Source organism: Robiginitalea sp. SC105, assembly GCF_014243345.1.
GTDB lineage: Bacteria > Bacteroidota > Bacteroidia > Flavobacteriales > Flavobacteriaceae > Robiginitalea.
This window is the reverse complement of sequence record NZ_JACLZF010000002.1, coordinates 1,029,417-1,260,102: the sequence shown is the minus strand read 5'-3', so window position 1 is coordinate 1,260,102 and position 230,686 is coordinate 1,029,417. Positions and strand designations below refer to the sequence as shown.

Below are 230,686 nucleotides of genomic sequence, written 5' to 3'. Positions count from 1 at the left end.
TACAGTGCGCCCCCGATACGAAGCGACTTTGCGATCCGGTATTCGTACCGCACATACCCGCCGGTGGCCAGGGCGTTAAAATCCTTCAGGCTCCCTTTGTTGACGGTCGCCATGTAATAGGTCCTCCATTGTCCGGACAGCAGGCTTTTTGGGTACTGCATGTTGCTGTCCTGGCCGGCGACAGGCAGGACAAAGAGGCAGAGGAAAGCTATCAGGGTCATCCGTGCCACTTACTTGTTCTTTATCAGGTTATAGGTTTCTTTATAATAGGCAATAATCGGGGGAAACGGGCCGTATTTGTGCTGCAAGGCCGGAAATGGGTCCGCCCAGGGGCCATAAGGTGTGGATACAGGTTTCAGGGTTTTGTCGGGGTAATCCGCTTCCAATCCGATTTTATGGGGCCTTTCAAAGCTATTGATGTAACCGGCCACATCATATGCCTCCGCATCCGAGAGTTTCGGTTGTCCCGGAGTTGCGAGGCCAAATGGCATGTTGCCTTTGATAAAGGCCGCAGCGGTAAGGACCCGGTGCATTCCGGCCCCGTCATTATAGCTGTCGGGTCCCCAAAGCGGGGGATAGATATAGCCGACACCTTCCTGTCCATGCCTTTTTATTCCCTGGCCTTCAACACCGTGGCATACGGCACACTCTCTTTTGAACAGGGATTCGCCTGCATGCAGGTCAACCGGACGGTCCGGGACAAGCAGGGGCGGGAAGCCTTTAAACTCCGGTTCCCTTTCATCCGGCAGGCCTTCCCCAAGCCATTCCATATAGGCGACCATCGCCTGCATTTCAGTGGCATTCACGGGAATCTCCTTCCCGTTCATACTCCGCTGCATACAGCCATTGATTCGGTCTTCGAGGGTTCCCGTGCTGCCCGCACGTCCCCCGAATTGCGGAAACCGCCCGGAGACCCCGACCCAGGAGGCCGCCCCGGCCCGGGTGCCCGCAAGCATGTGGCAATTTGAACAGGAGAGTTTATTTCCCGAAAAGCGATGAGCCGGATCCGAATTGCCGGGGCCCATGAGCTCCGCACTCCGGGTGACCAGCAGGTATCCTTCCCGGACCAGGGATGGGGCGGAGGCAACCTCCGCTTCAAAATCCCGGGGATGCCAGACTGGCAATTGTTGGGTGGCCACAGGTACGGCAGCAGGCGGCGCCTGGGTTTTATAGCCCAGCATACCGATAAAAGCGATGGCCAACAGGGCGAAACTAACTGAAAAGATCAGGAAAAGCCTTCGGGCCAATAGTTCGATGCGTTCCAAGTAATGGTTCTGGGTTAAACAAATACATTAAAAGGGAAACGTGCCAAATGTAGGGAATGAATAAGGCCGCGGTCAGTAACCTTGGTAACATAGGCCCCGGGGTTCAGGCGCGGCTTCGAACTACCATCTCTCACCGTCCACAAATGCCTCCCGGAAACCCGGTCGGCATGCTCCAAAGAAAACGTTAAAGGTTCGGGCCTGGGGATTATTTTTGGTAATTTTAAGCTGTTTATGCCCAAATCCGAACAAATGACTATTCTCCTTTTTGGCGTCACCCGCGATATCGTCGGAAACGGCTCCCTGTCGATTCCCCTGAACCAGGCCGGCAGTTTAAAGACGGTGGCCGACCTTAAATCCTACCTGCAGAAGATGTACCCCGACCTGGGGGGGCTCAGTTCCCTCGCGGTGGCTGTAAATAAATCCTATGCCCGGGATGGGGACAAAATCAGCAATTTTGACGAAATTGCATTAATACCTCCCGTAAGCGGGGGTTAAAACGTATCCATGCTGATCGACAATCACAACAGAGTAATCAATTACGTGCGGCTCGCGGTTACTGACCGGTGCAACCTCCGTTGCAATTACTGCATGCCAGAATCAGGCATTGCGTTTGCGCGGCGCTCTGATCTGTTGAGCATCCCTGAAATGCAGCGGCTTTGCACGGTGCTTGCAGAACTCGGCGTGGATAAAATACGGATTACCGGGGGAGAACCCTTTGTCCGTAAAGGAGTTATGAAACTTTTCGGCCACTTGTCCGAGCTCGACTCCCTCAGGGAGATCTCGGTGACCTCCAATGCCACACTGATCGGCCCGCATATCGGGGAGATGCAGCGGATGGGTATAAAGTGCGTGAACATCAGCCTGGACGCCATCCAGCCCGAGACCTTTGCTAAAATAACCCGCAGGGACGAATTCGATAAGGTCTACGGCAACCTGATGAAGCTGATAGCATCTGGGATTGAGGTCCGGATCAATTGCGTGGTCCTCGGCGAACAGAACATATCGGAAATCTACCCGATGATGGAGTTTCAGGAAAAATATCCGGTTCGCGTCCGGTTTCTCGAGGAAATGCCCTTCAATGGGGGCAGCCGGGATTTCAAGGGACTGGAATGGAACCATAAAAAAATACTCGGACATATCCGGGAGCGCTACCCGGATTTCGAAAAGGTACCTGCACCGATGACCGCGACTTCGGTAAACTATCGGATTCCCGGGCATGCCGGGTCCTTTGGCATTATCCCCGCATTCAGCCGCACGTTTTGCGGAAGCTGCAACAGGTTGCGGATCACCGCCACCGGGGACCTGATCACCTGCCTGTACGGGAAACCAGTGGCCAATATCCGCGAACCCCTGAGGCAGGGCGCCTCCACCCTTGAAATGCGCGGGATCCTCGAGGAGATCCTCGGGCAGCGCTCAAAAGATGGCTTTGAAGCGCAGGAACGCTTTGGGCCGGTAACTGGGAGTTCAATGACCTCCATCGGCGGTTAAAGGGAAAAACACGTACTATCATGGCAATTGGAAAAGCGATTCCACCGATTTACGGCCTGGTCCTGGCAGGGGGCAAAAGCAACCGGATGGGACAGGACAAAGGTGAAATCGAATACCACGGGAAACCCCAGCGGGAGTTTGCCTACGCCTTGCTTGAAACCCTTTGCGAAAGGACGTTCCTAAGCCTCCGCTCAGACCAGGAGGCGGATATCCCGGAAGCTTTCCAAACCGTGACCGACCAGGACCGATTCCGGGGCCCCCTCAACGGTATCCTGTCTGCCCACGCGCTGTACCCGGAGGCTGCATGGCTGGTGCTGGCCTGTGACCTGCCGCTCATGGATCGCGACTCGCTGAGGCTCCTGATTGATGAGCGGGATCCTTCCCGTATGGCAACGGCTTTTGCAACAGGGAAATCCGGACTTCCGGAACCCCTGGCCGCGATTTGGGAGCCCAGGGGCCTACGTCACGCAATTTCCTATATGGAAAACGCCGAATCCAGCTGTCCACGAAAATTCCTGATCCGGTCTGATACCCGACTGGTAACGGCAACCGATGATACGGTGCTTGCCAATGCAAATGACCCTCAGGAACGGGAAGCCATTCTGGAAAAACTAAATCAATTATGACAGCGGGTCGCTACGACAGACAAATCCGGCTGGAAGGATTCGGCCCCGGGGGGCAGGAAGCGCTGTACGGAAGCGCTGTGCTGATCGTCGGTGCCGGCGGCCTGGGTGTGCCCGCAGCCCAGTACCTCAATGCCATGGGGGTTGGCAGGCTCGGACTGGTAGACGGGGACATCGTGGAGACCAGCAACCTGCACAGGCAGCCCGCCTATGGCCCGTCACAGGTAGGTAAAAGCAAGGTGCTCCAATTAGCCGCCTGGTTGCAAAAGGCGAACCCTGAAACCCGGCTGGAAACCCATGACACCTACCTCAATACGCACAATGCCCTGGAACTTATTAAGCAGTACGATCTGGTGGTGGATGCCACGGATAACCTGCCGACCCGTTACCTGATAGACGATGCATGCCTGATGCTGGATAAACCATGGGTCTACGGTGCGCTCCATGGGTATGAAGGGCAGGTGAGCGTTTTTAATTACAAAGGCGGACCCACCTACCGCTGCCTGTTCCCGGAACCCCCGCCTTCGGGCGAAATCCCGGATTGTGACACCCTGGGGACCCTGGGGGTGCTTCCAGGGCTTATCGGGAACATGCAGGCATTGGAAGCCACCAAGGTGCTCAGCGGCACGGAGGGAGTCTGTTCGGGCAGGCTGATCATGTACGATGCCCGCCAACAGCTCATACACCAAATGGCCTTCAAACGGGACCCGGAGCGACAGGTTCCCGATCAACTGGCCCCAACATACCAGCTGTCCTGCAGGGACGAGGCGGATGCCCTGAACGCAAACGATTACAACCGGCTCCGCAGGGAACAAGTGCCGCATGAACTTATCGACGTCCGGGAACCTGACGAATTCGGGGGAGGCCATTTACCGGGTGCCCGCAACATCCCCCTGGGGCAACTGGGATCGGCATCTTTGGAATCAGAAGACAACCTGCCAGTTTACCTGATATGCGAGACCGGCCCAAGGAGCAGGAAAGCCTGCGTCCAGCTCCAAAGCCGTTTCCCCGGCAGGGCCTTTTTCTGGGTATCGGGCGGGATGCGACAGTTTAAAGTCGAAATCCTGTGACAAATCCCGAGCTGATCTGGCTGGCACTCGCCTTTTTTGTGATCGCCCTGCTTTACGCCTCGGCCGGTTTCGGCGGCGGGTCCTCCTACCTGGCCATCCTCAGCCTGAGCTTTACCGAATTCTATGAAATCCGGACCCTGGCGCTCCTGTGCAACCTGGTGGTGGTTTCCGGAAGCGTCTGGCTCTTTTACCGCAAGGGCTATTTGGACTGGAAGCTCTGCATCCCCTTTACCCTGGCAAGCATCCCCATGGCCTATATTGGTGCCAGTTTCCGCCTGGAAGAAAGCCTGTTCTTCGGGATCCTGGGAAGCGCGTTGATCGTATCCTCCCTGGCCCTGGGCTATCAATCCCTGCGGCAGCAATTCAGCGAACCCCGGAAACACCGGTACGCCCGGATATTGACCTATGTGCTGGGAGGGGCAATCGGCATGCTCTCCGGGCTGGTAGGGATCGGCGGGGGTATTTTCCTGGCGCCAGTCCTGAACCACCTCCGGTGGGACCTGCCTATTAAGATTGCCGCCCTGGCAAGCTTTTTCATCCTGGTCAATTCCATTTCGGGTATTGCCGGCCTGCTCACAGCGGGCACCTTCAGTTTAACCTGGCTTCCTGCCCTGGCCTTGATACTGGCCGTCCTTGCAGGCGGGCAGATCGGGATCCGGCTCACCCTGAACCGCCTGACGGCCCAGGGAATCCGACTTGTCACCGCAGTCCTCGTATTAGTAGTGGGCGTCCGCGTCCTGTTTATCAATGGACTTGGCCTAAACTTCTAACCATGATTTCGTCTAAGGAAGCCCTACAGATTGTCACCGGCCGGAAAACCAATCCAGGGAAAGAATCCATCGACCTGGCCGACGCCTGTGGCCGGTATCTGGCGCAACCCGTCTACGCAGACCGCCCGCTGCCGCCCTACGACAGGGCTACCATGGATGGCATTGCCATCCGTCATGGAGACTTCCGGGATGGGATCAGGGAATTCTCGGTTTTGGGAATGGCCAGGGCAGGGGAGTCCGGGCAGCGCCTTGAGGGCCGCAATGGTTGTATCGAGATCGCCACAGGGGCCGTCGTACCCGAAGGGGCCGATACGGTTATACGCTACGAGGATTTGGAAAAATCCGAAAAGGGCTTTCGGATCCTGTCCGAACCCAAACCCGGTCAGAGCATCCACCCTGCCGGCAGCGATGCACCTGAAGGGGAATTGCTGCTCCGGGAAGGCTGCCGCATTGGCCCTGCAGAAATTGCGGTACTCGCCTCAGTGGGCATACATCGCCCACAGGTATTCCGCCTCCCGGTTATCATATTGGTCTCAACGGGGGACGAGTTGGTGGAGGTGGACCAGCGGCCGGAACCCCACCAGATCCGAAAATCTAATACCTGGTCCCTCCGGGCAGCCCTGGAGGAATTTAAAATCCAACCGCGGCTGCTCCACCTGGCAGACAATGCCGATTCGATACGCAATAGCCTTGAGAAAGCGCTGTCGGAAGCAGATGTGCTGATGCTCAGCGGAGGGGTCTCAAAAGGCAAATTCGACCTCATACCCGAGGCCCTGGAACAACTTGGCGTCCGGAAACTATTTCACCGGGTTGCCCAGCGGCCCGGGAAACCCTTTTGGTTTGGAGCCAGTGAGAAAAAGGATTGTGTGGTGTTTTCATTTCCGGGTAACCCGGTTTCGACTTTTTTAAACTATCATTTGTATTTTAGGGACTGGCTGTTATCCGGAATGGGGGTTGTCCCGGGGTCGCATCAGGCGCGGTTGGCTGCTGCCACTGTCAATACCTCGGAACTGACCCAGTTCAGGCTGGTTAAATTGAAAACAGAGGCAGGCACCCTGTGGGCAGAGGAAATCCCCATGAACAGTTCGGGGGATTTCCTGAGCCTTGCCCGGGCAGAAGGGTTTATCCGGCTGGAACCCGCCGCTGAGCCCTACGAAGAGGGAACCCTTGTCCCGCTCCTGCCCTTTAAAACTGAGTTGACGTGACGCATGAAGTGATACATATCGTAGAGGCCTATCGGAAAGCCCGGGAAATCGGGCAACAGAGCGTTCTGGCGACCGTTGTGGACCTCGATGGCTCCTCCTACCGCAGGCCGGGGGTCCGGATGCTGCTGCTGGAAAACGGGGCCGCCTTCGGGGCGGTAAGCGGGGGATGCGTGGAAAAAGAAGTTCACCGACAGGCCCGGGAAGTTTTTGAAACCGGTATCCCGCGGATGATGACCTACGACGGCAGGTTCCGCCTGGGGTGCGAAGGCACCCTGTATATCCTGCTGGAGCCTTTTGAGCCGGGAGACTCTTTCCTGGATGCCTTCCAGGAGCGTATCGCCAACAGGCTACCCCTGGAATTGACCACCACCTACCGGAGGGAGGACGGTGCCCGGGAGGGCCTGATGACCCAACTAATCACCCCGGGCGGCAACCATCCGGCCGGAAAAGGCAAAAAGGCTCACGGAAACCTTGAATTCAGACAGGTGCTTCCCCCGAGGCTCCGCCTGGAATTGTTTGGGGGGGAGCATGACACCGTGCAGCTTTCAGGCCTTGCAGCCCAGGCGGGATGGGAGGTCTGTGTAACTGTTGCAGCGGACGAATCCAAAAACAGGGACTATTTTCCGGGGGCTTCCGATTTTCGCTCGGTAATCCCCGAACAGTGGGAAGCTCCTGAAATGGACCGGCAAACGGCAGTGGTCCTGATGACCCACAGCTATACCAAGGATTTGAAATACTTACTCCGCTTGTCGGGCGCGCGTCCTGGGTACCTCGGGATACTCGGGCCCGCTTCCCGGAGAGAGCGCCTGCTCAGCGACCTCCTCGATCGGATGCCCGAGCCGGACGACGAGTTTTTCGGACAGATCCATGGCCCTGCGGGGATCGATATCGGGGCCGAAACACCCCAGGAAATCGCCCTGTCCATCCTGGCCGAAATCCTGGCGGTTGCCAGGCAGAAGGACGCTATCCCCCTGCGGGATAAGGAAGGAAGGATCCACAGCTGATGGGACAGGCTGTAAGCGCCATCATACTGGCCGCAGGGGAATCCAGCCGAATGGGGCAGCCCAAATCCCTCCTGCCCTGGGCAGGAGGCAATGTGCTTCAATCTGTACTGGGGGCGGTACGGGCAGCGGGCCTGGTTTCCTCTGTGGTGGTTACCGGCGCTCACCACCGGGAAATCACCGGGGAAACGGACCTGGGAGACGCACAGATATGCCATAATCCGGACTGGGAACAGGGGATGGGGTCCAGTATCCGCCGGGGAGTTGACTTTGCGTTAGGGATTTCACAGGTCAGGCCATCGGGCCTGCTGGTCCTGTTGGCAGACCAACCGATGATTGGTAGCGATTACCTGACCCGGATGCTCAGGGAATTTTCCGGGGCAGCAGGTGGCCTGGTGGCATCTGCCTATCCACAGGGTCCCGGCGTCCCCGCCCTGTTCGGGCAGCAGTTTTTTGATTCTCTGCAGGCACTGCCCTTCAAGAGTGGCGCAAAAAATCTGATCAGGCAGCAGGCTGGCACGGCTATACTGCTAGATCCCGGCCCGGCGGGGCAGGATATGGACACGCCAGAGGCCTACCAGGCTCTCAGGAAAAGGGCCGGCCTCGATAAGTAGTATGAACAACAAGTAAAAACCGTACAATGACCAGAAAAGTACTTTTAACCCTCAGCGCAGCCCTGTTCAGTAGCTTTTTGGCTTCCCAGGAAATGGGCTTCGAGGAGTACAACCCGGAATCCACCCTGGTGGTGCCGGGAAATCCCGTGACCAGGGCCAAATTTCCCTTTATCGATGTGCACAGCCACCATTTCCGGATGCCCACCCAGGACCTGTCGGAGTTGGTAGCGGCCATGGATACGCTGAACATGGCCGTTATGGTTAATCTCAGCGGGGGTTCGGGGGATCACCTGAAAGGGGCTATGGAAAATGTGAAAAAGCATTACCCGAACCGGTTTGTGGTTTTTGCCAATGTAGATTTTGACAGCGTGGGCACACCGGGATGGGGGGAAAGGGCAGCAGCCCAGCTGGAGGCCGATGTAGCCAACGGGGCTTCAGGCCTGAAGATCTACAAGAGCCTGGGCCTGAGGAATAACGATATCAATGGCAATCGGATCGCTGTCGATGATCCCCGCCTGGATCCCATCTGGGAAAAATGTGGCGAACTGGGGATTCCCGTACTCATCCATTCCGCCGACCCCCGTTCATTCTGGGATCCAATGGATTCCCTGAACGAGCGCTGGCTGGAGCTTAAATTAAGGCCGCGTCGCAAACGGAGCGATACGGACCCCGCACCCTGGCAGCAAATCATTGACGAGCAGCACCGCATGTTCAAAAAACACCCGGAAACCCGGTTTATCAATGCACATATGGGATGGTATGCCAACGACCTGGGGACGCTTTCCACCCTGCTGGATGAAATACCGAACATGTATGTGGGTATTGGGGCAGTGATTGCCGAACTGGGCCGGCAGCCCCGGCGCGCCAGGGAGTTTTTTATCGCCTACCAGGACCGGGTGGTATTTGGAAAGGATGCCTGGCAACCTGGCGAATACCCTACCTATTTCAGGGTTCTGGAAACTGCCGATGAGTATTTCCCTTATTACAAAAAGTACCACGCATTCTGGGCCATGTACGGGTTGGACCTGCCGGATCCGGTACTGCGCAAACTGTATTACGAAAATGCCCTGAAACTGCTACCTGGTGTGGACCGTTCGCTCTTCCCCAACCCCTGAATATCAGGCAGCTGCCCCTGATGAAGGAGACGGCAATACCTACACAGTTAACGTAACCAGCCCGCTCACGGGCAATTTTGAGTGCACCTACCTGGTAAGCGGGGTAATGATCGTTGGGAAAAACGGCCTTTCCATGACCGTTGATTTCGGGGATGGCAGTTGTGACAACGAGGCAATCCTGACCTATCCGAACGGGATGATGGAAACCTATGAACTTTAAGAGAATAACTTGTTAATCATAAAAAAGGCCCGTTGATTACGGGCCTTTTTATTTGTATCCGGGGTAGGGCGGGAACTGCATTAGTACGTATAATTGCGTTGTCCTTCCCACCTTACGCGTTTGCTGTCCCTGAAGTTGGAGAAGATGGCAAACCTCCTGGATTCGGATGGGGATGGATTGATAACTAGTTTCATAACCGTTCGATTTGATGATTGTTGATTGACTCGTTCTTTGATGATTGATGCTCGTTCCTTGATGACTGATGCCTGGCTGTGATTCCGGCCTTTAATAGGCGCTCTTACGGAATTCGGACCAACGCACCCGGTGGCTCAATTTAGAATTCGAGAGGTTTCTGAAACTCCTCGATTCAGTTGGCGTTGTGGTATTCATAACCCTACTTTTTTGTGGTTCCTTTGATTTGAAGAGGCATTTGTCGCGGGTTCCTGATGATGATTCCAGCCGAAACCCATGACCAGCAGTTCGTAAATAAATTCGATTCGTTTAACCCTGGCTGTCATGATCTTTGTTTTTAATTGATGTTGTTTACCTATAAGACGACAGAGAAAAAGGATTGTTACAGTACTATGCTATAAAAGGTACTGTTTTAAACAATTTTTAACATATCCTGTTATTTGTTATCGTATCAAGTCGTTGTCCTACAGTATTTTAAAAGAATGATGGCCTGTCAAAAAAATAATTCAGCCTCCGGGCTAGTTGACAGGAGTGCACATTCCTTTCCCAAAAAACGGATAAAGGGCGCTTTTCCGTTACCATGGCGCATGGTACACTCAGGACTGTTGTAATTTTGGGAGGATGCCACTTCTTGGATCCATAATCAAAAAAGCCATCGAGGCAGGGGCGATCCTGAACCGCGAACAGGACCATTTGGCCCAGCAGGAGGACCAGTTGCGATACCTGCTGGAAACAGCCCGTGAAAGTGCATTCGGAAAACATTACGGATTCGCGGAAATCCTGCGAAGTTCAAATATCCAGAAGGCTTTCGCCGTGAAAGTTCCGTTCCATGACTACAAGCGGATGCACGAAAGCTGGTGGCAGCGACAACTGGAAGGGGAGTCCGGGGTTAGCTGGCCCGGGAACCCTGATTATTACGCCCTTTCGTCCGGCACCACCGGCAGCAGCAAGCGGATCCCCGTAACCGAAGAAATGATCCGCAGCATCCGGCGGGCCGGGGTCCGGCAAGTGCTTTCGCTCAAGAATTTTGACCTTCCCCCTTCGTTTTTTGAAACGGAAATCCTGATGCTCGGAAGTTCAACTGATCTGGAGGAAAAAGATGGCTTCCGGGAAGGGGAGATCTCGGGTATCAGTGCGGGCAACATTCCCTTCTGGTTCAGGAGCTATTACAAACCGGGGGAGGAAATTGCGCAAATTGATGACTGGGACGACCGGGTGGCACGAATTGCGGAGAAAGCCGCAGACTGGGATATTGGCGCCCTGAGCGGCATCCCGTCCTGGATTGAGTTGATGCTCAGGGAGGTGATTAATCACCACGGCCTGAAGCACATCCATGAAATCTGGCCCAACCTGCAGGTATATACCTCGGGGGGCGTTGCGTTCGGACCTTATGAGAAAAGCTTCCGGTCCCTGCTCGGAAAGGATATTGCGGTAATCGACACCTACCTGGCCTCGGAAGGCTTCCTTGCCCTGCAGACCAGGCCTGAAACCGATGCCATGCAATTGCTGACCGATAATGGCATCTATTTTGAATTCGTACCCTTTAAGCCGGAGAACCTGGAAGAGGACGGCAGTATCCGCCAGGATGCACCAGCCCTGGGGCTTGAGGAGGTAGAAGCCGGTACCGATTATGCACTGATCATCAGTACCGTTGCCGGCGCCTGGAGGTACCTGATCGGGGACACGATTGCCTTTACGGACACCGGCAGGGCGGAAATTGAGATAACCGGCAGGACCAAATTTTTTCTCAATACGGTGGGATCCCAACTATCCGTACAAAAGCTGGACCGGGCCGTACAGCATGTTGAAGAAACATTTGGCATGGCCATCCCCGAATACACCCTGGCCGCTGTGCGCCGCGAAAACGGTTTCCACCATTGCTGGTACCTGGGGAGCCGCGATGGCCAGGATACCGGTAAATTGGCAAACGCCCTCGACCAGCACCTAAAGGAAGCCAATAAGAATTACCGGGTTGCACGGTCCAAGGCGTTAAAAGGGGTTCGGGTCAGGGTAGTGGCCCCGGAGGTTTTCTATGCATGGAGCGAGGCAAATAAGAAAAAGGGGGGGCAGGTGAAGGTGGAGCGCGTCATGAATCCCGAAAAGTTTGCCGAGTGGGAAGATTTTGCGAACCGACTCGGGGAAAATCAGGCCTCCCCGGCCAATTCCTGAACCAGGGCCTCGATCTCCTCGGGGGAGCAGTAGTACTTTCGGATGCGCGCTTTGTAGGCGGGGGGAATATCGGCCTCATGCAAGATATAGTGCTTGGTTCTGAGTATATATTCCTGCAGCCCGTTCTCCACCGCAAAATAGTCGGCGCGGAATTCTGCAGCCCGCCGGAAAGAGGGCGAAAGTAAATACTTCAGGCCAAAGCCCGCCATATCTATCCCGCTGCAATGGGTATAGTCCTTTATATGCCCGAGCTCATGCCCGAACCAGCCGATAAGAACATCTTCCGGCAGGGCAGGCAGTTCTTCCAGCTTATTGCCAAGCCGTACGGCCGGGCTCACCCGTATCAGATAGGTACGGGACTGCGGCCCAAGCAGTAAGGTTGCGAGGGTAGGCCTTGCCGACATGGTGGAGGTACCCGGGCGATGCATTATTTTCAGGCGGATTTCGAGTTGATGCAGCTCCGGGTAGTGGGACAGTGCTTTTTGGAAAGGCACCACCAGGAAATCGGGTATCAGGTGATCCATAGTTAATTTGCAGGCTTTTCGGATTTTGAAGGATACGAATTCCCCGATTAATAAATCCCGGGCTACCGGGTTTCAGGCTGATAAAGCACGCCTTCCTGCGGATTGCGGCCCCCGGGGGTGCAGTTCATCGAAAAAGTCGGTTAGGGGGTAGGGTATTTGTCTTCTTTGTTGTTTAATTGCATGAACCCTAAAATCTTTTAATACATGAAACGTAAGTTAAATGGATTCCTGGCTTTTGCTGCTGCTTTATTGCTGCTGGCTACCGGGTGTTCTGATGAAAATGACCGGATGGCCGGGGAAGGCCACCTCAATGTGTACCTCACTGATGCCCCATTCCCCTATGATTTGGTATCGGAGGTTAATGTCACCATCACCAAAATAGATGCCCGGCTGGCCGATGAGGGAGACGGGATGGACGAAATGGAGGATTCCATGGAGGGAACCGAAGAAAGCGACCCTGAATCGGATACCCCGGAAAACCAGGGTGGTTTTATTACGCTGATGGAAACGGAAACGGACCTGAACCTCCTGACGCTAACCAACGGCAACCTGGAACTCCTGGCCGATATAGATATACCGGCGGGTGCCTACGACCTGGTAAGGGTCCATGTCCAAGGTATCAGCGTGGTGCTGAAGGACGATGGGGGCACCTTTGACCTGAAAGTCCCCAGCGGGAGCCAGACGGGCATCAAGGTGTTCATTGAGCCCTCACTGGTGGTTGCGGGTGGCCTGAGTACCGATTTACTGCTCGATTTTGACGTGAGCCGTTCCTTTGTCGCCAAGGGAGGGAATACGCTTGAAAGTATCACAGGATTTAATTTCAAGCCCGTGATCAAGGCCTCCAATATGTCCGTTGCCGGAACCATTTCCGGATTTGTGACAGAACTGTCCGATGCGGAGGAGGCCCCCGTGCTGGAAGATGTGCAAATTTCGATCATTGCCCCAGACGGTACAGTGGTTACTACAACGGCTACGAACCCCGAAGGAGCCTATGCAGTCATGGGCCTGGATGCGGGTACCTATACCGTTTTGGCCGAGCTGGATGGATATGAGGCCGCGGAAGCGTCCGAAGTAACCGTCGTGGCCGGCAACCGGACCAGCGTTAATTTTGAGCTGGTTGCCATCCCTGCCGAAAATTAAGTTTTCAGTTCCTTTTTTTGATGTCCTTGAGGGAGCCGCTGAAGCAGCGGCTCCTTCTTTTTTTTATACTCCTGGGACAGTTCCAGGATTGCGCATTGGATAACAGGAGATCACATTGGATAATTGGCGGTTTCTGCATACATTCCGGTTAAAGAGCAACATGGATCTCAACGGACAACATATTTTGGTAACCGGGGCATCCCGGGGCATCGGGGCGGCCATCGCCAGGCATTTGATGGCCAGCGGGGCCCGGCTGGTGGTACATTACAACCGCAACCGGGCCGGTGCCGAAGCACTCCTGGAGGAATTTCCGGGATCGGCCTCCGTCGCACTGGGTGCCAACCTGGAACTACCCAGGGAGGTAAGCGAGCTGTTCAACAGGAGCCTGCAGGAACTGGGGCACCTGGATTCTGTGGTGTTGAATGCCGGGGTATTCCTGCCGCATCCGCCCGGATCCGATCTGGCGGAATGGTGGAAAATCTGGCGTACCACCCTGGCGGTCAACCTGGATGCAGCCGGAATCCTCACCAAGCTGGCGCTGGATCACTTCATGGAGCGCTCTGGCGGACGCCTGCTCTATATCGGCAGCCGGGCAGCCTTCCGGGGCGAAACGGACGCCTTTCTGGCCTACGCAGCTTCCAAGGGCGGCCTCACTTCCCTGTCCCGGTCCGTGGCCCGCTCCTATGGCAGATACAATATCAAGGCATTTACCATCGCGCCCGGTTTTACCCGGACCGAAATGGCTGAAACTTTTATCCGGGAGAAAGGGGAAAAACCCCTCCTGGAAGAAATAGCGCTTCCGGCTTTGACCATACCGGAGGATATAGCGCCCCTGGCAACCTTTATCTGCTCCGGTCAGATGGACCATGCAACAGGGACCACCATCGATATGAATGCCGGCAGTTATATGCACTGATCGCAAAACGGGCCGGCTGTAATGCCCGGTTTCCTTCTTCGACTAATCCTGTAAAGGGTCCCCTTTTACAATCCTCAGGGCGAATACATTAAACTTTTGTTAATGTGTTTAGCTGTCTTGGGAGAATAATTAAATTCGAGGAACTGTATGAGGAATCACTGCAGAAATCAGCGGGTTCCCGAACCATAAAAATTGCAATTGAATCATGACTACCGAATTACTCCAAAAAGCCTCTGAATTCGAGAATCGCAAATGGTCGCGTATTACGACCAGCGATCGGGTGCAGGCTTCCCGGGATCTTAAAAAACTCATTCTCGATATCAATGAAGTTTATAAGAAAACGCGAGATCAACACTTGATGGAAGTAATGAAAAGCCTTACCGCCATCAAGCGAAAGGTGGAGAAACGCCTGCAGGGGCGCATCGAAGTCTGATCCCTGAGAAGTCTGATCCCTGAGAAGTCCGATCCCTGACATAAACCCAAAAAAAAACCGCCCGATTTCGGGCGGTTTTTCTTTTAAGCGATGAAACTTATTCTGGCATTACCACGGAATCAATTACGTGGATTACCCCGTTGGAGGCGTCCACATCGGGCTGGATTACCGTGCTCATGTTGCCGGCTGCATCCGTCAGCATCACATTGCCATCTTTCAGGCTCAGTGTCAGGACAGTCCCTTCTACGGTCTTAACGGGGAAGGCATTGTTGTTGTCGTTGATGGCCTTGATCACGGCTTCCGCTTTGTATTCACCGGCTACCACGTGATAGGTTAGTACCTTGGTCAGCTTTGCGGCGTTTTCCTTTTTCAGCAATGCTTCAACAGTTCCGGCTGGCAACTTTTCAAATGCGGCATTTGTGGGAGCAAATACGGTGAAAGGTCCTTCACTGCTCAGTGTTCCCACCAATTCAGCCGCTCCGAGTGCAGTTACCAGGGTCGAAAATTGCTCATTGCCGGTGGCAATTTCCACGATAGTCGGATCTGCCTCTGTTTTGGAAGCTTCCGAATCCCAGGAGCTTTTTTCGGCAGACTCAGCGGCGGCCGACATTTCTGTGTTAGCTGCCATATCCGTGGCTACATCGGTGTCATTCTTTTTTTCCTGTCCGCAGGAAAACATCAGGATTCCGGCGGTCAAAAGGGTAAAGGTGGTTTTCATAGTGTTCATTTACAATTTCTTTTTTGATTTATAATAATGATTAAAGATACCTATACGATACCCACCAGTATCATAAGAAATGTTTAAACTTTGCATATATTTGTTAAACATATAAGAAAAACTCACAAAGAGTCACAAAAGGTTTGCACAACTGGGGTATTAGGAGGGCATCCTTCCGGATTCGGATTCCCCTATATTGTGCCTTATCCACCCTGAGGAGATACCAAACAGTGTACAGGGTTCTTTTCCGGAGGTTGTTTTTATATCTTGGTGGATCTTCCTATTTTAAAGTAACCGATGTTTAAAAGATAAAAAGAAGCTATTATGAAATTTACAAGAAAAGCAAGTGCCCTCTGGAAGGGTAGCGGCAAAGAAGGCAGCGGCACCCTTAGCAGTGCCAGCGGGGTACTTGACAGCACCCCGTATTCATTCAATACCCGGTTTACAGATGCCAAGGGGACCAACCCGGAGGAACTGGTTGGAGCAGCCCTTGCTGGGTGTTTTGCCATGCAGCTCAGTTTCCTGATCGGGGAAGAAGGCCACACCCCGGATAGCCTGGATGTTTCGGCAGAGGTAAAATTCGAGGACGGGGCAATTACCCATATCCAACTTAACCTGAAAGGGAAAGTGCCTGGAATGGATCCGGCAGACTTCAAAAAAACAGCCCAAAAAGCCAAGGAAGTCTGTCCTATTTCCAAGCTCCTCGACACGGAAATCACCCTGGACGCGCAGCTCATCCAATAAAACCCATTTTATGCAAACCAAACAGGCCAAAGCCTACGGGGCCCAAGCCGCAGATGCGGACCTTGAACCCATGACCATTGAACGCCGGAATCCGGGACCCCGGGACGTTCTTATCGAGATCACTTATTGCGGGGTCTGCCACAGCGATATCCACACTGTGCGAAACGATTGGAAAAATTCGGTGTATCCGGTTATACCCGGCCATGAGATCATCGGCAGGGTGCTGGAAACCGGTTCGGAGGTTACGCGTTTTTCAAAAGGTGACCGCGTTGGGGTGGGATGCATGGTGGATTCCTGCCAGGAATGCGATTCCTGCAACAAGGACCTGGAGCAATTCTGCCAGAAGGGGGCAACCTTTACCTATAACAGCCCGGACCCCCATCTTGGAGGGCGAACGTATGGGGGCTATACCACCCTGATAACGGTGCAGCAGGACTTTGTGCTTCGCATCCCGGAAAACCTCGACGAAAAAGCGACTGCTCCGCTGTTATGTGCCGGGATCACCACCTGGTCGCCCCTGAGCCACTGGAAGGTGGGAAAAGGGGACAAGGTAGGGGTCGTGGGCCTTGGCGGGCTGGGGCATATGGGAATCAAGTTTGCCAACGCCCTCGGGGCACATGTGGTAATGATTACCCGTTCTCCCGATAAGGCGGGAGACGGTAAATCCCTGGGCGCCCATGAGGTCTTGTTGTCAACCGACCAGGAAGCCATGGAAGCACAGGTCGGTTCCTTCGATTTCATCCTGAATACCATCCCGGTAGGCCACGAAATGGATCCGTACATACAACTGTTGAAAATTGACGGCACCATGGTATTGGTAGGAGCGGTCGAGCCCTTGAAGCCCTTTCACGGGGGCGGCCTCATCATGGGACGCAAACGGGTTGCGGGATCCCTGATCGGAGGCATTGCGGAAACACAGGAAATGCTGGATTTCTGCGGAGAACACAATATCACCTCCGATATCGAACTCATCGATATGCAGGAAATCAACACGGCCTACGAGCGGGTCGTCGATTCGGACGTTAAGTACCGCTTTGTGATTGACATGAAGTCCCTGAAGGAATAAAGCATTCATTTCTTCTGCTGGCCTGGATCCGCGTAAGCCCGGAAGGGCCAGCTTCCCTTATTTGATAAAGCCGGATTCCTCGAGGATTTCCCGAATTCCCCTCAGTGGGATCAGCACCCATTCCGGCCGGTGTTCCAGCTCATATCCCAGTTCGTATACCGCCTTTTCCAGGAGGAAAGTTTCCAACAGGATCCTGTAGTCCTTTTTATCCCGGGGGATAAAACCGGGGCCATCCAGGGCCTGCAGGTACCCGCTGAGGTAAAGGCGTGTACTGGCCTGGTTCCAGGTCCTTGCCCAGAACTCCTGGGATTCGTTCCGCTCCCCGCCCAACAGGTCGCTTTCCAGCAGCGCTCCGTATACGGCGTAGTGCAGGGAACGTATCATTGCTGCCACATCCCGTAGGGGGGAACGCTTGAGCCGCCTTTCGCTGAAAGGACGCATGGGCTCCCCCTCAAAATTCCGAATCAGGAAGTCCCGCCCCGTCCACACTACCTGGTCCAGGTGGAAATCCCCATGCGTACGGATCTTCAGGGCCTCCATCTTGTGTGCAAAAATCCGTTTGAAACACTGGAGCACCTCGTTTTTTAATCCGAGGATCTCCCGGGCCTCGTCCTGTATGGGTTCGGGGAGGGTCCGCAGGGATTTGCGAAGGCGGTCAAAGGAGTTCCGGGTAAGCCCCTGCAGGGAGGAGTACACGGATCGCTGGTAGTGGAGGGAAAAGTCTTCGTGCTCAAAACCGGCCTGTCCCGGACGGGACGCCAGCGCGCGGTGGAGGCCTGCAGTACGTTCCCCCAGTTGGACTATCCGCTCGGGAAGCGCACTTCCCATCAGGTCTTTCAGCAATTCGGGAAGGTCTTCATACCCCAGGGGGTCCGTCAGGGAGCCTTTCGGGGCCTTCAAACGGGTTTCTTCGCTTACCGCAAGGGCGCGTTCAAAAAACATTTGAAAGGCATCCCGCGTGTACTCCCATGCCGTACCCTGTCCCGGTTCCAGTTGCTGGGCGAGTCCGAGGGCGAGCGTCCTGCGGCCTTCTGCGGAAAAGGTGACGGCCCCCAGGTAATCCGGCACATTTTCATAATCCGTTTCTTCAGAGAGAAAACGGGCGAGCTCCAGGTCCGGGTTGAGGGTATCGTCCAGGCGCCTGTAGAGTTTCAGGTGGAAACGGTCCTCATATTCGAGGGAGCTGAATGTCTGGCCCGAAGGCAGAATGCGCGATTTGAGCACTTTGTCCAGGGACGGAAATGCCCGCTTGCCCCTGCTGAACTGCAGCTCACCACCGGAGGTTTCAAATCGTTTCCCCTGACGGACCCAATGCAGCAGGGCCGTACGGAAACGCTCTTCATAGATCGCGTCAAACAGGATACCGGGTTCGGAACCCAGGTCCATCTCCGCCAGGATAGCGGATTCCGGAAGGTCCCGGATAGCTTCTGCCCGGGCTTCTGGTATCCAGGCCACAAGCAATTGGTAGTGTTCCGGCAAGCCATCATTGTACCCCGTCTCCACCACCAACCAGCGGCTGGGCAGGTCGCTTAAGGGAAGCGGCGCCGTATAGCGAATTTCCAGGCTTTGACGGATTCGGTTCCGGCCCGCATACCATTCGACCCGGTCCAGGTAGCGGGGAAGCACCTGGTCCTCGAGTTTCTTCTTATTGGGCTTGGACAGGAGACTTTGCCAGTTGGTCGCCTTCAATACGGGCAACGGGCCGGTTTCTGCCGGGCGCTCGTCTTTCTCCAGGGACAACCAGTAATACCCATAAGGCGCCATGGTAAAGAGGTAGGGGTCTTTCCCGATGCGTGGAAACCGGTTCCGGCTGAAAACCTCCACAGGCGTATACCCCTCCAGTTCATCCAGTTCGAGGTCTGCTGCCTGGGCAAAGCGGGAAAGGTTGCAAAGCACCAGGATCCGTTCGTCTTCATACGTCCTGGTGAAGGCGATGATCTTGGCATTGGCCGGAGCCAGGAACTGGATGTTTCCCCGGCCAAAAGCCTTGAACCGCTTCCGCATCCCGATGATGCGCTTCATCCACCAAAGGAGGGAGGAACTGTTGATCTGCTGGGACTCTACATTGACAGCTTCGTATTTGTATTCAGGGTCTATGATGGTAGGGAGGTAGAGTTTGTGCGGGTTGGCCGTGGAAAAGCCTGCGTTGCGGTCACCGGTCCACTGCATGGGGGTGCGGACCCCGTCCCGGTCTCCAAGGTAAAAATTATCCCCCATCCCGATTTCATCCCCGTAATAGATCACCGGCGTACCGGGCAGGGAGAATAGCAGGACATTCATCAACTCGATCTTGTTGCGGTTGTTTTCCAGCAAGGGGGCCAGGCGGTGGCGGATCCCGACATTGATTTTGGCCTGGGGGTCTTTGGTATATACCTTATACATATAGTCGCGTTCCTCATCGGTCACCATTTCGAGGGTCAGTTCGTCATGGTTGCGAAGGAAGATGGCCCATTGGCAGGTAGGGGGGATGTCCGGGGTCTGGTCGATGATGTCGATGATGGGGTAGCGGTCCTCCATTTTCAACGCCATGAACATGCGGGGCATGATAGGAAAATGGTAGTTCATGTGGCATTCGTCGGCATCGCCAAAATAAGCCGCACTGTCTTCCGGCCACATATTGGCTTCGGCCAGGAAGAGCTTGTTGTCGTACTTGCTGTCGATGTGGGCGCGAAGTTTTTTAAGGAAGGCATGGGTCTCCGGCAGGTTTTCGCAATTGGTGCCTTCCCGCTCGAAGAGGTAGGGTACGGCATCCAGCCGGAAACCATCCACGCCGAGTTCACACCAGAAATCCATGACATCGATTACTTCCTGCTGCACGTCGGGGCTGTCGAAATTCAGGTCGGGTTGGTGGGAAAAGAACCGGTGCCAGAAATACGATTTTGCCACCGGGTCCCAGGTCCAGTTGGAGGGCTCGGTGTCGGTAAAAATGATACGGACATCCTTGTATTTCCCCGGGTCGTCACTCCATACATAATAATCCCGGTGGCGGGAGCCGGGGGGCGCTTTGCGCGCCCGCTGGAACCAGGGGTGCTGGTCGGAGGTGTGGTTGATCACCAGCTCGGTGATGACCTTTAGCCCCCGGTTGTGCGCCTCTTTGATGAACCGCTTGAAATCCCGCAGTTTGCCATAGGAGGGGTTGATGTTGTAATAATCCGCAATGTCGTACCCGTCATCGCGCAGGGGGGAAGGGTAGAAGGGGAGTACCCAGATGGCCGTCACCCCCAGGTCCTCCAGGTAGTCCAGTTTCTGCATCAGTCCCTGGAAATCGCCGATCCCATCCCCATTGCTGTCAAAGAATGCCTTGATATGCAATTCGTAAATAATGGCATCCTTATACCAATGTTTCTGATCGTCCAAGGCTGGTGTCTTACCCAAAATATGATGGTTTCTGCAAATGTGCTGTTAAACTCCGATTAAATGGCCATTCCCGGCCGATGCCGGAAAATTTACGAATTCCGCCCGGGAACCGGAAACCCGTGAAGGATTAAGTTGGTCGCAATGCGAATCCGTTGCCGGGCATTTCCATGGGAATGCTATCTTACGGTCTTAAATCCGGTTTCATGATTGTTATGGAGCACCCAGCCTACCTGATTGCCCTGCTATCCCTATTGCTACTGGCCTCAAACTGGCTTTCCAAAAAACCTGTTTTACGATCCTTTGGTATTGCCCTGCTTGTGATCATTGCCGGGGCCGTCGCCTCGAATACCGGACTGATCCCAACCGGGGCAAACCCTACCTACGATACCATATTCAATTATATCGCGCCGGCCTCCCTGTTCCTGCTCCTACTGGATGTGAACCTGGCCCAGTTGCGGCAAACCGGACTTCCCATACTGATCGTGTTCCTCGTCGGGAGCCTGGGCACGGTAACTGGCGTTATCGCCGGTATGTTTGTTCTGGGGGACTCTGACCTGTTCCAGGGGCTCTATGCCCCGCTGGCAGGCATGTTTGCCGGGACCTACACGGGAGGAAGCATCAATTTCAACGCGGTGGCCCTGGAATATAACGTCATGGAAAACGGCCTGGTTTATGGCAGTGCCGTCGCAGTGGATAACGTACTGACTACCCTTTGGTTTTTTGTGACCATCGCTTTTCCGGTTGTTTTGCAGCGATGGCTGCCCCGCAAGCAGGGAGAGCGGGTTTCCGAACCGGCTGAAAACAAATTGGCTCCCCTGCCCGCGGCAGACGAGTCGGCCCGGCTTGACCTGGGGAGTCTTTCATTTTGGCTGGCCCTGTCGGGTGCAGCCCTGGTCGTTTCGGATGGCCTGACATCCGCCCTGTCGGGGCTTGGAGTTACCATCCCATCGATCATCATCCTGACGACACTTGCGCTGGTGCTCGCCCAAATTCCCTTTATCCACAAGCGAAAAGGGAATATGTTCCTGGGCAGCTGGGGAATCTATCTGTTCCTGACCGTCGTAGGGGCCTTCTGCGACCTGGCTGCCATAAGCAGTGCCGGCCCCCTCGCCCTAATGTTGCTCATCCTGGTGTTGATAACCGTGGCCTTGCACGGCCTCTTCACCTTTGGAACGGCCTATTTGCTGGGATACGACTGGCAACTGGCAGCCATTGCCTCCCAGGCCAATGTGGGCGGAGGCACCACCGCCATGGCGCTGGCAAAGAACTTCGGCCGCAATGAACTCATCCTTCCTGCCATCATCATCGGGTCTTTGGGAAACGCCCTGGGGACTTACCTGGGATTCCTGGTGGCCGGGTTCCTGTGAAGGCCTTCTGCCCACCCGACCTTTTTCCGCCAGTCAAAGGAATTGAAAACCGGGTTCATTTTTCTTGCGTTCCGGTCGGAAGACCGCGGGCTATGTCGTATTTTAGGACAAAATTTTCGAGATGCACCTGAAAAACGTTTCCTCCTTTGTCCTGTTTACGCTGCTCGCCACCCTGTTGTTCTCGGGTTGCGGCGAGAATGAAAAAACGCCCTCCGGCAACGACCTGCCGGCTCGGCCAGATTTTACCTCCAGCCTGCCGCTGGACAGCCTGAACCTCCCGCCAGGATTCTACGCCCATACCTTTGCCGAAGGCGTGGAAGGGGCCCGTTCCATGGCGATGGGGGACAAGGGAACCCTGTTTGTGGGTACCCGGAATGCCAACAAGGTCTATGCTCTGGTTGACGAAGACGGCGATTTCCGGGCAGACCGCACCATTGTCCTGGACACCACCCTGGAAGTCCCCAACGGGGTGGCTTTCCGGAATGGTTCCCTGTATGTCGCAGAGGTAGACCGGTTGCTGCGATATGACAACATTGAAGAAAACCTGGACAACCCGCCGGACCCGGTGGTCGTATACGACGATTACCCGGATAAATTCCACCATGGCTGGAAATACATTGCCTTCGGGCCGGACGACAAACTCTATGTCCCGGTTGGTGCGCCCTGTAATATTTGCGACAGCACCTCCGTGGATGAACGGTTTGCGACCATCACGCGAATGGACCCGGATGGCAGCAACCGCGAGATCGTGGCGCAAGGCGTCCGCAACACCGTGGGCTTTACCTGGCATCCGGAAACAGGGAATTTATGGTTTACGGACAACGGCCGCGACATGATGGGGGATGACATCCCCCCCTGCGAACTCAACCGCGTTACGGAAACAGGCCAGCATTTTGGCTATCCCTTCTGCCACGGGGGGACTATCCCGGACCCTGAATATGGGGACCAGCGACCCTGCGAGGACTTTGTCCCGCCCGTTCAGAACCTCGGGGCCCACGTAGCCCCCCTCGGTGTTAAATTCATATCGGGGCCGATGTTCCCGGAAAAATACAGGGGCAACCTGCTGATCGCGGAACACGGTTCCTGGAACCGGAGCGAAAAATCCGGATACCGGATTACCCTTGTGAAGCTGGAGGACGGACAATCCGTGAGCTATGAGCCCTTTATCGACGGCTGGCTCAATTCCGAAAACCAGACCCGTTGGGGCCGCCCGGTGGACATGATGTTCCTGCAGGACGGTTCCCTGCTGATCTCGGACGATTTCGGGAATGCCATATACCGCATAGGTTATGACGGGCAGGAGGTAGCCGCTGCCCACTGAAATAATCCCGATTTGCCGACGCCATAACCGGGGGATGTACTAATATTGCGCCATGGAAACGCGCTCCCAGACCCCGCTTATCATTGCCGCCTTCTTTGCGATCTATGTGATATGGGGGTCAACCTATCTGCTCAACAAGATAGCGGTAGACGAATTACCGCCCTTTTTGCTGGCGGGGATACGGTTTGTGATTGCCGGGCTGATCATATTTGGGATAGCAGCCATCATGCGGAAAAGCCTGCGGATCACCCGGCGCCAGTTGCTCAATACGGTTATTGGGGGGTTCCTCTTCCTTAGTTTTGGCAATGGCATTGTTGTATGGGCGCTGAAATTCGTGGACACCAACTTTGCCGCCCTGATCATCTCCGCACAACCCCTGCTGATCATGTTGCTGATGTGGCTGCTCCGGGGGCAACGGCTACGCCCGATGTCACTGGTCGGGGTTGCCCTAGGGGTTGCCGGTATCTACCTGCTGGTCAGCCAGGACGCCACCATGCGGCATGAGAACGCCTGGATTGGCATCGCCATGATATTTGCTGCAATGGTGGCCTGGGCCTATGGCAGCCTGTTTGTGGGCACCGCGGACCTTCCCGCCAATTATTTCGTGAATACGGGTTACCAGATGCTGACCGGCGGGGTGCTGTTGCTCCTGATGAGCCTCGTCTTCAGGGAACCCTGGGATAACCCGCTGGCCTGGGAAGCAGATACCTATTGGGCGATGTTGCTTCTGATCTTCTTTGGCAGTATCGTGGCGTTCACTTCCTTCAATTTCCTGCTTCGGGTGGTTTCCCCGGAAAAAGTCTCCACCAACACCTATGTAAACCCCATTGTGGCCATGCTCCTCGGATGGTATTTTCTCGATGAACCGATCACCCTGCAATCGGTCATTGCCGCTCTCATCCTCTTAACGGGCGTCTATTTTATCAGTACCCGCCATAAAACGATTGGGCTCCGGCGTTTCCGGAGGGTCCAGCCCGTTTCCGAGGACCCTGAAAAAGATTGAATCAAAATTTCAGGTAGTCCTTGTAATATGCTTAAATACAAGATTCTTTATTCGAAAGACTCCTAATTCAGGATGTCGAATTGATGGGTGTATTTAATGGTTACCACCTGGTTGTCCAGCGCATCGATCAGGTCGTCGTCCCGGACCACGTTGAATACCACAAACAAGCCCGTATTGGCACTTTGCAGCCATCCCAGGCGCGCATTGACGGAGGTGATGTTGGACACGTTGTTCCGCTGGATCAGGCTCTGTATGAACAGGCGGGGGGTAAAGGAATAGGCCAGACGCAACCCGCCCACTACAGCGGTCACATCCCCGCTACCCAGGCTGATGTCGTTGTGGCTGAAGGTGAGGGAGGATACGAATTTGTCCCCCACGCGGTAGTTTGCCGTGCCGCTGTTGCTGACGCGCTTCCCGTCAAAATACCCCCCGATAAAGGTGCGCGTACTAAGGGAGAACGCATTGTTGGGGTTTGTAATAACCACCAGCTGCAGTTCCTCGTTCGGATATTCGCCCACCGGAACGTTCACCCCCGCAATTTCAAATGGCTGAAAAACCTGCTCATAGGTCAGGTTGATTCCCGTATGTACCTCGAAGCCGCTCCGGAAAACCCAGTGGTTGTCGATATGCCAGAAACCGGTTTGCTGGTTGCCGTCAAATCCCCAGTACCCCCTGTAGGAGGTGTGCGGGCGTATTTCCAGCAACTGCCCGGCGTCCTTGAACCGATGTGCCTTGAATATGAGCAATTCGGGTTTGCGGAATGCGGTGCGCTGCAGGAAGCCGACTTCCGGGTTAAAGCCTTCCCCTACTTCGGTGTATCCTGCACTGAGATTCCAGCCGCCCCATTCATAATTGGCAAGCAGCTTAAAGGCGTGGTCGTTGGATTCGACACCCGGGGTGGTGCTTTTGGCCACATAGCCGTTTACTTCTGCCTTGTTGCCGATGCCCCATTTCCCGTCAATCGCATAAACCCGGTTGTAGTCGTCTTCGGTGGCCCCCAACCCGGACCGGCTCACAAAGATCCCCCCGAGGGAAGACCGGGTCCCCGGAAAGTTGTGGTTTACGCGGGCCACGGAAAAATTGTTCTCTTCGATACCGGCTTCGTCCACCGACTCGGTGAACATGCTGAGCAGGCCGACATTGGTACTCCCGACCTTGCCCGAAAGCCTTGCACCCCCGATAATCGGGACCACGCTGCCATCATCTGCCAGGCCGATGCGCCGGCTGAAAAACAAGTCCACCTCCCCTGGGCTCCCCACGGTGAATTGTCCGGCGTTCTCCAGGAAAAAAGCGCGCTTTTCGGGAAAGAACAGGTTAAAGCGGTCCAGGTTTACCTGCTGGTCGTCCACCTCCACCTGGGCAAAGTCGGTATTATAGGTCAGGTCCAGGGTCAGCCCGGGGGTAATGCTGTATTTGATGTCGGCCCCGGCTTCAAAATCCGTGTTGGTTTCGGTGGGGTCCGTGCTGCGGTCGCGGCTCAATTGCCCAAGTACGTATGGGATGAGCTTCAGGTTGCCCGGGCTTACCAGGTCCAGCCCGGTAAGCTGCCCGGCCAGGGAGAGCCGCTTGAGGTCAAAGCCCAGGGGGAGTGTGGTCCAATAAGCCGTTTCGGTGCGTTTGGCAATGTTCCGCTGAAAATTCAGCCCCCAGCTCTTTGCTGACCCGCTGGCAAAACGCAGGGAGCGGAAGGGAATTGCAAATTCCGCGCTCCAGCCGAAGTCACCCACCCGGGTGCGAACCGTCCATGCTGCATCCCAATTGAGGTTTGTCCCGCCGATTACACCGCCCTGTTGCCGGTTGGCATTGAAATTCCCCTTGCCCTCATTGTTTATCTGGGCGTCGTATTCCATTCCCTGGGGGTTCGTCCCGAAAAGGAAGCCGTTCTGCCGGTCGTTGTACGTATCGATGATAAAAAGGAAGCTGTCCTCGTCATTCAGGTCGGCATCCCTTCTCGAATCCGAAACCACGATGCGGTCCGGTTCCGTATCATAACAAACAACGGCCACGTAAAACGTGGATTGGGAGAAGGCCACCCGCACGGCCGTACGTTCCGATACGGGTTGCCCGTAGTTGGGCCGGATTTGCCGGAGGTCCTCAATGGCGGGTACGGCCTGCCAGACCGGGTCGTCGAGTACGTCCCCGTCCAGGGCGGGCTCCTGGTCCAGGGAAACGGCCTGGTAGGAGGGGGCCTGATTGGAGGTCGTGTCGGATTGGGTGCCTTGCTGGGCAACCATGGGATATTGCGCCCACAGGCCTGAAATCGCCAGGCAGATAAGCCGGAAAATCTTCATTTTTGATCAGTTCGTTAGTCGGGTAAATATAAAATTTAATCCCTAACGGGTTTCCATTTTTTGCCCCCTGTAAGCGATGCGCCGATTGAAACCCCGGGGATTGGCGCTTCCCTTGAAAGGACTGTATCGGGAGCGGATATTTCGCTACTTTTGGGTTGCAAAACAAATCCGATGAAGAATTACAGAATTTCCGTAGTACAATTAAACCTCAATGATACCCCGGAAGCCAACCTCGAAAAATGCCTGCATTGGGTAAGAAAGGCAGCTAAGGAAGGGGCAGAGGTGGTCTGCCTCCCGGAGTTGTACTCGAGCCATTATTTCTGCCAAAGCGAGGATACCGGGAACTTTGCCCTGGCCGAACCCCAGGACGGCCCGTCATACCAGAGTTTCAGCAGGCTGGCCGGTGAGCTGGGGGTTGTGGTGATCGTACCGTTTTTCGAAAAACGGATGTCGGGAATCTATCACAACAGCGCCCTGATCATTGATTCGGACGGCAAGAAGGCCGGGCTCTACCGCAAAATGCACATCCCGGACGACCCGCATTATTACGAAAAGTTCTATTTCACCCCAGGAGACCTCGGTTTTATGAATACCCCGACCCGGAAAGGGAATATCGGCACCCTTATCTGCTGGGACCAGTGGTACCCGGAAGCAGCGCGGCTTACGGCCCTCAAGGGGGCCGATGTCCTGTTCTATCCCACCGCCATCGGCTGGCACCCCCACGAAAAGGAGGCTTTTGGCGAACGGCAGTACGGGGCCTGGATGAACGTCATGAAAGGACATGCCGTGGCCAATGGGATCTATGTGGCAGCGGCAAACCGGATTGGCCTTGAAAAATACCTGCCGGGAACGGCGGGGATCGAATTCTGGGGAGCCTCCTTTATCGCCGGGCCCCAGGGCGAAATACTGGCCCAGGCCTCCCATGACAGGGAGGAGCTGCTGCTCGCCGAAGTCGACCTCAGCCTCCAGGAGGATGTCCGGCAGAACTGGCCCTTTTTCCGCGACAGGCGCATCGATGCCTATGGGGACCTTACCCAACGTTCCCTCCGGCCATGAGGCGGATGCCGGCGGAATGGGAGCCGCAGGAGGGTATTTTGTTGTGCTTTCCGCATAATGGCCGGGACTGGCCGGGCAAGTACGGCGCCATCCAATGGGCGTTTGTGGAATTCATTTTGAAAATAACCCGTTGGGAAACCGTCTTCCTGATTGTCAGGGACCCTACCCAGGAGGAACGGGTTACCCGGATGCTCGAAAAGGCGCATGTTCCCATGCGACGCGTGTCCTTCATCACCAGGCGAACCGACCGGAGCTGGATGCGGGATTCCGGGCCGATTATCGTGGAGCACGCGGGCAGGAGGGAGGCACTGGCCTTCCATTTCAACGCCTGGGCCAAATACCGGAATTTTAAATACGACAGGGGGGTGCCGGCGGCCGTTGCCGGACACCTCGGGCTGGGCCTGTCACAGGTTACCCACAAGGGCAAACCCGTGGTGCTTGAGGGCGGAGCCATCGATGTCAACGGCCAGGGCAGCTTGCTGACGACGGAGGAATGCCTGCTCCACCCCGAGATACAGGTGCGGAACCCAGGGTTTGGCAAATCGGATTACGAAGCCGTTTTCCGGGAGTACCTGGGGGTGACCAACACCATCTGGCTGGGAAACGGGGTTGCCGGGGACGACACCCACGGCCATATCGATGACCTCGCCCGTTTTGTCTCTGCCGATACCATTGTCGCCATCCGGGACCAGGATCCGGAAAGCCCCAACTACCATGCACTGGAAGACAACTGGGCAAGGCTGGAAAATGCAAGATTGGAAACCGGAAGGAAGCCAAACCTCGTGGCCCTGCCGGTACCCCGTGAAATCCTTTTTGATGAAGTTTCACTTCCATCAAGCTATGCCAACTTTTTGATATTAAATAAATTAGTTCTTGTTCCAACCTTCAATGATCCCATGGATCGCATCGCTCTGAATACACTGGCCGGATGCTTTCCGGGGCGGGAGGTAATTGGCATGGGGTGTACTGACCTTATCTGGGGTTTTGGCACCCTCCATTGCCTGAGCCAGCAGATTCCGGCGGCCCGGGATGGATCCGTGCCGGTTTGATACCTGCTATCAAGCCCTCTGGATTCAGAAATTTCCGTGAGTTTTCGTAACTTATTGGTATACGAATCCCATGAAATACTACGTCCTGGTGCTACTCTGTTTGGGTTTTCTTAATTCGGCCCGTGGCCAGCCCGACTACGCAGAACTTCGGGAGCGCATGGTGCGGGAACAGCTGGCAGGGCGGGATATCGGGAGCGCTGCCGTGCTACGGGCCATGCGCCGGGTACCCCGACACCTTTTTGTGCCGGAGGCCCGGCAACGAAACGCCTATGAAGATACCCCGCTGCCGATAGGCGAGGGGCAAACCATTTCCCAGCCTTACATGGTCGCGTTTATGACGCAGGCACTCCACCTGGGTCGGGGGGATAAAGTCCTGGAAATAGGCACCGGTTCGGGCTATCAGGCAGCCGTTTTATCCCAGCTGACCGATTCTGTATATACCATTGAAATTGTGGAACCCCTGGGGGAAGCCGCCAGGACGCGGCTGCAGGAATTGGGATACGGGAAGGTCCAAACCCGGATAGGAGATGGATACAACGGCTGGCCCGAAGAAGCCCCGTTTGATGCAATCATCGTAACGGCCGGTGCAGAGGAAATCCCGCAGCCATTGGTGGATCAGTTGGCAGCAGGGGGGCGGATGGTCATCCCAGTGGGCCCCCACCGGGGGGTCAGGGACCTGGTACTCCTGAAAAAAAGAAGGAATGGCAAGGTGGTGCAGGAATCCCTGATGGCCGTCCGGTTTGTCCCCTTTACCCGTAAAAACCGGCCATAGCCCTTGCGGCATTTCCCCCCAAAAAGGCTAAAAATCGGGGATTTATTCGTCTAACCCATTTAGTACCACTACCTTTGCAACTCATTAGCAAAAATTCAGCATATAAAATTCAGTTATGAGTAAAGTTAAAGCGAATGATATGGTCCGGGTACATTACACCGGGAAATTGACCAACGGGGAAGTCTTCGACAGCTCCCTGGAACGGGAGCCCCTGGAAGTCAAGCTCGGAGAAGGCAGCCTGATCCCGGGATTTGAAAAAGGACTCGTGGACATGTCGGTCAATGAAAAGAAAACCATTACCATTCCGAAGGAAGAGGCATACGGCGAAATACGGAAGGAACTTTTCCAATCCGTACCCAAAACCGAACTGCCGGAAAACATTGAGCCTTCTGTGGGGATGGGCCTTGTAGCCCGCGGGCAGGACGGCTCGGAACGCCAACTCCGTGTTGCCGAAGTAAACGAAGATAGTATTGTGGTAGATGCCAACCACCCGCTGGCCGGGCAGGACCTGGTGTTTGACCTGGAAGTGGTGGAGATCAAATAATAGGACCGCCCTTTATGAATATGTAACCGCCCGGCGCTTCCGGGCGGTTTTTTTATGGTTTGTCCGAAATTACTGCCCGTAGGTCCTGAAGAAATCGAGCCCGTCGCGGATGCCCTCAATCCCCAGAATATAACAGGTTTCTGACAGATCTGAAAAATCCAGCCCGCCCGCCTGAACGGAGGTATTGAGATAGCGCCCGTCCATGCCGTTATACCGGTGGCCGAGTTCGATCGCCAATTCCCAGATACCTTCCAGTTCCGGGTCTTTAAGGTAGTTGCCCAGGGGAATGGCCTCATCGGAGCGAAACCCCGGGGAACCATTGTCCACGGCATTGCCGTCCGGAATCTTGATATAATCCGCAAATTGCTTGACATACGACAGGCTCTCCTGGGATGTCACCTCTTCGTTCCAGTCGCTGTGCTGAACGATGTGGATCCTGTTCCGGGTATCGAGGTCCGGATTCCTTTCGCGGATCTGCCGCAGCAGGGCTGCTGAAAAGTCGGACTGGCCGGCTTCGGGTATCCATATGTCTCCCCCCGCGTCGAGGGTTTCCTTTGCCTGGATGTACACCTCCAGCAAGGCACGCCCGAAATCCGCATGCGCATCGGACCATTGGTCCCCGAAGGCCACATCAAACAGGGGGTTCGGCGGCACGTACAATCCTTCCTGTACGCCATAGGCACCAGCAACTGCGTAAGCGTGCACGCCATTGAAATTGGGATGCCGGAGCAGGGTCGCCATGGCTGCAACCGAATGCAGGTCGTCTATGTCCGTTTTGCAATCGAAATTTGCCAGCAGGAGGTCCTTATCCTGGTCAAAGGCCACCCTGGGCACCTCCTGGGAGGAAACAACGGGCGAAATTGTCAGTGCCATAAGCACAAATAGGTAAATGAAGTAGCAGCGCATCAGATTTAAGTTTTTTTGAAGATAGCAAAAGAAGCGGAATCCTGAAGGATAGCAGGACGATCGAATCGTTGAGGTGGATCGTATTTTTCAGACAGGCCGGGGAAGCGATTTTTCGCTATTTTTAAATCCAATCAACCTCAAAACCAATGTCCATGAAAACCCGTCGGGAATTCCTCAGGAACGGCTCCCTGGCCTCGCTGGCCCTGCCATTCCTGCATTTTGATCCAAAACGCAACTGGTCGCTGGAGCGCCTGGTAAATGCCCCTGAGAAAGGGGATGCCTATTGGGACCTCGTGCGCAGGCAGTTTCCGCTGAAGGAGGGCCAAACCTATTTCAACAACGGCACAATGGGCCCGACACCGGGGTATGTATTGGAAAAAATGATCCAGCACATGCTCTACTGGAATACGGAGGCGGCCACCGTCGATTATAAGGATGGTTCTGGCCCCGAACTCCTGAGCGGCTACTTCCCGTACGTCGATTTACGGGAACGTCTCGCTAGGATCGTCAATTGCGATTACAGGGAAATTTCCATCACGCAGAATGCGACCGTGGGGATGAACTTTGTCGGGATGGGGCTGGAACTCGGGGCAGGGGATGAGCTGCTGAACACCAACCAGGAGCATGGCGGGGGATTTGGAGCCTGGCAGTTGCTGGCCAAGCGGAAGGGATGCGTCTATAAGCAGGCCCTGTTGCCGGAACCCGCCAACGACCCGGGGGAAATTGTCGATGCCATATTCCGGGAAGTCACCCCGAGAACCCGGGTGATCGCAATACCACACATCGTATCGGGCTATGGCACGGTGATGCCGGTTAAAGCCATTTGTGAGGAAGCGCGCAGGCGGGGTATCTTCACGGTACTGGACGGGGCCCAGTGCGTGGGGCACGTGGCGGTTGACGTAGCGGATATCGGGTGCGATGCCTATTATTCGAGCCTGCACAAGTGGCTGCTGGCACCCCCGGGCAGCGGACTGCTCTACGTGAACAAAAACGTTTCCGGGAGCATCTGGAGCACGCTGGCAAGCTATAACTGGGACAACCAGGAAGACCCCGGTTTCCGGCTTATGCAAAACGGCACGGGCAACCCGGCCCAAATGGTCGGGTATTCGGCGGCAGTGGACTTCTTCAATACGATAGGGGAGGCGGCCTGGCTGGAGCGAATCAAGGAATTGGGGATGTATTTGAGAAACGGCCTGAAAGCCCTCCCGAACGTGACAATCCATTCATCCACCAACGAGGAACTGGCCGCAGGCATTACAACCTATGAAGTCTCCGGTATTTCCGGCCCGGACCTCCAACGGACGATGTGGGAAAAGAAACGGCTGCAACCGCGTTCGGTCGGGGAACGGATGATCCGGCATTCCGTACACATCTACAATTCCAAATCCGAGATCGACCAGGCCCTGGAGGTGATCCAAAGCCTTTCCTGAGATTTTTTTTCACCACCAGGACCGCTGAACTCCAGCAATTGCCACCGGGTTATCCTTTGGGCCTTAAAGCCATTCCGTTTGGGTGCATTTGCATTTTCCATTCAGGCACCTGCTCAGTCCCTGTATGAAAAAGGGAAGATCCAAATCAATAAGCGCAAGGTGCTGGATGCCTATATACAGATCGACTTCCGGTTTCCCCAAAGATTCCAGGAGGACATTACCTATATCGAGGAAGATGCCTTTTTAAAGTGGCAGAAGACGGGAAAATTAAAAAATAAGCACAAGATAAAGCTGAAGCTCAGCAAATTTGAAGGCTTTACGCTGGAAAACGGCAAGGTTTTCGAGGTAGTGTCCTATGCGGACCTGACCAAGAAAAAACTGGGCATGCTCCCAAAGAAATTGTGCCTCGAGCGCATTGCAGACGGCAAGGTCAAAGCCTATAAACTTTACAGCCATACCACGGGCAAGATATCCCATGAGCTGGCCGATGTGGTCTTTGAAAGCAAAATGAACAAGGATTACCTGCTGATAGATTATATCCGGGACAATTTTCAAATCCTTGTTCAAAAGGTTGGTGAGCACAAGAATCCCCGGAACCTTCAAAGTGCCAATCTGCTGACCCTCATTGGTGACGACGACCGGGTACGCACCAATTACGATCAAAATCATTACGGTTTCCGGGACCAGTTTGTGGAGCGCCAGAAATTCGGGGTGATCGTCAATCAGGAATATGAAAAGGCATTCCTGAAGATGCTGAATGATTACAACGGCCCTGGAATGTCCACCGCAGGAACCGACTGAGCACCATCCACCAGGCATCAGTTTAAATCGGGCTTCCAGGCCCGATTTTTTTATTCACAAGGCCGGTAAGAAGTCCTTGGACATAGGCTCTCAGCCCTTTATTTATGGTATTATTTGCGAAGCTGAATGGCTTCATGTATATTTGCTGCAGATATATGGCTTATGGACCTCAGAAGGGACGTTTTTCAGGGAATTGCCGATCCGACAAGGAGGGAAATCCTAAAAATAATAGCCCCTGAGGCGATGGCATCCGGGGAAATTGCCCTGCATTTTGATTCTGCGCGACAGACGATCTCCAGGCACCTGAAGATCCTTTTGGAATGCGGGCTCCTGGATCAAAAAAGGCAGGGGCGGGAAATCCTGTACAGCCTCAACCCGGGGAAAGTCCGGGAAATCGCCGACTTTATCCAACCGTTGCGTCAGTACTGGGACGACAGGGCCAATACGCTGGAGGAATTGATGAAATACTATGATTGATATCGTGACCCGGCATGAAAGGCCCGATCCGGCATAAAGGACCTCGTTTTGAGATTGGACAGTACCTTGCGGGGTAAACGCTTGGATTAAACATTTCATTAACAGGCAGCGGCAAAAAAATTCCTTAAGTTCTATTAGAACCTGACCGCAAAACCCATTGAATGGATCATACCATAACTATCAGAAAAATAGAACCAGTAACGCACGATGTCCTGCGGATTGTCGCCGACAAGCCAGCCGGATATGCATTTGAGCCGGGGCAGGCCACAGAGCTGTCGATAAAAAAGGAAGGGATCCCGGAAGAAAAGCGACCGTTTACCTTTACAAGCCTGCCCGGGGACACGGAATTGGAATTCACCATAAAAATGTACCCGTCACATGACGGGATGACCGAAAACCTCGGGGAACTCGAAACCGGTGATTCACTGGCAATCGGCGACTCCTGGGGCGCAATAAAGTACGACGGGCCCGGGGCGTTCATTGCCGGCGGTGCCGGAATCACGCCTTTCATCGCCATCTTAAAGGACCTTAAGCGCCAGGGAAAATTGGCAGGGCATAAATTATTTTTCGGGAATAAATCCGAACGGGATATTATATATCAAAAAAACCTGAGGGCCTGGCTGGGCGATGATTTCTACAATATCCTCTCTGAGGAGGACCATCCGGATTTTCCGCAAGGATACATCAACCGGGAGTTCCTCAGCGAAAAAAACCTGGATGCCGGTGCCGGCAAAAAGGTTTATCTGTGCGGACCTCCGGCCATGATGGATGCGGTTGAGGCGGATTTGTTCGCTATGGGTATTTCCAGGAGCCAACTGGTCATGGAAGGATTGGAATAACAACGGGCTGTTCCCGGTTCTACTGCCAATTGGCAATTGTACTATAATTTATATTATGTCAAATAGAAAAATTCACAATCATCAGTGGCTCGTTATCGGTATCCCCTACGACCTTTCAGGTATTTCCCTGATGTTGCCTGAAAAACGAATGACATTGCGCTGCGGGCTGAAGACGGACAATTCAGCCCTGCCGTTGGGAAGGACATTTAACAGCATCCTGAAGCGCTCATAACCCTCCTGTCCGAAAAACTCCATCCTGTATCCCTTGTTTGTCCGGGCCACTTGATAATCGTCTGCGCTGGTATTGAGTTCAATGCCGCTGCGGTTTTGATAATCACTGACATTGTAGCGTTGCCCGAAATACGGCAAATACGTTTCTAAGGAATCCCCCTGCAGCGACAGGTAATACCCTTCCCCGGTGACGTTTATGCGATACCGGGATCCGCTGCGGATCGGAGCGGCCTGGGCCGACAGGGGCTGTACATGCTCTACTTCAAAATACAACGCCTTCCCCTCCACCATCCGGTCGAAGTTCGCCTGCTGTTCAGCAGAAACAGGGGCTGCAGCCTGGCAACTGCCCAATAGCATCACAATAGCGGCCACCCAGACGCCGTACAGGATCACAAAGACGAAATTTCGGTTTAATCGCTTCATAATTGACTGAAATTATGAAGAATACAGCAAATACTTTGCCAATTATTTGCTAAAAACCACCAGGGTCCGCTCCGGATTAATTTTCGGGGTCCCGAAGGGCTGCAGCCTGGTCTGCTTGAAGGTATTTGACCAGCAGCCGGGATTCCTTCCCCCGATAGGCATCCCGCATGATCCGGTAACGCCTGGCCTCCGGGATATCCAGGGTGTCCAGCTGTGCTTTTAGCTCATCCATGCGAATGCGGCGCAGGGAATTGAGCACATGGTGTTCCGGTTGGAATTCCAGCATCACCGGGCCTGCCTCGGCCTCCGCGCGCTGAATGGAATCGAGTTGGGGCGCTGTTTGGGCCTGAAGCAGCCCAAAAAACCCCATGCAGCAACATACTGCGCAGCATATTCGTTTCATCTCAGAAAAGTGTTCTGAGATTTAAATTACCGGGTTCCCGTGCAATTTGCCAACATACCGGTTAAACAGCCTAAAAAAACGTTCGTTTTTACCGCTGCGCCCCTAGCGGCCTTTGAGGGCTGCCAATCTCCCCCCTGCCTGCTTTCCAACGGAGCCCGTGGCCAGGGATTGAACTTTTTCAAACGCAGCCCTGGCGCCTTCCAAATCGCCTTTCAGGGACAGTATTTCGCCCTGACGCAACCAGACTCCTGGGGATTCCGGGAAAAATTCCAGGTTCAGGCTGTTGACGTATATCGCTTCGTCCAGACGCCCGCTCTCCATCAGACGGGCGGCTGTCTGATCAAATTCGCCTTCAAAATCAAAAAACCGGTAGTCCGGGTCTTCCACCATTTTTGCGGCTTCTTTTCGTACCGCCTCCAGGTCGCCTCCCATAAAGAGTTTGGTCAGATGCTCCATGGGGTCGCAAATGAAAGTCGAATCGTTGAATGCCAGTGCTGCCGCCAGGGCGGGGTCCTGGTTGCTGCGGTACTGTTCAAAGGTCATTCCTGTTGCAACATGCGGCGCCAGCCAATCGGCATTCTCCCATTGGGGCTTATCCTGCCACCAGGCAAAGGAGAGATACGCATTGATTCCGGAGTTGGGCAGGGTAACCGGACGATTGTCGCCGTAGAAATTGACATTTTCGCTCGTAGGTTCCCCGATGAATATGGCATTGGTATAGGTGCTCAACTCATTGACCAGGTTCATGCAGGCCGAAAATGTGCGCCGGCCGATGATGACCATAAACTTGCCGGGTGCGTCGATTTTGCTGCGGATAATCCCCTTGATAATGGGTTTGTTTTTGTAATTGTTGCCCCCGCCGTTCAGGCGTACATCCAGGATGAGCTTATCCACCTCATGGGATTCGATAAACTGGAACAACCGGTCGTAGAATGCCGGGATGTCCTCCCCTTCTTCGTCCTGAATCTGGCTGTGCCGGACATAGACGGTTTTTTCTTCGGGCAGGTACTGGTAGTAGTAAATTTTGTCCAGGTTTTTCAGGTAGAGCGGAGTCTGGGACAAGTCCCTGGATTCCACCCATTCCTCCCCCGGGACCACCATCCCGTATTGTCTTGGGAAACGTTCGGCGGGTACGGACCTTACTGTGGCTTCAAACAATTTGCCGTCTCTTTCGAGGCTGAGCCGGATTTCCTGTTTCAGGGACCCTGTCACCCCCTGGGCGTGGAGGAATTCCGGGTAGGTCAGGTAATGGATGCCATAAGCCTTGGTAAATTGCTCATTTTCAGCAGGTACTACCGGAAGCATACGTTCCAGCACTTCCGCGATCGGCATGCCCTCGATTGCCAGCAGCCGCGCACCCGCGAGTTGCTCGTAATCCCGGTGCACGCCCTGCAGATAGATGCCGTCATCGTAATGGTAGAAGACCAGGGGCAATTCGTGATAGGGTATTTTCCCCTCCCAGTAGCCCAACACGGTATGCCCGTAGCCAAAGGATGCCACAATCCGGGCCAGGCCTACCAGGATCTCATGCGGGGCAAGCTGTGGGATCGCCTCGTCCAATTCGGTAACAGCCCTGTCAAAATCCTCCGGGGTGATTTTCTTGAAAAGGAAGGGATAGTCGGTGTGGACCGTATGCTTCAGGAGCGCCAGGTCCTGTTGCCATTGGACGGCCGTCAGGTCCTCCTGGGCCGGCATACGGATTAGGGCGAATAGTGTTATTGCAACAGCCAATAATATGCGACGCGGTTTCATCTATGGAAGTTTGGTTCTTACTAATTAGAAGGAATCCGCACCAATTTGTTACATCAGGGGATAAACCGGAAGGATCCTACCGGGCCGAAAACAGAATTTAATGCCTATCTTCCGGCCAGGTTTTAACCGATGAAACACACCCTTGCCGGATTGGCCTTTTTCTTCTTCCTGTCGGCCCAAAGTCAGGAATACATCGACATTCTGAACCTGAGTTACGGCTACTCCCCGGAAACCGGCTATGAATCGGGTGAGGGAACCACCCGAATCAACCACGCGGACCTCAGCCTTTTTATCCCGATCCCACTCACGGAAAAAACAGCATTGATTACCGGCGCCATCGGCACGCTGAACCGCCTGAAGCCTTATCCGGGATCCGAATATATCGCCCTGTACAACCTGGGGGCGACCCTTGGGTTGAATATCGAACACGCCAATTACTGGTCTTCCCTGCACCTGCTGATCCCCAAGGAGGCATCTTCCTTCCAGTATGGCAGGTCCAGGTTCCAATTGGGTACCCTGCAATTGCTGCAGAAAAAACTGGGGGACCACAGGAATTTCAGTTTTGGTTTTTATATGAATACGGAGGAATACGGGATAATGTTCGTGCCAATTGGAGGGTTCTATTACCGGCATCCGGATGATTTGTGGGAAGTCAGCGCCCTGTTGCCCTCCCGTGGGGATATCAACATCCGCCTGCAGCCCAAACTCCGGGCCGGGCTCACATTCGACGGGCTTGGCAGCTCCTTCCCCATTGAAAATGAAGACTACGGAAAAGCCTATGTGCAGCGTATTTCAAACGACCTGAGCCTATACCTGCAGTACCGGTTGACCCCATCCCTGATTTTTGCAGTGCGCAGCGGGTACTCAATCAACCGTTCTTATCGCATTTACGCCGCAGACGACAAGGTAAAGGTATCCATCGCCAACATCTTTATCCGGGACCCCCGGATGATCCTGAATGAATCCGTCAAGGGCGGGTTTATCTTCAATTTCCGTTTTACCTACCGCCTGCACCTGGCCTCCCGGGATTAGGACGATCGGTATGATCCCCTCCCACCCCCGGGTGCACGCGGATCCGAACCGATTTGCTGATGGGGGTCTGGCTGTGGTCGGCGTACTGGTCATGGGGAATCAGCGGGTTGGTTTCCGGGAAATAGGCAGCGGTACAACCTTTTGGTATCTTGTAAGGAAGGGCCAGGAAGTTTCGCACCCACCGGACTTTCCCGTCATAGTCACTGCTGATCCTTATGGTATCACCGGGTTTGAGCCCGCGGGCTTCCATATCCTGGGGATGCATCAGCAGAACCCGTCGTTCATTGTAGATCCCCCGGTACCGGTCGTCCAGGCCGTAAATCGTCGTATTGAACTGGTCGTGTGAGCGGATCGTCATAAGTAAAAGTTCCCCGGGGCCTAACCGGTGGTCAGGCAGTTCGTTGCAGGTAAACCGGGCCCTACCCCCTGGTAGGCTGCTGAAATCCCGTTCCCGGGCATTGTTGGGCAGGTAATAACCGGGTCCCTCCGAGCGGCTGGAGGTATCTACAAAACCTTTGGCAACCCGATCAATGGCCCGGCGAATTTTATCGTAGTCGTTCCCGAATTCGCGCCAGGGCACGGGGTGGTCCTTTCCCAGGCAGACGATTGCCAGTTCGCAGATCAGGCGGGGTTCGCTTTTCAGGCCCGCAGCTGCCGGTTTCAGTACGCCCCGGGTACGTCGTACACGTCCCATGGAGTTCTCCACGGTCAGAAACCCCTGCTCCCCTCCTGCCGCATCCTTTTCGCTGCGACCGAGTACAGGCAATATAAGTGCATTGCGTCCTGTGATCAGGTGGCTGCGGTTCAGTTTGGTACTGACCTGAACGGTCAGGTCACAGCGCTGCAGGGCCCGGGCCGTATAATCTGTGTCTGAGGCTGCCATGGCAAAATTTCCGCCAAGCGCCATAAATACCCTGGCGCGCCCCTCCTCCATCGCCTGTATCGCTTCCACCACGTCCACGCCTTTTTTTCCGGGAGGCGTAAACCCCAGGTATTTTTCAATACGCTGGTTCAACTCCGGGTCCACGAAATGCTGGATCCCGACCGAGCGGTCTCCCTGCACATTGCTGTGGCCACGTACTGGGCAGGTACCCGCAAATGGCTTCCCGATAGCCCCCTTGAGCAGGAGCAGGTTGACGTATTCCCGGATGGTGGCCACCCCGTTGCGGTGCTGGGTTAGGCCCATGGCCCAGCAGATTATAATGTTTTCTGACCCGGCCAACCACTCACCTGCAAGTTCCACATCCCTGGGATTCAGGCCGGTTTGCCGGATCAGATCCTGCGTGGAGTACCTGCCAAGATCTTCTACCAACGCTTCATATCCATTAGTATAAGTATCTATAAACGTTTTATCTACGCATTTACCTCCTCTTGCCTCTTTTTCCAATAACTGTTTTAACCATGCCTTTACCAGGGGGATGTCCTCGTTGATCCGAACCGGCAAATGCAGGTCTGCCAGTGTGGTTCCTTTGGCCAGGAGGCCCGATACCTGCTGGGGGTTTTTAAACCGGATGAGTCCCGCCTCTTCCAGCGGGTTGATGCTGATTATCCGCCCGCCATTGCGCTTGCATTTCTCCAGGGCGGAAAGCATCCTCGGGTGGTTGGTTCCCGGGTTCTGGCCTGCAATAAGAATCAGATCGGCACCGTGGAGGTCCTCCAGTTTCACACTGCCCTTTCCAATGCCCAGGGTCTCGCCAAGGGCCACCCCACTGGACTCATGGCACATATTGGAACAATCCGGGAGGTTATTGGTTCCCAGGGCGCGGGCAAACATGCCATAGAGGAAAGCGGCCTCATTGCTGGAGCGGCCGGAGGTATAGAAAATGGCCTGGTTCGGGTGGTCGAGGCCCCGAAGGGAATCCGCCACCATCGCATAGGCCTCCTGCCAGGAAATGGGCTCGTAATGACAGCTCCCCTCCCTGAGCACCATGGGTTCCGTGAGTCGCCCCAATGCATTGAGCTCATAGTCGCTCCGGCGGGAAAGGGCCCCTACCGAGTGGGCGCGAAAGAATGCCGAATCGATTCGGGAGGTGGTTGCCTCATCTGCCAGGGCCTTTGCCCCGTTCTCGCAGTATTCCGCAACCCTGGAGGGCTTTTCAGGATCCGGCCAGGCACAACTGGGGCAATCAAAGCCGTCCTGCTGGTTCAATTTCACAAGCGGCCTGATGGACCGCAGGACGCCCATTTCCCGAAAACTGTGTTCCAGCGCTTTTTGTACAGCAGGCATCCCTGCCGCATAATCCTTGGGCTTTCCCTGCCGGAGCCCGGTAAATGCTTCTGGCCCCCGGACCCAGACGCCCCTTCTGGCCACATCATCCATAATTCAGCTTTTTACAGCGTACGGAATGTCCGTACCAACCGAAAGATACGATATACGAAGCAGGATATAAACATGGTACCAGAACGAAGCCAGAATCACGTAAAATGCGGATTATCGGCAGGTAAGGAGTATTTTTGGTTAAACCCTGTTAATCATGAAAAACCTTCTTCGGGCCATCCTTGCTGGCGTAGGCGCCAAAAAGATCGGGGGTGGCCGGTGTGGATGTATCGGCACCATCGTGGTCTTCATTGTTCTCTACTGGCTTCTTGGCTATGTCTTTGAGCTCTTCTGACCACGGGGGGACACCGTAAACAGCCAATAGCCCCACTTAAGCTGCCGGAAGATTCCCTACTTTTGCCCAATGGAAACCAATCGCGGGCAACACACGGAGTTTATCGCCCTGATGGCGGCACTCATGTCGATCGTTGCCCTTGCCCTCGACGCCCTGTTGCCGGCCCTGGACATCATCGGTATTGCCGTGGGGAACGCGGACCCGGCAGCCAACCAATTATTGATCACCCTTTTTTTTCTGGGGATGGGAACGGGCCCGCTCCTTTTTGGCCCCATATCGGACAGCGTGGGGCGTAAACCGGTGGTGTACATCGGGTTTGCCATTTTTATTGCTGCCAGTGCCCTTTGCGTCATGGCCCGGAGCCTGGAACTGATGATTGTCGGCCGCATCCTGCAGGGGATGTCCCTGTCCGCCCCGAGGACCATTAGCATCGCCATGATACGGGATCGTTTCAGCGGGGATTACATGGCCCGTATCATGTCTTTTGTGACCGTGGTCTTTATCCTGGTCCCAGTGGTTGCACCGGCATTGGGAAAACTGGTCCTCGACCATTTTGGCTGGGAAGCCATCTTTTACTTTCAAGTGGTCTTCAGTTTGCTGGTATCCCTGTGGTTCTGGCGGCGACAGCCGGAAACCCTCCCGCTTCGCAACCGCAACACCTTCCAGCCCGGAAGGATCCTTCGGGGGTTCCGGGAAGTAATGGGGTATCGCCGGACCATGGTGTTTACGATTATCTGGGGGTTCATTACAGGCTCCTTCCTGGTATACCTGAGCACTTCCCAACAGATCTTTGAGATACAGTACGGCATGCCGGAACTCTTTCCCTACCTGTTCGCCGGTCTGGCAATTACCATCGGCACCGCAACACTTATCAACGGCTGGCTGGTGGTGAAGTTCGGAATGCGGCGGCTGATCACCCTGTCCCTTGTTGGTTTTACCCTTAATTCGCTGGCCTATTCCCTTTTTTTTGCCGGGGGAACCAATCCGCCCATCGCCTTTTTGATGGTTTTCCTCGCCCTGCAGTTTTTCGCCGTGGGCTTCCTCTTCGGCAACCTCCGGTCCATGGCCATGGAACCCCTTGGGCATATCGCAGGGATAGGCGCAGCCATTACCGGATTTATCGCCACCCTGATGTCGGTCCCAATCAGTGCCTGGATTGGCAGCCTGGTCATTACCTCTGCCCTGCCCCTTTTTCAGGGTTTCTGTATCTGCGGGGGAATTTCACTGGCCCTGCTGGCCTACAGCAACTACCGCCTTAGAAAGGGTCGCCGGCTTACGCGTTAAGGCCCGGGTTAAGAACTGGGTAATGGCCCTGGATACAGCCCTGGCCTGCCCTCCCCAGGTGGCGGGAGTGCCGGTTTTGTCGATCGGGCACAGGTTTTTTTGTATCCCGCCTTATTGGCCCGCCTCATATCCCGCAGATGTGTATCTTTGCGGCAAAAGGTAGTTCCTCATGTTGATTTGGGTCTCGTTTATTACCCTTGTTGTCATTTTCCTCGCCCTGGACCTGGGTGTTTTCAATAAAAAAGACCACATAATCCGTTCCCGGGAAGCTGCTGGTTGGACGTCCCTGTGGGTATCCGTGGCCCTTGGTTTCAGCGGGGTGGTCTACTGGTTGTTTTCGGCCGGCCTGGTGGAAAACCCCAGCAACCTGACCCCGGGAAATGCCACGCTGAAATACATCACGGGGTACCTGATTGAACTTTCCCTGAGCGTGGACAACGTATTTGTGATCGCCGTGATCTTTTCTTCCTTTGCCATACCCCCGATTTTCCAGCACCGGGTGCTTTTCTGGGGGATCCTCGGGGCCATCATCTTCCGGGGGCTCATGATCATCTTTGGGGTGGCCCTGATCAACAAATTTGACTGGATCACCTATGTGTTCGGGGTTTTCCTGCTCTATACCGCCTTTAAGATGATCCGCTCTGTCGAACACGATTTTGATCCGAAAAAATCCCTGGTCTTCCGCCAGCTCAAGCGAATATTCCCGGTGACATCCCGCCTCTACGGGCACGATTTCTTTATCAGGCGTATGGGGATCATCGCAGCGACCCCCCTGTTTATCGCCCTGGTGGTCATCGAGCTTACGGACATCCTCTTTGCTCTGGACAGCATCCCGGCCATCCTGGCGATCACTTCCGATCCCTTTCTGGTCTTCAGCTCAAACATCCTGGCGATCCTCGGGTTGCGTTCCATGTATTTCCTGATTTCGCGCATGCTGCAGAAATTCCGGCACATCAATTACAGCCTCGTGGTGATCCTCGCCTTTGTAGGCCTTAAAATGTTGTTTTCCCACCAGATTGAAGTGCCGGAGTGGATTTCCCTGACAGTGATTGCTTTGAGCCTTATAACCGGCGTGCTTACTTCCCTTTTGCGCCCTGTGGATGAAGGAGGGGACTCCAATGCAAACTGAATCAGGCCCGGGTTTCCCGGATATAGGAAAAGACCTCCTTCTGTAACTGACTGAATTCGGCAACCAAAGAAAGGGGCAGCGAATGGTGACGGCATTCCCGGCACCTGGCTTCAAAGGTGAGTAACCGGTCGCAGAGTTCCCTACGAACTGAAAAGAGTCTTTCTGTATGGGGTTCGTAGTGATAAGATACTATCAGGCTGCGCAAACACACGGCTTCGCGGAGCAAACGCATAATTTGCTCGCTTCGGGGAATATGGCTTTCTCTCTGTATGGTCATGTAGCTGATGGAATGCATGAGTAAATCGGTTTTGGCGTATAAGATTTACGTGGCAGGTGAGGTATACGGATGTTTGGGATTGCCGTTTGTTCCAAAAAAGAAATCTCCATGCGGAAAGGGAGCATCTATGCAGTCTGCCTTTGTTCAAACCAGTTCGTTTTTGGGGTCCGATTATTTGGAAATGGGGCGCCCGAAATGTATCTTTCTTGTAAATATTTTGAAATGGATATCAACTTTGAATACGATGGGGTCACCGCCAGCAAACGGCTGGAAGAACTGGCCGCTGCCAGGATCGACAAAATGGTGGACAAATACGATTTTATTGTCCGTGCCGATGTATTTTTCAAGAAGGAAAATACGTCGAGCCCCGAAACCGGCAGGATCTGCAATATGCGCCTGAGCCTGCCTGGCCCCCGCTTGTTCGCAGAAGCCAGCACAGCCAGCTTTGAGGCCTCCATAGCAAAAGCCTCCGATGATTTGGGGAGGCAATTGAGCAAACGCAAGGAAAAGATGAAAAGCCGGTCCTGACCGGTACAGGGAATGACTGGCCCAAGCCGGTCTGATAATAAAAATAGAATGAGCGTTTTGGCAACAGACGACAACCAGCTGACATTGATCTACAATTCTGAAACCCGGCTTGGAAAACAGGCCCTGGGTTATCTTCAGGGCGCAGACAGGGCCATCCAGGAACTGGATATTTCAAAGACGAAACTGGCGAATACCGTCTGGGTAAGTTTACAGGAAAAACTTGCCAAACCCTTTAACGAAATGCTCGCCGTGGATCATCCGGATGCCCCGGATACAGGTAGCGGGGACCTGCACCCGGACGACTGGCTGAAAATGTTGAATGAGAACCCGGTACTGCTTCAAAACCCTATCGCAATTGCCGGCAATAAAACGCTCCAATTGAGCACCCCGTCCGAACTGGTTCAGTTTTTCCGGCCCAACTCTGCGGGGCTTCCCAAGCTATAAATGCCATTCCAGGACCTCCCGGGATTAGATATCCGGCCTGGCGGGGTGCTCCTCCCTCTGCCTGACCGGGAAACGCGAATAGATCCACGTGATGCACAAATTGCCCAACGGGAAATACGCCGCAAAAAACAAGGTCATGGCAAGTGCAAAATTCCGGACCCCAAAAAAATGAATTCCAGGCAGCCCGCCCAAAACCCAATCAGGTATTTCCGAGCTTGGTGTCAATGATCCGCAAGGCATCCGACACGGAATGCATCTGTTGCATATCCGTGTCTTCAAGGCGGATATCGAAACGGTCCTCCACGTCCAGCACAATATCCACCAGGTGGGCAGAATTGATGTTGAGTTCTTCAATCAGCAGGCTTTCAGGCCCGATCCCGGAAGGATCGATATCCTCTGGCAGGTAGGGAAGGATGATTTCCCTCAGGGTGGCATAATGAGCGTGATCTTTCATAGCATCAGGTGTTGTGCCTGCTAAAAATAATACATGAATTGACGTCGCCGAAACCAAAACTTGCTTTTGCGGCAATATTTACCTGATGGTTCCGGCTTTTGACGGGTACGCAGGCGGGATCGATCTGCCGGCTGATTTCCGGGTGCAGGTCACTGGCGTTGGTGTTTCCATAGATAACTCCCTGACTGAGTTGCAGCACGGTTCCCACGGATTCCATGCTGCCCGAGGCTGCCAGGCCATGACCAAGGACATCCTTGGAGGAATTGATCAGGGGAAAATCCCTGCCGGACCGTCCCAGGGCCTGGCACCAGTTCCGGATTTCCTCCGGATCCCGCGTGGTGGCCGTCAGGTGCCCGTTGATCAGGTCGATGGCTCCTGAATCCACCCCGGCATCCTCCAAAGACCCCCGTATGCAGCGACGAACCCCTTCGGCATTGGCTGCCGTCATGGAACCGCCGCCCCGTTGACCCCCGTTGTTTACAGCCCCGCCGAGTATTTCGGCATAAATACGGGCGCCACGACTGCGGGCACTTTCCAATGATTCCAGGAGTAAAGCGCCAGCCCCGGACCCCGGGACAAAGCCCGAGGCCCTAGCCGACATCGGCCGGCTGGCCGCTGCCGGATCTGCCGGATCCAGGGAAGACAAGATGCGCATGGCGTCAAAGCCTCCCCAGATATAGGGCCCGGAATCGGAACAACTCCCCACCAGCATCCGCAGTGCCCTGCCCTGCCGGATATGCCAGGAAGCCTGAAGAATGGCTTCGGTGCCCGTGCTGCAGGCCGAAGAATTGGCGCTGGCCCAATTGCCACACCCCAGCTTGCCAGCCAGCCAAGCACTTACCCCGCTGCCCATAGTCTGGGGCACCGTGGTACTCCCCAAACGGCGCACATTCCCCGCATCTACCTGCATCACCGCTTCCCGGAAGGTATCGACCCCCAGGATCCCGGTCCCGAAAAGCACCCCCGTATCCCAATCCGGTTCCTCCGGAGGAGCAACGTCCAGGCCTGCATCATACCAGGCTTCCTGTCCCGCCATGGCCCCGTAAATCAACCCGGTCGCCGTAAGGCCGCGTCTTTCAAGGGCCGAAAAATAACGTTCCATTATATCCTGGGGAACCTCAGGGGCGGCTCCCAGTGGACATCGGAAACCAAGTTGCCGAAGGGTTTCCATGTAGCGTATCCCGGACCTCCCCCGGAACATAGCCTCCGAAAATTCGGAAATACCTATTCCGTTCGGCGCACAAATGCCCAGGCCGGTAACCACTACGCGCTGTTTCATGGATTTCCCTTTTGAATCATCCCCGATATTTGGCCCTTGCAGGCCAATTCATTGGCTTCGTTGAAGAGTTGTACCCGGCAACGCAGCTTCCCAAAGCGGAAATACTCCTTCCGGCTGACCACGCGAACCCGTTCCCCGGGGAGAACGGGCCGGAGAAAATCCATGTCCGAATCGGAAAGTGCAAAAGCAGGTGCCCCGGGTGCCGCGGTGACTGCGGACTGTGCAGCCAGGTAAATCCCCAGGCAAACCACGCCGATTTGCGCACAACATTCCGTCAGCAAGACCCCCGGGGTAACCGGGTACTGCGGAAAATGCCCCTGGTAAAACCAGCTGTCCGGCGGAAACGTATAATACCCCTCCGCCCCTTCCGGTCCTACGGAAATGAGGTTATCCACAAACAAGAAGGGCTTGCGGTAGGGCAACTGATCAAGAATATTTTGAAGGACATTTTCCATGGTCAACAAAGCCTTTCTCCTCCGTCTGCGCAAATGATGTTTCCGGTAATCCAAGCTGCTTCGGGGCGGCTGAGCAAGTAGATGGCGTCTGCCACATCTCCGGGTTGCGTAAGCCTTCCGCTGGGGTTACGGCGGACAGCGTGTTCCAGCAATTCACCGGATCCGGGGATCCGCCTGACTGAATCCGTATCGGTGACACCAGCCTGAATGCAATTGACCCGGATGCCTTCCCCGGCCCATTCCACAGCCATCTGCCGCACAAGTGACTCCAGTGCCGCCTTGGCGGCACCTACTGCACCATAGGCCGGCAGTATCCGCCTGCTACCCTCACTGGTCAGTGCCAGCAGGCTGGCATTATCTGAAAGAAGCCCGAGTTCCTTCAATTCCCTGGCCCAGTCGTAGAATGCAAATGCCATGGCTTCTGCGGTAATTTCAAGGTCCCTGCCGGTAAGCACGGCTTCGCCTGCTTCCACGGACATGGGTTTGAGGTTTCCCCTGGCAATACTGTAGACCACCAGGCCCAGTTTCTCCCCCGGCCCGAGCCATTCCCCGGAAAGCGCTTCCTGTATACGGCTACGACCCTCCCTGCCTATGGCATCGCAATTCATATGCCGGACCCGGGCGCCTTTTGCCTTCAGGTCCTCAAATTCCCCATGAATGGCATCCAGGTCCTTTCTCGGGTCACGGTGTGCCACCGCTACCGGGAAGCCTACCCCTGCCAGTTTTTTTACAGCGGCCATGCCCAGTCCTTTGCTTCCCCCCAAAATTAGCGCCCAATCCTTTGAAGTATCCTGCAACATAAACGTTGTAACTATTTGTATTTCAATTTACTATTTGTCAAAACTGAGGAGTACGCGCTGGGCGGTGAATCCCGGCCCGAAACTCAGCATGAGGGCCAAACCGGGTTCCAGGTCCGGATCCTCCATAAAGGCTTGTAGCACATAAAGGACGGTCGCACTGCTCATATTGCCGTACCGCCTAAGGACCTCCCTCGTCTTGTCGATGTTGGCCGCCTGTTCCCTGAACAGGCTTTCCACGGTTTCCACAATTTTCCGGCCCCCTGGATGGAAGACAAGGTGCCTCAAATCTGCCTTCCCGTAACCTGCACTTTCCAGGAATGGCCCGAGGAGTTTTTGGAAATTCCCGGCAATGGCCTCAGGCACTTCAGGATCCAGCACCATTTTGAGGCCGTGGTTGGTCAGATCAAACCCCATCAGGTGCGTGGTGCCGGGAAAATGGTACATCCCCTCTGAAACAATCCGGGGACCCGTGGCGTCTTCCTCATTGCTGAGCAATACACAGGATGCGCCATCGCCGAAAATGGCCGCACTGATAATGTTAGCCATGGAGTGGTCCGTATGCTGAAAGGTGGCCGCAGGGGATTCAACGGCCAGGACCGCTGCTCTGCGGGCACCTCCGGCTTTCAGGAAGCGGTTCGCGTAGATCAGTCCGGACACCCCGGCCACGCATCCCATTTCCGTTACGGGCAACCGGATGATGTCTCCGCGCAGCCCGAGGTCGTTGATCAGGTAAGCGTCCAGGGAAGGGATCATGATGCCGGTGCAACTTACCGTTATAAGTATATCCAGGGATTCAGGGGACCATCCGGATGCCTTGAGCGAATTGTTTATCGCCTGTTTCCCGAGTTCCTTTGCGCCGGCTGCATAGCTACGGTTCTTTTCCTCAAAACTCCCCGGGGTAAATACCTCCGGCAGGTCCATAATACCGTATCGCCGGTCCACCCCTGCCCCTTCGAATATTTTCAAGGCCTTGCGCCTGAGCCTTTCGGGTTCTTCCCCCAGCCAGGCATCGACATAAGGCAGTATTTCTTCGGTCGTACGGCAGAAAGCGGGCAGTGCCCTACGGGCCGTAACAATTCGTACATCATTCATAGCAATTATTTATCGGGCTCCAGTATCCACAGGTACCTGAAGGCCCATCGCCACCTGAGGCTAAAACGCGTATCGGGAAGTACGGCCGATATCCGTTCGATATCCCGGCGGCAAAACGCCCGCAGGATGGATATTTTACCGTCTGAAACAGCCACTGGCGACTTCATAAAAATAAGCCCAAAAAGGCAGAACAAATAATATGCCGCGGGATTCCGGTTCAAATCATTGATAATTATAGCTTTGGGTGACTGGCCCATCCAATTCCGGAGCAGTTTGCCGATATCCGCATCCGAAAAGTGGTGCAGAAAAAGGTTGCAGATCACCAGGGCACCGGAAGGCAATTCGGGCAGTTCCAGGATATCGTGGCGTTCAAAACTGATTTCAGGTAAATCCTGGGCCTCCTCCCGGGCTTTTTCGAGGCTTTTGGGGTTGAAGTCCCAACCGGTGAGCCGCACGTTTAGTTGCCGGTCCCTGCAGTGCCTGGCCAAATAAATGAGGAAGTCCCCGTCCCCGCAACCAATATCAACGATATGGAGCGGGTCCCCGCCGGCAGCTTCCAGGTAGGGCTCCAGGCCGGCGAGGCTTGTCCGGTACCCCCCAAGGAATCGATTGACCCTCCGGATATCGGACAGGGCCAGGGCAAGTTGTTGCCTGTCCAGGGCCAGGTCGTCCATTTGTTCGGGTGCGGAACTGCGGGATGCGAAGCGGTTCATACCTCCTGTATTTTACCATGGGTTTCGGATACGATCCTGGGAACCAAGCCGGGGAAGTGCCCGGAAAGACCCACCAGGTAATCCGTTATCCGCGACCGGGTCAATACCCATTGCAGCGTCCTGCCCCATCGCAGGCGGGAACGGAATTCACTTTTCCAGGCCAGCTCGTACGCCCTGGCGAGATCGGCAAAGCTCCCGGATCCCCGGGGGCGGTTTTCCAGGATTTCCCTGGCCAGGATCCGGCCGCTCAGCACAGCCATTGCCATTCCGTTGCCGGTGAGCGGGTGGATGAGCCGTGCAGCATCACCGGCATAGAGGAGTCCGTCCCCGCTTTTATCCTTGGGGGCAAAGGATATCTGGGAAATAACCAGGGGGCGCCTGAACAGCGGCTCCCGGCTTTCCAGTACCGCCTTCAGGCCCGGGTGGCGGGCAATCAGGTGGTCCGTACAGGCTTCCGGGCTTCCCGAGGTACGGAAGTGGTCCGCCCGGATGAGATAGCAAAAATTCACCGCGCCGGTTTCGGTGCATGAAAGTCCGCCGTAGCCTCCGGGAAAAGTATACAGGCCCACAAGGTCTTCGGGGAAGTCTGCGCGATAGTGGCTTTTAATGGCCATCCACCGGGAGTTGTTTTGAAAAAATGGGCGTTCCTGTTGGCGGTCCAGGTTGCTTCGCTTGCCCCAGGCAGCGATCAGGAGGCCTGTGTCAAAACAGCCCGAATCGGCCTGTACCTCAACGCCTTCCGCCCTGGTCCGGAGTTGCCTGACATTGCCGAACTCAAAACGGGCACCCAATTGGCAAGCAACCTCGTAGAGGCGGTTATCCAGGGCGTAGCGGCTGATACCAATCCCCCCGAGGGGCAACCCGACTTCTACGGCAGCACCCTTCAGGGATTGCAACCGGAGCCGGCGGATGGCCGGGGCATCCCCCAGCGATACCCCGAGGGATTCCAGATAAGGCACTACTTCCGCAGACAGGTACTCCCCACACACCTTGTGCCGGGGGTACGGGTGTTTTTCAAAGACCCGTACCTGCTTTCCGGCGCGGGAAAGCTCAATAGCCGCCACCAGGCCCGAAAGCCCGCCTCCCACAATACCGATCTCCGCAGATTCCATTTCCGGAAGTTACGGGAAATAAAAAAATCCCGGCGGCGGGCCGGGATTTAATTAAACAGGAAATACGATTAGTTTCCGCCTGTTTCCTTCCGGGCTTCTTCCTTCAGGGCTTCGCTGGCAATAATTCCCAATTCGACACGGCGGTTCTGGGCTTTGCCCTCGGCCGTTTCATTGGTGGCCCTGGGCTGGTTTTCGCCGTACCATTTGACGGTGAAGCGGTCCGCATCAATCCCCTGCGCAATCAGGTAGTTGGCAACAGACTCTGCGCGGCGCTGGCTCAGGCTCATGTTGTAGTCTTCCGGGCCCGCACTATCCGTATGCCCTTCGACCAGGATGACGCTTTTGGGATATTCCTTGAAGATGCCGGCCAGTTTGTTCAGGGTGGTCACTGAAGCCCCCTCAATGGCTGACTTGTTTGTGGCAAAGTGCACGCCCTGGTCCTGGGTGAAGGTCACGTTGATCCCCTCTCCCACTCTTTTGACCTCCGCCCCGGGGAGTTCCTCCTCGATGCGTTCCGCCTGCCGGTCCATCCGGTCGCCGATATAGCCGCCGGCCACACCGCCGACCACACCTCCGATGATCGCGCCCAGGACCGTATTGCCCTTGCCTACATTGTTGCCGATGACCCCGCCGATGACGGCGCCGCTGCCGGCGCCAATGACGGCTCCCTTTTGTTTGTTGTTTGCATTTTTAACGGTATTGCAACCGATCGCCAGGCCCAGTATAAGGACCCAACTGGCAATTCGTATACTTTGGATTTTCATTTGTTACTTTTTGATAAATTGATAGATCACGCTTACCGGTTGCCCGTCGACGCGGACGTTGGAGCGCATTTCCATTTCGGATGCCGTTAGTTTTTCAAGCGTCATGCGATAGCCGTAGCCTCCGGAAACGTCCTTCCGGTTCTCGTCGATGAATTTGAACTGAAAGGTCGGGTTATAGCTTTCCGGTTGTTCAATGACGGACCACCGGAAAAACCGGTCACCCCCGTTGCATAGGCTCCCCTGCTCGATGGTATAACGGCCGGTACTGTTGTTGTCCCGGAAAAACCACTCGCTTCCCTCGTAGCAGATGGCATCCGCATCGTCAAAAAGGGTGGCCTTGAAGGTGCCCTGGTTGTTCGCATACACAATATCGGTGAGTGTCCAGGTACCGCTGATCAGGTTGCGTTTCTCCCTTACATCTTTGCTGATGGAACAGGACTGCATGGCTACCACGGCCAATAGCATAAATAGGCTTGTTTGTCTCATATAATTTGATTTGTCCAATATATACGTAGGACGCGGGCTTACAGATGTCTCAAACAGATATAGTTGTTACGGCAATCCAGAATCAGAAGGGGTTTCGGTGCGTATTCAGTAGGCCAACAACTCCCTGAGTGCTGCCCGCAACCGGGCCTTGGGGAGGTACCCCGCTTCCAGGCTCCTGGCAAAAGGCACAGGTGTTTCAAGGGAACCAACGCGGCGGGTAGGGGCATCCAGGTACTCAAAGCAGTTTTCCGCTATCATGGCCGCCAGGTCCGAGGCGATCCCCCCGAAGAGGCTGTCTTCCTGCAGCAACAGGACCTTTCCGGTACGGCGCACCGAGGCAAAGACCGCTTCGGTATCCAGCGGGCAAAGGGTGCGGAGATCCAGCAGGTCCACGTCTTTCAGCCCCAATTCGTCGATTGCCTCCAGGGCCCAGTGTACCCCGGCACCATAGGTGATCAGGCTGACGGAATTGCCCTCCCTGAGATGTCCGGCACGGCCAAAGGGGAGGGTGTAATAGTCTGCAGGTACCGGCCCGTAGAGGGAGCGGTATAGCCCCTTGTGCTCGAAGAACAGCACCGGGTTGGGGTCGTTGATCGCGGTGGCCAGCAAGCCCTTGGCATCGGCCGGAAACGCCGGATAGGCTATTTTCAGGCCGGGAACCTTGGTAAACCAGGCTTCATTGGTCTGGGAATGGAAGGGGCCGGCCCCCACGCCGGCGCCACAGGGCATCCGGATCACCACATCCGCAGGTTCTCCCCAGCGATAGTGTACCTTGGCCAGGTAGTTGACAATGGGGTTGAAACCCGAAGTCACAAAATCCGAGAACTGCATCTCCACTACGGCCTTCATGCCCCCGAGTGACAATCCCATCCCCGCAGAGACGATGGCGGATTCGCAGATTGGCGTATTGCGGACCCGTTCTGTGCCAAAGGCTTCGGCAAAGCCCTCGGTCACCTTGAACACTCCCCCGTAACCAGCGATATCCTGTCCCATCAGGACCAGGTTATCGTGGCGCTCCATACTCTGTCTCAGGCCCTGGGAGATGGCGTCCACCAAACGGATGTCTTCTGTTTTTTCGGATGTTTTAAACTCCTCATAATCAAATTTTTTAAATACATCACCTAACTCAATACTTTGATCAAAATCAACGGCCCCCTCCTGAAAGGCCCGATCCAGTTCCCTGTCAATTTCCTCCTGGATTTCCTTCTTCATCCGAACCTCCTTCACCTCGCTTAAGAGGCCGCTGTTGCGCAAGTGGATGGCGAAATTTTCAAGCGGGTCGCGACTGGCCCAGTGTTCCAGCAGGTCATCCGGCACATAACGGGTACCACTGGCTTCTTCATGCCCGCGCATCCTGAAAGTCTTGAATTCGATCAGAACGGGGCGGGGCCGGCTGCGCATGCTTTCACATAATTCCCGGATTGCGGAATACACCTCGAGGATGTTATTGCCATCGAGGATATGCGCCTCCATCCCGTATCCGCTGCCGCGGTCGGCCAGGTTCTCACAGTGGTACTGTTCAGATACAGGCGTTGAGAGGCCATAGCCGTTGTTCTCAATGCAAAAAAGCACCGGCAACCCCCAAACCGATGCCACATTCAGCGCCTCGTGAAAATCCCCCTCACTGGTCGCCCCTTCCCCGGTGAAGACCGCAGTCACCTGTTGGCGACCCTGCAGCAAATCTGCCAGGGCAATCCCATCAGCCACCCCCAGCTGGGGTCCCAGGTGGGAAATCATCCCTACGATCCGGTGCTCCATACTCCCGAAGTGGAAGCTTCGGTCCCTCCCCTTGGTAAAACCGCTCGCTTTCCCCTGCCACTGGGCAAACAACCGGTACAGGGGGACGTTCCTGGATGTAAAAACCCCCAGGTTCCGGTGCATGGGAAGGATAAACTCCTCCGGCCGCAAGCTGGCCGTGACACCTACGGAAATCGCTTCCTGTCCGATCCCGCTGAACCATTTGGAGATCTTACCCTGTCGCAATAAAATCAACATTTTCTCTTCGATCAGCCGTGGGCGCAACATGTCGCGATACAGCTGAAGCTGCACTTCCCCGGGTACCCGGAAGGCAGTGTAATCCAATTTATCAGAGGTGTTTTCCATGATCGTATCAACGGGGGATTCCGGCACAAATCTACATATTCAAAGGCAAGATGGCCTATTATTTTATTAACTTTGATCCCGGAAACGCATCTCTTTATGGACCACATCCCGAGCGCAGACCTGCGCGATTTCATCTCCGGCGACCCAGAGCGGAAAATGGCATTTGTAGACCAGCTTGGAGGGGCTTTCGAAGAAATAGGCTTTGTGGCCCTCAGCGGGCATTTCCTGTCCGATGAGCTTGTGGCAGACCTCTATCGGGAAGTCAAGAACTTCTTCAGCCTCCCGCCGGATGTCAAGGCGAAATATGAAATCGAGGGGATCGGCGGGCAACGCGGCTACACGTCCTTCGGGAAAGAACACGCCAAGGGCCGGAAAGCAGGCGACCTCAAGGAATTCTGGCATTTTGGGCAATATGTGGAAGCGGATCCCGAACTGGAAAGGGAATACCCGGAGAATGTCCAGGTTTCCGAATTGCCCGAATTCAATAAAGTTGGAAGGGAAGCCTACAAAATGCTCGAAAAGACGGCCAGATATGTGTTGCGTGCCCTGGCACTGCGCCTGGAACTCCCGGAAAATTATTTCGACCCCTACATCCGCAACGGGAATTCCATCCTCCGCCCCATCCATTATCCGCCCATTACCGAGGAGCCGAAGGACGCCGTACGTGCGGCCGCCCATGGGGACATCAACCTGATCACCCTGCTTATGGGGGCCCACGGACGGGGATTGCAGGTACAAAACCACCGGGGGGAATGGATCGATGCCATCGCGTCCAGAGACCAGTTGATGATCAATGTCGGGGATATGTTGTCCCGATTGTCCAACAACCGGCTAAAATCCACGATTCACAGGGTGGTAAACCCACCCCGGGAGCTTTGGGGGACTTCCCGCTATTCCATCCCGTTTTTTATGCACCCCATCAGCAGCATGCCTCTCAATTGCCTGGAACACTGCATCGACGAGGAGCATCCCAAGGGCTTTGAAGATATTACGGCCGGGGAATTCCTTCATGAGCGGTTGGTCGAACTGGGGCTTGTCAAAAAATAACACAGCATGGACCTGAGCGACCAACTCAAAAACCTGTTTCCCGACCACGAGCCGGAGCCGGAACCTGACAGCCCCGAAAGCGGCGACCCCAATCCCGTATGGATGCAGGAGGCCCCTATCCGCTGTGTATATGAAAAAAGGCGCGGGAAACCTGTCACCATCCTGGAGGGCTACACCGGGGCCGATTCGGATTTTAACACCCTGACGCGCGAAATCAAGAAAACCCTTGGCGTTGGCGGCTCCTACAAGGACGACAGGATCCTGATTCAGGGAGACTATCGGGATCAAATTATGGAACTCCTTAAGGATAAGGGGTTTAACGTAAAGCGTGTCGGCGGTTAACCCGAAGAGTATCTGTTAATTATTTTTGGTATTAATCGATGAAGTGTTACATTTATGGGTCAGAACCGCAACCAATAGTCCGAAAATGAGTTCCCAATTGCACATAACGAACGGGGATAGTTTTACCCAGCGATTACAAGAACTGAAGTTGAAGGGGGACATTATTACCTGGCGGGAAATGCTCTGTGAAGGAAAGACGGAGACCAACGTGGGTAGTGAGGCGTTTTGGAAAACCCGGTTCGATTTTCTCCACAAGAACTACAATGTCAGCAAATCCTGGTTTATCGAAAAGACGCTGAAGGAGTATCGTTCCCTATGCAACCACAAGCAGCAGGATGAAATCGTTCTCTGGTTCGAATACGACCTGTTTTGCCAGATCAACATGCTGGCTGTGATCAGTTGGTTGAAAACCCACCGCAGGCATGCACAGATCACCCTGGCCTGCAGCGGGAACCAGGAATCCGGGGAACAATTGCTGGGGTTGTCCGAACTGGATGAGGACCAGATCCGTAAACTATACGACCAGCGGGTGGAACTTTCACAGGACGATATCGAATATGCGGATTACGTCTGGCAACTCTACTGCAGTGACAATCCGATACGCCTGGAAAACCTGACCGATTTCGAAAATTACCACTTCGATTACCTGGAGAATTCGATACAGGCCCACCTGAAGCGGTTCCCCTCCATACGGAACGGCCTTAACGAACTGGAAAACCGCGTCCTTAAGGCTGTGGCGGATGAGAAACCAACCAGCAAGAAAGCCCTGATGAAATTCCTTTTGAACAACCAGGGATGGTATGGTTTCGGGGATTCGCAATACCAGCGGATCCTGACCAATCTCAAACCTCTTTTCAGCTCGTTCAGCCCGGTCCGGCTCAACAAAACAGGCAAGGACATCCTGGACCGCAAAACGAGCTATTACTCAGTGATCCGCGACAATGAAGCCTATCTGGGCGGCGCCCTTAAATACAACTTCCTATACAACACAGATTCAGGGCGCATCCTAAAACTCTGACATGTCCCTGGAGCCCTCCGAACTCATCCTGAATGCGGATCGCTCCGTCTACCACCTGAAATTATTGCCGGAAGATATTGCCGAAACCATCCTCCTGGTAGGTGACCCTGAACGGGTGCCCCGGGTTTCCAGGCATTTCGACACCCTGGAATGCACCAAATCCAACCGGGAATTCACCACCCACACCGGATACCTGGGCCCGCACAGGCTCAGCGTGGTTTCCACCGGTATTGGTACGGATAATATCGATATCGTCCTCAACGAACTGGATGCCCTGGTCAATATCGATTTCCAAACCCGAATGCCGAAAAGTTCACTTACCCGTCTTCGGCTGGTACGAATGGGCACGTCAGGTGCCCTGCAGGAAGACATCCCCTTAGATTCCTTTCTTTTAAGCGATTACGCAGTGGGATTTGACGGTTTGCTTCATTATTACCAGGGAGAACACCTGCAGCGTGCTGACATGCAATACCGGCTGCTGGATTTTATGAAATGGCCAGTAATGCATGCCGTGCCCTACGTGGTCGCGGCGGATCCGGAGTTGACTGCACAGGTAGACGGGCCGGGAATATTCCGAGGGGTTACAGCTACCAACCCCGGCTTCTATGCCCCCCAGGGAAGATCCCTCCGCCTGCCGCTTCAACAGGCAAATTTCCTGGAACGGCTGGCTGCTTTCCGTCACGGCGATCTCCGGATTACCAATATGGAAATGGAAACCGCAGGCATCCTGGCGATGGCCGGCCTGCTCGGGCATTCCGCAGCTTCCCTGAGCGCTATCCTGGCCAACCGGCTGCGGGGGGAATTTTCAAAATCACCCGAACAGACCATTGACCGCCTGATAAACCACACCCTGGATGCCCTCTTTTAAACCTGTACACCATGTCTGAGCCCATCCGAATTGCCGGCGTACCCGAACACTTCAACCTTCCCTGGCACCTTGCATTGCAGGAAGGGGCGTTCGCTGAACGGGGCATTGACCTGGAATGGACAGATATCCCCCAGGGTACCGGGAAAATGTGTGATATGTTGCGCACAGGAAGTGCCGATATGGCCCTGCTGCTGACAGAGGGATTCGTCAAGGCGGCTGCCGAAGGCCTGGATGCCGTCATTGTCCAGGAATTTGTTGCCTCCCCCCTGCACTGGGGGATCCATGTGGCCCAAAACAGCCGCTTCCGTGAGGTGGGGGAATTGGCATCTGCCCGGGCGGCAATCAGCCGTTACGGCAGCGGCAGCCATCTGATGGCTTTCGTCAATGCAAAAAACCGCGGTTGGGATACCGGTATGCTGCGCTTCGAGGTGGTTGATACGCTGGAAGGTGCCGTATCTGCCCTCACCGCCGGAGAGGCGGATTACTTTATGTGGGAGCGCTTTACCACACAGCCCTTGGTGGATTCTGGGGTTTTCCGGCGACTGGGGATTTGCCCCACCCCCTGGCCTTGTTTTATTTTAGTGGCAGGAAGGGCGTTTGCGGCCGAAAATGCCGGAATCCTCAATCACATCCTGGAGGTCATCAACACCTTCACCGTGGAATTTAAATCAATCCCCAGCATCGACAGGACCCTGGCCCTGCGTTACGGCCAGCAACTTGACGACATTCGCTCCTGGCTTTCGGTCACGGAGTGGAGTCAGGACCAAATAAATATCCAGGTTATTGAAAACGTGGTTGATACCCTTTTTGATTTAAAGTTAATTTCTAATAAACCCGCAGCAAGTCAGTTGCTGAGGTAAGCCCGCGTTTTTCCTGTAAATACAGCCTCCTCAATCGGCGCGACCGAATCGGCACCTCCATAGGCCTGGCTTTTACAGTGTGGCTTGCCCCCTACCAGTCGATGGGTTCCCGACCCTGCTCCCTGAGGATGTCATTGGCCTTCCCAAAGTGCCCGTTGCCAAACCAGAGGCCGCGGTTGGCACTGAGGGGCGAAGGATGGCCCGAAGTCAGGATGTGGTGCTTTTTTGAATCGATCAGGGGTGCCTTGCGCTTGGCATAACCGCCCCACAGGAAGAAGACCAGGTTTTCCCTTTCCGCCGCCAGCCTTTGGATCGCGGCATCCGTAAAAGTCTCCCATCCCTGCTTCTGGTGACTGCCGGCCTGATGCGCCCGGACCGTAAGGGTGGCATTCAGCAGCAATACGCCCTGCCGCGCCCATCGGCCCAGGTCACCGCTTTCGGGATACGGCTTATCCAGGTCCTGCTGAATCTCCTTGAAAATATTGACCAGGGAGGGCGGATGGGGAATCCCGTCCCTCACCGAAAAACACAATCCATTGGCCTGGCCCGGGCCGTGATACGGATCCTGGCCTATAATGACCACTTTTGCAGCCTCCGGGGCGCAATGGTCAAAGGCCGCAAAGATCTCCTGCCCCCTGGGATAGCAGGAATGGGTGCGGTACTCCCTCTTTACAAATTCGGCCAGGTCGCTGAAATACGGTTTCTCAAACTCCGGCTGCAGGAGCTGCTTCCAGGAATTGTCAATTTTCACGTTCATGTTAAACAGGGCATTCCTTCTTGATATAAAGCCTGCAAGGTACAAAAACCCATAAGGAAGCACATCGCATAAATAGTTCGTGAAACGGCACCGCCCGCTGGTTTTACCATGGCATTCCTTACCTTTGGCTGGTTGTTTTTATACTGTGAAACGCATAACCAAAAAAACACTGGAGGATCTGGAATTCCCCCAGGTCCTGAGGCAGTTGGAAGCTTTCTGCCATACGGACCCGGGCAGGTCGGCCGTCCGGGCAATGGCACCCTACCGGGAGACCGCTTCTTTGCACCAGGCGCTCAACAGGACGTCCGAGTATTTGGCATCCTTTGAAAATGACAATACCATCCCCAACCACGGGTTTGAACCGCTGGACGAAGCCCTGGGGATGCTCAGGGTGGAGAACAGCCTGTTGCCGGTGGAATCCTTCCGCCATATGGCAGACCTCGCCGGGCTTATCCGCGACCACCAGAAGTTTTTCCAAAAGTTCGCGGAATACTACCCGGAATTGCATGCCTGGGTATCGCAGGCCACCTTCCACAGCATCATCCCCGAACGCATTGGGAGCGTAATCGACCGTTTCGGGGAAATACGGGACGATGCCTCCGACGCCCTGCAGGATATCCGCCGGAAGATGAACCAGGCCCGTGAGGGAATCAACAAGAGCTTCAATGCCGCGCTGGCCTCCTGCCAGCGGGCAGATTACCTCGATGAGATCCGGGAATCGGTGGTGGAAAACCGTCGCGTGCTTGCCGTAAAGGCCATGTACAGGCGCAAGGTAAAAGGCAATGTGCTGGGCACCTCCAAAACAGGGAGCATCGTTTATATAGAGCCGGAAGCCACCCAGCGGCTGAGCCGGGAATTGCAGTTGCTCGAACTGGACGAGCGGGACGAAATCCACCGGATCCTCCGGGCACTTGGCGGGGTAATGCGGGAATATATCCCGGACCTGGCCCGCTATCAGCAAATCATGACGGAGATCGACCTTACCGCCGCAAAGGCCCGGTATGCAGGGAAATATGGGGGCAGGTTGCCGGAAATCAACGAGGAGCGACGCCATTTCCTCAAGGAAGCCTATCACCCGCTTCTCCTGCTCAGCAACCGGAAACAGGGGCTGCAAACGTGGCCACAGACCATTGAACTCCATCCGGAGAACCGGATTATCGTGATTTCGGGCCCCAATGCGGGCGGGAAAAGCATTACCCTGAAAACCATCGGGCTCCTGCAACTCATGCTGCAAAGCGGGATGCTGATCCCGGTACATGAACGGAGTTCCTGCTCCCTCTTCGGCCAGGTACTCACCGATATCGGGGACAACCAGTCTATTGAAAACCACCTGAGCACCTATTCCTACCGGCTGAAAAACATGAATCGCTTCCTGCGGAAATGCGACGGGGACACGCTGTTTCTGATCGACGAGTTCGGTACGGGCAGTGACCCGGAGCTGGGCGGGGCGCTGGCGGAAACCTTCCTGGAAACATTCTATGAAAGGGAATCCTATGGGGTGATTACCACCCATTACGCCAACCTCAAAGCGCTGGCAGGGGAATTGCCTCACGCCAGCAATGCCAATATGCTGTTCGACCGAAAGACGCTGGAACCGACCTTCAGCCTGGAAATGGGGCAGCCGGGAAGCTCCTTTACCTTTGAGGTCGCCCAGAAAAACGGGATCCCCTATAGCTTGATCAACAAGGCCAAGAAAAAGGTTTCCCGTGGCAAGGTCCGCTTTGACGAAAGCATTGCCAAACTCCAGAAAGAACGCAGCAAGATGGCGCAGACCGGGGACCGCCTGCAGGAGGAAGAAAGCAAGGCCCGGGAAGAGGCATCGAGACTGGAGGAACTGAACACCAGGCTCCGGGACAAACTGAGCAGCTACCAGGAACTCTACGACTACCACCAGCGCATGATCCACCTGGGCACCAAGGTAGACAAGGCCGCCGAACAGTATTTCCAGAACAAAAAGAAAAGGCCGTTGATCTCCGAGCTGCTCCGCATCGTGGAAACAGAGAACAGCAAACGGAAAAAGAAGACGGCCCGGGAAAGCGAACAGGAAAAAAAGGAAAAGGCAGCAATTGCCAGGGAGGCCCAAAAGGAGGTTAAGGCCATCCGCAAGAAAAAGGAGGATCGCAAGAAAGAAGCCGCGAAAAAAGAAGCGACCCGGCCAAAACCGGTCCTGAAAATTGGCGACCGTGTCCGACTGCAGGACAGCAAAGCCGTTGGAAGCATCGACAGCATCGAGAAGAACAAGGCCATTGTGAACTACGGGCAGTTTACCACCAACGTGAGTGTGGACCAACTGGAACTGGTGGAGGCGGCCAGGAAATAGATGCTGCGATTTTTAGCTGCTGCCGACGTATCTTTGCATCATGGAAATCCCGCCTGGTAAAAAAATCATCCTTTTCGACGGGGTATGCAACCTCTGCAATGCGGCCGTACAACGGGTTATCCGCAACGACCGGGGGGATGTATTCCGCCTAGCGCCCCTTCAGGGCCCGACAGCCAAAGAGCTCACCCGGGATCGGGGGATAGACACCGCCGAGGTGGACTCGATCATCCTGATTGACCCGGGGGTGGCCTATTACGTCAAATCGGATGCGGCCCTGGAAATTGCCCGGGACCTTCGGGGATACGGGTGGCTGCCGATCCTGACCGGCTGGATCCCCAGGGTTTTACGCGACTGGGTATACGACCTGGTTGCCCGGAACCGGTACGGCTGGTTTGGACGGACCTCCGACTGCATGGTGCCCACACCAGAGGTTCGCGGCAAATTCCTGGAGTAGCCCGCAGCCAGGTTGGCCTCCCCCCTATTTCAGATTGTTAAGGATAAAATCCAGGGTGGGGTTCTGATTTCGCTTTTCCCGGAAGCTCAGGCATTGATACGGCCCCTTTACCGCCAAACCAAGTTCCTGCAGGTAGGCGATTGGTTTTTCGTAGTCCAGGGCAACTTTCCCAGTAAGCATCCGGTCCATGGACTCCTCCCGCAGGTAGCGTTTGTAAATACGCCTGAGCCCGCTGAGGTACAACCGGTCCTTGGTAAACCCGCCCCCGCGATGGGCGCGGAGCGTGATGGTGAACGCTGCGTCCCGGTTGAGCTTATACTGGTTATGGATCAGGTCAAAGGTGTCGGAAAAACCGTAACCTTTACTTAAGCTGTCTGATGCCAAAACCCTGTATGCCAATTCTTTTAGCCTCTTTAAAGTCAAAGCCCCACCCATGTATTCGCTAAATACGGCCAGCCCCTCCTGGGTCTCCACATTTTTGGGGAGGCCGTTGGAAAAAATCTTCAGGGGCTGGGAGATCCCGTTGAAGGTGGTCACCAGGTGGACCCCGATTTCATGGTGGGCCAGGGTAAGCAGCTGGTTATCGCTGAAGCGGGCATTGCGCTTGATGAGCAGGCTGCGGGTACTGTTGCTCACCATGGCTTCTGCGGCGATATGGGTGGAAAAACGGATGTCCAGGGGGAAGTCGTATTGGCGGGCAAATTCCTCAAAATAGGCGCGGGCATCTTCGGGGCTGTACCGCTTTTCCATATTGGCAAACCCGGGTTCATCCTCAAAATGCAAGATAAAACGCGCATTCTCCACATCCTTCTCCGTCGGCGTCCCGTAAACCCGCAGGGAGTTGTAATAGAAACGCTTGGTTTGCCCAATCGTTTCAATACACTGCACCATGTTGGCGTAGAAATAGATTACTTCCTTATACAGGTTCCGGATCACCGGGTCTTCGATCCGGTCCAGTTTGTGGGCAAAGAACAGCCGGTGCAGCTTATACGGGTCGAATTTGAGTTTCGGGTATTTGAACTGGGGCGTTTCCGTATACTTGGAAGCAAAGAACCGGTGCTTTTCCTTCTCGGTATTCAGCGGGTTGATGTATTGCAGCAATTCGATTCGCTTGACCAGCCGGTCCAGGTGGGTGTCTATTTCAAGTACCCTCGCAAATTTTTGCTGGAGGTCCGGGTGAATTTGTGGTTCTGTCATCGCAAATGAGGGTGTAATTGCTGGTTGGTCGGCCGGATTTGTCAGAGGGACTTTCGGAATTCGGCCAGTTGCAAAGGTATCAATTCTTTCAATTGCCTTCTAACGGCAGAAACCACTTCGGGGTAGAGGATGCCGCTCAGCTCGTCGCAATACACCTTGGCGATTTCGGTGGCCAGCACCAGGGTATTTTCAAAATTGCCTGTAATGTATTTCAGGAAGTATCCGTTTCCCTGAAAGGTATCGTTGATGCGGGAGGTTGCCGGTATGCCATGGGGCAGGGCCATATCGGCCAGGCGGGACCTCCAGGTTTCCGCCAGGGCCCCGAACCGGATGTTGTCGATGTTCCGGGTTCCCAGGTTCCAGGTAGGGACCTCCCGCTGCCAGCGCTTGTGGTTGTAGCTGTGCATGTCGATAACGAGAACAGCCCCGTGCAGGGCCTCCAGTTTGCCGATCAATGCGTGCACCACCCGGTAAAAGGCCTGATGCTTATCCAGGCTCCTGCGGTGCTCGGATTCCGGCAGGGGCGACTTCCACAGCTTTTTGCCCCAGGCATCCTCATAGATGGCTGTTTCAGGGGGGCGGTTCAGGTCGTATTCAAAGCGGCTGTCACAGCCTGCAAGGGTGATGGGGTGGTCTTTGACCATTTCGAGGGTACAGGGGTCTTCCTCGTACCAGCGCTCATACTCGGAGTGCGTACACCTTTCCCACAGGGATTTGCGGAATTGATGCCCGTCGTGGACCGCCCCGCAAACGAGGGGGGCGTATTCTTCGATCTTTATCCGGAAGGAGTAATCATCGGCAACGGCTTCAAATGGGGTTTCCTGCCCGATAAGGCGGACCATTTCCCCCACCGGCAACCTAAGCATCCTCCACCTCTTTTCTCAGGCGGGAGCGGCGGTCGAAGGCTTTGAGCTTATCCATCACCTGGCTTTCGATAAAGTCGATCACTTTGGTCTGCACCTTCGTCTTATAGGCCTTGTTGATATAGGTGATCCCGCCCGGGGACATGACATTGACTTCCACGAGCTTCCCGCCGATCACGTCAATCCCGACAAAATACAGGCCATCGCTGACCAGGCGGGGACCAATCTGCTTGCAAAGCGCCTTTTCCTGTTTGGTGAGCGTGTGCTTGGCCACGGAACCCCCGGCCGAAACATTGGACCGGTGGTCACCCGAACCGGGAATCCGCCGCATCGCCCCTATAGGCTCCCCGTTGAGGAGCAGGATGCGGATATCCCCCTGCTCGGCCCCCTCGATATATTCCTGCAGGATCACATAATTGGAAGACCCGTCGGAATTGCTGATGTAGAAATCCAGGAGGGAATTGATATTGGACATGGCCGATTTCTCGATCAGGATCACCCCGGAGCCCCCATAACCGTTGAGAGGTTTGAGGATCATCCGGTCCGATTTGGATTCCTGTATCTGCCGGATGAGGTAGTTCTTGTTTTTGGATACATGCGTGGTGGGGATGATGTTGCTGTGGGTATCCCCGAAAGCGGCGGTGTAGAGCTTGTTATTCGCTTCCCGGAGGCCCCGGAGGGAGTTTACGATAAACACGTCGTCCTTGACGGAATCCAGGAAGTTCAGCATCAGCGGGTCCAGGGGCGGGTTGGCCCGCATAAAGATCACGTCGAAACCTGCCAGGGGCAGCATTTCCTCCCGGGTCGTGGCTTTTTTATAGAATGCCTTCAGGTTCCCGGGCACCTTTTCCATTCGGTTGATAACCGTACAGAACGCATTGGTGACGCTGTTGCGGATGGTGAGGTTGGCCGGGCTGCAAACCGCCACACCGTGCCCCCTGCGGACACATTCGTGGAGCAGGGCCAGGCTCGTATCGTTTTCCGGGTCGATCTCGTCCCAGGGATACATCAGGAAACAGATATTCATGTCGTTCATTTAGGCGTTACTTCGTCCAGGTGGTCGTCCCAGTTCTTCACCTTTGGCTTTCCCAGTTTGCCGACGGATTTGGCAACCATCATGGCCACGGTGGCATCGCCGGTCACGTTCACGACCGTCCGCAGCATGTCCAGGGGCCGGTCGACCGCAAATATCAGGGCCAGCCCTATGGCCAGCTTATCTGCCGGGAAATTGATGGATTCCAGCACGATCACCAGCATCACCATGCCCGCCCCCGGAACGGCGGCCGAACCGATGGAGGCCAGCAGGGCGGTCAGGATAATGGTCAGCTGCCCCGCAAGGCTCAGTTCGAATCCAAGGGCCTGGGAAATGAATACGGCGGCCACGCCCTGGTACAGGCTGGTACCGTCCATGTTGATGGTGGCCCCCACAGGCAACACAAAACTGGACACTTCCTTATCCACGCCGATGTGTTCCTCCACCCGTTCCATCGTAACCGGAAGGGTGGCCGCGCTGGAGCTCGTTGAAAATGCCAGCAACTGGGCCGGGCTGATCTTCTTGAGGAAGGTCCAGGGGTTGTACCGGGTGAAAGTCGCCACCACCAGGCTGTAGAACACGATCATCAGCACCAGGCCAAGCACCACTACCCCGGCGTATTTGAGCAGGGCCAGCAACAGGTCCGGGTCCCCGGAGGTTACCACGACGTTCGCCAACAAGGCGAAGACCGCAACCGGGGCCGTCAGCATGATCAGGTCCACCATTTTCAGGACGACCTCATTCAGGGAGTCAAAAAATTTCTTGAGGGGTTTGGAATCCTTCTCCCCGATAAGCAGCATGCTGATGCCCAGGAAAATCGTAAAAAAGATCACCTGCAGCATGAGGGAGTTGTCGCCCAGGGCATTGAAGGCATTGTCGGGCACCATGTCTTCGAGGAATTGAAGCGGACCGCTTTCGCGCTGCCGGTTGGCTTCTTCAATCTTGGAGGTTACCCCGGCGTCGTTTGCATAGGTCTGTTCCAGTTGGGCGATGGTTTCCTGGGAGATACCTTTGCCCGGCTGCAGGATGTTGACCAGGATAAGCCCGATACTGATGGCAATGATCGTGGTGATGATATAGATGCCAATGGTGCGCAACCCGATATTCTTGAAACTGGAAATATCTTTTAGGTCCGAGATCCCCTTGACAAGCGAAGCCAGGATAAGGGGGATGGCGATCAGCTTCAGGAGTTTGACGAAAATGGTGCCGAAGGGGTTGATCCAGTCCTGGACGAATGCAGCCCCCCAATCCGGGATGGTCATTGCAAATCCGAAAACGATCCCCAGCAGCATCCCGATCAGGATTTGCCAGTGCAGCTCGAGCTTCCTCATAGATGTCGATTGGTTTGAGCCGGGAAGATACTATTTATGAGCGAAACGCCACAAACAGGCCGTCAGATTCGGGACAGGCGAGAGAGCAGGGACATATCGGCCAGTACCAGGGCTGCCATGGCCTCCACGATCGGGACTGCCCTGGGAACCACACAAGGGTCATGGCGCCCCTTGCCCTGGACCGTTACCGCTTCCCCTTCCTTGTCAATGGTTTCATAGGATTGCAACAGGGTGGCTACAGGCTTGAAGGCTACCCGGAAATAGATATCCATCCCGTTGCTGATGCCCCCCTGCACCCCCCCGCTGTGGTTGGTCCTGGTGCTGCCGTCCGGGTTGAAGGCGTCGTTGTGTTCACTGCCGCGCATCTTCACCCCTTCGAAACCACTGCCGTACTCAAAGCCCTTGACCGCATTGATGGACAGCATGGCGCTGCCCAGGCAGGCGTGCAGCTTGTCAAAGACGGGTTCCCCCCATCCGGCCGGTACGCCACGGATCACGCAGCTTATCACGCCGCCGATGGTATCCCCGGTCTTACGGACTTCCCGGATATGCGCCTCCATTTTCTGAGCCATGTCCGGGTCCGGGCACCGGACCGGGTTTTGCTCTGACTTTTCCAGGTCGAGCTCCTGGTAAGGGGTTTCCAGGACCAGGCTTCCCACCTGGGAGACATAGGCCTGGATGCTGACGTTTCCGAGCAGCTGTTTGGCAATTGCGCCTGCCACCACCCGGCAGACCGTTTCCCTTGCCGAACTGCGTCCCCCGCCCCGGTAATCCCGGGACCCGTATTTCTGGTCATAGGTGTAATCCGCATGGGAAGGACGGTAGGAGTCGGCGATATGGCTGTAATCCCCGGATTTCTGGTTGGCATTGGGGATGAGGAACCCGATGGGCGTCCCCGTGGTGAATCCTTCAAAGATCCCGGAATAAAAGGTCACCTGGTCGGATTCCTTCCGTTGGGTGACAATGGCGGATTGCCCGGGCTTCCGCCGGTCCAGGTCACGCTGGATAGCCTCCAGGTCCAGCTCCAGGCCGGCGGGGCAACCGTCGATGACTCCCCCGAGCCCTCTGCCGTGCGATTCCCCGAAGGTTGTCAGTCTGAATACCGTGCCAAAACTGTTTCCTGCCATCGTTTGTTGATTTGCACCAGAAATAAAAACCCAAAGTTACTTTTTAACTGCATGCCAACCAAGGTTGGTGGTATAATACTCGCTTAACATACCGGACAGCTCCCCTTACCGAATCTTAACATTAACGACTTGAAGAATTGACCTCGCCGGCGCCACTTTATATACCGGGCGTGATAATTTTGTCCTCAAATATTTCCTTTCCATTGAAAAAGCGTAAACCACGTGTTGTTGTCCTTTCGGATATCCACCTGGGTGCACGGGAATGCCAGGCAGACGCCCTGCTGGCCTACCTGAGCAGTATCCGGCCCGAGGTCCTTGTCCTGAACGGGGACCTTTTTGACTTCGACCGGTTTGACAAGGCGTACTTCCCCCCCTCCCATTTCAAGGTGCTTAAAAAGATCCTGGGCCTCGCCGCCGGGGGGACCCTGGTATATTACCTGACCGGCAACCGGGATCAGGGGTTTCGCAAATTCACGGGATCGGCACTGGGGAACCTGCAGGTCCTGGACCGGTTGTTGCTGACCCTGGACGGTCGCAAAACCTGGTTTTTCCACGGGGATGTCTGTGACCTGGCCGGGGGCAGTACCAAATGGATCGCACGCCTGGGAAGCCCGGGGTACCGCGGGTTGTTATTCGGCAACAAGGCAGTCAACCGGCTGCGTCGGCTGGCGGGTCGGGAACCCTATTCAGCGGCCCGCAAAACCATCAAGGGGAGGGCTGCCCGGGAGTACCTGGAAAAATTCGAACAAACCGTTGTGGAAATGGCGTTAAACAAGAGGTATGACACCGTGGTCTGCGGTCACATCCACCATCCCAAGAAGGCGTGGAAGGAGACGCCGCAGGGAAATTGCCTGTACCTGAATTCCGGGGACTGGACCGATAACCTGACCGCCCTGGAATACGCCTTCAAACGCTGGAAACTCTACAGGTACTCCGAGGATAAGCTGGCGCCTTTCTACGCCGACGAAGAGCTCAAGGGCATGGACATGAATCAACTGATAGCCAGTATTATTGGCATTTCTACACACCAAAAGGACGAAAAAGCCCCGGACGGGTCAGACTATTAGCGCTTCCCGCAGGATGGTGACCGGGTGCAGCGCCTTACGGCCCGTCCCGTCATAAATCTGGTGCCTGCAACTGGTCCCGTTGGCCGATATCACCGTCGATTCGGGGGCTTTCCGGATGGAAGGGAACAGACGCAATTCACCCACCTGCATGCTCACGAGGTAGTGCTCCTTTTCGTATCCGAAGGAACCCGCCATCCCGCAACAACCCGATGGGATGATCGAAACCCGGTAATTCGCCGGGAGGTTCAGGAGGTCAAAGGTGACCTTCTGGTCGGACAGGGCTTTCTGGTAACAGTGGTTGTGGATTTTAATCTCCCGGGGGGCATCGGAAAACTGGTCGGCCCGGATATTCCCTAGCCGGGCTTCGGCCGCCAGGAATTCCTCGATCAGGAAGGCATTTTTGGCAATTTTTCCGGCAGTTTCTGCCGGGAGCCCGAAGCGCTTGTATTCATCCCGGAAGGTCAGTACGGCAGACGGCTCCAGCCCCAGGACCGGAACCCCCCGCTCTGCAAGTACGCCCAGGGGCCCGCAATTGCGGCGCGCCAGGCTCCGGGCCTGCTCCAGGAAGCCTTTGGAAATAAATGTCCGACCGCTCTCCGCGTAAAACAGCTCCACGCGGTATCCCAGGCGCGTCAGCAATTCCAGGGCGTCCAACCCCTGCCCGGTATCCAGGTAGCGGGTAAATTCGTCTATGTAGAGAGCAACTTCCCGGCCTCCCGGCTGGTAGTTTTCATTAAGCTCCCGGAGGCGGGCATCGAAATTGACCCTGGAAACAACCGGCAGGCTCCGTTGGCGGGCAATACCCATCAGCCGTTTTAAAACCGCCCCGGCAGCGTTCCGCCCCGTAAGGGCATTGGCGAGCCAGGCTATCCGGCTGTTGAAAGCGTTAATACGCGTATTGAAGGCAAAGAGCCGGTTGCGCAGGGAAAACCCGTTGGCCTTTTGGTACTGATAACTGAACTCCGCCTTCAGCGTTGCTACATCCACATTGCTCGGGCATTCCCTGGCACAGGCCTTGCAACTCAGGCACAGGTCAAAGACTTCTTTCAGCTCCGGGTGGTTAAAGGGTTCACTGCCTTCGCCTTTCGTGAGCATTTCCCTCAGGGTATTTGCCCGGCCCCTGGTGGTGTCCTGTTCCCTGCGCGTTGCCTGATAGCTGGGGCACATGGCACCGGGCATCGTATGGGATTTACGGCAGTCCCCGCTGCCGTTGCATTTTTCGGCTGCCCGGAGGATCCCCATGCTGTCGGAGAAATCCAGGAGGGTATCTGGGCTGGGTTCCTTTCGGTCTGGCTCATAGCGCAACGCTTTGTCCATGGGGAAGGCATCGACAATCTTCCCGGGGTTGAATATGCCCTTCGGGTCAAAGGCCGCCTTGATCCTGCGCAGCAGCTCGTAATTGGCCTCCCCGATCATCATCGGGATAAATTCCGCCCTGACGATGCCGTCCCCGTGTTCCCCGCTGAAGGACCCCCGGTATTTTTTGGTCAGCCGGGCGACTTCGGTGGTGATTTGCCGGAACAAGGCCACGTCACCTGATTTTTTCAAATCCAGTATGGGGCGGAGGTGCAGTTCCCCGGCCCCGGCATGGGCGTAATAGACCGCCTGTTGTCCGAAATGGTCCATGATCCGGGTGAATTCACCTATGAAGTCCTTCAGGTCCGGCAGGGCCACGGCCGTATCTTCGATGCAGGCCACGGCCTTCTTGTCCCCTACCATATTGCCCAGGAGGCCCAACCCCGCTTTCCGGAGTTCGATGGCCTTCCGGGTATCGTCCCCGCGGAGGACGGGGGCTGCATAGGCCCGTCCCGAACCAGCCAGCGTGTCCTGCACCTCCCGGATGCTAAGTTCCAGGGATTCCGGATCTGCCGCCCGGACCTCCAGCATCAGCAGGGCCGCCGGGTCGCCCGAGACAAAAAAGCGGTTTTCACTTTGCTCCCGGTTGTTCCGGGTACAATCCAGGATGACCTTGTCCATCATCTCGCAGAGATACAGTTGGTGGGACATGGCGGGCACCACGTCCGACAGGCAGTCTTCCAGGTTTTTGTAGTGGGGCACGATCATCGCCGATTCCGCAGGGGGCAACGGATCCAGCCGGAGGGTGACCTCCGTGGTAAAAGCCAGGGTGCCCTCGCTGCCGCAAAGCAGGCGCGCCAGGTTGAAATCCCCTTCCTCATGGCCAAATATTGGGCCTTCCAGCAACGAATCCACCGCATACCCCGTATTGCGCCGGTGGATGTCCGGATGAGGAAATTCACGTCTTATTTCATCTTGTACTTCCTTGCTTGATAATTCATTATGTATTACCTTATAAATTGAAGCTTCAAGGTCATTTCCCCGGGTTTTCGCCATAAATCCCTCCTGGTCCAGGGAGGTAATCTGCATCTCGCTGCCATCGGACAAAATCACGTTCATGGATGCCACCTTATCGCGGGTTACGCCATATTGGATCGAAGTGGTGCCGCTGGAATTGTTGCCGACCATGCCCCCGATCATGCAGCGGTTTGAAGTTGAGGTGTTTGGCCCAAAGAACAGCCCATGGGGTTTGAGGAATTCGTTCAATTCGTCCCGCACCACCCCAGGTTGCACCTGTATCGTGCGCCTTTCCGTATCCAGGGTGCCTATTGCTGTCATGTGTCGGGACACATCCACGACAATTCCAGGTCCCACACACTGGCCGGCAAGGGAAGTCCCGGCTGTTCTGGGTATCAGCCCGATTCCATAGGCAGAGGCAAAATGGATAAGCCTGACGATATCGTCCTTGCCTTTCGGAAAGGCCACTGCCATTGGCCTGATCCGGTATACGGAGGCGTCGGTGGCATACAGGGCCTGATGCAGCCGGTCCCTGTGGAGGGTGCCTTCCAGGGTAGCTGCGAGTTGATCGAGTTCAGAATTATCCAATCGGGGCAATTTTTGGAGCCTAAATTAAGTTAATCTTAACGGAAGGCCATTTTTGTTGGCCTATTTTTGGAACCAAATTAAAACTGAATTTTATGAATGTCTTACGAATTCTAACAATTTTTTGCCTGCTGGCCACCGCGGGCCTGAGTGCCCAGAACATCTCCGATCACGCGCTCGGACTGCGCCTTGGGGATAGTGACGGTTTCGGAGCGGAAATCTCCTACCAGAAATCCATCGCCCGTTCCAACCGGGTGGAGGTTGACCTGGGCTGGCGGGATAACAGGAACTTTGATGCCTTCAAACTAACCGGTGTGTACCAGTGGGTGCGCATCCTCGACGGTAATTTCAATTGGTATTACGGAGTAGGTGGCGGCCTCGGGAGTGTCGACTTCGACCGCGATTTTGACGTGGACAATGATGGCGGCCTGTTCGTATTTGCTGCCGGCGACATCGGGATTGAATACAATTTTGATATCCCGTTGCTGTTGTCCCTGGATTTCCGGCCGGAGCTCGGGTTGGTAGGCTATGACGGTTTCTCGGACAATTTTGATTTTGATATTGCCCTGGGTATCCGCTATCAATTCTGACGCGAGCCACCCCGATATAATCAATGCCCTTGACATAAGCTTTTGTTAAGGGCTTTTTTAATTTTCCCTGTCTGCCTACCTTTGATCCTCAATTTTTTATGAAATGAAGAACGCCTTTTTGACCCTCATAGCCTGTCTGATCGCCATGGCTTGTAATTCCGGAGCTTCCGGTGGTTTCGAGATCTCAGGGTCCCTGGACGGGGACCTGGCCGACGGCACCAAGGTCATCCTGAGAAGGAGTGACGAAAATATGCAGCCTGTGGATGTGGATACGGCTTCCCTCGAGGCCGGCCGCTTCACCTTTACAGGGACGGCTGGACAACCCGAACTCTATTACCTCTTCGTGGAAGGGGCCCGCGGAGGCATTCCGCTCATCCTGGAGAACGGGGAAATTGAAATCAGCGCGCACAAGGACAGCCTCCAGGCTGCGGACCTGAGTGGGACACCCCAGAATGAGGCCTATGCGGAATATATTGAAGGGGCACGGGAGAAATCGGCCCAGCGGCTCTCCATGAACGAAGACATGCGTAAGGCCGTGATGGAGCAGGATTCTGCCATGATGGCCTCCCTCCGGGATGAATATTTTGAGCTGCTGGAGAGCATGACCGAATACGAAAAGACATTTGTCCGTGAAAACCCGGATGCCCTGATTTCGGCCCTGATAATCAACCGGATGCTGCAAAGCAACTCGGTTCCAGTGGCAGAGGTAGAGGAATTGTATGCTGCTCTGACGGATGGCATCAAGGCGACCACCCACGGATCGGGTATCGCGGACAGGCTGGAAGCCGCAAGGCGCACGGCCATAGGGGCCAAGGCGCCTGCCTTCAGTGCCCCTACCCCTGAAGGAGAAGAACTCGCACTGAGCAATGCCCTTGGCAAGGTAACCCTGGTGGATTTCTGGGCCGCATGGTGCCGTCCCTGCCGGGCCGAAAACCCGAACATCGTACAGGTTTACAAGAAGTATAAGGATAAGGGCTTCAAGGTGCTCGGGGTTTCCCTGGACCGCAACGCAGATGACTGGAAGCAGGCTATTGTCGCGGATGGTTTGGACTGGCAGCACGTTTCCAATGTGCGGTACTTTGACGAAATCGCGGAGCTCTACAATGTAAGCGCCATTCCCGCCAGTTTTATCCTAGACGAAAATGGCGTGATTGTCGCCAAGAACCTGCGTGGAGACGAGCTCGAAGAAAAAATCGCCGAACTCCTTCCCTGACCGGAATCAAACGGGGCAAATGGTTACCTGTCCCAAATCGGCGATGCCCGGGACCACGGTATTATAGCTTCCCCATTTTCTGCAGGATAAAGAGGAGTACAATCGGCAGGGCAAGCAAAATCACCATGGTGGGATGGCTCGCAATGATTTCGGGCTTAAAGATTAAGGTAATCAGGTAGCCCCCGACTGCACCCCCGAAGTGGGCAGTATGCCCGATATTTCCCAACCGGCTTTTCATGCCATAAATGGAATAAAGCAAATAGCCGATTCCCAGAATATAGGCGGGAAGGGGTATGGGGATGAACATCAGGGCCAGCCGCATTTCCGGCTCCAGGAGGATGGCCGCGTACAGGACCCCGGTAACCGCCCCGCTGGCTCCTACCGCACTGTAGAAGGGCTCGTTCCGGTGGAAATACATGGCCAGCAGGCTACCGGCCAGCAGACTGACCAGGTAGGTGATCAGGAAGCGGGAAGGGCCGAACCAGTCGATGACCACGTCTGCGAAAAAATACAGGGTGAACATGTTTACGAACAGGTGGCCCACATCCACGTGCAAAAAGCCCGAGGTGATGGTTCGTTCCCGTTGGCCAGCGCGGATGGCACTGATGTTGAACTTATACCGGTCGAAAAACTGGAGGTCGTTGAACCCTTTGATACTGATCAGGATATTTGCGGCGATCAGGATGATTGTTGCCGGGTGTAAATTCATGTAGGACGCCTTAATTTAGGGCCAAATATAGCTATATTTGCCCATATTTTGAGTCATGCAACGAGCCGTTTACCTGTTAGCCTACCCCTTTCTCTGGCTGGTGGCAAGGTTGCCCTTCCCGCTTTTATACCTGCTCTCCGACGGGGTATTTTTCATCCTCTTCCACGGCATCCGCTACCGGCGGAAGGTGGTGCGTGCAAACCTCGCCCTGGTGTTTCCCGATCGGTCCGAAACCGAACGCAATCTGATCGAACGCAGATTTTATGCACATATGTGCGATATGTTCCTGGAGATGATCAAAACGCTGGCTATTTCGGAAAAGGAAATGCAGCGGCGGTTCCAGATTGACCAACTCGAGGTGCTTCACCGGATTGAAGCGGCGGGAAAAAGCGTCGTACTGCTCATGCCGCATTATGCCAGCTGGGAATGGGCTCTATCCCTGGATTCCCACATCAATTCCAAGGGCTATGGGGTGTACCAGCCCCTGTCCAACCCGTATTTCGATAAACTGGTCCGCAGGATCCGCGCCAATTGGGGTACCACACTCATCGCCACCCGTGAGACCCGTGAGATCGTGGCCAAGGTAGTGGCCAGCGGCGAATTGGCCACCATTGGGTTTATCAGCGACCAATCCCCCATGCTGAAAAAGGCCGTTCACTGGGGGGAATTCATGGGAATTCCGGTCCCCATGCACACAGGGGCGGAACAAATCTGCAAAAAACACGGCTTACCGGCGGTCTACCTGAAGGTGCGGAAAACAGGGCGGGGTTTCTACCGGGCCGAAATCATCCTGCTGGCCGACGATCCGAAAGCCGTCCCCGATTACGGGATTACGGACGCCTTTTTCAGGGAAGTCGAAAAATCCATTTTGGAAGCCCCGGAGTACTATTTCTGGACCCATAAGCGGTGGAAGCACCGGGATAAAAAGCCTGCCGGGGTTTAAAGGCCTGCCAGTGCCCGAATCTCCCCCAGGACCTTCCCTGCCAGGTTATCGGCTGCCTCCTGGGTAGCTGCCTCGGTATAGATCCGGATGATCGGCTCGGTATTGGACTTTCTCAAATGCACCCAGCAATCCGAAAAATCTATCTTTACCCCGTCGATGGTATTGAGTTCTTCGGTTTCATATTTCCGGGCCATCCCCTCGAGAATTTGGTCCACATTCAGGTCCGGGGTCAGCTGGATCTTGTTTTTACTCATAAAATAAGCCGGGTAGCTGCTGCGCAATTCGCTGACGCGGGTCTGTCTCTCGGACAGCAGCATCAGGAACAGGGCCGTGCCGACCAATGCGTCCCGGCCGAAATGGCTGGCCGGATAGATGATGCCGCCATTGCCTTCGCCCCCGATGACTGCTTTGGTCTCCTTCATGGCGGCAACCACGTTGACCTCCCCCACTGCGGCTGCGGTGTATCGCCCCCCGTGGGAAAGCGTCACATCCCGGAGGGCCCGGGTCGAGGACAGGTTGGAAACGGTGTTCCCGGGGGATTTGCCCAGCACGTAATCCGCACAGGCCACCAGGGTGTATTCCTCCCCGAACATCCCGCCCTTCTCGTCTATAAAGGCAAGCCGGTCCACATCCGGGTCCACCACGATGCCCAGGTCGGCTTTTTCGGCCACCACCCGCTCGCAAATATCCCCCAGGTGTTCCTTGAGCGGCTCCGGGTTATGGGGGAAATGCCCCGTTGGCTCACAGTACAAACGCACCACTTCGACGCCCAGGGCATCTAGCAGCTTGGGGATGGCGATGCCGCCGGAGGAGTTCACCCCGTCGACCACCACCTTGAATTTTTGTTCCCGGATGACTGCTGCATCCACCCATTCCAGGCCGAGTACCTCGTCGACATGGATGTCCAGGTACGCGTCATTCACCGTCCGCTCCCCCAACTGGTCTACTTCGGCAAATTCGAAGGTTTCCGCTTCCGCCAGGCGCAAAATCTCGGCACCGGCCCCCGCATCGAGGAATTCCCCCTTTTCATTGAGCAGCTTGAGCGCATTCCATTCCTTGGGGTTGTGGCTGGCCGTCAGGATGATGCCGCCATCTGCCTTTTCAAGGGGTACTGCCAGCTCCACGGTGGGCGTGGTGGACAGGCCCAAATCGATAATGTCGATCCCGAGGCCCGTAAGCGTGGATACGACCAGGTCCTGGATCATCTGCCCGGAGAGGCGGGCATCCCTGCCCACCACCACTTTAAGGCGAGTCCCGGAACCGTTTTCCCGGAGCCAGGTACCGTAAGCCGCCGCAAAGCGGACGGCATCCAGGGGGGTGAGGTTTTCACCGGGCTTACCGCCGATGGTGCCCCGTATCCCCGAAATGGATTTAATCAAAGTCATAATTGCCGCTTTTCGGGCAAATATACAGGGAACCGGCCGTAATGCGAACGAATCCTTACTTTTGATGGCACCTAATGCTAGTATGTGAATTACCTGGCCCATATCTACCTGTCCTTTGGCGACGACCAACTGGCGATCGGAAATTTCATAGCAGACAGCATCCGCGGCAACAAATTCAGGAAATACCCGGACCGGGTGCAGGAAGGCATCCTGTTGCACCGCGCCATCGATACGTTTACGGATGCACACCCCACGCCCCGCCTGAGCAGCAAACGCCTTCATAAAAGGTACAGCCATTACAGCCGTGTAATCGTGGATATCTATTACGACCATTTCCTGGCAAGGGAGTGGGAACGATACTCGGATATCCCACTTGCCGATTTTGCCGCACATTTTTACGACCTGCTCGACGAAAATTTCGACTGGCTCCCCACCCATGTACAGCGGCTGTATCCTTACATGGTCAGCGATAACTGGCTGGTCAGCTACGCGAGTACCGAGGGCATCGGCCGGGTTTTGCAGGGGATGAACCGGCGGACCCGCAACAAATCCGGTATGGACCGTGCCATCGAGGACCTGGAATGGCATTACGAGGCGTTCCGGGATGAATTCCATTCGTTTTTTGAGGAATTGATTATCTTTTCGCGACAAAAAATCGACACCTTTTGACACCGACCCCCTCCTCCACCCTCCAGACCCTCTTTCGGGTCCTACTCCTGCTCTGTTTATTGACCATTACTACCCGTTGCCGGAAGGCACCCCCTGTACCCACTGGCTTGGTAACCGAAAAAGCCATGGTGGTATCCGCCCGGGAAGAAGCCTCCCGGATCGGTGCTGATATCCTCAGGCAGGGCGGGAATGCCTTTGACGCCATGGTGGCCACCGAGATGGCACTGGCGGTAGCGTACCCCTTTGCCGGAAACCTGGGCGGAGGTGGTTTTATGGTGTACCGGCAGGCCGACGGCTCCACCGGCAGCATCGACTACCGGGAAAAAGCGCCCCTTTCGGCAAGCGCGGAAATGTATCTGGATTCCCTGGGTAACCCGATACCGTCCATGAGCCGGATGGGCGCAACAGCCGTTGGCGTGCCCGGCACCGTTGCGGGTGTATTTGAAGTGCACCGGCGGTTTGGCAGCCTTCCCATGGATTCCCTCCTGGCCCCGGTGATTGCGCTGGCCCAGCGGGGGGTGGTGGTCACCGAAAACCAGGCCCGGCGCCTGGAACGGGTGCGGGAAGATATGATCGCCGTGAACGGGGACAGCATCCTTTTTGCGAACCACTGCAAGGCCGGGGACACCCTCCGGTACGCGGCCCTGGCACATACCCTGGAACGGATTGCCAGGAACGGGAGGGATGAATTTTACAAAGGGGAAACCGCCAAAACCCTGGCAGCCTTCATACAGGCAGCGGGCGGTTTTATTACCGAGGAGGATCTTGCCCGGTATGAGGCCAAATGGCGGGATCCGGTAATATTTACCTATAAGGACCTGAAAATCATTTCCATGGGCCCTCCCAGCAGTGGCGGGGTAACGATGAACCAGATCCTGAAGATGATGGAGCCCTACGACCTGTCGGAAATGGGCCAGCATTCGGCCAGGAGCATCCAGCTTTTCACCGAGGCTGCGCGCCGGGCCTATGCGGACCGGAACTTCTTCCTGGGGGACCCCGATTTTGTGGAGATCCCTTTGGAAACGCTGCTGAGTGACACTTACCTGCAGGAGCGCATGGCATCCTTCAGCTTTGACCGGGCCACGCCCTCCTCAGAAATCTCCGAAGGCGCCGTCACCGTCCATGAAAGCATGGAAACCACCCACTATTCCATTATCGACCAGTGGGGAAATGCGATTTCCGCAACCACGACCCTGAATGGGGCGTACGGATCCAAACTCTACTGCCCGGAACTGGGTTTTTTCCTGAACAACGAAATGGATGATTTCAGCGCAAAGCCCGGGACCCCGAACATGTTCGGGTTGATCGGTGCGGAAGCCAACAGTATAGCCCCAGAAAAACGGATGCTCAGCAGTATGACGCCTACCCTGGTTGAACGGGATGGCGAACTCTGGATGTCGGTGGGCACCCCTGGCGGGTCCACGATCATCACTGCAGTTGCGCAGACCATCCTGAATGTTTACGAATTTGGCCAGAGCATGCAGCAGGCAGTGGATGCGCCCCGCTTCCACCATCAATGGCTTCCGGATTTGCTGACCTTTGAACCGGAGGGTTTTTCCCAAGGCCTGAAGGACAGCCTGAAAGAGCGGGGTTACCTGATCAACGAGGAGTATACCCCCATCATCGGGAAAGTGGACGGGATCCTCGTGCTTCCCGATGGCCGGCTGGAAGGAGGCGCCGACCACCGGGGGGACGATACCGCGGTTGGTTTCTGACAGCGTTTCTGAAAACCTTTTTACTGCAAAACAAAGCCCGGCGATCAGGGCCGGGCACTTCCTTTTGATTCAGACGGCATACCGTATCATGCCCTGGCCAGTTTTTGCTTGAGTTCCTCCATGGATTCCTGCAATTGCCGCAAGAGCCCGGTTTCGGTGGTGGCATCCACCCCGAAGGTAATCTTGCTGCTCACCTCCCAGACCTCCTGCAATTGTGACTCGGATATATCGTAAGGGGCATAGGATTCGTTCAGGGAAATCAGCCTGAACCTTCCGGTGCCGGGTAATTTTTCGACCTTTTTTACCAGGACGGCATCTTCCAGAACTACTACGTAGATGCGGTTCGGGCCCACGTCATTCCAGTTTTCCACGGCCCGTGCAAGCACCCAGTCCCCGGGTTTCAGGTTTGGCTGCATGCTATCCCCCTCTACCTGGAACCCCCGGTAAGTTGCATTCCGGAACTGGGGGATCGGCAGGTCAAAGGCGGGTAGCTGCCGGTACCAGGAACTATCCTGTATGTTCTGGGGGTAGCCTGCGGCGGCCTTTGCATTGACCAGTACCATGTTTTCCCTCTCGGAAGAATCGATCGTAACGACCTTGGGCATCACGCTGACGGAGGAAGGTTCCAGGTATTTCCGGTTGCTTTCCCCATAAAGCCAAAGTGGGTTGATCTTGAATCGCCCCAGCAATTCCGCCACTACCTTCCCGGACAATTTGGTCCTGCCCCTTTCGATGTCCGCAGTTGTACTGGGGATCCCGAGAATCCCCGCAAATTCCGCCTGAGTATATCCCAACTCCCGCCGGACCTCCGTAAACCTTTTAATACTGGTATCCTGCTCCATGGGCTCGTTTTGTTTCGGACCGGATTAAAACGGTCAGTTTATTTTCAAATATACGTTTTACGGATTATTTCCAAAACTTTTTACGGATATTTTCCATATTACGGAATATTTACATATTTTTGGATATATTCCATATTACGAATTTCATAAGGATAGAATTAACAGATAAACATTGGCCAAATGGAAACAGGCACCTTTTTAATCTATGACGGGACATTTGAAGGATTTCTCACCTGTGCCGCGCAAATCCTGGAACACGACCTGCAGATATCGGGGCTGTCTGCCGATCCGGGTACCCAGAACGGGTTGTTTACCCCCACACGGAACATTCCTGCCGACCGGCGGATCGCAGAGCAACTCTGGGAATCACTGGGGCGGAAAAGCTCCGGGTTGCAGCGTATTATCTATTTCTCATTCATGGTGGAAAAGACACAAAAAGAGCGTGTTATAATTTCTTACCTGAAACAATTATTCAATAGTGAGGAAGGCGGCGACCCTGAAAAGCTCCGCGAACTCCGCAACCAGCTTGTTGCCTGGACGGCACGGGTAGAATGGGAAAAGCGGGCCGCAGAGTCCAACCTGCGTTTTTATCCAACGGCCTCAGATATACCCTGCGGCTTCATCGCCCCTGAGCACGACATCCTCCCCCTGCTCACCCGGCATTTCCGGCTGCGCTTCGGCGTCGCCCCCTGGATCCTTTTCGATTCCCGGCGTCAATACGGCCTGAGAAGTGTCGATGGACAGGTTTCCATTATCCGGGAAAAGCCCGTAGTGAAGGAATTCCATGTATTCGACTGCTCACAGGCAACACCGGAAAAACGTTTCCCGGAAACGCCTGCATACCGCACTGCAGTTTAGGCCTGCTATTTGCTCCGCTCCCCTATGAACTGATCCCCCTGGGATTTAAAGAGGATATTGAAGGTGGTGAGGCTGCCGTAGATGCGTGTGATGTACTGTTGCAGTTCCACCTTGTCCGAGTCGTCCAGTCCTTTGTGGGCATTGATCCGCTGCTCCATGACGCGCAGGCGGTCACGAACCATTACGATCTTATGGAAAAAGGTGTCAATCGGGATTTCCTTGGGGGCCAGCCCGGGGTCCCCGGGTTTCAGTATCAGGTTCCCGCCCTTCCATTTATCGGCAATGGGGACCAGGCTGGTTGCATCGCTCCAGCGTCTCAGGATGCCGATCAGGCTGGATTCCACGTCGGTGAAGCTGACGGTATCCACGTCGTCGTGAAGGGCTTCGATTACCTCGAAGTCCGAGCCGATATCGATGGTTTCCAGTCCGGATTCCATAAAGGAAACCCAATAGTGTTTGGAGCTCACGTTGACCACCACGCCCTTACCGTGATCCGAGTGGCTGATACGGGAGCCTATTCCTAGAATTTGCATAGGTAGATTTGCTTTTCGGCTAAATTAGGAGAGTCCCGGGAATATTCAAAGATGGGGTTGGGCGGACTTCTTATTTCGCCCGCAAAATCGTATTTTCGCAACCTTTTAAGCGCGATATGGCCGAATTGGAAGAAACGATTGATGTACAGGGTGCCCGGACGCATAATCTGAAGAATATCGATGTGCGCATCCCGAGGGAGCAACTGGTGGTGATCACCGGGCTCTCCGGCAGTGGCAAGTCTTCCCTGGCCTTCGACACCATCTACGCCGAAGGGCAACGCAGGTATATCGAAACATTTTCTGCCTATGCCCGGCAATTCCTGGGCGGTCTGGAACGCCCGGATGTCGACAAGATAGACGGCCTGTCCCCCGTAATAGCCATCGAACAGAAAACGACTTCCCGTTCCCCCCGATCCACAGTGGGGACCATCACAGAGGTATATGATTTCCTGAGGCTCCTGTTTGCAAGGGCTTCCGATGCCTATAGTTACAATACCGGCAAGAAGATGGTGAGTTACACGGACCGGCAAATCCGGGACCTGATCGTTTCGGATTTTGACGGGAAGCGCATCACCATCCTGGCGCCGGTCATCCGATCCCGGAAAGGTCATTACCGGGAGCTGTTCGAACAGATTGCGAAACAGGGGTTTGTGAAGGTCCGAGTAGACGGGGAAATCAGGGACCTGGAAAAGGGCATGAAGGTAGATCGTTACAAAACCCACGACATAGAAATCGTCATCGACAGGTTGCAGGCAGGTGAACATCCTGAAATTACGGGAAGGTTGGACGAAAGCATCCGGACAGCCCTCTACGCGGGTGACGATGTGATGATGGTACTGGAGGCGGACAGCGACCAGCCACGTTATTTCAGCAGAGATCTGATGTGCCCGGAAACTGGTATTTCCTACCCGGTACCCGAGCCGAATACCTTTTCCTTCAACTCCCCCAAGGGGATGTGCCCGGAATGCAACGGCCTCGGACATATTTACCAGGTGAACCGGGCCAAGATCATCCCGGACGACGGCCTGTCCATCAAGGCCGGTGGCCTCGCCCCCCTGGGCACCTACAAAAAATCATGGGCGTTCAAACAATTGGAAACCATCGCACTCCGCTACGACTTTGACCTCTCGGATCCCATCTCCAAAATCCCGGAAGAAGCGCTGCAGGTCATCCTGGATGGAGGCAACGACCGTTTTGAGGTAGATAGCAAGACACTCGGGGTGCGCCGGCAGTACAAGATTGAATACGAGGGTATTTCCAATTTTATCCGCAACCAGTACCGGGAAAGCGATTCCAGCAGTATCAAGCGCTGGGCGCGCGACTATATGGACAAGGTGGCCTGCCCGGAGTGCGAGGGGGCGCGCCTGCGCAAGGAATCTCTCTATTTCCGGGTGGATGACAAAAACATTGCGGAACTGGCCCGTATGGACATCGGGCAACTGGCGGCGTTCTTTTCGGACCTGGCCGGCCGGCTTGCCGGCGACCAGCAGCAGATTGCGGGGGAAATCATCAAGGAGATCAATACCAGGCTGAGGTTCCTGCTCGATGTGGGCCTGGATTACCTGTCCCTCAACCGCGGGTCCAAGTCGCTTTCGGGTGGGGAAGCCCAGCGCATCCGCCTGGCCACCCAGATCGGCTCCCAGTTGGTCGGGGTGCTCTATATCCTGGATGAACCCAGTATCGGGTTGCACCAGCGGGACAACAACCGGCTGATCAATTCCCTTAAGGCGCTGCGGGACCTGGGGAATTCTGTCATTGTGGTTGAGCACGACAAGGACATGATCGAAAAGGCCGACTATGTGATCGATATCGGGCCGCGGGCAGGAAAACACGGGGGTGAGATTATCTCCGAGGGGCCCCCGGCATCCCTGCGGGTACACGACACCCTCACGGCGGCCTACCTGAATGGCAGCCGGGAGATCCCGGTGCCGAAAAAGCGGCGCAAAGGCAATGGGAAGGAAATTGTGCTCAGCGGTTGTACGGGCCATAACCTCAAGGACGTAACCGCGGTCTTCCCGCTGGGTAAAATGATCGGGGTCACAGGTGTTTCGGGGAGCGGCAAGTCCACCCTCATCAACGAGACCCTCTACCCCATAATGAACGCCCACTATTTCAACGGGGTGAAGCGCCCCAAGCCTTATAAGGCTATCAGGGGCCTGGAACATGCGGATAAGGTAATCGACATCAACCAGGCGCCCATCGGCAGGACTCCCCGGTCCAACCCGGCCACCTACACCGGGGTTTTCAGCGAAATCCGTGCGCTCTTTGCCAAAACGACAGAGGCATCCATCCGGGGGTACAAACCGGGCCGCTTCAGTTTCAACGTAAAGGGCGGGCGGTGCGAGACCTGCCAGGGGGGCGGTTTGCGGGTCATTGAAATGAATTTCCTGCCGGATGTGTATGTGGAATGCGAAACCTGCTACGGCAAGCGTTTCAACCGGGAAACCCTGGAAATCCGGTACAAGGGCAAATCCATTGCGGACGTACTCGAGATGACCATGGATGAGGCAGTTGAATTTTTTGAACACATCCCGAAAATCCACCGGAAGCTGAAAACGATACAGGATGTGGGACTGGGTTATATTTCCCTTGGCCAGCAGTCCACCACCCTTTCCGGGGGCGAGGCCCAGCGCGTCAAACTGGCCACGGAACTTTCCAAACGGGATACCGGCAACACCTTCTATATCCTTGACGAACCGACCACGGGGCTTCATTTTGAGGATATCCGCGTGCTGATGGAGGTCCTCAACAAACTGGTGGACAAGGGCAATACCGTCCTGGTCATCGAACACAACCTGGATGTTATCAAAATGGTGGACCACGTAATCGACATCGGATATGAAGGCGGCCGCGGCGGCGGCTCCATCGTCGCCACCGGCACCCCTGAAGAAATCTCAGAAGACCCCGACAGCTATACGGCCCGGTATCTGAAAAAAGAACTTTATCCGGAGGGGGAACTGGTCACCGGGGATCGGGGCAAACAATAAGCCCGTACCTCCAAAGCGTTATAGAAGCATGAGTAAACAGAAGCACCACAAAGGCTGGAACGAGATCAAGACGAACGATTCCTGGGCCATTTTCAAGATCATGGGCGAGTTTGTCACCGGGTATGAAAAACTCAGTGTGATCGGCCCCTGCGTAAGCATTTTTGGTTCCGCGCGCACCAAACCGGATGCGCCCTACTACCAGCACGCCGTAACTACGGCCCGGAGACTGGCGGAGGCCGGATACGGCGTGATTACCGGAGGGGGTCCCGGGATCATGGAGGCGGGAAACCGGGGCGCCAGCGAAGCGGGTGGCACCTCCGTCGGGTTGAACATCGACCTGCCTTTTGAACAGCACAACAACCCCTTTATAGATTCGGATAAAAGCCTGGACTTCGATTACTTTTTTGTCCGGAAGGTGATGTTTGTGAAGTACTCCCAGGGTTTTGTCGTAATGCCCGGTGGCTTTGGTACCCTCGACGAGCTGTTCGAGGCCATGACGCTGATCCAGACCGAGAAGATCGGGCGCTTTCCCATCGTGCTCTACGGGTCGGAATATTGGTCCGGCCTTATCGACTGGATCCAGAACACCATGCTTTCCGCCGGGAATATCAGCCCTTCGGACCTGGACCTGTTCCGACTGGTTGATACCCCCGAAGAAGTGGTTACCATCATTGACAGTTTTTACAAGGGCCACCAGCTCAGTCCAAATTTCTGATCGCATGCAAACCGGGAACATCTTATTTTCCAGGGGGATCCTGCCCCTGTTGATGCTCCTGGCGGGTCTGTTTCCCCATACCTCTCACTCACAGCACAGGAACTATGTCCGCGCCAACCTGCGCGGGGAGAGCCACCTGATCGAAATCCAGCAGGAATTCACCTATGTCAACCAATCCCCGGATTCCCTGCCCAGCCTGTTCTTCAACGATTGGAACAATGCGTATTCCGACAAGAATACCGCCCTGGCCCGCCGGTTCGCGGAAGATTTCAAGAAATCCCTCCACCTCGCCAAGGAAGACGAACGGGGTCGCACAGAGATACTCTCGGTGGTGGACGAAGTGTACCGGGGACTGACCTGGAGCCGCATGCCGGGCAAGGACATTGTGGAGTTCGACCTGAGCCAGCCCCTGGCACCCGGAGACTCCACCCGCCTGTTTATAACCTATACCGTACAGTTGCCGCCAAACCGCTACACGCCATATGGTTACGGGCCGGATGGCAGCTACTACCTCAGGGACTGGTATCTGACCCCGGCCGTTTACGATGGGAAATGGAACCTCTACAACAACAAGGACCTCGAAGACCTCTACACGGATATCGCCGATACGCGCATCGACTTCACTTTCCCCGATTCGCTTTTCCTCGGTACGAATTTCGTCGATATCAACCTGAGCCGGTTCCCCGAGCGGCAGGTGGCAACCCTCCGGGGTGCACAACGCAAGAGTTGCGATATCATCCTGAACCTGGACAAACCATTCGAAAAGCACGTCACCCCATTCCTCTTTGTGGTAACCGATATCGAATCGGAGAAATACCCGGAGGTGCTTCAGGGGATCTCCATCGACCGCATCACCCGGTTCGTACACGAAAACCTGGGGGACTTTCCCTATGAGCAACTGCTGGTCAGCGAGGCGGATTTCAATAAAAACCCGCTCTACGGGCTGAACCAATTGCCCTCCTTTATCAGGCCCTATGAAGAGCAGTTCCAGTTCGAGATGAAATTCCTGAAGACTGCCCTGGGCAGTTACATACGGGAATCCCTTTTCCTGGACCCGAGAAAGGATAAATGGGTGAGCGACGCGATCATCAATTACCTGATGATCCGGTATGTGGATGCATTCTACCCGGACCAGAAGCTCCTGGGTAAAATCTCCGACTGGTGGCTCATCCGGAATTTTCACCTTGCCAACATGGAATTCAACGACCAGTATGCGTTCCTGTATATGTTGATGGCCAGGAGCAACCGGGACCAGGCACTGAGTACCCCGAACGATTCGCTGATCAAATTCAACCAGAAGATCGGCAACACCTACAAGGCGGGGCTGGGCCTGGCCTACCTGGCAGATTATATGGGGGAAGAACCGGTGGAAAAAGCCATCAAGGATTTCTGGACCCGGAATAAACTGCAGGAAGTCAGCCCCGAAGACTTCAAGGAATCGGTCCAGAAATATGCCACCAAGGACGTCGACTGGTTTTTTGAGACCTATGTCACCACCAGCCGGCAAATCGACTTTAAAATCGCCGATGTGGAAAAAACCGGCGATTCCCTGGACGTTACTCTCAAAAACAAAACGGGGACCGAAGTCCCCATATCGCTGTTCGGCGTGTCCGGGGATTCGATTGTTTCCAAATACTGGCTCGACCCTTTCAGTGGGACCCGGACCGTGCGTATCCCCCAAGTTGGCGAGGAGCGGTTGGTGCTCAACTACGACCAGAACATCCCGGAATTCAACCAGCGGGACAACTGGAAGACGCTTGGCGGGTTCTTTTCCGGCAACAAAAAACTCAAATTGCAATTCTTCCGGGATTCCGAAAACCCCTATTACAACCAGGTTTTCTATATGCCGGTGGCCAACTACAACTTTTACGACGGCCTCACCCCGGGGATCCGGTTGACCAACAAAACCCTGCTGCAAAGGCCCTTCGTCTTTGACTTTGCCCCTACCTATGCCGTCAAGGAGCAGGCCCTCGTGGGCTATGGCCGGTTCACCTACCGCGATTACCACGGCAAGAGCGGTTTTTACGTGACCAATTACAGCCTGAGCGGTTCCACCTCCCACTTCCAGACCAACTCGCGCTATTCCACCCTGACCCCATCCATCAGTTTGGGCTGGCGTCCGGCTGACCTCATATCCAATGTGCGGTCTAACCTGTTGCTGCGCCATGTCAACGTTTTCAGGAGTATCGACCCGGCCCTGGGCGATTTGGAGACCGACCCGGATTACAGTGTGCTTAACCTGCGGTTCAACCATATTGAAAACGGTATAATCAAGTACTTTTCCTGGTTTGCGGATGCCCAGTATTCGGCGGACTTCACAAAGCTTTCATTTGATATGGAGTACCGGCAGCTGCTGCAGAGCAACCGACAGATCAACCTGAGGCTCTTTGGCGGGGTCTTCCTCCGCAATGAAACGGATTCAGACTTCTTTAGTTTTGCCCTGGACCGACCAACGGATTACCTCTTTGACTACAACTACCTGGGTCGTTCCGAGGCTTCGGGAATCTTCAGCCAGCAGATCATCATCGCGGAAGGGGGCTTCAAATCGAAATTACAGGACCCCTTTGCAGACAGTTGGATGCTGACCGGGAATGCAAGTTTCAACCTCTGGCGCTGGATAGAGGTGTACGGGGACATGGGATTCCTTGGGAATACCGGGGAATCCGCCCGGTTTGTCTACGATGCGGGTATCCGCCTGAACCTGGTTACGGATTATTTTGAACTCTACTTTCCTTTCTATTCAAACAACGGATGGGAGATATCCCAGCCCGAATACGATACGCGAATCCGCTTTATCATCACCATCAGCCCCCGCACCCTGACGGGCCTCTTCACACGAAAGTGGTTCTGATTTTGTGGATTTCATAATAAATTACCATAATCTTGAATCTTTCGTAATAAATTGAATTGATCGCTCGTTTTTGTTGAAAAATATGTAATTAAAAAACTGGGTGGGCATTGCAAATCTGCCGTGGCTTTGGTACTTTTGCCCGAAACAGCCTCCTCATTTATGAAAGTTGAGCTAGACCCGGAAAAGGACATTTCCTACAAGGATTTCAAGGAACAGATACTTCAGGACTACCGCACGGCTGTACTCAGCCGGGAATGCAGCCTGCTGGGACGGAGGGAAGTACTTACGGGGAAGGCAAAATTCGGGATCTTCGGAGACGGCAAGGAACTGCCCCAGCTGGCCATGGCCCGTGCCTACAGAAACGGGGATTTCAGGAGCGGCTACTATCGGGACCAGACCTTTATGATGGCCCTAGGGCTACTGACTGCCAAAGACTTCTTCCACGGGCTCTATGCCACTACGGACATCCAGCTCGAACCCATGAGTGCCGGGCGGCAGATGGGCGGGCATTTCGGCACTTACAGCCTGGAAGCTGACGGGAGCTGGAAAGACCTGACCGCCCAACCAAACAGCAGCCCGGACATTTCGCCTACGGCAGCTCAGATGCCCCGACTGCTGGGGCTCGCCCAGGCTTCCAAAATTTACCGGAACCTGGAGTCCATCCCTTCCGAAGGGTTCTCGGTCAACGGCAATGAAGTGGCCTGGGGGACCATTGGCAATGCCTCCACCAGCGAAGGGCATTTTTTTGAAACCATCAATGCCGGCGGCGTGCTTCAGGTCCCGATGATCGTCAGCGTCTGGGACGACAACTACGGGATCTCCGTGCCTGCCAAATTCCAAACCACCAAGGAGGATATTTCCGAAATCCTGAAGGGCTTCCGGCGCACCGAGAACGAAGCCGGATATGAAATCTTCAGGGTGAAGGGCTGGGATTACACGGCGCTGATACACACCTATGAAAATGCCGCGGATATTGCCCGTGAAAACCATATACCCGTCCTGATCCACGTAACGGAGCTTACCCAGCCCCAGGGACACTCTACCTCGGGGTCCCACGAACGCTACAAATCGGACCAGCGGCTCCGTTGGGAAAAGAAACACGATTGCAATGCGCGTTTCCGGGAATGGATCCTGGCCAACCGGATAGTGGCCGAGGAGGAACTGGCAGAACTCGAAAAAGCGATTAAGAAAGAAGTACGCAGTGCCAAGAAAGACGCCTGGGCCGAATTCCTGGAACCCCACCGGGCCGAAAAAAAGACAGTGGTCCGGCTGCTGGACGAGGCCGCCGCCGTCAGTCCGAACCGACGCTTTATCGCCAAACTGAAGAACGACCTGATCGCGGTGGAAGAACCCCTGAAAAGGGACCTGATCTCCCGGGCGCGGAAAGCGATGCGTTACCTGATCGGGGAAACGCATGGGGCCAAAGAGGAACTCCGGGCATGGATCCGCAGGTTCATGGAAGAAACCCAGCCGCTTTACAGTTCCCACCTCTACTCGGAATTGCCCGGCAAAGCCACTGAAATAGCCGAAGTGAAGCCGGTATACCCCAAAGAACCCGAACAGGCCGACGGGCGGATCATCCTCCGGGACAATTTCGACGCCCTCTTTGAGCGCTATCCGCAGGCGCTGATCTTCGGGGAGGACAGCGGTGCCATCGGCGATGTAAACCAGGGGCTGGAGGGCCTGCAGAAGAAATACGGGCCCCTGCGGGTGGCCGATACAGGCATCCGGGAAACCACCATCATCGGACAGGGCATCGGCCTGGCCCTGCGCGGTCTTCGCCCGATAGCCGAAATCCAGTACCTGGATTACCTGCTCTATTGCATTCAAACGCTCAGTGACGACCTGGCTACCCTGCTTTACCGTACCGTGGGCAAACAAAAGGCGCCACTTATTGTAAGGACACGGGGCCACCGCCTGGAAGGTATCTGGCATTCGGGTTCCCCTATGGGGGGGATAATCCACCTGCTGCGGGGCATGTACGTGTTGGTCCCCCGCGATATGACGCGGGCGGCAGGCTTTTACAATACACTTATGAAAAGTGATGAACCTGCACTGATCATCGAAAGCCTGAACGGCTACCGCCTCAAAGAACCGGTCCCGACCAACCTGGGGGACATCTGCACCCCCATCGGCCGTGTGGAAACGCTGCGGGAAGGGTCGGATATCACCTTGTTGTCCTATGGGTCCACCCTGAGGATTGTGCAGCAGGCAGCCGATGAATTGATGGAAGTAGGCATTTCTGCAGAAATAATAGACGCCCAGTCCCTCCTCCCCTTTGACCTTGAAGGTGCGGTATGCGAAAGCCTTAAAAAAACGGCGCGACTCCTGGTTGTGGACGAGGACGTCCCCGGCGGTTGTGCCGCTTACCTGCTGCAGCAGGTGGTGGAAGAACAGGGGGGCTACCGGTACCTGGACGCCGCGCCCCAGACCCTGACCGCACAGGCACACCGGCCTGCCTACGCCAGTGACGGGGATTATTTTTCCAAACCCAGTTCCGATGACGTATTCGAAAAGGTCTACGACATCATGCACGAGGCCAGCCCGGGTGATTACCCGGCCCTGATGTAAAAGCACGCTTCCCCTATTCCTTTATTAACTTGAGCTTAGCGTACCATGCCTCTCCCCTTCACCGGGTTTAATGGGTTTACTATCCCCTTGTTGATACTGGTAGGAACAGGAGAGCAACTGCCGGCAAGGCCACACTTCTGAGTTAGAATGACAACTGAACCGGATTAGTTTTTTATCTCCACCTCGGTCTGTTTCAGTGCAGGCGTTTTCGGGTTGCCGTCCGCATCGATTTCAATGATCTGGTCAAAGCCCAACTGGTCCAGTTTATCCACGATCTTGGCGCGGTCCCCCACCATAAACCAGTTCACTTCCTGGGGCTTAACCACCGTTGAACTCACAGAGCGGACATCCTCCAGGTTCAGGTTGCGCACCATGGCGTCATAGGTCTGGTAGTAATCATCCGGTAAGCCGTACCGCACCAAATTGGCCACCGACCCGGCTACAGAAGCATTGGTTTCCCATTGGCCGGGCAGTTTCAGCACCTCATTGGTTTTTACCTTTTCGAGTTCCTCAGCTGTTGCCGGACGGGTACTCACAAATTCGGACAGCTCTTTCCTGATTTCACTCACGGATTCGGCTGTCTTGTCGGTTTGCACGGGGGCGTAAACAATGAACGGCCGTTCATTCCGGGCCCCGAACACAAAGCCCCCGGCCCCGTAGGACCAGTGCTTATCCTCCCTGAGGTTCATATTGATCCGGGAAGTGAAGTCACCGCCAAGGATGCTGACCATTTGCTCCAGTGCCACTTCCGGAACGTCCCCGTACTTCTCGGTGAGGTGGCCTGCAAGGATCACTGACTGCTGGGATTCAGGCCGGTCCATCAGGTAGAGGGTGTTTTTGGTGCCGGTTTTGGGCCTGGCAAAGGAAATGGTCGGGACATTGCCTTTTTTCCATTTCCCAAGGCTTTTTTCGAGCATCGGTTTGAGCTCCGCCATTGAGACATCGCCTGTAACCACCAGGGTGGCGTTGTTTGGCCTAACCCAGGTATCGTAGAACGTCTGGACATCTGCCCTGGAGAGCGCCTGGACGGTGGCCTCATAGCCAGTGCCCGTGTACGGGTTGCTGTACGGGTGCCCCTCGCCGTACAGGTATTTGTTCATTACGCGCAGTGCCATGGCGATCGGTTGGGATTTTTCGCTCTTAATGGCATTGACCTGTTCGGTCTGCAGCCGGTCGAACTCCTTCTGGGGAAAGGCCGGGTTGAGCAATACATCGGAGAACACCTCCAGGCTGGCCTGCAGGGTCGGTTTAAGCGTATTCATATACACGGTGGACATATCCTGATTGGATCCGGCCGAAAGGCTGGCACCAAGCAGTTGGAGCTTCTCGGATATCTCCAGGGAGGTCATGTTTTTTGTGCCTTCATCCATCAGGTTCATGGCAAGGGCAGCCGTCCCCGGGCTGGACAGAAAGTCCGTTTTATACCCCGCATCAATCATCATATTCATCACGATGGTGGGCACGCCGCTGCGTTGTGCCAGAACTACTTTCAGGCCATTGGACAACTCGGTCCGCTGGATTTCGGGGAACCGGGACGTCTTTGGGGTTCCCAGTTCCGGGAGCTTACTGCGGTCCACCCCGGATTCCGTAACAGTATACTCCGGGAATGGCTCACAAATGAGCAGGTGTTTGCCTTTGCTGAGCCATTTTTTGGCGGTGGCCTGTACATCTGCAACGGTGGCTTCTTCCACGAATTTTAGTACCTGTTTGTAATAATCCGCATCCCCGAAGTAAGTTTCGTTGGAAGCCAGGATATCCGAAACACCGCCAAATCCACCGATCCGCTCCATTCCCTTGATAAAACCGGCGAAATAATCTGCCTTAACCCGATTGAGTTCGGCCGTCGTGGGCCCTTCCTCCATCAGGCGGCTGATTTCTTCCTGCATCGCCCGCTGCACCTGCTCCCGATCACCCCCGGGTTTCACATCTGCATAGGCAATAAAGTTGCTGGCCAATTCCTTGGACCATTCGAATGAAGCCACAGAACTCGCTATCTGGTCTTCATAGACCAGGCGCTTGTACAGGCGCGAGTTCTTCCCGTTGCTTAAAATGGACGATATCAGGTCAAAATGGATATCCTCACGGTCCCCAAAAGGCGGGGTATTCCAGGCAAAAAGGATGCGCGTCTCCGGAACGCGGTCCTGATACACCTGGTAGGTGTCATAGGCGTGCATGGGAATGTTCACCTCCTGCCTTTCAATGGTCGGTCCGGAGGGGATGTCCCCAAAGTACCGCAGGACCTTTTGATACACCTCACCGGGCTCCACGTCACCGGCAACCGCCACAACGGCATTTGCAGGCCCGTAATAAGATTTGAACCACTCCTGTACATCTTCAAGGGAGGCAGCGTTCAGGTCCTCCATTTCCCCGATAACCGTCCAGGAGTAAGGATGCCCCTTGGGAAACATCGCCTTGGTAATGTAATCATACTGCTTGCCATAAGGCTGGTTTTCGCCTTGTCGCTTCTCATTCTGAACCACCCCCCGCTGTTCATCCAGACGCTCCTGGTCGATGGCGCCCAGCAGATGCCCCATCCGGTCGGATTCCAGGAAAAGAACCTGGTCCAGCGCACTAACAGGGACATTTTGGAAGTAATTGGTACGGTCGTTATTGGTGGTGCCGTTCAGGTCGGTTCCCCCGATGCTTTCCAGGGCCTGGAAATAGTCCTTATTGTAATTCTCACTCCCATTGAACATGAGGTGTTCAAAAAGGTGGGCAAAACCGCTCTTCCCCGGCTTCTCGTTCTTGGAACCCACGTGATACCAGACATTGACGGCCGCAATGGGCGCTTTGTGGTCTTCGTAGACCAACAGGGTTAGTCCGTTGGGCAGTACATAGCGCTCGTAAGGTATGTCGATGTCTGCTGCCCGGAACTGGAATTCCTGGGCGGGTGCTGTCTGCGGAAGGATCCCTAAAAGCAGAATAAATGCGATGAATTTTTTCATGATTTCCATTTTTTGATAATGAATATATGGTCAAATAAGGTTTTTAAAGATAAGTAAAATCACCCTATTAACCGGCTGGGAATGCACGGGACATACGCATGGCAAACACCCGATTTTTGGCTAAGTTTGAAAGAAGTAAAAACCTGATTCCAATGGAAGCGTTGTTCGCAGAGATTAAGCGACATTATGGCCTGGAACCAACGTCGGTCGAACCCCTGGAAGGCTATGAGGACCGGACCTTCCGGATGCAGGCGGCAGGCGGCAGGTGGGTGCTGAAGGAACACCGCCCGGGCCCGGGTCGCAAGGCGCGGATCGAACTGGAATCACGACTCATGGAGCATTTCAGGGTGGGCGCGCGCTTTGAATACCCTGCTCAACTACCTGTAAAAGCGGGTGGGTCGTATTTCGAATATGACGGGAAACTGTACCGGGTCCTCGAATATCTGGAGGGGGGATTTATGGCAGAAGCCACGCAGGACGAGCGGTTCCTGCAGAGCCTGGGACGGCTGCTGGGGGAACTGGCCGGCAAAGCAGCCGGTTTTGGCGCGGTCCCCGTATCCCCGGATCCCTTTGCCTGGGACTTGCAGCATCTTGGCATGAGCCAGCAGTATAACCGGGAAATAGCCGATCCGCGAATCCGTTCCCTTACCGCCTACATGTACCGGCAATTCCAGGCCGAGGTTTTGCCGATGGCCTATTCCCTGCGCAGGGGGTTCATCCACAACGACGCCAATGACTGGAACATCCTGGTCCGCGACGGGGAAGTAACCGGCCTGATCGATTTTGGCGATGCCTGTTATTCGTGGCTGGCCGCCGACCTGGCCGTGGGAATAACCTACGGGCTGATGAATAAGGAAGACCCCCTGCAGGCTGCCGCGACCATCCTGGGGGCTTACCACGCTGTTTTCCCGATAGCCCCCGATGAAGCCGACCTGCTTTACTACCTGATCGGCGGACGACTCTGCATGAGCCTCTGCCAAGCCGCACACACCAGCAAATCCCAACCGGATTCCCCCTATATCACCATCAGCCAGGCCGCGGTCGAAAAACTCATCGAACAATGGGTGCGGATCGGCCCGGTAGCAGCTCGCCGCACATTCCGTAAAGTCACCGGTTTACCGCAAGTCCCGGCCACCGGGGAGGAGACATTCCGCAAGCGGCGCAACCGGTTGCTCAGCCCTTCGCTGAGCCTGAGCTACCGCCACCCGATCATCATGGAACGGGCGGCATTCCAATACATGTTCGGAAATGACGGTACCTCCTACCTGGATGCCTACAACAACATCATGCAGGTGGGCCATTGCCACCCGGAAGTGGTGGCGCGGACGAGCGAAGCCCTGCGGACTCTCAACACGAACACGCGTTACCATTACGAAAGCATCCTATCCTATGCAGAGGCCCTGCTGAAACATTTTCCCCCTTCCCTTTCCCGGGTATTTTTCGTCAATTCCGGAAGTGCTGCCACCGACCTTGCCCTGCGGTTGGCCAGGTTTTACACGGGGCGGAACCAGGTAATGGCCCTGGAAAACGGGTATCACGGAAATACCTCGGCAGGCATTGCCATCAGCCACTACAAACACCGGCCCGGGCATGCGTACCCAAATACCCTCCTCTGCCCCATGCCAAAGGTTTTCGGGTCAGGATGGGCCGATGACGGCACTGCCGGGAGGCACCTGAGCGAATCCTGCCTCGGGCAGATCCTGGAGCACGGAGAAAGCCTTGCAGCCTTTATTGCGGAACCGATCATGGGTTGTGGCGGCCAGGTCCCCCTGCCCCATGGCTACCTGGAACGGGTTTACCAGGCAGTGCGGAAAATAGGGGGGCTATGCATCAGCGACGAGGTACAGGTGGGCTTCGGCCGGCTGGGGGAACATTTCTGGGGATATGAGCGCTACGGGGTGGTCCCCGACCTGGTGATCCTCGGGAAACCCATGGGGAACGGACACCCGCTGGGTGCCGTGGTTTGTACGGAGGAAATTGCCCGGGCCTTTGCCGAAGGCCCGGAATTTTTCAGCTCCTTCGGTGGGAACCCGGTTTCCTGTGCGGCCGGGAAGGCCGTACTCGATGTGCTGGAGGATGAAAACCTGCCGCGTCAGGCGGCCGAAACGGGGGAATACCTGATGCGCTGCCTCAGGGAGCTGGGGGAGGAATCCCCGCTGATTGCAGATGTCCGCGGGGACGGCTTGTTCATCGGGGTGGAACTCCTCCTTGCAGACGGAAAGCCGGCGACCCGGAAGGCAGCCCAAATCAAGGACCACCTGCGGGAAGAGCGGGTCCTGATCAGCACGGATGGCCCGTTTGACAACGTGTTGAAGATCAAGCCTCCTCTGCCCTTCAACCGGGGAAATGCCGACGAATTGCTCGAGAAATTGGGGGCATTTCTGCGGATTAATGATAATTCTTCGTAAATATTAATACATTAGTAACAAATCTTAACATACCTATGAAAAGTTCCCTGAAAAATGATCTTGGCCTCTTAATCCTCCGGATTGCCGGGGGCGGGATGATTATGACCCACGGCATCCCCAAACTCAGCCGGCTTTTCGGAGAAGGCGAAATTGAATTCGGCGACCCCATTGGCATCGGGCCCGGCCCTTCCCTGTTCCTGGTCGCTTTCGCAGAGGTCGTGTGCGCCCTGCTGGTCATTATCGGCCTGAAATCGCGATGGGCAGCCATTCCGCTGGTGATTGCCATGCTTGTGGCTGCGCTTATTGCCCACGGGGCAGACCCGTTCGGCCGCAAGGAATTGCCGTTGCTTTACGCAGCCGTCTTCCTGGCCATTTTCCTGTTGGGCCCGGGGAAATTCAGCATAGACCGCAAATAATCAGACTATTTTATAAAGCAGTTCCTGCAGCAGGTCCCGGTGGCTGAGGGAAGAGGATCCCACGCCTTTGCCCTTGAGGTCCATCTCCCGCAGTGACCCGATGATCCGGCTGACCGACTTCATCGGATAGTTGCGGGCCGCCGTTTGGTATTCCCCGACAAAATAAGGGTTGATGCGCAGGGCACTCGCAACATTTCTCGGGCTGTGATCCGAAAGGCCGTGGTATTGGAGCAACTGGGAGAAAAAAGTATGCAACAGGGCCACCGTCAGCACAAAGGGGTTCTCCTTGGGGTTCTGGGAAAAGTATTTGATAATTTGGGTTGCTTTCGGTATATCCCGGTCGGCAATAGCCTTCTTCAGTTCGAAATTGTTGAAATCCTTACTGATGCCGATATGGTCTTCGATGGTCTCCGGGGTAATCTCGGACCCGTCGGGAAGCACCAGCTTGAGCTTTTCCAGCTCGTTCGAAATACGGCTCAGGTCAGTGCCCAGGTATTCCACCAGGAGGGCCGATGCCTTGTGGGAAATCCGGTACCCTGATCCCAGTAGCACACGACGTATCCAGTCCGAAACCTGGTTCTCATAAAGTTTTTTGCTCTCAAAGACCACGGCGTCGCCCTTGCGCAGCGTCTTGATCAGTTTTTTCCGCTTGTCCAGGGTTTTGTATTTGAAGCAGATGACCAGGACGGTGGTCGGCTGGGGCTGGTCTGCATAGGATGCCAGTTGTTCGATGGTACGGCTCAGGTGCTGGGCTTCCCGGACGACCACAACCTGGTATTCGGCCATCATGGGGTACCGTTTGGCCTGGCCGATTATTTCATCCACCGTGGTATCCTTCCCGTAAAGCACGGTCTGGTTGAACCCCCGCTCCTCTTCGGTCAGTATGTTGTGGGTGATGAATTCCGAAATGCGGTCGATATAGTAGGGCTCCTCCCCCATCAGGAAATAGATCGGGGCCAGCTTGCCGCTGCGGATATCAGAGATGAGTGCCTTTACTTCCTCCATTTTGAAATTTTAGTGCAATTTTGCACCATGGTGGAACTGGAATTTCCCAAGTATCCCTTCCGATTCAAAAGTAGGGAAAATAAGCGCCTCGTCTTTGACTTTATCCGGAAAAAGTACGTGTTACTGCAGCCTGAGGAATGGGTCAGGCAACACTGCTTGCATTACCTGGTCAGGGACAGGGGGTACCCTGCCGGGCGTATCCTGGTGGAGCGGGAATTGCGGGTCGGCAGCCTCCGGAAACGGGTGGATATAGCTGTTTGCAACCCCAGGGGGGACATCGACCTGCTGGTGGAATGCAAGGCCCCTTCGGTTGCCCTCAACCAGGAGGTGTTCGACCAGATTGCCCGGTATAACCTGAAGGCCCGTTCGCGCTACCTGATGGTTACAAACGGGCTCCTCCATATCTTTTGCCGCATGGACTACGAGAGCGAACGGTTCGTATACCTGCGGGAGCTGCCCCCCTACCCGTTCCCGGATGAACCGGCGGTCTGAACCGGGAGAATGACCGGCGGTGGTACCAAAAAAAATTAGTTACTTTGTCAGCTTTGTAAAACAGCGGGAAACCGCATTCCCAACTCAGCCGATTCCGAATGCAATCTTTAGCCGTAGTCATCCTGAACTGGAATGGTCAGCACCTGCTGGAACGTTTCCTGCCCTCGGTCGTTTCCCACAGTGGGGACGCCGTCATCTATGTGGCAGACAATGCTTCGGATGACGATTCCATTGGCTTCCTCGAGCGGGAGTATCCAACGATCCGGGTACTTCGAAACCCGGTCAACGGCGGTTTTGCCTCCGGTTACAATATGGCCCTGCAAGGGGTGGAGGAATCGGTGTATTGCCTTTTGAACTCCGATGTAGAGGTAACCCCCGGTTGGCTGGACCCGGTACGGGAATTGCTTGAAAACCATCCGGAAATCGGGGTGGTACAACCCAAGATCAAGGACCTGCTTCGGCCCGGTTACTTTGAATATGCAGGAGCCGCAGGTGGTTTCCTGGACCTCTTCGGCTACCCGTTCTGCCGGGGCCGGATTTTCCAGAGCCTGGAACAGGACCGCGGGCAGTACGACGATACACGGGAGATTTTCTGGGCGACCGGGGCCTGCATGTTTATCCGGAAATCCGTTTTCCGGGACCTCCAGGGCTTCGATGCCGATTACTTTGCGCACCAGGAAGAGGTGGATCTTTGCTGGCGCGCCCAAAATAAGGGCTACAAGGTTTATTATTGCGGCAAGTCGGAAATCTACCACCTGGGCGGATCTACCCTGAGTAACATGAACCCCCGGAAAACCTACCTGAATTTCCGCAACTCCCTCTTCTCCATCACCAAAAACCTGCCCCGCAAAAAGGCATTCCCGATCATTCTGGCGCGCCTCCTGCTGGACGGAGTGGCGGCCCTGCGGTTCCTCTTGCAGTGGAAAGGCCGGCACACCTGGGCAATCCTAAGGGCACATGCCAGCTATTACAGGCAGTTCCCAAGGATGATCCGAAAGCGCGAAAAAGTCCATTTTGTGCAAAAATACCACGCTGCAACATCCATAGTATGGTCTTATTACGTAAATCAGGTAAAGGATTTTAACAATTTAGTAAAAGATTAACGGATCGGGTCAAGCAACGGATTCGCTTTTATATAATTTTGGACTGATTTTTAACCGTGCACCCCTTTAATCACATTAACTCTGAAATAATAATTATGAAAAAAATGATCATTGGCTGTCTTGGTCTGGCATTGGCACTTTCTTCCTGTGTTTCACAGAAAAAATATGCCGAACTGGAAGCCAAACAAAAAGAAACCCAGGATCTTCTAAACTCTGCAACCGTTAAGCTCAACACCTGCCTGGAGGAAAAGGCCACCAATACGGCCCGCCTCAAAACGCTGGAAGAGCAAAACGCCTTCCTCAAGGCCAACAACCAGGAGCTCATCAACAACATGGGCAACCTGACCACCCTTACCGCCAAAGGGGCCGAAAACCTTGAAAAATCCCTTGAGAGCCTGCAGGAGAAAGACCTGACGATCCGTAAGCTGCAGAATGCAATCACCCGCCGGGATTCCGTCAACCTCGCCCTGGTCCAGAGCCTGAAAGGCGTGCTGGGCAACCTGGATGATGAGGACATCGAAATCAGCGTGGAAAAAGGAGTGGTGTTCGTATCCATCTCCGACAAGCTCCTCTTCAGCAGCGGAAGCTACAATGTCACCAATGCAGCCAAGACGGTACTCGGCAAAGTTGCCCAGGTGGTAAACAACAAGCCCGATTTTGAATTCATGGTAGAGGGACACACGGATAACGTACCCTACCGCAGCGGCGTGTTACTGGATAACTGGGACCTGAGTGTGAAGCGTGCCACATCCATCGTACGCATCCTGCAAAATGACTTCAGCGTGGATCCTGCCCGCATGACTGCTGCCGGTCGCAGCTACTACGTACCCCTGGCAAGCAATGATACGCCTGCCAACCGTGCGGCCAACCGCCGTACCCGCATCGTGGTGCTGCCGAAACTGGATCAGTTTTACAGCATGATCGAAGAAGGAATGAAAGACCCGGCGATTAACAACTAATCCCGGATATAGTTTCAAAAGGAAAACCCGCAGCGTTTGCTGCGGGTTTTCTATTTTTTATTCCAATGCCCCGGAATTTCCATGGCTCCCGGATTGGCATTGCTGCTGGGTCAGTACAGGATGTCCAGGCTGCCCTTGCCTTCGCGGACCACAACCGGTTCGGGGCCTGAAAGGTCGATCACGGTAGAGGCCACATTGTCCCCATACCCCCCGTCCACGACCACATCCACCAGGTTTTCCCATTTCTCGAAGATGAGTTCCGGGTCAGTGGTGTATTCCAGTACGTCATCCTCGTCCCGGATGGAAGTCGACACAATGGGGTGCCCCAGGCCGGTAACCAGCGCATGCGCAATGGCATTGTCCGGTATGCGGATCCCGACGGTCTTCTTTTTTTTGAAGTCCTTGGGCAGGTTGTTGTTGCCCGGTAAAATAAAGGTGTAGGGACCGGGCAAAGCGCGTTTGAGGATTTTAAACGTCTGGGTGTCGATCTGCCGCACGTAGTCGGAGAGGTTGCTCAGGTCGGCACAGATAAACGACCAGTTGGCCTTTTGCAACTTGACCCCCTTGATCCGCGCCAACCGCTCCAGGGCCCTCGAATTGGTTATGTCGCAGCCCAGGCCGTAGACCGTATCTGTCGGATAGATGACAAGCCCCCCGTCCCGGAAGGCCTCCACAACCCGCTTCACTTCCCTGGGGTTGGGGTTTTCCTCATAGAGTTTAATGAATTCTGCCATCTTGCATAAGTGATAATAAGCTGAAAAACTAGGGTACCTGGTAAACCCGGACGTAATCCACTTCCATGGTGGCCGGGAAGATCGAATCGTCTACCCCCTGCTGACCGCCCCAGTCCCCCCCGACGGCAATATTCATAAGGAAATAAAAGGGTTGGCTGAACGGCCAGTTCTCGGCGGTTACCGGGATGGACCGCCTGAATATAAGTTCCACGTTGGTGGGGTCGTCGAGGTAAAATTTGATGTATTTGGATGTCCACAGGATGCCATAGGTGTGGAATTCCTCATCGATGGTTGGCAGGGGCACGGGCCCCGAGGTAATCTGCGTCCCCTTCCTGTGGTTGTTGGCTTCACTGTGAAGGGAAAAGTGCAGCTGGTCGGGTTCAAAACTCACATATTCCATGATGTCGATCTCACCGCACATAGGCCAGCCCACGGTACCGATATTGGAGCCCAGCATCCAAAGTGCCGGCCAGATACCATTGCCTTTGTGCTCGGGGATCCTGGCCCGTATTTCCAGTCGCCCGAAGGTGAAAGCCTGCCGGCTGTTGAGACGTGCGGATTCGTAATCCCCCACTTGCCTTCCCGGTCCGGTCTTGCGGGCAGTGATCTTCAGGGTGCCGTCGCTCACTTCGGTCACCCCGTCGGTCACGTAATTCTGCCACTCGTTGTTCCCCCAGCCATGGGCCCCGGTTTCAAAGCGCCATTTTTCAGTGTCCAGTTCAGCCCCGTCAAATTCATCGCTCCAGACCAGTTCCGCAGCCTCCCAATAATCCGGGGCATCCACATCGGGAAGGGTGCCCGAATTACCCTGGTTAGCAGGTATTTCCACGGCATCGGTTTCCTGGGCGCTTCCGTTGGACTGGCATCCCGGAAACAACCCTCCGGCCAGAAAAAGAATCAGATAAAACAAGCGTCTGTCGGACATAATCATAGACTTTTTTTAAGGAAGATGAGCGGAGACCAATTACGTGCCCACCACCCGGGAAGATACAATATTCATTGGGATGATTCGCTTCCCCCCCCCGGGGCTTAATCTAGCACGCGGAGTTTCGCAAACCGCAACAGCAACTTCTTTACATCCCCCCGCTCAAATTTTATCTCGGCTTTCTTGTCATTGCCAACACCCTCCACCTTTAGGACGGTTCCCTGGCCAAAGCGGGTATGGTCTACCCGGGTCCCCTCCTGCAGGTCCGCGATCGCCGTATCCGGTTCACTGGGGGCCGAAAGCCCGGGTTTAAGTTTCCGCAGACGCCGGAGCTCTTCCGGTTTGGGGCCTTTCCGTTCAGGGGGTGTCCCGGAAACCGGCTTGGTTTGCCGGAGCCGGCTCCTGTCCACATCCCCGAAAATATCCGAATCGATCAGGGGGCGGAACCGGTAGTTGTCGACGGGCGTCAGGTTTTCAATATACTCCTCGGCGATCTCCTCTATAAATCGGCTGGGCTCGGCGTCAATCAGCTTGCCCCAGCGATACCGGTTCTGCGTATAGGTCAGGTAGGCCTGCTTCTCCGCACGGGTTAAGGCCACATAGAACAGCCGTCGCTCCTCTTCCAGCTCGCTCCGGGTATTCATGCTCATGGCCGAGGGAAAGAGGTCTTCTTCCATCCCCACGATGTACACATAGGGAAATTCCAGCCCCTTCGCCAGATGGATGGTCATCAGCGCCACCCGGTCCTCATCACCCGTATCCTTGTCCAGGTCGGTGGCCAGGGCCACATCCTCCAGGAATTCGCTCAGGTCTCCCCGGGCATCTGCCAGTTCCTTCTGCCCTTCCACAAAGTCCTTGACCCCGTTGAGCAGTTCCTCGATGTTTTCCATCCGGGCGATACCCTCGGGGGTACCATCCTTCTTGAACTCCAGCAGCAAACCGGATTTCTTGGCGACGTGTTCCGCCAGGGTAAAGGCGTCGGCGGTTTGGTTCAGTACCTGGAAACTGCGGATCATCGTGGCAAAATCGGCAAGTTTGCGGCGCGTGCCCCCGTGGAGCCCGAGCGGTTCCCTTTCCAGGTTTTCGATCAGCTCAAAAATCGTTTTCCCGGACTGGTTGGCGGCCACGGTCAGTTTGTCCACCGTCGTCTGGCCAATGCCGCGCGCCGGGAAGTTGATAATGCGCTTCAGCGCCTCCTCGTCCCCGGGGTTGATTACCAGGCGCAGGTACGCCAGGATGTCTTTGATCTCCTTGCGCTGGTAAAAGGACAGGCCACCGTAGATCCGGTACGGGATATCCCGCTTCCTAAGGGCATCCTCAATGGCCCGGGACTGGGAATTGGTCCGGTACAGCACGGCAAAGGACCCGTTTGGCAATTGCTGCTGCATTTTCTCCTCAAAAATCGAAGAAGCCACAAACCGGCCCTCCTCCGCATCGGTCGGACTCCGGTGCAGCTTGATGGGAGCCCCCTGTTCGTTGGAGGTCCAGACCACCTTTTCCAGTTGGTTCTTGTTCCGGGCGATCACACTGTTGGCCGCCCCCACGATATTCTTGGAGGAACGGTAGTTCTGTTCGAGCCGGTAAACCGCCACATCGTCGTAATCCCGCTGAAAGTTGAGGATATTGCTGATGTTTGCGCCCCGGAAGGAATAGATACTCTGCGCATCGTCCCCCACCACGCATATGTTCTGGAAGCGGTCCGCCAGGGCCCGTACAATCAGGTACTGGGAGTGATTCGTATCCTGGTACTCGTCCACAAGGATATACCGGAAGCGCTCCTGGTATTTGTGGAGCACCTCGGGAAAGCGGTTGAGCAATTCATTGGTCCTCAGGAGCAGGTCGTCAAAATCCATGGCCCCTGCCTTGAAGCAACGGTCCACGTAATTCCGGTAGATTTCCCCCAGCCTGGGTCGTTTCGCCATGGCGTCCGCCTCCATCAGTTCCGGGTTCTGAAAATAAGCCTTGACCGTTATCAGGCTGTTTTTATAGGAAGAGATCCGCTGCTGTACCTGTTTATATTTGTAGACATCCTTGTCCAGGCCCATCTCCTTGATGATCGAGGCGATCAACCGCTGGGAATCCTGGGTGTCGTAGATGGTAAAGTTGCTGGGGTAGCCCAGTTTGTCCCCGTCGTACCGAAGCAGGCGGGCAAATACGGAATGGAAGGTCCCCATCCAGAGGTTCTTGGCCTCCCCGGTCCCGACGATATCCGCGATGCGCTTTTTCATTTCCCGTGCCGCCTTGTTGGTAAAGGTGAGCGCGAGGATATTAAAGGCATCCACACCCTGATTCATCAGGTGGGCAATCCGGTAGGTAAGCACCCTGGTTTTTCCCGAGCCTGCGCCGGCTATAACCATAAGCGGGCCATCCTTGTGCAGAACAGGGGCTTTCTGGGCATCGTTGAGGTCATCGAGGAACATGCGCGGCGGCAACTTTTGAGACGGTGAATTTAGCCATAATTCACCGCAACCTCAAAACGGTCCCGGGTGGATTTATAAACAATCCCCCGGGGGTTTTTACCAATTTGAATATCTTTAGCCCTCTTATGGCTCCACCAAAGAACGTTTTATGGATTGCCTGCCTGGTTTCGCTGATGTGTGGCCCTCATAATGCGCACGCCCAGGAAAAGGCTACGGGGCCTGTCATCCAGGGCTATGGCCCAGCCTGGGAGGTACCCGGGGCGACATTCCCTTTGGAACCGGGGCGCCCTTTGCGGATGGTGCTCGAAATAAGCAGTACCCCGGAAGACAAGGCCCTGATAAACCCCTGGCTGGAAACCGCGGCGAGGTTCCTGAACATGCACGCCCGTTCCGGCGTTTCCACCAGCGATCTGCAGGTGGCTCTGGTGGTCCATAATGCAGCCGCCCCGGACCTGCTGGCAAACCCTCATTACGCTGTCCGTTACGGGCTGGAGAACCCAAATGCCGAAATGTTGTCCGAGTTAATGGCAGCAGGTGTGGAAATCGTCCTCTGCGGCCAGTCCTCCGCATCCCGGGACGTCCCCATCGAAAATACGGTGCCGGGCGTACAACTGGCATTGTCGGCCATGACGGCCCTTATCCGGTATCAGGACCGGGAATACCGATTGATTAAATTTTAAACCAAACCATGAAAAAATTACTCTCTTATTTACTACTGGTTTCCGCAACCGCAGTTTTTGCGCAAAACGGGGACCTTCAGGCCGAATACCAGGCCATCGAGTCCAAGGTGATCGACTGGCGGCACGATATCCACCAACACCCCGAACTTTCCAACCGGGAATTCCAAACCGCAGAAAAAATTGCGGCGCACCTTAAATCGCTGGGTATCGAGGTGCAGACGGGTGTCGCCCACACGGGTGTCGTTGGCATTCTCAAGGGTGACGGCCAGGGAAAGGTAATAGCCCTGCGGGCAGACATCGATGCGCTGCCGGTACGCGAACGCAACGACCTGCCCTTTAAATCGGAGGTAACCGCCGAATTCCTCGGGGAAGAAGTAGGGGTTATGCATGCCTGCGGGCATGACACGCATACGGCCATCCTGATGGGCGTGGCGGAAATTCTTTCCAAACACACCGATAAAATAAACGGAACGGTGAAATTTATCTTCCAGCCCGCCGAGGAAGGACCTCCTCCCGGGGAAGAAGGCGGTGCCCTGCTGATGGTCAAGGAAGGTGTCTTGAAAAACCCGGATGTGGATGCTATTTTCGGGTTGCATATCAATTCACAGACTCCCGTTGGAACCATTCAGTACAAGTCCGGAGGGGCGATGGCCGCAGCCCAGGAATTTACCATACAGGTCAAAGGCAAGCAGTCGCATGGTTCTCAGCCCTGGTCCGGGGTAGATCCGATCCTGATCAGCGCCAAGATCATCGATGGACTGCAGACCATCATTTCCCGTGAGGCGGAACTTACGAACGAAGCGGCTGTGATCACCGTTGGGAAGATCAAGAGCGGCGTCCGCTTTAACATCATCCCGGAAAGCGCCGAGATGATCGGTACGATACGGACCCTGGACTACGGCATGAAAGACCTGATTAACCGAAGGATGCAGGAAATGGTTACTGGTATTGCCAGGGCCTACAACGGAGAAGCCACCCTGACCATCCGGGATGCGACGGACATCACTTATAACAACCCGGAACTGGTGGAGCAAATGCTACCAACCCTGCGGCGCGTGGCAGGTGAACAAAACGTTCAAAATTCCAAGGCGGTTACGGGGGCAGAAGATTTCTCCTATTACCAGCGGGAAGTTCCCGGGTTTTTCTTCCGCCTTGGGGGCATGACCCCTGGAAACACCGAATCCTTTCCGCACCACACGCCGGATTTTAAAATTGACGACGACGGGATGCTGCTCGGTGTAAAGGCGATGACCGAGCTGACCCTGGACTACCTTGGCAGTGGCCAATAAATTTCCCGGGGCTATTGCCCTGTCGATTATATTTGCTGAAAATTAGAAGTTCCACCTATGAAAAATAATTCCCGCTCCCTGTTGCTTTACACCACTATGGTACTGCTCGGGTTGCTGTTTGTGAACCCGCTGGTTGCCCAGCGCCGGAGCGAACTCATGGCACAGATCGACACCCTGGAAGCCCGCCTGCTTAAGACCAAGCGCGAACTGGCCGAATCCCAGGCCCGCGAGAAGGCCAGCCTGGCCAAGGCGGATTCATACGAAAGCCAGGTGTCGGAACTCAAGGATGCCAATGCCACGCTCCTGAAGAACCTGGGGAATTTTGCGGAAGTCTCCAACAAGAACACCTCGGCACTGAACCAGGCCCTCGGGTCGCTCCAGGCCAAGGAACAGGAGCTCCGTGCCATGACCAATACCATGAGCAGTAACGACTCTTCCATCATCGCCCTGCTGACCGACGCCAAGGCCACGCTTGGGCCGGATGCCAAATTAAAGGTGGCCGGGGGAAGCCTGGTGATTTCGGGTTCCCTCGAGCAATTGTTCGGGGGGGATACTTCGGCCGAACTGACCGAAGGGGCAGCAAGTTGGGTCGAGGGGATCGCCAAGCTTTTAAAATCCCACCCAAAGCTCGGGGTGACCGTCGAAGGGCTTTCAATGGTCGGCGACCTCGCACTGGCTTCCCGTCAGGGAACCGCAGTGATGAATGCCCTCAGGGACCAACAGGGTATTGCACCTGGCCGCATGGTGGCCCGGGGAAGGGACGGCAACTTCAGCGAAGGGGTGGATATCCTGATCCACCCGGATTACCGGAGTTTTTACCAGGGCGTCAAGGCGCAAACCAAGAATTAGGCGCCGCAGGAATAATTTTTGGCGGTTTGGGGCGTTTTCCTCAAGAAACCAAACCTAAAACGACTTTATCATGACCGGAGACGGAATTTTTCAGCTTTTCGCCTATTTACTCCCTGCCGTAGTCACCGGCGCCGTGGCATTTTATTTTTTCAGGTTGCATACCCGGAACGAGGAAGGGCGCAGGCGGTACCTGCTCCATAAGGAAAGTCAGAAAAATGCATTGCCAATCCGGCTGCAGGCCTATGAACGCATGGCCCTGTTCCTGGAACGGATTTCCATCCCGAGCCTTGTGGTGCGCGTCGCCCCGAAGTCCGCGGATAAGTCGGACTACGAGAACCTGCTCATCAAGAATATCGAAAACGAATTCGACCACAACCTCTCCCAACAGATCTACATGACGGACGAGTGCTGGAATGTGATCAAGGCAGCCAAGAATGCGACGATACAGGCTATCCGGAAAGCCGGGATGAGCACTTCCGAAACGGCCGAAAAATTGCGGGAGGACATCCTGAACGAAACCATGGACAAGGCTTCTCCTTCGGCCACGGCCCTTTCCTTTGTCAAAAGGGAGATAGGAGAACTCTGGTAGCCCCTATTCCGGTTCCAGCTGGCTGGCCTGCTCGCTTTTGGAGGCCGCGTATAAATAACCGCTTTCCCACCACTGGGACATCTGCTGTTTGTCGAAAATGAGCGAATTGGTCGTCAGGATAGTCGGGGTGTAGTAAAAATTGATGATTGCGCCGTTGTTGCTGGCCACGTGTTTACCGATCTTGATATTCTGCTGCTCGATACGGTCGAGCATAAAGGCAAAGATATTCGTCATCAGGGAAAAAGCATTCCGGGACGGCATCCGGTTGAGATGGGTGACCTCCGTGTGCAGGATGATCGCATCCACCTCGGTCGCACCCCTTCGGATCGCCTCCTCGATGGGGACCATGGAACCGAGGCCGCCATCTGCATACTCGCAGCCGTTTTTCCGTACCAGGCTCATAAAAGGGATGTAGTTACAGGAAATCCAGATCCATTCGCAGAACTCCTCGTATTCAAAATCGTTTATCGACTTGTATTCCACCTGGTTCAGCGACAGGTTGGAGACGGTTACGACCAACTCCTTGTGGCTTTCCTTCAAGGTATAAAACTCCTCGGGGGTGATGGTATCCTTTATCAGCTTCAGCAGGTTGTGGCTCTCCCCAAAGGTCTTGCTCCCCCTCATGAAGTTCCCCATTACGGCCCAGTGGTTGATCCCGATACTGTTTACCCCGTGTTTGTGATGGATGGTAAAGGGACGGTTGCTGAAAATACTGTTTTGGTTCACACTGGTGTACACCTCCCGGATCTTATCGATTTTCCCCAATGCCAGGTGGGTAATCAGCAGGCTACCCGTTGAGGTGCCCAACAACAAATCGTAATCGTGGCCCCGCTCCTCGATCAGGAACTGGGCAACGCCTCCTGCAAAAGCGCCTTTGCTCCCGCCCCCTGAAATGACCAATGCCCTCATAATTGTGCTATTTTATCATAAACATACGCATATTGCTGTTTTGGCAGGTCGCTTGCCAGGGATTCCCATAATCCCCGCTCCGGCCTGGCAGCCATCAGGTCGTCCAGCATGCGGCGGGCAAAGAGGCGGAACTGCCAGCTGTGGTGTTCCGTTGCCCTGAGCAGGTCCAGCAGGTTATCCCTGCCAAGTGCGTCCACCTGGTTGAGCAGTAAAAAGCCGTTTTCCCGGACTTCCGGGGCATATCCCGGGCCGGTGGTAGCACGTAGGGCCGACAGGTATTCCCGGGCCTGGACCGGGGTTGCATATCCTTCGGTGAGGAGGGCCAGGAGCAACCAAAGCTGCCTGAGGGCAGGTGCCTGGAGGAGTGTGGGCGCAGCCGTCCGGTCCAGGTAACGGGCCCGGTTCTCCGGAAATTCCGTCCAGAGCCTGTAAAGCGCGGCTTCCCGGATTTCATAGCTGGGTGCCTGCAGCAGCTCCTCCAGGTGTGGAAGCATCCATGGCTCTGTTGGACCCAGGCTGCTGAGCCAGGCCTTGCGTACCTCGATGCGGGTATCCTCAAAGGCACGTTCCCACTGTTCCCGGGAAAAGGAATTCGCGTAGCGCGTCAGGAGGGCCGCCCGGTAAGCCGGTGCCTCAAAGGCCTCCCAGGCCTGATCCAGGTCCCCGGAATCGGCAGTTTCTCCCGTTTCCCGGATAAAATCCAGGTAATAGGCAAGGGATTCATCGTATTTCCTCAACAGGGCTTCGGCCTGCTCCCAGGGGAAATGCTCCGATTCCAGCCAATCCTCCCGGAAACTATCCAGGGGCAGGCCCGATGTCCCCATGATATCCAGGAACCCGGAAACCGTGGCATTGTCAAACGCAAAGGTTTCCAGGTAGGTACGCATCCCTATTCGAAAGGCATCGTCCCCCAAGGCCTCCCTCAGTGCAAACAAGGCCCAGGCACCCTTTTCGTAAAAGGTCAGGCTCCCCGCCCCCGGGTTCAGCAGGGACTCCCCTTCCCCATCCGCGTCTAATTGGCGCAAGGCACTGGCGGTCCTGTAGAGCGTCCAGAACATATGGCGCTGCCCCAGGATCTCCCCTTCTGCCTGATAGGCGTAAAACGTGGCAAACCCTTCATGCAGCCAGTGCTGCCCCCCATCCGTTTCGGTAACCAGGTTGCCGAACCATTGATGTGCCAGCTCATGGGCGTTTACATTGAGATAGCTGCGGTCGTTGTTTCCAATAGAATCGACCAGGTAGGCATCCGAAAAAAACGTAGCCCCTGTATTCTCCATTCCTGCATAGAGGAAATCCCGGAGGGGTACTTGTTTGTAAGTCTGCCAGGGAAAGGGCAGGCCGATTTCCTGCTCCAGGAAATCAAATACCTCCCGTGTATGGCTGTAGGTGGTCCGGGCTTCTTCCCTCCTGCCCTTTGGAAAAAACAACCGGATGGGTACCCCTGAAGCTGAAGCGATACGGAAGTCCTCGAATTTCCCAATCGCGAAGGCAAGCAGGTAGCTGCTCATAGGCGCCTCCATATCGAAATCCCATCGGGTCAGTACCCCGGTGGTGTCCCTTGACCGGAGTCGTCCGTTTGCGATCACGGCATATTGGGGGGCCGCCAGTATTTCCAGATCAAATACCACCTTTTCCCGCATATCGTCAAAACTGGGTACCCAGTGGCTGCTGTATTTTCCCTGTCCCTGCGTCCAGATTTGTTCATTGTCCGGCATGCTGTCATCCCAGCCGATAAAATAGACCGTTTGGGTTGGTCGGGCTTTATAACCAACATGTATCCGATGGATCCCTTCCGCTTCCGGGGCAGGCAAACGGAGTTGCCCCTCATCCTGTTTAAACGGAACCTCCTCCCCGTTCAGGCGTACCCCTTCGATGGTCATGTCCCGGGCGTCCAGGCGGATGCTGTCCGGCCGGCCCACGGTTTGGAACGTATAGTCCACACTGCCTGTAACCGACCGGTCGGCCGGATCGGGCCGGATCGAAATCGCACCTGTGAGGAAATCCACCCGTGCCTGCTGGCCATATCCGGCAGTCAGCAGCCAAAAGGCCACCAGGGTAAAACATAGTAGGTGTCGCTGCACGTCACGGGTGTTTAGACCAAATTTAGGCATTTGCACGGTTGCAGGAATATTGGGGAACCCTTAATTTAGTCCGATGCAACCCGATCCCAGGCAAACCTCCCTCGCGTACCTGAAAGGAGTCGGGCCCGGCAGGGCCCGGCTGCTGGAATCCGAGCTGGGCCTGAAAACCTTCCAGGACCTCCTGTACTTTTTCCCGAACCGCTACATCGATAAATCCCGGTACTACACCATCAGCGAACTGGAACGGAGCAGTGCAGAGGTACAGCTGGTGGGAAAGATCGTGCACCTTAAAACGGTGGAACAAAAAAGGGGGAAGAGGCTGGTGGCTACTTTCCGGGACGACACCGGGGAGATGGAGCTTGTCTGGTTCCGCAGCCAGCAATGGTTCCGGGAGCGGCTCAAACTCGGGGAGCCCTACGTGATCTTCGGACGGGTCAACTGGTACAATGGGGCGTTTTCCATGCCACACCCGGATTTGGAACTGCTCTCCAAACACGAGCAGCAAAAGCGCCTGAGGATGCAGCCCGTCTACCCGTCTACCGAGAAACTGAGCCGGCAGGGCGTGAGCAACCGGCTGCTCACCCAGTGGGTGGCAACCGTATTGGGGCAGTTGCGGGATGGCCTGCCTGAAACGCTCCCTGAATCCATCCTTGGCTCCCTCCGCCTGCTGCCCAAATCCAGGGCCCTGGTACAAATCCATTTCCCGGATTCCAATGCGCTCCTGGCCCGTGCCCAGGCCCGCCTCAAGTTCGAGGAACTATTTTACATACAACTGGCCCTGCTTTCCAAGAAAAACGAACGCAAACAGCGCATCAAGGGGTTCCTCTTTGAACAGGTTGGCGAGCGGTTTACCACTTTTTATGAAAAATACCTGCCCTTTGACCTCACAGAGGCCCAGAAACGGGTGCTGCGGGAAATCCGCGCAGACCTTGGAAGCAATGCACAGATGAACCGGCTGCTCCAGGGGGATGTGGGCTCTGGCAAAACCATTGTCGCAGTACTTTCCATCCTGCTGGCCCTGGATAACGGGTACCAGGCCTGCCTGGTTGCCCCCACGGAGATCCTGGCCCAGCAACACTTCAACGCGGTACGGGAACTTCTGGACCCTATGGGTATTCCCGCCGGCCTGCTTACAGGGTCAGTCCGGGAAAAAGACCGGAAACCGATGCTCGCCGCCCTGGCCGATGGGTCCCTGCCCATCCTGATAGGTACGCACGCCGTCCTGGAAGCCCGGGTGGTTTTCAAAAACCTGGGCCTGGCAATCATCGACGAGCAACACCGCTTCGGGGTCGCACAACGCGCGCGGCTCTGGAAGAAAAATGAGCGGCCACCCCACATCCTGGTCATGACCGCGACGCCGATTCCCCGCACCCTGGCCATGAGCCTGTACGGGGACCTGGATATCAGCCTGATCGACGAATTGCCCCCGGGCAGGAAGCCGGTGCGGACCGTGCTAAGGAGCGATGCCGACCGGCTCCGCGTATTCCGTTTCCTGAAGGATGAAATCGCAAAAGGCCGGCAGGTATATATCGTTTATCCGCTGATCCAGGAATCGGAAGCCATGGATTACAAGGACCTGATGGACGGCTTTGAGAGCATCAGCCGGGAGTTTCCCCAGCCCGCTTACCAGGTTTCCATCGTGCACGGCCAGATGAAGCCGGAAGCCAAGGAATATGAAATGCAGCGCTTTGCCAGTGGGAAAACCCATATCATGGTTGCCACCACGGTGATCGAGGTGGGCGTAAACATCCCCAACGCCAGCGTCATGGTCATTGAGAGCGCCGAGCGGTTTGGCCTGTCCCAACTCCACCAGTTGCGGGGCCGGGTGGGACGCGGGGCCGACCAGAGCTATTGCATCCTGATGGGTGGCCCCAAGCTTTCGGAAGATGCCAGGACCCGCCTGCAAACCATGGTCCGGACCAGCGACGGTTTCGAAATTGCCGAAACCGACCTGAAACTCCGGGGGCCCGGCAACCTGATGGGTACACAGCAAAGCGGTATCCTGAGCCTCCGCATCGCCGACCTCGTACGTGACCGTGAACTGCTGCAGTCTGCGTGCCAATTTGCCCAGCAACTGCTGCGTGAAGACCCGGCCCTAACACATCCGGAAAACCAGGTGGTCCGCGCCAAGCTATCCCGGATGGAGGTATTTAAGAACCGCTGGGATTACATCAGTTAAGCCGGCAAACGGGCAAAGCCCATCCAGGACGTATCCCCTGCGGTTTCAGTTTATATCCTCCCCTGCCTCGATTTTGGCTATATTGGCAGCAATGGCGTTCTGGTTCAGTTCATCCGGAGCCCGTTCCTGGGCAATTTTAAGGTGTTTCAGTGCTTTCTCATAATCCCCGATGGCGCTGTACCCCCTGGCCAGACCTAAATCAACCGGCCAGGTATTCTTGTGGAGTTTGGCATTTTTCTGGAAGACCTTCAGGGCCTCCTGGGGGGCCCCGGCCGCAATCAATTGCCGGCCATACGTATGCACCTCGAAAACGGTCCCGAGCGGCAGTGCCTCGTCGATAATCGCTTCGGCTGCATCCGTTTTGTTCTGTGCCCTAAGAATTTGAGCTTTTACAACCAGGTTATTGAAGTTTTTCTGGCTGAAAAACTGATCTGCTATGGCTGCATTGATCCAGCCCAGGGCTTCGTCCAGGTCCCCCCCGTTGTTAAGGGCATAATTAGCTGCCTGCTCCCAGGACTGACGCGAAAAACCTTCCTCGTTTTCCAGGTCCTGCCGGATTTTAGCCAGGACAATTGCAGGGGTGTTGAAGGCGATTGTAAACGGGATTTCCTTTTCTTCCCAGCGCAACCTGGCGGTAGTGGAATTCACCGACAGGTCCGTAAAACTGTATTCCAGCCATTCGGTATGCGGGGATTCCTTCATCTGGACATCCACTCGTAAGGCATCCTGTGACGGGTCGTAGAAGAAACTTCCCCAGGCGGTGTTCTTTTTGGAAAAAATAATGGTCGCCCTGTTGTCCGGTTCAATAATCATGTGGAGGCCATAGGTGCCGGCAGCCAAATCCATGCCTTCCACCTGTGCATTATGGGTCAGGGTGATGGTCGTGTTTTCATCCGCCCCAGCGCGCCATGGCGATTCCTTGGCCGTACCAAACCCCAGGTTGTTCATCCCGTAAGGCACCAGGGCGCCCCAGATTTCGCGGTCGTTGACACGCGGGCGGGAATAATCGATGGTCACATCGCTGATACCCACGCGCTGGGTAACCGATGCCTTCTGGCTTCCTCTGGGGAGTTCCAGCTGCGCATGAAGCGACAAAGCTGTGAGCGAGAACACCGCAAGGGCCAGGCCCCGCATTGTGAAATAAAAGTGTTTCATACCGTTTGAATATTAGTTGATTTGCTGTTAGATTCCTTGAATTTAGTGCCCGGTCCATACAGCATAAGTTAGTGAATTGTTAAAGAAGAAGGCCTGCCTGTTAAAAAGTCGCTGTTTCCGGTAACCCCGGACGGGCCTTACCCTTACACTGCCTGTATGCGCTTCCATTCCTATTAGGAATTTCCTTGGGCATCGTAATTTGGTGCGAGCCGATTTTCGGAAAGGCCGGTATGTTCGTATCTTCGTGCACGCTTTTTGTTAAATTTCCGAGTAACCCGAATTATGAGCAAAACACTTTTCGATAAAGTCTGGGACTCCCATGTAGTCCGCAAAATAGACAACGGGCCCGATGTCCTGTTTATAGACCGCCACCTGGTCCACGAAGTAACCAGCCCGGTCGCCTTCCTCGGATTGAAAAACCGCGGGATACCTGTCCTGTACCCGGAACGGACCTTCGCAACCGCAGATCACAACACGCCTACTCGAAACCAGCACCTGCCGGTACAGGATCCGCTTTCCGCCAACCAATTGCGCGCCCTGGAAAACAATGCCAGCGAACACGGCATCCCGTACTGGGGGCTGGGCCACGAGAAGAATGGGATCGTTCACGTCATCGGCCCTGAGAACGGGATTACCGTTCCGGGTGCCACCATCGTATGCGGGGATTCGCATACCTCCACCCACGGGGCTTTCGGGGCCATTGCCTTCGGAATCGGCACTTCAGAGGTGGAGATGGTCCTTGCCACTCAGTGCATCATGCAGCCCAAACCCAAACGGATGCGCATCAACATCAATGGCAGCCTCAACGAAGCGGTAACCCCAAAAGATGTTGCCCTGTATATCATTTCCAGGCTCACGACCTCCGGGGCTACCGGTTACTTCGTCGAATACGCCGGCGAGGTATTCCGCAATATGAGCATGGAAGGCCGCATGACCGTCTGCAACCTGAGCATCGAGATGGGTGCCCGGGGCGGGATGATGTCGCCGGATGAAAAGACCTTCGAATACGTGCGGGGGCGCGAATTTGCCCCGAGCGGTGCCGATTGGGATTCCGCCATGGCGTACTGGAAAACCCTGTATTCAGACGCCGATGCCGTATTTGACAAGGAAATCAACTTCAACGGGGCGGACATCGAACCGATGATCACCTATGGGACCAACCCGGGGATGGGTGTCGGAATCTCGAGGAGCATCCCGAAAGCCGAATCGATGGAAGGCGGGGTGGCTACCTACCGGAAATCGCTTGAATACATGAACTTTGCCGAAGGGGAGGCGATGATTGGGAAGCAGGTGGATTTTGTTTTCCTTGGCAGCTGCACCAATGGCCGGATCGAAGACTTCCGGGCATTTGCCAAAATCGTGAAGGGACGGAAGAAGGCAGACAACGTGACTGCCTGGCTCGTACCCGGTTCCCACAAGGTAGAGGCCGCCATCCGGGAGGAAGGCATCCTGGATGTGCTCCGGGAAGCCGGGTTTGAATTGCGCGAGCCTGGCTGCTCGGCCTGCCTGGCGATGAATGACGACAAGATCCCCGCAGGGAAATACGCCGTCAGTACCTCCAACCGGAATTTCGAAGGGCGGCAGGGCCCCGGTGCGCGCACGCTGCTGGCAAGCCCCCTTGTGGCTGCTGCGGCCGCCGTCACAGGAAAGGTCACGGATCCCAGGGAACTCCTGGAACCCGAACTCGCCTGAGCCAACCACTAACTGCAAACCTAGAAACGCAACCCATGGCATACGACAAATTCACTGTTTTGAAAAGTACGGCAGTCCCCCTGCCAATAGAAAACGTCGACACGGACCAGATCATCCCTGCGCGCTTCCTGAAAGCTACCGAACGCAAAGGGTTTGGCGACAACCTGTTCCGGGACTGGCGCTACAACCCCGACAATTCCCCCAAGGAACACTTTGTCCTGAACAACCCGATCTACCAGGGGAAAATCCTGGTGGGGGGCAAGAACTTCGGGTCGGGTTCGTCCCGCGAGCATGCGGCTTGGGCGGTCTACGATTATGGCTTCCGCTGCGTGGTCTCGAGTTTTTTTGCGGATATTTTCCGGAATAATTGCCTGAACGTGGGTGTGTTGCCCGTGCAGGTCAGCGCAGCTTTCCTGCAGCGCATCTTCGAGGCCATTGAAAAGGACCCGGGTGCCGAACTGGAGGTAAACCTGCCGGAACAAACCATTACCCTCCTGCCTACCGGAGACAAGGAGTCTTTTGACATCAACGGGTACAAAAAGCAGAATATGCTGAACGGCTTTGACGATATCGACTACCTGCTCAATATGAAGGAGGAGATCAAATCATTCGCGGGGGATACCCCCCTTTAAGCGCCGGACCACCTGCCGGCTGACATCCCATGGAAAAACGACGGATCGAGATCATGGATACCACCCTCCGGGACGGGGAACAAACCTCGGGGGTATCCTTTACCGCTTCTGAAAAACTGACCCTTGCCAAACTCCTGCTGGAGGAATTGAAGGTTGACCGGATCGAAGTGGCTTCTGCGCGCGTGTCCGAGGGAGAATTTGACTCCGTCCGCCAGATCACTGCCTGGGCCCGGGAGAACGATCTCTTGCCCCGGGTTGAGGTCCTCACCTTCGTGGACGGCGGGGCCTCCCTCCAATGGATGGAACAGGCCGGTGCCATTGTGCAGAACCTGCTGACCAAGGGTTCGCTCAACCACTTGAAGTACCAGTTGAAGAAGACCCCAAAAGAACACTTCAGCGATATTGAAAAAGTTATTGAGAAGGCCCGGAAACAGGGGGTGCGTACGAATGTCTACCTGGAAGACTGGAGCAACGGCATGCGCAATTCCAGGGAATACGTTTTTGAATTCCTGGATTTCCTGGAAGGGCAGCCCGTGGACCGCATCCTGTTGCCCGATACCCTGGGGGTCCTGACCCCTGCCGAAACCGGAGAATTCCTGAAGGAAATCATCTCCCGCTATCCGAAAGGGCATTTCGACTTCCACGGGCACAACGACTACGACCTGAGTGTGGCAAATGTCATGGAGGCCGTTGGTGCCGGGGTGCACGGATTGCACCTTACTGTCAATGGAATGGGCGAGCGGGCCGGAAACGCGCCCCTGGCCAGTGTGGTGGCCGTGCTCAATGACTTCATGCCCGAGGTAGCCATTGGCGTGAACGAAACCTCCCTTTACAAAGTGAGCAAGCTGGTTTCGGCCTTTACCGGGATCGGCATCCCGGCCAACAAACCCATTGTCGGGGATAACGTATTTACCCAGACCGCTGGCATCCACGCCGACGGCGACAGCAAGAAAAACCTGTACTTCAACGACCTGATGCCGGAGCGTTTCGGCAGGGTACGGAAGTACGCCCTGGGAAAAACCTCCGGCAAGGCGAACATCCGGAAAAACCTGCAGGAGCTCGGCCTGACCCTCAACGAAGAGGAACTCCGCAAGGTAACGGCCCGGATCATCGAACTCGGGGATAAAAAGGAAAAAGTCACTCGGGAAGACCTGCCCTACATCATCTCCGATGTGCTGGGGAGCGGGTCCCTCCAACAGCGGGTGTTTATCCGCTCCTACGTGCTCACCCACGCCAAGGGCCTGCAACCGTCAACCTCGGTTGCCCTGGAGATCGAAGGGGAAAATTACGAGGCGCATGCACAGGGAGACGGGCAGTTTGACGCATTTATGAATGCGCTCCGCAAGGTATACCGGTCCCTGAAAAAGCCCCTGCCCAACCTTATCGACTATGCCGTGCGGATCCCCCCAGGCTCCAATTCGGATGCCCTCTGCGAAACGGTGATTACCTGGCGGCAGGACAACCGGGAGTTCACTACACGCGGGCTGGATTCCGACCAGACCGTTTCTGCCATCAAGGCTACCGAAAAAATGCTGAATATTGGGTAGTTTCCGCTGGTCAGTAGCGTTTTCTGCTCCGGGCATACAGGTAGATCCAAAGGGCGATCAGGGCCCCGAGAGCTGCGAGCAGTGCCCCTACCCTCCCTGCGTATACCACCCCGTAACCAAAAGCTATCGGCAGGCCGGCTACATAGGCGCCGATGGCGTTGGCGATATTGAAGGCGCTCTGGTTCATGGAAGAAGCCAGCATCTCGGACCCGAACGAAGCCTGGATGATCGCTATCTGGATGGGTGCGGCCAGCGTAAAAGTAACGAGCCCGACCACAAAGCACATGACCAGTACCCAGATCGGGTAAACCGCGAGGTAGGAATTGAGGAGCAGCATCAGGGACATGCCGGACATCCCCACGCAGATGGCACGGACCGCCCCCATTAGTTCCTCCATCCGGGCCCCGATAAAATTCCCGACTACCATCCCGATCCCGGCGAGGATCATCGCATAACTGACCGTGGTCTCCGAATGCCCGGAAACGTCAATCAGCAGGGGGGCGATATAACTGTACCACGCAAAAAATCCGCCGGTTCCGATAGCCGTAAGTGTCAGCAGTGCCCATAACTTCCTGTTTTTTAAGGGGGATACCCCGGTTTCCCCTTCCGTTGCCGCCCGCACCGCCGGCATCCAGAAAAACAGGGCGGCAAGGGTCAACGCCCCGACTGCCCCCACCAGGACAAAGGAAACACTCCAGTGCATGGTATTTCCGATATAAGTGCCAAAGGGCACGCCGACTACGTTGGCTATGGTAAACCCGGAAAACATCTTGGCAATGGCCTGGGCCCCTTTGCCCTCCGGGGCCAGGCGGGCCGCTATCACGGCGCCAATACCAAAAAATGCCCCATGGGGCAGGCCGGAGAGGAACCGTACCGCGAGCATGGTCCAATACCCGTCTGCAAACCCCGAGAGCGTATTGAAGATGGTAAACCAACCCATGAGTACCAGCAGGGAGCGACGGGAAGGCCAGCGGGAAATAAGCCCGGTCAGCAGGGGGGCGCCCACTACCACGCCCAGGGCATAAGCCGCGATGAAGTGGCCGGCCTGGGGAATGGTCACCTGAAGGGAACCGGCCACCTTGGGAAGGATCCCCATGATCACGAATTCGGTCAGCGCTATGCCAAAGGCGCCCATGGCCAGGGCAATGTAAGCCCGGGTGTGTGTTCCTTTTTCAGGCATTGGCGATGTGTTTTACCTGGGAGCCCTCCCTCACAGGATGTAATCCGTGCTGATGAAATTCGATGCTTTGGTATCGAGCAATTGCTCAACGGTTTCCACATTGATGGGGTTGTCCTTGAAGGCGACGAAGGTGCGGATCGAGAAGGACCGGAGCGCATCGTGAACGCTGAGGGTCGATTGGGCGGAATCCTTCCGTCCCGTAAACGGGTACACATCCGGGCCCCGCTGGCAGGAACTGTTCAGGTTCACGCGGCAAACCAGGTTGGCCAGCGTATCGATCAGGGGTGCAAGGGTGTAGACATCCTTGCCAAAGAGGCTCACCTGCTGTCCGTAATTGCTTTCGGCCATATCGTCCAGGGGTTCCTCGATTTCCCGGAACTCCAGCACGGGGATCACCGGCCCGAACTGTTCTTCCTGGTATACCCGCATGTCCTTCGTCACCGGGAAGAGGACGGCCGGCCAGATATAATTTTCGGTCTGCTGCCCCCCCTTCTTATTGAGGATCTTTGCGCCTTTGGACAGGGCGTCATCGATCAGTTCCCGGATGTATTCGGGTTTCCCGGGTTCCGGAAGCGGGGTAAGTTGTACCCCGGGGTCCCAAGGGTTCCCGAACGGCAGGGCATCCACTGCGGTCGTAAACCGGCCCAGGAATTCCTCCCGGACCTCTTCGTGCACATATACGACCTTGAGGGCCGTACACCGCTGGCCGTTAAAGGACAGGGTACCGGCCAGGCATTCCTGTATACTGAGTTCCATATCGGCATCCGGCAGGATGATGGCCGGGTTTTTCGCCTCCAGTCCCAGGACCAGCCGGAGCCGGTTGCTCTTCGGGTGCTGTTCCTGCAAGGCGTTGGCGGATTTGCTGTTCCCTATCAAGGCCAGTACATCCACCTTGCCGGTCTTCATAATGGGGGCTGCCACCGCCCTGCCCCGGCCGAAAAGCACATTGACCACGCCCTTGGGGAAGCTGTTTGCAAAGGCCTCCAGCAGGGGGGTGATGAGCAGGACCCCGTGCTTGGCCGGCTTAAAGATGGTGGTATTCCCCATGATGATGGCGGGGATCAGCAATGCAAAGGTTTCATTCAGCGGGTAGTTATAGGGGCCCAGGCACAGGACAACTCCAAGTGGCCCCCGCCGGATATGGGCGTAAACCCCCTGGTGCTTGTCGAACTTCGCGGAATTCCGGTCCAGTTCCCGGTATTCTTCGATCGTGTCGTATATGTATTCAACGGTACGGTCAAATTCCTTTTCGGAATCCGGCAGGGACTTGCCGATTTCCCACATGAGCAATTGCACGATGCGCTCCCGTTTGCCCTCCATCTGTTTCACAAACTTCTCCATGCATTCGATGCGGTCGCGGACCTTCATCGTCGGCCAGGCCCCCTGCCCTTTGGCATAGGCGCCCATAGCGGCATCCAGGGCCTGCATGGCCTCGGTTTCCCCCATATCAGGGATACTGCCCAACAAAGTGGGCTGGTAGGGACCCGGTTCCGAAATGGTGGAATAAACCTCAGATACATCCCCAGCCCACTGGCGCAATTCGCCGCCAACCAGGTAGGTCCTTTGGGCAATGGGTTCCGTTAGTTTATATTTTTCGGGGATTGGCTGGGTGGTCATAGGTCGCAATAGGTTAAACAATGGGTTTCATGGCGGTCATGGAAGCCCGCAGCCGGGCACCCACGATCTCTACCGGGTGGCTCCTCAGGGCTTTGTTAACGGCGATCAGGCGGGCATTGTCCACGCCGTTGTCCTTGCCCGAACCATAGGATTTGCCAATGACGTCCGTGCTTACTTTTGCCATGAAATCCTTCAGCAGTGGTTTGCAGGCATGGTCAAAGAGGTAGCAGCCATACTCCGCTGTGTCCGAGATCACACGGTTCATCTCAAAAAGCTTTTTGCGGGCGATGGTGTTGGCGATTAGCGGGGTTTCATGCAGAGACTCATAATAGGCAGATTCCCCGATAATACCGGATTCCGTCATGGATTCGTAGGCGAGCTCCACGCCGGCCCGCACCATGGCCACCATCAGGACACCGTTGTCGTAGTACTCCTGTTCGCTGATCTTGTCGCTGCCGGCCGGGGTTTTTTCAAAATTGGTCTCCCCGGTGGCCGCCCGCCAGGTAAGCAGGTTTTTATCGTCATTGGCCCAGTCTTCCATCATCGTTTTGGAGAAATGCCCGCTCATGATATCGTCCATATGTTTGCGGAACAGGGGACGCATGATGTCCTTGAGTTCTTCGGAAAGCTCAAATGCCCGGATCTTCGCCGGGTTGGACAGACGGTCCATCATATTGGTGATCCCGCCGTATTTGAGCCCCTCGGTAATGGTTTCCCACCCGTACTGGATGAGCTTGGAGGCATAACCAGGTTCGATCCCACCGGCTACCATCTTGTCGAAACAAAGGATGGAACCGGTTTGCAAAAGCCCGCAGAGAATGGTCTGCTCTCCCATCAGGTCCGATTTGACCTCTGCCACAAAGGAGGATTCCAGCACGCCGGCCTTATGTCCGCCAGTGGCCGCCGCGTAGGCTTTTGCCAGGGCAAGCCCTTTGCCTTCCGGGTCGTTTTCCGGGTGCACGGCAATCAGGGTCGGCACCCCAAAACCCCTTTTGTATTCTTCCCGCACCTCGGAACCCGGGCTTTTGGGGGCTACCATAATCACCGTCAGGTCCTTGCGGATCTGCATGCCTTCTTCAACGATATTGAACCCGTGGGAATACGAAAGCGTGGCCCCTTTCTTCATGTGGGGCATAACCGCACCGATCACATGGGTATGTTGCTTGTCGGGTGTCAGGTTGATCACCAGGTCGGCCGAAGGGATGAGTTCTTCGTAGGTCCCCGCCTTAAAACCGTTTTCAGTTGCATTCTGGTAGGATGCCCGTTTTTCCCTGATGGCTCCCTCGCGGAGGGCATAGGCAATATCCAGACCCGAATCGCGCATATTCAACCCCTGGTTGAGGCCCTGGGCGCCGCATCCCACAATTACGATTTTTTTGCCCTTGAGGGCCGATACTCCTTCCGAGAATTCGGAAGGGTCCATAAACCGGCATTTTCCTAGTTGTTGCAGTTGCTCCCTGAGGGAAAGCGTATTGAAGTAATTTGTCATGATTGGTTTGTGTTCTGGTATACTGAATTTTAAATAGTGGTGTTCGTTTATATCTGCCGGGGGGCTGGGAAAACGTACTCCTTACCTGCCTGAATATCCGATGGGGCCCCTGTTTGGCTCAGGCCTGCTGGAATTCGGCCAGGAGTGCCGTAATCGGCATTTCCGCCTTGGTCACTGCAATCCGCCCAGACCGGACAAACTGCATGATCCCGAAAGGTTCCAGCTGGTCGTGCATCTCATCGATTTCACTCCGCCGTCCGGTTTTGGCCAGCACAAAGAAGTCCCGGCTCACCGTAACGATCTGGGCATGGCTTTCCTTGATGATATTCTGGATCTGCCGCTCGTCAAAAAGCAGGTGGGACGCGATTTTAAACAAGGCAGATTCCTGGTAAATAGTTTCCTCATCGGTGTGGTAGAAGGCTTTGATAACCTCGATCTGCTTCTCGATCTGGGCTACGATGTGCCGGGTCCAGTTCTCGGTCGTATTTACAACAATCGTGAATTTTGAAATCCCCTCTATCTCTGATTTTGAAACATTTAAACTTTCTATATTGATGTGTCTCTTTAAAAATATCCCCGAGATCCTGTTCAACAGGCCTACGTGATTTTCAGAGTATACGGAAATGGTGAACCATTGATTTTCCATAGTGTGCATTGAATTATTTTAACCGGATATCCGATACAGATGCCCCGGAAGGGATCATCGGGAATACGTTGTCTTCTTTCTCCACTTTTACTTCCAGGAAATAGGCTTCCTCGCTGGCCATCATCTCGGCTACCGCCCCTGCCAGTTCAGCGCGGTTATCAACTCTCCGCGCCCGGATGTGGTACCCCTCTGCGATCTTTACAAAGTCCGGGTTGGTCATGATGGTGGATGCATAGCGCTTGTCGAAGAACAATTCCTGCCATTGCCGGACCATCCCCAGGAAGTCGTTGTTGAGGACGACAATTTTAACCGGGGCCTTTGTCTGGAAGATCGTGCCGAGCTCCTGAATGGTCATCTGGTAGCCGCCATCGCCTATGACGGCCACGACTTCCCGGTCCATTGCTCCCATCTTGGCCCCGATGGCTGCCGGGAGGGCAAACCCCATGGTCCCGAGCCCCCCTGAAGTTATGCTGCTCTTGCTCTGGCGGAATTTCGAATAGCGGCAAGCCACCATCTGGTGCTGGCCGACATCCGTGACGATCACCGCTTTATGCCCGGAGGCCTCATTGATCTGGGCGATGACCTCCCCCATCGTCAGGCCTTCCTTGGTCGGGTGCAGGTCATTTTTGATAACCGCCTCGTATTCCTCCCGGTCCTTGGCGCGGAATTCCGCCAGCCAGCTTTCATGGGAGTTTTCCTCGCACAGGGGCAGAAGGCGGGATAAGGTTTCCCGGGCGTCGCCCAGGAGGGCCACATCCACTTTTACGTTTTTGTCCACTTCGGCCGGGTCGATTTCCATATGGATGATTTTGGCCTGTTTAGCATAGGTATCCAGGTTCCCGGTCACCCGGTCGTCAAACCGCATGCCGATGGCCAGGAGCAGGTCGCATTCATTGGTCAGGACATTGGGCCCGTAGTTGCCGTGCATCCCAACCATCCCAACGTTCAGGGGGTGGTCGGAATCCATGGCCGAAAGGCCCAGTATCGTCCAGGCGGCCGGGATCCCTGTTTTCTCCACAAATGCCTTTAATTCCGCTTCGGCCTCGCCCAGGATAACCCCCTGCCCGAAGACGATATAGGGTTTTTTGGCCTGGTTGATCAGGTCCGCTGCCTGCTGCAGTGCCTTGGGGTCCGCCTTTGGCACGGGTATATAGCTTCGCACCCCCTTGCATGGGGTATAGGTAAAGTCAAGGCTGTCGAACTGGGCATTCTTGGTAATATCCACGAGTACCGGGCCGGGCCTGCCGCTTCTGGCGATATAAAAGGCTTTGGCAATAATTTCCGGTATCTCCGAGGCTTTGGTGACCTGGTAGTTCCACTTGGTAACAGGCGTGGAAATCCCGATGATATCCGTTTCCTGGAAGGCATCGGAACCCAGAAGGTGGCGAGGCACCTGGCCGGTAATACACACCAGGGGGGTAGAGTCAATCTGGGCATCTGCCAGGCCGGTCACCAGGTTGGTGGCTCCGGGTCCCGAAGTGGCCATGGCCACACCAACCTTCCCGCTGACGCGTGCATATCCCTGGGCCGCATGGATGGCGCCCTGCTCATGTCGGGTCAGTACGTGGTGGAGCTGGTCCTGGAATTTGTACAACTCGTCATATACCGGCATGATGGCCCCGCCAGGATATCCGTAGATCAGATTGGCTCCCTCCTCCAGGAGGCAGTGTATGATCGCTTCCGCACCGCTGATGCGAATGGCTTTTTTGCTTTCGCTTTTCTTTTGTAGTTCCTTCACTGGTTCCATACCTGCAAGGTGGTTAAATTCATCAAATTTCATCGGTAACGCAGCCCTCCGAGGCCGACGATACGGTTTTTGCATATTTATACAGGCTGCCGCGCTGTACTTTTAAATCCGGGGCCTTCCAGGCTTTGCGCCGCGATTCCAGTTCGTCATCGGTTAGGTCGACCGAGAGGGTATTGGCCTCTGCGTCGATGGTTATCACGTCCCCATCCCGAAGGAGCGCAATGGGCCCGCCCGTCTGGGCTTCCGGGGTCACATGCCCCACCACAAAACCGTGGGTCCCGCCGGAGAACCGTCCATCCGTTATCAGGGCTACGTCCTTGCCGAGCCCTGCTCCCATGATGGCACTCGTAGGCTTGAGCATTTCAGGCATCCCGGGGCCTCCCTGCGGGCCTTCGTAGCGGATGACCACCACGTCCCCCCTGGAGACCTTCCCTTCACCAATCCCCCTGTTGGCCGCAAATTCGTCTTCAAATACCTTGGCGGGGCCCTGGAATTGCAAACCTTCCTTCCCGGTGATCTTGGCGACCGAACCGGTTGGTGCGAGGTTTCCATAGAGGATCCGCAGGTGGCCTGTTTTTTTGATGGGGTCGGACATCGGACGGATCACATCCTGCCCCTCGGCCAGTGACGGCACGTCCCGGAGGTTTTCGGCAAGTGTTTTCCCTGTTACCGTGAGGCAGTCGCCGTGGAGCATGCCCGCGTCGAGCATGAACTTGAGCACGGCCGGTACGCCGCCCACGCGGTGCACATCTTCCATCAGGTATTTCCCGCTGGGCTTCAGGTCCGCCAGAAACGGGGTCTCATCGCTGATGCGCTGGAAATCGTCCAGCGTGAACGAAACGCGCGCTGCCTTGGCTATTGCCAGGAAATGGAGTACTGCGTTGGTGGACCCCCCCATGAGGACCACCAGCCGGATGGCATTTTCCAGGGATTTCTTACTGATGATGTCCAGGGGCTTGATATCTTTTTCCAGAAGGGTCCGCAGGGCCTTCCCAGCCTGCACGCAGTCCCCTTCCTTTTCCTCGCCAACTGCGGGGTTGGAAGAATTGTACGGCAGGGCCATCCCCAGGGCCTCGATGGCAGACGCCATGGTGTTGGCGGTATACATGCCGCCACATGCCCCGGCCCCCGGACAGGCGTGCTGGATTACCTGCTTGTATTCTTCCTCCTGCATGTTCCCGGCTACTTTCTGGCCCCAGGCCTCAAAGGCGGAAACGACATCGAGTTTGCGGTTGTTCAGGCACCCGGAGGCAATCGTCCCACCGTAGACCATGATGGATGGGCGGTTGAGCCGGATCATGGCCATCAGGGCCCCGGGCATATTCTTGTCGCAGCCCACGACGGTGACCAGGCCGTCGTAGTTCATGGCCTGTACCACGGTCTCCATGGAATCGGCAATGATATCCCTGGAAGGCAGCGAATACCGCATGCCGTAGGTCCCCATGGAAATCCCGTCGCTGACCCCAATGGTATTGAAGATCAGGCCCACCAGGTCCGAGCCGTTGATTCCGCGTTTGACATATTCGGCCAGGGTGTTCAGGTGCATGTTGCAGGGGTTGCCCTCATAGCCCGTACTGGCGATCCCGATCAGGGGTTTGCCCAGGTCCTCCTCCGTGAGGCCGATAGCGTAAAGCATTGCCTGCGCAGCGGGTTGGGTAGGGTCCTGGGTTACATTTTTACTGTACTTGTTCAGTTCCATAGAATTCTAAAATGGTTTCAGCAAATGGCCCGTTGCCGGATCTGCAGACTGCTTGCTACCAAATTCAAAGATATGGCTTTGCCAGAGCCTTGCGGGCCATGGCAGCTCCCAGCTACAGGCTCATTTCGGATGTAAATGTTTGAAGGCCCTGTATTTCAGTAAGTTAATTGGATAAAATTACCATATTCAAAACCGGGTTTCAGGCAGGCAAAGGATCAATTATCGCCCCGGATCCCCTCGTTTTCCGGGCTATGGGGGCTAAAAAGGCGTGCTGACAAAGCGTACGTGGTCGGCCGTATGCTTTTGGGCCAGGACGCTGACTGCCCGATCCGAAAGCTGCAGTACCCTCGGGTACCCACCGGTGGTTTGCCCGTCGCGCAGCAAGATGATAAGCCGCCCCGCAGGGGTGAGTTGCACGGTCCCCGGCAATGTGGCAGAAGTAATCATGCGGATCAGGTGTCCGGGCAGGTGTTCCTGCAACTGGCAGGCCATGCGGTCGTGTTCCTTGCCCAGGGTAAAGCGGGTGGCATAGAGCATTTCCCGCTGCTTCTGGTTCAGGAGGTCATATTCCGGACCTGGATAAGCTTCCAGTTTTTCTTCTTTCCAGAATTCGGATGGACTGAGCTTCAGCAATTTGGGCTCAAAATCGGTGGTTGGCTCATAGGGGAGCTCCATAAGCGGGATGAGTTTCCGCTGTTTGGTGACCGGGGGATAATAGGAACGGCTCCCCAAAACCTCTTCGGTGCGGAACCCTCCTTTGATGCCGAGATAGGTACGGAACCCATGCAGGGTCCGGCTGCACCGGAGCTCACTCCCGGCTGCAACCCGGTGTACCTGTTCCATAGCCAGGGCATCGCCGTTGAGGGTGACCTCCATATCGGCCCCACTCAGGGCGATATAGGTGGGTTCGGTAAAAACAAGGACTGGTCCCTGCATGGTCATTTCCAGCAAGGCGGCTCCCGGGTCATTTTCAAGGAGGGAGTTGACCCTGCCAGCGGCAATCCTGTCACATGCCCCTGCCACAGGTACGCCAAGGTGCCTGTACCCCTTGCGGCCGCTATCCTGCACCGTTGTGTAAAACCCCGGTTCCTTAACCTTTAGCATGCCCGTATTTCTTTTTAAAATCGTAAACCCCTACTTCGGCTTCTATCCGGTGCAGGTTAAATTCCGCTTCGCTCACAGCCTGGAAACGGACTTTGTCACCCAGGGAAATAAAGCAGGGCGGCTTCCGGACAGGGTCGAAAAGCGGGATCGGGCACTTCCCGATCACATTCCAGCCCCCGGGGGATTCCTGCGGGTAGATGCCTGTTTGCTGGGATGCCAGCCCTACCGACCCTTTGGCTACCTTGAGGCGCGGTGTTTCCTTCCTGGGTACTTCCAGGTTCTCAGGAACGCCACCCAGGTAGAGGAAACCGGGCAGAAACCCAATCCCATAGACCCGGTAGGAAGTCCCGCAATGCCTGCGGACCACCTCTTCGGCGGTTGTCCCGAGGCGTGCTGCAACCTCCCCAAGGTCCGGGGCAAATTCCCCTTCGTAACAAACCGGCAATTCCCATTCCTGAAAACTCAGGGTGGCGGGGCCTGGGTAGGAATCAAACCATTCCCTGAGCTGCCTTTCGAACGGTTCCATATCGATGGGCTTACCTTTATAGAGCATCAGGCTGTTGTAGATGGCGACGAGTTCCCAGGTGGTCCCTTCCAGGCAATCTCCGATCAGGTAGTCCCTGAAACCAAGGATTTCGGTGAGGATATCTTCCCGCACGGCCGCGGGCCACTCCAGCAAGACTGCCTCCGGGCCAAAGGCTTTAACTTGAAATGGAGGAACTTTCACGATAGCAGTTGGATTGATTCTTTCGGTAATTCAAGGGAAAGATACGTTAATATTTCCAATGCGCCGGGGGTATCTCCATGCACACAAATGGTCTGGGGAGAAAGGGGAATAACGGTTCCCTCCAGCGTCCGGACCGTGCCGTTTTTCACCATCCCGCGTACCTGTTCGCACACTTTTTCGGGGTCGGTCAGCAAGGCGCCAACCACCGACCTGGACACCAGGCTGCCGTCCGGGTTATAGGCCCGGTCTGCAAAGCCCTCTTCCCATACCTTAAAACCTTCTTCCACCGCCATTCGGGCTATTAGCGACCCGGCAGGGACATATATAAGCCGGTTGTGCTTGTAGGGCCGGATAATTTCCAGGAAGGCGCCCGCCAGTTCGCGGTCCCCGGCAATGTCGTTGTACAGCGCGCCGTGGGCCTTGATATGCCGCAAGGCCACACCGGCATCCCGGGCTGCCTCATCCATAAGGGTCAACTGTTCCCTAATGGTTTCGGCGAGCGCAGCCCGGGAAAGCGTCAGGCTCTTCCGGCCAAAATGCGCCCGGTCCGGATAGGATGGGTGTGCTCCTGCCCTGATGCCGAACTGCCCGGCAAGGGCAGCAATTTCCCTCATGGTGTCCGGGTCGCCGGCATGCCCGCCACAGGCAATATTGCAGGAACTGATAAGTGGAAACAGGGAGGATTCGTTGCCAACCCCTTCGCCCACGTCGCAATTCAAATCAATGTTATAGGTCTTCATCACAGGGACTGGATTATACTGAAAAGGGTTTTACCGGCGAGCAAGGTGACAATCCCGATTACGATGAAGGCCAGCAGGTCCCGGGCGGCTGAATTCCTTTCCTCCCCCATCAGCTTCCTGCTCCGGATCATCCACCACAGAAATACGGCTACTACAGGAAGGACGATGGCATTGGCAATCTGTGCCACATAGATCACCTCAAGCGGCCGGAAATCCAGTGAAAGGGAAAGCACTCCGCACAGGAGGACCAGGATCCAGGTGCCCCGGAACCTCCAATCACCCCTGTCGGGTGGCCAGTCAAATGTCTGTCGGGCTACATAGGCTGCGGCCAGGGGGGCTGTGATCGCCGAGCTCAGCCCGGCGGCAAACAGGCCGATGCCCATGCAATAACGGGCAGCCTTCCCGTAGACCGGTTCGAGGGCCTCGGTCAGGTCGAGAACCCCAGACAGGGAGGTCATCCCGGACCCGGCTGCCGTGACCAGGATGGCCATGGATACTATTCCTCCAATGGCCACCGACCAGAAAATATCCCGCCGCATGCCCCCAAGTGCGTCGGAATCTTTCCATTTTTCCGTAACCAGGGCCGTATACAGGAACAGGTTGTAGGGCACTACGGTGGTGCCGATAAGTGCCAAAACCGTAAAAAGGGAATCCCCTGCTATCTCCGGCGTGAAAAGCCCGCGCAACAGAGCCCCGGGATCGGGGCGCACCACCACAGCCGTGATCAGGAAGGACAGGCTCATCAGCAATACCAGCACAGTAAATACTTTTTCCAGGGCCCGGTAGGAACCCATCCAAAGCAACAGGAAGGCCAGTGCCCCGCAAATCCACGGGTAAAATCCGCCCAGGGAATTACCAGCCAGTGCCTCCAGCCCCAGGACCCCGCCGGCGATGTTACCGGCCTCATAGGCTGCATTGCCGGCTACAATTGCGATGAGGATCATCCCGACCATGGAAACCCGGAGCCAGGGGATGGGGATTCTCTGGCGGATCAGGGTTGGCAGGCCCCGGCGGGTAACGAGGCCCAGGCGCCCGGCCATCTCCTGCAGGACGATGGTTGCCACAACGGATAATAGCAGTGCCCAAAGGAGCGCATACCCCATTTCCACCCCGGCCCGCAGGCAGGTGGTCACTGTGCCCGGCCCAATGAAGGCAGCAGCAATCAGCATCCCGGGGCCGGTTTTCCTGAACATACTCTGGGTTTAGCAGAAGGTAAATATAAGGGATTCAGAAGAAGTCCCGGGTTGTAAATCCGGGACATTCCCGGGCGCGAAGTCGTGCATTTCATCGGAAAACCTGCCGTTCGTCTAAAAGTGGGGTGTCATACGTCGAATCGATATACTAAATGGATAGGCAGCCGGTTATAATAATCCCGAATCTAATAAATCTGACCTGCGCATGACCTGCCTGGATTGCCAAAAAGAACTCAGCTACCTGGATCACCGTGAATCCCTGGAAAGACTCAACCTGGAATTGTGCCCGGCACACCGTGCACGGATGGAAAAACTGATGCGGACCCACAAGACCCCCATCGAAGCCATCCAGCTCTATTACGGCCTTAAAAAGTCCGGCACCCGTGCCATGCTGGCGTGGTGGGACGGCAAAAAGACCGTGGACCTGGCCGTTTCGAGGGTGAAACTGAACATTGAGATCGACAGGGGCCATGGGGCCATGACCCATGACCAGGCGATGAACGACCTGGAAGAAACCATGCATTCCTTCAAAAACGGATTTACACATATCCGCATCCCGGATTTTCTGGTACAGAAATATTATCGGGAAACCCTGTCGAATATCGAGGGCATAATCGAAGGACTGAAAAACAACATCAAAGTTGTGTAACCAAAAAACGCTGCCTATGGATGCCGAAATCAAATTTACCGAACGCTCGTACCGCATGAGCAAGCTGATCCTGATCCTGCTCACCTTTGCGGCAGTTGCCATCATGATCAACAGCCATCCCGCCGTATCCCGCTACCTGTTCGGACTGCCCATTGTGCTGTCCGGAATTCTCGGGGTAATGGGGACCTTCTATATCGTCAAAGGGATGCATGAACCATTGACCGAAAAAAAAGTGATAGCCATTACGGTCAACCTGGCCATGGTGGTCCTGATGGCAGCCATCCTTTTCAGCAATACGATTTTCCGGCTATGATCCCATGCTGCATCCTGGTATTGGGTGTTTAAGTACCAAGCCTTTGCAATACCCTTCAACTCCCGGCCCGTATCCAGAATCCGATACGGGCCGGGATTTTTTTTTCTCCCCGGGTCCCAATAATTTGTATCTTAAACACACACCAAACAACGTATTATGAACACTACCGACAGAAGAAACTGGCTTAAGACCGTAGCCCTTGGCGGGGGCTTCGCATTACTTGGAGGTACGCCGGAACTGGCAAAGGCAGCCTACCGGGCGCCGAAACCCATGGCGGGCCCCATACGGCTGAGCTCGAACGAGAATCCATTTGGCCCTTCCCAGGCGGTACGGGATGCCCTGAATGATCGGATGGACCTCGGGTGCCGGTATCCGTTTCAGTATATGCCTTCACTCGTAAAGGCGATCGCCGCGAAGGAAGAAGTCCCCGAATCCTGTATCGTCATGACAGGCGGGTCTACCGAAGGGCTTCACGCTACCGGCCTGGTCTACGGCCTGAACAATGGCGAAATCATTGCGGCAGACCCGACCTTCCAGGCGCTGCTCCGCTATGCCGAGCAATTCGGTGCCTATGTACACCGAGTGCCCCTGGATGAAAACCTGGTCCACGACCTGGAGGCCATGGAAAGGCGGATCACTTCGAAAACCCGGCTGATCTTCCTCTGCAATCCGAACAACCCTTCCGGTACCATTCTGGACGCAGATTCCCTAAGGGATTTTTGTATGTCGGTAGATGGGAAAGCGGTCGTCTTCAGCGATGAGGCCTACTTTGACTATATCACCGAACCGGATTATCCCTCCATGGTTGGCCTGGTGCGGGAAGGCAGGAACCTGATTGTCTCCCGGACCTTCTCCAAGGTCTACGGCCTCGCCGGGTTCCGCATTGGTTACCTGGTTGCCCGCCCCGATATTGCCTCGAGGCTCCGGGAGGCGCTGATGGCAAATACGGGAACACCGGCCATCATCGCTGCCGAAGCTGCCCTTGCAGACAGCGATTTCTACAAGAAAAGCCTTCAACAAAACGAATTGGCCAAGGATCGTATCTACGCCACACTTACGGACCTGGGGCTTCCCTTTATCCGGTCCCACACAAATTTCGTGTTTTTCAAAAGCGGCATGGACATCCGCACGCTCCAGTCCCGCATGGAATCCGAGGGGGTACAGATTGGCCGACCCTTCCCCCCACTCTACCAATGGGCAAGGATCAGTACGGGTCGCATGGAGGAAGTTGCTGCTTTCAACCAGGCCCTCAAAAAAGTAATAGTCTGATTAACAAATAATAAGGATATTTACCCTCATATTCCGGTTACCGTTTGTCGAAAAATGTAGGAATTTTCTGCTTTTTAAATTATTTTGGTTTCATGGAATACCTGTGAGAAACACATAGGTGGTTTTCCCCGAAACAACCCGTTCCCGATTAGCAACAGCCATCAGTAACCGGTCCCCGGGCCATTGCGGACCTTCGTATCCAAAGGCCGGGCATCTGTGCCGATGGCTGATTGTTTTCTACCCGTTCTTTTTCTTTTACTGCCTGTTCCCTTTAATACGGAATGCGGGCACCGGTGCCACACCCCCGGGATTTGGTTACCATCTACGGGCACCTTATAGAATTCGACAAATAATTGCCGGGGGTAGTTACTAATCTGTTTGTAAGCCTAATCGCTCAAAATTTGTTCGATCAAATATCCTATATTTAGGCATCCCCCCTTAGCTGGCTACTGCTTTAACGGTATTCGGATAAAACAGTTGATTCAATATTGCCCAACCAGCGGGTCCTTTTATTGCCTATGAATACACTCCCATTGCACACGCAATTCCTGGAAGCTCATTTCGGGCCGGTTACCCTGGACATCCTCCGTCAGGAACTCCCCTACCGCATGGTTTTACTCAAAGACCGCTCCGGTACAACCCGTACCCTGGCCGTGTCCCGGTTTTCCGGAAAGGTGCCTGCAGGTCTGAAAACCGTCCACCAGAAGATTCTCTCCGGGGCCCCACTCGGCAAAACCCTGCTGGAAAGCGGAGTCAACTTTGAAAAAAGACTGCTGGGAAGCTACGATATACGTCCGACCGAAATTCTCCAGTTGGAATCCGACAACAAGCCGCCAGCAGCCAAGGCCGTCTATTCGGGAATCTACATCGGGGATGGGCCTTCCGGCGAAAAGAAGCTCTATGTAAAAATACTGGAGGTGGTATCGGAGGACGTCCGCCGCCTGATGGACCCGCTTCCCGACACCTCCGGCAAGACCGACCCCGACCTGATCGAGACCCTGGAAGCTGCTTCACTCGAATTAGCGGATGGGAATAGCGGGATGCACCAGTGCCTGGTTATCGGGGCAGGGCCCGGGGGAATCGTTGCAACCAAGGAACTGCTGGAAAAAGGATTTGAAGACACGGTATGCCTGGAGCAGGCCAGCGGTCTGGGCGGCGTTTTCTCCAGGTCCTACGAAAACCTTACCCTGACCTCCTCGGTAACCTTCAGCATGTTCTCGGATTACTGGGTTGGGGAAGGCAAAAACCACCACTTCTGGACAAAACAGGAAGCCGTACAGTACTGGACCGACTACGCAAACCACTACGGCGTAACAGGGAGGATCCAATTCAATTCCCGGGTTGCCGCCGTGACACAGGACGCCGATGAAAACTGGTCCATTGCATTGGAAAATGGCAGCACCTATCGTTGCAAGCACCTGGTAATGGCCATCGGCAACAACAACGTCCCGAGGTTCCCGGAATGGAAAAACCAGCTCTCCCAGATACCGTATTCGCATTCGAAGGATTACATCAATGCCGAGCCCTTCAGGGGAAAAAATGTGCTCTTGGTCGGGGGGGGCGAATCCGGATCGGATGTGGCCTACGAAATATCCCAGGTCGCAAACAAGAGCTGGGTGAGCCTGCGGGAGACCACCGGGTGGATCGTCCCGAGAAAAAGGGGCGGGCACGCTGCAGATGTCTCCACCCATAGGGGGATCTGGGACCTTCCCAGGGAATACGGACGCAAACTGAGCCCATTTGTCCTCAAGCTGGAACGGGCCCGGCAGGACCCCGTATTTGATGCCCTCGCCGATTTGAATGAAAAGGTGAAATCCCGGAATGGCATATGGGGGATTTTCGGGACCAAAACCCTGGCCCTTCCCAAGGCGATTGCACACCATGGATGCCGGGTTGTGGGCGAAATCACCGAGGTTGCGGATGGCGGTCGCAGCCTTGGCACTGCCTGTGGGGAAAAACTGGAAGATGTGGAGGCCGTGGTTTTCAGCACCGGCTATTTAAACCGGGCCGAATTCATGCCTGAAGGCCTTCAGGCATGCGATCCGCGCAAAATGTACAAACATGTTTTCCACCCGGACCTGGGGGCCAAGCTCGCCTGGATTGGCTGGGCCCGTCCCGGCTTTGGCAGCCAGTTCCCCATCATGGAGATGCAGGCCCGGTTTTGCGCCCTGGTTTTTGCAGGCGAAAAGGACCTGCCCCGACGGGAAGCGATGATCGAAGCAGCCCTGCAGGACGAGAAGATCTATATGGAGCAATTCGAGGAAAACGCCAGCCGGATCCGGAGCCTGGTCGATTACCACCGGTATATGAATGACATGGCACGGATTATCGGATGCTATCCGCCCATTGCCAAATATTTCTTCCTGCGTCCCAGGATTTGGCTGCACCTGATGTACGGCCCCACCCAGGCCACGCAATTCCGGCTCAGGGGCCCGGGGAAAAAGGCCGGGCTGGCACGTGATATCATGAAAAAACTACCGATCAGCACATACAACCACATCGTGAAAGCAGGACTGCGGGGCCGCGTGTATTATGGCCTCAGGGCGCTGATGCCCCGATTTGCCCGGGCCAGTGCCTGACCGGATTATATTAAATCCCGTTTCCTATGAAGACCGGCCGTCAAATCTGGATAAAGTTGAAGAAAGATGCCGGTATTCCCTTGCCCTCAGGTTATTGGGGTTGGCAAATGCTTCCGGTGCTTTTCAGCTTTGCGGTGTCCTGCCAGAACGCTCCCGAAAGACAGGTTCCGGATACCCGACCCAATATCCTCCTGCTGGTTGCCGACGACCTGGGATATTCCGATTTAGGCAGTTTTGGCGGGGAGATTCCCACTCCGAACCTGGACCGCCTGGCAGCCTCCGGTGTCCGCTTCAGCCGGTTCCATACCGCCCCGATGTGTGCCCCGACCCGCGCCATGCTCCTTAGTGGGAACGACAACCACATTGCGGGGGTCGGGCGGCAGGCAGCACAATTCGATGTTTTCGGCTATGAGGGATATCTAACCGACAGGGTGGCGACGGTCCCGGAACTCCTCCGGGAAAGTGGGTATGCCACGATGATGGCCGGGAAATGGCACCTTGGCGGGTTCCCGGAAGCCAACCCCCGGGCCAAGGGTTTTGATCGGTCCTTTGTCCTGCTAGAAGGGGTCGGGAACCATTTCAACAACGCGGGAATATTCGGGGATGGGTCGGAATCCCACTATACCGAAAATGGCCGTACCGCCCAGTGGCCGGCCGGGCAGTACTCCACGGATTTCTACACCGAGAAGCTACTGGGGTACCTGGAGGAAAATCATGGAACGGGTAAGCCGTTCTTTGCCTATGCAGCTTTTACCGCCCCCCACTGGCCCTTGCAGGTGGCCTCGGCACATTGGAAAAAATTTGAGCCTGACTACCGGGACGGGTATGAGGCCCTGAGAAAAAGAAGGCTCGCGGGCCTTAAAAGGGAAGGACTGATTGCCGCCGATAGTTCCCTTCCGTTGTTTCACCCGGATATTCCCGCATGGGATTCCCTCACAGCCGAAGAGAAAGAACGGGAAACCCGGAAAATGGCCATTTACGCCGGGATGGTGGAAAACCTGGACCTGAATATCGGGCGTATCCTGGAATACCTGGAATCCACAGGTGAATTTGAAAATACGCTGATCCTGTTCCTGTCCGATAACGGGGCAGCGGGAGAAGATTATTTCAGTAACCCGGAAATCAGACCCTACATCAATTCCTACTATTCCGACGATACGGACCGCATGGGGGAGCCCGACTCATTTATCTCCTATGGCCCGCCCTGGGCTGAGGCGGCAACAGGGCCCTTCAGATATTTCAAGGGGTATACCACCCGCGGAGGGATATTGGCCCCCCTGATTGTTTCGGGGCCCGGAGTCACCTCCCTGAATGCCATTGCGCCTGCTATCACCACGGTGATGGACATTGCCCCAACCCTCTTTTCAGCGGGCGGAATATCCTACCCGAAAAAGTGGAAGGGCAGCGAGGTATATCCGCTCCGCGGTGCCTCCCTGTGGCCGGTATTAACGGATGCTGCAGAAAGCCCGCATCCGGATGACTATGTCTTTGCCATGGAACATGCCCAATACGGCATGGTACAGAAAGGCAGGTGGAAAATTGCCAATACCCAGCGTCCATTGAACCGCTCCCGTTTTGAGCTCTATGACCTGGGTACGGACCCTGGGGAACAACACGATCTGAAAGATGAAGCCCCGGAGATATTTTCTGAAATGATGGATGCCTGGGAGGACTATGCCCGGGAAGTCAGGCTGCAACTGCCTGAATAAACCGATTGGAATGACTTTCCGGGCTTCCCCCCGAACCGGGAACCGGATATAACCTTTTAACCGCTTGCCATGTCAGGAACTAATAGTGAACCGATGATTCTCTGGGCGATACTTGTTCTGGGCGTTTTCACCCAGGCTGCGGGCCAGACGCCCGAAAATGAGAGGCACGTATTTTACCTCCACGGGATGATCGTCGAACTACAGGGGAAGAACGCTGTCAGTGAAACATTCGGAGCCTATAAATACGAAGATATCGTGGATTCCCTGGAAGCCTACGGGTATGTCGTCCACAGTGAGGTGCGACCCCGGAATACGGATTACCAGGAGTACGCCCGGCGCATATCGGCAGAAATTGACCAACTTATCTCCCGTAAGGTAGCCCCTTCGGATATCACCGTTATCGGGGCATCCGCAGGTGCACATATTGCGATGGCCGTATCCAGCCTGAATGGCCACCCGGTAAATTATGTACTTCTGGGCGCCAACAGCGATCGCCTGGAAGCCGAAAGGGACTGGAAACTGCACGGACGTATCCTCGGTATCTATGAAGCGTCGGACCGCATTGCCGGGAAGGATTATACCTACTGGATGGAGCAATCCCCGGACGCGCTGGTCTTTGACCAGTTAAAAATCAACACCGGGCTGGGGCATGGCTTTTTGTACCGCCCCATCCCGGACTGGCTGGCGCCGGCCAGGCGCTGGATTTCCGGGAATGTCCCGGACGACTGAGCTATTTGTGCAATTTGGCCGCTACCTTTTGACCGGGATTCCGGCTTACTGCTTTCTATAACAGGTCCATCTTTCTATTGTAACACCATCCAATTCATTCATAACCACCAACCTCAATACGCAAACACATGAAAAAATCAATTTATTTTTTACTGGCAGCCATCCTGACCGGAATGCTGTCCCAATGCAGCGCTGAGCCGGAGGCAGCCAAGGAACCGGAGGACCGCAACCAGTTCGGGCACTTCATCCCCCGCGGGTTAACCAAGACATCGGAAGGATTAACCCCGGGCTATGCGATGTTCTCCGTTCCGGCATCCGGCTCCACCTACCTGGTCGATCGGGAGGGACAGGTTGTCCACGAATGGAAAGGCACCTATTCTGCCTTCAACCCCTACCTGATGGAAGACGGGTCTATAGTGGTCGGTGAAAACGACCCGGATTACCCGGTTTTTGGTTTTGGAGGGCCCTACGGCAGGATCGAGAAGATCAGCTGGGACGGCAAGGTCCTCTGGAGTTATGAGCTCGCCAATGAAAACCAGATCCTCCACCACGATTTTGCCGTCAAGCCGAATGGAAACATCCTGGCGATCGTGTATGATGCTATCTCGTATGAGAAAGCCATGGAACTTGGCCGGGCCCCGTACCTGACCCCGCTTTCAGGGCCCTGGCTGGAGCGGATCGTGGAACTGGAACCCGAAGGGGAACGCGGTGCCAAGGTAGTTTGGGAGTGGAAGCTCGAGGATCACCTGATTCAGGACCGGGACGAAAGCCTGGCCAATTACGGGGATCCCGCCCTGCACCCGGAACGCATAGACTTCAACCTGGGGGATTCCATCCCGGAAGCCCTGAGCCAGGATAGCCTGGATATTCTCCGGGCCGCAGGTCAGGGTGGCAGAAACCTGACGCGATTCAACCGGGGCTCTGATTTGTTCCATTTCAATGCGATCAATTACAATCCGGCACTCGAACAAATTGCCATCAGCTCCCCGGAACTCTCTGAAATCATCATCCTGGACCAGAGTACCACCACCGACGAAGCAGCAACCCGGGAAGGCGGTAAAAGCGGCCGTGGGGGCGATATCCTGTATCGCTGGGGGAACCGGGAAAATTACCGCAAAGGCGACAGTACGGACCGCAAGCTTTATTACCAGCACGACGTCCGATGGATCGAACCGGGGAAGCCGGGTGCAGGCCACCTGACCATATTCAACAACAATATCCCAAACGGCCCGGACAGCATGGCCTATACCGCCGTTTATGAGATTGCCCCTCCCATCCTGCCCGACGGGACTTATCAGATGGAGGAAGCCGGTTATTTCGGCCCCGAAGAGCCATCCTGGCAATATATCGCCCCTGACACCGTGTCCTTTTATGCCAGCTTTATTTCCGGGGCCCACCGGATGGAAAACGGAAATACATTTATCAATGCGGGCCCAGCGGGGAGGTATTTCGAAGTGACCCCGGAGGGTGACATTGTCTGGGAATACTGGAACCCGTATCGGGGGGAAATCCGGGAACCCAACGGCGACCCGATGGACCCCATGCCCATGGTCTACTCCACCTTCCGTTCGACTTTTGTCCCGGCAGACCACCCGGCATTTTCGGGTAAAGAACTCGTCCCCCTGGATCCTCAGCCGGAGCCTTACATCATGCAGCCACCCCCTGAAAAGGAGGCGGAAACGGATAGCGTGAACTGATCCTAAGGATGACCCGTCCTGACAATCCCCGCTCCCATGCGGGGAGTCAGGACGCGCATTCCATTAGCCCCGTTGTTTTATCGGCGGAACCGAATCCATCAATAATTCAGGGCCAGGTTTGTCTCGGTTTTGCGCAATACGGCCTGGACAATTTCATACAGGTCGGGGATCACCGTCCGGGAGAGCCTGGAGTTGTTGTTGAGAAGGACGCATATCCCGATATCCGCATCGGGGAAAAGGGCAATTTCATTGCGGTAGCTGTTGACGCTTCCGCCGTGGTGCCAGATTTTTTGCTCACGATCCGTGTCCGTGGCTTTGAAGGTATGGATCCGCCATCCGAACCCGTAGTGGGAAGCGATATGCCCCGGCCAGCGCTGGTAGTATTTGCTGCGCCCCGGTATTTCGACGACCGGTTCGAATACCTGCCGGATGGCAGCCTGGTCCATGACTTCCGGACGATGGCCCAGTACCATCCGCATCCAGCTGGCCATGTCCAGGGCGCTGGCATTGATGCCCCCGGCGGCGATGGCGTTGTAGTATTTATCGGAAAGTTTTCCCGGCCTCCAGCCATTGCGCCTTTTGTAATGGGGGTAGGCCACATTCACGGCCCGTTGCACCGACTCGTGGTCCATGGAAGTGGCACACATGCCCAGGGGCTTGAAAAACCGCTCGGCAAGCAATTCATCGATGCCTTTCCCGGTGGCACTGAACATCATTTCCCCTGACAGTGCAAAAAGGGCATTCTGGTAGCTGTAGACCTCCCCAGGAGCGCTGATAGGGGAAACTTCTCCAAAGCGCCCGGCAATGTCCCTGAGGGACAACCCCGCTTCGACCAGGTTGGTATAGCTGTGGTAAGGGGCTCCCGCTGTATGCGACAACAGGTGGGAAAGCTTGATCTGGCGGGTATGCTTTGGATCGCCGAACCGGAATTCGGGGACATATTCACTGACCCCGTCTTCCCAGGATAGCGCGCCTTCACTGACCAGGTCAGCGGCCAGGATGCCTGCAAATCCCTTTGAAAGGGACCCCAGCCTGAACAGCGTACGCCCGTCCACATCCCCGTGCTCACCGCTTTTCCTTTTGCCATACCCTTCTGAAAGGAGGATAGAATCACCCTTGACGATGCTTACCCCGGCACCCACGATATCGCCGGAAGCGAGGGCCTTGTCAAAATAGGCATTCAGGGCAACCTGCAATTGTCTTTGCTGCTCCCGATACAGCGCCAGCTCCCCGGGATTATCAGGGGCTATGGGGGGCCTGCCACCCTTCTGCGCGTCCTGGGAATCCGAAGCGTCTGCAGGTTCTCCGGAACTTGAGGCAACCCCTATTAAGGCCGCTAAAACTAAGACAGGGACTGCGATTTTTTGTATGTGGGTCATGGAAAACCGGAAGATTTGGTCTGGTATTTGGCCTGAATATACTAATTGGTTGTATAAATAACCCGGGGAAGTGCCATTTATTATATTTTGAACGCATGGATTTTATAAGGAATACAGGGATAGCAACCTTCCAGTGGAATTAAAAAATCAGTACATAAGGCTGCGCAATCAACTTTATTATTCCATCCACCCTTCCCGGTCCAGGCTCCGGTACTGTATGGCTTCAGCGATATGGGCCGAACGGATATGCTCGTTGCCCGAAAGGTCCGCGATCGTCCGGGCCACTTTCAGGATGCGGTCATAGGCCCGTGCCGATAATTTCATCCTGTCTACGGCTTGTTTGAGCAGGGTCAACGCCGTTTTATCAACCGGGCAGTATGCCCGGATTTCCTTTGTGCCCATTTGGGCATTATAATGCAGTTTTCCTGCGCTTCTGAATCTGCGGTCCTGTTTTTCCCTGGCTGCCATCACCCGTTTCCGTATTGCCTGACTCCCCTCCCCTTTTCGCCTGTCGGATAATTTATCAAATGGCACGGGACGTACTTCCAGGTGCATATCGATGCGATCCAGCAGCGGGCCTGAAATACGGCCCATATACCGGTGGACCTCGGCCAGGGTACTTCCTCCGGCGCCTGGTTCGCCCGTAAAGAACCCGGACGGACTCGGGTTCATGCTGGCCACCAACATAAAACTGCAGGGATAGGTGAAGGTGAACCGGGACCTTGTCAGGGTAATTTCCCGGTCTTCCAGGGGTTGCCTTAAAACCTCCAGCACATGGCGTTTGAATTCGGGCAGTTCATCCAGGAAAAGAACCCCGTTGTGGGCCAGTGAAATTTCACCCGGCTGGGGGTAGGCACCTCCGCCGACAAGTGCCGCATTTGAGATGGTATGATGGGGGCTCCGGAAAGGTCGGATACCCATCAGGCCCCGGCCCGCAGCCATACCGGCTACGCTGTAGATCCGGGTGGTTTCCAATGCCTCCTCCCGGGCCATGGGCGGCAGGATCCCTGCCAGCCTTTTGGCCAACATGGTTTTCCCCGAGCCCGGTGGCCCGATCAGCAGCACATTGTGCCCCCCGGCAGCGGCAATCTCCAGACAGCGCTTCGCGGTTTCCTGACCACGAACTTCTTCGAAATCAGCTACATCACCAACAGCATATCCATTTGTCCAATCCCCGGGTTCCGAAAATAGCCGCAGCGGTTCGCTGCCATTTAAATGCCCAATTACCTCAGACAGGGTGGAGGCACCAAACACCCTGACCCCAGTCACCACGGCTGCTTCAGGGGCATTTATTGCGGGCAGTATGAACCCGTCAAAACCCGCATCCCGGGCCTGCAGCGCCATGGACAGGGCGCCTTTCAGGGGTTGCAGCGCGCCATCCAGGGAGAGTTCCCCCATCAGGAGGTACCGGTCCGGATCCCGTTTTTCCATCTGCCCGGAAGCTGAAAGAATACCGATTGCCAGTGGCAGGTCATATGCGGCCCCTTCCTTGCGCAGGCCGGCCGGGGACATGTTGATGGTGATTTTTTTACCAGGGATCCTGTATCCGATATGCCGCAGGGCAGCGGCTATCCGGTAGTTGCTTTCCCGTATTGCGCTGTCGGGCAGTCCCACAAGGTGGTACCCCACCCCGGCATCCACATGCACCTCGATGGTGACGGTAATTGCCTCAATCCCCAGCACGGCACATGCGTAAACCTTTGTCAAAACTGGTTTTGGGCCGAAGATAGGTGCCGCAGCCGCAATCCCCTTGCAGGGTTAGTCGGCTTCGATAACTTCGATGTAAGTGTTCAGGGTGACCGGCTTACCATAACTGGTATATCCTTCGAGGCGGATGCGGTACGTCCCCGGGACATCCGAGGTGCGGAAACGGAATTCCCGGAGGGACCCGTCCATCTCGATCCGGGGTTCCCATAACAGCTGATACCTGAAATCCGGGATGTTGGGCATCCCCTCCCCCTGCCGGAAATAGGCTTTCGGGGCCTCAGGGGGCTCATACCTGAAAATACGCCCTGACGGGGAGGACCAGGTATCGGGGTAGTCGCCCCCAATGGTTTCAATGACCACGACGCCCTGGTAGTCCCGGGGCCCAAAGTTCCTTTTTTCACGATACACCTTGATGGTCCGGATTTGCCTCGCATCGAGGCCCAGGAGGTTATTGTGGTCCGGGACCAGCAGCCCGTCAACCGTCACCAGCGGCGGGTCGGTGGTATACTCGGTGTCGTCGGGGTCATCCGGGGCACGCACCCAGAAGGTATACCCTCCATCCGATTCGCGCCTTATCCATACATGCCGGACGATTTCCAGCAAAGTCTCCTGCAGCGTGGCGAAACGGGTAAATTCATCCAGTTGATAGATGTCCGGTATTTCCGGGAAAAACGGATCTTCCGCGGGTTGGGCCACCACGGTATCCGGCTTGATTTCATAGTAGCTGTTCTCCACCTGGTTGTGGATGCTCCGCTTCAGGATTGCCTCCCGCATGCTTGTGTCGATCCGGATATGGAAATAGTCCCCGGGGGATTGCGGGTCTTCCAAAGGGGAAAAACTACTGAATTTATAGGCGTCCGAGCCTGGTTCCAGCACCCGGGCAATCCACCGGCGCCCGTTGTAGGGAGTGTTGAGGTAGGTGAAATACCAGCCCGTGCTATCTGTAAGGGCCGCTTTTAACTGGAAGGATTCCCCGGGGAACGAAATCCCGAGCCAGGCGTTGGGAACCGGACCTGCACTGTCCAGCAGCTGACCGCCAATGAGTTCGCCCCGTTGCTCGGGTATCGCGACCCTATCGCCAATTCCCTGGGGCAGTTCGCGGAGCATGGCCGTATAGTTCCCGGCATAATCCTCGGCGGATGACTGAGGCGGCACCGGCAAATCCGGCATACGGGTCACGCTGAGGGAGTAATGGCCATGTCCACGGGCACCCCTGAAATTGCGGAGGTTGAGGGTGACCCAGCTGCGCTGTGCATACCGGGTGCTGTCTGTTTCCAGCATCAGGCCATCCTCTCCCACCTGGATGTCCGGCTCTGGAGCGGGATCGGGGGAAAATGGATCAGACGTCCCCTCACCAAGGAGGGCTTCCTGGTTGCGTTGGTAGGGGTTCAAAACGGTAATATCTGCGGCGTAGACCTGTCCGGGACCCGCGTTGCGCATCCAGTTGGTATAGGCGACGAGTTTATATGCCCCGGATGGGAAGTCCGTCCCGATAAAGAGGTCCCCCTGGCCCCGGCCGCCCCGCATCCGGACTTTTGATCGGGCATAGATGGTGCCGTCTTCACCGACGAGCTGCAAATAGGCCATGGAACTCACCGAACTGAGCCGGTAGGTCTGCAGGTTAATTGCGTACAGGCTGAAATACAGGTACTCCCCGGGAAAGACCAGGGATGCAGTGGTATGCGCATACAGCGTTTCCATAGGGGTTGCACGAAGAACGTCATATTCCGACTGGTTGCGGATGGTCACCTGTGCACGTGCCCCCGCCCCGCCCAACAGGGCGAAAATCAGTATGCCGATATATCCACGTAGCTTCATAAACTTTTCATTCAATCCAGAAATCAGGGACCTGGTTGGTCCCCAGGACCGTACAATCCCCGCAAACCCTGGGGGCATAGGAATAGGGCCCCGGACAAATCGCATAGCCCGGATCCCCGGGTTGCAGGGATTCATCATAGGTTGCGTAATAGGTGATCAACCCGCCCAGGTCAAGCAATTCGATCACGGACAACGGACAGCCACTCCCCGATTCCATTACCGGCACCAATGGGCAACGCGTAAGGTGTGTAACTGGTGAGGAGCGCAGTACACAGGGCACCACAAAGGGCGGGGCGGCCTCCCCGGGGAAAAAATCTTCAAAATCCAGGAAAATCCGACGCTCGCTCACCGATGTTACCGAAAAATAACCGATCACCAGCAACGGGGCATCTGCCTGGGGCTGCAGGTTGCCCTGCAGGAAACCCGGCTGGATCTGCGAAAAGACATTCCCCTCCTGGGAAAAATTCCGAAGGCGGTCGTAGTACAGATAGGCATCGAGGTCCTCCACGTGCTGGCGGACCAGGATGCTGTAGCGTTCCGCAATTTTATATTGCTGCCTGTCGATAAAATGTACCGGGAAATTCCTAAGTTCCCCTGAAGACAGGCCCACGGTGGTCCCCTGAATGATCGATTCGGATTCCTCGGTCCGGTAACAAACCTGGTTGGGTGTGGTACGGGTGACGATTTCCAGGTCGTATTCCACCGGGTCGGCACAGGGGTCGTAATTGCTCAGTACAAAATCTTCCGGGCTCCACAAAGGTGCAACCACCTTGAAGGTTTCCTCAAAAGTATACCGGAAATAGGCCTCGGTGCCTGCTGTGGCCAAACCGTCCACGGCAAATTGTATTCCCGGGCCGCGCAACGGGTCCGTTGCCCGCTCGGCGCGAAGGTCCTCGAGGCTGGCTGTACCGGGAACGGATTCAAATTCCGAGGTGATCCGGTTCCCGGAGCGCAGGGTAATCAGCAGGCGGTAGCCCCTCCCCGCCTCGGCGGCAAACGGATTGACCGAAAAATACCTGCCGGGCTCCCCTTCCACGAAGTCAAATTGAACGCCCCGGTCATCTTCCACTGTAACGGATGCCCCTGTTTCGTACAGGATGGGGCGGTTTTCCGGATCCAGGTCGGGCACCAGGTAGGTGTCCGGGTCTTCCTCGTCAAAGCCCACGATGCTGTCATTTTCAAAATCCGCTGCCCGGGAAAGCACCACTTCCTGAGTCCGGTCTTCATCCGTAAGGGTCGCCTCCACCACCAGGGCATTGCGGGCCTGGTCAATACTTTCCCGGTCGGTTTCGATTTCAATCTCTTCCACGCACCCGAGGGCGGTCAACAGGCAGGCAACCAGCAGGAACCGGACGGACAGAGGGCGGCTGTTGAATAGTGAGCGCATCAGAATTTAAAATTATAGGTTATCGATGGTATCGGGATGGCGAAAATGGAACTCTGCAGCGCCCGGACCTCCCCGCCTTCCGAAACGAAATAAACCGAATACGGGTTGCTCCGGCCCAGGACATTATACACGGAGATGGTCCAGAAACTGTGGGTGAGCTTCTCCTTGCGGTGGTTCCCCTCGATGTTGATCCCCAGGTCCAGGCGGATGTAATCCGGTATGCGGTTCTTGTTCCTGTCGCTGTAGAGGACGTATTCGGAGTTGTTGAAAAAGTATTGCCCTATGGGATAGGTTACCGGGCGCCCGGTCTGGTAGGCAAAATTCATCGAGAGGCTATAGCGCCGGGTAAACCGGTAATTAGCCACCAGGCTGATATCGTGGGGGCGGTCGTAATTGGCCGGGAAAAATTCCCCGTTGTTGATTTGCTCAGACGGGTACGGGCTGTCGAAGCGCACCTCGGTCCTGGAATAGGTATATCCCAGCCAGCCATTGAGCCGGCCCCGGTTTTTTCGGATTAGGAATTCGATCCCGTAGGCCCTGCCATCCCCCTGCACCACTTCGGTTTCCACCGCCTCGTTGAGCAGGAGTCGCGCCCCGGTCTTAAAATCGAGCACATCCTCCGACCATTTGTAATAGCCCTCCGCGCTCACCTCGATGGCCGCATCGTCAAAATTCCGGAAGATTCCCAGGCTGACCTGCCGGGATTTCTGGGGGCGTATATTGTAGTCACTGAGTTTCCAGGTGTCGATGGGCGACACGGTGGTGGTATTGGTCAGCGTGTGAATGTACTGGTACATATTGCTGTAGCCGGCCCGGAGGGAGAGTTCCGGCCCCAGCAGATACCTGGCCGAAGCACGTATTTCAGGCCCCCCATAGGTTTTAATAAACTCACCGCCCCCAAAGGAAAGCGTGTCCGTGGCTGTACCCGGGTTCCGGGGCTGGCCTTCGGGGTACTCCCGCTGGTCGGACGGGCCCAGGGCCCCAAAAAAGGACCACCGGATGCCGGCCTCCAGCTCCAGCCGGTCGGAAACGGCAAAGCGGTCTGCGAGGAAGATACCGGCTTCCAGCGCCTGTTCCCCCGGGATCTCGGTGCGCTGCACATCCGAATCGGCCCCCGATGGGGATCGCGTTCCCGGGTTGACGCTGTAGTATTTGGCTGCCAGGCCATAGGTGAATTGATGCCGATCGTTGTAGCGGAAGCGGTTCCATGCCCGGAGTTCCGTTTCCTCCACCGAATATCCCAGGTCAAAATCCGTATTGGCTTCCCCGTCATACCCGATATTGAAAGCATAGCGGCTATTGGCCAGGGTAAACGTCGCCAGGTTGCGCTGGTCAAAGGTATGGTTCCAGACCACCGAAGCGGCCCGGTTGCTATACCCAACCAGGGAATCCCGTGTAATGCTGAAGCGGTCTTTGCTGTAATACCCTGTGGCCTTGACCTGGTTGTTTTCGTTTATACGGTCCGTATAGGTGGCAATAAAGTCGTAAAAGGAAGCCTCCGTCCCGCTGAGCCGGTCCTCGCCTACAGACCGGAGGATCCAGTCCGAATAGGCCCCGCGTCCACCCAGGACGAGAGAGGAACGGCCTTTGACAACGGGCACCTCAAAGGCGAGGTTGGCCGTCACGGGACCCACCGAACCTTCTCCCTTTAACTCTGTGGTATCACCGTCTACCGTATGAATGTCAAATACGGCCGAAAGTCTCCCCCCGAATTCCACCGGGATGGCCCCCTTGTAAATATCCACGCTTTCGGTGACAAAAGGGTTCAGGGCCTGGAAAATTCCGAAAAAATGCGTGGGGTTATATACCAGTGCGCTGTTGAGCAGGAACTGGTTTTGGTCTGTTCGCCCACCGCGGACATTCAAACCGGTTGCCCCTTCCCCCGCCTTGGAAATCCCCGGCAGGGAGGCAGCCACCTCCAGGATGTTCCGCTCCCCGAGTACCAGGGGGATGTCTTTGCTTTCCTCCGCATCGATGCGGTCCGTGCCTGCGGTGACTTCCTCCACATTTCGGTCGGCATCGGCTTCCACGACCACCTCCTCCAGCTGCTCCACCGCCTCATCCACCAGCAGGTCCAGCTGGCCATCGTTGTACAGGATTACCTGTTTCCTTACAGGTTCCATGCCGATGAAGCGTGTACGCAGCTCCTGCAGCCCGGGGGGTAATTCCAGACGGTAATAACCGTTGACATCTGTAGCCGTCCCCCTCCCGCGGTTGGTAACCAGCACCGCCACATCCGGTACCGGATTCCCCGAAGTGCGCTCCCTGATATAACCCTCGAGGATGAACAACTGCCCGGGGGTGCTTGCCGTTTGACGGCCAATACGTACGGTTTCCACGGTTGTCTCCTCAGGGATTTCTTCCTGGGCAATGAAGATGGGCATGGGTGCCGGGGCCCGGGCGGTCGCACCCGCGGAGGTGGCGCTATCCCGTTCAAAGTCGCTCCCAAAAAACTGCTCCGGCAGTTCATCGTAAATACGCGTGTTTCGGGTCAGGATAAAGGTGTGGGCATCATATCGGTAAAAATTGAGCTCGGTCCCGGACAGGAGGTCCGTCATTATGGATTCCAGGGTACGGCCTCTAAAGGACCTGCTGATGGACGCTTCCGGAAACCATTCCGGGGCATAGTAGATGCGCAATTGTTGCTGGCGCCCCAATTCAGAGAGGGCCCCGGTACGGGTAAGCCCGGTAAATGCAAAATCGATCCTCGTGCTGTCGGCGGCCTCCTGCCCTCTGACCAGCCCCATAAAAAACAGCAGGCAAATCAGTGAAATGTGTGTTAACCATGTGCTGGTTCTTTGCTGTCGGAAGGAAGTTTTTTGATGTAGCAAGCGGTGAGTTTCCGACATGAAACAGAGAATAGTGTTATCGACATAAATATAATTGAATTATCCATTTTGGATGGTAAATTTGACCGGATTACAGCAAATGCTTATCTTAGAGAGGGTTACATTCAGACCGTCCTTGGAATAGCCTGTTTGCACACGAGGGAGAAAAGGCTGAACCCGCCTGGAAAACAAAACTTTTCCCTATGGACTTTAAAAAACTGATCTCGGAACTGTCGCGCCGGAACGTGTTCAGGGCAGTTGTGGCCTACATGGCTGTGGCATGGGTCATTGTCCAGATAGCCGATACCGTATTTCCCGCATTCGGTGCCCCCCCTGTACTGATGAAGGGGCTGATCTACCTGCTGGGATTCGGGCTTATATTCTGGGTGATCTTCTCCTGGTTGTACGACCTGACTCCCAAGGGGTTCCGGCGAACCGAAGCTATTGAATCGGATCCTGAGATCCGGGAAGAAAACAGCCGGAAACTGAACCAGGTGATCGCCCTGGCAGTGGTATGTGCCGTGCTGGTCCTTGCCGGGGCCAGTTTCTGGGCCGGCTCCCGGTGGGCAGACCCGGGAATTGATCTGCAGGCTCGGGTGGCCGTGCTCCCGCTGGATACGCCTTCGGACACCGATGAAGCCTATTTCAGCGAGGGGATGACCGATGCACTGATCAAAGAACTTTCACAGGCGGGGGATTTACTGGTCCTTAGTATGGCTTCGACGCGTTACCTCGAAGCCGGTATACAGCCCAGGCTTGAATTATTCCGGGAAGAATTGGATGACGTGGACTATTTTGTCTACGGCACCGCCAACCAGGAGGATAATCGCATAGAAATTGCCGTGGCTGTCAGTCGGGACCTGGAAAAAGACCCGATCTGGGAGCATGACTACACCAGGGATCTTGCCGAGGTTCGTGCACTTTGGGCAGAAGTGGCAGCCGACATCCGGGAACAGATAGGCCCCGGGGAGGTGGTCAAAAACCGGGCTAAATGGAAGGATTTGAGGCCGGTGCTCCCGGAAACCTATGAGCTTTACCTGAAAGGCAAATATTACCTGAATAAATCCACCGAAGAAGACTGGAAGCGGGGCCTGCTCTACCTGCAGGAAGCCATTGACAGGAATCCATCCGACCCCCATGCCTTTGCAGGCATGGCGGAAGGATATATCACCTGGGGCCACAGCGTAAATCCACCGCCCGATGTATTACCAAAAGCCGAAGCAGCTGCCAAGCGGGCCATTCAGCTTGACTCCACGATTGCCGAAGGATGGGCCGCCCTGTCCCAGTACCATACGTACCATGGCTGGGACTGGGATTTGGCTGACTATGCCTTCCGCAAGGCAAACGAACTAAACCCAAACCTGGCTATGAACCACTATCACAGGGCCTGGTACCAGGCCCTCTTCGGCCGGATGGACCAGGCGATATCGGAGCATCTGCTGGCTCAGCGCATTGACCCGTTTTCCTCCCTCCACACGGCCTGGCTGGGCGCGCTCTACAATTCCGTGGGCGAATACGACAAAGCCCTGGAACAGGTAAGGATGTCGTCCGAAATGTATGACGATAATGCGTTGAGCATCATGATTTCGGGACATACCTATATAAAGATGGGCCAGGTGGAACGCGGGCTGGATTCCTTACGGAAGGCGGCGCGGATCAATGGAGGGTGGAAAGGCTTAGGCCTGGGGCCTGCGCTTATTCAAGCCGGCCACATGGACGAAGGGATGGAAATCGCGAGGGAACTGGAAAGCAGGGAGCAGACGCCTTTCTTTTCACTCTGCCTGGCTCGTATCTATCACGCGGCCGGGGACTTTGAAAGGACCTTCCAATGGCTGGAATCGGCAAAGGGGCATGCTTTTTACCCATGGACGGTCCGCCTCCACTTGAACCACCCGGAATTCCGGGCCGACCCCCGTTTCGATGAATTGATACGGGAACTGCATTTGCCGCCCCCTGCCCCATTAGTCTATAAGGGCGAGCCGGTCAAGGACCAGAATCTTGTATTTTAATCCCAAAAATCTCTGTATCCCGCTGGTTCCCGGGTCCTTGGAGAAGCAGCTACTTAGGCAGTAAAATCAGGGTGTTTTTGGCATCCCCGGCAATGGCTTCCGGATCGAGCAGCATGGGCCGGAATTCGCCCCTGGTATAAAGTTCCGCCTGGTCGTCATAGTGCGGGCTGAACGGGTTCCCCGACTGGCCGGTAGGCAGGATGCTCATACTGTTGCCGATATCCGAAAAATCGATCACCCTCCGTGTAGAGGGTCCCGAGGTGACCGGATACCGCCCCGAGGAATCGTAGTTGAATGCCAGGTTGTTGATGACTTCCCGGGTACCGGGTACTTCGAAGGGCCCCACATTCAGGAACCAGCCCAGGGAGGGGACGCTTCCAAGCGCATGCCCGAATTCAAGCTGGTGTACGGGCCCCCAGCGCCAATTGTCGGAATCCGTGCCAAAATCCTCCCGTACGGAGGCCATGGCTTCCTTAAAGGCCTTGCTCACGATTTCGGATTTGGTTTCCACGGTATCGGGAGTACTGATATCGTCCCACCAGACCGAATGCTCTAGGGATGCCATTTTTGCGACCAGTTTCTTCACCAGGTGCGTTCCCAACAGCGAATTGAATCCTTCCTCTCCCAATTCGTCCGAAAACGTCCGCCTCAGCAGATGGTAAACCCATCGGTGATACAGGAGGGCTTCCTGGCTCTCAACGGAAAAATCGGCCGACCAGCGGTTCAGTGCGTCCACACACTCCGTTTGGTCGTCGTCCAGGCTCCGGATATCCAACAGGCGGGAGAGATCGGCAATGACCGTTGCCACCACAGGCGATTGCACATCCTGGATCATGTCGCGGACACCGGCGGCATCCCAGTCGTCCCGGGATTCGAGCAGCGACTCGATTCGCATGGCGCGGTTTTCAGGCAGGTAATATCCGGGTATCAGGCCTATGGACGTACTGTCCGGTTGGTTATTCGCAGAATACACATACCCCCAAGGCGGATTGATCGATTTAGGGTTTGCATCGAAGCCGGCCTCCCTGGAAAAGCCGGGAACCGCCTCCCTCCCGTCGATCAGCGTACTGGTGTTTACCGAGTCGGGCAATTGATAGAGGCGGGCAGCTGCCCACCAGCCAATATTGCCCTGTGCATCCCCGTACATGACGTTAAGCCCGGGGGCATGGATGAGTTTGACCGCTTCTTCAAAAGATTCGGGGTCTGAGGCATGACTGATCCCGTACAGCGCCTCCAGGACGCGGTTTGGCCCCTTGGTGTATGTCCAGTTCATGGAAACGGGCGGGCGGTTGGACAGGGCAGGTATGACTTCATTAACCACGGGGCCCAGGTCTGAACGGAGGAAAGAAAAATGAACCGGCTTTCCCCCTTTTACCCGTATCTCCTTTTCGACTTTCTCGAAACGCACCCACTCTTCACCCCGCTGGTAGCGGGTACTGTCGGACAGGTCCGTGGTTTCCTGGTAAAAATCGATATCGTCATTTTCAAACATGGTCAGCCCATAGGCCACCTGCCGGTTATGGCCGAGCAGCGGGAAGGGGATCCCTGCCATATGGTATCCGTATTTCTCATAATCCGCGAGGGATATGTGGGCTTCATACCAAACTGATGGCTGGGCAAAGCCGATATGTGGGTCGTTTGCAAAAAGCACCTTGCCGCTCCGTGTTTTGGCGCCGCCGATAACCCAGGAATTGCTGCCTTCCAGCATGGGCAGGGGCAGGGGTTCGAGAATCCGGCGGATATCGGCACCCGCCGAAAAGGCCAGTGACTCGCTGGTATCCCGCACATCATATACGGGTATCCGGGTTGTCGGACTTTCCGGTTCCGCAAGCAGGTCCCGAAGGTAATCAGGCCCCAGTTTTTCCGCGACCCCTGTTAGGAAAGGGTCCGTTTTGTGGGCCATGGCAAAACTGAATGCCATATACCCGATGGTATTGTAGACGTCGACCAGCGTAAAGGGGGATTTGTCGAGCCCTACCAGGTAATATTCCGGGGGCGTGGGTCCCTGTTCGATGAAGTCGTTTACGCCCTCCAGGTAGGCTTCTGCCAGTTGGCGTGCCGGCAGGCTTTTGTCGAGGCCCGCAACGATTTCCCGGCTGGAATCGTCAATTCCGAGGGTGAGGAAGAACCGGTCTGTTTCAAGGGTTCGGGATCCGAACACCTCCGACAATCCACCGCGACCTACCCTTCGGATCAGCTCCATTTGCCACAATCTGTCCTGGGCATGCACGTAGCCCAGCGCCCGCATGGCATCAGGTTCTGATCCGGCAAAAATATGGGGGATGCCGTAGGCGTCGAAGTCCACCCGTACGGAATCGGTAATCCCTGCCAGGGTCCGCGTACCGGAATACTCCGGCTTGAGGTGTTGGACAAAAAGGTAGCCTGCCGCAAACAACAAAAGGAGCAGGATCAGGAAATACTTCAGAATCGGACGAAGGAGCTTCAAGGTAAAGATGTCAGTTGCCAGATTAAAGATAAACGCTTTCCAACTAATCGCGAAAAAGATTCGGTATATCACAAAATACCCTGGAATTCATGAATTTTTAGCTGCTGCGAAGGGAGGTTTTAAGCCGATCCGAAGGGGCCCAACAAATTTTCCCGCGGCGGTGGTCGATGATTGCACGGATCAGGGGCTTCCTGCCGTGGCCCGCAGGGATTCCAGGCCGGAGACCAACCAGTTTTTGTAGGTGCTGGCGTCGGTATTCTGGATGGCCGGGTTCAGAACCCTGAGCTCCGGCGAAAGCTGCACATAATAGGGCTGGGAAACCGCCCCGAAATTCGCGGCCTGAAAGGTGCTCCAGCGGTCCCCGATGGTCCGGATGCGCTTGGTCCGGCCACTGTCGAATTGAAAGAGGAACTGTTCGCCTTCCGGAAGGGGTTGCCGGTCGTCCACATAGAGGGAAACCAGGATATACTCTTCGTCGATAATCCGATAAATATCTGGGTTGCTCCATACCTGTTCCTCCATTTTGCGGCAATTGACACAGGCCCATCCCGTGAAATCAAGTAACATGGGTTTTCCGGTCTCCCGGGACCTGGCGAGGCCCTGGTCAAATTCCTTGAAGCATTCGAGGCCAAGGGGGCAATCCGTTTGGGTCTCCTGCACGCTGTAAAAGTCCGGGGGCGGGAACCCGCTGAGCATTTTCAGGGGAGCACCGCTCAATAACCCGTATCCCAGATAGGCCGCAAAGGCAATGCCCATGGCTGCACCCAGCAAACGCCATGCCCCCGGGCGGGTTTTCGGGCTGCTTTTTCCGAAGCGGATCCACCCGAATAAATAGGCCGCGAGCCCTAGGGAAAGGACGATCCAGATACCCAGGAAGACCTCCCGCTTTAGCAGCCCCCAGTGCCCGACCAGGTCTGCATTGGAAAGGAATTTCAGCGCGAGGCCCAGTTCGAGGAAGCCCAAGACCACCTTTACCGTATCCATCCACCCGCCGGAACGGGGCAAGCGGTTGAGCCATGCCGGGAACAGGGCAAAAAGCATAAAAGGGAGCGCCAGGGCCAGTCCGAAGCCCACCATGCCCAGGGTCAGGTTGGTCGCTACATCCCCCTCCGCCAGGGCCGTACTCCCCAGCAAGCCCCCCAAAATTGGCCCGGTACAGGAAAAAGACACGATGGCCAGGGTGAGCGCCATCAGGAAAATTCCGATCCCGCCGCCGATCTTACCCGAGGCAGCATCCGCCCGGTTCGCCCAGGAGGATGGCAAAGTCAGTTCGTAGTAGCCGAAAAAGGAAAAGGCAAAAACCACAAAAACCAGGAAGAAAAATACATTCAGCCAGATGTTCGTGGCTATGGAATTCAGGATTTGCGAATCCACCGAATCGAAAAGGTGGAAGGGCAGGCTGAGCAGGAAATAAATCAGTACGATGCAGAAACCGTAAAAAATGGCATTTGCCAGGCCCCGTGAACGCCTGGCGGACTGTTTGGTAAAAAAAGATACGGTCAGCGGGATCATCGGGAAGACACAGGGGGTCAGCAGGGCGATCAGCCCCCCCAGGAAGCCCAGGCCAAAAATCATCCAGAGCGGATCCGCCCCGGCTACTGCCCCGCCGGAACTGCCGGCACGGAGCATCTCTGTATTCTGCAGGTCCAGCTTGAGGGAACCGGATAACTCCCGGGAAGCGCCGTCAGCAGCCATTGCATCCACTGGCGCATCGGAACCATCCAGGGTAAAGGTAAAACTGTGCTCGCCGGGTATACACACCTCCTCACAGACCTGGTAGTAAACCTCCACGCGGATCACCGGCAGGGTGTCCCCGCGGACGGTGATCTCCTGGCTGAAGCGGGCCTCTTCTTTGAAAAAGGTCTCAACCACCTCGAAAATATCATTGTAGGCAGTATGCGTCTCGCTTTCGGTCACGGGGCCCGTGCGGCTGTAATCTGTGCCTTCTCCCAGGAAATCAAATTCGATGGGCAAAGCCCCGCCCTCGGCAGTATATTGGGAATACAGGTGCCAGCCTTCGTCAATGGCGGCCCTGAAATGGAGTACATAGGTGCTGTCCGATACCTTTTCTACGGACTGGGACCAGGACACCGGGTCCTCAAAGGCCCCCTGCCCGGGCAACTGGGCCATCCCCGGCCATGCGGTCAGGCAAAAAACAATCCATACAATCAGTCTTCCAGCCATTTGATCTTCAAAATTTTGCGGGTGGTGTCCCTTACCCGGAAACGGTTGTCTGCCCGGTGTCCGACCACCCAAACCACATCCTCTCCGCTGCAAAGCAGCCAGGCATCCTCCTTCTGGAATTGGCTCCAGCCCTCGTCCCTGAAGAACTTGGAGACCTTTTTGCGTCCGCCGAGTCCCATGGGATAAAAATAATCCCCCTTCCGCCATTTCCGCAGCAGGAGCTGCTTGTTTAACGTTTCTTTATCAGCGTATAGTATCCGCCGGGAGTCCTCTTCCAGCGCTTCCACTTCCTGTACAAGCAGCCGGAGGGGGAGGTTTTCCTGCAGATTGTCGGGGTCGATGGTATATTCAGCCGATTCTTCTCCCCCAATAGGCTTGAGTAGCAGCTCTTCCCGGTTCCTTAGCAGACGGTGCGTATGGCTGCGCACCTCCCTGCCGGTTTCCGAATGCATGAGCCGGCCTATGGCCTTCCAATCCGTAAAACCGAAGTCCCTGAACAATTCGTACAGGTGCGCATCTAACGGGTGCAGGCGGCGGAGGGCAGGCAAGGAATAAATCAGGACGCCATCCCGTTCCCGGCAAACCTTATGGAATATCCCCTCCATATAACGGCCAACCAGTGCACGGCTGCCCCTGAGGTGCTGCAGGGAATGACCAAATTGATCCAGGAACCCGGATGAGGTGGATTTCAGGGCAGGCACCACCTCCTTGCGCACCAGGTTCCTCAGGTACCGGGTATCGGCATTGGAGGCATCCTCCCGCCATGGGATGTCCCGGTCTTTGGCATAGGCCTCCAGTTCCGCCCTGCCAAAGATCAGCAAGGGGCGCCGGATAATCCCGTGCCGCCGGGGGATGCCGCAAAGGCCTTCCAACCCACTGCCCCTTCCGAGGTTGATAAGGAAGGTTTCCAGGGCATCGTCTGCGTGATGAGCCGTCACGATAAAATCCAAAGGGGATTCCCGGGCCAGCAGGTGAAACCAATCGTATCGAAGGGTGCGGGCAGCCATCTGCATCGATACTTTATGTTGGTTTACATAACCTATTGTATCAAAGTTCTTTAAATGTAATTTTTTTCTCAGAGAACTTGCCGTTTCCTCTACCAGTTGCTGATCTGCATCGCTTTCGACCCCCCGAAGGTTGAAATTGCAATGTGCCAGATCGAAACGCAGGCCGGCTTCAGCGCACAGGTGGGTCAGGACCATGCTGTCCAGGCCGCCACTGCACGCAAGAAGGAAGGGATGTTCCGCCAGTTCCGGGAACTGTTCGGCCAGATGTGTGCGAAAGGCTTCCAGCATGCTGTAAAGGTAATGGTTATTCCCGGGTTCCCTGCTTTTCGGCCAACGCAGCCAGCCAGTCCGTCAGGGTACGGAATAGTTCCTCCCGCCCCCGGTCGTGGTGGAGTTCGTGAAAATTGCCCGGCAGCATCAGCAACCGGCTGTCCGGAACGCGCTGGTGCATCAGTTGACTGCCCTCAGGGTCGATGATCGGATCGTCGCTGCCATGGGCAATCAGGAGGGGGACCTCCAGGGCGTTGGCATGTTCCAGCGCCCAGGCCCCCGCCTCAATGACGGGGAAGGAGTAATTCGGGCTTACCCGGTCGTGGACCAGGGGGTCCTCCTGATAGGCCCGCACTTCTTCCGCCAGGGAAGAAATACCCGAAGGGTCCAGACCCGATGGCAGGGTGATCCCAGGGGCGACCTTCAGGAAGAATTTACCCAGCTGCCATTTCCAGGCTGGGGGCTTGAAGGCGAGACGCAGGTAGGGACTGCTCGCCACGATACCTGCAGGGGATTCCATCCCCCGCAACACCAGGTTCAGTACCAGGTTGCCCCCCATACTGTGCCCGTAGACCACGAGGGCCTTCCCTGGAAAAGTTTCCCGGGCGCGCCGGCAGGCAGCCTGTACCTGTTCCAGCAGCTGCAGGTATCCGGCACAGTGGCCGCGCCTGCCTCCGGACCGTCCGTGGCCCACCAGGTCAAATGCCAGTACTGCCCAGCCGGCCTGGAGAATCTGCGGCACTACCGAGGATTCGTAGCGCCCACTGTGCTCCCCGAAACCATGCACCAGCACGATGCATCCCCCTGGGCTGTCCGGCGCCGCGTGAAAACCGTACACCTGGACACCTGCCCACTCCGCCTTAAATTCTTTTTTTACATATTCCATATTATCCCTGTTCTTCCAGTACCTGCCGCATGGCCCTCGCCTTTAACAGGCATTCTTCGTATTCCCTGTCCGGGTCTGCAGCAGCTGTAAGGGCTCCCCCTACCGGGAAACTGGCCACCCTTTTTTCCGAATCGTACAACAGGCTCCGGATTACAACGCTGAAATCGAAATCACCGTTCGGGCCAAAATACCCCAGTGCCCCACTGTAGGGGCCGCGTTTAAAGGATTCCAGCCTTTCAATATACGCCATTGCGGAGATTTTCGGGGCACCCGTCATGCTTCCCATGGGAAAGCTGTCCCGGAGCAGTTGTACCGGGTCCAGGGACCCGGGGACCTGTGCCCGGATGGTGGAAACCAGCTGGTGCACCTGCGCAAAGGTTTTCAGTTCGCAAAGTGCCTCCACCTGTACACTGCCCCTGAGGGCACTGCGTGACAGGTCGTTGCGCACCAGGTCGGCGATCATGATGTTTTCCGCCCGTTCCTTGGGATCGGACTGCAACGTCTGTGCCAGTAGCCCGTCCATTTTTGTGTCTGCATGCCTGGGAGCCGTACCTTTCATGGGCTGGGACCAGACCTGCTGCCCTCTTTTGGTCAGGTAGCGCTCGGGGGAGGCACTGAATATGTGGCGCGTTCCAAAGCGCAACCAGGCTGCAAATGGCGGTCGGGATATCGAGTTGAGTTGCCTGAAGACCGCAGGGGTATCGAGCCGGGCGCCCTCAACGAAAAATTCCTGGCAAAAATTTGCCTCATAGATGTCCCCCCGGTGAATGGCGCTCAGTATTTCCCGGGCACTCCGGTGGTAGGCTTCCTTGAAAATACCCATGCGGGTCCGCAGGGGCTCCCCGGATTTTATCGGCAGACTTTCCGGGGTGCGGCCTATGGCTTCCCAGTCCCCTTGGATTTCCCCCGCCACTTCCGGAAGGTAGCGGAAAATAGCCGTGTTGTGGACGATTTCCACAAGTTTCAACGGCTGGAAAAAAAAGAGGTCCGGAAAACCGAGCCGGTCCGGGTTGGTCGATTCCAGTGCCTCCAGGTCGTTTTTCAGGTCATAGGCCAGATACCCCAGCAACCAGTCCCCTGTATTTTCCCGGAAATCGGACAGCTGTTGAAAGGCCCCCCTGGCACCGGAAAGCAGCTCCCCTGCCTTCCCTATTCCCAGGAGGCCATCGAAACGTCCCAGGGGATCGGTATGGCCATTGCTGTCCAGCCAGCAAAAGCATTCTGAACCTCCTGCCCAGTTGAGCAGGCGGGCCTTGAAGCCCTTGGGGTTTGACAGCGGATAGCGCCTCTCGGATCGCATGGATTCACAAGGCCCTTAAAAATACCTCCAGCGCCTTTTGGTGGGCCTCCCGCAAACCCGGGTCCAATATGCCGCTTTCTGCATCAAACGTTTCGTAAAAAGAGGGCAGGGAGAACTCCGCCGCCAGGTCTGCGCCGAAACGCGGCAGCATCCCCGCGATTACCTCCCGCGAAGACTGTCCTCCGCGCTTCCCCCCAGAGGTGGACAGCAGCAATACGGGAAGCCCTTTCAAAAAGGCCCGGTCGATGCGGGACAGCCAATCGAGCATGTTTTTGGTAAATGCAGATGGGTTGCTGTTGTGTTCATTGACGGACAGTATCAGCCCGTCGGCCCTTCCCAGCCTTTTGTGCAGTGCCTCAATACCCGCCGGGAAACCGGATGTCCGTTCGAGGTCCTCGCTGTACATCGGGAACGCCTCCCGGGCAAGGTCCTTAACCTCCACGGGATGGCCCGTTATCAGGGAAGCGGTATACCGTACCAGTTGCAGGTTGATGGAAGTGCTGGAATTACTGCCCGCGGTTGCCAGGATATCTGCCATGACGGTAAATTTTTGATTGCGAAAATACCGCAATTAGCGCTTAAGTGTGAGTATTTTAGCTAATTTTGGTGCCGAAAACATCCAAACGGGTGCTTTCCACAGTATATTAGGTAGACGATGATCAAGGTATAAGCTGCAAGTGGAAAAAACGAGCCGCCTTTATTTTATAGACGCCATGCGGGCCTGGGCCATCCTGATGATGCTCCAGGGACACTTTATCGACGGACTGCTGGACCCCGTATTCAGGGACCCGGCCAACCCGGTCTATTCCACGTGGTTGTATTTCCGGGGGATTACCGCCCCGGTGTTCTTTACGGTATCCGGATTCATATTTACCTACCTCCTGCTCCGGCATCCCGGGCAGGGTACTGAAAACCCAAGGGTCCGCAAAGGCGTCCGCCGCGGCCTCCAACTCATTCTGATCGGTTATTTGCTGCGCTCGAACCTGCTGGGGCTGCTCGACGGGGTGATTTATCCCTCCTTTTACCTGGTGGATGTACTGCATTGCATCGGGATGGCGTTGTTGCTGATTATCGGGGTCTACCAGCTGACGCGAAAATCCAGCGCCTGGTTGTTTCCCGCCTTGCTCCTGTTGATAACCGCCGGGCTCTTCCTCTTTGAACCCGCCTATAAGATGTGGTCTTTTGAAGGATGGCCGGCTGCCTTTGCAAACTATTTCACCAAGGCAAACGGATCTGTCTTTACCATAATTCCGTGGGTGGGATATACCGCCTTCGGCGCCTTCCTGGCGACGGCCTTCCGCCGCTACGGCGGTACCGCAAACCTGTATCCGAAAAGTATTGCGTTATCCCTTCTCACAGGTGGGGCGCTGGCCTGGTATTCTTCAGATTTTTTCATCTGGATGGCAGGGGTGACCGGATGGGAGCACCTGAACCGGGTGGTGGAAAACAATTACCTCTTTATCCGCCTGGGGGATGTACTCCTGGTCTTTGCTGTATTTATGCTCTTGCGGGGACTGATGAAAAAGCCGCTCTTCCTGCGTATCGGCCAAAATACGCTGAGCATCTATGTCATCCACTTTGTTATCCTCTACGGGAGCCTGACCGGTCTGGGCATTTACCGCTTCCTGCACCACAGCCTGACCCCGGGCTGGGTTATCCCGGGCGCACTGACGTTTATGGTTGCCTGCACCTGGCTTTCCCTGGTTTACGACGCGAATGCCGCCCGCATCCGGGAAGGACTCACAGGTATCCTGTATGCTATGAGGGCCATCCTGGAAAGAGGGGCTGCGATGCTATACCGGGGGGCGCGGACCAGCGCAGACCGGCTCGTCCGACTGATCAGCAGGGCCGAAAGCCGCTCCTGATTTAAACCACCCGTTACCGGTTATTGATTGATCCCCTTGCCTGCTAACTGTGCAGGGCGCGGTTGTCCGTCGCAGCCAGCGCCGCTTCCTTGACCGCTTCCGCATAGGTCGGGTGGGCATGGCTCATCCGGGCGATATCTTCCGCAGACGCCCGGTATTCCATCGCCGTTACGGCTTCTGCAATAAGGTCTGCCACACGCGCCCCTATCATGTGGACGCCGAGGACCTCATCGGTTTCCTTATCCGCCAGGATCTTGACAAAACCGTCCGTGTCCATACTGGCCCGGGAACGTCCCAGTGCCCGCATGGGGAACTGGCCGCTCTTGTAGGCAACCCCGGATTCTTTGAGTTCTTCCTCGGTTTTTCCGACGGAGGCGACTTCCGGCCAGGTATAGACCACCCCGGGGATCAGGTTGTAATCGATATGGGGTTTTTGCCCGGCAAGGATTTCCGCAACCAGCACCCCTTCTTCTTCCGCCTTGTGAGCCAGCATGGCTCCGCGCACCACGTCGCCAATCGCGTAGATATTCTTCGCGCTGGTCCTCAGGTGTTCGTCTACCTCCACCTGGCCGCGGTCGTTCAGTTTCACCCCGGCAGCCTCGGCATTGAGGCCAGAAGTGTAGGGCTTCCGGCCTACGGATACCAGGCAGTAGTCCCCTTCCAGGGTAACTTCCTCCCCTTTCTTATCCTCGGCTTTGACAGTTACTTTCTTGCCTTTCCTGCTCACCCCGGTCACTTTGTGGGAGAGGTAGAATTTCATCTTTTGTTTTTTGAACACCTTGGTGAGTTCCTTGGATAAGGCTCCGTCCATCCCAGGGATGATCCGGTCCATGAATTCCACCACGCTTACTTCTGCCCCGAGGCGTTTATAGACCTGTCCGAGTTCGAGGCCAATCACGCCCCCGCCGATAATGATCAGGTGTTTGGGGATTTCGGTGAGTTTAAGGGCTTCGGTTGAGGTGATGATCCGCTCCTTGTCCAGCTCGATAAACGGCAGGCTGGCCGGTTTGGAACCGGTCGCAATGATGCTGTTTTTTGCTTCAATCTCGGTTTTTTCCTTCCCTTCAATCCGGATGTGCGTGGCGTCCTTGAAACTCCCAATCCCATGGTAGACGTCCACCTTGTTCTTGTCCATCAGGAATTCGATGCCTTTGGTGGTCTGGTCCACTACCGACTGCTTCCGGGCGATCATCTGTTTCAGGTTGACCTTGACTTCGCCGGGAATCTCAATGCCGTGTTCCTCAAAATGAGCGAAGGCATCGTGGTAATGGTGGCTGGAATCGAGCAGTGCCTTGGACGGGATACAGCCCACGTTCAGGCAGGTGCCTCCCAGGGTGTCGTATTTCTCGATCAGCGCGGTTTTCATTCCCAGTTGTGCACAGCGGATGGCGGCCACATACCCGCCGGGTCCCGAGCCGATCACGGCTACGTCGTATGATTTCATATTTTAATTTTTCTCCGGATTGTCCGAGTTGGGCAACTTTGTCCGAAATGGATAAAACAGTCACAAAAATACAAATGTTTTGGCAGTCACAGTGGCAATTCGGTGGTGTGTTTCACCTCCCGGATCACGAAGGAGCTCTGGGTACTCCCGATATGGTTGATGGCGGTGAGTTTCCCGACCATGAATTCCCGGTACGCCTCCATATCCTCGACATAGATCTCCAGGATGTAGTCGTACTCCCCCCCTATGTGATAACAACTCACCACCTCCCGCAAAGCCAGGACTTCTTTTTCGAATTGCAGTACGCGGGGCTTGATATGCTGGCTGAGCTTGATGTGGCAGAAAACCTTGAGTTTTTTGCCCGCCCTGGCCGGATCCAATAAGGCGACATACCGGTCGATAACCCCTTTTTTTTCCAACCGCCTGACCCGTTCATATACAGCTGTCTGGGACAACCCAAGGCGAAGGGCAAGGGCTTTGTTGGTCTGTTTGCTGTTCTCCTGCAGCAGGTGTAGCAACTTCTGGTCGGTCGGGTCGAGTTCCATCTTAAAAAAATTCTGGTTCGGGGAATATTTGGGTGTAATTTAAGGTAATATTTCTACATAATTAATATTAAATGGATAATTTATCTAAATATGTATTATTTCATTGACTTATAATTGTCTTTTAAGTACTTTCAATGAAAAATATACCATCATGGAACCATACAATGCGGCGGATGCCATTCAGGACCTGCAATACTTCGGGGAATACGGCGGGGTCAACCCATCGATCTCGGATTCCTCCACCTACACCTTCCTGTCTGCAAAAACCATGTTCGACACCTTTGAGGGGAATACGGAAGGGTGCTACCTGTACAGCCGGCACAGTTCGCCCTCCAACCTGTACCTGGGGGAAGCCCTGGCGGCGCTGGAAGGCACCGAAAGCGCTAATGTGACGGGGAGCGGCATGGGTGCCATCACCGCCGTCATCCTGCAACTTTGCAGCAGCGGGGACCACCTGGTCAGCAGCCGGACCATTTACGGGGGCACCTATGCCTTCCTGAAAAATTTCCTGAGCCGGTTCAATATTTCAGTGAGTTTTGTGGATATCACCGACACCAGGGCGGTGGCAAGGGCCGTAACAAAAAAAACACGGATGATCTACTGCGAATCTGTAAGCAACCCACTGCTGGAGGTGGCGGACATTCCGACCCTGGCAGGCATCGCGAATGAACACCGTATCCCGCTGGTGGTCGACAACACCTTCGCCCCCCTCTCCCTCTCCCCGGCCCGACTGGGAGCACATATTGTCGTACACAGCCTTACCAAATTCATCAACGGCAGCAGCGACGCGGTGGCGGGAGCCGTGTGTGCCAGCAGCGAATTCTGCCTGGCACTCAAGGACGTGAATGACGGGGCCGGGATGTTACTGGGCAGCACCCTGGACAGCATCCGGGCCGCTTCCATCCTGAAAAACCTCAGGACACTGCACCTTCGCATCAAAAAACACAGCGAGAATGCCGGCTACCTGGCCTCGCGGTTCCGGGAAGCGGGCCTGCGCGTGGTTTACCCTGGCCTGGACTCCCACCCGGGGCATGCGCTCATGCAATCCCAGATGAACACGGAATTCGGGTATGGCGGCATCCTGACACTGGATGCAGGTTCTGCGGAAAAAGCGGACGAGCTCATGGAGCTGATGCAACGGGAAAACCTGGGGTACCTGGCGGTGAGCCTCGGGTTTTACAAAACCCTTTTCAGCGCCCCGGGATCCTCTACTTCCTCTGAAATACCGGAATCGGAACAACGGGAAATGGGACTGGGTTCCGGGCTGATCCGTTTTTCCATCGGGCTGGACCACGACATCGAAAGGACTTTTGAGCGCATGTTCGACTGCATCCAGTGGCTGGACATCACATCCCAGGTACCGACGGCTGGCTGAAACCTTTCCGGGTCATGCGGATCCCTGCCTCTCCTTGCAGAACCAAGTGCAATGTCGTATTATTACCGTCTAGCTAACCCAATTTATGGCCAAACCAAAATCCGGTAAGTACCGACAGGACGAACACATAGTAGACAACCGGGAACTCGGAATATGGGAGGCACTCATCCCGGTATTTGCCCTGATCGGCATGCTAGCCTACAACGTTTACGTATTCGGTGATAACGCCATTGGCGGTTCCAACCAGTTCATCCTGCTCATGGGTGGGGCCGTTGCAGCAGTTGTCGGCTTTTTCAACAAGGTTTCCTTCACCACCATGATCGCCGAAGTGGCGGAAAACATCAAATCCACCACCGGGGCCCTGCTGATCCTCCTCATGGTGGGCGCTCTGGCAGGTACCTGGCTGATCAGCGGCATTATCCCCGCCATGATCTATTACGGCCTGCAAATCCTGAACCCTACAATTTTCCTGGCGGCATGTGTCATTATCAGTGCCATAATCTCGGTGGCAACCGGCAGCAGCTGGACGACCTCGGCCACCGTCGGGATTGCGCTGATCGGTATCGGGGATGCCCTGGGAATATCCCTTGGGATGACGGCGGGCGCCGTGCTTTCAGGAGCATATTTTGGTGACAAGATGTCGCCCCTGAGCGATACCACAAACCTGGCCCCGGCAATGGCCGGGGGTACCCTGTTTTCGCATATCCGCTATATGTCGCTGACGACCACCCCTACCATCCTGATCACGCTGATCGCCTTCATCATCATGGGCTTTACCATCGATTCCACCGGGGAAGCCGATACAGGGGGCATCCTCCGTTCCATCGAGGCTACTTTCAATATCAGCGGCTGGCTGTTCCTGGTGCCCCTGGTGGTGATCTTCATGATCGTGCGGAAGACCCCGCCCCTGGTGGCATTGCTGATCGGCACCCTCCTGGGCGGGTTGTTTGCGCTCCTTTTCCAGCCGGATATCGTGGCGGGCATCACCGGCGCCACCCAACTGAATTTTGAATCGGGTTACAAGGGCATCCTGAATGCCATAACGGTGAGCACCTCCATCGAAACGGATAACCCCGCCCTGACCGAATTGTTTGCTGCAAGAGGAATGGAGGGGATGCTCCCGACCATCTGGCTGATCGTCTGCGCCATGGTCTTCGGCGGGATCATGGAAGCCATCGGTGCGCTTTCCCGTATTACGGGAGCGCTGCTGTCCATGGCCAAATCCACCTTCAGCCTGTTTGCGAGTACCGTGGGCAGCTGCCTGGCCCTGAACATCACTGCCTCCGACCAGTACCTGGCCATAGTGGTTCCCGGTAAAATGTTTGCCAAAGCCTATGAAGACCGGGGGCTTGCACCGGAAAACCTGAGCCGTACCCTGGAGGATTCCGGGACGGTAACCTCCGTGCTGATCCCCTGGAATACATGTGGCGCTTATCATAGCGGCGTCCTGGGGGTTTCCGTGGCAGACTATTTCGTGTTCTGCATTTTTAACTGGCTCAGCCCTTTTACCACCCTGTTTTTTGCGGGATTCGGCATCAAGATTGCCATGCTGAAGGATAAACTGAAGGATTCCCGCTCCGGGGCCTGACCCCGGACCGGCACCTTAAAGAATCTGCCTGCCGAGCTTCCCGGGAAACGGGTATTTGCCTATTTTAGGGCCAAAATATTACATGGCAACCGTAACACTACGAGGATCTCTTTCCCATACCACAGGGGACCTGCCCGAAAACGGCACGCTGGTACCCGATGCCCGGCTGACCCGCCGGGACCTGACGGGCGTGCGGTTATCGGATTACCGCGGCCGGAAAGTCCTTCTCAATGTATTCCCGAGCATCGATACCAGTACCTGTGCCCGGTCTGTGAGGGAATTCAACGAAAAGGCGGCAGGCATAGAAGGGGCCGTGGTTCTCTGTATTTCCAGGGACCTGCCCTTTGCACAATCCCGGTTCTGCGGGGCAGAGGGGATCGATAAGGTAGAAATGCTGTCCGACTTCAAGGATGGGAATTTTGGGAAGGCGCTCGGCCTGGAATTTGCCGACGGCCCCTTTGAGGCCCTGCACAGCCGGGCTGTGGTCGTACTGGATACCCACGGGCGGGTGGTTTATTCCGAGCAGGTTCCCGACATTTCGAACGAGCCCGATTACCAAAACGCCCTTAAAGCCCTGGAGCATGCCTGAAGAATCCTTCCTGAAGAACCGAATTAAGAGTGTCGGGATTGCCCTGAAGGGCGCCTGGCTCCTGGTTTGTACGGAGGGCAGTATACAAATTCAGGCAGTCATTGCACTGGTGGTGACCGGTGCGGGCTTCTACTTTGGGATCTCGCCCGTGGAATGGATGATACAGCTACTGGCGATTGGCCTGGTCATGGGGGTGGAAGGCGTGAATACCGCCATCGAAAAATTGTCGGATTACGTGCAGCCCGAACACGATCCGCGGATCGGCCGGCTCAAGGACATCTCTGCAGGGGCCGTGATGATCACCTCCGTCCTGGCATCCATCGTGGGGCTCATCATCTATTTGCCGAAACTCTTTTAAGCCGAGATTCCCCCCCTGCTTCACGCGTAAATTTGTATTTTAGCCGCTGAAATCCCTACGGGTTGCATGGCAAAGAAGAAACGAAAAACCAAGTCGGCTAACAAACGGGGCACCCCCCGCCTCTCCAAACAAAACAAGGTAATCCTGGGCAGCCTCCTGGTGTTGCTCAGCATTGCACTTTTTTTCAGTTTTATCTCCTTCTACTTCAACTGGCAGGACGACCAAAGCCTGCTTGCCCAATTTGCGGACCGCAACAAGGAAGCCCGGAACCTCCTGAACAAATTCGGGGCGGCAGTCAGCCATTTCTTTATGTTCAAAGGCTTTGGCCTGGCCTCCTTCGCCTTCCCGGTATTGCTCTGCCTCACCGGGTTGTACCTCTTCCTGGGCATTGACCTTCGGGGGCTGCTCACCAAATGGATCTGGGGGTTGGTCCTGCTCATCTGGCTTTCGGTAAGCCTTGGGTTCCTGGCGGCAGAACAACCCTTGCTTGGCGGGCAGGTCGGATACGAAATGAACGATTTCCTGCAGGACTACACCGGCAAGATCGGGGTCATGCTCCTCTTGTTGTTCGGGCTCGTGGTCATCCTGGTGCGCCTGTTCGGTTTTGACCCACAGGCCTTTGGCAGGGCCCTGGCCGGGTGGAAACTCCCGGTAAAAATGCCCGCCCGCAGCAATTCCCCGGGGGAAGCGCCTGACGATGGCGATCCGTCCGAAACTCTGGAAGTGACGACCAACCCGGAGCCGGAGACCGTAAAGCCCGACCCGTATACCCATAAAAAGGACATCCCGTCCCTATCCGGTGACCCCGGGGAAGAAGGGGATGAAAGCGCGGTTGCCGGGACCGGGGCGGCGGAATCCGACCAGGAACTGGAAATCGAGGTGGCCCGGCAGGAAGAGGAAACCGATGAAACGGACCTCCGTTCCAGCCAGCTGGTTTCGGATTTCGGGGAATTCGACCCCACCCTTGAGCTTTCCAAATACAAATTTCCCCACCTGGACCTGCTGGATACCCACGGGGCCTCCGGCGGGATTACCATCAACCAGGAAGAGCTGGAGGAAAACAAGAACAAAATCGTCGATACGCTCCGCAACTACAAAATCGGCATCGCGCAGATCAAAGCCACCATCGGACCCACGGTCACCCTTTACGAAATCGTTCCCGAAGCCGGCATCCGGATTTCGCGGATCAAAAACCTGGAAGACGACATCGCCCTGTCCCTGGCTGCCCTGGGCATCCGGATCATAGCGCCCATTCCCGGGAAAGGGACCATCGGGATCGAGGTTCCCAACAAAAAGCCCACCACCGTATCCATGCGCTCGGTCATCGCCTCGAAGAAATTCCAGAATGCCGAGATGCAGTTGCCCATTGCCCTTGGCAAGACCATCAGCAACGAAACCTTTGTCGTGGACCTGGCCAAAATGCCCCACCTTCTCATGGCCGGGGCTACCGGACAGGGGAAATCCGTCGGGCTCAATGCCATCCTGACCTCCCTGCTTTACAAAAGGCACCCGGCAGAAGTGAAATTTGTACTGGTCGACCCCAAGAAGGTTGAACTCACCCTTTACAACAAGATCGAAAGGCACTTCCTGGCCAAGTTGCCGGATACCGAGGAAGCGATTATTACCGACAATACCAAGGTGATCCATACCCTGAACTCCCTTTGCATCGAGATGGACAACCGGTACGAATTGCTCAAGGCGGCCCTGGTCCGGAACATCAAGGAATACAACGTAAAATTCAAGGCCCGCAAACTGAACCCGAATGACGGCCACCGGTATTTGCCTTATATCGTGCTGGTGATCGATGAGTTCGCGGACCTGATCATGTCGGCAGGCAAGGAGGTGGAAACCCCCATTGCGCGCCTGGCCCAGCTGGCAAGGGCTATCGGAATCCACCTGATCATCGCCACGCAACGGCCGTCGGTAAATGTTATTACGGGGCTGATCAAGGCCAATTTCCCGGCGCGGATCGCCTTCCGGGTTACCTCCAAGATCGACTCCCGCACCATCCTCGATACCCAGGGCGCCGACCAGCTGATTGGCCGGGGCGACATGCTCTTTACCCAGGGCAATGACACCATCCGCCTGCAGTGCGCCTTTGTGGACACTCCGGAGGTGGCGAAAATTACCGAATACATCGGCTCCCAGCGGGGCTATCCGGATGCCCACCTGCTTCCCGAGTACGTAGGGGAGGATTCTGGCACAGGAGTTGATTACAGTATCGAGGAGCGGGACGACATGTTCCGGGATGCCGCAGAGGTCATCGTGACCGCCCAGCAGGGGTCGGCATCCCTGATCCAGCGCAAACTGAAGCTGGGCTACAACCGCGCCGGACGGATCATCGACCAGCTGGAGGCGGCGGGGATCGTGGGGCCCTTTGAAGGGAGCAAGGCCCGCCAGGTATTGGTGCCGGATATGGCGGCCCTTGACCAGTTACTGAACAACGAAACAAATTGAGACACATGAAACCGAAAATGCTATTTCTTGCCCTGATCCTGTTTACAGCCCTTCCGGCAAAAGCCCAGGATGCGGCAAGGGCGAAAAGCCTGCTGGACGAAGTCTACAACAAGGTGACGGGATACGACAATATCTACGTCGACTTCAAATTCGAACTCAACAATACCGAGGCCAGTGTGAAGCAGGAAACCCGGGGCGACCTGACCCTTCAGGGCGAAAAGTACGTGCTGAACTACATGGGGGCCCGGCAGCTTTACGACGGCAAAAAAGTATACACCATCGTTCCCGAGAACGAGGAGGTGACCATAGAGGACAAAAGCGACGATCCGGGAACCGTAAGTCCTTCCCGCATGCTCACCTTTTACCGGGATGGTCACAATTACGCATGGGACGTACTGCAGAATGTGCAGGGCCGCAAAATCCAGTACGTGAAGCTGACGCCCATCGATTCGGACTCCGACATCCGGAGCATCTTGCTGGGCATCGACGTGGAGACCAAACACATCTACAAACTCATCGAAACGGGCAACAACGGCACCCGGACCACGATTACTGTTAATTCTTTTAAAACGGACCAACCCCTGTCGAAATCCTTATTTACCTTTGATGAGCAGAAGTACAAGGACGACGGGTACTATATCATAAGAAACTAGCAGTTTGCGCATCCTCGATCAATATATCCTGAAAAGGTTCCTCACGAATTTTTTCAGTTCGTTTGTGATCCTGATGTTTATTTTCATTTTCCAGACGATCTGGCTTTTTATTGACGATCTGGCGGGCAAGGGCCTGGATATTGTCATTATTGGTAAATTCCTTTTTTACCTGATGCCCAACCTGACCGAAAAGGTGCTTCCCCTTACCGTCCTACTTTCTTCCATCCTGACCTTCGGGACCTTTGCTGAGAACTATGAGTTCGCCGCCATGAAAGCCTCGGGCATCTCCCTGCAGCGCTCCATGCTGCCGCTTATCGTGTGCGTGTCCTTCCTGGGTTTGGTGACCTTTTACTTTGCCAATACCGTGATCCCCATATCGGAACAAAAAATCTACAACCTACGCCGCAACATCGCCACCCTGAAACCCGCTGCCGTGATCACCGAGGGCGTATTCAGCGATTTTGAGGGACGGAACATCAAGGTGGAGCGGAAATACGGGGAAAACGACCGATTCCTCGAAAACGTCATCATCCACGAAAAATCCAATTTGCAGAAGAATACCACCGTCATCAAAGCCGCCACGGGGGAACTGATCAGCGGGGAAGGGTCCGATATTATTCAGCTGGTGCTGCGCGACGGGCATTATTACCACGAAATGACGCAGCCTTCGGGAGGCAGCGATAAAAACTATCCGTTTGCCAAGGCGGACTTCGGCACGTACATTATGAATATTGCCCTGCCCGACAATATGGAAGACCTGGAAGCGGACCGGAATGTGGAAACGGACCGGATGAAAAATGTATCCCGCCTCATTACGGATATCGATTCGATCAAGGAACACAATTTCCGTGTGGCAACGGCCTTTTCGCGAAGCACCCGTTCCCGCATGGGCGCCCTGACCCTGAGCCCTGCGGACTCCGTCGACGCTGAACAGGAGGCGTCCTCCATGGTCCGGGCCATAGAGGAAGCGACGGATTCTGTTGCGGATTCCACGTCGGATTCCACAGGCCTGGCCGATCCTTCCGATTCCCTGTCTTTCCGCGACACAGATACAGTTGCTTCGGGTTCAACAGGTGCCCCTAATTCCGGTTCGGACAATTCCCCTGCTTCCGGCCTGGCCGATTCCGTTGCGCTAAAGCGCAGGGAGCTCGCAACCTCTGGGCGTGAGGTAGACACAAGCCTGCAGGAAAATGCAGACAGCCTCTCCTCGGCTATCCGCAAAAATGTTCAGGCGGCCATCCCGCAATCCAAAGAACTCTTGCCGGAAGATGTCAGGGAAATCGCATGGGACAACCCGCTGGCAGCCTTCAAGACCTTCGAAATAAGCCGGATCCTCGATGCGAGCAGGAATTCCGTACGGAATATCCTGAATTCGGTCAAAGGGAAAAGGGAGGAACTGGAACTGAGCTACAAACGGTACAACCGGCATATCCTGAGCCTGCACAACAAATTTGCCCTGGCCCTGTCCTGTATCATCCTGTTCTTTGTGGGGGCCCCCCTTGGGGCCATCATCCGCAAAGGGGGGCTGGGCCTGCCCATGGTGGTGGCCATTGTCCTGTTCCTCGCGTATTATTTTTTCGGCGTATTTTCGAACAATTATGCCAAAGAGGGGAATATCCCGCCGGTTTTAGGCGCCTGGCTGCCCACCCTGATCATGCTGCCCCTGGGGGTATGGCTCACGCGCCGGGCAACTGCAGACCGGGGCCTGATGAGTTTCGGGCATTTTATTGATTTTATCCGGGAACGGTTTTCCCGGTCCAAAAAACGGGGAAAGCCCGGTGAGAAGTAATGGGAAATAAGATTAAGCTGGATTCCATAGAATCTGCCATAGAAGACATCCGACAGGGCAAGGTCATCATCGTGGTGGACGATGAAAACCGGGAGAACGAGGGAGATTTCATCGCCGCAGCCGAAAAGGTGACGCCGGAGATGATCAACTTCATGGCGACCCATGGAAGGGGCCTGATCTGCGCACCCCTGACCGAGGAGCGCTGCGACGAACTGGACCTGAAGATGATGGTGGAAAACAATACCGTCCTGCACCATACGCAGTTTACCGTTTCGGTGGACCTGATTGGCTATGGCTGTACCACCGGCATTTCGGTTCACGACCGTGCCAGGACCATACAGGCGCTGGTAGACCCAAATATCCGCCCCAATGAACTGGGGCGCCCGGGCCACATCTTCCCGCTGCGCGCCAAGAACGGGGGCGTGCTCCGGCGCGTGGGGCATACGGAGGCTGCAGTGGATTTTGCCCGCCTGGCCGGGTACAAGCCGGCCGGTATCCTGGTGGAGGTACTCAATGAGGACGGCACCATGGCCCGGTTACCGGAACTGGCCAAAGTGGCGCGGAAATTCGGTTTAAAACTGGTATCCATCGAAGACCTGGTGGCCTATCGCATGCAGCACGACAGCCTGATCCGCAAAGAGGCTTCCTTCGATGTCAGGACGCGATTCGGGGATTTCCACCTGCACGCGTACCTGCAGACGACCAATGATCAGGTCCACCTGGCCCTGACAAAGGGAAGCTGGAAGGATGGCGATCCCGTTTTGACGCGGATCAACAGTACCCTGGTGAACAACGATATCCTCGGGACGCTGACCAATGACGCGGATAAAAAGCTGGATGATATGTTTCGTGCCCTGAACGAGGAAGGCGCCGGGGCCATCGTATTTATCAATAAACAGAGCGAATCCCTGAACCTGCTGGCGAGGCTACACGGCCTTAAGGAAAACCAGGAAAAAGGGATACTCAAAGCCCCGGACATTGACATGGATGCCAAGGATTTCGGGATCGGCGCGCAAATCCTGCACGACCTGAGGATACAGAAAATAAGGCTGATGACCAACCACGCTCAGTCCAAGCGGGTCGGGATTGTGGGCTATGGCCTCGAAATTGTGGAGTACGTCCCCTACTGAGCCAGTTCCCCGAGTACGTTCTTCAGGATTTCCGCGCGCCGGCGGGTTTCTTCCGGCGACCACCCCAATTTGACCAGCACGGAAAGGCAACGCCCCATCCAGGCATCGGACAACGGAAACTCCCGCTCGTTCGCTTCCCGGGTACGTCGCGCCGTTTCGGGTGGCAGGGGGCCCAGCGAACGGAGCTCTTTCAGGTGTTCCCAGCGGCGGTGATAATGCCAGTTGTTGTCATACCAGTAAAAAACCCCGTCCATACCTGCTTCACTTAACGCCTTTTGTGCTTCCCGCGCCTTTTCAGGCCCGGTAAGGAAGAAATTCAGGAATGAGTAATTCTGCCTGCCTCCTTCGGGAACCCTTCGCCCAGTAATCCCCGGCAGGGATTCGATCCCCTGCCAAAGGGTCCGGTAATGCCGCTCCTGTATCCCGATGAACGCATCGAGGCGGGCCAATTGGGCCAGGCCCACGGCGGCATGCAATTCCGATATGCGGTAGTTGTACCCGAGATGTGGATGGCTTTCCGCCCCCCGGTCTTCCCCGATATGGTCATGTCCGTGGTCGCTGTAGGCCTGGGCTTTGGCATAGATTTCCCCGGAATGGGTAATGATACCGCCACCTTCCCCGCAGGTGACGGTCTTGACAAAATCAAAGGAAAAACACCCGGCATCGCCAAGGCTGCCAAGGGGCTTGTCCCGGTAGCTGCCGCCAATCGCCTGGCAGGCGTCCTCGATCAGCAACAGGTCATGCCGGCGACAGATAGCGCCCAGGGCATCCAGATCGGCCATGGACCCGCACATATGAACCACCATCAGGGCACGCGTCCGGGGCGTGATTGCCTCCTCCACAGCCTCCGGGGAGAGGGTGAGGGTGTCGTCTATGTCGCAAAGGACGGGTACTGCCCCCACAGCCAGTACCGCTTCGAAGCTCGCCACAAAGGTGAACACGGGAAGGATGACCTCATCCCCCGCACCCACCCCGGCGCTTGCCAGGGCTACCGACAGGGCGGCCGTGCCACTGCTGACCACGTGGGCATGGGGGGTCTGCATCCGTCGGGCCAGGGCTACTTCAAATTCCCTTGCCTTCCAGTGCCCGTTCCGCATGGGGCCAAACCCATAGCGCATCAGGACGCCGCTGTCCAGGACATCCTGGACGGATTGCTTTTCATTTTCGCCAAATAATTCAAATCCAGGCATAGTGCTAGTTGTCTTCAATGGTCCATACCGTGCGCTCCAGTTCGCGCCTGACCTTTTTAAATCCGGAGAATACATCATCCGCAGCCCGGTATCCCACAGGCATGACCAGGACAGCGGTCAGGCCCCGGTCCCCAAGGCCAAGGATGCGGTTATATGCCGCCGGGTCAAACCCCTCCATGGGGCAGGAATCGATGCGCTCATAGGCACAGAATGTCAGCAGGTTGCCCATGGCCAGGTAGGCCTGGTGGGTGGCCCAGGTCCTGACTTCTTCCGCGGGTTTTCCCCGGAAACGCTCCTGTAGTTCCCTTCGGAAAGGGTCCAGGATGGTATCGGATGTACCCCGTACCTCCCGTACCCGGTTGAAATACGCCTCAATATAAGCGCTGTCAATGGCTTTTTCAATACAGAAAACGAGCACGTGGGATGCGTCCGCCACCTGTCGCTGCCCGTAAGAGTGGGCCACAAGCTGCTCCTGCAGGGCCTTGTGCCGGATAACCACCATCTGGATGGGCTGCAGGCCGTAGGAGGTGGCGGTGAGGTTGAAAGCCCTTTTCAGGCCTTCCAGTTTGTCCGCTTCCAGCGTGCGCTGCGGGTCGAATTTTTTAACTGCATAGCGCCAGTTGAGCGCTTCGGGTTGCCGTTCCATGACTTTTACGTAAAAAACCAGAGTTTGACTGCCATGACCAGGACCATGGCAATGAGAAATCCTTTGATATATCCGTCCCCCTGCCTTACGGAAAACCGGCTGGACACCCAGGCCCCTAGCATATTGCCAAGGGCGAGCACCAGGCCCACTTTCCATACCACCTTGTCGTTGAGGATAAAAACCACCAGAGCCGCCACGGTGTAGATACAGACCACCGCAACTTTGGTGGCGTTGACCCGGACCAGGTTCATCCTGTGGAAATAATGCAGGAACAGGATAATGATAAAGCCGACCCCCGCATTGATAAACCCGCCGTAAATACCGATAAAGAAGAATGCCAGGCAGCCGGCCCAAAGGTATTTGCCGGTAAGCCGCTCCTCCAGGTCACCGGCCCTGATACCCGGTTTGAAGGCAATCACCAGGACAACGGCCACCATGATGATGGCCAGGATCCGGTTGAACAATTCCCCGGAAATATCCACGGCGATGTAGGCGCCGATCAGGGATCCGGCGACAGCCGAAATCCCCAGGTAGATATTGAAGGGGAATGTACTGACCCCCTTACTCCGGAACCCGGCTGTCGCCATGGCGGTCTGCAGGACGATGGCCACCCGGTTGGTGCCATTGGCCACCGCCGGAGGCAGTCCCAGCCAGATCAATACGGGGAGCGAAATCAGGGAGGCTCCCCCGGCTACCGTATTGATAAATCCGACGGTAAACCCCACGACAACCAATAAAAGGTAATGATACCAGGCCTCCATGGGCGCAAAAGTACGGGTTATTTTATATCTATTGTATTCCGCAAAAGCTTATCCCCAATGAATACCCTGTTGCCTTTTTGGCAGGAAAGTAGTACCTTATAATGGTAATTTGGCGCAAACAGCGAGCAATGGAGCCCCGGCTCCCTGAACGGCAGCATTGCCGGATATCCTGGATCATAGAATAAAGACCCATATATGATTTTCGATTCATACGCCCATTTCCGCGACAATCCCCAGTACAACAAATTCGTTGACAAAGACTACCTGATAGTGGAATTCAAATGCCCTATTGAGGCGGAAAATTTCAAATCCTGGTCCCAGTGCCATTATATAACCTATGTGCTCAGCGGGCGTAAAAAATGGCTCACCCCGGAACGCGAGTGGAACCTGACTGCCGGGGAATCCATATTCGTACATAAAGGTGCCTACCTGAACCGGCAGTATTTCGAAGAGGACTTCTGCGTCCTAATGTTTTTCATGACAGACCGGTTTATCAAGAATTTTGTCCTGTCCGACCTCGAACAGGGAATCCATCTGGATCCGGCCGGGCCGGACGATTGCGACCTGATCGAAACCATCGAGGTTTCCGAAACGCTGGAGAACCTCTATCATTCGTTTTTCGGCTACCTCAGGCAAAAGGATCGGATCCCCAAAAAGATCATCGAATTGAAGTTCCGTGAAATGGTCCTCAACATCATGTCCAATCCCTCAAACGGCCGGGTAACATCCGCAATACTGAACATTGCCCGGAACGACGGGTTGTCCCTCGAGAAAGTCATGGAAGAAAACTTCCTCTACAATCTCAGCCTGGAGGAGTTTGCGCGACTCGCGGGTAAAAGCCTGTCTTCTTTCAAAAGGGATTTCCAATCGGCTTTCAACAGCACACCCGGTCGCTGGCTAACCGGGCGGCGGCTGGAGCATGCACGGCAATTATTATTAGGGACAGGCTTGACCGTAAAAGAGATCTGTTTCGATACGGGCTTTGAAAATCCATCCCACTTTACGAACGCCTTCCGAAAACGCTTCGGGCAAACGCCCAATCAGTACCGTAAAATGGAAAAAGCCACTGCCTGAAATTGCAGTGGCTTTTTTGATCAGGTAATTACCTTTAGAAGGTAAGCGCAGCGGCTCCTTCGATGAATTGTTTGTGGATGGCCCCGGAACCGGTGATGATCACGCCATCCAGCAGGTCTTCCTGGGAATATCCCCTTACAGCCGCACAGGGCGGGCATACGTAAATGGGGCAACCATTGTCCCTGACGAATTGGATCATTTCGATCATGGGTGGGTCTTTGGGGTTCAGGTGAACGTGGTCGGCTGCTCCCTTGCGCACCCAGTCAATGGCCGAACTCGTCAGAAACACATGTACTTCCAGGCCGCTTTTGATCCCGCCGTTAGCAATGCTCCAGGCAACCGAAGCGCGTTCGTTGTCCAATCCCTCGGTGATGACGATAACCAGTTTTCTCTTTGCTGACATGATAAGGTTGTTTTTAGATTACAGGTGCAAGGTATGCAGCCCTTTTTGGGATGACTTTTCTGAAAAGTTCAAAACCTGTAGCGAGAAGTTCAGGTGATATTTTCGCATCACTGAATTGAATATTAAAGAGTTAGACTGAAAATCTGAATTTAAGATTAAGCGCACCGGACCTTATGTAGGTTTTTTACTACATATTTTAAGGGCTGGACGAGTTTCTGCAATGAAATCTTAAAATACACTTGTGTTTTCGGAGGAATTTCCCGGTTTTTTTATACCTTTTTGAAGTATAGGTGTTTTTCAGAACACAAGAGGTCCTGCCACTTCCCCCGGTTTTTCAACAACCTGCAGGCCCTCGTATCACATCCCGGAACAATCCGGGATGGTTGCGCTTTACGCCTTGTCCCGGGCGGGGATACCTACGCAATTAATAAACAACTCCGGAGAATAGGACCTCCGGTTCAAACCAAAAACATTCAATAATGAAAAAATTACTCTTCTTAATGCTTATTAGCCCCCTTTGGATGCATTCACAACAAGAACAATTATTAGGACGTCCGGACCCGACGCCGAATAATCAAACAACAACTATAGATGTGAGACTAAGCGATGCTGCTTCAATATTCAACGGAGGGGAGGTTCCAAACCCCAACTTAATATTTCTAAACGATCATCAACATGGGCCCAATGCCCAAGAAGCTTCAGGACAAACAATTAATCAATATACATCAAATGTATATGCGGGTAATCAAGTGATCTGGAAGATAAATATTGATGCGGAATCCGTAGCGGCTGGATATTCTGCAGAGCTAACACAAATAGAGATTAAGAATGGACAATCGTGCATTTTTGGTAATAGCCGAATACCTGGGAAAGGCATAATTCTTATTGGTAATGTGCTTGAGGCAGACGATGGCGGATGCAAAAGTGAGGGTGCTTATCCTTACAAAGTTAGATTTCTTTTGAGAGATGCAGATGGTACGGTAAGGCTTTTTGAATTTGACCCCATTATGTTCGTAAATAACTAAACTACCGGATTTAAATGCCGTACCCGTTTAAGTATATACTATCCCTATTAGCCTGCATTGCTTTCGGGACAACCTGGGCTCAGCAACAGCGTACGGCCGATAGTTTGAGGGTTATCTATGAATTGGATACGGCCCGCGGCGAGTACAAAATGGAGTTGCTGCGAGATCTGGCATTCAATGAAATCAATAATTCCGACCTGGCCATGCAGTACGCCGATGAATTAATATCACTGGCCCGGAAACTCGGAAGCAACCGGTATTTGTACCGGGGGTATCTGCACAAAGGGAATTCCCAGATCAACCAGGGAAACCTCGCAGTTGCCCTGGATGCGTATCAGAATGCCCTGAATGCAGCGAAAGCAGACGGATATACCTTGGGAGAGGCTTCGGCTTTGATGTACTTCGCCATTGCGTATGTAATAGCTGGGGAGCCTGACCGGGCGGGCGAATTCTTTGAAAAAAGCATTGAGATCTTCAAAGATCCAAAGTCGTTGGCAGAACCCAGTGGGAAGGTAAGCCTCGGTACGATTCTTTACAATGCGGGCGAATTCTATATGGATCTTGGGGAACTTGAAAAAGCACAAGGACTTCTGGAAGAGGCTGGAGAAATATTCGAGGAAATCGGTGACCGTCTGCGTCAAAGCTTTGTTCTTGGTACACAAGGAATCATCTATGCCAAATCAGGTGATTTCAGAAAGGCCGAAGCAAATGTGATACAAGCGATCGAAGAACTGGAAGTAACTCAGAACTATGCCGCCATCGCCGATTTTCAGACCTCTCTGGCGCAGGTATATCGGGACATGGAGGAATATGACCGCGCCCATGCCTGGGCGACCCGGGCTGTAGAACACGCCCTGCGGCTCGGACTTAAAGAACAGATCAGTCAATCCAGCCTGGTACTCGCCGAACTGGATTCCGTCCAGGGCAATTTCAGGGAGGCCTATGCCCACCTGAACGTCCATATGCAATACAAGGATTCCATGGACGTAGCCAGTATTGACATGACCCGGCTGGAGCGGGAAAAGGCGGAGCTCGAGACCTTGCGCGCCAACAATGAACTTGAGCTCAGGTCGCTGCAGCAAAAGCGTGAACGGGCCGCCCTCTGGGCAATTGGTGTTACAGCCCTTTTGCTTTTTGTGTTGTTTTTTGGCAGTTATCGCCGGTATAAATACACAAAAAGAACCAACCAGATCATCTCTGAAGAGCGCGATCGTTCAGAAAGCCTGCTGTTGAATATCCTGCCCAAACAAACAGCCCAGGAGTTGAAAAAAATGGGGAAGGTCAAGGCACAGCGTTTTGAATCGGTGACGGTTCTTTTCACGGATTTCAGGAACTTCACCACCTATGCCGAAGTCATGGATCCCGAACACCTGGTGCAAAGCATTGACTATTACTTCTCCTATTTCGACTCCCTCATGGATAAGTACGGGCTGGAAAAAATCAAGACGGTCGGGGACGCCTATATGTGTGCGGGCGGATTGCCATACCCCACAGAGGACCATGCACTCCGGGTAGTGGCCGCAGCCCGTGAAATCCTGGAATTTGTCGAAGCAAACAAAGGCAGGGAGGACCAAGGGCAGGTCCGGTTCGATATCCGTATCGGCATTAACTCCGGTCCCGTGGTGGCGGGGGTGGTGGGCACCAAGAAATTCGCCTACGACATCTGGGGGGATACGGTGAATATCGCGTCGAGGATGGAGTCAGCTTCCGAGGTTGGGCGGATCAACGTGGCAGAAGGCACCTACCGGCTGATCAAGGACACCTATGAGTGTGAATACCGGGGCAGCATTGCAGTCAAAAACCGCGGAGAACTCGATATGTACTACGTTAACGGGGTCAAACCCGGCAGGCAGCCGGTAATGCATCCCGATCAGGTGACCCAGGAGTCCGGATCCGGGGAATGAGCAGTGGTAATTTGATATCTTCGGCCAGGAGAATCCGCTAACTGCCTTAAATAAAAAAGGCACCCCCACAGGGTGCCTTTCCTTAAAATCCCATCAGCCTCGGTCCGCTATGGCTACGGCCCGCAAACTGATGGACTAGCAGCTAATCCCACAAAGCAACTATCGTTTCAGGCACTTTCCAGCTGCCTGATTTTTTGTAAAGCTTCCGATTTGGAATTCACGTCCAGCTTCAAATAGATATTCTGGATGTGGAAATTGATCGTACTGGTCGTGACAAAGAGCTTCTCGGCAATCGATTTATAGGTCATCCCCTGCCCCAGGCATTCGATGATCTCATTTTCGCGTTCCGAGAAATTCGTGTACTGCTTGCGCCGGAACATGGAGATCACCTGCTTGGCGATGTCGTGGCTCAGTGCGGCACCTTCATATTTGATGGAATCCAGTGCCTGTTCCAGGCGCTTTTTACTCACCGGTTTGGTCAGGTAGCCCACCGCTCCGTATTTGAACGCTTTTTTGATCGTTTCAAAATCCGTCTCGTCGCTCACCATGATCACACGGGCATCGGAATCCCGCTTGCGGAATTCGGCAATCCCGGCCACGCCGCAACCTTCCGGAAGATGTACTTCGGAAAGCACGATATCCGGTTGCACCAAGGGGTAATCCTCCAAGGCTTCGGCCACCGTGGTGTAGATCCCGGCGAGGTCATAATCGCGGTAGGTGTTGAAATAATAGGGATAGGCTTCCAGGAAGCGACTATCGCTGTCGATAACCATCACTTTTAAAGTAGTTGTTTTCATAAGGGTATTATTTGGGTTGTATTGGGTTTGGGGTTTTTGGGTCCGGTTTGGGATGGCGGTTCCCTGGCATGCCCTTTGGGGACATGCATTTTGCAAGAGCCTTTTTTACTGGTTTTGGCATGAATCGGGGGCAGAGAGTCCCCTGAACCTCCCTTGATAGGAAGTCCTGGGTATTCCGTCCCATCCAAATTTCACAGGGATCAGGCTTTTCGGGTAACCGTCAACTCGGGTCCGCGATCAGCCGCCCTGGAGGGAGGTTAGCGGGATACCATTTTCCGGGATTAAATTGCTGAATAGCTGCCCCTGCCGTGGGGTCGGCCTGGGTTTGGCTTTTTGGATCGAATCCGGGTCGCCATGCTTTCGGGGGTAAAAGTAGGTCATGATTCTTGGGGATTTGGGTTGAAACAGGTTGTATTGTTTACACTGAAAAAGTACGAATTATCCCCTTTTTCACCGAGCAGTTGCAGGAATTTTCGATCAAGTGCACCCCAGGGCTGCAGTTCGTCGGAAAAACGTCAAAAAACAAACCAGGCAGTCTGCTTACCTGCAACCCAAAAAGAAAAGAGCCACCTGCCCGTTTCGGGCAAATGGCTCTCAGGATTGGCAGTTTGGCGGACCGGGCTGCGACTGTCCCGCTGGTGTTCCCGGGGAGGGCTATTTGTTCTGGGGCGCAAACCCTGCTCCCGGAAATGGTTCAGTCGCTTTTCCGATCCTGACTTTAAAGGGTTACTCCTCCTGGTAACTCACCTGGGCGGTGGCTACCGGATTATAAACCTGCATAATCCACTTCTCGTCCTGGTACTTGCCGCTCAGGTCGGTATGGTGGGCCATGTCGGCTTCCCCTTTGGATGAAAAATCGGCCAGATATACATAATACAACCCGTTCTCTGTGTTATAGAATTGCCGGGCATCCAAACCTTTCTCTTTCAGTGATTTTACGAAAGCGTTCAAATACTTCTTGTTTTTGTAAACATTGGCAATCAGGTAATAACCAGAAGATACCCCAACGATATCCGACCGATTTTTAGCTCGTATTGGTAATTCTTTGAAATCCCGTTTTGCAACGGGCTTGTAGGTTTCCGGGGTGACAGGCTTACGGGTCTCGGCCGAAGCCACCGCGGTGGTGATGTTCCGGGTCCCTGCGGGCGGTACGGCACGTTCGGGCACCTCGTTCTGGTTCTGGCTGCGGATCTCGTTGCGGATGGTCCGCACCAGGCTCTCGAATTTCTGCTCAAAGAGGGCGGTCCGCGCCTCTTCTATGGAATCCTGCCGCAACATGAGTTCATCCAGGATCAACCGGTTTTCAAAAGCGAGCGACTGCTCGCTGACCACCGCATCGGCGTCCCTGGAGGCGCGCATTTCCAGCAGCTGCTCCTCGTAATTGCGGACAATGGCGTCAATTTGTTTGTCCTTGCTGGCATCCACGAATATCTCCCCGTTGTCCTCCTCGTCCTTGAAGGTGTAGGCCAGTGAGAGTTCGTGGTTCCACCCCAGGTTGGATCCGGTCTGCGAAAGGTCCTTTTCCATCAGGTACCCCAGGGAAAGTTTCTGGTTCAGGTTGAATCCCAATCCCATGGACAGGCCATACGTGTCGTCGTAGGTGGTTTGCAACCAGCCGTAATTGGGAAGGTCCAGCAAAAGCGACCCGATATAGGCAATCCGGTCCTGTTCATTCTTCCCTACCTGGAACAGCGGCATCAACCGGCCATTCTCAAACAGGCCGGAGGCCCCGTTCAAAGGCTGGGAATATTGGATGGCACCATGCAGATTCCGTGCCTCAAAGCCTGTAAGCAGCTCATTGGTGGTCTGGTTGTAGCGGATGAGGTCCTTGCCATAGAGGGCAAAATCAAACCTTCCGACGGATAGGGCCACCCCGGGCTGCACGGCAATCTTGCTCTCCCGGGTACTGTCTTCCAGGGCCGGGTCGGATTCCGGGGTCACGATCCGGTTCTTGGCCAGTCCCTGGCTGATGTAGGTGATATTTGTGCCGAATGTGAGCTTGCTGTTATCGCCCAGCCGGACGGCGGTCGCATAGTTGGCATTGAAGCCGAACTCCTGGACCACACCTTCCCACTGGCCGTAGACACCGATCCCCAGGGCCGTCCGCTCGCTCAGTTTGTTGCTGAAGCCGAGGTAGTAATTCTGGATGTTGTCCTCATAAGTGGCATATTGGTTCCGGTGCAGGATATTCAGGTAGGATTTGTTCTCCCTGACCAGCGAAAAAGTCGGGTTGATCAGGAACCGGTTAAAGAATAACTGGTTGTGGAACGGGCTTTTCACCTGGAATTCGCCCTGGGGTTCTTCAGTCTGCTGGCTTCGGACGGACTGCCCGAAGCAGAGCAGGGCAAACAGCAGCATCGCAGCTGTTTTGGGGTCGAAATGTTGACAGACTTTCATCGGGTTGTATTTTATGGGTTCCGCCAGGGGTTTGGGGTACTGGCTTGCGGGTTACCCGGGGGTTTTATATTTGGGGTGACCTGCCACCGGGCCTCCCCGGCGGCAGTTTACAAATCATGCATTTGCTGATTAATCTTCGAACATCGTATTCACGTAGGACTGGGAAGGCTCGTTAGCCAGGATCTCCTTAAAGGTGTACCGGTTATCCGCCAGGCTGCGTTGTTCCGTGTCGTAATAGGAGAATACCAGTTGGTGGATGTCATCCCTGGCCGCACCCCGGTTGGACATGACATAGGCCATACCCTCGTCGGTCTGCAGGTTCAGGGCAAATTCGTCCTCCCCGCTGTTGAACGGGCTGCCGATATTGATGGCCAGCCCGACACTGCGGCGGGCAATCCGTGCCGCATACAGGTCCAGGCCTCCGAATCCCGCGTGCCCGTCAGAGGCAAAGAAGAGGATGTCCCCCCCTACCAGGCTCGGGTACAGGTCATTTTTGCGGGTGTTGATCTTTTCTCCCAGGTTTCGGGCTGCCCCTGGGCTGCCATCCCTGCGGATATCCGCTACATAGATGTCGTATTTCCCATAGGTGCCCGGCATGTCAGAGGCAAAGTACAGGCGGGTACCATCGCTGGAAACAGCCGGGTGCATGGCCGAGGCGTATTTGGGTGCCACGGCTACCTCCTGGATATTGGCCCATTGACCGTTCACATTTTCGGCCCGGAAAATCTTGTGGACCAGTTGCTTTTTGGAGAATATCCCATAAAGCGGCTTCTCAAAAACCGCTTTGCTGAAATAGGCGGTACGCCCGTCGGCCGTTACAGACACCGGTGGCATGTAGGCATTTTGTACAGCCATCCGTTCCGATTGCATCTGAACAAGATCCGCTTCCGACATGGCCCGTAGGGCTTCAAGGCCTTCGGTGTTTGGATAGGTGTCAGCGCGGCCGAAATCGGGCATTTTATAATTCTCCGCCAGAGACCGGGTGAGCTGCGCGGCATGCGTGCTCCGCTCGATCTGATAATCTTCTTTGATCCGGGATACCCAGTCTCGCTGGGCCACTACTTCCGAATATTGGATAATCCCTGCCTTGTGCATGGCATACTTGTAACGCTCCTGGTAACTTTCAGGAAGGGCGCGGATGCCTGCAAGGTCCACGAGCTTCTGGTACCAGAAAGCGGCGGACTCATAGTTTTCGGTCAGGAAATTGACATTTCCGAGGTCCTCGTAAATCTCGCGCTCGGAATATCCGAGCTTTGCGAGCTTCAGGTAATCGTCTACCCGTTTGTCGGCCTCAGCACTTGCAGAGAGCTGGGCATCTGCCATGCTCCCGCTTTGGGCAGTCAGGCCGAATGCACATAAAAGGCTCAGGAAACCAAGCAGGTTTTTAAGGGCGATTATTCTTTTCATAACACACAGATTTTGGGTTTTGTGAGTCAAATGTCAAAAGTGAGGGCAGGAAATCCTTATGAATTTTTCACAGGTTTTTGGGAAAAACACTGAGATTTTTGTTAAAAAATGGAATAATCCCTGTCAATAATTCACAGTTTCGGGAAAACACACGGTTCTCACGACCAAAGACCTGGTTTTAAAATGACAGGGAAAGGGAAGCGGGTTCCAGGGGTATTTTGATCGAAATATTTGACCGTTTATCGATAAATATCCTGGCAAACTGAACCCTGGAAAACAGGTTTCGTATAAATCCCCGGGCTTTTTTGCGCCGAGGGGAAATCAATCGCGGACCCGGTATGGATCGTCCTGCTCTTGCTGCAGGAGGTCTGTAGCATAGTACAAACTGGCGAAGGCCGATTTTATCCACATAACGGATACCAGGGCGCCCACCCCCAGGCAAAGTAGCCCCAGGATAAAGACCGGGATGGCCAGAAGGCCCATCCCGAAAATCCGCAGGCCCTGCCCTCTCGTCATTTCCCAACTCTTCTCAATGGCTGCTATGGGTTCCAGTCTTTTATCCATGACCAGGTAGGACACAAAGACCAACCTGCAGGCCAGGATAATACCCGGGACAATCAGGAATACGAAACCCAGTACGATCAGGGCAGTGGCCAGCAGGTGCGCCAGCACGATATGGACGTAGTTCTCCCTGAACCCCTGTATGACAGCCTCGACCTCCAGGGGCTCCTCCCGGACCGCACGCACAAATAGGAGATCGCCCCCATAGTTGAATACCGGCAATACCAGCATGGCATATGCAACTGCTACCATATGGAGCAAAGGGGACAAAAGCGATTCTCCCCAGTCCTCATCACGAAAAACGGATGTAGGCGCATCGGCAAAGGCAAGGAAAACAACCAGCAGGAGAAGCGGCAGGAAGGATTTGAGCATTTGTTGCCAGCCGTAACTGTAACTTTCGGAAAGGCCGGGACGGGGAAATGATTGCATGGTATCCACAATTACAGGTTTTAGTGCTAAAGTAAGCTGTTGGCCTCCCCTACGCATCCAACTTTGGTAGTGAATTGAAAAACACTACGGAAGTAGGGACTAGAAGGCGGGGCATTTTGGCTACTTTTAAACCGTTAAACAACCACATTGACCAACTTGTTCTTTATTGCGGCTTTTATCCTCTGTTCGGCTTTGGCCCTGGGGAGTATCTGGATGAGCCGGCAAACGGTTGCAACCTATAATTCCCTCTTTCACAAAAGGTACTTTTATTACCTCGTCAGTTTCTATGCCTTTGCCTTCTATGCACTTTGGGGACCCCTGGGCCTTCGGGAACTCATGTTTCTGGGTGGAGCCGGGCCGGAAGCTACCGCCGGGGCGACCCGGTGGCTCCCATTGCTGGCCATGCCTTTTGCTGCCATCGGCTGGTTGGTGTTCGGGACCATCCCGCATGCCCTGGGGGGTTCGGGGCGCGTGCCGGCTGCCTATTCCTGGTATGCCGGGATCCTGGGGCTGGCCCTCCCGCTTGCCGCTTTCCTGTTCTTCCCGGCCTGGCCCACCCCCGCCGGGCCCTTACGGGTAGTCGCCGACCTGCTTACGGGTGTAATGATCTGGCCGGATGCACTATTTACCTTCTGGGCGTGCACATGCATCTGGGGGTTCTCGAGAAAAGCGGGGCGGCCGCAAGAATCCATCCTCAAGGTTTTTGGGGGGCTTACCCTGCTGGCCCTGCCGATCCGGGGGGGTGCGCTGCTTCTTTACCATATGCAGGCGTCTCTTGCTGCGGCCGGGCTGGTCTTGTATTTCTTGTCTGCCGCACTCCCTTTTTTGTATGTCTACAGGTTTTCGGACAGGCTTTTCCAGCCGGTGTTTGCAGAGGCCACAAATGTCGAAAATTTAAGGCTGCTGGTAGACCGGTACGGCATATCTCCCCGGGAGGAGGAGGTTATTGGCAAAATTTGCGAGGGAAAGACCAACCAGCAAATAGCCGACGAATTGTTTATCAGCCTGCAGACGGTTAAGGACCACACCCACCGCATCTACACCAAAATCGGCATCAACAGCCGCCTGAAACTCGTGCAGCTGCTCAATGGGTAACAAAGCGCTGCCCGGATCCCGCTGGCTGGGTTGGATTGCGTTAGGTAGGGTTGAGTAAAATTCATGAAATAGGACCGGCTTCCACAAAGGGCCAAAACACCCTATGCGCCTGTAAACTGCATCCAGTCCGAATTCTCCCGGTATTCCATTACGGGCCCTGCATCATTAAATTCGCGGAGGTTGGACACCAGTTGTTTCACATCCATCACCATATGCTTGCGGCAATTCTCGAAAAGGTCCTTCCGGAAGCCCCGGTCTGCCATCACGGAGACATACTGCAGGGATGCCACCCGGGCTACGATGCGGCCCAGAGTAACCAATTGGCGCTGGGCAACTTCCGCGGGCAGTTGAAAATCGAGCATCTTGCTGAAATGCCCGGCGGTCTGCTCGGTGAGCACATCCGATTGTAAATACCGCAACAGTTGTGTATCCTTGCTTCTTTTCATAGCCTTGAGCACCCCTTCGGCTATCTGGGTATAAAGCATTTCGTTGGAGCCTTCAAAAATCTGGAAAGGGCGGCTGTCGATGATGCCCCTGCCCGCCACGTGGTCCAGTTTGTATCCGGCGGATCCGTTGAGTTGCACACAGATCTGTGCGGATTCCTGCATCAGGTCCGTCACAAAGGCCTTCATGATATTGGCCTCCATCCCCTGGGTTGCGAGCTCGTGTTCAATGCCGCTCATCCCGGCGCTGCGGGCGCACATCCCGGAGCACAAGCTGTAAGCGGCCTGTATCCTGGAAAGCTGGTAGCGCACCGAGTCCAGTTCCGATAATTTTTTTCCAGCTATCAGTCGCTGGTCGCATTGGGTAAGGGCTTCGTCGAGCATCCGGTGGATAAAGCCCATGGCCATCCCCGGGAATTGCAACCGGCTACGGTGCAGGATATCCAGCATCATTTTGATGCCTGTGCTGGGCTGCTGAAGCTTTTGGTTTTCAGGCACTTCCAGATTCAGGTTGTTCAACCCGTAAGGGATCATGTAAAGGCCCAGGTTGTTAAAATATTTTTCGACCTGGATTTGCTGGTCGGGCCGGCTTTCGTCCGTGACAAAAAAGTCGATGTCCCGGGCAAGGTCTCCGGCTTCTGTTTTTTTGCGGGCCGCGACAATCCAGTAATCGGCCATCCCCGTCAGGCCCTGCCAGTGCTTTTTGCCCTTGAGGCGGTACCCGGTATCCGTTTGGGTATAGTGGGTCTGCATGTTGAGCGCATCGCTGCCGTAATCGGGCTCGGTAATCATCAGCCCGCCCATGGCCTTTTCCTCCAAAAAGCGCCTGAAGATCCCTGCCTGTATCTCCGGATGCCCATATTTGGCCAGGGGTTCCAGGAACAGGGCAATGTTGATCCCGAAGGTCAGGGACAAGGGCAGGGACTCGTAGGAGGCGGCCGAGAGGATTCCCAGGCATTCCTTTACATGCAGCCCGCGGCCTCCGAATTCGGTGGGAATGGCGACAGAAAGCGGCTTCATGCCCATGATATCGTCCCACACGGGATCGGGCAGGCCTCGTTTGAGGCTCAGCGCATCGATATTATGCTCGCTGTGGAAAACATTCCGCAATCCGGTGCTGAACCGGCTGATAAAAACATCGAAATCTTCCTGCATGTTCATTGTCTTCTTATTAATCCCGGGCATTTCTCCTACCTCGGCAGCATCGCCTGAAGCAATTTGCCCCCGTTCGATTTCCTTTTGCATCTTTTTTTTCAAATATCCCCATTTTTCCGGGGATTTCTGCATATTTAACGAGGTTTTATAGGTGGCAAACCCCTGAAAACAAACAGGGCTCCCGAAGGAGCCCTGTGATCATTTCGATATGCGGTATCGGTGTGTGCTTAGTCAGCGATACGCACATTCACCGCGCTGGGGCCTTTTTTGCCCTGCTCAACCTCGAAGTATACTTCGTCGTTTTCACGGATCTCTTCTTCAAGCCCGGAAGCGTGTACGAATACGTCCTTGCCTTCAACACCGGTGATAAAACCGTATCCTTTGGCCTCATTGAAAAATTTAACTGTTCCTTTTTGCATTGTAATAAATATTAATTGTTGTTTATGAAGTGGGCCGCCGGTTATCTGTTTGTTGGCAACCCGGTATTTTACTTGGGGCAAAACCTGCTTATGGCCTGCCCGTTCCTGTTTCAGGTCAGGGCACCTTCTTTTTCGACCGGGATTTTAAAACCGATCAGTTGTTGTATGTTTTTCAGGTCCACCCGTTCGGAGTTGTCACAGAACGAGATGGCATGTCCGGTTAACCCGGCCCTTCCCGTACGCCCGATCCGGTGTACATAAGTCTCCGGCACATTGGGCAGTTCGTAATTCACGATAAAGGGCAATTGCTCGATATCGATACCCCTTGCAGCGATGTCGGTGGCAATGAGCACCCGGACATCACTGTTCTTAAAGTCGTTGAGAGCGCGTTGGCGCGCATTCTGGGATTTGTTCCCGTGGATGGCTGCCGCATGGATGCCGGAACGGCCCAATTGCTTCACCAGACGGTCTGCCCCATGTTTGGTACGGGTAAAAACCAGGGACCGGTCCTCAATGGATCGTCCGAGTAATTTGATCAGCAAGTCCTTTTTGTCGTGCTTTTCCACATAGTAGACCGACTGGCGGATGGTATCTGCCGTGGAGGATACGGGCGCCACGATTACCTCGGCCGGTTGGTTGAGGATGGACATCGCAAATTTGCGGATGGCCGGCGGCATGGTTGCCGAGAAAAATAGGATTTGCTTTTGGGCCGGGAGTTTGGACATGATGCGCTTGACATCATGTACAAAGCCCATATCCAGCATCCGGTCGGCTTCGTCGAGGACCAGTATCTCAATGCGCGAAAGGTCTATATGGCCTTGTTGCATCAGATCCAGCAGTCGGCCGGGGGTTGCGATCAGTATCTGGGCGCCCCGTTCGAGGGCCCGTGTTTGTTTGCCCTGGGGGACGCCTCCGAAAATCGGCGTGGATTTCAGGGGCAGGTAGCGGCCGTATAATTTGAAGTTTTCCTCCACCTGAATGGCGAGTTCCCGTGTCGGGGTAAGTACCAGGGCACGGATATCCTTCCGGTTCCCGTGGTTGCCACTGAGTTGCTGGAGTACCGGGATCGCAAAGGCCCCGGTTTTACCGGTGCCGGTCTGCGCACAGCCGATAACGTCCCGTCCCTCCAGGATATGGGGGATGGCGCGCGACTGGATTTCAGTGGCTTTGGAGTGCCCGGCCTCTGTGATGGCACGGACGATGGGATGTATAAGTTTCAGGTTTTTATCTTTCATATATAAGGGTTGCAGGCAGCGTTCGTTTTAACGGAAAGGCGGGATGCAGTTTTTATTTGCCAGGGGTCTTTAAAGCTCCCCTGGGAAGCGATGCATTCCGGTTTGCCTGAGGCTTATGGCCTCTGGCGCGATCGTATTCCCAGATGTTGAAATGGGTGTGGGTCGTTTCCCGGGCTACCGGCTAGGGTGTTGTTGAATACTAATTAAATTGTGGCAGCTGAGAAACGAAAACTGAGAGAGCGGATATTAAATCTAATCTTGGTCAGAAATGGCGAAGGCAGGTGCCTGTTATTTTACGAGGCAAAGTTACGACAAATATCCCTCGGTTTTACATCCACCTGGAAATATCGGCCGCAAGGGTATCAATTATTTGAGTATCTTTTTTAACTAAACACAGGAAATAGCCGTCCACAGTGAAGAAACCGCGGAAAACACTTCTAGACGAACTTACCCTCAGCTTCGGGCTCGCCGATAAATTTATCGGGCCCACAAACCAACAGCTGTTTATCCTGGAGGTCCGGCCTGAAAACCGGTATACATGCGTCGCCGCGAGCAAACGTTTTTTGGAGGAGCTAAGCGTTACCGAATCCGAGGTGATCGATCGGGATGTGCGGAATTTTATTGAGGAACCCGCACTGAGCCATGCCCTTGAAAAATGTGCCGAGGCGAGCAGCCATATAAAAACGGTATGGTGGGAAATAGGCGGCTCTGGTGAATCCGGCGAAAAACGCACCCTGGCAACCCTTATACCCCTTTGCGGGTCCGATGGGCTTTGTACGCATCTTGCAGGGATGCTCAACGACCTGCCTACCGAAAAGAGGGCCGGGGAACTTTTGATCCAGAATGAAAAATACCTGGAGAATATTCTGAACCATATCGGGGACCCCATTTTCGTAAAAGACGAAAACAGCCGCCTCCTGTTGGTTAATGACGCCTTTTGCAGCCTTTTCGGATTGGCGCGCTCCCGTGTCCTGGGTAAAACCCTGGCCGAAGACGTCTCCCCGGAGGAAAGGGAAAGCTTTTTAAAAATAGACCGGGCCGTCATTTCTTCGGGTGTTGAAAATGTGAATGAGGAAACCCTTACGGTCCGGGGCAGTGAAACCAAGATAATTTCCACTAAAAAGACGAGGTTCGTCGATGACAGGGGCAACAAATTCCTTATAGGGATCATACGCGACATCACCCAGCGCAAAAAGGCGGAGCTGGACCTGAAGCTGGCCAAGGAATTTACCGACAAGCTTGTCATGTCCATGCAGGAAGGGCTGATCATCCTGAACCTCGAAGGCCGTATCACCATGGTAAACCAATCGGCCTGCGAGATGCTGGGCTACACCCGGGAAGAAATCCTGGAGATGGATATGCCGTATCCCATGGCCAAACCAGAAGACTTCGAAAAGATCCTGACAACGAAAGAGGATGTTGCAGGCGGAAAAGCGCAGCCCCATACGATGGAGTTTACCCGGAAAAATGGGAATAAATTCCAGGCGACCTTCCTGGCCGGGAATATTAAGGACAACAACGGGGCTGTGATCGCCGTCTTTGGCACCCTGAAAGACATTTCCGAAGAAGTCCGCACGCAGGAAATGCTGGAGGAAATTGCCGTCAGGTCGACCAAAAAGAAGGACGTAATCCTAAAACTGGCAAGCCTGGTCGGCAATGAGCTGAAAGCCTCCCTGAAACAAATTACCCAACTCGCAGCGGAGACCCTGGACGTCGGGCGGGTGGGCGTTTGGCGACTGAACATGGATAAAACGGAAATCCATTGTGAGGACCTGTATATTCTGGAAAGCGGAACCCACCAGGAGGGAGCCTCACTGAGCAGGTCTGAATACCCCAATTATTTTGATGCCCTGGAAAAAAGTCAGACTGTCCTAGTTGAAGACGCCAGGAACAACCCGGTTACCGAACAATTTGCGGAGGCCTACCTGATCCCCCATAACATCAGGTCCCTGATGGATGTTTTTGTGCACAGTACCACGGGATATTACGGGATCATTTGTTTTGAACATGTAGGCAGCCAAACCCGGCGCTGGTCGGCAGATGACCTGGAATTTGCCACCTCCATTGCCAATGTGGTCTCCCTCATTATCGAAAGCCAGGAGCGCCAGAAGGCAGAGCAATTGATCATTGAGTCGAACAGGGAGCTGTCCTTAGCCAACGCGGAACTAATTACCCTGCGCAATAAACTGGAACAGGAGAACATCTACCTGAGGAACGAGCTGGATCTCGTTTTCAATTTTGAGGAAATGGTCTACGGAAGCGCCGCATTCAGCAATGTGCTTTCGGAGGTGGAAAAAGTGGCTGCAACACATGCCACCGTCTTACTGCAGGGCGAGACCGGTACCGGAAAGGAGCTGCTGGCGCGTGCCATCCACAACCTGAGCATCAGGAACAACAAGCCGCTGATCAAGGTCAATTGCTCGGCTATCCCCCGGGAATTGCTGGAAAGCGAATTATTCGGTCACAGGAAGGGATCCTTCACCGGGGCGATCAGCAATAAGGTTGGCAAATTCGAGCTGGCTGATGGCGGAACGCTTTTCCTGGACGAAATCGGGGAACTGCCCGTGGAAATGCAACCCAAGATCCTGAGGTTCCTGCAGGAGGGCGAAATAGAAATGGTCGGCGCCGGGCAGCCTAAAAAGCTGGACGTACGCGTTATCGCCGCAACAAACCGGAACCTAAAGGCTGAGATTGAAAGGAAAAATTTCCGGGAAGACCTGTATTTCCGGCTCAATGTTTTCCCGATTGAAGTCCCCCCATTACGGGAACGCAGGGAGGATATTCCCATCCTCGTCGAACATTTTGTGGACAAGTTCAACAAGGAATACAACAAGAACATCCAATTCGTTTCCGACCATGCCATGGAAAAACTGAAAGGTTACAGCTGGCCGGGAAACATCCGCGAACTGGAGAACCTGATCGAACGGGCCTCCATTTTGTCAAACGGGGAAACCCTTACCATCCCGGGCTTTGAATCGGAGGGTCCGAATTCAAGGGTTTCGATCCGTTCCAATAATTTATCCCTGGAATCCATACAGCGCAATCACATCATTCAGGTGCTGGAGAAATGCGACTGGAAGATTTCCGGGCACAACAGCGCCTCCGAATTGCTGGACCTGAAACCCAGTACGCTTCGCGATAAGATGAAGAAACTGGGTATCAGGAAATAACATAAAACCCACGGTATTCCGTGGAAAAATGATCTCACTTTATTTTTGTGACGGTATTCCGTTGATGCAAGTCGAAGTGCAATCTCCCCCCAAACCTCCTAATGCATTGATTACCTGTTTTTTACAAATACTCTTCTGATCTAAACAGGAGTTTGGCATATCCCTTGGTTAAACATTTTGGAATGAATGCTTACTAATAAGGCCTCCAGAAAGCCTGGCGGGCATAAGGTTTCACCCGGACTGACCATTATAAACAGATCCATGCAGGATCAAACCACCTTTTCAATTCGGGATAACAGCATCCTGTACTGCACTTTCAACCAGGGGCCCGGCACCTGTTTCTTAAATGTCAGGACGGCCCGGCGATACCTGGATAAAGTGATTTCACTGTCCAATGGTTCCCCCATGCCCTTGCTAATCGACCTGAGGAGCGCAAGGGGCACCTTTTCGACAGAGGCTGCCAAACTGCTGGCCAGCAAGAGCAGTCAGGGCCACATCGCGATCTGTGAGGCCTATGTGGTAAATACCCTCGCCATCGAACTTTTGGTGCGGGCGTTCAAAAGAATCTATCCGAACGACATCCCCTTTGCCATCTTCAAAGACGTGCCGTCGGCAGAAAAATTCATCCGATCCCATACCCTGGCCATATGAAGATGAATCAAATTTTATCAGATTATTGAATGAGCGCAAATTTTGTATTGATCGATGACAGTGAAATGGATTTGTATATCCACCAAAAATGCATCGAACGGGAATTACCGGATTCCGAAATCCTCACTTTTATAAGGGCTGGTATGGCGCTCGCCTTTTTGGACTCCTCGAAACCTGCCTCCTCCCACTCATCTCACTGGTTTGTACCAAATTTTATCCTGGTAGACAGTGATATGCCCGAAATGAACGGGATTGAATTTCTGGATGCCTTCGCGGCCTGGAAGGACAGTGCGACCATTGGCACCAAGGTATTTATGCTTTCCTACGCCACAGACCCCAACCTTATGGCGAGTGCGGAGAACCACCCGGCCTGCGACGGGTTTATCAGCAAACCCTTTACGCCGGAAAAGCTGCGTAAAATCGTTTTGGAGGCCGTACCGGAACTAAAATAAAGCGGGTCGCTCCGGGCACCCGTTACAATAAAAAATATCGTTCCCCCGAAGTTGAAACCTAAAAATGAACAGGTTAATTATCAAAAAATGAAGTGTGTTGAATTGAACCGGGAAGGTGATTTTGAAAGATGGGAGCAAACGCGATTGGACGATCTTTCCGGTTTGGACGCTGATGCAGACCCTCTGGATCCTGTGATCTATGAGGCGGAAGGGGTTAAACTAAGTGTTTTTGGCCTGGAACCCTACGAACGGAAACCCTTCAGGATCATCAAAAAAAGCTTTAAATTATTCTGCCTCTCCGGCGGTTTGGCGCTTACCCGGTCTTCCAACGGGTCGATTTCGCTCCTGGTTTTTGACAGAGGGGACTCAGTGGATCAGCAACTCCAGGAATATACTGAAGTGATCCGCGATTTCCAGAATATTGGAGCCGACCCCATGATCATGGGCTTCCTGGAATATTCAGACCCAGTTCAGGCTGAAAGCCAGGTGGAGGATTTTATGAGTCTGGCGCTCTCATCGATCTTATGAGATGCCCCTGGGCAGAGGCTGCCCGTAGCCCTGAAAAAACACATCCCTGCCATTGGTTCCCAAGCGGCACCCTGGTTGATCTGGCGGGTTGCAGGGCTCGCCGTTGTGACCGTGAGAGTAAATGCAGCTAGCGGGCCCGAAACTCCCTCTTAATCCAGTGGAAACTTGTGGATCAGATGGCCTGCCATGTCAGCGACATATACGGTTCCGTACTTATCCAGGGCCACATCGGAAGGTCCGGAGAACATTGTGCCTTCCCACTGTCCATCTGCAGAACCTGTTGAACTTAATATCAGTGTACTTACCGTACCCTCTGGGGTTATCTTTCGGATATTTTGGTTGCCGAAATCAGCAATGTACAGGTTTTCCGCCATATCCAAAGCCACTCCGTAAGGACCATCGAACCGGGCATCAGCCCCCTGTCCATCTGTAAATCCTCTTGAATTTCCTGCCAGGGTGCTAACGACACCATCCGGGGTTATCCTTCGGATCCTGTTGTTTATGAAGTCAGCTACATACGCGTTTCCCAATGCATCCAGTGCAATCCCATAGGGTCCATTGAACCGGGCATCTTCCCCCTGTCCATCTGCAAAACCTGGTGAACTTCCTGCCAGGGTGCTTACTAAACCATTCGGGGTTATTTTTCGGATTCTATTGTTTCCGGCATCAGCGACATATACGGTTCCATCTACATCCAACGCCACTGCATAGGGTTCATTGAACTGGGCATCTTCCCCCTGTCCATCAGCATACCCTTCTGTACTTCCCGCCAATGTGCTCACTTCGCCACCCGGGGTTATCTTCCGAATACTATGGTTGTAACGATCCGCAACATACACGTTTCCGTCCACATCCAATGCGAGTCCGTTGGGTGCGTTGAACTGCGCAACCACTCCTTGTCCGTCAGCGAACCCGAACGCACTTCCAGCCAGGGTGCTCACCAGTCCATTCGACGTTATTTTTCGGATCCTGTGGTTTCCGGCGTCGGCAACATATACATTGCCGTTTTTATCAATGGCTACTCCAGCAGGTAAATTAAACTGCGCAAAGCTTCCTTGTCCATCTTGAGACCCTCGTGTACTTCCTGCAAGGATATTACCCGGGTATTCATCTGTGACGATATACGTAAATTCCGGTCCATCTATAATCTGGCCATTTATGGAAACGGTAACCCTTCCAGTAAATGCACCTGTGGGCACGATGGCTACAATCACATCATCTTCCACCGATTCAACCTCGCCTTGTGAACCGTTAAAAAAAACTTTGATCACGTTTGGATCTGAGCCGAAGTTTTTTCCGCTAATCGTAACAACAGTATTTCTGGGCCCGCTTTCAGGGCTTATCGTATCAATTGAAATTGTTGAGTTTCCGGGGCCGCCGTCTAATTCAGGGCCGTCATTTGAACAGGAGACCAGTAAAGCGAAACAAAGGATCAACCGATAGCTCAATGCGTTACACATGATCTTTTTTTTAGGTAGAATAGCGGGGGATTGCTATTGGCATGAGAGCCAATTAGGGATCGAGAGAAAGGAGGCATTTTAAAATAAGCTATTTTTTCCGCATATGGAATCGTTACTCTTCAAAAATATACCTGATTCCATCCGCAAATACTTTGGGATAAGCATTTTCATAATCAAAATTTAGATATTCTACAATTTCAAATTCCAACCAGGGATATGCTTTTTCATTTAGTGCAGCAATGAAGTCACTATTCAAATCATATTCACTATCGCTGGTAAGTGAATAGTGCAATTTTTTATTGTCCTTTATTTGGGGGAAATTTTCATTTTCAAGCAATTCTGTGAAATAAACAATAGATGGTGAATCCGTGGCAATGAAATTTTGGAAGATTGAAGATTCTTGTTCCTCAATAAAAAGGGCCATCAAAACCATACTGCTCTCACTTCCTCTGCCAATAAATGTTCTTGAGGTGTTAGTGGTGTAATGTGCATCCACGTATGCGGCGATATTTTGAAAGACTTTATTGAATTCCTGATAGTCTTTCGGTATGACAAAATCTACATCCAGATGTTCCGCCAATGTAATGACCAGGGCATTGAATCCGCTTACTGCTTTAACCCCTTCGATAACCTTATCAAATTCATCCGTAGCGATAACATGATGTTGTTCTTTAAAGTCTATCAGGTAGATCGCAGGCAGGTTTTTGTTAGTTTCGTATTCACTGGGTATCCAAATTTTAGCCTCCCAACTGACACCATCGGATGTAATAGTAAACGTTTCCTTCTTGTCCACTGCGATGACGGGTTTTGTGGGACCCGTAATGGTATCATCCGTCGGGTCATCGCCATTGCTTGAGCACGCCATGAGTGTGACGCATAGTAAGGAACCGGGAATGAGCAATTTCAAGTTTAGTTTCATAGCTGTCGATATTCGAGTGAACCGCGTGATAATCGGATCCCTTTGTTCTTCAACCTTAAAGTTCAGTGATATATAATTGATTTCCTTACACCATTTGGTCAAATGATGTTGGTATTCTGTCATCGATAAAGAAAGGTGGAAATTATCCGTTAAACGGGTTGCAAAATCTCCGGATAGCAGGCGATGGAGGATTTATTTGCGGATGGCAGAGGGGGAAGAACCCAGTTCCTGCTTGAAAATGCGGCTAAACCAGGACAGGTTTTTAAAGCCGACCTCATAGGCGATTTCAGAAACGGTTAAATCTGTGGATTCTATAAGGTTTTTTGCTTCCTGCAGGCGCACGTGCCGAATGAATACTGCAGTGGATTTACCGCTGAGTGCTTTTAGTTTTCGATAGAGTTGCGATTCACTGATGAGCAATCCGGAAGCGAGTTCCGAAGGGCCGAAGGAATCATCCGAAATATTCTCATAGATGAGCGCAACAGCTTTTTGGATAAAGGTGGACTCAGTATCCTTTTTACGGCTTTCAACCAGCTTGGCAAATCCCGTGAACTGAAATTTACGGATCAATTTCCGGCGCACCCGGATCAATTGTTCGATACGGGTCAGCAGTTCAGCTTTATTGAAGGGCTTTGACAAATAGGCATCAGCACCATATGAAAGTCCGAAAATCCGGTCTTTCTGGGTTGCCTTTGCAGTGAGCATGATAATAGGGATATGATCGGTCAGTTCGTCCTTTTTTAGCGCCTTGCAGACCTCAAACCCGTCCTTGCCGGGCATCATCACGTCCGTAATGACGATATCCGGTATGTGTTCAAAGGCTAATTCCAGGCCGGTTGCCCCATTCCTGGCATACAGTGTCCGATATGCATTGGACAGGCATTGGATAGTATAGTGCGCCACATCCTGGTTGTCTTCGATGATCAGGATTAAGGGTTGTTCCGGATGCCCGGCAGATACTACTTTTCCTGCTTCCTGTAGATCATCGGGGCCTGTGGGGTCCGCCAAAACCATGTTCAGGGCATCCGGGCATGCGGTTGGGGCATTCCGGGTAATGGGTAGCCGAACCGTAAACACACTGCCCTTGCCCGGGTTGCTGGTCGCAGTAATATTGCCTCCGAGCCCGGTCACTAATTCTTTGGTTAATGCCAGTCCGATACCCGTACCCTCAAGTTTTTTAGTAGTCGCAGAACCTGCCTGGTAAAACCGGTCGAATATATGGGGTATATCCTCCTCGGCTATACCTGATCCGGTATCGTGAACCTTTATTTCCAAAAACCTTCCCTTTTCACTTTGAAGCTGCAATTCGATAGCTCCGTGCGGGGGCGTAAATTTTATGGCATTGGAGAGGAGGTTTGAGAGGATGGCGGACAATTTCTGGGTGTCCACATCCATGGATAAGTCGTCAATTTCAGCATTTATCCTGAGCTGGATGCTCTTTTTGCGGGCGTAGGAAGCAAAACTCTCACTCAAATACCTGATAAAGGGAATTACCTTGATTTGCACATAGTTTGCCCTTAAATGGCCGCTTTCCAGTTTCGTCAGCTCAAGTACTTCATTAACGAGCGTCAGCAGACGCTGGCCGTTTCTCCGGATTAAACGGACTGCATCCTCCGCGGGTTGTGATTTATTATTCCCGAGTTCATTCTCCAGTGAATCCGTCATCCCTAAAATGACGGTCAGGGGCGTCCTGAATTCATGTGAAATGTTGGTATACAGGTTGCTTTTAAATCGATTGATTTGTTTTTGCCTATTGCTTTCCGCCAAAGCCAGTTTTTTGGAGAGTTGGAACCTGTAAATGCTATATACGAGCAAACAAAGTAACGTCCCATACAGGAGATAAGCCCACCACCGGGCCCACCACGCCTTCCGGATTACAAAGCCCACAGAAGCCCCTTCTTCATTCCAGACCCCGTTATCATTCGATGCGATTACCCGAAATGTATAGGTTCCCGGTTCGATATTCGTGTACTGCGCCACCCGTTGCGTCCCGGCTTCAATCCACTCCGGGTCAAATGGTTCTAACCGATACCGGTATTGATTCCTGGCAGGATTGCTGAAATGCAGGCCGACGTATTCAAACGTTATATCATTCTGCGAATGGGCCAGGATGATGCTCTCAGAATCGCCGTGGTTTCCATTATCCAATACATAGGGTTCGCCGGAAACCCTTATAACGCCAATTTGAAGTTCCGGAGGAACCTGGTTACCATTTGCCTTCTCGGGATCGATAGCAAACAGGACACTACTGCCCCCGAAATAGAGCTGGCCATTGCTGGCTGAAAGGGTGGCCTTATCAAACCGGTGACTGGGTAATCCTTTAGAGGTAAACCTGGCAGACTCCGCATCAAACCGGGAGAGTCCCTGAGCGGTGGACAGCCAGTACGTGCCTGGCGGGCCTTCGAGTATCCCGGTTACCCTATTGCTTGGCAACCCATCAACCATTGTGTATTGATGAAAACTGCTTTTGTCAGGGTTAAAGCGAAGTACGCCCTTGTCTTCCGTGCCTACCCAATACCAACCTGAGCTATCCTCGTAAAAACTTATGGCCTGGTATCCTTCCAGGAAGGTTTCAAAACTATCATGCTCCTTATTGTATCGAAATAACGTTCCTTCTCCCGTCTGATCCCCAACCCAGAGTGTCCCGTGTGAATCCGTTTCGATCAAATAGACTTCGGCGCTCGTCTGCCCGTTAACGGCCGGTAAGGTATGCCGTTTACTAACCCCGGTAGCTTTGTCAAAACCGAAAAGTCCGTACTTGCCCGCCCCAAGCCATAAATAGCCATACCGATCCTCACAAATGCGGTAAACCGATGTGCCGGCTGTGCCAGGAGTACCATCCGTTGGAAACGAATGTCGAACCAGTTTACCTGTTTTCGGATCCAGGCTGGCCAATCCTCCGGGCCCCCGGTTTTTTGAAGACGTACCGGAATCCTCAGGGTGCTCCGAAATAAACCCTAACCACAACAGCCCTTTCGAGTCTTCATAGATATCAAATACCGGACTTTCTCTTAATCCACTATGTGTTAGTTCATTTTCGTAAACAGGCAGTATTTCACCGGTTTGCGTATCCAATTGCCGTAGCCCGTGATAAATCGTTCCCAAAAGAAGTTTTCCAGGCAGTGCGCCACATTCCTGTATGCCTGAAATATGCATATTATTGGTTTCGGCATACCGGGTGATTTTCGATTCTAACGGATCCATTTTGTGCAGGCCGCCCTGGGCCAGGGTGCCCAGCCAGTACTGGCCGGATTTATCTTCAAAAAATGACCAGAGTTTATCATTGGATATGCCGTTCGCTTCTGCAGGGTTGTGGGCGAAATAGCGCACCTTATCCGTGCCGGGGTCAAAATAGTTAATGCCACCACCACAAGTGCCGATCCAAAAACCACCTTTTTGATCCTCATAAAGAAAGGATATAAAAGGAGGGAGTTCCCAGGCCTTTAGCCCCGGAGGCGGATAATATCGACCGGGTTTGCCGCCATCGCTCTTCATCCGGATGAATTCCTGCCGTGCAGGGTCGTAAAGGTGCAATCCATTTTGATATGTCCCGACCCAAATGCGACCCTGCCGATCCTCCATAAGTGCACTCACCCGGTTGTCGATGAGACTGTTTGGATTATCCGGTTGGTGGATAAACCGGGATATGGATCCGGTTATGGGGTCGAATCGAAAAAGGCCAGCACCGTTTTCGGAGGGACCATAACCTGTCCCTATCCAGATTTTGTTTTGGCTATCCGCCAATACAACCCGCACAATCTCTCCGATAAGCGAATTCGAATGGGCAGGATCATCCAGAAATCGGGTGAAGCGATCGCTTGCACGTTCGTACCGGTACAGTCCGCCCTCCTGCATACCAACCCACAGGTTTTGGGATGCATCTTCGGACATTGATGTAATAAACCCGGAGGGAGTGGGATTATCCTCTCGCGATGGGTACTGGTAAAAACAATCACATCCCGGGTTGTAGCGACTGAGACCAGTCGCGGTCCCGATCCAAATATCCCCGATATGGTCCACAAAGAGCGATTCGGTCCTGTTGTCATTCAACGAGGTTGTATCCCCCGGGATATTCCGGAATCTTTCAAACCCATACCCATCGTATTTAAGTAGGCCATTCCCAGTTGTCATCCACAAATATCCCCGGTGGTCCTGTGCGATGGATATGATATTGTAGTCATAGGATACCTGATCTATTTCGACCGAAACTTTTTTAAAGCTGCTATTCTGGTTTTGGGAGAAGGAGAAAAAAGGGATTATAAAAAGCAAGACCTTCAGCAGGAATGAAAGGCGGGTTCCATCATACCAGGAGGCTATTCGGGGCAACCTAGGCTCCCATTTTAACGGGCAATATGTCGGTGTTGGATTTGGCAGAGCAATCAATGCGTTTTATGCGGTTCATTCCTTAATCAAAATACAAAAAAGTGCTCAAAGGGCTGCTTGTATTCTATATTGCCAAGAGTTATTTCAATTTGAAGTGTCCGGTAGTAGCCAGAATTGAAATGGATGGTAGGCAAATCATTTGAAATAAGAATAAGTTCGTATAGGGTAGAATGGAAATCTACTACAATGCCGTACTAAAATCGCACATAATTATCCCAACTAATTATATATCAATTAGTTGATGATGATGTTACGGAGGAAGAGGGATTACGCCGCCTGAGCGGCGTGATCCCGGGAGGGGGTCCTGCATTAAAAACGCCCCATGGCTCACGCCCTGTGCATTTTTATTTCCTCCAATCCTTGCCAAGCAAGCTCGCAGGATTTCCGGAAATAAAAAATGCCTCACCGGATTGGTGAGGCGTTTTGTTGCGGAGGAAGAGGGATTCGAACCCCCGGAGGTTTGACCCTCAACGGTTTTCAAGACCGCCGCATTCGACCACTCTGCCATTCCTCCTGGTCTGCGTGTCTTAGCGGGTGCAAATATAAAAAAGCTTTTTGTAAAGATGGCCCCAAGGGACAAGATTTTGTTTGCCCGGTTTCCGGAGTTTGCACGGTCCGTTACGGGAATTGACGGGAATTTCATATCTTCCTTTTTCAGCTAAACCAAGGCAGATGCAACAACACAAAGTAGCCGTACTGGGGCCGATTCCCAGGGACCATATCACCACGCACAAGGGGGAAGTCATCGAAAAATACGGATGTGCCACGCATACGGCCATCGGCCTCTCCCGCCTCCTGGGGGATCAGGGTACCGTATATCCGGTATCCCATGTCCGGAAAAAGGACCGGCCCGGCGTCCTGGAAGTGCTGGCCCCCTACTCCAACATTTCCACGGATTATATTACCGATGATGCCGACCAGGGGGATATTATCCAGTTGAAGTTTGTGGACCAGAACAACCGCCTGGAGAAACAAACGGGCTTTATGAACCCTATTATCGGGGAGGACCTTGAGGGTCTGCTGGATGCGGATGTGTTTGTCTGCGTCCCCATCACGGACTACGAGGTGCCCCTGGAAACCCTGAAATACATCAAGGCCAACAGCCAGGGCCTGATCATCTTTGACGCCCACGGCCCCACCAATACCACCACCATCCTGGGTGACCGGCTGATCCGCTACTGGGTGGACCGCGACATGTGGCTGCCCTATATTGACGTCCTGAAAATGAACCTGGAGGAATCCCGCTGCTGCTGGTTCGAAAAGGAATATAACCTGGAAGACCTGCAGCCCTTCCACGACATAACCACCGACCATCTGGATACCCTGGCCGCCCACGTGCTGGAACGGGGGGTAAAATCCCTGATCGTGACCCTGGACGCCGGTGGCAGTGCCGTGTATTTTAAGGAATCCGGTAAAATCCGGAAGGAGATTGTGCAATCGGTCCCCGTCACCGATGTGGTCGACACCACCGGTTGCGGCGATTCCTTTGCAGGGGGGCTGGGCTTTGGCCTGCTGGAATCCCCAACCGACTACGTGAAAGCTGCGCGGTATGCCAATGCCCTGGGGGCCCAGCGAACCCAGGGAAGGACCTTTGACGTCTTCAAGTCCCTGGAGGAGACCCGGGCCATGATCCGCTCCGCCTATGGGGAGGGCTAAGTGTTACCCGAATGAACAGGCCGTCCCTGGATGCACAATCCAGGCCTGCCGGGGTTCGCAGGGAAGGCTGAAACCCTGATCAAAATCCGTCCATTTTCCGTATTTTTGGAAAATCATTGCTTTAACCAAACTCAACATGCAAAAATTCGTTTTGCTGTGCGCGGCACTGGCCATGTCCTGCAATACTTCCCAGAAATCCATTGCGGAACACAATGCACTGGCTCCCGTTGCACCCGATGAAAGCACATATGCTTCCACGATCACCGAAGATGATCTGAAAACACATTTGTACATCTACGCCTCGGATGAATTCGAAGGCCGGGAAACCGGAACCGCAGGACAGAAGAAGGCGGTCGACTACCTGGTCGATGCCTACCGGGAAATGGATATCCCACCAGCCCTTGGAGACGCAGGATACCTGCAGAAGGTCCCCCTCGAACTGGCCCGCTTGCCCAAGGGGAGTTTTTCCATGGGGGGTAACACCTACCGGAATGGGGAGGATTTCCTGACTTTCCTTCCCGGTAACGGCCACCTCGATGAGGTTGTTTACGTAGGTTATGGTATTGATGCCGCCGGGTATTCCGATTACCGGGACCTCGATGTCAAAGGAAAATACCTGCTCATGAAATCCGGGGAGCCCCGTAATCCGGATGGCACCTATGTCCTGAGCGGCTCCGACCGGGAATCCGGCTGGAGCAATCTTTCCGAAGGCCTGGACAAGCGGCAGGAAGTGGCCCGCAATAAGGGGGCCAGGGGGTTTTTCTATGTGGATGAAGCCAATTTTTCGCGTTACCAGCGGTATTATGACCGGATGCTCCGTAATGACAGCGGCCGGATGAGCCTGGTTTCGCCCGAAGCGACCCCTCAAATGGTCCTTATCCCGGCGGAGCTTGCCAAAAAAATATACCCGGGTTTTGAAACCAACACGGTTTCAGAGGTCTATCCAGCCGATATTGACCTGGAAATCGCCAGTGAGAGCGAGCCTGTGGACTCTGAAAATGTAGTAGCCTATATCAAGGGGTCCGTGTATCCCGATGAGTACCTGGTCATTTCCTCCCACCTGGACCATATCGGGGTCTCCTCCGACGGGGAGATCAACAACGGAGCCGACGACGACGGTTCCGGGACGGTGGCGCTGCTCGAGATTGCCGAAGCTTTCAAAAAGGCAGCAGAGGAAGGCTACGGCCCCAAGCGGTCTGTGGTATTCCTGCATGTAACCGGCGAGGAAAAGGGCCTGCTGGGATCCCAGTATTATACCGATTACAGCCCGGTATTTCCCATGAACCAAACCGTGGCCAACCTGAATATCGATATGATTGGGAGGATTGACCCGAAGCGGGACGGGGACCGCAATTACATCTACCTGATCGGTTCCGACAAGCTCAGCACCGAATTGCATCAGTTGTCAGAGGCAATCAATGAAAAACACACAGGTATCGAACTCGACTACAAATACAACGACGAAAACGACCCGAACCGTTTTTACTACCGCAGTGACCATTACAACTTTGCCAAGAACAATATCCCCATCATCTTCTATTTCAACGGAACCCACGTGGATTACCACCGGCCGGGGGATACACCGGATAAGATCAATTACGACCTGCTGGAAAACCGTACCCGGCTTATTTTCTATACCGCCTGGGAAATAGCCAACCGGAATGCCCGGTTGACCGTGGACAAAGTGGCTCGCTGATCCGGACCTTAAACCACATCCCGCTTCCCTGAAGAAGCAGGTTTTTTCTTTGGGACAATTCACAAAAAGAAGTACCTTTGCCTCCGCCTGAGACGGTATGCGATCCAAGTATCCCGCAAAAGGCCTGACGGTGGTTGTAGCTCAGCTGGTTAGAGCGCTGGATTGTGGTTCCAGAGGTCGCCGGTTCGAACCCGGTCTTCCACCCAAAACAAGCCCTCGGAATCCCTTTCCGGGGGTTTTTTTATTGGGCGAAATCCCATGGTTTATCGACGAACTACACCTTAAGCCCGATAAAACACACAAATTTCGGCGTTTCACAACATTCTTTCGGCCTGGCCCGGGCATGCTTCTACATTTAGAGTCGTTTAATGGGCCCGATGAAAATAATGCAACATGTAACGTTGTTACCTACCACCTTCCTGCTGCTGTTTTGCTGCCTCCTGCCTATTGCGGATGCTGCGGGTGCAGAAGAGAACCCCAGGAAGGAACTTCGCAGTGAAATCAGCGCCATGGAGCGCAGTGCGGGTTTTACGGCCAAAGACACCGCATACATCAGTAAAATCTTAACCCTGGCGGGTGAAATGCGTTTCTACGATGCAGACAGCCTGCTCAAATTATCGGAACGCTCCCTCACCCTGAGCGAGGCGGCAGGCTTTTTGAAAGGAAAGGCGAAATCCTACCTGAGACTGGCCGATTACCACTCCGACAAGGGGGATAGCGAAAAGGCCATTGAATTGTACGAAAAAGGGCTGGCCCTGTCGGAGGCCGGCAACTTCGGGGACTTGCGCCTGAGTGCCCTCAACGGGCTGTCGGGGGAGTATGTATATAAAGGGGATATTGCCGGGGCCCTGACCAAATACCTGGAAGCCCTGGAGCTTGCGGAGCAGACAGGGGAACTCGAGATGCAATCCATCTTAAACGAAAACATCGCCAACCTCTATGCCGAACAGAAGGACTACGACCACTGCCTCGAATACTTCCAGAGGGTAAAGCGGATCAACGACAAGCTGGGCAATGACATCATCAAAGCGGAGACCATGAGCAACCTGGCCTCCGTTTATGCCGATATGGGCAACCTGGAATACGCCATGTTTAATATCAACCAGAGCATCGATATCTTCGAGGAGAACCGGATATTCGACTGGCTCGCCTATGCCTACGAAACCAAGGGGAAGGTCTATCTTAAAAAATTCAATTACAAATGGGCCCTGTACTGGTATAGCCAGGCAGAAATGCTGCACATGAACCTGGAGGACGATCGCTCCCGCATCGACCTGCTCAACGGAATGGCCGAAGCTCATTTCGGGCAGGGTAATGACAGCCTGGCCAGTGACTATGCCACACAGGCCTTCCGGATCAGCGAAAAAATACGCTTTACGGAAGGAAAAAGGGACTGTGCACAAACTCTTTACAGGATCCACCGCAAGCAGGAAGACTACGCCACGGCCCTGGTATACCACGAGGTATTCCAGAAGTTGTCGGATTCCATCTCCAAAAGGGAAAACCAGCAAGGCCTCAGCCTGCTGAAAACCCGCAACGAATTCGAAAAACAGAAGGAAGAACTCATCGAGGAAAATGAAAAAGCACTCGCGGAACAAAAGCGCTTTGTTTGGATCGGCTGGGTGGCCCTCTTCATCGCCCTGATCATCATTTACCTGGTTTACCGTTCCAAAAGGCTGCAGAAGCAACTGGCCGAAGAACTCACCACCAAGAAAGACATCCTCGAAGTGCGCAAGGCCGAGCTGCAAGCAAACAACCAGACCAAAACCAAGCTGTTTTCCATAATCGGGCACGATTTGCGGGGACCCATCGGCGCCCTGCAAAGCCTGCTGACCATGTATTCGGAGGGAGACATGAAAAAAGAGGAATTCCTCTCGTTCATCCCCAAACTGAAATCTGATGTGGACCACATCTTCTTTACACTCAACAACCTGCTCTCCTGGGGGTATACCCAAATGGAAGGGGCAAAAACAAAACCTTCGAATACCATCCTCGAAAACATTGTCCAAGAAAATATCAACCTGCTGGCAGAAATCGCAGATCAGAAGTCCATCCGGGTGGTCAGCGAGTTGCAGGGGAACACAGAGGTCTGGTCGGACCCCAACCAGATCGATATCGTGATCCGCAACCTGATCAGCAATGCGCTCAAATTCACCCCGGAGAACGGCATTGTGAGCATCCGGGCAGAGGACAAGGATACGCATTGGGTGATTGCCGTCCGGGACACGGGCGTGGGGATTGACCGGGTCACCATGTCCCGACTCTTCCAGGATTCCAGCAACACCTCTACCTACGGCACCAACAATGAAAAAGGTACGGGCCTCGGGCTGTCCTTATGTAAAGAAATGGTTGAGAAGAACAATGGTAAAATTTGGGTAGACAGCACATTGCGTATTGGAAGTACCTTCTACTTTACCCTGCCCAAGGCAGCCCAGAAATACAGCGAAGCCGTTTAGATCAGATCGTCCAGGGAAGCGACCGCCACCTGCCGTTCCGCTGTAAATCCCTCTGCAAATTCCACCCCTACCAACCTGCCCAGATCCCGGGCGCGGTAGGAGACGCTATCCGTAAAATTCTTGCTGCTGATCGGTGTTTCCGGTTCATCGCTATCCGGATCGTAAAACTGGGAGGAATAGGCATGTATGGCCTCGAGTTTCTTATCCATGAACCCGGACACGTCAACCACCACATCCGGCTTCAGGTTCTTCCATTGAATATAGTGGTACACCTGCCCGGGCCGCCAGGGTTCCTGCCATTCGTCGTAGCCCTCCAGGCGGGTATCGATTTTGACCAGGCCGCTCAGGAAGCAGGCATCGCTGACCAGGGAACTCCCCCGCGCATGGTCGATGTGCCGGTCTTCCACGGCGTTGCACAAAACCATCTCCGGCCGGAAACGCCTGATCTGACGGATCACCGCCAGCTGGTGTTCGGGGTCATTCTGGAAAAAGCCATCGGCAAAGCCCATATTCTCCCGGATACTGATGCCGAGGATTTCAGCGGCCCGACCGGCTTCCACATCACGGATTTCCGCCGATCCCCGGGTCCCGAGTTCCCCACGGGTGAGGTCTATTATTCCCACTTTCTTCCCTGCAGCCACCGCTTTGGCAATAGTGGCCCCTGCCCCGAGTTCCGCATCGTCCGGATGCGCTCCAAATACCAGTAAATCTAATTTCATTACATGTCAGTTTTCAGTGGGTACGCCAGAATGCCTTTTGGCTTTTTCAATGGCCTGGTCCAGGTCGGCGCGCAGGTCCTCGAATTCCTCAATACCGGTAGAGAAACGGATCAGGTTTGGACGGATGCCCGCTCGCTCCCGGTCTGCCTCTGAAAGCAGAGCGTGAGAGGTGAGGGTCGGGATGGTGAGGGTGCTTTCCACACCGGCAAGGCTCATGGAGGGTTTTACCCATTCCAGGGAATTTACAAAATGGTCCAGGGCAATGCCATCGGCCAGTTCAAAGGACATCATGCCCCCAAACCCGTGCATTTGGGCCCTGGCAATTGCATGTCCCGGGTGGTCTTCCAGGCCGGGATACCACACAGCGGCCATATCGGGGTGTTCCCTGAGGTGCCTTGCGAGCTGCAGCGCATTTTCGTTCTGGGCCCGCACCCGCAAGCCCAGCGTCTTCAGGCTGCGTTCCAGCATCCAGACAGTCTGGTCGCTCAGGCTGCCCCCGAGGTTTTTGGCCAGCTGGAAAATCCGGTTGATATGTTCCGCTGACGCCGCAACGGCCCCCGCGCAGATATCGGAATGCCCGCCCATGTATTTGGTGGCCGAATGGATGATCACATCGATACCGAAATCGGCCGGGTTCTGGTTTACCGGGCTGGCAAAGGTATTGTCGATAAGGGTTACAAGCCCACGGGACTTTGCCAGTTTGGCGACTGCTTCCAGGTCGGTGACCAGGAGCAGCGGGTTCGAAGGGGTCTCCAGGTGCAGCACCTTGGTCTCCGGCCGGATTGCCGCCTCGAAGTCATCCACCCCCGTACCCTCTACAAAGGTATAGTCGATGCCGTATTTGCCAAATTCCTCCTTGATCAGGCTGTGCGTACCCCCGTAGGATTGCTGTGACAGGACCACATGGTCGCCCTGGTTTAAAAATGCGAGCAGGGAGGTGCTCACGGCCGCCATCCCGCTGCCGAAGATCAACCCGGCCTCGGTGTGCTCCAGGGCGGCAATCTTCCGGCAGAGCGCTTCCTGGTTGGGCGTGTTGAAATAGCGCGGATATCTCTTGATATCCACATTTTCATAGGCGTAGGAGGTACTCATGTACAGGGGGGAAACCGCCCCCCGGAACTGGGTATCGCGGACCTCCCCGACATGGGTACAAATGGTGTTGAGTCCGGCTTTGCGTTTTGTCATGGGCGTTGCATTAAATTCAGGCGCTGCATTAAATTCAAAAATAACATTTATCTCAGACCTGGAAGCTTTTCCACCTCCCTTTCCTGAAGGCGATAACCGCCAGGACGGAAAGGAGCACCTCCGCCAGGGTGATGGCGAGGAAAACCCCCATCGGACCCATATGCAGCGTTCTGGAAGCCAGGTAGGCAAAAGGCAACTGGAACACCCAGAAGGCCACCAGGTTGATCCGGGTGGGGGTTCGCGTATCGCCCGAACCGTTGAAGGCCTGGGTCACTACCATGCCGTAGGCATAAAAGAGGTAACCCGCCGTGATGATCCGAAGGCAGAGCGCCCCGCTTTCCACCACCGGGCCGGTCTGATTGAACAACCCGATGATCTCCGGGGCAAATGCCAGGTAGATAACAGAAACTGCGAGCATGAACACCGCATTGTACTTGCCGGTTATCCAAACAGAGGACTCCGCCCGATCCGGTTTGCCCGCCCCGAGGTTCTGGCCCACCAGGGTAGCCGCCGCATTGCTCATGCCCCATGCGGGCATCAGGGTAAACATAAGCACCCGGATGGCAATGGTGTACCCTGCGAGGATCTCGCTGCCGAATTCACTCATCAGGCGCATCAGGAACACCCAACTGGAGGTGCCAATCAGGAATTGTGCAATCCCGCCCAGGGAAACCCGGATGAGGTTCCACATTACCTGCAGGTTGACCACCCAGCTCCGGAGGGTAATCCGGATCCGGCTCCAGCCGAAAATCAGTACCAGGAACTGAAAGATCACAGCCGATCCCCTGCCGATATTTGTGGCGATGGCCGCCCCCATGACCCCGAATTCGGGTACAGGGCCGAGGCCAAAGATAAACACCGGGTCCAGCAGGATGTTCAACCCGTTGGACAGGACCAGGGTCCACATGGCCATAGAGGCATCCCCGGCGCCCCGGAAGATGGCGTTGATCATAAACAGCAGCATGATGGTGATGTTCCCGCCGAGGAGCCAGCGGGTATATCCGGAACCTTCGGCGATCAGGTCTGCCTCCGCCCCCATCAGGGCCAGGATGTCCTCTGCAAAGTAGTATCCGGAAATTCCAACCAGCAGGGACACGGCAATCCCCAGAAGGATGGCCTGAACCGCTGCTTCGCGGGCCCCCTTCAGGTCTTTTTCGCCCACCCGGCGGGCAACCACAGCCGTGGCAGCCATGCTTAGACCTATGGCAACTGCATAAACCAGGGTGATCACCGATTCGGTAAGGCCAATGGTGGCAACGGCGTTGACGCTTACCCGGGACACATAAGCGATGTCCACTACGGCAAACACGGACTCCATCATCATTTCCATGATCATGGGGACGGATAGCATGAAAATAGCCTTCCGGATGCTTCCGGAAGTAAAGTCGGATTGATTCCCGCGAACTGCCTGCAGGAAATATCGGAATAGCTTGGTCAGGGTATATTGAGAAGACGGCATGAATGAGAAATTATGTGATTAGAGGAAATCTGGAGAACCGGCAGAGGCAGGCTCCGGATGCTTATCGCAACCGGGCCAGAGGCCGGATATCCGTGAAAGGGCACATAATTCCTAGAGCTTCATGATACCGCAAAGAAAAGAAAAATATGAAAAGGCAGGTTCAAATCCCTGAAAAAAAACAGGAACCCATCGGGATCAATGGTTGGTATCGGTCTTGTTCACATACATGGCCTGATACCGCCAGCGGCTCAAAATCCCCAGTATGAGGACGCCCGCAACGGTATACCAGACAAAGGTCGGGGTGATCACCTGCGACCCGCTGGCGTAACTGTGCAGGCCCACCAGGTAAAAGTTGACGCCGAAATACGTCATCATGATACTGCCGAAAGCCAGGATGCTCAGGAAGTTAAACGTCCAGCGGCTTTTCAGGCCGGGGACCAGGCGCGCGTGGATCACAAAGGCATAGACCAGGATGGAGATAAGCGCCCAGGTTTCCTTGGGGTCCCAGCCCCAGTAACGGCCCCAGCTTTCATTGGCCCACTGCCCCCCCAGGAAGTTCCCGATGGTCAGCATGACCAGGCCCACGGTGAGGGCCAGTTCGTTGATTATGGTGAGTTCCCGCAAATTCAGACGCATGCGGCGTTTGTTCTTTTCCGTAGTCAGCAGGATAAGCAGCAGGCAGACCACCCCGAGGATCATGCCCACGGTAAGGGGGCCATAACTACCCACGATTACCGCCACGTGGATCATCAGCCAGTAACTGTCCAGTACGGGTACCAGGTTGCCGATGGCCGGGTCTACCCAGCTTTGGTGGGCAATCCAGAGCAGCATAGAGGTCACAAAGGCCGAGGCTGCAATGGTCATATTGCTTTTACGGCCGAGCAGGAGCCCCATACCCATGCAGGCCCAGGAAACATAGAGGATGCTTTCATAGGCATCCGACCAGGGGGCGTGTCCCGAGATATACCACCGCAGGATCAGGCCGGCGGTATGCCAGGTAAAGAGGATGTAAATAACCCCTTTGAAAAAATAGGTGGATATATCCCAGATCCTGCGGTCCCGGAATATGGCGAATATCAGGACAAAAAACAGCAGGATCCCGCAGAGCGCATAATACTTGTAGAGCCGGTTGAAAATGTCCAGGCGGTTGTAAATAACTTCGGTATCCACCTTCCGTTCCGCCGGCAGGACTTCGCTCCCGTGGTTCTCCTGGTTCTGGCGAAAAGCTGCCAGGAGTTTATCCGCTTCGGAATAATCACCGGTGCGCGAGCCCTTTTCGAGCGAACTCAGGTAAAAGGGAACCGAGTTCCTGATAAAATTGGCATAGAGGGAATCCTGAACCGCAAATTGCCCACTGCGGAACTCCAGGGCTGAAATCCATTTGTTGTTGGGGTCGTCAACCAAGGGGAATATCTTCAGGATCTCCCCACTCAGCGCCCGGTTCAGCAAGTTTAGCCGGAAATAGGCATCCTTGAAGTCCTGCTGGAATTTATTCGGGTTGGTGGTGGAAAACGCCTCCTGCAGCACCGGCTCCAGTTTGTTTTTTCCCGCCTCGTCAAAAAAATCGATGAGCCGGACATAGCGCTGGTCCTCGGGGACGCCGATTAGGTGGCGGATGCTGTCGTTCTCCGTTTTCTTGTCCAGGGCCATGAATTCTGCAACCGTCCAGAGGTTCGGCCGCATCATCATGGACAGGAGCACCTGGTCCGGGGTAAGGCCCTGGTAATTGTTGCGAAGGCTGAGTTTTCGCAACAGTTCGGAAGCAAAGGTGTTCACCGGCTTCATCCTGCCCCCTTCGTCCTGGATTACCAGGTGTCCGAAACGGGACGCCTGTGCCTCCGGGACGGCTGTCGCGCGGATAATGGAATCCACCTGCTCCGGGGAGGGCATGCCCCCGTGTTGATGACCCGGCTCCGGCTGGTCCTGGGCTGAAATTGGTCCGGCCGCAAGCAGTGCAAGCACGGCCAGGGCAGCCTTTTTCTTTTTCAGTTCGTCCAGGCGACGGGCCAGTTCCCGGAAGCGGGTCTTCCCGAAAAACATGATCCCCATAAGCCCAATGTACAACAGGAAATACCCGATATAGGTGATCCAGGTCCCCCAGAAATCATGGTTTACGGACAGGACGGTTCCCTTTTCGTCCGGGCTGAAACTCGCCTGGAAAAACCGGTAGCCTTTATGATCGAGCACATGGTTCATGTAGATATCGTAATCAAAGGGGCGCTCCCCATTTGTGCTGTCCCGGACGGTGATCTTGCTCATAAAGGATGCGTAACCCTGTTCCGTTCCCGGGTATTTTTCTGCTATAAAATCGTTCAGGGTAATGCTGAAGGGCAATTCCCTCACCTTGGACCCGTAGGCTGCCCTGAAGGTCAGGCCGCCGATCGTTACCGGGTCGCTGTACTCAAAGCGCCCCTTCCCCCCCATCACGGTAACCTCCCGGGAAGTTTCCCCGGCAGTCAGGCGGACCGTCAGTGCATCCGGATCGTTGTCCGTTTGCTCGTCCTCAGGGATGGGCATTACCCGGTACTCCCCTTCCACCGGGGGCTCCGGGATCACGAATTGCATACTCCCCAGGGTGTACAGGGACCGGAGCATCAGCGGCTGCACACTGTCTGCCGCAACCGTGCCGCTCAGCTGGTCCGCCATACGCATAAAACTGCCCGCAAATGGGGAATTGATGGTCAGGGAACTGTCGGTACGCGTGAAATTGACCGCCCCGGGCACCTCCCGGTTCAGGGAAAAAAGCACATTGTGGATACTGGCCACCTCCCCGGCTTCCAGGAAGTGGTCATGGCGCGTCCCGCCCCCGGCCTCCACCAGTTTGAGGAACAAGTTTCCCCCGGGCTCGGGCACGACACCCATCCGGGCACCTTTCGTAAAACCGACATATTCCACCGCAACCGGTATCCCGTTAAAGTCCGCAGACCAGGGCAGGCTGGATTGCAGCGCCTCTTCGGTGACGATCAGGTCGTCTTCCAGGGATTTGCGTTGCGGACTGCCGGTAACGTCCCCGTCGATCAGTACGCTGAGATAGGTTTTATCCGAATAGAAAACGTTCTCGGTAGCCCCCTCCCGAATGGGCATCATCCCTTCGTAACTGATATATCGGGTGATAAAAGCACCCAGGATGATCAGGATAAAGGATAGGTGAAGCATCAGGATGGGCCATTTGCTGAGCTGGAGCAGGTCGTAGCGCCGGATGTTGCCGATAAAATTGATGACGAAAAAGACCATGATGGCCTCGAACCACCAGGCGTTATAGATCCAGACCCGGGCGGTTTCCGTGCTGTACCAGCTCTCTATAAAGGTGCCGAATGCCATGGCAATAGCCATCACCAGAAACAAAGCGGCCATCAGGCGGGGAGAAAATAAAATCCGGTTAACGGTTTTAAACATGCAATGCGGTGTTGCTAGCGCTGTGCAAAAATAGGGGTTTTAGCTTGTAAAATCCCATGATTTCGCACATTAACATTTGGTTTTTAAAATTCCGGAGGGGCGCAAGGTTCATCCATGTCTTCCGGTTGAAACCCTGTCGGGCACGTCCCGAATATATATGTATTTTAGCACCGTGATCCGGGTTGTACTTATCGGAAGCGGGAACCTCGCCTACCACCTGAGCCGGGCCCTGGCCGGGGCCCAGGGAGTTGCATTGCAGCAAATATGCGCCCGGCACCCGGAAAGGCTGGATGGTTTCCCGTCCTCAATTCCCAGGGTCGGTTTGGACGCGCCGGCAATGGAGGCGGATATCATCCTGCTGGCAGTTTCGGATCGTGCAATCGGGGAGGTGGCAGCCGGGGTCAAAAACCGCGATGCGCTGATCGTCCACTGCTCCGGGGCCCAGCCATTGGAAACCCTGGGCAACTCCGCGCGACAAGGGGTCTTTTATCCGCTGCAGACCTTTACCCGGGGCCGGGCCCTGGATTTTAATGAAATACCGGTTCTGATCGAAGCAGGCAGCGACAGGGATTTAAAATTGCTGGCAGACCTCGCCGGCTGCCTGGGCATGCCGTCCCGGGAAGCGGATTCCCAGGCGCGCCTGAAACTCCACCTGGCCGCCGTATTTGTCAATAATTTTACCAACCACATGGTGTACCTCGGAGAACAAACCTGTAAAGAGGCGGGGCTGGACCCGGCGGTATTGCAGCCTTTGCTCCTTGAAACGATCTCCAAACTGGGGGAACTTCCGGCCCGGGATGCGCAGACAGGTCCTGCCCGACGGGGAGACCAGGCCACCCTGGACAAACACCGGAAACTGCTGAAAGGCCATGCGGGTTCCGAGATCTATGAGGTTATCACTCAATCCATCCAATCGACCTATGAAACTGAATTATAAAGAAATGCTCAAGGATGTCCGGACATTCATTTTTGATGTTGACGGGGTATTCACCGACAGCTCCCTGCTGATCACCACTTCCGGGGAACTGTTGCGCAAAATGAGCGTGCGGGACGGCTTTGCCGTGAAGACGGCGCTTTCCAGGGGGTACCGCATCTGTGTCATCAGCGGGGGTGCCAACGAAGGGGTACGATCGAGGCTGCGCGCCCTGGGGGTAACCGACATCTACCTCGGCGTGGGGCACAAGGCCTCCGTGCTCAGGGAGTACATGGAAGACTACGGCATCCCGGCCTCCGAAATCCTGTATATGGGCGATGATATCCCCGACCTGCCCGCAATGGAAATGGCGGGCATGGCAGCCTGTCCGCAAAATGCGGTTCCGGAAATAAAAGCCATTTGCCACTATATCTCCCACCTCAACGGGGGGGACGGCTGCGTCCGGGACATCATCCAACAGGTGATGAAAGTGCGGGGCGACTGGGAGCACACCTTCAATGCAAAGCACGATTGATGGGGCGACCCGATTTCCAGCCGCAACAACTGATCCTGGGCTCTGCCTCCCCCAGGCGGCGTTCCCTGCTGGCATCCATGGGCCTCGAATTTGAAGTCCGGACCCAGGATGCGGACGAGACATATTCTGATAAACTAAAAACTTATCAAATAACAGATTACCTTTCCCGACTTAAAGCAAAAGTTCTTTTACCAGCGCTCCCGGAAAAAGCCGTGCTCCTTACGGCCGACACCATCGTTTGCCTGGGCGACGAGGTCCTGGAAAAACCAGGCGACCGGGAGGAGGCAGCGGAAATGCTCGGCAGGCTGTCCGGCCGCTGGCATGAGGTGTATACCTCCGTCTGCCTGAGTACGCATACTTTCCAGGATGTTTTCCACGCCGCTACCGGGGTCCGCTTTGCGCGCCTGGACCCAGCGATGATCCGGGAGTACCTGGACCGTGGAAACCCGATGGACAAAGCAGGGGCTTATGGGATACAGGAATGGATCGGCCTGGCGGGCGTCGCCGAATTGCGGGGTTCCTACACCAATGTGGTTGGCCTGCCCACGAATTTGGTCTTTGAGAAGTTACGCGATATGGTAAGGCGTGGTTTTTAGCGTATTTTTGCATTAAAATCAGCACCATGCCTCTTTACCCATCCCGTCAAAGTCCTGTCGCCGTACTGCTCTTCCTGCTCCTGGTCGCAGGCTGCAAGGAAAATCAAACCGGTGCGGAGCCGCCCCGGGAATCCCAACCGGCCACCCCGGTTGCCGACCCAAGACCGCTGAGCGAAGACTTTAAGGCATACTGGTATGCCGGTACGGCAGAAGTCAGTTCCTACAGCCTCAGCCAGGCGCGGTACGGGGAACTCCGGGACGGGGATGCCGTCCTGGTGTATGTCACGGAGCCGTTCGACCCAATAAAGCAGGTAAAGGCAGACCGGCCCGATTCCAGCTCGGTTTCCGTACTGAAACTCAACCGCACGCGGAAGTTCCTGACCGGTATCTACCCCTATTCCATCATGTCCAGTATTTTCTACCCGGTTGCCGACAACCGGCACGCCCTGAAAATCAGCACCTCCGTCCAGGAGTGGTGCGGCCATATATTTGCCCAGTTAAACAACCGGGGGGATTTTGAAATAACGGCCCACAGCTACTTCGAAAGCGAGGGGGAACAGCAGCTCAACCTGCCCAAGACCTATCTGGAAGATGAACTCTGGACCCGGTTGCGTATTGCGCCGGAAGCCCTTCCACTGGGTACACAGGAATTGATCCCCTCCACGGAATTCCTCCGGTTGCGGCATCAGCCATTCCGTGCCTATTCCGCCACGCTTACCCTGAGCGAGCCCGGCGAGGTGCGCACCTATACCATTACCTACCCGGAGCTCAACCGGACCCTGCAAATCCATTTCCAGGGAAGTTTTCCGTATACGATCCAGGGGTGGACCGATTCCTACCCGAGTGGATTCGGGGATGCCGCGCAGGTACTGACCACTACGGCCCGGTTGAAGAAGACCCTGAAAACCCCGTACTGGCAACAGAATTCGAATAGCGATTTGCACCTTAGGGACAGCCTTGGACTCTGATATATGGAAGAACTACTCCTGAGTTACCGGACCGAGATTTTATGGACGGCAATCTGTCTGCTGGCCCTGTCCATCAGCCGTTTCCTCTCCATCAAGGCCATCCGGAAAGTAGGGCGCATCAGTGAGATGGACCGGGCGCGTACGCGGCTGATCATCAAATACGTCATCATTGGCCATTCCCTGCTGTTTATTTTTGCGATGGTCTTTATCTGGGGGGTAAACTTCCGGGAACTCGGCCTGATCTTCTCCTCCGTTTTTGCAGTTATTGGGGTGGCCCTGTTTGCGAGCTGGTCCATCCTGAGCAACATAACGGCGGGGGTCATCCTCTTTTTCACATTTCCCTACAAGATTGGCGACCGCATCCGGATCCACGACAAGGAACTGGATGAAATCCGGGAGGTCGTCATCGAGGATATCCGGGCCTTCCACGTGCACCTCCGACTCGGCACCGGGGAACTGCTCACCTACCCCAACAACCTGTTCCTGCAGAAGGCTGTTTCCCTGATGCCCGATGACCCCGGCGACGGGGATGGCAGCGAGGCCCTGTAACCATCGGAAGTAAGGCAGTAAACGGCAGTTGTTAAAGAAGTTCTAAATTAGGGGAGATCGGAGCTTATCTTCCTATATTTGAGATCTGACAAACTTTCCAAAGCATGCTTAACATTCTGAGGCGGTCCTTTGTGGCGATTTGCCTGCTGCCCTTGCTGGCATGGGCCCAGGCCCCCCAGCCCCCGAGTTCCGTTAGACTTTACAACGACCTGCAAGACCTGAACTTCCTTGGGACAGCACTCTATATTGCCGCACACCCGGACGATGAAAACACCCGGCTGATCTCCTACCTCTCCAACGAAGTCCACGCGCGTACGGCATACCTGTCCATGACCCGCGGCGACGGCGGCCAGAACCTCATCGGCCCCGAATTGCGGGAACTCCTCGGGGTGCTCAGGACCCAGGAACTGCTCAACGCCAGGGGGATTGACGGCGGGCGCCAATTTTTTACGCGCGCAGTGGATTTCGGCTTTTCCAAACATCCTGATGAAACCCTGGAAATCTGGGACAAGGACCTCATCCTTTCAGACGTGGTGCGCATCATCCGTCAATTCAGGCCGGATGTCATCGTCAACCGATTCGACCACCGGACACCGGGAAGTACCCACGGTCACCATACTTCTTCCGCCATCCTGAGTACAGAAGCCTTTGAACTGGCCGGGGACCCCAACGCCTACCCCGAACAGCTGAACGGGTTGGACCCCTGGCAACCCGCCCGCCTATTTCACAATACTTCCTGGTGGTTCTACGGCAGCCGGGAACGTTTCCTGCAGGAAATGGAACACGAAAAACTCACTTCCCTAGATGTGGGCGTCTATTATCCCGAGCGGGGGCTGTCCAATAACGAGATCGCCTCTTTGGCCAGCAGCCAGCACCTTTGCCAGGGATTCGGGAGGCCTTCCAGCCGCGGCAGCGAGGAAGAATTCCTGGAATTGATCAACGGGCGCGAAATAACGGGCACTAACCTCTTTGAGGGGATTGACACCAGCTGGAAACGCATGCCGGGCGGCGGACCCATCGGGGAAATACTGGAGGGGGTAGAGGCCCGGTTCAACTTTGCCGACCCGTCCGTCCACCTGCCCGATTTGCTGAAAGCCTATCAATTGCTCCAGAATGCAGAGGATTCGTACTGGAAGGAGGTCAAAGCCGAAGCCCTGAAGGAGCTGATCGCCGGGGTTGCAGGCCTGTATCTCGAAGCTTCTTCCCGGGATGCGTTTGCCGTGCCGGGCAGTTCGGAGATTGTTGACCTGGAATTGCTCAACCGGTCCGGCGTACCGGTAACCGTCCGCTCTGTCAAACTGGCCCAGGGGTCTTCAAGGGACAGCGCGTTTGCCTTGGAAGCCAACCAGAAAGTCGTTCTAGGCCTGGAATTACAGATCCCGGAGGACCATCCCGGAACCTCCCCCTACTGGTTGCGGGAAGAAGGAACGCTGGGGGCTTATAGCATACCGGACCCCAAATTTATTGGCATGCCCCGCACGCCGCCGGCATTTACGGTTGACTTGGCGCTGGAAATCGCCGGGACGCCCCTAAGCCTGGAACGCCCTGTCATCCATCGGTATGCAGAGCCTGATAAAGGCGAGCGCTACCGCAGTTTTGATATCGTGCCTCCCGTGACGGCATCCTTTAGCGAAACGGTCCGCCTCTTCCCCGATTTGAAAGGGCAAACCGTACAGGTCCGCGTAAAGTCCCATACGGATTCGGCTTCCGGTTCGGTGCGGCTAAGTGTTCCGGAGGGCTGGGTGACCCAACCCGCCTCACAGCCCTATGAACTGAGCGGTGCAGGAGATGAGGGACTCTTCGAATTCACCGTCATCCCCCCAGCCGGGGCCAGCGAGGGATATGTGCACCCCGTGGTAACCACCGGTGGAAAATCCTATGACAGGGAAATGATTACCATTGCCTACGACCACATCCCCACCCAAACCGTACTGATGCAGGCCCGCCTGAGGGTGGTCCGGTTGCAGGTCGAAAAGGCGGGGCAGCACATCGGCTACCTCATGGGAGCAGGGGACGCCGTGCCCGAGAACCTGGAGGCCATCGGATATACCGTGCACCAGATCGACCTGGATGACCTTACGGAGGGCGGCCTGTCCGGCTATGATGCCGTGGTGGTTGGGATCCGCGCCTACAACGTCCTGGATGAACTCCCCATAAAAAACGATGCGCTGTTAAAGTACACCAAAGCCGGGGGCACCCTGATCGTACAATACAATACATCCGGCCGCGGCAACCAGGATTTCACCCCCTGGGCGCCTTATCCCCTGCAACTCTCCAGGGATCGGGTTTCCGACGAACATGCCGAGGTAGAATTCCTGGCGCCAGACCACCCATTGCTCAACTACCCGAACCCGATCGGGCAGGCAGATTTTGAGGGGTGGGTACAGGAAAGGGGCCTGTATTTCCCGGACTCCTGGGATTCCGCCTTTACCCCCCTCCTATCCATGAACGACCCAGGGGAGCCGGCCCGGGAAGGAAGTCTGCTGGTGGCACCATACGGGGAGGGCTACTATATCTATACCGGCCTCAGTTTCTTCCGGGAATTACCTGCTGGTGTCCCCGGGGCTTTCAAATTATTTGCAAACATGCTTTCCATCGGGAAAGCCCAAATAAAGACCGACAGTGCAGTTAAAGGATGAAATGAAGGAAAAAATGGTATGGAAGCGGGCCTATACCGTGGTGATCCTGCTCAATATCATTTACGTACTGGTTTTCTATTATATCATGATCTCAAACGCCTGATATGGGGATGGGAACCTTAGACTGGATCATCCTGTCGGGAACATTGTTGTTTATCGTGGCCTTTGGTGTGTGGCGCACCCGGGGAAGCAAGGATGTGGACGATTACGTCCGGGGAGGCAAAAAAGCCAAATGGCTGACAGTGGGCCTGTCGGTCATGGCCACACAGGCCAGCGCCATCACCTTCCTCTCCACCCCCGGCCAGGCCTTCCACGACGGCATGGGTTTTGTCCAGTTCTATTTCGGACTGCCCCTGGCCATGATCATCATCTGCCTGGTATTCGTGCCCATCTACCACCACCTCAAGGTATATACTGCCTACGAATTCCTGGAAAAGCGCTTCGACCTGAAAACCCGTACGCTCGCGGCCATGCTCTTCCTGCTGCAGCGGGGCCTGGCCGCAGGGATCACGATCTTTGCCCCTTCCATTATCCTGTCTGCCGTATTGGGGTGGAACCTCAATACCCTGAATATCATTATCGGGATCCTGGTTATCATCTATACGGTTTCCGGGGGCACCAAGGCAGTCAACGTCACCCAGAAACAACAGATGTTCGTCATCATGCTCGGGATGTTCATGGCATTTTTCTTTATCCTCGGGTACCTGCCAACGGACATAAGTTTCGGGAAGGCGCTGAAGGTGGCCGGTGCCAGTGACAAATTGAATATCCTGAATTTTGATTTCGATACGGACAGCCGCTACACCTTCTGGAGCGGGATTACCGGGGGGCTTTTCCTCATGCTCGCCTATTTCGGGACAGACCAAAGCCAGGTGCAGCGTTACCTTTCGGGAAAAACCGTGAGGGAGAGCCAGCTGGGGCTGATCTTTAACGGCATCCTCAAGATCCCGATGCAGTTCTTTATCCTGCTCGTGGGGGTGATGGTCTTTGTGTTCTACCAGTACAACCCCTCCCCCCTGAATTTTAACCCGGCAGCCACCGAAGCGGTGCTCGAATCCCCCTATGCCCAGGATTACAGGTTGTTGCAGGGGGCCCACCAGGACCTGGAAGTCGAGAAGAAAATGGCTCAGGATGCGTTTTCCGCAGCCCTGGATATCAAGGAATATTCGGCCACCATCGACGCCAAACAACAGATCCTGGATATCAACCGGAAAGAGCGGAACAACCGGGAAGCGGCACGCGAACTCATTGCCCAGGCCAATCCTTCGGTGGAGACCAACGACAAAGACTACGTCTTTATCCACTTTATCCTGAATTACCTGCCCCGGGGGCTTATAGGCTTGTTGCTTGCCGTGATCCTGTCGGCAGCCATGTCATCGACGGCATCCGAACTGAACGCCCTGGGCACCATTACGGCACTGGACCTGTACAAGCGCAACCGGCCCGACCATAGCGACCCGAAACACTATGTGAAGGTTTCCCGCCTGTTTACGCTACTCTGGGGGGTTATGGCCATCCTGATCGCTTGTTTTGCAGACCTCTTCGACAACCTCATCCAGTTGGTGAATATCATCGGTTCCATTTTCTACGGGAACGTCCTGGGGATATTCCTGCTCGCTTTCTTTATCCGGTTTGTCCGGGGCAATGCGGTTTTCATCGCGGCGATCATCACCCAGGTCATTGTGATCATCGGCTTCAAGTTCGACTGGATGTCTTATCTGTGGCTCAATGCCTTTGGCTGTGCCCTGGTGATCTTCCTGGCCATCCTGCTGGAAGGTTTCGACCGGCTCTTGGGCAAGCCGCCGGTAAGGATCTGATGAGCTGGCAGCTGGTTGTGATGGCGATTGCGACTGCGCACTTTTAGACCCAATAAAAAAACCGGGCCCTTTCAGGTCCGGTTTTTTGACGGGTTGCGGCAGTATTTACATCGCCCCCCATTCCTTCAGCGAGGCCTGGTTCATCCGCACATAATCCTGGTTCCCCGCCTTCTGGGCAACCTCCAGGGATTTTTTGGCGGCAGCGATTGCCCCTTTCGTGTCGCCCATCTTGGCGTAGATCAGGGACTTGGTCCGCCACATCCAATACGCGTCCGGTGACATCTCGGTGGCCTTGTCAACCCACATTTTCGCTTTGGAAAGGTCCTGGCCTTCCTCCAGGTAATAGGCCGCTGCGCTGTGGTACTGATTGGCGCCCGGACCGCCCATTACCGCCTCGATACTCCTCATGGCCTTTTCGGTAGTCGGTACTTCGAAGGGAATCCCGACATAGGTGTTTTCCCAGATCAGGCCCAGGCTGGCCCCGTTATTGGTCAGGTCATCCACCGTAATGGTGAAGGTCTCCACCGGCATCTCCATCTTCATGGCAGGGACGGTAACGATAGCCGCCACCTTGGATTCGTCCCACTGCTGCGGCAGGCCGCCGTTGTTGGTGTCCGTATAAAAGTAGACTTCCCACTGCTGTGGGCCTGGCTTGGTATAGAGGGCGTAGGCTCCGGCCTCCAGGGTATTTCCTCCCACTTTTACGTCGTCCGAAAAGGAAACGGTGGTATTCATGTTCGCACCGGTCCGCCAGATGGCATCGAAGGGAACCAGGCCGCCGAATATCGCGCGTCCCTTCATGGAGGGGCGGGAATAATTCACGACCACTTCGGTCAGGCCAACGGTTTGGTGCAATTCAGATCCCGGGCTGGGGGCGGGAGTCTGGATCTGCGAAAAGCCCAAGGCACCTATGCCCAGCGCAACAAATAAAAGGATGGATTTCTTCATATTGATTTTTGCTTTAACGGTTTGGTCAAAACTAGGGATTCGCGAAGCCTGTAAATGTTAAAAAAAACTAAAATCGAAGAGGGTGCCCCCGTATCCTGCATGGAGCAGTCACACTGCTGGGTTTACGAGGTCAGTAGCGGATAAAGGGTTCGCTGACCACCGTACCCCGGAAGTATAAAGTCAGATAGTAGACAGAAGTCTTCAGGCTGCCGATTTCCAGGCGACCCGGCTCAATTTCCGGTGCATTCTGGAAGAGGACCCGCCTCCCGGCCGTATCGTAGACTGCACGGGCGAGTACAGGTCCCGGATTGTCGAATTCATAATACAGGGACGTGGAGCCTTCTGGGCGGTAGATCACAAGGCCTCCGGGCCTTCCGGGGGGCTCGGGTTCCGGGTCACCCCCGCCTTCCCCGGGCGGCTCGCCGGGCGTTTCGGGTTCTGCGGGGTCCATGCGGAAGGTGTAAACTGCGGCGGGCAGGCTGGCAAGCGCATTGGCAAAGGCCTCCGTGCTGATAAAGAACCGGCCGGTCCCATCCGCTGTAATTCCCTCCGCCTGGCCAAACCCGATATTGAGCAATTGCCGCTGGGTAGCTGCAGGGAATTCAAAGGAGCCCGTAGCCTGTGGCACTGTTACCAGGAACGGCTGCAGCACAGCCGTATACCCGAGCAGGAAAATCCCGCCGTCCGGGCCACTTGTGGCACCCGTTACCAGGCCCCCGGCATCGAAAGCTGCCACCCGAAGCGCACTGTGCGTACCGGGGGTGGTGGGTATCCGGTACGCGACCGTGCCGTTGGACTGCCATTGTTTGGTGAAAATGAAAAGGGAATCCCCCCGGACCACCATCGCCTCAGCATCCCAGTCGCTGTTCGTTGTCCCGCTGAAGTCTGCCTGGTCCTCATAGGAAAAGAAGATAGGTTCCGCCGTCACCACATCACCGGCAGCCAGGTCCCCCCTGGCAATCCGATAGATCACAAGGTCCGTCCGGTTGCCGCGGGTATTGCCAAAATCCCCGATATACACGAAGTCGGCATCTGCCGCCAGGTCCTCCCAGTCCTTGTTCACAGCCCCTTCGACCCGGACTTCCCGCTGGATTTCCAGGTTGACCGTATCCAGGTAATACAGCACCGGGTCGTTCCCGGAATCGTTGTGGGTAACCAGGTATGGGCCATCAACCAGCAATCCCGAGGTTTCCCTGACGGCATCCGGAAGATTGCCCAATAGTGCCAGGTCGCTCTGCGCCTGCAGGGAGGCCGCCCAAACGAAGAGCAGTACAGAAACCGGGAAACCAAATCGCGTTTTCATCCATGAAAAGGTACAAAATCCGGGGAAGTGGCCGCAAAAATACAGACAGGCTTAACAGGAAATCGATCAATACCCCATTTCTAATAAATTTTAGATTATGTTTAACTATCAAATATTTTGTTTAAACAATATGGTCGTATCTTTGGATAAACGTGCTTATGAAGAGCTATCAACTGCAGGCGGAGCAGTTCCTGGCACTCCCAGTGGGGGAGGCCTGGGACTTCCTGTCCAACCCTGCCAATTTGGAACGGATCACCCCGCAGCATATGGGTTTCCGCATACTGGCCGGGGCCGACCGGTCCATGTTCCCGGGACAGATTATCCACTACAGTGTCTCCCCCTTTCGCGGCTTCCGCACCCGGTGGGTCACAGAAATCACCCATGTTGCCCAGGGGCAGTATTTTGTGGATGAGCAGCGCTTCGGACCCTATGCCTTCTGGCACCACAAACACTTTATTGAACCTGCGGACGGAGGTGTCCGGATGGTGGATGTAATCGACTACAAGCTTCCCCTGGGCTGGCTGGGCCACCTGGCACACGGCTTGTTGGTTAAAAAGCAGTTAAGTAACATCTTCCGCTACCGGGTTGCCGAGCTGGAGCGTCGCTTTGGCCAATTACCCGGAAAACCTGCCGTCCTCTCCTTTAAAACCCTATAGTTATGAAAAAGAATATATTGATCATTGGCGGTTCTTCCGGGATCGGGCTCGAACTGGTCCGGTTGCTGAAGGATACCCACAACCTGTATACGGCATCCCGGCAGCCAGGGCCGCTGGAAGACCTCGGAGTTTCCCATATTGAACTGGATGTCACCGGGGATTTCGAGAAACTGGACGGGCTCCCCGAATCCCTTGACGGCCTGGTCTATTGCCCGGGAAGCATCAACCTAAAACCCTTTAAAATGCTGAGCGTTAATGCGTTTGAAGAAGACCTAAACCTCAATTTTACGGGCCTTGTACGGGTACTCAAAGTGGTCATGCCCCGTTTTACCGAAACTGCCAGCCTGGTATTTTTCAGTACTGTGGCCGTTGGCAGCGGCATGCCCTTCCACAGCAGCGTGGCCGCGTCCAAAGGCGCCATTGAAGGCTTCGCCCGTGCGCTGGCCGCCGAGTATGCCCCCCAGCTCCGCGTCAACGTAATTGCACCTTCCCTGGTAGACACGCCCATGGCTTCCCGCCTGCTGAACAATGAGAAGAAGCAGGAGAAAATGGCGGAGCGACACCCATTGAAGCGGGTCGGAAAACCGGGGGATATTGCCCGGATGGCCGCGTTCCTCCTTTCGGATGACAGCAGTTGGATGACCGGACAGGTCCTGGGTGTTGATGGCGGGCTTTCCACCCTGAACCTGAGTTGATATGAGTAAAGCCGTCCATGTATTCTGGTTCCGGCGCGATCTACGGCTGGAGGACAACAGGGGCCTGTTCGAGGCCTTGTCCGGGGACCTGCCGGTGCTGCCTGTATTTATATTTGATACAGAAATACTGGAGGACCTGCCCCGGGATGACGCCCGGGTAACCTTCCTCCACGACCGGCTGCAGGAAATGCGCTCCCGAATGCAGGAGCAGTACGGCAGTTCGCTTGCAATTTACCAAGGAAAGCCGGTTGAGGTCTTCAGGAATCTCCTTGCGTCCTGGGAGGTCCGCGCGGTCTATACCAACCATGACTACGAACCCTACGCCCGGAAACGCGATGAGCAAATCCGGGAGCTGCTCAAAGAAGCAGGCGTCGCCTTCCATACCTTCAAGGACCAGGTTATTTTTGAAAAAGACGAGGTGGTGAAGGATGATGGCGACCCGTATGTGGTATATACCCCGTACATGCGGAAGTGGAAAGAAGCCTTCAAGGAGGTAGGGCTGACGGTTTTCGACTCCGGTTCCCGGCTCTCCCGGCTCATTGAACACTCCCGCCTACCCAATCTGGATTTAGGCGACCTTGGGTTTGAGAGGTCCTCCATCGAGGTCCCCGGCTACGAATTGGGTGAAAAACTAATAGACGCCTACGAGGATACCCGCAACTTCCCGGCCCGTGAAGGCACCTCCCGCCTCGGGCCCCACCTGCGCTTCGGGACGGTATCAATCCGGACGGCTTTGAGCAGAGCCCTGAACTCCGAAAATGAAACCTTCTGGAACGAACTCATCTGGAGGGAATTCTTTATGCAGATCCTCTGGCATTTTCCGCATACGGTAGACCAGGCCTTCCGGAAGGAATACGACCGGATCGAGTGGCGCAATGACGAGGCGGAATTCGAAAAATGGAAAAAAGGGGAGACCGGCTATGCCCTGGTGGATGCGGGGATGCGCCAGCTCAACAGCAGCGGCTATATGCACAACAGGGTCCGTATGCTGGTGGCCAGTTTCCTGTGCAAGCACCTGCTGATCGACTGGCGGTGGGGCGAAGCCTATTTCGCAGAAAAGTTGCTGGATTATGAGCTGGCAAGCAATGTGGGCAACTGGCAATGGGCTGCGGGAAGCGGGGTGGATGCAGCGCCCTATTTCAGGATTTTCAATCCCATGACCCAGGTGGACAAATTCGACAGGGAAAAGGCCTATATCCGGAAGTGGATACCAGAATACGGAACGGAGGAGTACCCCGATAAAATGGTAGACCACAAAGCGGCGCGGGAACGCTGCCTGCAGACCTACAAGGCCGCCTTGAACTAAGTTTTATCCGGCCGGCCTATTTCTGCCAATGGGCATCTGCCATCAATTGCTCCTGGGCCGCCCTGCGCCTTTCCAGTGTCCGCAGGTAATCCAATGCATGCCGTGTGCCGAAATCCGCATAGGACTTGCGGGCCCAATCGATGGCCGCGTCCAGATCCCCGTTGATTTCATTGATGATGGCCATGTTGTAAAACGCCCGGCCGGCTACCTTGTCCTTGGGGTGGTTGATCTCCTGTTCCCAAAGGGAGGCTGCGCCATCCCAATCGCCCGTCTGGGCCAGTCTCCGGCCGCGTGCGAACAGATCGCTGCCACGGACAAAATAGTCCCTGCCCACACGGATCCGCCGGGGCTCCAGGCGCCCACCGTGTGAATGTCCTGTCTGCCGGGACAATTCGAGTACCCGATCCTTGCGGAAGGCAATGGATTCAAGGGCTGCCACCGGACTGACCCCTTTTCCGCTCACCCGGAAATGGTCCCGGTATACCCATTCATCCACGGGAAGCGGCAACTCAGGCAGGTAGATGCGCCAGCCGTTGCGCACTTCAGTGTCCAGGTCCAGTTTGTGGGCAGGCACCGAAATGGGTATTCCGAGTTCATTGGGAAGTTCCATCATGCCGAGTTGCAGGTACACCTGCGTATCCGTATCGTAAAAGGACAGGGAAAAGATGGCATCCAGGCCATTTGCCTGGCAGAGTTCCTGTATCTGTTCCCGGTTCAGGGAAGCAGGCATCCCCCGCAATCCGCGGGCTACACCAGATGCATTGTGCAGGATAACCACCGCCTCGTACCGGTTGGAAAGCCGCAGCCGGTCGGCCAGGCCCGCCACCGCCTCTTCGGCGCCCAGGGAATCCAGGCGTACCCCTTCGGCTGAAAGGATGGCGTCTATTTTCGCCAGGCCCCTGTTGCCTTCCGAGGGCACGGAGCGATTGATGATCCCCACGCGCTTGACGCTGCCGGGCAGGGCAACTTCAGCGGGTTCGGTCACGGTCATGCTAAGCCGGTTGGTTGCGCTGCAGGATACCCCGAGCAGGGCAATGGCCAGGAGAAAAAGAAAATGTATTGCAGGTTTCATAGTTCAGTTTTTGGGACACTTCATACAGCGGAACTATTCAATTAACAGGCCAAAGGCGGAAAAATTGCATCTTTTCGATATAATGCATAGGGGTTTAAAAGGGGAATTCCCTAGCTACGCCCCCTTTTTTTGATATATTTAGGAGCCGGTTTCCGGCCCCGATCACTACATCCATTAATTCAAATACCATTATGAAAAGACTACTTCCCCTACTCCTGTTTCCCCTGCTGGGATTTTTTGCCCACGGCCAGAAAATGAGCGCCGAAAAAAAGGCGATTGCCCAATCCGTGGAATCCCACAGGCAGGAACTCATCGCCCTGAGCGATTCCATTTGGGCCGCTGCAGAAACGGCCTTCCAGGAAACCACTTCTTCCCAAATGCTCGCGGATTACGCCGAGAAAAACGGCTTTAAGGTGGAACGGGGGGTGGCCGGTATGCCCACGGCTTTTGTGGCCACCTACGGCAGCGGCAGGCCGGTGATATCCGTTTTGGGCGAATTCGATGCCCTTCCCGGGATCTCCCAGAAGGCACAACCGACCAAAGAACCCCTGGAAGAAGGGGGCGCGGGCCATGGATGCGGGCACAACATGTTCGGCACGGCGAGCCTGGCATCGGCCATTGCGGTTAAGGAACTGATTGCCGACGGAAAAATCAAGGGGACCGTCAAATTCCTTGGGACCCCCGCAGAAGAAAAGTTTTTCGGTAAGATCTGGATGGTGCGGGAAGGCCTGTGGGACGATGTGGATGTCAACCTCAGCTGGCACCCCGGTGCCCAGATCGAGGCCGATGTACAAAGCACGCTGGCCCTGGTGGATTTCAAGGTGGAATTTTTCGGACAGGCGGCCCACGCATCGGCCGACCCCTGGAACGGGCGCAGTGCCTCGGACGCCCTGGAACTCTACACCACTGGGATCAACTATTACCGGGAACATATCAAACCGACCGTCCGGATCCACTACCATATACAGGATGGCGGGCAGGTAGTCAACGTGGTCCCGGATTACTCCCGGATCTGGGTGCGGGTACGCGACACCAAAAGGGAGGGGATGATGCCCGTATACGAGCAGGTGAAGAAAATGGCCGAAGGGGCAGCCATCATGGCGAATGTGGATTATAAAATCTCCCTGATCTCCGGTATTTACGAAACCCTGGTCAACCGGACCGGCGGGGAGGCCATGCAAAAGAACCTGGAACTGCTGGGGCCCATCGAATACACGGAAGACGAGCAGGAGTTCGGCAAGAAAATACAGATGGCCACCGGCAAGCCGCAGGCGGGCATGGACAGCAAGGTCCGCCCCCTGGAAGCCACCCGGGAAAACCCGGGCGGAGGTTCCACGGATGTTGGCGATGTCAGCTGGAATGTACCCAACATCAACCTGGGTGTGACCGTGGCCCCCAAAGATACCCCCTGGCATTCCTGGGCCGTAGTGGCCTGCGGGGGGATGAGCATCGGCCATAAGGGCATGCTCTATGCCGCAAAGGCGCTCGGAATGACCATGGTCGACCTGTTTGAAGATCCCAAACTGGTGGAGCAGGTCAAGGCAGAATACCGGGAGCGCAAAGGGGAAACGGTCTATGAACCGATTATCCCGGAAGGCCCGCCACCGATTAATATGGGAAACTGAGATGTCCGGCTATCAACTCATCGACAACCCGGAAGAGAAGCGGTATGAATTCCGGATCGGGGAGCACGTCCCCCGAATCGAATACATCCGGACCAGGGACAAAATTTACCTGACCCATACAGAGGTGCCCGGGGAACTGGAAGGAAAGGGTATCGGCATGGCTTTGGTCAGGGCGGCCCTGGAAGACATCAGGGACAAAGGACTCACCCTGGTGCCCCTGTGCCCGTTTGTGGCCCTTTTCCTCAAACGGAACCCGGAGTGGAAGGAACTGGTACTGAAAGGAATTAATATCGCATGATATGAGTGAGAGAGAAATTGTAAAGGAATATTCGAAAGGCGACTTTCACGTCATCTGGAAACCGCGAAAGTGCATCCACTCCAAGGTATGTGTGCAGGCCTTGCCGGACGTCTACCGACCGGAAGAAAAGCCCTGGATACGGCCGGAACACGCCTCGGTAAAGGCCCTAAGGGACCAGATTGACCGCTGTCCCTCGGGGGCCCTGAGTTACCGGGACAACAGCGCCGCGGAGGAAGGTTCCGACAGCCCGGGCGTCAGGGCACAGGTTGTCAAAGGCGGCCCCCTGCTGGTCCGCGGGATCGTTGAACTGGAGACGGAAGGTGAAGGCCGCAGGCTGGAGGGGAGTACGGCGTTCTGCCGCTGCGGGGCCTCGGGCAACAAGCCCTTCTGCGACGGCAGCCACAAAAAGGTGGATTTTGAACATTGAAACGGCAAGCAACTTAATCAGATACCATGAAGAAACTACTGCTGATATTGGGCCTGATGGCCTGCGGTTCCCTGTGGAGCCAGCAATTTGATTTTACCTACGACCACTATTCGTTTATTGTAAAGGACCTGAAAAAGACCGGGGATTTTTACGCCGGGGTACTGGGGCTTGAAGAAATCCCCCACCCTACAGATACCGTAAACTTTCGCTGGTTCCGGGTCCGGGGAAATACGCAGGTGCACCTTATCCGTAAAGACGAGGTGGAAAAATCCGAAAGCAAGAGTGTCCACCTCTGCCTCGCCATCAGGGATCTGGACGGTTTTATCGCCTTCCTGGAATCCAGGGACATCCCCTACTGGGACTGGCCGGGAAAGAAAAACGCGGTTACCGACCGGGCCGACGGCGTCCGGCAGATCTACCTGAGGGACCCTGAGAACAACTGGGTCGAAATCAATACAGCCGAACACAATTTTAACTGAAATGCCCGAAACCATCCCTGTTTTTCCGCTGGGGTTCCCATGGGATACCCCGGACCCGTTTTTGTTTTGCGTACACCACCTGGACAGGTACCCGCAGGGGAATGAGGACCTGGGGCCGGATGCTTCCCTCGCCGGGCGTCCCCTGGGCAATGATTTCACCATCAGGGACGGCTGGAGGATGTATCACGGCCGGACGGTACCCGGGTTTCCCGCCCACCCGCATTGCGGTTTCGAAACGGTGACCATTGTCACGCGCGGGTACTGCGACCACGCCGATTCCCTGGGTGCAGCCGCCCGCTTCGGGGAAGGGGATGTACAGTGGATCACTACCGGGAAAGGCCTGCAGCATTCCGAAATGTTCCCCCTGCTCAACCCGCAGGGCCCCAATACCCTGGAGCTTTTCCAGATCTGGCTAAACCTACCGGCGCGGAGCAAACGCGTAGAGCCCCATTTCAAGATGCTCTGGAAGGAAGATATCCCGATTATCCGTAAAAACGGTGCCAGCGTACGTCTGGTGGCAGGGACCTATGGGGATACCACCCCTCCTGCACCCCCTCCGGATTCCTGGGCTGCCGATCCATCGAGCGAGTTGGTAATAGCCATCGTGGACCTGGAGCCGGGGGCTTCCTTCGGCCTTCCGGAAGTGGATCATGGAACCAACCGCCGGCTCTACCTCTTCGAGGGGGCCGAAATAGACCTCGGGGGTACCCGGCTGAAAAATGGATACGGGGCAAGCCTGGACGCCCTGGAAAGAAAAATGATCAACGGGGAAGAACCCGCGCGCCTGCTTTGGTTACAGGGCCGGCCCATCGGGGAGCCCGTTGCCAAATACGGGCCCTTCGTGATGAACACGGAAGCCGAGATCGAGCAGGTCATGCAGGATTTCCGGCTCACGCAGTTCGGAGGCTGGCCCTGGCGGCACCCGGATCCGGTACATGACAGGGATGCTGGCCGGTTTGCCCGGTTCCCCGACGGTTCAGAAATCAATAAGTAAAGAAAGGTATAGCTGGCGCCATCCGGCGTGGAGGGACCATTTCCGGTTATAGGCAGGCAGGAGGAGGATTTGGCGGCGGGCTTCAGATGCGGGTGATCCGTGCCCCTATCGCCTGCAGGCGGGTATCAATCGCCTCGTATCCCCGGTCGATTTGTTCGATATTCTGGATGGTGGATACCCCTTTTGCAGATAGCGCGGCTATCAGGAGGGAAACCCCCGCCCGGATGTCCGGGGAAACCATCGTGGTTGCCTTGAGGGTCGATTTGAAGTTATGCCCGATGACCGTAGCCCGGTGCGGGTCGCACAAGATGACCTTGGCCCCCATGTCCAGGAGTTTATCCACAAAGAAGAGGCGGCTCTCGAACATTTTCTGGTGGATCAGTACCTCCCCTTTTGCCTGGGTGGCCACCACCAGCAGGATGCTCAGCAGGTCCGGGGTCAGCCCCGGCCAGGGTGCATCGGCAATGGTGAGGATGGATCCGTCGATAAAATTCTGTATTTCATACCCTTCCGTGTGGGCAGGGATATAGATGTCGTCGTCCCGCCGCTCCAGGGTGATCCCCAGTTTGCGGAAGGTTGTGGGGATCAACCCCAGGTCGTCCCAGCTCACGTTTTTGATGGTCAGTTCGCTTTGGGTCATCGCAGCCAAACCGATCCAGCTCCCGATCTCGATCATGTCGGGGAGCATACGGTGCTCCGTGCCTCCGAGGGTATCCACGCCTTCAATGGTCAGCAGGTTGGAGCCCACGCCCGTAATCCGGGCCCCCATGCGGTTGAGCATCTTACACAATTGCTGCAGGTAGGGTTCACAGGCGGCATTGTAAATGGTGGTGGTACCCTCTGCGAGAACGGCTGCCATGACAATGTTAGCCGTCCCGGTAACCGATGCCTCATCCAGGAGCATAAAGGTGCCTTTCAGCCTTTTGGCCTCTACCCCGTAAAAATGCTCCTCCCGGTTATAGCGGAATTTGGCGCCAAGTTTTATGAATCCTTCGAAGTGGGTGTCCAGGCGGCGGCGGCCGATTTTATCACCCCCTGGTTTAGGGATGTAGCCCTGGCCAAA

At 55.0% G+C, this 230,686-nt stretch carries 193 protein-coding genes and 2 tRNA genes (2 of these 195 only partly in view); 108 read left to right on the top strand and 87 right to left on the bottom strand.

Features of this window, described 5'->3' with window-relative positions; genetic code table 11:
* Both H7F20_RS14590 and H7F20_RS14585 read right to left on the bottom strand, forming a co-directional pair.
* Positions 1 to 230, bottom strand: the 5' portion of a protein-coding gene (locus H7F20_RS14590) for a hypothetical protein (RefSeq protein WP_221898786.1). It extends 1,111 nt beyond the left edge of the window; the window shows 230 of its 1,341 coding nt (coding positions 1-230); it begins with the start codon at positions 228 to 230; its stop codon lies beyond the left edge, outside the window.
* Complete coding sequence (locus tag H7F20_RS14585) at positions 231 to 1,265, bottom strand: c-type cytochrome (RefSeq protein ID WP_185786898.1); 1,035 nt, start codon at positions 1,263 to 1,265, stop codon at positions 231 to 233.
* Between the two features lie 249 nt (positions 1,266 to 1,514).
* Between H7F20_RS14585 and H7F20_RS14580 the strand changes: the two genes are divergently transcribed.
* The 11 genes from H7F20_RS14580 (at position 1,515) to H7F20_RS14530 (ending at position 11,732) form a co-directional block, all read left to right on the top strand.
* Positions 1,515 to 1,760 carry a MoaD/ThiS family protein gene (locus tag H7F20_RS14580; protein WP_185786897.1) on the top strand — a complete coding sequence of 82 codons (246 nt, stop codon included), beginning with the start codon at positions 1,515 to 1,517 and terminating at the stop codon, positions 1,758 to 1,760.
* Positions 1,761 to 1,769: 9 nt separating this feature from the next.
* A complete protein-coding gene (gene moaA, locus H7F20_RS14575; protein WP_185786896.1) occupies positions 1,770 to 2,753 on the top strand; it encodes a GTP 3',8-cyclase MoaA in 984 nt (327 codons plus the stop codon).
* A 20-nt stretch (positions 2,754 to 2,773) separates the two neighbouring features.
* On the top strand, positions 2,774 to 3,379 hold the full coding sequence (locus H7F20_RS14570) for an NTP transferase domain-containing protein (RefSeq protein ID WP_185786895.1): 606 nt from the start codon (positions 2,774 to 2,776) through the stop codon (positions 3,377 to 3,379).
* The gene (locus H7F20_RS14565; RefSeq protein ID WP_185786894.1) at positions 3,376 to 4,446 is read left to right on the top strand and encodes a HesA/MoeB/ThiF family protein; all 1,071 of its coding nucleotides are present in this window, start codon (positions 3,376 to 3,378) and stop codon (positions 4,444 to 4,446) included. The genes H7F20_RS14570 and H7F20_RS14565 overlap by 4 nt, the downstream gene beginning before the upstream one ends.
* A complete protein-coding gene (locus H7F20_RS14560; protein WP_185786893.1) occupies positions 4,443 to 5,216 on the top strand; it encodes a sulfite exporter TauE/SafE family protein in 774 nt (257 codons plus the stop codon). Before H7F20_RS14565 ends, H7F20_RS14560 begins: the two co-directional genes overlap by 4 nt.
* Before the next feature lie 2 nt (positions 5,217 to 5,218).
* Positions 5,219 to 6,421: a molybdopterin molybdotransferase MoeA gene (locus H7F20_RS14555; protein ID WP_185786892.1), complete on the top strand. Its 1,203-nt coding sequence runs from the start codon at positions 5,219 to 5,221 to the stop codon at positions 6,419 to 6,421.
* Complete coding sequence (locus H7F20_RS14550) at positions 6,418 to 7,425, top strand: XdhC family protein (protein ID WP_185786891.1); 1,008 nt, start codon at positions 6,418 to 6,420, stop codon at positions 7,423 to 7,425. Before H7F20_RS14555 ends, H7F20_RS14550 begins: the two co-directional genes overlap by 4 nt.
* Positions 7,425 to 8,036, top strand: coding sequence for an NTP transferase domain-containing protein (locus H7F20_RS14545; RefSeq protein ID WP_185786890.1), 612 nt, complete (start codon positions 7,425 to 7,427; stop codon positions 8,034 to 8,036). Before H7F20_RS14550 ends, H7F20_RS14545 begins: the two co-directional genes overlap by 1 nt.
* A 26-nt stretch (positions 8,037 to 8,062) precedes the next feature.
* Complete coding sequence (locus H7F20_RS14540) at positions 8,063 to 9,151, top strand: amidohydrolase family protein (RefSeq protein WP_185786889.1); 1,089 nt, start codon at positions 8,063 to 8,065, stop codon at positions 9,149 to 9,151.
* Positions 9,120 to 9,371 carry a hypothetical protein gene (locus H7F20_RS14535; RefSeq protein ID WP_185786888.1) on the top strand — a complete coding sequence of 84 codons (252 nt, stop codon included), beginning with the start codon at positions 9,120 to 9,122 and terminating at the stop codon, positions 9,369 to 9,371. The genes H7F20_RS14540 and H7F20_RS14535 overlap by 32 nt, the downstream gene beginning before the upstream one ends.
* A gap of 813 nt (positions 9,372 to 10,184) precedes the next feature.
* A complete protein-coding gene (locus tag H7F20_RS14530) occupies positions 10,185 to 11,732 on the top strand; it encodes a GH3 auxin-responsive promoter family protein (protein WP_185786887.1) in 1,548 nt (515 codons plus the stop codon).
* Here H7F20_RS14530 and H7F20_RS14525 read toward each other — a convergent pair.
* Positions 11,708 to 12,256, bottom strand: coding sequence for a hypothetical protein (locus H7F20_RS14525; protein WP_185786886.1), 549 nt, complete (start codon positions 12,254 to 12,256; stop codon positions 11,708 to 11,710). The genes H7F20_RS14530 and H7F20_RS14525 overlap by 25 nt on opposite strands.
* Before the next feature lie 204 nt (positions 12,257 to 12,460).
* Here H7F20_RS14525 and H7F20_RS14520 point away from each other — a divergent pair, with 204 nt between their 5' ends.
* The 3 genes from H7F20_RS14520 to H7F20_RS14510 all read left to right on the top strand — a co-directional run bounded on the left by H7F20_RS14520 (position 12,461) and on the right by H7F20_RS14510 (position 14,745).
* Positions 12,461 to 13,396, top strand: a complete 936-nt coding sequence (locus H7F20_RS14520; protein ID WP_185786885.1) for a DUF4382 domain-containing protein — start codon at positions 12,461 to 12,463, stop codon at positions 13,394 to 13,396.
* 160 nt (positions 13,397 to 13,556) lie between these two features.
* Complete coding sequence (locus tag H7F20_RS14515; protein WP_185786884.1) at positions 13,557 to 14,312, top strand: SDR family NAD(P)-dependent oxidoreductase; 756 nt, start codon at positions 13,557 to 13,559, stop codon at positions 14,310 to 14,312.
* 205 nt (positions 14,313 to 14,517) lie between these two features.
* Positions 14,518 to 14,745 (top strand): hypothetical protein, encoded by a 228-nt coding sequence (locus tag H7F20_RS14510; RefSeq protein WP_185786883.1) that lies wholly within the window; start codon positions 14,518 to 14,520, stop codon positions 14,743 to 14,745.
* A 97-nt stretch (positions 14,746 to 14,842) separates the two neighbouring features.
* Here the strand turns inward: H7F20_RS14510 and H7F20_RS14505 are convergent, their stop codons facing one another.
* Positions 14,843 to 15,463 (bottom strand): fasciclin domain-containing protein, encoded by a 621-nt coding sequence (locus H7F20_RS14505; protein ID WP_370588515.1) that lies wholly within the window; start codon positions 15,461 to 15,463, stop codon positions 14,843 to 14,845.
* Between the two features lie 324 nt (positions 15,464 to 15,787).
* On the opposite strand from H7F20_RS14505, the gene H7F20_RS14500 reads away from it, so the two are divergent.
* Both H7F20_RS14500 and H7F20_RS14495 read left to right on the top strand, forming a co-directional pair.
* The gene (locus tag H7F20_RS14500) at positions 15,788 to 16,207 is read left to right on the top strand and encodes an OsmC family protein (RefSeq protein ID WP_185786881.1); all 420 of its coding nucleotides are present in this window, start codon (positions 15,788 to 15,790) and stop codon (positions 16,205 to 16,207) included.
* A 10-nt stretch (positions 16,208 to 16,217) separates the two neighbouring features.
* Complete coding sequence (locus tag H7F20_RS14495; protein WP_185786880.1) at positions 16,218 to 17,273, top strand: NAD(P)-dependent alcohol dehydrogenase; 1,056 nt, start codon at positions 16,218 to 16,220, stop codon at positions 17,271 to 17,273.
* 57 nt (positions 17,274 to 17,330) lie between these two features.
* On the opposite strand, the gene treS is transcribed toward H7F20_RS14495, so the two are convergent.
* A complete protein-coding gene (gene treS, locus H7F20_RS14490) occupies positions 17,331 to 20,630 on the bottom strand; it encodes a maltose alpha-D-glucosyltransferase (RefSeq protein WP_255444108.1) in 3,300 nt (1,099 codons plus the stop codon).
* A 203-nt stretch (positions 20,631 to 20,833) separates the two neighbouring features.
* Between treS and H7F20_RS14485 the strand changes: the two genes are divergently transcribed.
* The 3 genes from H7F20_RS14485 (at position 20,834) to H7F20_RS14475 (ending at position 24,321) form a co-directional block, all read left to right on the top strand.
* Positions 20,834 to 21,997 carry a DUF819 domain-containing protein gene (locus H7F20_RS14485; RefSeq protein ID WP_185786878.1) on the top strand — a complete coding sequence of 388 codons (1,164 nt, stop codon included), beginning with the start codon at positions 20,834 to 20,836 and terminating at the stop codon, positions 21,995 to 21,997.
* Positions 21,998 to 22,118: 121 nt separating this feature from the next.
* Positions 22,119 to 23,318, top strand: coding sequence for a sorbosone dehydrogenase family protein (locus H7F20_RS14480; protein ID WP_185786877.1), 1,200 nt, complete (start codon positions 22,119 to 22,121; stop codon positions 23,316 to 23,318).
* Positions 23,319 to 23,370: 52 nt separating this feature from the next.
* Positions 23,371 to 24,321, top strand: coding sequence for an EamA family transporter (locus tag H7F20_RS14475; RefSeq protein WP_185786876.1), 951 nt, complete (start codon positions 23,371 to 23,373; stop codon positions 24,319 to 24,321).
* Between the two features lie 62 nt (positions 24,322 to 24,383).
* Here H7F20_RS14475 and H7F20_RS14470 read toward each other — a convergent pair whose 3' ends face one another.
* Complete coding sequence (locus H7F20_RS14470) at positions 24,384 to 26,612, bottom strand: DUF5916 domain-containing protein (RefSeq protein WP_185786875.1); 2,229 nt, start codon at positions 26,610 to 26,612, stop codon at positions 24,384 to 24,386.
* 171 nt (positions 26,613 to 26,783) lie between these two features.
* Here H7F20_RS14470 and H7F20_RS14465 point away from each other — a divergent pair, with 171 nt between their 5' ends.
* From H7F20_RS14465 to H7F20_RS14450, 4 genes are all read left to right on the top strand, one after another.
* On the top strand, positions 26,784 to 27,668 hold the full coding sequence (locus H7F20_RS14465; RefSeq protein ID WP_185786874.1) for a carbon-nitrogen hydrolase: 885 nt from the start codon (positions 26,784 to 26,786) through the stop codon (positions 27,666 to 27,668).
* Complete coding sequence (locus tag H7F20_RS14460; RefSeq protein ID WP_185786873.1) at positions 27,665 to 28,717, top strand: agmatine/peptidylarginine deiminase; 1,053 nt, start codon at positions 27,665 to 27,667, stop codon at positions 28,715 to 28,717. The genes H7F20_RS14465 and H7F20_RS14460 overlap by 4 nt, the downstream gene beginning before the upstream one ends.
* Before the next feature lie 157 nt (positions 28,718 to 28,874).
* The gene (locus H7F20_RS14455; protein ID WP_370588530.1) at positions 28,875 to 29,489 is read left to right on the top strand and encodes a protein-L-isoaspartate(D-aspartate) O-methyltransferase; all 615 of its coding nucleotides are present in this window, start codon (positions 28,875 to 28,877) and stop codon (positions 29,487 to 29,489) included.
* Positions 29,490 to 29,604: 115 nt separating this feature from the next.
* Positions 29,605 to 30,033, top strand: a complete 429-nt coding sequence (locus H7F20_RS14450) for a peptidylprolyl isomerase (protein ID WP_185786871.1) — start codon at positions 29,605 to 29,607, stop codon at positions 30,031 to 30,033.
* Positions 30,034 to 30,102: 69 nt separating this feature from the next.
* Here H7F20_RS14450 and H7F20_RS14445 read toward each other — a convergent pair whose 3' ends face one another.
* Positions 30,103 to 30,906: a hypothetical protein gene (locus tag H7F20_RS14445; RefSeq protein ID WP_221898785.1), complete on the bottom strand. Its 804-nt coding sequence runs from the start codon at positions 30,904 to 30,906 to the stop codon at positions 30,103 to 30,105.
* Positions 30,907 to 31,091: 185 nt separating this feature from the next.
* On the opposite strand from H7F20_RS14445, the gene H7F20_RS14440 reads away from it, so the two are divergent.
* The 4 genes from H7F20_RS14440 (at position 31,092) to H7F20_RS14425 (ending at position 34,486) form a co-directional block, all read left to right on the top strand.
* Entirely contained in the window at positions 31,092 to 32,369 is a 1,278-nt protein-coding gene (locus H7F20_RS14440; RefSeq protein ID WP_185786869.1) for an aminotransferase class V-fold PLP-dependent enzyme, read from the top strand.
* Positions 32,370 to 32,447: 78 nt separating this feature from the next.
* A complete protein-coding gene (locus H7F20_RS14435; RefSeq protein ID WP_185786868.1) occupies positions 32,448 to 33,170 on the top strand; it encodes a hypothetical protein in 723 nt (240 codons plus the stop codon).
* 162 nt (positions 33,171 to 33,332) lie between these two features.
* Entirely contained in the window at positions 33,333 to 33,647 is a 315-nt protein-coding gene (locus tag H7F20_RS14430; protein WP_185786867.1) for a helix-turn-helix transcriptional regulator, read from the top strand.
* A 161-nt stretch (positions 33,648 to 33,808) separates the two neighbouring features.
* On the top strand, positions 33,809 to 34,486 hold the full coding sequence (locus H7F20_RS14425; RefSeq protein ID WP_185786866.1) for a flavodoxin reductase: 678 nt from the start codon (positions 33,809 to 33,811) through the stop codon (positions 34,484 to 34,486).
* Between the two features lie 105 nt (positions 34,487 to 34,591).
* Here H7F20_RS14425 and H7F20_RS14420 read toward each other — a convergent pair whose 3' ends face one another.
* The 3 genes from H7F20_RS14420 to H7F20_RS14410 all read right to left on the bottom strand — a co-directional run bounded on the left by H7F20_RS14420 (position 34,592) and on the right by H7F20_RS14410 (position 37,238).
* Positions 34,592 to 35,140: a DUF4251 domain-containing protein gene (locus H7F20_RS14420; RefSeq protein WP_185786865.1), complete on the bottom strand. Its 549-nt coding sequence runs from the start codon at positions 35,138 to 35,140 to the stop codon at positions 34,592 to 34,594.
* A 76-nt stretch (positions 35,141 to 35,216) separates the two neighbouring features.
* Complete coding sequence (locus H7F20_RS14415; protein ID WP_185786864.1) at positions 35,217 to 35,543, bottom strand: hypothetical protein; 327 nt, start codon at positions 35,541 to 35,543, stop codon at positions 35,217 to 35,219.
* 102 nt (positions 35,544 to 35,645) lie between these two features.
* On the bottom strand, positions 35,646 to 37,238 hold the full coding sequence (locus H7F20_RS14410; RefSeq protein WP_255444107.1) for a hypothetical protein: 1,593 nt from the start codon (positions 37,236 to 37,238) through the stop codon (positions 35,646 to 35,648).
* 186 nt (positions 37,239 to 37,424) lie between these two features.
* Here H7F20_RS14410 and H7F20_RS14405 point away from each other — a divergent pair, with 186 nt between their 5' ends.
* A complete protein-coding gene (locus H7F20_RS14405) occupies positions 37,425 to 38,327 on the top strand; it encodes a hypothetical protein (RefSeq protein ID WP_185786862.1) in 903 nt (300 codons plus the stop codon).
* Here the strand turns inward: H7F20_RS14405 and H7F20_RS14400 are convergent.
* Complete coding sequence (locus tag H7F20_RS14400; protein ID WP_185786861.1) at positions 38,293 to 40,647, bottom strand: FdhF/YdeP family oxidoreductase; 2,355 nt, start codon at positions 40,645 to 40,647, stop codon at positions 38,293 to 38,295. The genes H7F20_RS14405 and H7F20_RS14400 overlap by 35 nt on opposite strands.
* Positions 40,648 to 40,801: 154 nt before the next feature.
* On the opposite strand from H7F20_RS14400, the gene H7F20_RS14395 reads away from it, so the two are divergent.
* The 3 genes from H7F20_RS14395 (at position 40,802) to H7F20_RS14385 (ending at position 43,352) form a co-directional block, all read left to right on the top strand.
* A complete protein-coding gene (locus H7F20_RS14395; RefSeq protein WP_185786860.1) occupies positions 40,802 to 40,939 on the top strand; it encodes a hypothetical protein in 138 nt (45 codons plus the stop codon).
* Between the two features lie 69 nt (positions 40,940 to 41,008).
* The gene (locus H7F20_RS14390) at positions 41,009 to 42,223 is read left to right on the top strand and encodes a multidrug effflux MFS transporter (protein WP_185786859.1); all 1,215 of its coding nucleotides are present in this window, start codon (positions 41,009 to 41,011) and stop codon (positions 42,221 to 42,223) included.
* 169 nt (positions 42,224 to 42,392) lie between these two features.
* Positions 42,393 to 43,352 (top strand): TerC family protein, encoded by a 960-nt coding sequence (locus H7F20_RS14385; RefSeq protein ID WP_185786858.1) that lies wholly within the window; start codon positions 42,393 to 42,395, stop codon positions 43,350 to 43,352.
* A gap of 1 nt (position 43,353) precedes the next feature.
* On the opposite strand, the gene H7F20_RS14380 is transcribed toward H7F20_RS14385, so the two are convergent.
* A complete protein-coding gene (locus H7F20_RS14380) occupies positions 43,354 to 43,647 on the bottom strand; it encodes a hypothetical protein (protein WP_185786857.1) in 294 nt (97 codons plus the stop codon).
* Positions 43,648 to 43,851: 204 nt separating this feature from the next.
* Here H7F20_RS14380 and H7F20_RS14375 point away from each other — a divergent pair, with 204 nt between their 5' ends.
* A complete protein-coding gene (locus tag H7F20_RS14375; RefSeq protein ID WP_185786856.1) occupies positions 43,852 to 44,157 on the top strand; it encodes an HPF/RaiA family ribosome-associated protein in 306 nt (101 codons plus the stop codon).
* A gap of 48 nt (positions 44,158 to 44,205) precedes the next feature.
* On the top strand, positions 44,206 to 44,601 hold the full coding sequence (locus H7F20_RS14370; RefSeq protein ID WP_185786855.1) for an arsenate reductase family protein: 396 nt from the start codon (positions 44,206 to 44,208) through the stop codon (positions 44,599 to 44,601).
* A 199-nt stretch (positions 44,602 to 44,800) separates the two neighbouring features.
* Here H7F20_RS14370 and H7F20_RS14365 read toward each other — a convergent pair whose 3' ends face one another.
* The 10 genes from H7F20_RS14365 to H7F20_RS14320 form a co-directional block, all read right to left on the bottom strand.
* The gene (locus H7F20_RS14365) at positions 44,801 to 45,055 is read right to left on the bottom strand and encodes an acyl carrier protein (RefSeq protein WP_185786854.1); all 255 of its coding nucleotides are present in this window, start codon (positions 45,053 to 45,055) and stop codon (positions 44,801 to 44,803) included.
* A gap of 4 nt (positions 45,056 to 45,059) precedes the next feature.
* On the bottom strand, positions 45,060 to 46,334 hold the full coding sequence (locus H7F20_RS14360; protein WP_185786853.1) for a beta-ketoacyl synthase: 1,275 nt from the start codon (positions 46,332 to 46,334) through the stop codon (positions 45,060 to 45,062).
* Positions 46,331 to 46,756, bottom strand: coding sequence for a 3-hydroxyacyl-ACP dehydratase FabZ family protein (locus tag H7F20_RS14355; protein WP_370588514.1), 426 nt, complete (start codon positions 46,754 to 46,756; stop codon positions 46,331 to 46,333). Before H7F20_RS14355 ends, H7F20_RS14360 begins: the two co-directional genes overlap by 4 nt.
* Positions 46,757 to 46,791: 35 nt before the next feature.
* Complete coding sequence (locus H7F20_RS14350; protein WP_255444106.1) at positions 46,792 to 47,589, bottom strand: SDR family oxidoreductase; 798 nt, start codon at positions 47,587 to 47,589, stop codon at positions 46,792 to 46,794.
* Between the two features lie 30 nt (positions 47,590 to 47,619).
* The gene (locus tag H7F20_RS14345) at positions 47,620 to 48,681 is read right to left on the bottom strand and encodes a type III polyketide synthase (protein ID WP_185786851.1); all 1,062 of its coding nucleotides are present in this window, start codon (positions 48,679 to 48,681) and stop codon (positions 47,620 to 47,622) included.
* A 5-nt stretch (positions 48,682 to 48,686) separates the two neighbouring features.
* A complete protein-coding gene (locus H7F20_RS14340; protein ID WP_185786850.1) occupies positions 48,687 to 49,394 on the bottom strand; it encodes a methyltransferase domain-containing protein in 708 nt (235 codons plus the stop codon).
* Positions 49,391 to 50,506, bottom strand: a complete 1,116-nt coding sequence (locus tag H7F20_RS14335; protein WP_185786849.1) for an NAD(P)/FAD-dependent oxidoreductase — start codon at positions 50,504 to 50,506, stop codon at positions 49,391 to 49,393. Before H7F20_RS14335 ends, H7F20_RS14340 begins: the two co-directional genes overlap by 4 nt.
* A 68-nt stretch (positions 50,507 to 50,574) precedes the next feature.
* Complete coding sequence (locus H7F20_RS14330) at positions 50,575 to 51,270, bottom strand: OmpA family protein (RefSeq protein ID WP_185786848.1); 696 nt, start codon at positions 51,268 to 51,270, stop codon at positions 50,575 to 50,577.
* 3 nt (positions 51,271 to 51,273) lie between these two features.
* The gene (locus tag H7F20_RS14325; protein WP_185786847.1) at positions 51,274 to 51,756 is read right to left on the bottom strand and encodes a lipocalin family protein; all 483 of its coding nucleotides are present in this window, start codon (positions 51,754 to 51,756) and stop codon (positions 51,274 to 51,276) included.
* Positions 51,757 to 51,861: 105 nt separating this feature from the next.
* Complete coding sequence (locus H7F20_RS14320; RefSeq protein WP_370588513.1) at positions 51,862 to 53,859, bottom strand: thiamine pyrophosphate-dependent enzyme; 1,998 nt, start codon at positions 53,857 to 53,859, stop codon at positions 51,862 to 51,864.
* A gap of 96 nt (positions 53,860 to 53,955) precedes the next feature.
* Between H7F20_RS14320 and H7F20_RS14315 the strand changes: the two genes are divergently transcribed.
* The 5 genes from H7F20_RS14315 to H7F20_RS14295 all read left to right on the top strand — a co-directional run bounded on the left by H7F20_RS14315 (position 53,956) and on the right by H7F20_RS14295 (position 57,994).
* On the top strand, positions 53,956 to 54,906 hold the full coding sequence (locus H7F20_RS14315; protein WP_185786846.1) for an isopenicillin N synthase family oxygenase: 951 nt from the start codon (positions 53,956 to 53,958) through the stop codon (positions 54,904 to 54,906).
* Positions 54,907 to 54,912: 6 nt separating this feature from the next.
* A complete protein-coding gene (locus H7F20_RS14310) occupies positions 54,913 to 55,248 on the top strand; it encodes a translation initiation factor (RefSeq protein WP_185786845.1) in 336 nt (111 codons plus the stop codon).
* A gap of 85 nt (positions 55,249 to 55,333) precedes the next feature.
* Positions 55,334 to 56,266 (top strand): DUF1835 domain-containing protein, encoded by a 933-nt coding sequence (locus H7F20_RS14305; RefSeq protein WP_185786844.1) that lies wholly within the window; start codon positions 55,334 to 55,336, stop codon positions 56,264 to 56,266.
* Position 56,267: 1 nt separating this feature from the next.
* On the top strand, positions 56,268 to 57,134 hold the full coding sequence (locus tag H7F20_RS14300) for a nucleoside phosphorylase (RefSeq protein WP_185786843.1): 867 nt from the start codon (positions 56,268 to 56,270) through the stop codon (positions 57,132 to 57,134).
* An 11-nt stretch (positions 57,135 to 57,145) separates the two neighbouring features.
* Positions 57,146 to 57,994, top strand: coding sequence for a substrate-binding domain-containing protein (locus H7F20_RS14295; RefSeq protein WP_185786842.1), 849 nt, complete (start codon positions 57,146 to 57,148; stop codon positions 57,992 to 57,994).
* Positions 57,995 to 58,085: 91 nt separating this feature from the next.
* Here H7F20_RS14295 and ung read toward each other — a convergent pair whose 3' ends face one another.
* The gene (ung, locus tag H7F20_RS14290; RefSeq protein WP_185786841.1) at positions 58,086 to 58,751 is read right to left on the bottom strand and encodes a uracil-DNA glycosylase; all 666 of its coding nucleotides are present in this window, start codon (positions 58,749 to 58,751) and stop codon (positions 58,086 to 58,088) included.
* A 145-nt stretch (positions 58,752 to 58,896) separates the two neighbouring features.
* Between ung and H7F20_RS14285 the strand changes: the two genes are divergently transcribed.
* On the top strand, positions 58,897 to 61,071 hold the full coding sequence (locus H7F20_RS14285) for a DNA mismatch repair protein MutS (protein ID WP_185786840.1): 2,175 nt from the start codon (positions 58,897 to 58,899) through the stop codon (positions 61,069 to 61,071).
* A 40-nt stretch (positions 61,072 to 61,111) separates the two neighbouring features.
* Positions 61,112 to 61,525 carry a thiol-disulfide oxidoreductase DCC family protein gene (locus H7F20_RS14280; protein ID WP_185786839.1) on the top strand — a complete coding sequence of 138 codons (414 nt, stop codon included), beginning with the start codon at positions 61,112 to 61,114 and terminating at the stop codon, positions 61,523 to 61,525.
* 24 nt (positions 61,526 to 61,549) lie between these two features.
* On the opposite strand, the gene H7F20_RS14275 is transcribed toward H7F20_RS14280, so the two are convergent.
* The 5 genes from H7F20_RS14275 to aroC all read right to left on the bottom strand — a co-directional run bounded on the left by H7F20_RS14275 (position 61,550) and on the right by aroC (position 67,076).
* Positions 61,550 to 62,722, bottom strand: coding sequence for a flavohemoglobin expression-modulating QEGLA motif protein (locus tag H7F20_RS14275; RefSeq protein ID WP_185786838.1), 1,173 nt, complete (start codon positions 62,720 to 62,722; stop codon positions 61,550 to 61,552).
* Between the two features lie 41 nt (positions 62,723 to 62,763).
* The gene (locus H7F20_RS14270; RefSeq protein WP_185786837.1) at positions 62,764 to 63,588 is read right to left on the bottom strand and encodes an N-formylglutamate amidohydrolase; all 825 of its coding nucleotides are present in this window, start codon (positions 63,586 to 63,588) and stop codon (positions 62,764 to 62,766) included.
* Positions 63,581 to 64,612, bottom strand: a complete 1,032-nt coding sequence (gene gshB, locus H7F20_RS14265; RefSeq protein ID WP_185786836.1) for a glutathione synthase — start codon at positions 64,610 to 64,612, stop codon at positions 63,581 to 63,583. Before gshB ends, H7F20_RS14270 begins: the two co-directional genes overlap by 8 nt.
* Positions 64,613 to 64,617: 5 nt before the next feature.
* The gene (locus H7F20_RS14260) at positions 64,618 to 65,949 is read right to left on the bottom strand and encodes a dicarboxylate/amino acid:cation symporter (protein ID WP_185786835.1); all 1,332 of its coding nucleotides are present in this window, start codon (positions 65,947 to 65,949) and stop codon (positions 64,618 to 64,620) included.
* Between the two features lie 62 nt (positions 65,950 to 66,011).
* Positions 66,012 to 67,076 (bottom strand): chorismate synthase, encoded by a 1,065-nt coding sequence (gene aroC / locus H7F20_RS14255; RefSeq protein ID WP_185786834.1) that lies wholly within the window; start codon positions 67,074 to 67,076, stop codon positions 66,012 to 66,014.
* Between the two features lie 203 nt (positions 67,077 to 67,279).
* Here aroC and H7F20_RS14250 point away from each other — a divergent pair, with 203 nt between their 5' ends.
* Positions 67,280 to 68,143, top strand: coding sequence for a UDP-2,3-diacylglucosamine diphosphatase (locus H7F20_RS14250; protein ID WP_185786833.1), 864 nt, complete (start codon positions 67,280 to 67,282; stop codon positions 68,141 to 68,143).
* Here H7F20_RS14250 and H7F20_RS14245 read toward each other — a convergent pair.
* Positions 68,132 to 71,044, bottom strand: coding sequence for an FAD-binding and (Fe-S)-binding domain-containing protein (locus H7F20_RS14245; protein WP_185786832.1), 2,913 nt, complete (start codon positions 71,042 to 71,044; stop codon positions 68,132 to 68,134). The two genes, H7F20_RS14250 and H7F20_RS14245, sit on opposite strands and share 12 nt — an antisense overlap.
* A gap of 92 nt (positions 71,045 to 71,136) precedes the next feature.
* On the opposite strand from H7F20_RS14245, the gene H7F20_RS14240 reads away from it, so the two are divergent.
* Together H7F20_RS14240 and H7F20_RS14235 are read left to right on the top strand one after the other, a co-directional pair.
* A complete protein-coding gene (locus H7F20_RS14240; protein WP_185786831.1) occupies positions 71,137 to 71,631 on the top strand; it encodes a hypothetical protein in 495 nt (164 codons plus the stop codon).
* Between the two features lie 103 nt (positions 71,632 to 71,734).
* Positions 71,735 to 72,844 carry a TlpA disulfide reductase family protein gene (locus H7F20_RS14235; RefSeq protein ID WP_185786830.1) on the top strand — a complete coding sequence of 370 codons (1,110 nt, stop codon included), beginning with the start codon at positions 71,735 to 71,737 and terminating at the stop codon, positions 72,842 to 72,844.
* Positions 72,845 to 72,905: 61 nt separating this feature from the next.
* On the opposite strand, the gene H7F20_RS14230 is transcribed toward H7F20_RS14235, so the two are convergent.
* The gene (locus tag H7F20_RS14230) at positions 72,906 to 73,553 is read right to left on the bottom strand and encodes a rhomboid family intramembrane serine protease (RefSeq protein WP_185786829.1); all 648 of its coding nucleotides are present in this window, start codon (positions 73,551 to 73,553) and stop codon (positions 72,906 to 72,908) included.
* A 55-nt stretch (positions 73,554 to 73,608) separates the two neighbouring features.
* Here H7F20_RS14230 and H7F20_RS14225 point away from each other — a divergent pair, with 55 nt between their 5' ends.
* Positions 73,609 to 74,496, top strand: a complete 888-nt coding sequence (locus tag H7F20_RS14225; protein ID WP_185786828.1) for a lysophospholipid acyltransferase family protein — start codon at positions 73,609 to 73,611, stop codon at positions 74,494 to 74,496.
* Here the strand turns inward: H7F20_RS14225 and glmM are convergent.
* Positions 74,493 to 75,881 carry a phosphoglucosamine mutase gene (glmM, locus tag H7F20_RS14220; protein ID WP_185786827.1) on the bottom strand — a complete coding sequence of 463 codons (1,389 nt, stop codon included), beginning with the start codon at positions 75,879 to 75,881 and terminating at the stop codon, positions 74,493 to 74,495. The two genes, H7F20_RS14225 and glmM, sit on opposite strands and share 4 nt — an antisense overlap.
* A gap of 84 nt (positions 75,882 to 75,965) precedes the next feature.
* Between glmM and H7F20_RS14215 the strand changes: the two genes are divergently transcribed.
* On the top strand, positions 75,966 to 76,550 hold the full coding sequence (locus H7F20_RS14215; protein ID WP_185786826.1) for an acyl carrier protein phosphodiesterase: 585 nt from the start codon (positions 75,966 to 75,968) through the stop codon (positions 76,548 to 76,550).
* Positions 76,547 to 78,265: a gamma-glutamyltransferase gene (gene ggt / locus H7F20_RS14210; RefSeq protein WP_370588512.1), complete on the top strand. Its 1,719-nt coding sequence runs from the start codon at positions 76,547 to 76,549 to the stop codon at positions 78,263 to 78,265. The genes H7F20_RS14215 and ggt overlap by 4 nt, the downstream gene beginning before the upstream one ends.
* Positions 78,266 to 78,351: 86 nt before the next feature.
* On the opposite strand, the gene H7F20_RS14205 is transcribed toward ggt, so the two are convergent.
* Positions 78,352 to 79,107: a LexA family transcriptional regulator gene (locus H7F20_RS14205; RefSeq protein WP_185786825.1), complete on the bottom strand. Its 756-nt coding sequence runs from the start codon at positions 79,105 to 79,107 to the stop codon at positions 78,352 to 78,354.
* A 180-nt stretch (positions 79,108 to 79,287) separates the two neighbouring features.
* On the opposite strand from H7F20_RS14205, the gene H7F20_RS14200 reads away from it, so the two are divergent.
* Positions 79,288 to 79,965: a DUF4130 domain-containing protein gene (locus tag H7F20_RS14200; protein ID WP_185786824.1), complete on the top strand. Its 678-nt coding sequence runs from the start codon at positions 79,288 to 79,290 to the stop codon at positions 79,963 to 79,965.
* A gap of 5 nt (positions 79,966 to 79,970) precedes the next feature.
* Here H7F20_RS14200 and H7F20_RS14195 read toward each other — a convergent pair whose 3' ends face one another.
* Positions 79,971 to 80,498 carry a hypothetical protein gene (locus H7F20_RS14195; RefSeq protein WP_185786823.1) on the bottom strand — a complete coding sequence of 176 codons (528 nt, stop codon included), beginning with the start codon at positions 80,496 to 80,498 and terminating at the stop codon, positions 79,971 to 79,973.
* 116 nt (positions 80,499 to 80,614) lie between these two features.
* Here H7F20_RS14195 and uvrA point away from each other — a divergent pair, with 116 nt between their 5' ends.
* The 4 genes from uvrA (at position 80,615) to H7F20_RS14175 (ending at position 89,622) form a co-directional block, all read left to right on the top strand.
* A complete protein-coding gene (uvrA, locus tag H7F20_RS14190; protein WP_185786822.1) occupies positions 80,615 to 83,485 on the top strand; it encodes an excinuclease ABC subunit UvrA in 2,871 nt (956 codons plus the stop codon).
* Between the two features lie 28 nt (positions 83,486 to 83,513).
* Positions 83,514 to 84,200, top strand: coding sequence for a TIGR00730 family Rossman fold protein (locus H7F20_RS14185; RefSeq protein ID WP_185786821.1), 687 nt, complete (start codon positions 83,514 to 83,516; stop codon positions 84,198 to 84,200).
* Positions 84,201 to 84,204: 4 nt separating this feature from the next.
* On the top strand, positions 84,205 to 87,051 hold the full coding sequence (locus H7F20_RS14180; RefSeq protein ID WP_185786820.1) for a metalloprotease: 2,847 nt from the start codon (positions 84,205 to 84,207) through the stop codon (positions 87,049 to 87,051).
* Positions 87,052 to 87,210: 159 nt separating this feature from the next.
* Positions 87,211 to 89,622 carry a thiamine pyrophosphate-dependent enzyme gene (locus H7F20_RS14175; protein WP_185786819.1) on the top strand — a complete coding sequence of 804 codons (2,412 nt, stop codon included), beginning with the start codon at positions 87,211 to 87,213 and terminating at the stop codon, positions 89,620 to 89,622.
* Positions 89,623 to 89,786: 164 nt separating this feature from the next.
* Here H7F20_RS14175 and H7F20_RS14170 read toward each other — a convergent pair whose 3' ends face one another.
* Positions 89,787 to 92,567 (bottom strand): pitrilysin family protein, encoded by a 2,781-nt coding sequence (locus tag H7F20_RS14170; RefSeq protein WP_185786818.1) that lies wholly within the window; start codon positions 92,565 to 92,567, stop codon positions 89,787 to 89,789.
* Positions 92,568 to 92,719: 152 nt separating this feature from the next.
* On the opposite strand from H7F20_RS14170, the gene H7F20_RS14165 reads away from it, so the two are divergent.
* On the top strand, positions 92,720 to 94,975 hold the full coding sequence (locus H7F20_RS14165; protein WP_185786817.1) for an aminotransferase class III-fold pyridoxal phosphate-dependent enzyme: 2,256 nt from the start codon (positions 92,720 to 92,722) through the stop codon (positions 94,973 to 94,975).
* A gap of 35 nt (positions 94,976 to 95,010) precedes the next feature.
* The gene (locus tag H7F20_RS14160; RefSeq protein ID WP_185786816.1) at positions 95,011 to 95,391 is read left to right on the top strand and encodes a DoxX family protein; all 381 of its coding nucleotides are present in this window, start codon (positions 95,011 to 95,013) and stop codon (positions 95,389 to 95,391) included.
* Here H7F20_RS14160 and holA read toward each other — a convergent pair whose 3' ends face one another.
* Entirely contained in the window at positions 95,392 to 96,396 is a 1,005-nt protein-coding gene (gene holA, locus H7F20_RS14155; protein WP_185786815.1) for a DNA polymerase III subunit delta, read from the bottom strand.
* Positions 96,397 to 96,423: 27 nt separating this feature from the next.
* On the opposite strand from holA, the gene H7F20_RS14150 reads away from it, so the two are divergent.
* From H7F20_RS14150 to H7F20_RS14140, 3 genes are all read left to right on the top strand, one after another.
* On the top strand, positions 96,424 to 96,888 hold the full coding sequence (locus H7F20_RS14150; protein WP_185786814.1) for a type I restriction enzyme HsdR N-terminal domain-containing protein: 465 nt from the start codon (positions 96,424 to 96,426) through the stop codon (positions 96,886 to 96,888).
* 98 nt (positions 96,889 to 96,986) lie between these two features.
* A complete protein-coding gene (locus H7F20_RS14145) occupies positions 96,987 to 97,991 on the top strand; it encodes a glycosyltransferase family 2 protein (RefSeq protein ID WP_185786813.1) in 1,005 nt (334 codons plus the stop codon).
* A gap of 95 nt (positions 97,992 to 98,086) precedes the next feature.
* Positions 98,087 to 98,950, top strand: coding sequence for an OmpA family protein (locus H7F20_RS14140; protein ID WP_185786812.1), 864 nt, complete (start codon positions 98,087 to 98,089; stop codon positions 98,948 to 98,950).
* 110 nt (positions 98,951 to 99,060) lie between these two features.
* On the opposite strand, the gene H7F20_RS14135 is transcribed toward H7F20_RS14140, so the two are convergent.
* The 3 genes from H7F20_RS14135 to H7F20_RS14125 form a co-directional block, all read right to left on the bottom strand.
* The gene (locus H7F20_RS14135; protein ID WP_185786811.1) at positions 99,061 to 99,684 is read right to left on the bottom strand and encodes an L-threonylcarbamoyladenylate synthase; all 624 of its coding nucleotides are present in this window, start codon (positions 99,682 to 99,684) and stop codon (positions 99,061 to 99,063) included.
* 28 nt (positions 99,685 to 99,712) lie between these two features.
* A complete protein-coding gene (locus tag H7F20_RS14130; protein WP_255444104.1) occupies positions 99,713 to 100,609 on the bottom strand; it encodes a family 16 glycosylhydrolase in 897 nt (298 codons plus the stop codon).
* A 104-nt stretch (positions 100,610 to 100,713) separates the two neighbouring features.
* The gene (locus H7F20_RS14125; protein ID WP_185786809.1) at positions 100,714 to 103,029 is read right to left on the bottom strand and encodes an ATP-dependent helicase; all 2,316 of its coding nucleotides are present in this window, start codon (positions 103,027 to 103,029) and stop codon (positions 100,714 to 100,716) included.
* 125 nt (positions 103,030 to 103,154) lie between these two features.
* On the opposite strand from H7F20_RS14125, the gene H7F20_RS14120 reads away from it, so the two are divergent.
* The 4 genes from H7F20_RS14120 (at position 103,155) to H7F20_RS14105 (ending at position 106,436) form a co-directional block, all read left to right on the top strand.
* A complete protein-coding gene (locus H7F20_RS14120; protein ID WP_255444103.1) occupies positions 103,155 to 103,709 on the top strand; it encodes a DsrE family protein in 555 nt (184 codons plus the stop codon).
* An 8-nt stretch (positions 103,710 to 103,717) separates the two neighbouring features.
* Complete coding sequence (locus H7F20_RS14115) at positions 103,718 to 104,998, top strand: amidohydrolase (RefSeq protein ID WP_185786808.1); 1,281 nt, start codon at positions 103,718 to 103,720, stop codon at positions 104,996 to 104,998.
* A 57-nt stretch (positions 104,999 to 105,055) separates the two neighbouring features.
* Positions 105,056 to 105,847, top strand: coding sequence for a hypothetical protein (locus H7F20_RS14110; protein ID WP_185786807.1), 792 nt, complete (start codon positions 105,056 to 105,058; stop codon positions 105,845 to 105,847).
* A 70-nt stretch (positions 105,848 to 105,917) separates the two neighbouring features.
* Positions 105,918 to 106,436: a hypothetical protein gene (locus H7F20_RS14105; RefSeq protein WP_185786806.1), complete on the top strand. Its 519-nt coding sequence runs from the start codon at positions 105,918 to 105,920 to the stop codon at positions 106,434 to 106,436.
* 3 nt (positions 106,437 to 106,439) lie between these two features.
* Here H7F20_RS14105 and H7F20_RS14100 read toward each other — a convergent pair whose 3' ends face one another.
* Together H7F20_RS14100 and H7F20_RS14095 are read right to left on the bottom strand one after the other, a co-directional pair.
* Positions 106,440 to 107,345 (bottom strand): patatin family protein, encoded by a 906-nt coding sequence (locus H7F20_RS14100; RefSeq protein ID WP_185786805.1) that lies wholly within the window; start codon positions 107,343 to 107,345, stop codon positions 106,440 to 106,442.
* A complete protein-coding gene (locus tag H7F20_RS14095) occupies positions 107,342 to 109,426 on the bottom strand; it encodes a M1 family metallopeptidase (RefSeq protein WP_185786804.1) in 2,085 nt (694 codons plus the stop codon). The genes H7F20_RS14100 and H7F20_RS14095 overlap by 4 nt, the downstream gene beginning before the upstream one ends.
* Before the next feature lie 73 nt (positions 109,427 to 109,499).
* Here H7F20_RS14095 and recG point away from each other — a divergent pair, with 73 nt between their 5' ends.
* Positions 109,500 to 111,605 (top strand): ATP-dependent DNA helicase RecG, encoded by a 2,106-nt coding sequence (gene recG, locus H7F20_RS14090; RefSeq protein WP_185786803.1) that lies wholly within the window; start codon positions 109,500 to 109,502, stop codon positions 111,603 to 111,605.
* Positions 111,606 to 111,650: 45 nt separating this feature from the next.
* Here the strand turns inward: recG and H7F20_RS14085 are convergent, their stop codons facing one another.
* Complete coding sequence (locus tag H7F20_RS14085) at positions 111,651 to 112,760, bottom strand: DUF2911 domain-containing protein (RefSeq protein ID WP_185786802.1); 1,110 nt, start codon at positions 112,758 to 112,760, stop codon at positions 111,651 to 111,653.
* Positions 112,761 to 113,042: 282 nt separating this feature from the next.
* On the opposite strand from H7F20_RS14085, the gene leuC reads away from it, so the two are divergent.
* Genes leuC through H7F20_RS14070 form a run of 3 tightly spaced genes read left to right on the top strand, consistent with a single transcriptional unit; the run spans position 113,043 to position 116,631 of the window.
* Positions 113,043 to 114,452: a 3-isopropylmalate dehydratase large subunit gene (leuC, locus tag H7F20_RS14080; protein ID WP_185786801.1), complete on the top strand. Its 1,410-nt coding sequence runs from the start codon at positions 113,043 to 113,045 to the stop codon at positions 114,450 to 114,452.
* A 35-nt stretch (positions 114,453 to 114,487) separates the two neighbouring features.
* Positions 114,488 to 115,084, top strand: coding sequence for a 3-isopropylmalate dehydratase small subunit (leuD, locus tag H7F20_RS14075; protein ID WP_185786800.1), 597 nt, complete (start codon positions 114,488 to 114,490; stop codon positions 115,082 to 115,084).
* A 29-nt stretch (positions 115,085 to 115,113) separates the two neighbouring features.
* Positions 115,114 to 116,631: an alpha-isopropylmalate synthase regulatory domain-containing protein gene (locus H7F20_RS14070; RefSeq protein ID WP_185786799.1), complete on the top strand. Its 1,518-nt coding sequence runs from the start codon at positions 115,114 to 115,116 to the stop codon at positions 116,629 to 116,631.
* A gap of 10 nt (positions 116,632 to 116,641) precedes the next feature.
* Here H7F20_RS14070 and H7F20_RS14065 read toward each other — a convergent pair whose 3' ends face one another.
* The 10 genes from H7F20_RS14065 to H7F20_RS14020 form a co-directional block, all read right to left on the bottom strand.
* Positions 116,642 to 117,811 (bottom strand): MFS transporter, encoded by a 1,170-nt coding sequence (locus tag H7F20_RS14065; protein ID WP_185786798.1) that lies wholly within the window; start codon positions 117,809 to 117,811, stop codon positions 116,642 to 116,644.
* A gap of 30 nt (positions 117,812 to 117,841) precedes the next feature.
* Positions 117,842 to 119,428, bottom strand: a complete 1,587-nt coding sequence (locus H7F20_RS14060) for an NADP-dependent glyceraldehyde-3-phosphate dehydrogenase (protein WP_185786797.1) — start codon at positions 119,426 to 119,428, stop codon at positions 117,842 to 117,844.
* Positions 119,429 to 119,441: 13 nt separating this feature from the next.
* Positions 119,442 to 120,917, bottom strand: coding sequence for a ketol-acid reductoisomerase (ilvC, locus tag H7F20_RS14055; protein ID WP_185786796.1), 1,476 nt, complete (start codon positions 120,915 to 120,917; stop codon positions 119,442 to 119,444).
* Positions 120,918 to 121,035: 118 nt separating this feature from the next.
* On the bottom strand, positions 121,036 to 121,563 hold the full coding sequence (gene ilvN / locus H7F20_RS14050; RefSeq protein WP_185786795.1) for an acetolactate synthase small subunit: 528 nt from the start codon (positions 121,561 to 121,563) through the stop codon (positions 121,036 to 121,038).
* A gap of 13 nt (positions 121,564 to 121,576) precedes the next feature.
* Entirely contained in the window at positions 121,577 to 123,310 is a 1,734-nt protein-coding gene (gene ilvB, locus H7F20_RS14045; RefSeq protein WP_185786794.1) for a biosynthetic-type acetolactate synthase large subunit, read from the bottom strand.
* A 22-nt stretch (positions 123,311 to 123,332) separates the two neighbouring features.
* A complete protein-coding gene (gene ilvD / locus H7F20_RS14040; RefSeq protein WP_185786793.1) occupies positions 123,333 to 125,009 on the bottom strand; it encodes a dihydroxy-acid dehydratase in 1,677 nt (558 codons plus the stop codon).
* 258 nt (positions 125,010 to 125,267) lie between these two features.
* Entirely contained in the window at positions 125,268 to 126,113 is an 846-nt protein-coding gene (locus tag H7F20_RS14035) for a biotin-dependent carboxyltransferase family protein (RefSeq protein WP_185786792.1), read from the bottom strand.
* Positions 126,100 to 126,840 (bottom strand): 5-oxoprolinase subunit PxpB, encoded by a 741-nt coding sequence (pxpB, locus tag H7F20_RS14030; RefSeq protein WP_185786791.1) that lies wholly within the window; start codon positions 126,838 to 126,840, stop codon positions 126,100 to 126,102. Before pxpB ends, H7F20_RS14035 begins: the two co-directional genes overlap by 14 nt.
* On the bottom strand, positions 126,837 to 127,580 hold the full coding sequence (gene pxpA / locus H7F20_RS14025) for a 5-oxoprolinase subunit PxpA (protein ID WP_185786790.1): 744 nt from the start codon (positions 127,578 to 127,580) through the stop codon (positions 126,837 to 126,839). The genes pxpB and pxpA overlap by 4 nt, the downstream gene beginning before the upstream one ends.
* Positions 127,580 to 128,773: an Nramp family divalent metal transporter gene (locus tag H7F20_RS14020; RefSeq protein ID WP_185786789.1), complete on the bottom strand. Its 1,194-nt coding sequence runs from the start codon at positions 128,771 to 128,773 to the stop codon at positions 127,580 to 127,582. The genes pxpA and H7F20_RS14020 overlap by 1 nt, the downstream gene beginning before the upstream one ends.
* 205 nt (positions 128,774 to 128,978) lie before the next feature.
* On the opposite strand from H7F20_RS14020, the gene H7F20_RS14015 reads away from it, so the two are divergent.
* The 7 genes from H7F20_RS14015 to H7F20_RS13985 all read left to right on the top strand — a co-directional run bounded on the left by H7F20_RS14015 (position 128,979) and on the right by H7F20_RS13985 (position 137,718).
* Positions 128,979 to 129,422 carry a hypothetical protein gene (locus H7F20_RS14015; RefSeq protein WP_185786788.1) on the top strand — a complete coding sequence of 148 codons (444 nt, stop codon included), beginning with the start codon at positions 128,979 to 128,981 and terminating at the stop codon, positions 129,420 to 129,422.
* A gap of 16 nt (positions 129,423 to 129,438) precedes the next feature.
* Complete coding sequence (locus tag H7F20_RS14010) at positions 129,439 to 129,735, top strand: hypothetical protein (protein WP_185786787.1); 297 nt, start codon at positions 129,439 to 129,441, stop codon at positions 129,733 to 129,735.
* 156 nt (positions 129,736 to 129,891) lie between these two features.
* A complete protein-coding gene (locus H7F20_RS14005; RefSeq protein ID WP_185786786.1) occupies positions 129,892 to 131,004 on the top strand; it encodes a histidinol-phosphate transaminase in 1,113 nt (370 codons plus the stop codon).
* 533 nt (positions 131,005 to 131,537) lie between these two features.
* The gene (locus H7F20_RS14000) at positions 131,538 to 133,583 is read left to right on the top strand and encodes an NAD(P)/FAD-dependent oxidoreductase (RefSeq protein ID WP_255444101.1); all 2,046 of its coding nucleotides are present in this window, start codon (positions 131,538 to 131,540) and stop codon (positions 133,581 to 133,583) included.
* A gap of 56 nt (positions 133,584 to 133,639) precedes the next feature.
* Positions 133,640 to 135,292 (top strand): arylsulfatase, encoded by a 1,653-nt coding sequence (locus tag H7F20_RS13995; RefSeq protein ID WP_221898783.1) that lies wholly within the window; start codon positions 133,640 to 133,642, stop codon positions 135,290 to 135,292.
* 69 nt (positions 135,293 to 135,361) lie between these two features.
* A complete protein-coding gene (locus tag H7F20_RS13990) occupies positions 135,362 to 136,021 on the top strand; it encodes an alpha/beta hydrolase (protein ID WP_185786785.1) in 660 nt (219 codons plus the stop codon).
* A gap of 128 nt (positions 136,022 to 136,149) precedes the next feature.
* Positions 136,150 to 137,718, top strand: a complete 1,569-nt coding sequence (locus H7F20_RS13985) for an aryl-sulfate sulfotransferase (protein WP_185786784.1) — start codon at positions 136,150 to 136,152, stop codon at positions 137,716 to 137,718.
* 98 nt (positions 137,719 to 137,816) lie between these two features.
* Here the strand turns inward: H7F20_RS13985 and H7F20_RS13980 are convergent, their stop codons facing one another.
* The 5 genes from H7F20_RS13980 to H7F20_RS13960 all read right to left on the bottom strand — a co-directional run bounded on the left by H7F20_RS13980 (position 137,817) and on the right by H7F20_RS13960 (position 146,756).
* The gene (locus H7F20_RS13980; protein ID WP_185786783.1) at positions 137,817 to 139,097 is read right to left on the bottom strand and encodes a serine hydrolase; all 1,281 of its coding nucleotides are present in this window, start codon (positions 139,095 to 139,097) and stop codon (positions 137,817 to 137,819) included.
* Positions 139,098 to 139,274: 177 nt separating this feature from the next.
* Positions 139,275 to 140,804 carry a YifB family Mg chelatase-like AAA ATPase gene (locus H7F20_RS13975; protein WP_221898782.1) on the bottom strand — a complete coding sequence of 510 codons (1,530 nt, stop codon included), beginning with the start codon at positions 140,802 to 140,804 and terminating at the stop codon, positions 139,275 to 139,277.
* Positions 140,805 to 140,855: 51 nt separating this feature from the next.
* Positions 140,856 to 142,622, bottom strand: a complete 1,767-nt coding sequence (locus H7F20_RS13970) for a hypothetical protein (RefSeq protein ID WP_185786782.1) — start codon at positions 142,620 to 142,622, stop codon at positions 140,856 to 140,858.
* Between the two features lie 7 nt (positions 142,623 to 142,629).
* Entirely contained in the window at positions 142,630 to 144,009 is a 1,380-nt protein-coding gene (locus tag H7F20_RS13965) for a DUF4249 domain-containing protein (RefSeq protein ID WP_185786781.1), read from the bottom strand.
* Positions 144,009 to 146,756, bottom strand: coding sequence for a TonB-dependent receptor (locus tag H7F20_RS13960; RefSeq protein WP_185786780.1), 2,748 nt, complete (start codon positions 146,754 to 146,756; stop codon positions 144,009 to 144,011). Before H7F20_RS13960 ends, H7F20_RS13965 begins: the two co-directional genes overlap by 1 nt.
* Before the next feature lie 284 nt (positions 146,757 to 147,040).
* On the opposite strand from H7F20_RS13960, the gene H7F20_RS13955 reads away from it, so the two are divergent.
* The gene (locus H7F20_RS13955; RefSeq protein ID WP_185786779.1) at positions 147,041 to 148,846 is read left to right on the top strand and encodes a hypothetical protein; all 1,806 of its coding nucleotides are present in this window, start codon (positions 147,041 to 147,043) and stop codon (positions 148,844 to 148,846) included.
* Between the two features lie 49 nt (positions 148,847 to 148,895).
* On the opposite strand, the gene H7F20_RS13950 is transcribed toward H7F20_RS13955, so the two are convergent.
* The 6 genes from H7F20_RS13950 to H7F20_RS13925 all read right to left on the bottom strand — a co-directional run bounded on the left by H7F20_RS13950 (position 148,896) and on the right by H7F20_RS13925 (position 157,477).
* The gene (locus tag H7F20_RS13950) at positions 148,896 to 151,292 is read right to left on the bottom strand and encodes a penicillin acylase family protein (RefSeq protein ID WP_185786778.1); all 2,397 of its coding nucleotides are present in this window, start codon (positions 151,290 to 151,292) and stop codon (positions 148,896 to 148,898) included.
* A 180-nt stretch (positions 151,293 to 151,472) separates the two neighbouring features.
* Entirely contained in the window at positions 151,473 to 153,476 is a 2,004-nt protein-coding gene (locus tag H7F20_RS13945) for a thioredoxin family protein (RefSeq protein WP_185786777.1), read from the bottom strand.
* Positions 153,461 to 154,771, bottom strand: coding sequence for a tRNA lysidine(34) synthetase TilS (tilS, locus tag H7F20_RS13940; protein WP_185786776.1), 1,311 nt, complete (start codon positions 154,769 to 154,771; stop codon positions 153,461 to 153,463). Before tilS ends, H7F20_RS13945 begins: the two co-directional genes overlap by 16 nt.
* Positions 154,772 to 154,787: 16 nt before the next feature.
* Complete coding sequence (locus tag H7F20_RS13935; RefSeq protein ID WP_185786775.1) at positions 154,788 to 155,639, bottom strand: alpha/beta fold hydrolase; 852 nt, start codon at positions 155,637 to 155,639, stop codon at positions 154,788 to 154,790.
* 1 nt (position 155,640) lies between these two features.
* Complete coding sequence (locus H7F20_RS13930) at positions 155,641 to 156,939, bottom strand: anthranilate synthase component I family protein (RefSeq protein ID WP_185786774.1); 1,299 nt, start codon at positions 156,937 to 156,939, stop codon at positions 155,641 to 155,643.
* A 4-nt stretch (positions 156,940 to 156,943) separates the two neighbouring features.
* Entirely contained in the window at positions 156,944 to 157,477 is a 534-nt protein-coding gene (locus H7F20_RS13925) for an NADPH-dependent FMN reductase (protein ID WP_185786773.1), read from the bottom strand.
* Between the two features lie 139 nt (positions 157,478 to 157,616).
* Here H7F20_RS13925 and H7F20_RS13920 point away from each other — a divergent pair, with 139 nt between their 5' ends.
* Positions 157,617 to 158,804 carry an acyltransferase family protein gene (locus H7F20_RS13920; RefSeq protein WP_185786772.1) on the top strand — a complete coding sequence of 396 codons (1,188 nt, stop codon included), beginning with the start codon at positions 157,617 to 157,619 and terminating at the stop codon, positions 158,802 to 158,804.
* A 43-nt stretch (positions 158,805 to 158,847) separates the two neighbouring features.
* On the opposite strand, the gene lpdA is transcribed toward H7F20_RS13920, so the two are convergent.
* Both lpdA and H7F20_RS13910 read right to left on the bottom strand, forming a co-directional pair.
* Positions 158,848 to 160,248, bottom strand: coding sequence for a dihydrolipoyl dehydrogenase (lpdA, locus tag H7F20_RS13915; protein WP_185786771.1), 1,401 nt, complete (start codon positions 160,246 to 160,248; stop codon positions 158,848 to 158,850).
* Positions 160,249 to 160,334: 86 nt separating this feature from the next.
* Positions 160,335 to 160,793 carry an Lrp/AsnC family transcriptional regulator gene (locus tag H7F20_RS13910; protein ID WP_185786770.1) on the bottom strand — a complete coding sequence of 153 codons (459 nt, stop codon included), beginning with the start codon at positions 160,791 to 160,793 and terminating at the stop codon, positions 160,335 to 160,337.
* Positions 160,794 to 160,944: 151 nt separating this feature from the next.
* Between H7F20_RS13910 and H7F20_RS13905 the strand changes: the two genes are divergently transcribed.
* The 8 genes from H7F20_RS13905 to ribB all read left to right on the top strand — a co-directional run bounded on the left by H7F20_RS13905 (position 160,945) and on the right by ribB (position 170,732).
* Positions 160,945 to 162,168 (top strand): aminotransferase class I/II-fold pyridoxal phosphate-dependent enzyme, encoded by a 1,224-nt coding sequence (locus H7F20_RS13905; RefSeq protein ID WP_185786769.1) that lies wholly within the window; start codon positions 160,945 to 160,947, stop codon positions 162,166 to 162,168.
* Positions 162,169 to 162,253: 85 nt separating this feature from the next.
* Positions 162,254 to 163,756 carry a Na+/H+ antiporter NhaC family protein gene (locus H7F20_RS13900; RefSeq protein WP_185786768.1) on the top strand — a complete coding sequence of 501 codons (1,503 nt, stop codon included), beginning with the start codon at positions 162,254 to 162,256 and terminating at the stop codon, positions 163,754 to 163,756.
* 82 nt (positions 163,757 to 163,838) lie between these two features.
* Entirely contained in the window at positions 163,839 to 164,345 is a 507-nt protein-coding gene (tpx, locus tag H7F20_RS13895; RefSeq protein WP_185786767.1) for a thiol peroxidase, read from the top strand.
* Entirely contained in the window at positions 164,338 to 164,703 is a 366-nt protein-coding gene (locus tag H7F20_RS13890; protein WP_185786766.1) for a diacylglycerol kinase, read from the top strand. Before tpx ends, H7F20_RS13890 begins: the two co-directional genes overlap by 8 nt.
* A gap of 66 nt (positions 164,704 to 164,769) precedes the next feature.
* Positions 164,770 to 167,160 (top strand): DNA translocase FtsK, encoded by a 2,391-nt coding sequence (locus tag H7F20_RS13885; RefSeq protein ID WP_185786765.1) that lies wholly within the window; start codon positions 164,770 to 164,772, stop codon positions 167,158 to 167,160.
* A gap of 5 nt (positions 167,161 to 167,165) precedes the next feature.
* A complete protein-coding gene (locus tag H7F20_RS13880; protein ID WP_185786764.1) occupies positions 167,166 to 167,813 on the top strand; it encodes an outer membrane lipoprotein carrier protein LolA in 648 nt (215 codons plus the stop codon).
* A gap of 4 nt (positions 167,814 to 167,817) precedes the next feature.
* Positions 167,818 to 169,602, top strand: coding sequence for an LptF/LptG family permease (locus H7F20_RS13875; protein WP_185786763.1), 1,785 nt, complete (start codon positions 167,818 to 167,820; stop codon positions 169,600 to 169,602).
* Positions 169,602 to 170,732, top strand: coding sequence for a 3,4-dihydroxy-2-butanone-4-phosphate synthase (gene ribB / locus H7F20_RS13870; RefSeq protein WP_185786762.1), 1,131 nt, complete (start codon positions 169,602 to 169,604; stop codon positions 170,730 to 170,732). The genes H7F20_RS13875 and ribB overlap by 1 nt, the downstream gene beginning before the upstream one ends.
* On the opposite strand, the gene H7F20_RS13865 is transcribed toward ribB, so the two are convergent.
* From H7F20_RS13865 to H7F20_RS13855, 3 genes are read right to left on the bottom strand one after another with little or no spacing between them, the layout of a single operon-like run.
* Positions 170,726 to 171,922: a DegT/DnrJ/EryC1/StrS aminotransferase family protein gene (locus H7F20_RS13865; protein WP_185786761.1), complete on the bottom strand. Its 1,197-nt coding sequence runs from the start codon at positions 171,920 to 171,922 to the stop codon at positions 170,726 to 170,728. The two genes, ribB and H7F20_RS13865, sit on opposite strands and share 7 nt — an antisense overlap.
* A gap of 4 nt (positions 171,923 to 171,926) precedes the next feature.
* A complete protein-coding gene (locus tag H7F20_RS13860) occupies positions 171,927 to 172,568 on the bottom strand; it encodes an NAD(P)H-dependent oxidoreductase (RefSeq protein WP_185786760.1) in 642 nt (213 codons plus the stop codon).
* 5 nt (positions 172,569 to 172,573) lie between these two features.
* Positions 172,574 to 173,329, bottom strand: a complete 756-nt coding sequence (locus tag H7F20_RS13855; protein ID WP_185786759.1) for a sulfite exporter TauE/SafE family protein — start codon at positions 173,327 to 173,329, stop codon at positions 172,574 to 172,576.
* Positions 173,330 to 173,524: 195 nt separating this feature from the next.
* On the opposite strand from H7F20_RS13855, the gene H7F20_RS13850 reads away from it, so the two are divergent.
* A complete protein-coding gene (locus H7F20_RS13850; RefSeq protein ID WP_185786758.1) occupies positions 173,525 to 174,403 on the top strand; it encodes an AraC family transcriptional regulator in 879 nt (292 codons plus the stop codon).
* Positions 174,404 to 174,437: 34 nt separating this feature from the next.
* On the opposite strand, the gene H7F20_RS13845 is transcribed toward H7F20_RS13850, so the two are convergent.
* Positions 174,438 to 174,806 carry a DsrE family protein gene (locus H7F20_RS13845; protein ID WP_185786757.1) on the bottom strand — a complete coding sequence of 123 codons (369 nt, stop codon included), beginning with the start codon at positions 174,804 to 174,806 and terminating at the stop codon, positions 174,438 to 174,440.
* A 479-nt stretch (positions 174,807 to 175,285) separates the two neighbouring features.
* Between H7F20_RS13845 and H7F20_RS13840 the strand changes: the two genes are divergently transcribed.
* Together H7F20_RS13840 and H7F20_RS13835 are read left to right on the top strand one after the other, a co-directional pair.
* Positions 175,286 to 175,831, top strand: coding sequence for a hypothetical protein (locus H7F20_RS13840; RefSeq protein WP_185786756.1), 546 nt, complete (start codon positions 175,286 to 175,288; stop codon positions 175,829 to 175,831).
* A gap of 104 nt (positions 175,832 to 175,935) precedes the next feature.
* A complete protein-coding gene (locus tag H7F20_RS13835; protein WP_185786755.1) occupies positions 175,936 to 177,735 on the top strand; it encodes an adenylate/guanylate cyclase domain-containing protein in 1,800 nt (599 codons plus the stop codon).
* Positions 177,736 to 177,902: 167 nt separating this feature from the next.
* Here H7F20_RS13835 and H7F20_RS13830 read toward each other — a convergent pair whose 3' ends face one another.
* The 4 genes from H7F20_RS13830 to H7F20_RS13815 all read right to left on the bottom strand — a co-directional run bounded on the left by H7F20_RS13830 (position 177,903) and on the right by H7F20_RS13815 (position 183,326).
* Positions 177,903 to 178,532 carry a response regulator transcription factor gene (locus tag H7F20_RS13830; RefSeq protein ID WP_185786754.1) on the bottom strand — a complete coding sequence of 210 codons (630 nt, stop codon included), beginning with the start codon at positions 178,530 to 178,532 and terminating at the stop codon, positions 177,903 to 177,905.
* Positions 178,533 to 179,258: 726 nt separating this feature from the next.
* Positions 179,259 to 180,929, bottom strand: coding sequence for a PorP/SprF family type IX secretion system membrane protein (locus H7F20_RS13825; RefSeq protein ID WP_185786753.1), 1,671 nt, complete (start codon positions 180,927 to 180,929; stop codon positions 179,259 to 179,261).
* 129 nt (positions 180,930 to 181,058) lie between these two features.
* Positions 181,059 to 182,336, bottom strand: coding sequence for a PD40 domain-containing protein (locus H7F20_RS13820; protein ID WP_185786752.1), 1,278 nt, complete (start codon positions 182,334 to 182,336; stop codon positions 181,059 to 181,061).
* Between the two features lie 321 nt (positions 182,337 to 182,657).
* Positions 182,658 to 183,326 carry a DUF975 family protein gene (locus H7F20_RS13815; protein ID WP_221898781.1) on the bottom strand — a complete coding sequence of 223 codons (669 nt, stop codon included), beginning with the start codon at positions 183,324 to 183,326 and terminating at the stop codon, positions 182,658 to 182,660.
* Between the two features lie 147 nt (positions 183,327 to 183,473).
* Here H7F20_RS13815 and H7F20_RS13810 point away from each other — a divergent pair, with 147 nt between their 5' ends.
* Positions 183,474 to 184,421: a helix-turn-helix transcriptional regulator gene (locus H7F20_RS13810; protein WP_185786750.1), complete on the top strand. Its 948-nt coding sequence runs from the start codon at positions 183,474 to 183,476 to the stop codon at positions 184,419 to 184,421.
* A gap of 101 nt (positions 184,422 to 184,522) precedes the next feature.
* Here H7F20_RS13810 and H7F20_RS13805 read toward each other — a convergent pair whose 3' ends face one another.
* From H7F20_RS13805 to H7F20_RS13795, 3 genes are all read right to left on the bottom strand, one after another.
* Entirely contained in the window at positions 184,523 to 186,025 is a 1,503-nt protein-coding gene (locus tag H7F20_RS13805; RefSeq protein WP_185787171.1) for an acyl-CoA dehydrogenase family protein, read from the bottom strand.
* Positions 186,026 to 186,246: 221 nt separating this feature from the next.
* Positions 186,247 to 186,438, bottom strand: coding sequence for a cold-shock protein (locus H7F20_RS13800; protein ID WP_185787170.1), 192 nt, complete (start codon positions 186,436 to 186,438; stop codon positions 186,247 to 186,249).
* A 110-nt stretch (positions 186,439 to 186,548) separates the two neighbouring features.
* Positions 186,549 to 187,673, bottom strand: a complete 1,125-nt coding sequence (locus H7F20_RS13795; protein ID WP_185786749.1) for a DEAD/DEAH box helicase — start codon at positions 187,671 to 187,673, stop codon at positions 186,549 to 186,551.
* A 413-nt stretch (positions 187,674 to 188,086) separates the two neighbouring features.
* On the opposite strand from H7F20_RS13795, the gene H7F20_RS13790 reads away from it, so the two are divergent.
* The 4 genes from H7F20_RS13790 (at position 188,087) to H7F20_RS13775 (ending at position 192,474) form a co-directional block, all read left to right on the top strand.
* Positions 188,087 to 190,843 (top strand): sigma 54-interacting transcriptional regulator, encoded by a 2,757-nt coding sequence (locus H7F20_RS13790; protein WP_370588510.1) that lies wholly within the window; start codon positions 188,087 to 188,089, stop codon positions 190,841 to 190,843.
* A gap of 261 nt (positions 190,844 to 191,104) precedes the next feature.
* Entirely contained in the window at positions 191,105 to 191,494 is a 390-nt protein-coding gene (locus H7F20_RS13785; RefSeq protein ID WP_185786748.1) for a hypothetical protein, read from the top strand.
* 29 nt (positions 191,495 to 191,523) lie between these two features.
* The gene (locus tag H7F20_RS13780) at positions 191,524 to 191,946 is read left to right on the top strand and encodes a response regulator (protein WP_185786747.1); all 423 of its coding nucleotides are present in this window, start codon (positions 191,524 to 191,526) and stop codon (positions 191,944 to 191,946) included.
* A gap of 87 nt (positions 191,947 to 192,033) precedes the next feature.
* Entirely contained in the window at positions 192,034 to 192,474 is a 441-nt protein-coding gene (locus tag H7F20_RS13775; protein WP_185786746.1) for a hypothetical protein, read from the top strand.
* Positions 192,475 to 192,623: 149 nt separating this feature from the next.
* Here the strand turns inward: H7F20_RS13775 and H7F20_RS13770 are convergent, their stop codons facing one another.
* The 4 genes from H7F20_RS13770 to H7F20_RS13755 all read right to left on the bottom strand — a co-directional run bounded on the left by H7F20_RS13770 (position 192,624) and on the right by H7F20_RS13755 (position 199,750).
* Positions 192,624 to 193,934 carry an IPT/TIG domain-containing protein gene (locus H7F20_RS13770; protein ID WP_185786745.1) on the bottom strand — a complete coding sequence of 437 codons (1,311 nt, stop codon included), beginning with the start codon at positions 193,932 to 193,934 and terminating at the stop codon, positions 192,624 to 192,626.
* A 112-nt stretch (positions 193,935 to 194,046) separates the two neighbouring features.
* On the bottom strand, positions 194,047 to 194,853 hold the full coding sequence (locus H7F20_RS13765; RefSeq protein ID WP_185786744.1) for a hypothetical protein: 807 nt from the start codon (positions 194,851 to 194,853) through the stop codon (positions 194,047 to 194,049).
* Positions 194,854 to 195,045: 192 nt separating this feature from the next.
* The gene (locus H7F20_RS13760; RefSeq protein ID WP_185786743.1) at positions 195,046 to 198,744 is read right to left on the bottom strand and encodes a two-component regulator propeller domain-containing protein; all 3,699 of its coding nucleotides are present in this window, start codon (positions 198,742 to 198,744) and stop codon (positions 195,046 to 195,048) included.
* Positions 198,745 to 199,665: 921 nt separating this feature from the next.
* Positions 199,666 to 199,750 (bottom strand) — tRNA-Ser (locus H7F20_RS13755).
* Between the two features lie 158 nt (positions 199,751 to 199,908).
* Between H7F20_RS13755 and H7F20_RS13750 the strand changes: the two genes are divergently transcribed.
* From H7F20_RS13750 to H7F20_RS13735, 4 genes are all read left to right on the top strand, one after another.
* A complete protein-coding gene (locus H7F20_RS13750) occupies positions 199,909 to 200,892 on the top strand; it encodes a carbohydrate kinase family protein (RefSeq protein ID WP_185786742.1) in 984 nt (327 codons plus the stop codon).
* Positions 200,893 to 201,028: 136 nt separating this feature from the next.
* A complete protein-coding gene (locus tag H7F20_RS13745; protein WP_185786741.1) occupies positions 201,029 to 202,588 on the top strand; it encodes a M28 family peptidase in 1,560 nt (519 codons plus the stop codon).
* Between the two features lie 129 nt (positions 202,589 to 202,717).
* Positions 202,718 to 202,793: transfer RNA gene (locus tag H7F20_RS13740), tRNA-His, on the top strand.
* A 181-nt stretch (positions 202,794 to 202,974) separates the two neighbouring features.
* On the top strand, positions 202,975 to 205,044 hold the full coding sequence (locus H7F20_RS13735; RefSeq protein ID WP_255444099.1) for an ATP-binding protein: 2,070 nt from the start codon (positions 202,975 to 202,977) through the stop codon (positions 205,042 to 205,044).
* Here the strand turns inward: H7F20_RS13735 and bshB1 are convergent.
* The 4 genes from bshB1 to ccsA form a co-directional block, all read right to left on the bottom strand.
* Positions 205,041 to 205,763 (bottom strand): bacillithiol biosynthesis deacetylase BshB1, encoded by a 723-nt coding sequence (gene bshB1, locus H7F20_RS13730; RefSeq protein ID WP_185786739.1) that lies wholly within the window; start codon positions 205,761 to 205,763, stop codon positions 205,041 to 205,043. The two genes, H7F20_RS13735 and bshB1, sit on opposite strands and share 4 nt — an antisense overlap.
* 6 nt (positions 205,764 to 205,769) lie before the next feature.
* Entirely contained in the window at positions 205,770 to 206,948 is a 1,179-nt protein-coding gene (locus H7F20_RS13725) for a PLP-dependent aspartate aminotransferase family protein (RefSeq protein WP_185786738.1), read from the bottom strand.
* Positions 206,949 to 207,000: 52 nt separating this feature from the next.
* A complete protein-coding gene (locus H7F20_RS13720) occupies positions 207,001 to 208,407 on the bottom strand; it encodes an MATE family efflux transporter (RefSeq protein WP_185786737.1) in 1,407 nt (468 codons plus the stop codon).
* A 195-nt stretch (positions 208,408 to 208,602) separates the two neighbouring features.
* A complete protein-coding gene (gene ccsA / locus H7F20_RS13715) occupies positions 208,603 to 211,803 on the bottom strand; it encodes a cytochrome c biogenesis protein CcsA (protein WP_185786736.1) in 3,201 nt (1,066 codons plus the stop codon).
* A gap of 157 nt (positions 211,804 to 211,960) precedes the next feature.
* Between ccsA and H7F20_RS13710 the strand changes: the two genes are divergently transcribed.
* From H7F20_RS13710 to H7F20_RS13680, 7 genes are all read left to right on the top strand, one after another.
* On the top strand, positions 211,961 to 212,740 hold the full coding sequence (locus H7F20_RS13710) for a Rossmann-like and DUF2520 domain-containing protein (protein ID WP_185786735.1): 780 nt from the start codon (positions 211,961 to 211,963) through the stop codon (positions 212,738 to 212,740).
* Complete coding sequence (locus tag H7F20_RS13705) at positions 212,724 to 213,251, top strand: HAD family hydrolase (RefSeq protein ID WP_185786734.1); 528 nt, start codon at positions 212,724 to 212,726, stop codon at positions 213,249 to 213,251. The genes H7F20_RS13710 and H7F20_RS13705 overlap by 17 nt, the downstream gene beginning before the upstream one ends.
* Positions 213,251 to 213,847, top strand: a complete 597-nt coding sequence (locus H7F20_RS13700) for a nucleoside triphosphate pyrophosphatase (protein WP_185786733.1) — start codon at positions 213,251 to 213,253, stop codon at positions 213,845 to 213,847. The genes H7F20_RS13705 and H7F20_RS13700 overlap by 1 nt, the downstream gene beginning before the upstream one ends.
* 26 nt (positions 213,848 to 213,873) lie before the next feature.
* Positions 213,874 to 214,815 (top strand): septum formation inhibitor Maf, encoded by a 942-nt coding sequence (locus H7F20_RS13695; RefSeq protein ID WP_185786732.1) that lies wholly within the window; start codon positions 213,874 to 213,876, stop codon positions 214,813 to 214,815.
* A 3-nt stretch (positions 214,816 to 214,818) separates the two neighbouring features.
* A complete protein-coding gene (locus H7F20_RS13690) occupies positions 214,819 to 215,364 on the top strand; it encodes a mechanosensitive ion channel domain-containing protein (RefSeq protein WP_185786731.1) in 546 nt (181 codons plus the stop codon).
* 104 nt (positions 215,365 to 215,468) lie between these two features.
* Positions 215,469 to 218,003 carry a PIG-L family deacetylase gene (locus H7F20_RS13685; protein ID WP_185786730.1) on the top strand — a complete coding sequence of 845 codons (2,535 nt, stop codon included), beginning with the start codon at positions 215,469 to 215,471 and terminating at the stop codon, positions 218,001 to 218,003.
* Positions 218,004 to 218,113: 110 nt separating this feature from the next.
* A complete protein-coding gene (locus H7F20_RS13680; RefSeq protein WP_185786729.1) occupies positions 218,114 to 219,820 on the top strand; it encodes a sodium:solute symporter in 1,707 nt (568 codons plus the stop codon).
* 105 nt (positions 219,821 to 219,925) lie between these two features.
* Here H7F20_RS13680 and H7F20_RS13675 read toward each other — a convergent pair whose 3' ends face one another.
* Both H7F20_RS13675 and H7F20_RS13670 read right to left on the bottom strand, forming a co-directional pair.
* The gene (locus H7F20_RS13675; protein ID WP_185786728.1) at positions 219,926 to 220,768 is read right to left on the bottom strand and encodes a DUF2911 domain-containing protein; all 843 of its coding nucleotides are present in this window, start codon (positions 220,766 to 220,768) and stop codon (positions 219,926 to 219,928) included.
* A gap of 130 nt (positions 220,769 to 220,898) precedes the next feature.
* On the bottom strand, positions 220,899 to 222,071 hold the full coding sequence (locus H7F20_RS13670; protein ID WP_185786727.1) for a hypothetical protein: 1,173 nt from the start codon (positions 222,069 to 222,071) through the stop codon (positions 220,899 to 220,901).
* Positions 222,072 to 222,229: 158 nt separating this feature from the next.
* Here H7F20_RS13670 and H7F20_RS13665 point away from each other — a divergent pair, with 158 nt between their 5' ends.
* From H7F20_RS13665 to H7F20_RS13655, 3 genes are read left to right on the top strand one after another with little or no spacing between them, the layout of a single operon-like run.
* A complete protein-coding gene (locus H7F20_RS13665; protein WP_185786726.1) occupies positions 222,230 to 222,727 on the top strand; it encodes an SRPBCC family protein in 498 nt (165 codons plus the stop codon).
* A gap of 2 nt (positions 222,728 to 222,729) precedes the next feature.
* Positions 222,730 to 223,422: an SDR family NAD(P)-dependent oxidoreductase gene (locus H7F20_RS13660; RefSeq protein WP_185786725.1), complete on the top strand. Its 693-nt coding sequence runs from the start codon at positions 222,730 to 222,732 to the stop codon at positions 223,420 to 223,422.
* A gap of 1 nt (position 223,423) precedes the next feature.
* Positions 223,424 to 224,728, top strand: coding sequence for a deoxyribodipyrimidine photo-lyase (locus H7F20_RS13655; protein ID WP_185786724.1), 1,305 nt, complete (start codon positions 223,424 to 223,426; stop codon positions 224,726 to 224,728).
* Between the two features lie 16 nt (positions 224,729 to 224,744).
* Here the strand turns inward: H7F20_RS13655 and H7F20_RS13650 are convergent, their stop codons facing one another.
* Entirely contained in the window at positions 224,745 to 225,800 is a 1,056-nt protein-coding gene (locus H7F20_RS13650; protein WP_185786723.1) for a DUF6340 family protein, read from the bottom strand.
* A 191-nt stretch (positions 225,801 to 225,991) separates the two neighbouring features.
* Here H7F20_RS13650 and H7F20_RS13645 point away from each other — a divergent pair, with 191 nt between their 5' ends.
* Genes H7F20_RS13645 through H7F20_RS13625 form a run of 5 tightly spaced genes read left to right on the top strand, consistent with a single transcriptional unit; the run spans position 225,992 to position 229,623 of the window.
* Entirely contained in the window at positions 225,992 to 227,425 is a 1,434-nt protein-coding gene (locus H7F20_RS13645) for an amidohydrolase (RefSeq protein ID WP_185786722.1), read from the top strand.
* A gap of 1 nt (position 227,426) precedes the next feature.
* Positions 227,427 to 227,723 (top strand): GNAT family N-acetyltransferase, encoded by a 297-nt coding sequence (locus H7F20_RS13640; protein WP_185786721.1) that lies wholly within the window; start codon positions 227,427 to 227,429, stop codon positions 227,721 to 227,723.
* Between the two features lies 1 nt (position 227,724).
* Positions 227,725 to 228,150 (top strand): (4Fe-4S)-binding protein, encoded by a 426-nt coding sequence (locus H7F20_RS13635; protein WP_185786720.1) that lies wholly within the window; start codon positions 227,725 to 227,727, stop codon positions 228,148 to 228,150.
* A 26-nt stretch (positions 228,151 to 228,176) separates the two neighbouring features.
* The gene (locus tag H7F20_RS13630) at positions 228,177 to 228,629 is read left to right on the top strand and encodes a VOC family protein (RefSeq protein WP_185786719.1); all 453 of its coding nucleotides are present in this window, start codon (positions 228,177 to 228,179) and stop codon (positions 228,627 to 228,629) included.
* A gap of 1 nt (position 228,630) precedes the next feature.
* Positions 228,631 to 229,623, top strand: coding sequence for a pirin family protein (locus H7F20_RS13625; protein WP_185786718.1), 993 nt, complete (start codon positions 228,631 to 228,633; stop codon positions 229,621 to 229,623).
* A gap of 82 nt (positions 229,624 to 229,705) precedes the next feature.
* Here the strand turns inward: H7F20_RS13625 and murA are convergent, their stop codons facing one another.
* Positions 229,706 to 230,686 carry the 3' portion of a UDP-N-acetylglucosamine 1-carboxyvinyltransferase gene (gene murA / locus H7F20_RS13620; protein ID WP_185786717.1) on the bottom strand. The gene runs 327 nt beyond the window's last position, so the window shows 981 of its 1,308 coding nt (coding positions 328-1,308); its start codon lies off the right edge, out of view; it ends in the stop codon at positions 229,706 to 229,708.

Excerpts from the sequence above, each read along its gene's own strand:
- H7F20_RS14580 (WP_185786897.1), top strand. The coding sequence starts at position 1,515 with ATGACTATTCTCCTTTTTGGCGTCACCCGCGATATCGTCGGAAACGGC.
- moaA (WP_185786896.1), top strand. The coding sequence starts at position 1,770 with ATGCTGATCGACAATCACAACAGAGTAATCAATTACGTGCGGCTCGCG.
- H7F20_RS14570 (WP_185786895.1), top strand. The coding sequence starts at position 2,774 with ATGGCAATTGGAAAAGCGATTCCACCGATTTACGGCCTGGTCCTGGCA.
- H7F20_RS14565 (WP_185786894.1), top strand. The coding sequence starts at position 3,376 with ATGACAGCGGGTCGCTACGACAGACAAATCCGGCTGGAAGGATTCGGC.
- H7F20_RS14555 (WP_185786892.1), top strand. The coding sequence starts at position 5,219 with ATGATTTCGTCTAAGGAAGCCCTACAGATTGTCACCGGCCGGAAAACC.
- H7F20_RS14545 (WP_185786890.1), top strand. The coding sequence starts at position 7,425 with ATGGGACAGGCTGTAAGCGCCATCATACTGGCCGCAGGGGAATCCAGC.
- H7F20_RS14540 (WP_185786889.1), top strand. The coding sequence starts at position 8,063 with ATGACCAGAAAAGTACTTTTAACCCTCAGCGCAGCCCTGTTCAGTAGC.
- H7F20_RS14530 (WP_185786887.1), top strand. The coding sequence starts at position 10,185 with ATGCCACTTCTTGGATCCATAATCAAAAAAGCCATCGAGGCAGGGGCG.
- H7F20_RS14525 (WP_185786886.1), bottom strand. The coding sequence starts at position 12,256 with ATGGATCACCTGATACCCGATTTCCTGGTGGTGCCTTTCCAAAAAGCA.
- H7F20_RS14520 (WP_185786885.1), top strand. The coding sequence starts at position 12,461 with ATGAAACGTAAGTTAAATGGATTCCTGGCTTTTGCTGCTGCTTTATTG.
- H7F20_RS14515 (WP_185786884.1), top strand. The coding sequence starts at position 13,557 with ATGGATCTCAACGGACAACATATTTTGGTAACCGGGGCATCCCGGGGC.
- H7F20_RS14510 (WP_185786883.1), top strand. The coding sequence starts at position 14,518 with ATGACTACCGAATTACTCCAAAAAGCCTCTGAATTCGAGAATCGCAAA.
- H7F20_RS14505 (WP_370588515.1), bottom strand. The coding sequence starts at position 15,463 with ATGAAAACCACCTTTACCCTTTTGACCGCCGGAATCCTGATGTTTTCC.
- H7F20_RS14500 (WP_185786881.1), top strand. The coding sequence starts at position 15,788 with ATGAAATTTACAAGAAAAGCAAGTGCCCTCTGGAAGGGTAGCGGCAAA.
- H7F20_RS14495 (WP_185786880.1), top strand. The coding sequence starts at position 16,218 with ATGCAAACCAAACAGGCCAAAGCCTACGGGGCCCAAGCCGCAGATGCG.
- H7F20_RS14485 (WP_185786878.1), top strand. The coding sequence starts at position 20,834 with ATGATTGTTATGGAGCACCCAGCCTACCTGATTGCCCTGCTATCCCTA.
- H7F20_RS14480 (WP_185786877.1), top strand. The coding sequence starts at position 22,119 with ATGCACCTGAAAAACGTTTCCTCCTTTGTCCTGTTTACGCTGCTCGCC.
- H7F20_RS14475 (WP_185786876.1), top strand. The coding sequence starts at position 23,371 with ATGGAAACGCGCTCCCAGACCCCGCTTATCATTGCCGCCTTCTTTGCG.
- H7F20_RS14470 (WP_185786875.1), bottom strand. The coding sequence starts at position 26,612 with ATGAAGATTTTCCGGCTTATCTGCCTGGCGATTTCAGGCCTGTGGGCG.
- H7F20_RS14465 (WP_185786874.1), top strand. The coding sequence starts at position 26,784 with ATGAAGAATTACAGAATTTCCGTAGTACAATTAAACCTCAATGATACC.
- H7F20_RS14460 (WP_185786873.1), top strand. The coding sequence starts at position 27,665 with ATGAGGCGGATGCCGGCGGAATGGGAGCCGCAGGAGGGTATTTTGTTG.
- H7F20_RS14455 (WP_370588530.1), top strand. The coding sequence starts at position 28,875 with ATGGTGCGGGAACAGCTGGCAGGGCGGGATATCGGGAGCGCTGCCGTG.
- H7F20_RS14450 (WP_185786871.1), top strand. The coding sequence starts at position 29,605 with ATGAGTAAAGTTAAAGCGAATGATATGGTCCGGGTACATTACACCGGG.
- H7F20_RS14445 (WP_221898785.1), bottom strand. The coding sequence starts at position 30,906 with ATGGCACTGACAATTTCGCCCGTTGTTTCCTCCCAGGAGGTGCCCAGG.
- H7F20_RS14440 (WP_185786869.1), top strand. The coding sequence starts at position 31,092 with ATGAAAACCCGTCGGGAATTCCTCAGGAACGGCTCCCTGGCCTCGCTG.
- H7F20_RS14430 (WP_185786867.1), top strand. The coding sequence starts at position 33,333 with ATGGACCTCAGAAGGGACGTTTTTCAGGGAATTGCCGATCCGACAAGG.
- H7F20_RS14425 (WP_185786866.1), top strand. The coding sequence starts at position 33,809 with ATGGATCATACCATAACTATCAGAAAAATAGAACCAGTAACGCACGAT.
- H7F20_RS14420 (WP_185786865.1), bottom strand. The coding sequence starts at position 35,140 with ATGAAGCGATTAAACCGAAATTTCGTCTTTGTGATCCTGTACGGCGTC.
- H7F20_RS14415 (WP_185786864.1), bottom strand. The coding sequence starts at position 35,543 with ATGAAACGAATATGCTGCGCAGTATGTTGCTGCATGGGGTTTTTTGGG.
- H7F20_RS14410 (WP_255444107.1), bottom strand. The coding sequence starts at position 37,238 with ATGCCGGCCCAGGAGGACCTGACGGCCGTCCAATGGCAACAGGACCTG.
- H7F20_RS14405 (WP_185786862.1), top strand. The coding sequence starts at position 37,425 with ATGAAACACACCCTTGCCGGATTGGCCTTTTTCTTCTTCCTGTCGGCC.
- H7F20_RS14400 (WP_185786861.1), bottom strand. The coding sequence starts at position 40,647 with ATGGATGATGTGGCCAGAAGGGGCGTCTGGGTCCGGGGGCCAGAAGCA.
- H7F20_RS14395 (WP_185786860.1), top strand. The coding sequence starts at position 40,802 with ATGAAAAACCTTCTTCGGGCCATCCTTGCTGGCGTAGGCGCCAAAAAG.
- H7F20_RS14390 (WP_185786859.1), top strand. The coding sequence starts at position 41,009 with ATGGAAACCAATCGCGGGCAACACACGGAGTTTATCGCCCTGATGGCG.
- H7F20_RS14385 (WP_185786858.1), top strand. The coding sequence starts at position 42,393 with ATGTTGATTTGGGTCTCGTTTATTACCCTTGTTGTCATTTTCCTCGCC.
- H7F20_RS14380 (WP_185786857.1), bottom strand. The coding sequence starts at position 43,647 with ATGCATTCCATCAGCTACATGACCATACAGAGAGAAAGCCATATTCCC.
- H7F20_RS14375 (WP_185786856.1), top strand. The coding sequence starts at position 43,852 with ATGGATATCAACTTTGAATACGATGGGGTCACCGCCAGCAAACGGCTG.
- H7F20_RS14370 (WP_185786855.1), top strand. The coding sequence starts at position 44,206 with ATGAGCGTTTTGGCAACAGACGACAACCAGCTGACATTGATCTACAAT.
- H7F20_RS14365 (WP_185786854.1), bottom strand. The coding sequence starts at position 45,055 with ATGAAAGATCACGCTCATTATGCCACCCTGAGGGAAATCATCCTTCCC.
- H7F20_RS14360 (WP_185786853.1), bottom strand. The coding sequence starts at position 46,334 with ATGAAACAGCGCGTAGTGGTTACCGGCCTGGGCATTTGTGCGCCGAAC.
- H7F20_RS14350 (WP_255444106.1), bottom strand. The coding sequence starts at position 47,589 with ATGTTGCAGGATACTTCAAAGGATTGGGCGCTAATTTTGGGGGGAAGC.
- H7F20_RS14345 (WP_185786851.1), bottom strand. The coding sequence starts at position 48,681 with ATGAATGATGTACGAATTGTTACGGCCCGTAGGGCACTGCCCGCTTTC.
- H7F20_RS14340 (WP_185786850.1), bottom strand. The coding sequence starts at position 49,394 with ATGAACCGCTTCGCATCCCGCAGTTCCGCACCCGAACAAATGGACGAC.
- H7F20_RS14335 (WP_185786849.1), bottom strand. The coding sequence starts at position 50,506 with ATGGAATCTGCGGAGATCGGTATTGTGGGAGGCGGGCTTTCGGGCCTG.
- H7F20_RS14330 (WP_185786848.1), bottom strand. The coding sequence starts at position 51,270 with ATGAAAATCCAAAGTATACGAATTGCCAGTTGGGTCCTTATACTGGGC.
- H7F20_RS14325 (WP_185786847.1), bottom strand. The coding sequence starts at position 51,756 with ATGAGACAAACAAGCCTATTTATGCTATTGGCCGTGGTAGCCATGCAG.
- H7F20_RS14320 (WP_370588513.1), bottom strand. The coding sequence starts at position 53,859 with ATGGAAAACACCTCTGATAAATTGGATTACACTGCCTTCCGGGTACCC.
- H7F20_RS14315 (WP_185786846.1), top strand. The coding sequence starts at position 53,956 with ATGGACCACATCCCGAGCGCAGACCTGCGCGATTTCATCTCCGGCGAC.
- H7F20_RS14310 (WP_185786845.1), top strand. The coding sequence starts at position 54,913 with ATGGACCTGAGCGACCAACTCAAAAACCTGTTTCCCGACCACGAGCCG.
- H7F20_RS14305 (WP_185786844.1), top strand. The coding sequence starts at position 55,334 with ATGAGTTCCCAATTGCACATAACGAACGGGGATAGTTTTACCCAGCGA.
- H7F20_RS14300 (WP_185786843.1), top strand. The coding sequence starts at position 56,268 with ATGTCCCTGGAGCCCTCCGAACTCATCCTGAATGCGGATCGCTCCGTC.
- H7F20_RS14295 (WP_185786842.1), top strand. The coding sequence starts at position 57,146 with ATGTCTGAGCCCATCCGAATTGCCGGCGTACCCGAACACTTCAACCTT.
- ung (WP_185786841.1), bottom strand. The coding sequence starts at position 58,751 with ATGAACGTGAAAATTGACAATTCCTGGAAGCAGCTCCTGCAGCCGGAG.
- H7F20_RS14280 (WP_185786839.1), top strand. The coding sequence starts at position 61,112 with ATGGAAATCCCGCCTGGTAAAAAAATCATCCTTTTCGACGGGGTATGC.
- H7F20_RS14275 (WP_185786838.1), bottom strand. The coding sequence starts at position 62,722 with ATGACAGAACCACAAATTCACCCGGACCTCCAGCAAAAATTTGCGAGG.
- H7F20_RS14270 (WP_185786837.1), bottom strand. The coding sequence starts at position 63,588 with ATGCTTAGGTTGCCGGTGGGGGAAATGGTCCGCCTTATCGGGCAGGAA.
- gshB (WP_185786836.1), bottom strand. The coding sequence starts at position 64,612 with ATGAATATCTGTTTCCTGATGTATCCCTGGGACGAGATCGACCCGGAA.
- H7F20_RS14260 (WP_185786835.1), bottom strand. The coding sequence starts at position 65,949 with ATGAGGAAGCTCGAGCTGCACTGGCAAATCCTGATCGGGATGCTGCTG.
- aroC (WP_185786834.1), bottom strand. The coding sequence starts at position 67,076 with ATGGCAGGAAACAGTTTTGGCACGGTATTCAGACTGACAACCTTCGGG.
- H7F20_RS14240 (WP_185786831.1), top strand. The coding sequence starts at position 71,137 with ATGAATGTCTTACGAATTCTAACAATTTTTTGCCTGCTGGCCACCGCG.
- H7F20_RS14235 (WP_185786830.1), top strand. The coding sequence starts at position 71,735 with ATGAAGAACGCCTTTTTGACCCTCATAGCCTGTCTGATCGCCATGGCT.
- H7F20_RS14230 (WP_185786829.1), bottom strand. The coding sequence starts at position 73,553 with ATGAATTTACACCCGGCAACAATCATCCTGATCGCCGCAAATATCCTG.
- H7F20_RS14225 (WP_185786828.1), top strand. The coding sequence starts at position 73,609 with ATGCAACGAGCCGTTTACCTGTTAGCCTACCCCTTTCTCTGGCTGGTG.
- glmM (WP_185786827.1), bottom strand. The coding sequence starts at position 75,881 with ATGACTTTGATTAAATCCATTTCGGGGATACGGGGCACCATCGGCGGT.
- H7F20_RS14205 (WP_185786825.1), bottom strand. The coding sequence starts at position 79,107 with ATGGAGCAGGATACCAGTATTAAAAGGTTTACGGAGGTCCGGCGGGAG.
- H7F20_RS14200 (WP_185786824.1), top strand. The coding sequence starts at position 79,288 with ATGGAAACAGGCACCTTTTTAATCTATGACGGGACATTTGAAGGATTT.
- H7F20_RS14195 (WP_185786823.1), bottom strand. The coding sequence starts at position 80,498 with ATGCAAATTCTAGGAATAGGCTCCCGTATCAGCCACTCGGATCACGGT.
- uvrA (WP_185786822.1), top strand. The coding sequence starts at position 80,615 with ATGGCCGAATTGGAAGAAACGATTGATGTACAGGGTGCCCGGACGCAT.
- H7F20_RS14185 (WP_185786821.1), top strand. The coding sequence starts at position 83,514 with ATGAGTAAACAGAAGCACCACAAAGGCTGGAACGAGATCAAGACGAAC.
- H7F20_RS14180 (WP_185786820.1), top strand. The coding sequence starts at position 84,205 with ATGCAAACCGGGAACATCTTATTTTCCAGGGGGATCCTGCCCCTGTTG.
- H7F20_RS14175 (WP_185786819.1), top strand. The coding sequence starts at position 87,211 with ATGAAAGTTGAGCTAGACCCGGAAAAGGACATTTCCTACAAGGATTTC.
- H7F20_RS14170 (WP_185786818.1), bottom strand. The coding sequence starts at position 92,567 with ATGAAAAAATTCATCGCATTTATTCTGCTTTTAGGGATCCTTCCGCAG.
- H7F20_RS14165 (WP_185786817.1), top strand. The coding sequence starts at position 92,720 with ATGGAAGCGTTGTTCGCAGAGATTAAGCGACATTATGGCCTGGAACCA.
- H7F20_RS14160 (WP_185786816.1), top strand. The coding sequence starts at position 95,011 with ATGAAAAGTTCCCTGAAAAATGATCTTGGCCTCTTAATCCTCCGGATT.
- holA (WP_185786815.1), bottom strand. The coding sequence starts at position 96,396 with ATGGAGGAAGTAAAGGCACTCATCTCTGATATCCGCAGCGGCAAGCTG.
- H7F20_RS14150 (WP_185786814.1), top strand. The coding sequence starts at position 96,424 with ATGGTGGAACTGGAATTTCCCAAGTATCCCTTCCGATTCAAAAGTAGG.
- H7F20_RS14145 (WP_185786813.1), top strand. The coding sequence starts at position 96,987 with ATGCAATCTTTAGCCGTAGTCATCCTGAACTGGAATGGTCAGCACCTG.
- H7F20_RS14140 (WP_185786812.1), top strand. The coding sequence starts at position 98,087 with ATGAAAAAAATGATCATTGGCTGTCTTGGTCTGGCATTGGCACTTTCT.
- H7F20_RS14135 (WP_185786811.1), bottom strand. The coding sequence starts at position 99,684 with ATGGCAGAATTCATTAAACTCTATGAGGAAAACCCCAACCCCAGGGAA.
- H7F20_RS14130 (WP_255444104.1), bottom strand. The coding sequence starts at position 100,609 with ATGTCCGACAGACGCTTGTTTTATCTGATTCTTTTTCTGGCCGGAGGG.
- H7F20_RS14125 (WP_185786809.1), bottom strand. The coding sequence starts at position 103,029 with ATGTTCCTCGATGACCTCAACGATGCCCAGAAAGCCCCTGTTCTGCAC.
- H7F20_RS14120 (WP_255444103.1), top strand. The coding sequence starts at position 103,155 with ATGGCTCCACCAAAGAACGTTTTATGGATTGCCTGCCTGGTTTCGCTG.
- H7F20_RS14115 (WP_185786808.1), top strand. The coding sequence starts at position 103,718 with ATGAAAAAATTACTCTCTTATTTACTACTGGTTTCCGCAACCGCAGTT.
- H7F20_RS14110 (WP_185786807.1), top strand. The coding sequence starts at position 105,056 with ATGAAAAATAATTCCCGCTCCCTGTTGCTTTACACCACTATGGTACTG.
- H7F20_RS14105 (WP_185786806.1), top strand. The coding sequence starts at position 105,918 with ATGACCGGAGACGGAATTTTTCAGCTTTTCGCCTATTTACTCCCTGCC.
- H7F20_RS14100 (WP_185786805.1), bottom strand. The coding sequence starts at position 107,345 with ATGAGGGCATTGGTCATTTCAGGGGGCGGGAGCAAAGGCGCTTTTGCA.
- recG (WP_185786803.1), top strand. The coding sequence starts at position 109,500 with ATGCAACCCGATCCCAGGCAAACCTCCCTCGCGTACCTGAAAGGAGTC.
- H7F20_RS14085 (WP_185786802.1), bottom strand. The coding sequence starts at position 112,760 with ATGAAACACTTTTATTTCACAATGCGGGGCCTGGCCCTTGCGGTGTTC.
- leuC (WP_185786801.1), top strand. The coding sequence starts at position 113,043 with ATGAGCAAAACACTTTTCGATAAAGTCTGGGACTCCCATGTAGTCCGC.
- leuD (WP_185786800.1), top strand. The coding sequence starts at position 114,488 with ATGGCATACGACAAATTCACTGTTTTGAAAAGTACGGCAGTCCCCCTG.
- H7F20_RS14070 (WP_185786799.1), top strand. The coding sequence starts at position 115,114 with ATGGAAAAACGACGGATCGAGATCATGGATACCACCCTCCGGGACGGG.
- H7F20_RS14065 (WP_185786798.1), bottom strand. The coding sequence starts at position 117,811 with ATGCCTGAAAAAGGAACACACACCCGGGCTTACATTGCCCTGGCCATG.
- H7F20_RS14060 (WP_185786797.1), bottom strand. The coding sequence starts at position 119,428 with ATGACCACCCAGCCAATCCCCGAAAAATATAAACTAACGGAACCCATT.
- ilvC (WP_185786796.1), bottom strand. The coding sequence starts at position 120,917 with ATGACAAATTACTTCAATACGCTTTCCCTCAGGGAGCAACTGCAACAA.
- ilvN (WP_185786795.1), bottom strand. The coding sequence starts at position 121,563 with ATGGAAAATCAATGGTTCACCATTTCCGTATACTCTGAAAATCACGTA.
- ilvB (WP_185786794.1), bottom strand. The coding sequence starts at position 123,310 with ATGGAACCAGTGAAGGAACTACAAAAGAAAAGCGAAAGCAAAAAAGCC.
- ilvD (WP_185786793.1), bottom strand. The coding sequence starts at position 125,009 with ATGGAACTGAACAAGTACAGTAAAAATGTAACCCAGGACCCTACCCAA.
- H7F20_RS14035 (WP_185786792.1), bottom strand. The coding sequence starts at position 126,113 with ATGCTAAAGGTTAAGGAACCGGGGTTTTACACAACGGTGCAGGATAGC.
- pxpA (WP_185786790.1), bottom strand. The coding sequence starts at position 127,580 with ATGAAGACCTATAACATTGATTTGAATTGCGACGTGGGCGAAGGGGTT.
- H7F20_RS14020 (WP_185786789.1), bottom strand. The coding sequence starts at position 128,773 with ATGTTCAGGAAAACCGGCCCCGGGATGCTGATTGCTGCTGCCTTCATT.
- H7F20_RS14015 (WP_185786788.1), top strand. The coding sequence starts at position 128,979 with ATGACCTGCCTGGATTGCCAAAAAGAACTCAGCTACCTGGATCACCGT.
- H7F20_RS14010 (WP_185786787.1), top strand. The coding sequence starts at position 129,439 with ATGGATGCCGAAATCAAATTTACCGAACGCTCGTACCGCATGAGCAAG.
- H7F20_RS14005 (WP_185786786.1), top strand. The coding sequence starts at position 129,892 with ATGAACACTACCGACAGAAGAAACTGGCTTAAGACCGTAGCCCTTGGC.
- H7F20_RS13990 (WP_185786785.1), top strand. The coding sequence starts at position 135,362 with ATGTCAGGAACTAATAGTGAACCGATGATTCTCTGGGCGATACTTGTT.
- H7F20_RS13985 (WP_185786784.1), top strand. The coding sequence starts at position 136,150 with ATGAAAAAATCAATTTATTTTTTACTGGCAGCCATCCTGACCGGAATG.
- H7F20_RS13980 (WP_185786783.1), bottom strand. The coding sequence starts at position 139,097 with ATGACCCACATACAAAAAATCGCAGTCCCTGTCTTAGTTTTAGCGGCC.
- H7F20_RS13970 (WP_185786782.1), bottom strand. The coding sequence starts at position 142,622 with ATGAAGCTACGTGGATATATCGGCATACTGATTTTCGCCCTGTTGGGC.
- H7F20_RS13965 (WP_185786781.1), bottom strand. The coding sequence starts at position 144,009 with ATGCGCTCACTATTCAACAGCCGCCCTCTGTCCGTCCGGTTCCTGCTG.
- H7F20_RS13960 (WP_185786780.1), bottom strand. The coding sequence starts at position 146,756 with ATGGGGCTGGTCAGAGGGCAGGAGGCCGCCGACAGCACGAGGATCGAT.
- H7F20_RS13955 (WP_185786779.1), top strand. The coding sequence starts at position 147,041 with ATGGACTTTAAAAAACTGATCTCGGAACTGTCGCGCCGGAACGTGTTC.
- H7F20_RS13945 (WP_185786777.1), bottom strand. The coding sequence starts at position 153,476 with ATGGCTGGAAGACTGATTGTATGGATTGTTTTTTGCCTGACCGCATGG.
- tilS (WP_185786776.1), bottom strand. The coding sequence starts at position 154,771 with ATGCTGGAAGCCTTTCGCACACATCTGGCCGAACAGTTCCCGGAACTG.
- H7F20_RS13935 (WP_185786775.1), bottom strand. The coding sequence starts at position 155,639 with ATGGAATATGTAAAAAAAGAATTTAAGGCGGAGTGGGCAGGTGTCCAG.
- H7F20_RS13930 (WP_185786774.1), bottom strand. The coding sequence starts at position 156,939 with ATGCGATCCGAGAGGCGCTATCCGCTGTCAAACCCCAAGGGCTTCAAG.
- H7F20_RS13925 (WP_185786773.1), bottom strand. The coding sequence starts at position 157,477 with ATGGCAGATATCCTGGCAACCGCGGGCAGTAATTCCAGCACTTCCATC.
- lpdA (WP_185786771.1), bottom strand. The coding sequence starts at position 160,248 with ATGAAATCATACGACGTAGCCGTGATCGGCTCGGGACCCGGCGGGTAT.
- H7F20_RS13910 (WP_185786770.1), bottom strand. The coding sequence starts at position 160,793 with ATGGAACTCGACCCGACCGACCAGAAGTTGCTACACCTGCTGCAGGAG.
- H7F20_RS13905 (WP_185786769.1), top strand. The coding sequence starts at position 160,945 with ATGGAACCATACAATGCGGCGGATGCCATTCAGGACCTGCAATACTTC.
- H7F20_RS13900 (WP_185786768.1), top strand. The coding sequence starts at position 162,254 with ATGGCCAAACCAAAATCCGGTAAGTACCGACAGGACGAACACATAGTA.
- tpx (WP_185786767.1), top strand. The coding sequence starts at position 163,839 with ATGGCAACCGTAACACTACGAGGATCTCTTTCCCATACCACAGGGGAC.
- H7F20_RS13890 (WP_185786766.1), top strand. The coding sequence starts at position 164,338 with ATGCCTGAAGAATCCTTCCTGAAGAACCGAATTAAGAGTGTCGGGATT.
- H7F20_RS13885 (WP_185786765.1), top strand. The coding sequence starts at position 164,770 with ATGGCAAAGAAGAAACGAAAAACCAAGTCGGCTAACAAACGGGGCACC.
- H7F20_RS13880 (WP_185786764.1), top strand. The coding sequence starts at position 167,166 with ATGAAACCGAAAATGCTATTTCTTGCCCTGATCCTGTTTACAGCCCTT.
- ribB (WP_185786762.1), top strand. The coding sequence starts at position 169,602 with ATGGGAAATAAGATTAAGCTGGATTCCATAGAATCTGCCATAGAAGAC.
- H7F20_RS13865 (WP_185786761.1), bottom strand. The coding sequence starts at position 171,922 with ATGCCTGGATTTGAATTATTTGGCGAAAATGAAAAGCAATCCGTCCAG.
- H7F20_RS13860 (WP_185786760.1), bottom strand. The coding sequence starts at position 172,568 with ATGGAACGGCAACCCGAAGCGCTCAACTGGCGCTATGCAGTTAAAAAA.
- H7F20_RS13855 (WP_185786759.1), bottom strand. The coding sequence starts at position 173,329 with ATGGAGGCCTGGTATCATTACCTTTTATTGGTTGTCGTGGGGTTTACC.
- H7F20_RS13850 (WP_185786758.1), top strand. The coding sequence starts at position 173,525 with ATGATTTTCGATTCATACGCCCATTTCCGCGACAATCCCCAGTACAAC.
- H7F20_RS13845 (WP_185786757.1), bottom strand. The coding sequence starts at position 174,806 with ATGTCAGCAAAGAGAAAACTGGTTATCGTCATCACCGAGGGATTGGAC.
- H7F20_RS13840 (WP_185786756.1), top strand. The coding sequence starts at position 175,286 with ATGAAAAAATTACTCTTCTTAATGCTTATTAGCCCCCTTTGGATGCAT.
- H7F20_RS13830 (WP_185786754.1), bottom strand. The coding sequence starts at position 178,532 with ATGAAAACAACTACTTTAAAAGTGATGGTTATCGACAGCGATAGTCGC.
- H7F20_RS13825 (WP_185786753.1), bottom strand. The coding sequence starts at position 180,929 with ATGAAAGTCTGTCAACATTTCGACCCCAAAACAGCTGCGATGCTGCTG.
- H7F20_RS13820 (WP_185786752.1), bottom strand. The coding sequence starts at position 182,336 with ATGAAAAGAATAATCGCCCTTAAAAACCTGCTTGGTTTCCTGAGCCTT.
- H7F20_RS13815 (WP_221898781.1), bottom strand. The coding sequence starts at position 183,326 with ATGCAATCATTTCCCCGTCCCGGCCTTTCCGAAAGTTACAGTTACGGC.
- H7F20_RS13805 (WP_185787171.1), bottom strand. The coding sequence starts at position 186,025 with ATGAACATGCAGGAAGATTTCGATGTTTTTATCAGCCGGTTCAGCACC.
- H7F20_RS13800 (WP_185787170.1), bottom strand. The coding sequence starts at position 186,438 with ATGCAAAAAGGAACAGTTAAATTTTTCAATGAGGCCAAAGGATACGGT.
- H7F20_RS13795 (WP_185786749.1), bottom strand. The coding sequence starts at position 187,673 with ATGAAAGATAAAAACCTGAAACTTATACATCCCATCGTCCGTGCCATC.
- H7F20_RS13785 (WP_185786748.1), top strand. The coding sequence starts at position 191,105 with ATGCAGGATCAAACCACCTTTTCAATTCGGGATAACAGCATCCTGTAC.
- H7F20_RS13780 (WP_185786747.1), top strand. The coding sequence starts at position 191,524 with ATGAGCGCAAATTTTGTATTGATCGATGACAGTGAAATGGATTTGTAT.
- H7F20_RS13775 (WP_185786746.1), top strand. The coding sequence starts at position 192,034 with ATGAAGTGTGTTGAATTGAACCGGGAAGGTGATTTTGAAAGATGGGAG.
- H7F20_RS13770 (WP_185786745.1), bottom strand. The coding sequence starts at position 193,934 with ATGTGTAACGCATTGAGCTATCGGTTGATCCTTTGTTTCGCTTTACTG.
- H7F20_RS13765 (WP_185786744.1), bottom strand. The coding sequence starts at position 194,853 with ATGAAACTAAACTTGAAATTGCTCATTCCCGGTTCCTTACTATGCGTC.
- H7F20_RS13760 (WP_185786743.1), bottom strand. The coding sequence starts at position 198,744 with ATGTCCGAAGATGCATCCCAAAACCTGTGGGTTGGTATGCAGGAGGGC.
- H7F20_RS13750 (WP_185786742.1), top strand. The coding sequence starts at position 199,909 with ATGCAACAACACAAAGTAGCCGTACTGGGGCCGATTCCCAGGGACCAT.
- H7F20_RS13745 (WP_185786741.1), top strand. The coding sequence starts at position 201,029 with ATGCAAAAATTCGTTTTGCTGTGCGCGGCACTGGCCATGTCCTGCAAT.
- H7F20_RS13735 (WP_255444099.1), top strand. The coding sequence starts at position 202,975 with ATGCAACATGTAACGTTGTTACCTACCACCTTCCTGCTGCTGTTTTGC.
- bshB1 (WP_185786739.1), bottom strand. The coding sequence starts at position 205,763 with ATGAAATTAGATTTACTGGTATTTGGAGCGCATCCGGACGATGCGGAA.
- H7F20_RS13725 (WP_185786738.1), bottom strand. The coding sequence starts at position 206,948 with ATGACAAAACGCAAAGCCGGACTCAACACCATTTGTACCCATGTCGGG.
- H7F20_RS13720 (WP_185786737.1), bottom strand. The coding sequence starts at position 208,407 with ATGCCGTCTTCTCAATATACCCTGACCAAGCTATTCCGATATTTCCTG.
- ccsA (WP_185786736.1), bottom strand. The coding sequence starts at position 211,803 with ATGTTTAAAACCGTTAACCGGATTTTATTTTCTCCCCGCCTGATGGCC.
- H7F20_RS13710 (WP_185786735.1), top strand. The coding sequence starts at position 211,961 with ATGTATTTTAGCACCGTGATCCGGGTTGTACTTATCGGAAGCGGGAAC.
- H7F20_RS13705 (WP_185786734.1), top strand. The coding sequence starts at position 212,724 with ATGAAACTGAATTATAAAGAAATGCTCAAGGATGTCCGGACATTCATT.
- H7F20_RS13700 (WP_185786733.1), top strand. The coding sequence starts at position 213,251 with ATGGGGCGACCCGATTTCCAGCCGCAACAACTGATCCTGGGCTCTGCC.
- H7F20_RS13695 (WP_185786732.1), top strand. The coding sequence starts at position 213,874 with ATGCCTCTTTACCCATCCCGTCAAAGTCCTGTCGCCGTACTGCTCTTC.
- H7F20_RS13690 (WP_185786731.1), top strand. The coding sequence starts at position 214,819 with ATGGAAGAACTACTCCTGAGTTACCGGACCGAGATTTTATGGACGGCA.
- H7F20_RS13685 (WP_185786730.1), top strand. The coding sequence starts at position 215,469 with ATGCTTAACATTCTGAGGCGGTCCTTTGTGGCGATTTGCCTGCTGCCC.
- H7F20_RS13680 (WP_185786729.1), top strand. The coding sequence starts at position 218,114 with ATGGGAACCTTAGACTGGATCATCCTGTCGGGAACATTGTTGTTTATC.
- H7F20_RS13675 (WP_185786728.1), bottom strand. The coding sequence starts at position 220,768 with ATGAAGAAATCCATCCTTTTATTTGTTGCGCTGGGCATAGGTGCCTTG.
- H7F20_RS13670 (WP_185786727.1), bottom strand. The coding sequence starts at position 222,071 with ATGAAAACGCGATTTGGTTTCCCGGTTTCTGTACTGCTCTTCGTTTGG.
- H7F20_RS13665 (WP_185786726.1), top strand. The coding sequence starts at position 222,230 with ATGAAGAGCTATCAACTGCAGGCGGAGCAGTTCCTGGCACTCCCAGTG.
- H7F20_RS13660 (WP_185786725.1), top strand. The coding sequence starts at position 222,730 with ATGAAAAAGAATATATTGATCATTGGCGGTTCTTCCGGGATCGGGCTC.
- H7F20_RS13655 (WP_185786724.1), top strand. The coding sequence starts at position 223,424 with ATGAGTAAAGCCGTCCATGTATTCTGGTTCCGGCGCGATCTACGGCTG.
- H7F20_RS13650 (WP_185786723.1), bottom strand. The coding sequence starts at position 225,800 with ATGAAACCTGCAATACATTTTCTTTTTCTCCTGGCCATTGCCCTGCTC.
- H7F20_RS13645 (WP_185786722.1), top strand. The coding sequence starts at position 225,992 with ATGAAAAGACTACTTCCCCTACTCCTGTTTCCCCTGCTGGGATTTTTT.
- H7F20_RS13640 (WP_185786721.1), top strand. The coding sequence starts at position 227,427 with ATGTCCGGCTATCAACTCATCGACAACCCGGAAGAGAAGCGGTATGAA.
- H7F20_RS13635 (WP_185786720.1), top strand. The coding sequence starts at position 227,725 with ATGAGTGAGAGAGAAATTGTAAAGGAATATTCGAAAGGCGACTTTCAC.
- H7F20_RS13630 (WP_185786719.1), top strand. The coding sequence starts at position 228,177 with ATGAAGAAACTACTGCTGATATTGGGCCTGATGGCCTGCGGTTCCCTG.
- H7F20_RS13625 (WP_185786718.1), top strand. The coding sequence starts at position 228,631 with ATGCCCGAAACCATCCCTGTTTTTCCGCTGGGGTTCCCATGGGATACC.